The sequence below is a fragment of the Pseudomonas sp. MWU12-2037 genome, assembly GCF_023242345.1.
GTDB lineage: Bacteria > Pseudomonadota > Gammaproteobacteria > Pseudomonadales > Pseudomonadaceae > Aquipseudomonas > Aquipseudomonas gingeri_D.
On the sequence record NZ_JALLIZ010000002.1, the window covers coordinates 391,405 to 602,951 of the forward strand.

Below are 211,547 nucleotides of genomic sequence, written 5' to 3' on the forward strand. Positions count from 1 at the left end.
TGGTCGCCTTGACCAGCCATTGGCAGAGCTCGGCCTCGCGCTCGGCAACCGCTTGCTCCAGGGCAAAAGTCGCACCCGCCGCCGGTGACGGGCCTTCGCCCCACTGCGGACCGGTGGGGTGCAGATCGAGAATGGCCAGGCGCGGATCGCTGCATTCGGCCTCACCGGCCGGGAAGAAACTGCGGCTGTCGGTGAAGGCCAGCAGGTCGCCGACCTGGGCCCGGTTCCAGCTGCCGTCGGCGACACGCGCCGCCAGCACCTGGTTGAACAGGTAGCTGCGGGCCGTGGACAGCAACCGCGAACGCACATTGCGCTGCTCGGGCAAGGCCTGGCGCGCCGCATAGGAACGGGCCTCGCCGAGGTTGCCACCGAGGTGACCGAAACGCTGGGCGCCGAAATAATTCGGAATACCTTGCGCGGCGATCTGTTCGAGGCGTTGCTGCAAGCCGTCCTTGTCCGCGTTCAATTGGGTCAGGCGCAGGGTGAAGCCGTTGGCGGCATGGGCGCCGCGTTGCAGCTTGCGCTTGTGCCGCGCACTCTTGAGGATCAGCAGGCTGTCGTTCTGGGCCGCCGACAGGTCCGGATCGGCCTTGCCCGGCAGTTGTACGCTGAACCACTGGCGCGTCAGGGCCTGGCGGTCCTTGAGACCGGCATAGCTGACGGTACGCAACGGCACGCCGGCGGCCTTGGCGATACGCCGGGCAGCCTCTTCCGTATTCAGGCCGCGCTTCTCCACCCACAACCACAGGTGCTCGCCCTCGCCGCTCAGCGGGATATCGAGGACTTCATCGACCTGGAAGTCTTCGGCCGTGGCCTTGAGCACCGCGCTCCCGAGGACATCGCCGTAGGCACGCGGGCCCAGCAGTTCCAGTTCAGTCATGCGCGTAGCAACAAGGCGACGCTGTGCACAGCGATGCCTTCTTCACGGCCGGTGAAACCGAGCTTTTCAGTGGTGGTGGCTTTGACGTTCACTTGATCCAACTCAACTTCAAGATCCGCGGCAATCAGCGCGCGCATCGATTCGATATGCGGCGCCATTTTCGGCGCCTGGGCAACGATAGTGTTATCGACGTTGCCGACTTTCCAGCCCAGGGCCTTGATCAACGACACCACATGACGCAGCAGCACCCGGCTGTCGGCGCCCTTGTAGGTCGGGTCGGTGTCAGGGAAATGCTTGCCGATATCGCCCAGGGCCGCCGCTCCCAACAGCGCATCGCTCAAGGCATGCAGCAGCACGTCGCCGTCGGAATGGGCGAGCAGCCCGTGGTGGTGTGCAATCCGCACGCCGCCCAGGGTGATGAAGTCGCCTTCGGCGAAACGGTGCACATCATAGCCGTGGCCAATACGCATAAAAAAACGCCCCGATGTAAGTCAGGGCGTGATTCTACCTATTTTGCGAGAGATTAACCGCTAAGAGCTGCGTGGTGGTGACGCAGGTGGTCATCAATGAAACTGGCGATGAAAAAATAGCTGTGGTCGTAGCCCGGTTGCAGCCGCAACGTCAGCGGATGTTGCGCCAGCTTCGCCGCCTGTTGCAGCGCCTCGGGCTTGAGCTGGTTGGCCAGGAAATCGTCGCGATCGCCCTGATCCACCAGGATCGGCAGCTTTTCAGTGGCCTCGGCGATCAGCACGCAAGCATCCCACTCACGCCAGCGCGAGCGTTCTTCCCCCAGATAACGGGAAAAAGCCTTTTGCCCCCAGGGACAATCCATCGGATTGCTGATCGGCGCGAAGGCCGACAACGACTGATAGCGCCCGGGGTTGCGCAAGGCGCAGACCAGCGCGCCATGCCCGCCCATGGAATGACCGCTGATACCGCGCTTGTCCGAGGCCGGGAAGTGCGCCTCGACCAGCGCCGGCAGCTCATGCACCACGTAATCGTGCATCCGGTAGTGCTGGGCCCAGGGTTGCTGGGTCGCATTGAGATAGAAACCGGCACCCAGGCCGAAGTCCCAGGCCTTGTCGGGGTCACCGGGCACGTCGGCGCCGCGCGGACTGGTGTCCGGCGCGACGATGATCAGCCCCAGCTCGGCAGCCAGGCGCTGGGCACCGGCCTTGTGCATGAAGTTCTCGTCGGTGCAGGTCAGGCCGGACAGCCAGTACAGCACCGGCAGCTTGCCGCCCTGCTCGGCCTGTGGTGGCAGATAGACAGCGAACACCATGTCGCAGCCGAGGACTTCGGAATGGTGCTTGTAGCGTTTGTGCCAGCCGCCGAAGCTTTTCTGGCAGGACAGGTTTTCCAGGCTCATGACCGACCTCAGAAATGAATGACGGTGCGAATGCTCTTGCCTTCATGCATCAGGTCGAACGCCTTGTTGATATCTTCCAGGCCCATGGTGTGGGTGATGAAGGTATCCAGCGGGATCTCGCCCTTCTGCGCCATTTCCACGTAGCTCGGCAGCTCGCTGCGCCCGCGCACGCCACCAAAGGCCGAACCACGCCAGACGCGACCGGTCACCAACTGGAACGGACGGGTGGAAATTTCCTGGCCGGCACCGGCGACGCCGATGATCACCGACTCACCCCAGCCCTTGTGGCAGCACTCCAGGGCCGCACGCATCAATTGCACATTACCGATGCACTCGAAGGAAAAGTCCACGCCGCCATCGGTCATATCGACAATCACTTCCTGGATCGGACGATCGAAATCTTTCGGGTTGACGCAATCGGTGGCGCCCAGTTGCCGGGCGATTTCGAACTTGGCCGGGTTGATGTCGATGGCAATGATCCGCGCCGCCTTGGCCTTGACCGCACCGATCACCGCCGACAGGCCGATACCGCCGAGGCCGAAGATCGCCACGGTGTCACCCGGCTTGACCTTGGCGGTGTTGAGCACCGCGCCGATCCCGGTGGTGACGCCGCAACCGAGCAGGCAGACCTTCTCCAGCGGTGCGTCTTTCGAGATCTTGGCCACGGAGATTTCCGGCAGCACGGTGTACTCGGAGAAGGTCGAGGTGCCCATGTAGTGGAAAATCGTCTCGCCCTTGTAGGAGAAACGCGAAGTGCCGTCCGGCATCAGGCCCTTGCCCTGGGTGGCGCGAATGGCCTGGCAAAGGTTGGTCTTGCCCGACAGGCAGAATTTGCACTTGCCGCATTCCGGGGTGTAGAGCGGGATGACGTGGTCGCCCACCGCCACCGAGGTCACACCCTCGCCGATCGCCTCGACAATCGCGCCGCCTTCGTGGCCGAGGATCGACGGAAAGATACCTTCCGGGTCCGCGCCGGACAGGGTGTAGGCGTCGGTGTGGCAAACGCCGGAGGCCACGACACGCAACAGCACTTCGCCGGCCTTGGGCATGGCGACATCGACTTCGACGATCTCGAGGGGTTTCTTGGCCTCGAAGGCAACGGCAGCACGTGACTTGATCATCCAGCAACTCCTGAAAAGTGAACAACGAAAACCTGAGTGTAAATCAGCCTTGATTGATTAATAATCCAGTCAAAAGCAAAACATTATTGCTGTACAGGGACAATCCAATGAATGACAACCGCTGGGAAGGCATCGACGAGTTCGTCGCGGTGGCCGAATGCAGCCAGTTCACGGCGGCGGCGGAGCGCCTCGGGGTATCCTCGTCCCATATCAGCCGGCAAATCGCCCGATTGGAAGAGCGCCTGCAAACCCGTCTGCTCTATCGCAGCACCCGGCGGGTGACCCTGACCGAAGCCGGGCAGACGTTCCTGCAGCATTGCCAGCGTCTGCAGGACGGCCGCGAGGAAGCCCTGCGCGCGGTGGGCGACCTGACCAGCGAACCCAAGGGCATGTTGCGCATGACCTGCGCCGTGGCTTATGGCGAACGTTTTATCGTGCCGCTGGTGACCAGTTTCATGGGGCTGCATCCGCAGTTGCGGGTGGATATCGAGTTGAGCAACCGTACCCTGGACCTGGTACATGAGGGCTTGGACCTGGCGATTCGGTTGGGCCGTTTGCAGGATTCGCGGCTGGTGGCGACCCGGCTGGCGCCACGGCGGATGTACCTGTGCGCGTCACCGTCCTACCTGGAACGTTACGGTCGCCCCCATAGTCTGTCGGAATTGAGCCGGCATAACTGCCTGATCGGCAGTTCGGATATCTGGCAACTGGAGCAGGACGGGCGGGAGTTTTCCCAGCGGGTACAGGGTAATTGGCGCTGCAACAGTGGGCAGGCGGTGCTGGATGCGGCGCTGCAGGGGGTTGGGTTGTGTCAGCTGCCGGACTATTACGTGCTGGAGCATTTGCACAACGGCACGCTGATCTCCTTGCTCGAAGCCCATCAGCCACCGAATACGGCGGTATGGGCGCTGTATCCGCAACAGCGGCACCTGTCGCCGAAAGTGCGCAAGCTGGTGGATCATCTCAAGGAAGGATTGGCCAAACGGCCCGAGTACAGCGTTTGACCGGTGCCCTCAGCGACGATTAGCCCAGCGCAAACGCAACCACTCCAGGTCTTCAGGCCGGGTGACCTTGATATTGTCCGAACGCCCCTCGATCAGGCGCGGCGTCTGGCCCGCCCATTCCATCGCCGAGGCTTCATCGGTGATGGTTGCATCGGCCACCAGGCTATCCGCCAGGGCCCGGTGCAAGGGACCCAGGCGGAACATCTGCGGCGTATAGGCCTGCCAGATCAAACTGCGGTCGATGGTTTCCAGGACCCGCCCGTGCTTGTCGACGCGTTTGAGCGTATCCCGCGCCGGCACGGCCAGTAGCCCACCCACCGGGTCATCGGCCAACTCACCGAGCAAGGTATCGAGATCGCCACGGGACAAATTGGGCCGCGCCGCATCATGGACCAACACCCAATCGTCCTCCACCGCCCCCAGGGTATGCAGGTGCAGCAAGGCATTGAGTACCGAATCGGCCCGTTCGCCGCCACCATCGACCCGCTGGATACGCGAATCCGTGGCACAAGCAAGGCCCGGCCAGTAGGGATCGTGGGCGGCAAGGGCAATCACCAGGCCCTTCAAGCCCGGATGATCGAGGAAACAGCCAAGGCTATGTTCGAGAATCGTGCGTCCGCCCAGGGACAGATACTGCTTGGGACGGTCCGCGGCCATACGGGCACCGACGCCCGCGGCAGGAATCACGGCCCAGAAGGCCGGTAGAGAGAATTCAGTCATTGCGCCAGCTGATAAAGGGTTTCACCGTCCTTGACCATGCCCAGTTCATGGCGAGCACGTTCTTCAACGGTCTCCATGCCTTTCTTCAGTTCAAGAACTTCCGCGTCAAGCACGCGATTACGCTCCAGCAGACGCTCGTTTTCGGCATGCTGTTCGGCAATTTGCTGTGTCAGGTCGGCTACCTGCGCCAGGCTCCCATTGCCCACCCAAAGGCGGTACTGCAGGCCAGCCAGCAGCAAGAGCAGAACGAGGAACAACCAATTGGGACTGCGCATCGAATTTCAGTTATCCAGTGGAAAAGACAGCCATGCCAACCATTTCGAACCGACTGATAGCACGAAGCCTGGAAGAACCAGGCTTGTGCTCTCAAAGCATCAGATTAGTGCTAAAAAACTCGCGATAGCGACTTTTCCGACACAATCTGGTGTCTTTTTACCATCTACTGCTTAACCGCGAAACTCGGAGCGACCGTTGTACTTGGCCTTGGCGCCCAGTTGCTCTTCGATACGCAGCAGTTGGTTGTACTTGGAGACGCGGTCGGAGCGGCACAGCGAACCGGTCTTGATCTGGCCTGCAGCGGTACCCACGGCCAGGTCGGCAATGGTCGAATCCTCGGTTTCACCGGAACGGTGCGAGATCACCGCAGTATAGCCGGCGGCCTTGGCCATCTGGATGGCTTCCAGGGTTTCGGTCAGGGTGCCGATCTGGTTGAACTTGATCAGGATGGAGTTGGCGATCTTCTTGTCGATGCCTTCCTTCAGGATCTTGGTGTTGGTCACGAACAGGTCGTCGCCCACCAGCTGGGTCTTCTCGCCGATCTTGTCGGTGAGAATCTTCCAACCAGCCCAATCGGACTCGTCCAGGCCATCTTCGATGGAGATGATCGGGTAACGCTCGGTCAGGCCTTTCAGGTAGTCGGCGAAACCTTCGGCGGTGAACACCTGGCCTTCGCCGGACAGGTTGTATTTACCGTCTTCGTAGAATTCGCTGGCCGCGCAGTCCAGGGCCAGGGTCACGTCGGTGCCCAGCTTGTAACCGGCATTGGCCACGGCTTCGGAGATCACTTTCAAAGCGTCTTCGTTGGAGGCCAGGTTCGGCGCGAAACCACCTTCGTCACCGACAGCGGTGCTCAGGCCACGGGCCTTCAGCACGGCTTTGAGGTGATGGAAAATCTCGGTGCCCATGCGCAGGCCTTCGGAGAAGGTCTTGGCGCCAACCGGCTGAACCATGAATTCCTGGATGTCGACGTTGTTGTCGGCATGCTCGCCGCCGTTGATGATGTTCATCATCGGCACCGGCATGGAGTAGACACCCGGCGTGCCATTGAGGTTGGCGATGTGTGCGTACAGCGGCAGGTCCTGGTCCTGGGCAGCAGCCTTGGCGGCGGCCAGGGACACGGCGAGGATGGCGTTGGCGCCCAGGGTCGCCTTGTTCTCGGTACCGTCCAGGGCGATCATCGCGTGGTCCAGGGCCTTCTGGTCGGAAGGGTCCTTGCCCAGCAGCAGCTCACGGATCGGGCCGTTGATGTTGCCGACGGCCTTCAGCACGCCCTTGCCCAGGTAACGACTCTTGTCGCCATCACGCAGTTCCAGCGCTTCACGCGAACCGGTGGAAGCACCGGACGGCGCGCAAGCGCTGCCGATGATGCCGTTGTCCAGAAGCACGTCCGCTTCCACGGTGGGGTTGCCACGGGAGTCGAGAACTTCACGACCTTTGATGTCGACGATTTTTGCCATTGTTGTAAACACTCCAAAGTTGACGAAAACGACGCAGCTGAAGGAAATCTTTGATCGTCGGCAAGCGAATGAAAAATGGGCAGCCTTGCAGACGAAAAGGCTCTGAACCCGAGTCCAGAGCCTTGAATCGTGCGGTACTTTACCGGAGATTTAAGGATTACGCGGTTTCTACCGTCGGAAAACTCTTCACCAGTGTGTCCAAAGCCTTGAGTTGGGCCAGGAACGGTTCCAGCTTGTCCAGGCGCAGGGCACAAGGCCCGTCGCACTTGGCGTTGTCCGGGTCCGGATGCGCTTCCAGGAACAGCCCGGCCAGACCCTGGCTCATGCCGGCCTTGGCCAGGTCGGTGACCTGGGCCCGACGGCCACCGGCGGAATCCGAGCGACCGCCCGGCATCTGCAGGGCGTGGGTCACGTCGAAGAACACCGGGTATTCGAACTGCTTCATGATGCCGAAGCCGAGCATGTCCACCACCAGGTTGTTGTAGCCGAAGCTCGAACCGCGCTCGCAGAGGATCAACTGGTCGTTGCCCGCTTCCACGCACTTGCTCAGGATGTGTTTCATTTCCTGGGGCGCGAGGAACTGGGCCTTCTTGATGTTGATCACCGCGCCGGTCTTGGCCATGGCCACCACCAGGTCGGTCTGGCGCGACAGGAAGGCCGGCAACTGGATAATGTCGCAGACCTCGGCGACCACGGCGGCCTGGGCCGGCTCGTGGACGTCGGTAATGATCGGCACGCCAAACGCCTGCTTGATGTCCTGGAAAATCCGCATCCCTTCTTCCAGGCCGGGGCCACGGTAAGAGGCGACGGACGAACGGTTGGCCTTGTCGAAGCTGGCCTTGAATACGTAAGGAATACCGAGTTTCTCGGTCACTTTCACGTACTCTTCACAGACCTGCATCGCCATGTCCCGGCTTTCCAGTACGTTCATGCCGCCGAACAGCACCATCGGCTTGTCGTTGGCAATCTCGATGTCGCCTACGCGGATGATCTTTTGGGCCATGCTCTTATCTCTCCGAGATCACGCGTTCTTCTGGTGTTGAGCCAAGGCAGCCTTGACGAAACCGCTGAACAGCGGATGGCCGTCGCGCGGGGTCGAGGTGAACTCGGGGTGGAACTGGCAAGCGACGAACCATGGATGATCCGGGGCCTCGACCACTTCCACCAACGAGCCATCACCGGAGCGACCGGAAATCTTCAGGCCGGCTTCGATGATCTGCGGCAGCAGCTTGTTGTTCACTTCGTAACGGTGACGGTGACGCTCGACGATCACGTCCTTGGCATAGCAATCGTGCACCAGGGATCCGGCTTCGAGCAGGCAATCCTGGGCACCGAGGCGCATGGTGCCGCCCAGGTCGGAGCTTTCGCTACGGGTCTCGACCACGCCGGTGGCATCTTCCCACTCGGTGATCAGGCCGACCACCGGGTGACCGCTGGTGCGATCGAACTCGGTGGAGTTGGCGTCTTTCCAGCCCATCACGTTACGGGCGAACTCGATGACCGCCACTTGCATGCCCAGGCAGATACCCAGGTACGGCACCTTGTTCTCGCGAGCGTACTGGACGGCGGTGATCTTGCCTTCCACGCCACGCAGGCCGAAACCACCAGGAACCAGGATGGCGTCAACGCCTTCGAGCAGTGCGGTGCCCTGGTTTTCGATGTCTTCGGAGTCGATATAACGCAGGTTGACCTTGGTACGGTTGGTGATGCCGGCGTGACTCATCGCTTCGATCAGCGACTTGTAGGCGTCCAGCAGCTCCATGTACTTGCCGACCATGGCGATGGTGACTTCGTGTTCCGGGTTCAGCTTGGCGTCGACCACCGCTTCCCACTCGGACAGGTCGGCACCGCCACATTGCAGGCCGAAACGCTCGACGACGAAATCATCCAGGCCCTGGGAGTGCAGGATGCCGGGGATCTTGTAGATGGTATCGGCGTCTTCCAGCGCAATCACCGCACGTTCTTCAACGTTGGTGAACTGGGCGATCTTGCGACGCGACGAGATATCGATCGGGTGGTCGGAACGGCAGACCAGCACGTCCGGCTGCAGGCCGATGGAGCGCAGCTCCTTGACCGAGTGCTGGGTCGGCTTGGTCTTGGTTTCGCCGGCGGTGGCGATGTACGGCACCAGGGTCAGGTGCATCAGCATCGCGCGCTTGGCGCCGACTTCGAAACGCAACTGGCGGATGGCCTCGAGGAACGGTTGCGACTCGATGTCGCCGACCGTGCCGCCGATTTCCACCAGGGCCACGTCGGCATCGCCGGCGCCCTTGATGATGCGGCGCTTGATCTCGTCGGTGATGTGCGGGATCACCTGGATGGTGGCGCCCAGGTAATCACCACGACGCTCCTTGCGCAGCACGTGCTCGTAGACACGGCCCGTGGTGAAGTTGTTGTTCTGGGTCATGGTCGTGCGGATGAACCGCTCGTAGTGACCCAGGTCCAGGTCGGTCTCGGCACCGTCGTGGGTGACGAAGACTTCACCGTGCTGGAACGGGCTCATGGTGCCCGGATCGACGTTGATGTACGGATCCAGCTTGAGCATGGTGACTTTCAGTCCCCGCGCCTCCAGGATGGCCGCCAATGAAGCCGAGGCAATGCCTTTCCCCAATGAAGAAACAACACCGCCCGTGACGAATATGTAGCGCGTCATGAAAAACCCTAGAAGTCTGCGTTAAAGCGGTCCGAGCCGCCGGGGAAAGCGAAGGAAGGCCGAAGCCCCCGATTACCTGCGATCATCACAGTGCACCTTTCGAAAAACTGCTGCGTTGAGACGGTCCGCAGGGTTGAACCCGCGGTACGGTGCGCGCTACACATTTTTTGGAATCGCCCGGCAAAGACAGCCTGGTAATCGGCAACTCCTGCAATTGCTGGCAATCCACAGAAGTTGTATCAAGAAGGGAGCGTAGTCTACCGGAAAGCGCCTTTCAGCTCAAACCTTGATCGCTCGAAGGTGGCTGCCAATGCAAATGCCAGTCACCCAACGCCCCGCCGTCCAGGCCCGGCAGGTTCGCCACGGCCAGCAATTCGTCGCCTCGATAGAGCAGCGGCAATCGGCCGCGGACAAACCAGGGCACCCCACTTTCGTTAAGCAGGCGCTTCAGATCGCGGTGTCCGCGGTCCGGCAGGTGCAAAACCTCACCACCCTGACGATAGCGAACCTGCAAGGGACCGGCCGGTGCCTCGCCGACCACCAGCAGTTCGCCATTGTCCGGCAGCTCCAGCGGTCGATTCGGGCAGTTCCAGGCGATATCCGCCGACGGCTGGCGCAACCAGGACCCGCTCAACCACCATAAATGCTCGTCGGCACGGTGCAGCTCGCCCTCGGCCAGGCGCCATTTCGGCCGGGCATCATGGGCGGCATCGCGCAGATCATCCCAACCAGCCCAATGGTCGCTGTCCGGCAGCCGGGTCAGCGGTGCCAGCCAATGCCGCAGGGCGTTGCGCTGCCGGGCCGGAGACAGGTCGATCAAGGCGTCGAGGGCCAGCGACGGTATGCCCAGCCAGACGTGCCGGGAATGCGCCAGGGCATCGTCGAGGTCGACTTCAGCCAATTCGTCGAGCAGTTCCTGGGCCTCGCGCAGGTGCGCGGCGCTGCGCACCATGCTGCTCACCGCTTGCGGCCAGCGCTCGGTCAGTCCGGGAAAAACCCGGTGACGGAGGAAGTTGCGCGAGAACTGCTGGTCACTGTTGGACGGGTCTTCGATCCAGCGCAGCTTGTGCTGACGGGCATAACCCTCGAGCTCGGCCCGGGAAACGTCCAGCAGAGGCCGCACCAGATAGCCGCCGCCGACCTCGCGCTGCGCCGGCATGGCCGCCAGGCCACGCACCCCGGCGCCGCGCAGCAGTCGAAAGAGCAGGGTTTCGGCCTGGTCTTCGCGATGCTGGGCGGTGAGCAGTACGTCGTGCAACTGGGTGACCCCGGCAAAGGCCAGGTAACGCGCATCGCGGGCGGCGCGCTCAAGACTGGCGCCCAATTGCACGCTGACACGGATCACCTGCAAAGGTATCCCGAGTTCATCACAGACGGCCTGGCAATGTGCCGGCCAGCCGTCGGCCGCCGCCTGCAGCCCGTGATGGACATGCAAGGCGGCAATCCTGGGCAGGGGCCGGGTTTTCGCCAGGCTGGCGAGCAGGTGCAGCAGCACGGTGGAGTCCAGGCCGCCGGAGAAGCCGATCCGCCAGGTCTGGGCATTACGCCAGGGCGAAAGGGCTTCGAGCAGCCTGGAAGGCAGATCGATATCAGGCTGACGCATGGGTTGCCCCCCGCGCTGGCTCACGAACGATAACGCGCGCTATCAGAGACCGTAGCTCATCAGACGCTCGTAACGACGAGCCAGCAGCGCATCGTTGTCGAACTTCTTCAGCATAGCCAACTGCGTGCTGAGTTCGGCACGAATCGAGGCCGCCGCCTTGGCCGGATCGCGATGGGCGCCGCCCAGGGGCTCGGAAATCACTTTGTCGACGATCCCCAGGCCCTTGAGGCGCTCGGCCGTGATGCCCATGGCTTCGGCGGCGTCCGGGGCTTTATCGGCGGTTTTCCACAGAATGGAAGCACAGCCTTCCGGGGAAATCACCGCGTAAGTCGAGTACTGCAGCATGTTCAACTGGTCGCACACGCCGATGGCCAAGGCACCGCCGGAACCACCCTCACCGATCACGGTGGCGATGATCGGCGTTTTCAGCCGCGCCATCACCCGCAGGTTCCAGGCAATCGCTTCGCTCTGGTTGCGCTCTTCGGCGTCGATGCCCGGGTAGGCACCCGGGGTGTCGATAAAGGTCAGGATCGGCATCTTGAAGCGCTCGGCCATTTCCATCAGGCGGCAAGCCTTGCGGTAGCCTTCCGGACGCGGCATACCGAAGTTGCGACGGACCTTCTCGCGCACTTCACGGCCCTTCTGGTGGCCGATAATCATCACCGGCTGGTCGTCCAGGCGGGCAATACCGCCGACAATCGCCGCGTCGTCGGAGAAATGCCGATCGCCGTGCAGTTCGTCGAACTCGGTGAAGATGTGGTTGATGTAGTCCAGGGTATACGGACGACGCGGGTGACGCGCCAGACGCGCGATCTGCCAGCTGGTCAGCTTGCCAAAGATATCTTCGGTCAGCGTGTTGCTCTTGTCCTGCAGGCGGGAGATCTCATCGCCGATATTCAGCGAATTGTCGTTACCGACCAAGCGCAGCTCTTCGATCTTGGCTTGCAGGTCAGCGATCGGCTGTTCGAAATCAAGAAAATTCGGGTTCATAAGCATCCGTCTTGGGTCGAGCACAGTAGTTTTTACACAGCCTGGCCGGCCGATTGATCTGTATCGCGCCCTACCTTACGGGATATGGCGCGCTCAGGTCGAGATTAAAAATAGGGTCAAGGTCGGCGCGCACCAAGTGCGCCACCGTCCTAACGGTATTGGAGGAAGACGTTGTCTCGCCCGAACTGGTCACGCAATGCCTGAATCAGACTGTCCGCCGGGTCGATCCGCCAGCTCTCGCCGAACTGCAACAAGGCCTTGGCGTCGCTGCCGGTGTACTCCAGGGTGATCGGGCAGGCCCCCCGGTGCTTGCCGAGCAATTCCCCCAGCCAGCGCAGTTGATCGCCCTTGAGCGCGGCACTTTGCAGCTTCAGGCGCAGGCTTTCGGCCAGGTTGGTGCGCGCATCTTCCATGCTCATCACCCGCTTGACCCGCAGGCGCAGGCCGCCGGAGAAGTCGTCGTTGCTGACCTCGCCTTCGACCACCACCATGGCATCGGTCTGCAGCAGCGACTGGGCCGACATGAAGGCATCGGCGAACAACGAGGCCTCGATCCGTGCCGAACGGTCGTCGAGGGTGATAAAGCCCATCTTGTCGCCTTTTTTGTTTTTCATCACCCGCAGGTTGATGATCATCCCGGCGACTGTCTGGGTATCCCGGGCCGGCTTCAGGTCGATGATTCGCTGACGGGCAAAGCGGCGGATCTCGCCTTCGTACTCGTCGATCGGGTGACCGGTGAGGTAGAGGCCGAGGGTATCTTTCTCGCCCTTCAGCCGCTCCTTGAGGGTCAGTTCCTTGGCCTTGCGGTGATTGGCGTAGACATCGGCATCTTCTTCGACGAACAGCCCGCCAAACAGGTCGGCATGGCCGCTGTCGTGGGTCCGCGCAGTCTGCTCGGCGGCCTTGATCGCCTCTTCCATCGCCGCCAGCAACACCGCGCGGTTACGGTCGATATTGGCCTGGTAGGCCTTGGTCTCGTCATGGAAATACGGGCCAAGGCGATCCAGCGCCCCGCTACGGATCAAGCCGTCGAGGGTGCGCTTGTTGATACGCTTGAGGTCGACCCGGGCACAGAAATCGAACAGGTCCTTGAACGGTCCCTCCTGGCGTGCTTCGGTGATCGCCTCCACCGGCCCTTCGCCGACGCCTTTGATCGCGCCGAGGCCATAGATGATCCGGCCTTCGTCGTTCACCGTGAACTTGAACTCCGAGGCGTTCACGTCCGGCGCGTCGAGGCGCAGCTTCATGGTGCGCACTTCCTCGATCAAGGTCACGACCTTGTCGGTGTTGTGCATATCCGCGGACAGTACCGCGGCCATGAACGGCGCCGGGTAGTGGGCCTTCAGCCAGGCGGTCTGGTAGGAAACCAGGCCGTAGGCGGCGGAGTGGGATTTGTTGAAACCGTAACCGGCGAATTTCTCCACCAGGTCGAAGATGTTACCCGCCAGGTCCGGATCGATATTGTTGCTCGCGCAACCTTCGATGAAACCGCCGCGCTGCTTGGCCATTTCCTCGGGCTTTTTCTTACCCATGGCCCGGCGCAGCATATCCGCGCCGCCGAGGGTGTAACCGGCCATGACCTGGGCGATCTGCATCACCTGTTCCTGATACAGGATGATGCCGTAGGTCGGCGCCAGCACCGGCTTGAGGCCTTCGTACTGGTAATCGGAGTGCGGATATGCCAGTTCGGCGCGACCGTGCTTGCGGTTGATGAAGTCGTCCACCATGCCGGACTGCAGCGGGCCCGGACGGAACAGCGCCACCAGTGCGATCAGGTCTTCCAGGCAGTCGGGCTTGAGCTTCTTGATCAGCTCCTTCATGCCACGGGATTCCAGCTGGAACACCGCCGTGGTCTCGGCCTTCTGCAACAGGCTGTAGGTCGGCTTGTCGTCCAGCGGGATAAAGGCGATGTCCAGCGGCGGTTCGTTGACCTTGGCGCGATCCCGGTTGATGGTCTTCAGCGCCCAGTCGATGATCGTCAGGGTCCGCAGGCCGAGGAAGTCGAACTTCACCAGGCCGGCCGCCTCCACGTCGTCCTTGTCGAACTGGGTCACCAGGCCGTCGCCTTCCTCGTCGCAGTAGATCGGCGAGAAGTCGGTCAGCTTGGTCGGCGCGATCACCACGCCACCGGCGTGTTTACCGACGTTACGCACCACGCCTTCGAGCTTGCGCGCCATCTCCCAGATTTCCGCCGCTTCTTCATCGACCTTGATGAAGTCGCGCAGGATCTCTTCCTGCTCGTAGGCTTTTTCCAGGGTCATGCCGACTTCGAAGGGGATCATCTTCGACAGGCGATCCGCCAGGCCGTAGGACTTGCCCTGGACCCGCGCCACGTCGCGCACCACCGCCTTGGCGGCCATGGAACCGAAGGTGATGATCTGGCTCACGGCGTTGCGGCCGTACTTCTCGGCCACGTAGTCGATCACCCGGTCGCGACCATCCATGCAGAAGTCGACGTCGAAGTCGGGCATGGAAACCCGTTCCGGGTTGAGGAAACGTTCGAACAGCAGGTCATATTCCAGCGGGTCGAGGTCGGTGATCTTCTGGACGTAGGCCACCAGGGAACCGGCACCCGACCCCCGGCCAGGACCAACGGGCACGCCGTTGCTCTTGGCCCACTGGATAAAGTCCATCACGATCAGGAAGTAACCGGGGAAACCCATCTGGATAATGATATCCAGCTCGAAATTCAGCCGGTCGACATAGACCTGGCGCTTGGCTTCATAGTCTTCGGTGGTGTCCCTGGGCAGCAGGACCGACAGGCGTTCTTCGAGGCCGTCGAAGGACACCTTGCGGAAATATTCGTCGATGGTCATGCCATCGGGGATCGGGAAGTTGGGCAGGAAGTGCTTGCCCAGTTTCACTTCGATGTTGCAGCGCTTGGCGATCTCGACGCTGTTTTCCAAGGCGTCGGGCAGGTCGCTGAACAGCTCGGCCATTTCCTCGGCGCTTTTGAGGTATTGCTGGTCGCTGTAGTTCTTCGAACGGCGCGGATCATCGAGGGCCCGGCCCTCACCGATGCAGACGCGGGTTTCGTGGGCCTCGAAATCTTCCTGCTTGATAAAGCGCACATCGTTGGTCGCTACCAGCGGCGCACCCAGCTTGTCGGCCAGGGCCACGGCGCCGTGCAACTGCTCTTCGTCGTTGGGACGGTTGGTACGCTGGACTTCCAGGTAGAAACGGTCCGGGAACACCGCCATCCATTCGCGGGCCAGGGCTTCGGCTTCAGCGGCGTTGTCGCCGAGCAGGGCCATGCCGATCTCGCCCTCCTTGGCCGCCGAAAGCATGATCACGCCTTCGCAGGCCTCGGCCACCCACTCGCGCTCGATGATGACCATGCCGTTGCGCTGGCCATCGATATAGCCACGGGAAATCAGCTCGGTGATGTTGCGGTAGCCGACGCCGTTCATCGCCAGCAGGCTGATGCGGCTCAGCGGGGCATCGGGATCCTTGTTCGACAGCCACAGGTCGGCGCCGCAGATCGGCTTGATCCCGGCGCCCATGGCGGCCTTGTAGAACTTGACCAGGGAACACATGTTGTTCTGGTCGGTCACCGCCACGGCGGGCATGTTCAGGCCGTTCAGGGCCTTGACCAGCGGCTTGATCCGAACCAGGCCGTCGACCAGGGAGTACTCAGTGTGCAGGCGTAGATGAACGAATGAAGCCGGCATAGTGATCCTGTCTAATCTGTAGAAACAACAAGGCCCGGATTGTACCGGGCCTTGGCTAAAACATCAGCAGCGTTAAAGTTCGCCGGACCGCCCATGACTCTCATAGGCCAGCCGTACCGGCGCGAAGGAGCGTCGGTGAATCGGCGTCGGCCCCAGCCGCTGCAAGGCTTCCAGGTGCACCGGTGTCGGATAGCCCTTATGCCCGCCGATGCCATAACCCGGGTAGATCAATTCGACAGCTGCCATTTCACGATCACGGCTGACCTTGGCCAGGATTGACGCCGCCGCGATCGCCGGCACCTTGCTATCGCCCTTGACCACCGCTTCGGCTGGCATCGGCAACTTCGGGCAACGGTTGCCGTCGATCATCGCCAGCTTGGGCTGGATATGCAGGCCTTCGACCGCCCGCTGCATTGCCAGCATGGTGGCATGCAGAATGTTCAGTTCATCGATTTCCTCGACTTCGGCGCGGGCGATACACCAGCTCAGGGCCTTTTCACGGATTTCATCGTAGAGCTTTTCGCGCCGGGCCTCGGTGAGTTTCTTCGAGTCGTTGAGGCCGAGGATCGGGCGCTTGGGATCGAGGATCACCGCCGCAGTCACAACCGCGCCGCAAAGCGGGCCACGACCGACTTCGTCGACACCGGCCACCAGGTCTTCGGCATCGGCCACCAGGGTGAAGTCCAATCCCATCTGCATTTTCACGCTACTCATACGGTTTTGCCGATCAGCTTCAACACTGCGTCGGCGGCCTGGTTCGAGGCATCCAGGCGCAAGGTGCGATGGATTTCGTCGAAGCCCCGGGTCTGCTCTTCGCCGCCCTCGATCAGCGGCGACAGGGTCTGCGCCAGGGCCTCGGGGGTTGCGTCATCCTGCAACAGCTCGGGCACCAGCAAACGCTGGGCCAGCAGGTTGGGCAAGGAGATGTAGGGGCTTTTTACCAGCCGCTTGAGAATCCAGAAGGTCAGTGGCGCCAGACGATAGGCGACCACCATCGGACGCTTGTACAACAGGGCCTCCAGCGTCGCCGTACCCGAGGCGATCAACACCGCGTCGCAGGCGGCCAGGGCCTTGTGGGACTGGCCGTCGAGCAGGGTCAGCGGCAGATCGCGCCCCACCAGCAAGGCCTCGATCTGGGTACGCCGTTGCGGGCTGGCGCAGGGCATGACAAAACGGATAGCGGGGTGCATCTCCCGCAGGCGTTGCGCGGTATCGAGGAACAAGCCGCCCAGGCGCCCGACTTCGCCGCCACGACTGCCCGGCATCAGCGCCACCAACGGACCGTCCGGCAAGCCGAGTTCGGCCCGAGCTTGCCCACGGTCGGCCTGCAAGGGGATGGCGTCGGCCAGGGAATGTCCGACAAACCGCACCGGCACGCCCTTCTCTTCATAGAAGCGCGCTTCGAAAGGGAACAGCGTCAGCATCAGGTCACAGCCTTCGCGGATCTTCAGCACCCGCTTCTGCCGCCAGGCCCAGACCGAAGGGCTGACGTAATGCACGGTCTTGATCCCGGCACGGCGCAGCTTGAGTTCGATATTCAGGGTGAAATCCGGCGCATCGATGCCAATAAACACATCGGGCTTTTCGGCAATCAACGTCTGGATCAGCAATTTGCGGCGCTTGAGCAGCTCAGGCAGACGGCCAAGCACTTCCACCAGGCCCATCACCGACAGCCGCTCCATGGGGAAATAGGAAACCAGGCCTTCGGCCTGCATCAGCGGGCCACCGACCCCGATAAACTCGACTTCAGGATGCTTGGCCTTGAGCGCCCGCATCAGACCAGAGCCGAGAATGTCGCCGGAGGCTTCCCCGGCGACCAGCGCAATTCGCAAAGTCGCCATGATCAGCGGGTGATGCCGCGGGTCGAGGACTGGATCGAATCGAGAAACACCGCCACTTCCGGGTACTGCGCGGCAGGTTCGGCCAGCTCGGCGATGGCTTGTTCCACCGTCAGCCCCTGGCGGTACACCACCTTGTAGGCCCGGCGCAGGGCGTGGAGCACTTCCTCGCTGAAACCACGCCGACGCAAGCCTTCGAAGTTCATGCTGCGGGCTTCGGCGGGGTTGCCGAAGACCGTGACATAGGCAGGAACATCCTTGCCGATGGCGGTGCCCATGCCGGAAAAGCTGTGGGCGCCGATATGGCAGAACTGATGGACCAGGGTGAACCCCGAGAGGATCGCCCAATCCCCCATGTGCACATGCCCGGCCAATGCCGTGTTGTTGACCAGGATGCAGTGGTTGCCGATCACGCTGTCGTGACCGATATGGGCGTAGGCCATGATCAGGTTGTGGTCGCCCAGGGTGGTTTCCGAGCGATCCTGTACCGTGCCCCGGTGGATGGTCACACCTTCGCGGATAACGTTGTGGTCACCAATGACCAGGCGCGTCTCTTCACCTTTGTACTTGAGATCGGGCGTGTCTTCGCCTACCGAGGAAAACTGGTAGATGCGGTTGTGTTTGCCGATCCGGGTCGGGCCCTTGAGAATCACATGCGGCCCGATCACTGTCCCCTCGCCGATTTCCACACCTGCGCCGACGATCGACCAGGGGCCGACCTCAACGCCCTCGGCCAGTACGGCCGTGGGATCGATGATTGCGCGAGGGTCAATCAAACTCATACTTTCTGTTCCGCACAGATGATCTCGGCCGAGCAGACCGGCTTGCCGTCAACCGAAGCCTGGCACTCGAACTTCCAGATCTTGCGCTTGCAGCTGATGAACTTGGCTTCGAGGATCAACTGGTCGCCCGGCAGTACCGGCTGGCGGAAACGCAGCTTGTCGGAGCCGACGAAGTAGTACAGGGTACCGTCGGAAGGCTTCACGTCGAGCATCTTGAAACCGAGGATGCCGGCAGCCTGGGCCATGGCTTCGATAATCAGCACGCCCGGCATGATCGGATGCGCCGGGAAGTGGCCGTTGAAGAAAGGCTCGTTGATGCTGACATTCTTGTAGGCACGAATGCGCTGGGCCTCGACATCCAGTTCCACCACCCGGTCCACCAGCAGGAACGGGTAACGGTGAGGCAGGTATTCGCGAATCTCTTTGATGTCCATCATTTCGTGGGGAAGCCTGTAGTAAAGAGTGGGAGCGCGCCACGCGCGGCTCCTCTAGCAAATCAAGAAGGCAGCTTGCGTACAAACCCAGGCGGCTACTTGATATGGAAAATGGTATCAGCCATCTGATGAAGCATTACCGTCCGGGGTCACGTCGCCTACCCGCTTTTCCAGCTGCCGCAGGCGCCGGGCCATGTCGTCGAGCTGGCGAATACGCGCCGCGCTCTTGCGCCACTCGGCGGCCGGCTGCATCGCCGTACCCGAAGAATAGGCACCCGGCTCGGTAATCGAGTGGGTGACCATGGTCATCCCGGTCAGGAAGACGTTGTCGCAAATCTCGATATGCCCCACCAGGCCGACGCCACCGGCGAGCATGCAGTGCTTGCCGATCTTGGTGCTGCCGGAAATCCCGCAGCAGGCGGCCATGGCCGTGTGATCGCCGACCTGAACGTTGTGGGCGATCTGAATCTGGTTGTCGAGCTTGACCCCGTTGCCAATGATCGTGTCGGCCAGGGCACCGCGGTCGATGGCGGTATTGACGCCGATCTCCACATCGTCACCGACGGTCACGCCACCGATCTGGGCAATTTTCTGCCAGATACCCTTTTCATTGGCGAAGCCGAAGCCTTCACCGCCGAGCACGGCACCGGACTGGATCACCACCCGCTTGCCGATGCGCACGTCGTGGTAAAGCGTGACCCGTGGCGCCAGCCAGCCGCCTTCGCCGATTTCACAGCGAGCACCGACAAAACACTGGGCGCCGATGGTCACGCCAGCACCAATCCGCGCAGCGCTCTCGATCACCGCAAAGGCACCGATACTGGCGGTCGGATCGACCTGGGCATCGGCAGCCACCACCGCGCTCGGGTGAATCCCGGCAGGCGCTTTGGGCTTGGGATCGAACAGGTGCGAAATACGCGCATAGGCCAGGTAAGGATCAGCCACCACCAGCGCATCGCCGGCATAACCTTCGGCGTCGGCGGCCTTGAGCAACACGGCGCCGGCCTGGCTGTCAGTGAGGTATTTGCGATACTGGGGATTTGCCAGAAAGCTCAACTGAGCTGGGCCAGCCTCCTGCAAGGTGGCTAGCCCAGTGATTTGTTTCTCCTCGTTGCCACGTAGGGTGGCACCGAGGATCTCGGCCAATTGGCCGAGCTTGATGGTCGCTGTCATGGATTACTTCAGCTGGTTCATGCGCTCGATCACCTGGCGGGTGATGTCGTACTGCGGTTTGACATCGATCACGGCGCCACGCTCGAACACCAGGTCAAAGGCACCTTTCTTGATGACTTCTTCCACGGCGCTATCCAGCTTGGGCTTGAGCTGCTTGAGCATCTCGCGGTCAGCAACGGCTTTTTGCTCGTTCAGTTCCTTGGACTGGAACTGGAAGTCACGGGCCTTTTGCTTGAATTCCAGCTCCAGACGCTCGCGTTCGCCCTGCTGCATCTTGTCGCCACCGGCCACCAGACGATCCTGGATACCCTTGGCACTGCTTTCCAGGGCCTGGAGCTTGGTCAGTTGCGGACCGAACTTCTTCTCGGCATCGACGGCGTACTTCTTGGCTGCGTCGGATTCCAGCAGGGCCATCTGATAGTTCAGGACCGCGATTTTCATTTCGGCAAAGGCCGGGGTCGCTACCAGAACAGTGGCCAGCAGAACCAGTTGAGTCAACTTACGCACAATAAACTCCTACAAAATCCGTTGTCGTTATCTAGGGTCAGGCCGTTAGAAGGTCTGACCGAGGGAGAATTGGAACACCTGGGTTTCAGCGTTATTAGGCTCTTTGACCGGCACGGCCAGGGCAAAACTCAATGGCCCCAGGGCGGTTACCCAGGTCACGCCAACACCCACGGAACTGGCCATATTGCTGAAACTGATGTCGTTGCACTGCGTCTGCGACAGCGTGCCATTGGTGTTACGGACCTGTTCGCACTTGGAGTCGAATACGTTACCCACGTCCCAGAACAGCGAGGTGCGCAGCGAACGCTGGTCTTTCACGAATGGCAGCGGGAACAACAGCTCCGCACCACCTTGAATCAGTACGTTACCACCGAACGGCAATGGATTCGTGCTGGTATCGGCAATCGTACCGGCGTTACCGGTCACATCCACACCGCGACTTGGCGTACCACGTGGGCCCAGGGTACTGTCCTTGAAACCACGTACCGAGTTGAAACCACCAGCGTAGTAGTTCTCATAGAACGGCAGGCCGTTGGTCGAACCATAGCCGTCGCCGTAACCCAATTCGGTATGGAAACGCATGGTGTAGGTGTCGCTCAACGGCTGGAATACCTGACCACGGTAGTCGAGTTTGAAGAACAACAGGTCACTGCCTGGGATGGTGCTTTCCAGGGTCAGGCTCTGGGAGTGACCACGGGTCGCCAGGACGCCTTTGTTCAGGGTCGAATCCGACCAGCCGAGGGAGGCCTTGTAGTTCAGGAACTCGTCGCCCTGGGTGTTAACGAAGTTGAAGATTTCGTCGACGGTGTACTGGCCGGTCTGGATCTTGTCCTGCTGGGCCGTCAGGCCGAAGGTCAGGCGCGATGTCTCGTTGATCGGGTAACCGACGCTGACGCCAGCACCCAGGCTGTCCACGGCATAGCTGGCAACGCTGACATCGAGTTCGCTGTAGTCAGTGGTGCGGTAGAACACGTTGTAGCCCAGGCTGACACCGTCCGGCGTCCAGTAGGGGTCGACATAACCGAAGTTATAGCGGCTCTGGTACTGGCTGCGGGTCAGGCCGATGCTGACCTTGTTACCGGTACCGAGGAAGTTGTTCTGGGTGATCGAACCGCCCAGGATCAGACCGGCGCTCTGGGCAAAACCGACGCTGGCGGTAATCGAACCCGAGGCTTGCTCTTCCACGGTGTAGTTCACGTCAACCTGGTCATCGACACCCGGAACAGCCGGGGTTTCGACGTTGACTTCCTTGAAGAAGCCCAGGCGTTCAAGACGGGTCTTGGACTGGTCGATCAGGTAGGTGGAAGCCCAACCGCCTTCCATCTGACGCATTTCACGACGCAGCACTTCGTCCGCGGACTTGGTGTTGCCACGGTAGTTGATACGGTTGACGTAGGCACGCTTGCCCGGGTCGACCACGAAGGTGATATCGACGGTGTGATCGTCATCGTGCGGCGTCGGTACGCCGTTGACGTTGGCGAAAGTGTAGCCGTCGTTACCCAGGCGGCGGGTGATCAGTTCCGAGGTGGTGGTCATCAGCTTGCGCGAGAACACCTGGCCCTTCTCCACCAGCAGCAGGGACTTGACCTGGTCTTCCGGCACCTTCAGGTCACCACTGAGCTTCACGTCGCGGACCTTGTACTTCTGGCCTTCGGTGACGTTGACCGTGATATAGACGCTTTTCTTGTCCGGGGTGATGGACACCTGGGTCGAGGCGATATCCATGTTGATATAGCCGCGGTCCAGGTAGTAGGAGCGCAAGCGTTCCAGGTCACCGGAGAGCTTTTCGCGGGCATACTTGTCATCGTTCTTGAAGAACGACAGCCAGTTGGTGGTCTTGAGTTCGAACAGATCGATCAGGTCTTCGTCCTTGAATACCGAGTTACCCACCACGTTGATGTGCTGGATCGCGGCGACGGTGCCTTCGTTGATCTTGATCTTCAAGCCCACGCGGTTACGCGGCTCGGGAACGACTTCGGTCTCGACCTCGGCCGAGTAGCGGCCTTGGGCCACATACTGACGCTGAAGTTCGTTACGCACGCCTTCAAGGGTCGCACGCTGGAAGATTTCACCCTCGGCCAGGCCGGATTGTTTCAGCCCCTTCATCAAGTCGTCAGTCGAGATCGCCTTGTTGCCTTCGATATCGATGCTGGCCACCGAAGGTCGTTCAACGACAGTGATGACCAGGACGTTACCTTCGCGCCCCAGCTGGATATCCTGGAAGAAACCGGTTTTGAACAGCGCGCGAGTGGATTCCACCAGGCGACGGTCATCCGCTTGCTCCCCGACATTCAACGGTAACGCGCCAAACACGCTACCAGCGGATACCCGCTGGAGGCCATTGACACGAATATCGGAGATAGTGAAGGACTCGGCGTGAACTTCGGCGATCATCAATACGGTGAGAACCGCAGTTAGCAGCAGACGTTTCATGAAGTCCTTTCTTATTCCAACTGGCAATAAACAAACTGCCGCACAATGCGGCAGATTCGCAATTTTCGCGAAGCGTTACAGTCGACCCAGATCGTTGACCAGGGCAAGCAACATCACCCCAACCACCAAACTGATACCGATCTGAATCCCCCAACCTTGCACCCGATCCGACAAGGGACGACCACGCGCCCACTCGATCAGATAAAACAGCAAATGCCCCCCATCCAGTACCGGGATGGGCAACAAATTCAGAACCCCGAGGCTGATACTCAGATAAGCCAGGAAATTCAGGAAATCAGCGACGCCCGACTGGGCCGAAGCGCCCGCCACTTTAGCAATGGTTATCGGTCCACTCAAGTTTTTTACCGAGAGCTCGCCGAACAACATTTTCTTCAGCGAGTCCAGGGTCAGGACGCTCATGGTCCAAGTGCGTCGAGCACCTTCGCCAATCGCCGCCAGAGGCCCGTAGCTGACCTCTCGAACCATCTCCGGCGGCCAGTCCACCGCCTTGACGCCGGCCCCCAGGTAACCGCTCGCCGCCTTGCCTTCGCCGCGGCTGGCCAAGGTCAGCGGGACGTCGATTTGAGCACCATCACGCTCGACGTGCAGCACAATTTTGGTATCAGGACGTACACGGACCCAATCCACCACCTGCTGCCAATCGTTCAGGGGCTGGTCATTCACCGCCAACAGGCGGTCGCCGGTCTTGAGGCCGGCGGCCTGGGCCGGGCCCTTCGGATCGAGTTCGGCCAGCACCGGCGCCAGCGCCGGACGCCATGGGCGAATCCCCAGAGACTTGATTGGATCGGGCTCGTCGGCGCCTTGCAGCCAATGGTCCAGTGCCAGTTCGCGGGGCGAGTCGGCCGTCGAGCCAGGCTCACGGACCCGCAACTGCAGGGTGCCGCTTTCCCCTAGGCGACGCACCAACTGAAGATTGACCGCGCCCCAACCGGTGGTCGGCTCGCCATCGACGGCGACGATTTCCTGACCGCTGCTCAACCCGGCCTTCTCGGCCAGGCTACCGCTTTCCACGGTACCGATGACCGGACGCACCTGCTGGCTACCGAGCATCGCCAGACCCCAGAAAAACACGATGGCCAGGAGAAAGTTGGCAATCGGGCCGGCGGCGACGATTGCGATACGCTGGCGCACCGACTTGCGATTGAAGGCCTGGTCGAGCAGCTCCGGCGGGACTTCAGCCTCGCGCTCGTCGAGCATTTTCACGTAGCCGCCCAACGGAATCGCGGCGACCACGAACTCGGTGCCCTGGCGATCGTGCCAACGCAGCAGCGGCATGCCGAAGCCCACGGAAAAACGCAGGACCTTGACGCCGCAACGACGGGCCACCCAGAAATGGCCGAATTCGTGGAAGGTCACCAGCACACCCAGGGCCACCAGGGTGCCGACTATCATATAGAGCGCGCTCATTTACTTTCTCCGCAATCCCAGGTGCCGACAGCCCCGAAGGCTACGCCAGATTCAACGCCCGTGGCGACTCAGCCATTGCTCGGCCAGAGTCCTGGCCTTGGCGTCTGCCGCGAATACCGCGTCGAGCTCATTGACCGCAACCACCGGCTCCAGGTTTAAAACGTCCTCGATGATACTCGCGATCTCAAGGTAGCGGATGCGCCGTTCGAGAAATGCCGCTACCGCCACCTCATTCGCCGCATTCAACATCGCCGGCGCACTGCCTCCGGCCTCGGCAGATTCACGGGCCAGGCGCAGACAAGGGAAACGCTGCTCATCCGGGGCCTGGAAGTCCAGGCGCGCCACGGCAAACAGGTCCAGCGGCGCCGCGCCGGAGTCGATCCGCTCAGGCCAGGCCAGGGCATTGGCGATCGGCGTGCGCATGTCCGGGTTCCCCAACTGGGCCAGAACCGAACCATCCACGTAGTCGACCAGGGAGTGAATCACACTCTGCGGGTGGATCACCACTTCGACCTGGGACGGTTTGGCATCGAACAGCCAGCACGCCTCGATCAGTTCCAGCCCCTTGTTCATCATACTCGCCGAGTCGACCGAGATCTTGCGCCCCATCGACCAGGTGGGATGGGCGCACGCCTGCTCGGGGGTGACATCGGCCAGCTCACCCAGCGGCGTCTGCCGGAACGGACCACCCGAGGCGGTCAGCAGGATTCGCCGCACGCCGACCGCCGCCAGGCCACGGGCGTGATCCTGGGGCAGGCACTGGAAAATCGCATTGTGTTCACTGTCGATCGGCAGCAACACCGACCCACTCTTGCGCACCGCCTGCATAAAGAGCGCGCCAGTCATCACCAGCGCCTCCTTGTTGGCCAGCAAGATCTTCTTGCCGGCTTCGACCGCTGCCAGCGTAGGACGCAAACCGGCCGCGCCGACGATCGCCGCCATCACCGCATCGACTTCGGGATCGGCGGCAATCTGGCACAGGCCCGCCTCCCCCACCAGCACTTCGGTCGCCAGGCCCGCGTCACGCAGTTGCTGCTGCAAACCACGCGCCGCGGACGCCTCGGGCACCACCGCATAGCGCGGGCGATGCCGCATGCACAGGGCAAAGAGTTCCGCCAGGCGGCTGAAACCGCTCAAGGCAAAGGCCTGGTAACGCTGCGGGTGACGCGCGATGACATCCAGGGTGCTCAGGCCGATGGAGCCGGTGGCACCGAGTACGGTAATTTGCTGTGGGCGGCTCACGATGCAGCGATCCACAGGAGTACGGCAAAGGTCGGAATGGCCGCCGTCAGGCTATCGATCCGATCAAGAATGCCGCCATGCCCGGGCAGCAGGTTGCTGCTGTCCTTGATCCCCGACTGACGCTTGAACATGCTTTCGGTCAAGTCACCGACCACCGAAATCACCACGATCAGCGCCGCCCCAAGCAGACTGGCAATCATCTGCCCGACGCCCCAACCGCGCACGACCCCGACCACCGCGGTGATCACCAGGCTCAAGGCCAGGCCGCCGTAGGCGCCTTCCCAACTCTTGCCCGGGCTGACCGACGGCGCCAGCTTGCGCTTGCCGAAGGCCTTGCCAGAAAAGTAGGCACCGATATCGGCGCCCCAGACCAGGACCATCACCGCCATGATCAACCAGTTGCCCAACGGCTCCTGCTTGATCAGGATCAGGCCTTGCCAGGCCGGCAGCAGGATCAGGAAACCGATCACCAACTTGCTCGCGGTGGTCGACCAGTGCGCGCTGGTGCGCGGGTAGGTCAGCACCAGGAACGCCGCCAACCCCCACCACAATACCGCCGCCCCCAGCACCCAGGGTGCGAGGTTGGGCAGGATGTACATGAAGAACAACAGCACCGCGACCAGCGCCGCATAGGCCACACGGGCCGGCTGCGCTTCAAACCCCGCCAGGCGCGCCCATTCCCAGGCGCCCAGGGTGACGACCAGGCCGATGAACAGCGCAAAGCCTGCGCCCTCGAGCAGGAAGAACCCGCACAAGGCAATGGGCAGGAGAATGAGTGCCGTGATGATGCGTTGCTTGAGCATTAAACCCGGGCTCCTGCTTCGACCTGTTCGCTCGTTTTACCGAAACGACGCTGGCGGGAAGCAAAATCGGCCAGCGCGTTGCGCATGGCTTCGTGTTTGAAGTCCGGCCAGAACAGGTCGGAGAAATACAGCTCGGCATAGGCCAACTGCCACAACAGGAAATTGCTGATGCGATGTTCGCCACCGGTACGGATGCACAGGTCCGGCAACGGCAGGTCGCCGGTGGCCAGACAGGTCTGCAGCAGCTCGGGGGTAATATCGTCCGGACGCAGATGCCCGGCCTGTACTTCACGGGCCAGACGCTGAGCCGCCTGGGCGATATCCCACTGCCCGCCGTAGTTGGCGGCAATCTGCAGAATGAAGCGATTGCTGCCGGCCGTCGCCGCTTCCGCATCGCGCATTGCCGCTTGCAGCTCGGGGTGAAAGCGCGAGCGGTCGCCAATGATCCGCAGGCTTATATTGTTCTCGTTGAGACGCTTGGCCTCGCGGCGCAGCGCCTTGAAGAACAGGTCCATCAAGGCGCTGACTTCGTCGGCGGGACGCTGCCAGTTCTCGCTGGAGAACGCGAACAGGGTCAATACCTCGACCCCGGCCTCGGCACACACTTCAATGACGGCGCGCACCGCGTCGACGCCAGCCTTGTGCCCGGCAACACCGGGCAAAAAGCGTTTCTTGGCCCAGCGGTTATTGCCGTCCATGATGATTGCAACATGGCGCGGTACCGAGGACGGCACAGCCTGCTTGGTCTTTTCCATGGAAGCGTCCTGACCCTTAAACGGCCATCAGGTCCGCTTCTTTTTGCTTCACGGCCACTTCGATTTCCGCCACGAACTTGTCGGTCAGCTTCTGGATATCGTCAGCCGCACGACGTTCTTCGTCTTCACTGATCTCTTTTTCCTTGACCAGATCCTTCAGGTCACCCAGCACATCGCGACGAATGTTACGCACGGCAATGCGAGCGTTTTCCGCTTCTTCGCGCGCTTGCTTGGTGAAACCACGACGGGTTTCTTCGGTCAGCGCCGGCATCGAGATCAGCAGCAGCTCGCCCAGGTTGGTCGGATTGAGGTTCAGGCCGGCGCTGCCGATCGCCTTGTCCACGGCACCGAGCATGTTGCGCTCGAACGCCACGACCTGCAGGGTGCGCGCGTCCTTGACGGTGATGTTGGCGACCTGCTTGATCGGGGTGTCAGTGCCGTAATAAGGCACCATGACGCCTTCCAGGATGCTTGGGTGAGCCTGCCCGGTACGAATCCGGCCAAATGCATGGGCCAGGGATTCCAGGGACTTCTTCATGCGCTCTTGAGCGTCTTTCTTGATTTCGTTGATCATTGTTGGCCTTCCTCGATCAGGGTTCCTTCAGCGCCGCCATGCACGATGTTCAGCAGGGCGCCGGGCTTGTTCATGTTAAATACGCGCAGCGGCATCTTGTGATCGCGGCACAGGCAGATAGCGGTGAGGTCCATGACACCCAGCTTGCGATCCAGCACTTCATCGTAGGTCAGATGATCGAACTTCTCGGCATGCGGGTCTTTGAATGGGTCCGCGGTGTAAACGCCATCGACCTTGGTCGCCTTGAGCACCACATCGGCGTCGATTTCGATCGCACGCAGGCAGGCTGCCGAATCCGTGGTGAAAAACGGATTGCCGGTACCAGCCGCGAAGATCACCACTTCCTTGGCGTTGAGGTGACGCATGGCCTTGCGGCGATCATAGTGATCGGTCACGCCGACCATGGAAATAGCCGACATCACGATGGCCGAGATATTCGCACGTTCCAGCGCGTCGCGCATCGCCAGTGCATTCATCACGGTGGCCAGCATACCCATGTGGTCGCCGGTGACACGGTCCATCCCGGCGGCACTCAAGGCGGCGCCGCGGAACAGGTTACCACCGCCAATCACCAGACCGACCTGGACACCGATGCCGACCAGTTGGCCGACTTCCAGCGCCATGCGATCCAGAACCTTCGGGTCGATCCCGAACTCTTCCGAGCCCATCAGGGCCTCGCCGCTAAGTTTGAGTAGAATGCGTTTATAGCGAGCTTGATAGCCACTGCCCTGCTGAGCCATTGCGAATCTCTCCTGCGGCGTTTAAAAAAAACTTGCGAGCTGTTTGCAGCCTGCGCTTACTCTAGCTTGGCGCTGCTACAGCGCCATCAGAACACAACCTTGTAAGTCGGTTCCGAATGGAAAAAGAGAAACCTCTCCTCCCATTTGAAAAGAGGCTGCGCGCGTGAGCGGGCAGCCTCTTGGGTCGACAGTTGAAAACCGTCTTTTACTTGTTGGCAGCCAGCTGAGCAGCAACTTCTTCAGCGAAGTTGTCCACTGGCTTCTCGATGCCATCACCTACTTTGAAGTAAGTGAAGGAAACGATTTCAGCGCCGGCTTTCTTGACCAGGGCACCGACGGTGACTTCCGGGTTCTTGACGAAAGCTTGCTCAACCAGGCTGGCTTCGGCCAGGAACTTGCTGATACGGCCGCTGACCATTTTTTCAACGATTTCAGCTGGCTTGCCTTTGATCTTGTCTTCGTTGAGGCTCAGGAAAACGCCTTTTTCGCGCTCAATGGCTTCAGCGGAGACCTGCGATGGCAGCAGGAACTCAGGGTTGGTTGCCGCAACGTGCATGGCAACGTCTTTGGCCAGGTCTTCGTTGCCGCCTTTGAGGGCCACAACCACACCGATCTTGTTGCCGTGCAGGTAAGCGCCGACCACATCACCTTCGATACGCGCCAGGCGACGGATGTTGACGTTTTCGCCCACTTTGGCAACCAGTGCTTCACGTGCCGATTCCTGGGCGGCGATCAGCGGAGCTGCGTCGGTCAGTTTGTCAGCGAAGGCTTTTTCAACGCTGGCAGCAACGAAAGCCTTGAAGTCATCTTGCAGAGCCAGGAAGTCGGTCTGCGAGTTCACTTCCAGGATCACGGCAGCAGTGCCGTCGCCCTTGATTGCGATGGCGCCTTCAGCGGCAATGTTGCCGGCTTTCTTGGCAGCCTTGATGGCGCCCGAAGCGCGCATGTCATCAATGGCTTTTTCGATGTCGCCGCCAGCCTTGGTCAAGGCTTTCTTGCAGTCCATCATGCCTTCGCCGGTACGCTCGCGCAGTTCTTTGACCAACGCTGCAGTAATCTCTGCCATTTCAAAATTCCTCTTGGATAGGTTATCAACCATTCCACCCGATCGAACGGGCGTTCAATTCTTCCCGATCCCGTTGTAGCGGCTACACATTACAAAGGCTGTAGCGGTACCAGCAACCAACGGTTTTCGAGGTGGCAAAAAGGGGGCCAAGCCCCCTTTTTGCTTACTGAGTCAACGCCAGGGCGTCAATTACTCAGCTGCGGCGACCGGAGCTTCTTCAGTAGCGAACTCGACGGTACCGCCACCGTTGTTGTTGCGGCCACGGATCACAGCGTCAGCCATCGAACCCATGTACAACTGGATGGCGCGGATGGCGTCATCGTTGCCTGGGATGATGTAGTCAACGCCTTCCGGGCTGCTGTTGGTATCGACTACGCCGATAACCGGGATGCCCAGCTTGTTGGCTTCGGTGATCGCGATGCGCTCGTGGTCAACGTCGATCACGAACAGTGCGTCAGGCAGACCGCCCATGTCCTTGATACCACCCAGGGAACGATCGAGCTTTTCCAGGTCGCGAGTGCGCATCAGCGCCTCTTTCTTGGTCAGCTTGGCGAAAGTACCGTCTTCGGCCTGGATTTCCAGGTCACGCAGACGCTTGATCGAAGCACGGATGGTTTTGAAGTTGGTCAGCATGCCGCCCAACCAGCGGTGATCGACGTACGGCGAACCGCAACGCGCTGCTTCTTCAGCAACGATCTTGCCGGCGGAACGCTTGGTGCCGACGAACAGAATCTTGTTTTTGCCCTGGGCCAGGCGTTCTACGAAAGTCAGAGCTTCGTTGAACATCGGCAGGGTTTTTTCAAGGTTGATGATGTGGATCTTGTTACGCGCGCCGAAAATGTACTTGCCCATTTTCGGGTTCCAGTAACGGGTCTGGTGACCGAAGTGCACACCGGCCTTCAGCATATCGCGCATGTTGACTTGGGACATGATAGTTCCTTGATAAGTCGGGTTTGGCCTCCACGTATCCCAATGACCAACCAGCAGCATCAGCTGAAGGCACCCAGGTCATCGTGTCGACACGTGTGTGGATTTAAGCTTCGCGGGGCTATCCCCGGAAAGCGGCGCATTTTATACCACAAGAACGGCCAAAACGAAACCTGCATTCGCATTTCCCCTCCCGGGCTTTTGCGCGCGCCCTGGATTCGGGCCAGAATGGCCCCAGCTTATAGAGAGAAGCGATAGCCGGATGCTCATGGTTTACCCCTTGCGTCTGGTAGAATCACGCTTTTAAGGGTACTGAAACCCCGGGCCAGCCATCGCGGCCCCGCCGTTTTCGCCCCATTCCGTGTTTATTCGCGCCCGGCGCGTAAAAAGAGAGCCTGTATGACCGTCACCCTCAAAACCCCCGAGGACATCGCAAAAATGCGTGTCGCTGGCCGCCTGGCTGCCGATGTACTGGAAATGATCGGTGAACACGTCAAGCCCGGTGTCACCACCGAGGAGCTGGACCGTATCTGCCACGACTATATCGTCAACGTGCAGCAGGCCATCCCCGCCCCGCTCAACTACAAGGGTTTCCCGAAGTCGATCTGCACCTCGGTCAACCACGTGGTCTGCCACGGCATCCCGGGCGACAAGCCACTCAAGGATGGTGACACGGTGAACATCGACGTCACCGTCATCAAGGATGGCTACCACGGCGACACCAGCAAGATGTTCCACGTCGGCACCGTGCCGGTCTGGGCCGAGCGCCTGTCGCAGATCACCCAGGAATGCATGTACAAGGCCATCGAGATCGTCAAACCCGGCTGCCGCCTGGGCGACATCGGTGAAATCATCCAGAAGCACGCGGAAAAGAACGGCTTCTCGGTGGTGCGTGAGTTCTGTGGCCACGGTATCGGCAAGGTGTTCCACGAAGAACCGCAGATCCTGCACTACGGCCGCGCCGGTACCGGCATGGAACTCAAGGCCGGCATGACCTTCACCATCGAACCGATGATCAACCAGGGCAAGGCCGACACCAAGGTGCTGGGCGACGGCTGGACCGCGATCACCAAGGACCGCAAGCTGTCGGCCCAGTGGGAGCACACCCTGCTGGTCACCGACACCGGCTACGAGATCTTCACCCTGCGCAGCGATGAGACCATCCCGCGCGTCTCGGCCTGATCGCTTGCACCTGCCGCTCTGTACAGAACGCCTATCAGAACCCAAGGAAAGCCAATCGATGCCGCAGGTGGACCCCGAACTCTTCGACCGCGGCCAGTTCCAGGCGGAACTGGCACTGAAGGCCAGCCCCATCGCCGCCTTCAAGAAGGCCATTCGCCACGCCCGCGAGGTGCTCGACCAGCGCTTTCGCGCCGGGCGTGATATCCGCCGGCTGATCGAAGACCGCGCCTGGTTCATCGATAACATCCTGCAACAGGCCTGGGATCAGTTCAGTTGGAGCGAAGACGCCGATATCGCCCTGGTGGCGGTCGGCGGCTACGGTCGCGGCGAATTGCACCCCTACTCGGACATCGACCTGCTGATCCTGCTCGACAGCGCCGACCACGAGATCTTTCGCGACTCCATAGAACGTTTCCTCACCCTGCTCTGGGACATCGGCCTGGAAGTCGGCCAGAGCGTGCGTTCGGTCGACGAGTGCGCCGAGGAAGCCCGGGCCGACCTGACGATCATCACCAACCTGATGGAAAGTCGCACCGTCGCCGGTCCCGAGCGCCTGCGCCAACGCATGCTCGATGTCACCAGCACGGCGCACATGTGGCCGAGCAAGGACTTCTTCCTGGCCAAGCGCGCCGAACAGAAGGCCCGCCACCACAAGTACAACGACACCGAATACAACCTGGAACCCAACGTCAAGGGCTCGCCCGGCGGCCTGCGGGATATCCAGACGATCCTCTGGGTCGCCCGCCGCCAGTACGGCACCCTGAACCTGCGGGCCCTGGCCGGCGAAGGCTTTCTGGTGGAGAGCGAAAACGCCCTGCTGGCCTCATCCCAGGAGTTCCTCTGGAAAGTCCGCTACGCCCTGCACATGCTCGCCGGCCGCGCCGAAGACCGCCTGCTGTTCGACCACCAGCGCAGCATCGCCGGACTGCTGGGTTTCAAGGGCGACGATGCGAAACAGGCCGTCGAAAATTTCATGCAGCAGTACTACCGGGTGGTCATGAGCATTGCCCAGCTCAGCGACCTGATCATCCAGCACTTCGAGGAAATCATCCTCGCCCCGGAAGACGAAGCGCCGCCGCAGCCGTTGAACTCGCGTTTCCAGTTGCACGACGGCTATATCGAGGCGAGTAACCCGAATGTCTTCCGGCGTACGCCGTTCGCCATGCTGGAAATCTTCGTGCTGATGGCCCAGCAGCCGGAAATCAAGGGTGTGCGCGCCGACACCATCCGCCTGCTGCGGGAACACCGTCATCTGATCGACGACGACTTCCGCAACGATATCCGCAACACCAGCCTGTTCATCGAGCTGTTCAAGTGCAAGATCGGCATCCACCGCAACCTGCGCCGGATGAACCGCTACGGCATCCTCGGACGCTACCTGCCGGAGTTCGGCGATATCGTCGGGCAGATGCAGCACGACCTGTTCCATATCTATACGGTTGATGCCCACACCCTGAACCTGATCAAGCACCTGCGCAAACTGCAGTACACCCAGGTCTCGGAGAAATTCCCGCTGGCCGCCAAGCTGATGGCCAAGCTGCCCAAGCCCGAACTGATCTACATGGCCGGGCTCTATCACGACATCGGCAAGGGCCGCCACGGCGACCATTCGGAACTCGGCGCAGTGGATGCCGAGGCCTTCTGCGCCCGTCACCAGTTGCCGCCGTGGGACAGCCGCCTGATCGTCTGGCTGGTGCAGAACCACCTGATGATGTCCACCACCGCCCAGCGCAAGGACCTGTCCGACCCGCAGGTCATCCACGACTTCGCCCAGACCGTCGGCGACCAGGTGCACCTGGACTACCTCTATGTGCTGACCGTCGCCGACATCAACGCGACCAACCCGAGCCTGTGGAACTCCTGGCGCGCCAGCCTGTTGCGCCAGCTCTACACCGAGACCAAGCGCGCCCTGCGCCGTGGCCTGGAAAACCCGGTGGACCGCGAGGAGCAGATTCGCCAGACCCAGAGCGCCGCCCTGGATATCCTGGTGCGCGCCGGTACCGACCCGGACGATGTCGAGCAGCTCTGGTCGCAACTGGGCGATGACTACTTCCTGCGCCACACCGCCGGCGACGTCGCCTGGCACAGCGACGCGATCCTCCAGCAGCCGGCCGATGGCGGCCCGCTGGTGCTGATCAAGGAAACCACCCAGCGCGAATTCGAAGGCGGCACGCAGATTTTCATCTACGCCCCGGACCAGCACGACTTCTTCGCCGTGACCGTGGCCGCGATGGACCAGCTCAACCTGAACATCCACGACGCCCGGGTCATCACCTCCAGCAGCCAGTTCACCCTCGACACCTACATCGTGCTGGACAACGACGGCGGCTCCATCGGCGACAATCCGAAGCGCATCAAGCAGATCCGCGACGGCCTGACCGAAGCCCTGCGCAACCCGGACGACTATCCGACCATCATCCAGCGCCGGGTCCCGCGCCAGCTCAAGCACTTCGCCTTCGCGCCCCAGGTCACCATCCACAACGACGCCCAGCGTCCGGTGACGGTGCTGGAGCTGAGCGCGCCGGACCGTCCCGGGCTGCTGGCACGAATTGGAAAGATCTTCCTGGAGTTCGACCTGTCGCTGCAGAACGCCAAGATCGCCACCCTCGGCGAGCGGGTGGAAGACGTGTTCTTCATTACCGACGCCGACAACCAACCGCTGTCCGACCCGCAGCTGTGCAGCCGATTGCAGGACGCCATCGTCGAACAGTTGAGCGTCAACGCCGAACCGCCCCTTGAAACGATGCGCCTGAGTATCTGACGCGCCGACACCTGAATGAAGCGAGCTCCGTTACCGATGAACAACGCCCTGAACCAGTTGCAGCCCTATCCGTTCGAGAAACTCCGCGCCCTGCTCGGCAGCGTGACGCCGAATGCGGACAAGCGGCCGATCGCCCTGTCCATCGGCGAACCGAAGCACCGCTCGCCGGCGTTTGTCGCCGAAGCCCTGACCGCCAACCTGGAACAGATGGCCGTGTACCCGACCACCCTCGGCGTACCGGCCCTGCGTGAAGCCATTGCCGGCTGGTGCGAGCGACGTTTCGGCGTGCCGAGCGGCTGGATCGACCCGGCGCGCAATATCCTGCCGGTCAATGGCACCCGTGAGGCGCTGTTCGCCTTTACCCAGACCGTGGTCAACCGTGGCGACGACGCCCTGGTGGTCAGCCCCAACCCGTTCTATCAGATCTACGAAGGCGCGGCCTTCCTCGCCGGGGCCAAGCCGCACTACCTGCCGTGCCTGGACGAAAACGGCTTCAACCCGGACTTCGACGCCGTGCCGGCGGAGATCTGGCAGCGTTGCCAGATCCTGTTCCTGTGCTCGCCGGGCAACCCGACCGGGGCGCTGATCCCGCTGGAGACCTTGAAAAAGCTGATCGCCCTGGCCGACGAGCATGACTTCGTGATCGCCGCCGACGAGTGCTACAGCGAGCTGTACTTCGATGAGCAGACTCCACCGCCGGGCCTGCTCAGTGCCTGTGTGGCGCTGGGCCGCAAGGACTTCAAGCGTTGCGTGGTGTTCCATAGCCTGTCCAAGCGCTCCAACCTGCCGGGGCTGCGCTCGGGCTTCGTGGCCGGTGACGCGGATATTCTCAAGGCCTTCCTGCTGTATCGCACCTACCACGGCTGCGCGATGCCGGTGCAAACCCAGCTGGCCAGCGTCGCGGCCTGGAACGACGAGATCCATGTGCGCGCCAACCGTGCGTTGTATCGCGAGAAGTTCGATGCGGTGCTGGAGATTCTGGCGCCGGTGCTGGATGTGCAACGCCCGGATGGCAGCTTCTACCTGTGGCCGAATGTGCAGGGCGATGATGCGGCGTTCTGCCGCGATCTGTTTGCCGAGGAACATGTGACCGTGGTGCCGGGCTCCTATCTGTCCCGCGAAGTGGACGGCGTCAATCCCGGGGCCGGGCGCGTGCGCATGGCCCTGGTTGCGCCGTTGGCAGAGTGTGTCGAGGCCGCCGAGCGGATTCGCGCGTTCATCCAGCGCCGCCAGTAACCCCGGCTACTTCACCGAGCCGAGGTTCGCCTCACTCAGATCCAGTTCCGCCAGCACCTCGCGCAACACATCGTCGCCGATCTGGTGCTGGCGACTGAGCCGGTACAACTCCAGGCGCTGCGCCCGCAGTGCCTTCAAGCGCAAGCGGCGGTCCAACTGGTCCATCTGGAACGCCAGCGCCTGGGCTTCGGTGGAGTCGTTGAACACCTCCAGTTGATGCCGGTATTCGGCCATCAACTGCGCTTTCAACTCGGTGGCCAACGCGGCCTGGGTCGCATCCTGGGCCGCGTCCTGCGGTACGCCCAACTCCTCGCCCTCCAGCACATGGATCGCCGCTTCGGCGGTCTTCTTCCAGGCTTCGCGCACTTCGCCACGGTGCCTGTCATCCTGGCTTTTCGGCAAGTCGCGCAACAGCAGCGGCAGGACAACACTGGCCGTCACCAACGACAGCAGGATCACCCCGGCGGCGATGAAAATCAGCAAGTCACGCTCGGGAAAATCCACCCCGGGTGCGATCAGCAGCGGCACCGACATCACACCCGCCAACGTCACCGCCCCACGTACACCACCTACCGTCAGCAACCAGCAGGAACGCCCCTTGGCCATCCCTGACAACGGATCTTTGCCACGCCAGTGCCGCAGCAGCTCCGACAAGCGCCAGATGCTGTGCACCCAGACAAAACGCAACACCACCAGGGCCAGAAAGATCGCCAGCACTTCGAGGCAGCGATAGAGCAAGGTCGGCCACAACGAAGTCTCGTGGCTGGCAACCGCCTTGACGATATCCGGCAACTGCAAGCCCAGCAGCAGGAAGATCAGCCCGTTGAAGGCGAACTCCAACAGCGACCAGACACTGCGGTTGAGCAGCCGGGTGCTGGTCTGGCGCGGCAACAGGTCGAGCCAGCTCTGCATCATCCCCGCCGCCACCGCCGAGAGGATTCCCGACACCCCGAGGCGCTCGGCCAGCACATAGGCGGCGAACGGCAACAGCAACATGAACACCACGTGGGTCGCCGGATCGTCCCAGCCACGGGCGATCATCCAGACCCGAAAGCGCCCCACCAGCCAACTCAGCGCCACGCCGACGGCCAGGCCACCGACCGCCACCAGGACAAAGGTCAGGCTCGCATTGGCCAGGGAGAAGGCACCGGTCACGGCCGCCGCCAGGGCGAACTTGAAGGTCACCAGGCCCGACGCATCATTCATCAGCGCCTCGCCCTGGAGCATATGCATCAGCGGCGTCGGCAGACGGTTCTGGGCAATGGCGGAAACCGCCACGGCGTCGGTCGGTGACAACACGGCGGCCAGGGCGAAGGCCACCGGCAAGGGAATGGCCGGCAATAGCCAGTGAATGAAATAGCCGGCACCGACCACGGTGAACAGCACCAGCCCCACGGCCAGGGTCAGGATCGGCCCGCGCAGGCGCCACAGATCGCGCTTGGGCATGCGCCAACCATCGGAAAACAGCAACGGCGGCAGAAACAGGAACAGAAACAATTCCGGGTCCAGGGCCACATGCAGGCCCAGGGTCGGCCAGGCCAGCAGCGCCCCCGCCGCAATCTGCACCAGGGGCAGCGGCAGCGGGATCACCCGCCAGAGCAAACGCGAGACACCGACCAGCATCAGCAGAATCAGAACGGTGTAGGCCGTCTGCATAAAAGGCATTCCCAATCGTTTAAAGCATATCTCTGGCAACGGTTTGCCGTCGAAGTGCCATATTAGCCGCTTATGCTGCCGCCCGGACGCTGCACCAAAGTCGCAGTCGGCAGGGGAAGATGTAACCGCACACGACTAAGGCGCCTAAGCGGCCCGGTCATGGCATAATCTTCAACCTTTCATCCCTCGCATCTCCAAAGGGGAGGCAATTGCTGTGACCGCTTCGAGCAAAACGTTGCACCTTTTCGGAATCAAGGCGTGCGACACCATGAAAAAGGCCCGCACCTGGCTCGACGAACAGGCCGTGCCCTACGCGTTCCATGACTACAAGACCGCCGGCATCGACCGCGAACACCTGACCCAGTGGTGCAACGAGCACGGCTGGCAAGTGGTGCTGAACCGCGCCGGAACCACCTTTCGCAAACTCGACGACGAACGTAAAGCCGATCTCGACCAGGCGAAAGCGATTGAACTGATGCTGGCACAACCCTCGATGATCAAGCGCCCGGTGCTTGATCTCGGTGACCGAACCCTGATTGGCTTCAAGCCAGATATTTATGCGGCGGCCCTCAACTGAGCCAGAGCGCTCAAGGCCCCCACTCATTTTGCAAGAGGTAACTGCATGTCCACTACTCTGTTCAGCCTGGGCTTCGGCGTTGGCACCCAGAATCGTCAAGGTGCCTGGCTGGAAGTTTTCTACGCCCAACCCCTGATTCAGCCGTCGGCCGAGTTGGTCGCCGCCATCGCGCCAATCCTCGGTTACACCGGCGGCAACCAGGCGATCACCTTCAGCACCGCCCAGGCCTCGCAACTGGCCGACGCCCTGAAAACCGTCGACGCCGCCCAGGCCGCCCTGCTGACCCGCCTGGCCGAAAGCCACAAGCCGTTGGTCGCCACCGTATTGGCAGAAGACGTCCAGCTGACGTCTACCCCCGAGGCTTACCTCAAGCTGCACCTGCTCTCCCACCGTCTGGTCAAGCCCCACGGCCTGAGCCTGGCGGGCGTGTTCCCGCTGCTGCCGAACGTGGCCTGGACCAGCCAGGGCGCCATCGACCTGTCGGAGCTGGCCGCCCACCAACTGGAAGCGCGCCTGCGTGGCGAGCTGCTGGAAGTGTTCTCGGTGGACAAGTTCCCGAAAATGACCGACTACGTGGTGCCGAGCGGCGTGCGTATCGCTGACAGCGCGCGGATTCGCCTGGGTGCCTACATCGGCGAAGGCACCACCGTGATGCACGAAGGTTTCGTCAACTTCAACGCCGGCACCGAAGGCCCGGGCATGATCGAAGGCCGCGTTTCGGCGGGTGTCTTCGTCGGCAAGGGGTCGGACCTGGGCGGCGGTTGCTCGACCATGGGTACCCTGTCCGGCGGCGGCAACATCGTCATCAAGGTCGGCGAAGGCTGCCTGATCGGCGCCAACGCCGGTATCGGCATTCCGTTGGGCGACCGCAACACCGTGGAATCGGGCCTGTACGTGACCGCCGGGACAAAAGTGGCGCTGCTCGACGAAAACAACCAGTTGGTCAAGGTGCTCAAGGCCCGCGACCTGGCCGGCCTGCCGGACCTGCTGTTCCGTCGCAACTCGGAAACCGGTGCGGTGGAATGCAAGAGCCATAAGTCGGCCATTGCGCTGAACGAAGCCCTGCACGCGCATAACTGAGCAGGATTGTTGTAGGGGCCGGCTTGCTGGCGGGGGTGCCTGTGAGGCCGCCTTCGCGGGCAAGCCCTGCTCCTACAGGTTTATGTCGTACGCAAAACCTGCGCTCGGCGCCCTACTGTAGGAGCAGGGCTTGCCCGCGAAGAGGCCCTCAAGGTCGGCAAAAACTTCACGAGCCAGACCAATGCCTACAGGTTTCGCGCCCCCTCGCCCACGCTCACCAGGGCCGAACACCATGCTGATACCTTCTCCCTGGCGCGCCGATTTCCCGGCCATCGCCGCCCTGCAACGGCAAGACCAGGTCTACCTGGACAGCGCCGCCACCACCCAGAAGCCCCAGGCGCTGATCGATGCCCTGGCACACTATTACAGCAACGGTGCGGCCAATGTGCACCGTGCCCAACACCTGCCCGGCGCCCATGCCACCCAGGCCTTCGAGGACAGTCGAAGCAAGACTGGCCAGTGGCTCAATGTCGGCAATAGCGGACAAATCGTCTTCAGCCACGGCGCCACCTCGGCGCTGAACCTCCTGGCCTATGGCCTGGAAGCGCTTTTCCAGCCCGGCGACGAGATCGTCATCAGCGCCCTGGAGCATCACGCCAACCTGCTGCCCTGGCAGCAACTGGCGCAACGCCGGGGACTGCGCCTGGTGGTGCTGCCGATCACCGACAGCGGCCTGATCGATCTGGAAGCCGCCCGCCCGTTGATCGGCCCACGGACCCGCCTGCTGGCGGTCAGCCAACTGTCCAACGTGCTCGGGGCCTGGCAACCGTTACCGCAATTGCTGGCCCTGGCCCGCTCGTTCAACGCACTGACCGTGGTCGACGGCGCCCAGGGCGTGGTCCACGGTCGCCACGATGTCCAGGCGCTGGGCTGCGATTTCTATGTATTTTCCAGCCACAAGCTCTACGGCCCCGATGGTGTCGGCGTGCTCTATGGCCGCCACGAAGCCCTGAGCCAACTGCGCCACTGGCAATTCGGCGGCGAGATGGTGCTGGACGCGGACTATCAGCAGGCCAGCTTCCGCCCGGCCCCCTTGGGCTTCGAAGCCGGAACACCACCGATTGCCAGCGTCATCGGCCTCGGCGCGACCCTCGACTACCTGGCCGGCCTCGACCAGGCCGCCGTATCGGCCCACGAAGCGGCGCTGCACGCCCACCTGTTGCAAGGCCTGAAAGTCCGCAAGGGCATCCGCCTGTTGGGCGAACCGCAACTGGCACTGGCCAGCTTTATCGTCGACGGCGTGCACAACGCCGATCTGGCGCACCTGCTGACCGAGCAAGGGATTGCCGTACGCGCCGGGCATCACTGCGCAATGCCACTGATGAAACAGCTCGGACTGGCCGGCGCGATCCGCGTATCGCTGGGTGTGTACAACGACTCCGAAGACCTCGAACGGTTTTTCGAGGCACTGGATCAGGCCCTGGAGCTGTTGCGATGAGCCTGCCCGCTGAAGCACTGCTGGTTCTGGAAAATTTCCGGCACCTGGCGGGCTGGGAACAACGGGCGCGCCTGCTGATGCAATGGGGAGAGCGCTTGCCGCCCTTGAACGACGCCGACAAGACCGAGGCCAACCGCGTCCATGGCTGCGAAAGCCAGGTGTGGTTGACCGGTCGGCTGCATGACGGTCAGTGGCAGTTTGCCGCGAGCAGCGATGCACGAATGATTCGTGGGCTGGTGGCGTTGTTGCTGGTGCGGGTCAATGGCTTGAGCGCCGACGAATTGCAGCAGGTCGACCTGCCCGACTGGTTCAACCAACTGGGCCTGTCCCGACAATTGTCGCCGTCCCGCAGCAACGGCCTGAATGCCGTGCTTCAGCGGATGCGTGAATTGACCCAATAAGCCTCAGGCCTGCGGTTTGATCCGATCCGCCGGCCGGCGCATGCCCGCGACGATCTTGTCCACCGCCTTGGTCGCCGCCACCATGCCGAAGGTCGCCGTGACCATCATCACCGCGCCAAAACCACCGGCACAGTCCAGCTTCACCCCATCACCGACAAAACTCTTCTGCAGGCAGATGCTGCCATCGGGCTTCGGATAACGCAGCTGCTCGGTGGAAAACACACAGGGCACGCTGTAATGGCGGGTCACCGTGCGGGAAAACCCGTAGTCACGGCGCAAGGTCGAACGCACTTTCGAGGCCAGGGGATCATTGAAGGTACGGTTCAGGTCGCAGACCTGGATCAAGGTCGGATCGATCTGCCCACCCGCCCCGCCCGTGGTGATGATCTGGATCTTGCGCCGCTTGCACCAGGCGATCAGCGAGGCCTTGGCATTGACGCTGTCGATGCAGTCGATCACGCAGTCGATGTCCGGGGTGATGTACTCGGCCATGGTTTCCCGGGTCACAAAATCGGTCACCGCGTGGACCTGGCAGTCCGGATTGATGCCCTTCAGGCGCTCGGCCATCACCTCGACCTTGGCCCGACCCACGGTGCTGTCCAGGGCATGCAACTGACGGTTGCTGTTGCTAACGCAGACATCGTCCAGGTCGAACAGCGAGATCTCGCCGACACCGCAACGGGCAATGGCTTCCGCCGCCCAGGAGCCGACACCGCCGACGCCGACGATCGCCACATGGGCGGCCTTCAGCCGCGCCAGCCCTTCAATGCCATACAACCGGGCGACGCCGGCAAACCGCGGATCTTCTGCACTCATGACCATTACCCCAAAAACCGGCGCGCATTATAGGGCCGGGCGCCGGCCGAGGGCAGCTTTAGCCTATGAATGGCTGTCCATGAGCGTTAAATCACAACACTTTGACGAGAATAGAGCTACAAAGAATCAGGAAAGAACTTAAGCCCTGTCTCATTGCCCAATGCCTGCGCATATTCCACGGTACTGTACGGTCGACGGATAGCAAGTGTAGGATGCGCGCCGCTCTGTTCCCTGTTCTAGCCCTTTTCGGAACCCGAAATACCTATGTCATCGCGTAAATTTGGACTCAACCTGGTCGTAGTGTTGGCAATTGCCGCGCTATTCACCGGTTTCTGGGCGCTGATCAACCGCCCGGTTTCGGCGCCTGACTGGCCCGAGCAGATCGCCGGCTTCTCCTACTCGCCTTTCCAGCAGGGACAATTCCCACAGAAAGACCAGTACCCGACCGACGATGAAATGCGTCGCGACCTGGAGATCATGAGCAAGCTGACGGACAACATCCGTATCTACTCGGTCGACGGCACCCTTCAGGACATTCCCAAGCTCGCCGAAGAGTTCGGCCTGCGGGTGACCCTGGGGATCTGGATCAGCCCGGACCAGGAGCGCAACGAGCGGGAAATCGCCCGCGCCATCGAACTGGCCAACACCAGCCGCAGTGTCGTGCGGGTGGTGGTCGGTAACGAGGCGATCTTCCGCAAGGAAATCACCGCCAAGGACCTGGCCGTGCTGATCGACCGCGTACGGGCGGCCGTCAAGGTGCCGGTGACCACCTCGGAACAGTGGCATATCTGGGAACACAACCCGGAACTGGTCAAGCACGTCGACCTGATCGCCGCGCACATCCTGCCCTACTGGGAATTCATCCCCATGGACAAGGCCGGCCAGTACGTACTGGACCGCGCCCGCGAACTCAAGCGCATGTTCCCGAAAAAGCCCCTGCTGCTCTCGGAAGTGGGCTGGCCGAGCAACGGCCGCATGCGTGGCGGTGCCGATGCGACCCAGGCCGACCAGGCCATTTACCTGCGCACCCTGGTCAACAAGCTTAACCGCCAGGGCTTCAACTACTTCGTGATCGAAGCCTTCGACCAGCCGTGGAAGGCCAGTGACGAAGGTTCGGTGGGCGCCTATTGGGGCGTGTTCAACGCCGCGCGCGAGCAGAAGTTCAACTTCGAAGGGCCGGTGGTGGCGATTCCGCAATGGCGCGTACTGGCCATCGGTTCGGTGGTGCTCGCACTGCTCTCGCTGACCCTGTTGATGATCGACGGCTCGGCCCTGCGCCAGCGCGGCCGGACCTTCCTGACCTTTACCGCGTTCCTCTGCGGTTCGGTGCTGGTGTGGATCGGCTACGACTACAGCCAGCAATACAGCACCTGGTTCAGCCTGACGGTGGGTTTCCTGCTGGCCATCGGTGCCCTGGGCGTGTTTATCGTCCTGCTCACCGAGGCCCACGAACTGGCCGAGGCGGTCTGGACCCACAAGCGCCGGCGTGAATTCCTACCGGTTGAAGGCGACTCGCACTACCGGCCGAAAGTCTCGATCCACGTGCCGTGCTACAACGAGCCGCCGGAGATGGTCAAACAGACCCTCGACGCCCTCGCGGCCCTCGATTATCCGGACTACGAAGTCCTGATCATCGACAACAACACCAAGGACCCGGCGGTCTGGGAACCGGTGCAGGCCTACTGCGAAACCCTCGGCCCGCGTTTCCGCTTCTTCCACGTTGCGCCGCTGGCCGGTTTCAAGGGCGGGGCGCTGAACTACCTGATCCCGCACACCGCCAAGGACGCCGAAGTCATCGCCGTGATCGACTCGGACTACTGCGTCGACCGCAACTGGCTCAAGCACATGGTGCCGCACTTCGCCGATCCGAAGATCGCCATCGTGCAATCGCCCCAGGACTACCGCGACCAGAACGAAAGCACCTTCAAGAAGCTCTGCTACTCGGAATACAAGGGCTTCTTCCATATCGGCATGGTCACCCGCAACGACCGCGACGCGATCATCCAGCACGGCACCATGACCATGACCCGCCGCTCGGTCCTGGAAGAACTGGGCTGGGCCGACTGGTGCATCTGCGAAGACGCCGAGCTGGGCCTGCGGGTCTTCGAAAAAGGCCTGTCGGCGGCTTACCACCATGACAGCTACGGCAAGGGCCTGATGCCCGATACCTTTATCGACTTCAAGAAACAGCGTTTCCGCTGGGCCTACGGGGCGATTCAGATCATCAAGCGGCACACCGCCAGCCTGCTGCGCGGCAAGGACACCGAACTGACCCGTGGCCAGCGCTACCACTTCCTCGCGGGCTGGTTGCCGTGGGTAGCCGACGGCATGAATATCTTCTTCACCGTCGGCGCCCTGCTCTGGTCGGCGGCGATGATCATCGTGCCGCAACGGGTCGATCCGCCGCTGCTGATCTTCGCGATCCCGCCACTGGCGCTGTTCGTGTTCAAGGTCGGCAAGATCCTGTTCCTCTACCGCCGCGCGGTCGGGGTCAACATGAAGGATGCCTTCGCCGCCGCACTGGCTGGCCTGGCCTTGTCCCATACCATTGCCAAGGCAGTGCTGTACGGTTTCTTCACCAGCAGCATTCCGTTCTTCCGCACGCCGAAAAACGCCGATAACCACGGTTTCTGGGTAGCGATTTCGGAAGCCCGCGAAGAGATGTTCATCATGCTGCTGTTGTGGGCCGCGGCGCTGGGGATCTTCCTGGTGCAGGGCTTGCCGAGCAACGACATGCGCTTCTGGGTAGTGATGTTGCTGGTGCAGTCGTTGCCGTACCTGGCGGCACTGATCATGGCGTTCGTTTCCTCGCTGCCGAAACCGGTCAGCGCGGCGGAGCCGGCATCCGTCGCATAAACGCGATGCACGACACGAAACGGCGGCCTGCGGGCCGCCGTTTTGCTTTAAGATATCCACCCTTTGCGCGCCCCTATCTTCCTGTAGGAGCGAGCTTGCTCGCGATGGTCGTCAACGATAATGCTGGGCACCTGATACCCCGCGGAGCCTGAACCACCCTCGCGAGCAAGCTCGCTCCTACATACCCGTTTCGGAGCTTTCCCATGACGGCCCACGCCGACCTTTCGCCGACCCTGCAACTCGCTTGCGACCTGATTCGCCGCCCTTCCGTGACCCCGGTCGATGCCGACTGCCAGAAGCTGATGATGCAGCGCCTGGGCGATGCCGGTTTCAAGCTCGAGCCGATGCGTATCGAGGACGTCGACAACTTCTGGGCCACCCACGGCAAGCATGAAGGCCCGGTGCTGTGTTTCGCCGGTCACACCGACGTGGTGCCGACAGGTCCGCTGCAGGCCTGGCAGAACGATCCGTTCGATGCCTTGATCGACGAGCACGGCATGCTCTGCGGTCGCGGCGCGGCCGACATGAAAGGCAGCCTGGCCGCGATGCTGGTGGCCGCCGAGCGTTTTGTCGCGGACTACCCGGACCACCGCGGTTCGGTCGCCTTCCTGATCACCAGCGACGAAGAAGGCCCGGCCCACCACGGCACCAAGGCCGTGGTCGAGCGCCTGGCCGCCCGTAGCGAGCGCCTGGACTGGTGCATCGTCGGCGAACCGTCGAGCACCACCCTGGTCGGTGACGTGGTGAAGAACGGCCGCCGTGGCTCCCTCGGCGCCCGCCTCACCGTGCGCGGCGTACAGGGCCATGTGGCCTACCCGCACCTGGCGAAAAACCCGATCCACCTGGCCGCTCCGGCCCTGGCCGAACTGGCCGCCGAGCATTGGGACAATGGCAACGCCTTCTTCCCACCGACCAGTTTCCAGATTTCCAACCTCAACTCGGGGACCGGTGCGACCAACGTGATCGCCGGCGAACTGGTGGCGTTGTTCAACTTCCGCTTCTCCACCGAGTCCACGGTTGAAGGCCTGCAACAGCGGGTCGCGGCGATCCTCGACAAGCACGGCCTGGACTGGCACGTGGAATGGGCGCTGTCCGGCCTGCCGTTCCTCACCGAGCCGGGCGCGCTGCTCGATGCGGTGTCGGCGAGCATCAAGACCATCACCGGGCGTGACACCAAGGCTTCCACCAGCGGCGGCACCTCCGACGGGCGCTTTATCGCGACCCTCGGCACCCAGGTGGTCGAGTTGGGCCCGGTCAACGCGACCATTCATCAGGTCAACGAGCGGGTCCTGGCCAGCGACCTCGATGTGCTGACCGAAATCTACTACCAGACCCTGATCAAGTTGCTTGCCTGATGCTCACCTGCCCCCTCTGCAGCGCACCCCTGAGCGCGGTCGACAACGGCGTGGCCTGTCCGCTCGGGCATCGTTTCGACCGGGCACGCCAGGGTTACCTGAACCTGTTGCCGGTCCAGCACAAGAACAGCCGTGATCCGGGCGACAACCTGGCCATGGTCGAAGCCCGACGGGACTTCCTCAACGCCGGCCACTACGCGCCGGTGGCCCGCCGCCTGGCGGAGCTGGCGGCCGAACGGGCGCCGGGACGCTGGGTCGATATCGGCTGCGGCGAGGGCTACTACACCGCGCAACTGGCCGAGGCCCTGCCCGCGGCTGACGGCTATGCGCTGGATATTTCCCGCGAGGCGGTCAAGCGTGCCTGCCGACGCAACCCGCAACTGACCTGGTTGATCGCCAGCATGGCGCGGGTGCCATTGGCCGACGCCTGCTGCCAGTTTATCGCCAGCGTGTTCAGCCCATTGGACTGGCAGGAGGCCAAACGCCTGCTGAGCCCCGGTGGCGGCCTGATGAAAGTCGGACCGACCAGCGGCCACCTGATGGAACTGCGCGAGCGTCTGTACGATGAAGTGCGCGAATACACTGACGACAAGCACCTGGCCCTGGTACCGGAGGGCATGGCGTTGCAACACAGCGAAGTGCTGGAGTTCAAGCTGAGCCTGGCCAGCGCCCAGGACCGGGCGAACCTGCTGGCCATGACGCCCCACGGCTGGCGGGCCAGTGCCGAGCGCCGGGCGCAGGTCATCGAACAGCCGAAGCCGTTCGAGGTCAGCGTGTCGATGCGCTACGATTACTTCGTTTTGCAATAACCCCACTCTTCATGGCCTTGGACACGGGTTCAAGGCCGGCAAAATCCGCGAATGGATTTTTCGAACAACCGCAGCGAGGATTTCCATGCGCCAGCCCGATATCGAGATTTACCTCAAGGACGACGACGTCGATCACAAGGCCGTTGCCGCCTGGCTCGGCGCCGCCCTGGGGCCTTGCAGCGACTGGGTCCAGAAAGGCCAGACCTGGAAGTGCCAGGCCGGCAGCGTGCCGGTGACCTGGTTGCCCAAGGCCGTGGGCAAGTGGAACAGCCTGTACCTGGAAAGCGACCAGACCCCGTGGGACGACGACATCGCCTGCGCCCGCGCGGCCTTTGCCGCGCTGAACGTGGAAGTGCGTTGTGCCCCGGGCAGCTGGGTCGAGGAAGAGGGCGAGGAGACGGCCGATCGCTGGATCCGCATCAGCGCCGATGGCGAAGAAGAGATCACCTGGCGTACGGCCTGACGCTCACTGACTCCGGGCAGGGGGCTTGCCACAGCAAGCCCCTCTCACTCACAGCCCGACCACATCCTCGGCCTGCAGGCCTTTCTGGCCTTCCACCACCGCGTACTCCACCTGCTGCCCTTCGGCCAGGGAGCGATGGCCTTCGCCACGAATCGCGCGGTAGTGCACAAACACATCCGCCCCGTCTTCGCGCAGAATAAAGCCGTAGCCCTTGGCATCGTTGAACCACTTCACATTGCCCGTCTCGCGAGTTGCCATGAATCCGTACTCCGTCTTGTTATTGTTGGGGTGGGCCCGGCTCGACGGGCCCCGCCTGCAGCATCGCCAGAACATCGTGCTGCGCGGATGAATCCTACCGTTCATGGCGAACGACCGAGTATAAGACAGGTCAAAAAACTCTCAATCAATATTAGTTCGCCGCGTTTTTGCCGATTTTTGACGAATACGGCACACTAGCCGCCCCGAGCAAACGCTCGGTTCAATCCATTTGCCTGCAGAAGCCGTATGACCCGTTCCCCGTTCCGCCGTCTCGTGTTTGGTACCTTGCGCCGCCTCCTGTACCTGTGGGTGCGCTCGGAGACGATCAACCAATCGTCGCTGACTCTCGACCTCGACCGCAGTCGGCCGGTGTTCTACGTCCTGCAATCGCCCTCGCTGACCGACCTGGCCGTGGTCGACCGCGAATGCACCAAGGCCGGCCTGCCGCGCCCGGTGCTACCGGTGTCGGTGGGTTCGCTCATGGAACCGGCGGCGTTCTTCTACCTGACCCCCGAGCCCGACTGGCTCGGCCGCCAGGACAAGCGCGGCGCGCCACCGACCTTGACCCGCCTGGTCAGCGCCCTGAGCGAGAACCCCGCCGAAGATGCGCTGATCATCCCGGTCAGTGTGTTCTGGGGCCAGTCGCCGGACAGTGAATCGAGCCCCTGGAAACTGCTGTTCGCCGACAGCTGGGCGGTCACCGGTCGCCTGCGCCGCCTGATGAGCATCCTGATTCTCGGGCGCAAGACCCGCGTGCAGTTTTCCGCGCCGATCCACCTGCGCGGCCTGATCGAACACAACAAGGGCCATGAGCGCACCGTGCGCATGGCCCAGCGGATCCTGCGGGTACACCTGCGCAACCTCAAGGCCGCGGTGATCGGCCCGGACATCTCCCACCGGCGCAACCTGGTCAAGGGCCTGGTCAACGAGCCGATGGTGCGCCAGGCGATCCTCGAGGAGGCCCAGCGCGAGAACATCTCCGTGGAAAAAGCCCAGGCCCAGGCCCTGCGCTACGGCAACGAGATCGCCTCGGACTACACCTACACCGCCATCCGCTTCCTCGAAGTGGTGCTGAGCTGGTTCTGGAACAAGATCTACGACGGCATCAAGGTCAACCATATCGAAGGTGTGCAGGCCGTGGCCCAGGGCCATGAAGTCATCTACGTGCCTTGCCATCGCAGCCATATCGACTATCTGCTGCTGTCGTACCTGCTGTTTCGCAATGGCCTGACCCCGCCGCACATCGCCGCCGGGATCAACCTCAACATGCCGGTGATCGGCAGCCTGCTGCGCCGCGGCGGGGCGTTTTTCATGCGCCGTACCTTCAAGGGCAACCCGCTCTACACCTCGGTGTTCAATGAATACCTGCACACCCTGTTCACCAAGGGTTTCCCGGTGGAGTACTTCGTCGAAGGCGGTCGCTCGCGTACCGGGCGCATGCTGCGGCCGAAGACCGGCATGCTGGCCATCACCCTGCGCAGCTTCCTGCGCTCCTCGCGCATGCCGATCGTCTTCATCCCGGTGTATATCGGCTACGAGCGGGTGCTGGAAGGTCGCACCTACCTGGGTGAACTGCGCGGCGCAAGCAAGAAGAAAGAATCGATCTTCGACATCTTCAAGGTCATCGGCGCACTCAAGCAGCGCTTCGGCCAGGTCGCGGTCAACTTCGGCGAGCCGATCAAGCTGGCCGAGTTCCTCGATCAGGAACAGCCGGACTGGCGCGCCCAGGAACTGGGCCCGCAATTCCGCCCGGCCTGGCTCAACGAAACCACCAACCGCCTGGGAGAGCGCGTCGCCCGCCACCTCAACGAAGCCGCGGCGATCAACCCGGTGAACCTGGTGGCGCTGGCGCTGCTCTCGACCACCCGACTGGCCCTCGACGACCGCGCCATGGCCCGGGTCCTCGACCTCTACCTGGCGCTGCTGCGCCGCGTGCCCTACTCACCGCACACCACCCTGCCGGAAGGCGACGGTCGCGCGCTGATCCAGCACGTCAAGGACATGGACCTGCTGGCCGAGCAAAGCGATGCCCTGGGCAAGATCCTCTATCTGGACGAGCAGAACGCCGTCCTGATGACCTATTACCGCAACAACGTCCTGCATATCTTCGCCCTGCCGTCATTGCTGGCGAGCTTCTTCCAGAGCGCCTCGCGCATGAGCCGCGAACAGATCCTGCGCTACAGCCGCGCGCTCTATCCGTACCTGCAGGCGGAACTGTTTATCCGCTGGTCACTGGACGAGCTGGACGCGGTGATCGACCAATGGCTGGAGGCGTTCGTCGAACAGGGCCTGTTGCGCCTGGAGAATGACGTCTACCTGCGCCCGGCACCGAGCTCGCGGCACTTCGTGCTGCTGACCCTGCTGTCGCGGAGCATCGCCCAGACCCTGCAACGGTTCTACATGGCCATCTCGCTGCTGCTCAACAGCGGCCAGCACAGCATCAGTGCCGAGGAGCTGGAAGACCTCTGTACGGTCATGGCCCAGCGCCTGTCGATTCTCCATGGCCTGAACGCCCCGGAATTCTTCGACAAGAGCCTGTTCCGCCACTTTATCCAGACCCTGCTCGACCTCGATGTACTGCGCCGCGACGCGGCCGGCAAACTGGGTTATCACGAACTACTCGGCGAGCTGGCCGAGGGCGCGGCGAAACGGGTACTGCCAGCGGAAATCCGCCTGTCGATTCGCCAGGTGGCCCTGCATCGCAGCGAAGATGCCGCCGAACAGAGCCCCGAGTCGGGTTCTGACGTGGGATAAGACGAACCACCCACATCAGACCATTCGGTAAAGCAGCAAGGATGCTTCTCCGCCGGTTTTCAAGCGCAAAGGCCCGTGTAGACTCAATCTTGCGTTGCCTTTGACGCGTTCGATAAGGACATCGAGATGACCGCAAAAAACGTCGTGACCGCTGTTTTCCACTTTCCACCGGACTACAGGATCCCGGCCAAGGCCGAAACCCGTATCACCCTGCGCAACCGCTGCAGCGACACCCTGCTGGGAACCTGGACCAGTGCGCAACTACCCGACCAGTCGCCGTGGCGCTTTACCTTCGAACTGCCGGCGGACCTCAAGCGTAACTGCAAGGTCGAGATCGACATCGACCTGAGTGTCGCCGGTACCTCGCTGCTGCCGGACATCAAATACAGCTTCCGCTGGCGCCGGGACAACCAGGAAGAAACCTTTCACCTGAGCCCACCGGGGTACCTGTACCTCAGCGCGGCGCTGGTGCCGATGATCGGCACGCAGGACAACACCCTGGCTACCCTGAGGCTGGTGGCCCAGACCGAACCGGGTATTCCGGTGCATGTCCTCAGCGAGGAAATCACCTTCTTCAAGGGCTCGATCCCGCGCTACCTGCGCTACGACGTGAACAAGGTCAAGCCGGGCCAGATCTACGAGACCCAGGGCACCTTCGGCAGCCGCCGTAAATTCACCATGAAGCCCATTCCGCGCACCGTCGTACTGCTGAAAGAGAAACCCCAGAGCCTGATCCTCAGCGCCTGAGTGGCGGCCAACGTCTTTAGAAAACTGGCGTTTGCCGATAAATCCGTTAGATTCTCACTGGCTGGCGCCAGGCTTCTCCTGGCGCCACGGATTTCCCCACTGATCCCAACAAGGAAGCTTCCATGCTCCGTCCCTCCCTTCGTCTGGTCGGCCTCTGCGCAGGCCTGCTGATTTCCGTCAACGCCCTGGCCTTGTCCCTGGGCAGCCTCTCCCAGGGTGAAGCCTCCGGCGGCCTCAAGGACGCGCTGGCCCAGGGTGCCGTCGCCGCCGTGACCAACCTCGGCAAGCCGGGTGGTTTCAGCAACAACCCTGCGGTGAAGATCGAACTGCCGGGCAGCCTCGGCAAGGTCGCCAGCAAGATGAAGCAGTTCGGCATGGGCGCCCAGGTCGATCAACTGGAAGCCAGCATGAACAAGGCGGCGGAAGCCGCCATGCCACAGGCCCAGGCGTTGCTGGTGGACGCCGTGAAGAAAATGACCGTGACCGATGCCAAGGGCATCCTCACCGGTGGCAAGGATTCGGCGACCCAGTACCTGGACAAGACCAGCCGTGAGCAGATTCGCGCCAAGTTCCTGCCGATCGTCAAGGAGGCTACCGACAAGGTGGGCCTGGCCAAGCAATACAACTCGTTCGCCGGGCAGGCGGCGACCCTCGGTGTACTCGACGCCAAGAGTGCCAACGTTGAAGGCTACGTAACGGAAAAAGCCCTGGACGGCCTGTTCAAGATGATCGCCCAGAAGGAAGAAGACATCCGCGCCAACCCGGCGGCGGCGGCCACCAGCCTGGCGAAGAAGGTGTTTGGCGCGCTCTGACGTTTTCGGTAGGTGCTTGTCTGATTCAAGACGACTTGGACAAGCTCTACTCCGCTCATCAAGAAATCAAGTTTCCGCACGCCAGACTTTCTGAATTTCAGTTTTATCGACCATCGAAAAGACCCACTCGCGCCCCTCCTTCTTTTTGCTGAACACCTTCAGATCAACCAATCCATTCAAGGCCGCACTGGCCGTATTATAAGAACAGTCAAGATTCTCTTTTACATTGACGGCAGTAAAATGCTTCGCCTTGCCACTTTTGGCTACTTGGAAAATGATTTTCTGCTTTTCACTGAACTGCTTATACAGCCCGGAATCCCACAGCCACCGATTAAAGTCCTCAGCCTCCCGAATACTCCTCTCATAGGCCGTTTTCAGCTCATTGACCGCACGCATGACAATAGAACATTGGTAATCAACAAAATAGGTAATGTCCAACTCATCGGTTTCTGCATAAAGATACGAATGGCCGTATTGAACCGCCGCTTTTTTCAGCAAGACACTGATCGATACGTAGCGAAATGCACCGTAGTCACTTTTAAACATGAACCAATAGAAAAGCGCTCTGGCAACACGCCCATTACCGTCTCTGAAGGGGTGTTCATAGCCTAATGCAAAGTGAAGAGCAATGGCTTTGACCAAAGGATGGATATAGTCGCCACCCGGCCCATCGTCATGGCGGATATTAATCCACTCAGAAAGCGTCTCAAGCCTTTGAACAATGCCCTCAGCCGGGGGGGGCGTGTGAACGACGTTACCCTCCCCGTCCTGTACGACGACCTCATCGGTTTCTCTAAATCTGCCGGGGGAGTATTTAGTGTCATCGATATCTTCAACACCGATTCTATGCATCGCCAAAATCAGCTCGACGCTCAGTGGCTCCGCCTTCATCTCCCAGGCAAAATTCATGAGTTTGAAATTGCCAATAATCATTTTTTCGTCGGGCGTACGCGGCTTCCGACTGCGCTTCAGCATATCTTTTGCTACCAACGTCGTGGTAGAGGCGCCTTCCAACTGGCTGCTGCTGATCGCCTCATCTTCAATGAGATCATTCAATAGATAATTAAAGTGCGCTTGCTCACCTATGGCGCCCGTCATATATTTCAATGCCGCGGTGGTTGCATTGATATCCACAGTGGAAATCGTTTTTTGGGCGACGGGCGTTAAAATATAATTGCACCAAGTCGTAGGCTCTCCAACAGGCAGGATTTTTGAATACTGATCCGCCCTCGCCGACTTCACAACACTCCAGCAAACGATCGCATCAAGATGTTTCGGCAAACGATGGCGCAGCTCTTCAAAGGGCAAATAGCGTCCTTTGTCATCCAGTGGCTTATGCAACCCCATATAGTCCGATATATGATTTTTATAGGGTTCACTCTGAATCAAGCTGAAAACTTCATTCAGAGTCTCTGGCGGCGGCTTGATCATCACTGTCTCAAAATTTTCATTTCTGAGACAGGAGTACAGCAGAAAATCGCTGCTATCTCAATAAGCAGAAAAAATGAGACATCAACCCACCTGACGAGTGGGTTGATGACGTACCTAGGCTTCGACCTTCTTCACCCTGAACCACCCCGCATACAGTGCCGGCAGGAACAGCAGGGTCAAGGCCGTCGCCACGATCAAACCGCCCATGATCGCCACCGCCATCGGTCCGTAGAACACGCTGCGCGACAGGGGGATCATCGCCAGCACCGCCGCCAGGGCGGTCAGCACGATGGGGCGGAAACGCCGCACCGTCGCTTCGATAATTGCCTGCCATTGCGACATGCCCGCGCGGATATCCTGTTCGATCTGGTCCACCAGGATCACCGAGTTGCGCATGATCATCCCCGACAGGGCAATGGTCCCGAGCATCGCGACAAAACCGAACGGTTGGCGGAACACCAGCAGGAACAGGGTCACCCCGATCAGCCCCAGCGGCGCGGTGAGGAACACCAGCGCCACCCGCGAGAAGCTGCGCAGTTGCAGCATCAACAAGGTCAGTACCACCACTATGAACAGTGGCACGCCGGCATTCACCGAGGCCTGGCCGCGCTCCGAATCCTCCACGGTACCACCGACCTCCAGCAGGTAGCCGTCCGGCAACTCGGCGCGAACCGGATCCAGGGTCGGCATGATCTGCTTGACCAGGCTCAGGGGCTGCTCCTGGCCGTAGATGTCGGCGCGGATCGTCACGGTCGGCAAGCGGTTGCGGTGCCAGATAATGCCTTCCTCGAAACCGTACTCCAGGGTCGCGATCTGCGACAGCGCCACGCTGGTGCCGTTGTCCGTCGGTACCGCCAGGCTCGGCAATGCCGACAACTGGTTGCGCTCCTGGACAGTGCCGCGCATAAGGATTTCGATCAACTCGTTGTCCTCGCGATACTGGCTGACGGTCGAACCGGTCAGCGACAGTTGCAGGAAGCGCGACAGGTTCGAAGTACTCACCCCCAGCGCCCGGGCCCGGTCCTGATCGACGTTCAGGTAGACCACCTTGCTCGGCTCTTCCCAGTCCAGGTGCACATTGGTCACGTGCGGATTCTCACGGACCTTGGCCGCCACCTTGCGCGCCAGGGCACGGACCACTTCGATATGCTCGCCGGTCACCCGGAACTGCACCGGATAACCCACGGGCGGTCCGTTCTCCAGGCGTGTCACGCGTCCGCGCACATCGGCGAACTGCTCGTCGAGGACCTTGATCAGCCAGGTGCGCAGCACTTCCCGATCCTCGATGCTCTTGGCCAGCACGACGAACTGGGCAAAGCTGGTGGCCGGCAATTGCTGGTCCAGCGGCAGGTAGAAACGCGGCGAACCGGTACCGATATAGGCGACATAGTTGTCGATACCGGGATGATCCTTGAGCAGGGCTTCCAGACGCGCAACCTGTTCGGTGGTGTTGTTCAGGGACGCGCCTTCGGCCAGCTTCAGGTCGACCATCAGCTCCAGCCGCCCCGAGGCCGGGAAGAACTGTTGCGGCACAAAGCGGAACAGCAGCAACGAGCCGATAAACAGCGCGACAGTCAGCACGATCACTGTTTTACGACGGCGTACGCACCACTCCACCATGCGCCTGACACGCTGGTAAAACGGTGTGCCATAAGGGTCCGGTTGTTCGCTGCCATGCTTGGCGGCGTGGATCTTCGCCAGGTCCGGCAGCAGCTTTTCCCCCAGGTAAGGCACGAACACCACCGCCGCGATCCACGACGCCAGCAGGGCCAGGGTCACCACCTGGAAAATCGAGCGGGTGTATTCGCCAGTGCCCGACTGCGCGGTGGCAATCGGCAGGAAACCGGCGGCGGTGATCAGGGTGCCGGTGAGCATCGGGAACGCCGTGCTGGTCCAGGCAAAACTCGCCGCCTTGAGGCGGTCGAAGCCCTGCTCCATCTTGATCGCCATCATCTCCACGGCAATGATTGCGTCATCCACCAGCAAGCCGAGGGCCAGTACCAGCGCGCCGAGAGAGATCTTGTGCAGGCCGATGCCCAGGTAGTACATGGCGGCAAAGGTCATCGCCAGCACCAGCGGAATCGCCAGCGCCACTACCATCCCGGTGCGCACACCCAGGGAGAAGAAACTCACCAGCAACACAATGACCAGGGCTTCCACCAGCACCTGGACGAACTCACCGACGCCGGTCTTCACTGCCGCCGGCTGGTCGGAGACCTTGCTCAGTTTCATCCCCGCCGGCAGGTTTTTCTGGATACGCGCGAACTCGATCTCCAGTGCCTTGCCCAGCACCAGGATATCGCCGCCCTCGTTCATCGCCACCGCCAGGCCGATCGCGTCTTCGCCCATGAAGCGCATGCGCGGTGCCGGTGGATCGTTGAAGCCACGGTGCACCTCGGCGACATCGCTGATACGGAAGGTGCGGTCACCGACGCGGATCGGGAAGTTCTTGATCTCGTCGACGGTCTTGAAGTTACCGCTGACCCGCAGTTGCACACGCTCGGTCGGGGTCTCGAAGAAGCCGGCGGTGGACACCGCATTCTGCTCCTGCAGGGCCTGCTGCACCGCACTCAGCGGCAGGCCAAGGGTCGCCAGCTTGACGTTGGAGAGTTCGATCCAGACCTTTTCGTCCTGCAGACCGAGCAGATCGACCTTGCCCACGTCCTTGACCCGCTGCAACTGGATCTGGATACGGTCGGCGTAGTCCTTGAGCACGGCGTAGTCGAAACCCTCGCCGGTCAGGGCGTAGATATTGCCGAAGGTGGTGCCGAACTCATCGTTGAAAAACGGCCCCTGGATATCCGGCGGCAAGGTCTGGCGGATATCGCCGATCTTCTTGCGGACCTGGTACCAGAGGTCGGGAACCTCCGAGGAATGCATCGAGTCCCGGGCCATAAAGGTCACCTGGGATTCCCCTGGCCGGGAGAAGGAGATGATTTTCTCGTACTCGCCGGTCTCCATCAGCTTCTTTTCAATGCGTTCGGTGACTTGCCGCGAGACTTCCTGGGCCGTGGCCCCCGGCCAGTTGGTCTTGATGACCATGGCCTTGAAGGTGAACGGCGGGTCTTCGCTCTGCCCCAGCTTGGTGTAGGACAAGGCTCCGACCAGCGCGAGCAGAATCATCAGGAACAGTACGATCTGGCGATTACGCAACGCCCATTCGGAAAGATTGAAACCCATCGGGGACTACTCCTTGGTCGCCAGATTGACCACGCGGTTGGAGCGATCCACCGGGCGAACCAGGTCGCCGTCATGGAGCACATGCACACCGGCCGCCACCACCCAATCGCTGGCCGAAAGGCCTTCGAACACCGGCACGGTCTTTTCGCCAAAGGCACCGACCCGCACCGGGGTCCGTTTGAGGGTGTTGTCCGCCTGGACCCGCCAGACATAGGTCGCACCGTTTTCCGCGGTCACCGCCGACAGCGGCACCGACAACGGCACCACACCGGCGGCCTGGATAAACACCCGGGCGCTCTGTCCCAACTCAGCCGGCACCTTGCCGGCGCTGAAGGCGATACGGGCGGCGAAGGTCCGCGACTTGGGGTCGGCGGCCGGCGACAACTCGCGGATCCGCCCGTTGAAACGCTGGTCCGGCTGCGACCAGAGTTCCACGGCCACCTCCTGGCCGATCTTGAACCGTCCGAAAGCCTGCTCCGGGAAGCTGATCAGCACTTCACGCTCGCCATCGGCGGCCAGGGTAAAGACCGTCTGGCCGGCGGCGACCACCTGGCCGACTTCCACCAGGCGCTTGGCGACCACACCGTCCTGGGGCGCACGCAACACGGCATAACCGGCCTGGTTGCTGGAGACGTCGAACTCGGCCTTGATCTGCTTGAGGCGGGCTTCACCGGAGCGGTAGAGGTTTTCCGCGTTGTCGTACTGCGAGCGGCTGACCATCTGTCGGTCGAGCAGGGTCTTGTAGCGATCACGCTCGGAGCGCACCAGGTTCAGGTTGGCCTCGGCGGCCGCAACCTGGGCACGGGTCGCTTCCAGTTGCAGGCGCACGTCCTGCGGGTCGAGCTCCGCCAGGGGCTGGTTGGCCTTGACCCGCTCGCCCTCCTCCACCAGTCGTCGACTGACCTTGCCACCGATACGAAAGGCCAGGTCGGGCTCGAAACGCGCCCGCACTTCGCCGGGATAGCTGTCTATGGCCTGGGCCGAAGGCTGTGGCTGCACCACCATCGCGGGACGAACGCTGACCTGGGCCGGCTCTTCATGACCACAACCGGCCAGGAAAAGGGCTAAACTGACGGGCAACGCAAGGGGCATGACATAGCGGAGCATGGTGTAGGACCTTTCGCTAGTGGTGCTCAGAATATTTATACTGGCCAGTATGGTATTAATACCAAACTCACCAGTCCAGTATTAACTAAGAAAATGTCCGACAATCTTTCAGTGCCCAGCGGCCCCGGCCGCCCCAAGGACCTGGCAAAACGCCAGGCCATCCTGCAAGCGGCGAAAGATCTGTTCCTGAGTAATGGATATGCCAGCACCAGCATGGACGCAGTCGCTGCAGCAGCAGGTGTTTCAAAGCTGACGGTGTACAGCCATTTCAACGACAAGGAGACACTGTTCTCCGCCGCCGTGGTGGCCAAATGCGCAGAACAGCTGCCCGAGCTGTTTTTCGCCCTGCCCGAAGGCGTGCCGGTGGAAAGCATTCTGCTGAACATCGCCCGGGGGTTTCATCACCTGATCAACAGTGACGAGTCGGTGAACCTGCATCGGCTGATCATGGCCCTGGGCAGCCAGGACCCGAAGCTCTCGCAGATCTTCTTCGAGGCCGGGCCCCAACGCATGCTCACGGAGATGGAGCGGCTGCTGAGTCGGATCAACCAGGGCGGTGCCCTGGTGATCGACAAGCCGCACTACGCCGCCGAGCACTTCTTCTGCCTGCTCAAGGGCGCGGCGAACTTCCGCCTGCTCTACGGCTGCGGCGAGCCGCCAAGCGAGGCCGAGGGCGAAGCCCATGTGCGCGAGGTGGTGGGGTTGTTCATGCGCGCCTACCGGCCTTGAGCACTCGGGCGCCTGTCAGACCGCTATCGCGAGCAAGCTTGCTCCTACAAGTTTTGCGTACTGCATAGACGGTGCTCACGACACAAATCCTGTAGGAGCAAGCTTGCTCGCGATGAGGCCCTCAAGATCGCCCAAACCGTCACGCCAAGCCTGCTTTCAAGGCTTCAGGGCTTTCTTCGGGTAGATGTCATAGCGACTCGACTTGCCGTCCAGGCCATGGCTCGGTTTCGGCCCGTCGATACACGGCGCCTTGCGCGGGCGCTTGACCACCACCCGATGGGTCGCCAGGGCCAGTGCCGCCTCCAGCAATGCCGGCGCATCCGGGTCATCGCCCACCAGCGGACGAAACAGGCGCATTTCCTTCTTCACCAGGGCGGTTTTCTCACGGTGAGGAAACATCGGGTCCAGGTAGATCACCTGGGGCGCCTCGCCTTCCCAATTGCGCATCACCTCGATCGAATTGCCCTTGAGCAGGTGCATGCGCGAAACAATCGGCGCCACATCGAAATCTTCCAACCCACGGGCCAGGCCATCCTCGAGCAAGGCACCGATCAGCGGCTGGCGCTCGATCAGGCTCATCTCGCAGCCCAGGCTCGCCAGCACGAACGCATCCTTGCCCAAGCCAGCAGTGGCGTCCAGCACCCGCGGCCGTACGCCCGGTTGAATGCCCACGGCCTTGGCGATCATCTGCCCGCTGCCGCCGCCATACAGACGCCGGTGCGCCGCGCCGCCTTCGACAAAGTCCACCCGGACCGGCCCAGGCGCCTCAGGTCCCAGTTGCTGCAACTGCAACCCCTGCTCCGACACCTGCAAAGCGAACTCCGCTTCGGGTTCCTGCAACGGCAAACCGAGGCGTTCGGCCCAGGCTTCAGCCCGGGATTGCAACCCTTCGGCCAGGGCCTCGACTCTGATACGGACCGGTGCTTGCTGCTCACTCATGAAAAACACGCTCAAAAATTTAATGATCGGCAAAAGCTGCCGATAAAAACATTATCCAGCATTTTGCCAGACCTGAGCGTCACTCGAGAGCCATGTCAGACATTCGCACTACATCCATAGGTTATCTGTCGCCCGTCGACAATTATGGCCTGCGCAATTCCCAGGCACTGAGCGGTGTCAGTCACCTGTGGCAAGATTTCTTTGCCCGGGCGCTGGCCGAACAGGTCGGGGACGCGGCGGATGCAAAGAATGTCCAGGCACAACTGCCGGTCGACGGCCCGGTGGAGCCCACCGCCGGTGCAGAGCTGCTGGCGCAGATCGTCGACCAGCGCCAGTGTGACGTAAAGGACACCCCCGTCCGTCCGCCGGAGCCGCTGTTCCTGCCGATTGCCGAATTCGATCTGGACCTGCTGAAGCGGCCCGTGCCTTACCCGCCGGAAGAAGTTGTCGCGCAACAGAAACAGCAGGATTTCGAAAGCGGCTGGGTTCGCCCTATCGTCCTCAACGCCGGCCAGCCGCTGCCAGCACCGGGCCCCGCGCCGCAAGCGCGTCCGCTGCACCTGCCGATTGCCGAGTTCGAGCTGGATCTGCTGGAGCCGCATGTGCCGTTCGACGAAGAAACCCTGGTCAAGCAGCAGAAAGCCATGGACTACGACCTGAACTGGGCCCGTCCGCTGGTGGCACAGAACCTGCGCCTCGCGGCCTGAGTGTTTACCTAGTTCTTGAACATCTGATTGATCCGCGCAAAGGGCATGGCCTGATCCAGCGCGCTGAACGTCCCCTGCCCACGCATCTCCTCGGCCGCCCGATAGAAGGCGCCGTACGCCGCCCGGGCCAACGCCGAACCGACACTGATGCGCTTGACTCCCAGTTCGCCCAACTCGGTCACCGACAGGTTGACCCCGTCCGACATCAATACATTTACCGGCTTGGGCGCCACGGCCTTGACCACCGCCTGGATCTCCTCACGCGTGCGCAGGCCTGGCGCATACAGCACGTCGGCACCGGCCTCGGCGAACGCCTGCAAACGGCGAATCGTATCCGGCAGATCCTGGCGCCCGTGCAGCAGGTTCTCCGCCCGCGCCGTGAGCATGAAGGGGAACGACAGGCTGCGAGCCGCGGCAACCGCGGCCTCGACCCGTTCTACCGCGTGGTTGAATTCATAGATGGGGTCCTCGGCATGACCACTGGCGTCTTCGATCGAGCCCCCCACCAAGCCGGCTTCGGCCGCCCGCAAAATCGCCTCGGCACACCCGGCGGGGCTGTGGGCAAAACCATTTTCCAGATCCGCCGCCACCGGCAGCGCCGTGGCCAGGACAATGCTCCGCGCGTTTTCCAGCGTATCGTTCAGCGAGTTGGCCCCTTCCGCATCCGGACGTCCAAGGGAAAACGCCAGGCCCGCGCTGGTGGTGGCCAACGCCTCGAAGCCCAGTGCGGCAAGCATTTTTGCCGAACCGGCATCCCAGGGATTGGGAATCACAAAGGCTCCGTCACGTTCGTGCAGGGCCTTGAAGGCTTGGGCTCGAAGGGTTTGCGCATCCATGGGTCGACTCCTGGCAAAGAGAGTGTGATGCCCTCAGAGCAAGCCGAGTTGCTCCGTGGCGGGCCCTCTGTATAGCTCAGGCAGCGCCGGCAAGCCAGGCAGACGCGCCATCAGCCGAACATGGAAACGTTGCGCCAGCGCCGGTGCGAGGCGGTTGTCGGAGGTATGCAGAAACACGTAGGGCGTACGCCCCTCCTCGATCCAGCCGGCGACCTTTTCGACCCAGGGCGTCAGGAAAGGCTCATTGGCCTCCAGTTCCGGGTGCCCGATAAAACGCACCTGCGGAAACAGCGTGAACGCTGCCGGCCGGGGTGGCACCTTGGGCTTTTTCGACTGAGCGTGCAACACCGAGGCATCGGTGGAAGTGCAACTGAACAGCGCCCGTGGATCGAGGCAGATCCGTTCGACACCCCGGTCCAGCAGCAGGCGGTTGAGCATCCGCTCGGCGTCGCCCTTGGCGAAGAAATCACGATGACGGACTTCAATCGCCAACGGGCGCTCCAGCGCGTCGATAAACCCGATCAGCTCGGCCAGGCGCTGCGGCGCAAAACTGGCCGGCAATTGCAGCCACAGCGGCGCCACCCGCGGTCCCAGCGGCTTGAGCAGTTGCAGGAAGTCTTCAGCCGCCTGGACCTGCTCACGCAGATCACCTCCATGGCTGATATCCCGAGGAAACTTGGCGGTGAAGCGAAAGTGTGCGGGCATGGTCTGCGCCCAGCGTTCTACCGTGGCGGACGCGGGCCGTGCGTAGAAGGTGGTGTTGCCTTCGACGGCGTTGAACACCTGGGCGTACAGGTCGAGAAAATCGCTCGTGCGCGCGGTGGGCGGGTACAGGTACTCGCGCCAGGCGTTTTCGCTCCAGGAGGGGCAACCGAGGAAATAAGGCAGCAGGACAGGATCAGTCATCGACCCGATTAAATCAGATATGCAGGTCGAGCCCCAACACTTCCATGTCCCACTCGACGAAACCGGCGGTGGTCAGGTAGCTGGCCAGGGCGTTGGCGACGCTTTTGCTCATGGCGCGATGGAAGATCATGTCCTGCGGACGGGCCGGCAGGTTGGCCAGGCGGCTACCGGCCGCTTCGGCGCGGGCGGCCACCTCGGAGAGGTCCTCGCTATCGCCCTCCGAGACATCGACCTCGTCGTCAACCACGACGCTGCCTTTACGCGGTTTGCGCTTGATGGGGTAGGACTGTGAGGAAACGCCGTCTATACGCATTGGGGCATGCTCGGTGTCGATGATGGCAATTTAGCAGCACGCACCGCACTTAGCTATTGCCCGAGTGATAACTGGACCACAGAACCTGAAAAAGGTTTTCACACCCTGGTGCCTGGGTGGGGAAAACATGACGAACGGCACATTTTTGACTATCTGGGCGTTTTTTCGGGTGATCGGTTTAACGTTCAGTTTAGCCTGAATTTTATCAGTTGCCGCCCGGCGTCAACGGGCCTTGGGCGTTGCCACCTTGTCGCGCAGGTAAACCGGCTGGGCCTCGTCGGCCGGAATGGCTTCGCCGCGCGCCCAGGCAAAACGCGCCAGGCTCAACAGATCCTCGGCGTGGGGCAGCAGGCTGGCATCCTGGCCTGTCAGTGCAACGTTGATCCGCTCACCATAACCCCAACCCGTGCCCGCGCCGAACCACTCGCCAGCGGCATCGTCCGGCAAGGCCGCCAGTTGCGGAGCCAGCACCGCCTCGACCCCGGCCAGACGCATTTCCCCGGCTTCTTCGCGATAGCAGCCCCAATACACCTCGTCCATCCGCGCATCGATGGCCGCGGCCACCTGGCGCACACCGCGCTCGCGAAAGGCCCGCTGCGCCAGCACCGCCAGGTTCGACACCGGCAACACCGGACGCTCCAAGGCAAACGCCAGCCCCTGAACCACACCGATGGCAATCCGCACCCCGGTAAAAGCCCCGGGACCACGGCCAAAAGCAATCGCATCCACCGCCGACAGGCTGATACCCGCGTCGGCCAGCAACTGCTGGATCATCGGCAGGAGCTTTTGCGCATGCAGGCGCGGAATCACCTCGTAGTGGCTCGTCACCTTGCCGTCATGCAGCAAGGCGACGGAGCAGGCTTCAGTCGCGGTGTCCAGGGCCAGCAAGGTGCTCATCGATGTATCCGTCAGGTCGAAATGAAAAAAGTGCAACAGTATAAACAACAACAGCCCGCAAGCGGGCTGTTGTACACATAGCAGCTACAGCGATCAGCTCAGGGCTTCAAGCACCTTGCTGGTGATCGATTCCACGGAACCGACACCGGCGATATGGCTGTACTTCGGCTTGCCCTGGGCGGCCGAGAGCTTCTGGTAGAAATCCACCAGCGGCTTGGTCTGGGAGTGGTAGACCGACAGGCGATGACGCACGGTTTCTTCGGTGTCGTCCTTGCGCTGGACCAGGTCGTCCCCGGTCAGGTCGTCCTTGCCTTCGACTTTCGGCGGGTTGTAGACGGTGTGGTAGACGCGCCCGGAAGCCTCGTGAACACGACGGCCGGCGATGCGCTGGACGATCTCTTCGTCATCGACGGCGATCTCGACCACGTAGTCCAGTTCGACACCGGCATCCACCAGGGCTTCCGCCTGGGGAATGGTGCGCGGGAAACCGTCGAACAGGAAACCCTTGGCGCAGTCGGCCTGGGCGATACGGTCCTTGACCAACGCGATGATCAGGTCGTCGGAGACCAGGCCGCCGGCGTCCATGATGCCCTTGGCCTTGAGGCCCAGCTCGGTGCCGGCCTTGACCGCGGCGCGCAGCATGTCGCCAGTGGAGATTTGCGGGATGCCGAATTTCTCGGTGATGAACTTAGCCTGAGTACCTTTACCGGCCCCGGGAGCTCCCAGCAGAATGACGCGCATCGATGTGCTCCTCAATTTTTTATTTAGAAACGCTCGGATTCGCCTCGTGGGGCCAATCTCAAAAATAGGGTCATGGCCGCAAAACGGCCAAAGGCTGATCAAGATACACAGCCGACCGGAGCCACACAAGCCGCCGAAAGTCGCAGTCACTCATGCCTGCACAAGCGGTGAAACCTGCTATGCCGGGTCGCCCCCGCCAATAAAGCGCCGCCACACAAAAACGACCGCCCCTGACTGGACGGTCGCTTTTGTCCCATCACATAGGGCAACTCTTCCCACACACCTTAGCCAGTATTGCGCAGCCCGGCGGCAATCCCCGCCACAGACACCAGCAAAGCCTGTTCCAGAGGGCTGTCCTGGGCCGTTTCCTTGCGCCGCGAACGAGCCAGCAGCTCGGCCTGCAACCGATGCAGCGGGTCCAGGTAGGTGTTGCGCAGACGAATGAACTCCAGGGTCTCAGGGCTATGGGCCAGCAGTTGCGACTGGCCGGTCAAACCCAGTACTACCGCGCACGCCTGCGACAATAGGTCGCGTAAGTGCACACCCAATGGCAGTAGTTCGGCATCCACCAGACGTTCGTCATAGGAGCGGGCGATATCGCTGTCGGCCTTGGCCAGGACCATTTCCAGCATGTCGATACGGGTGCGGAAAAACGGCCATTGCTCGCGCATCTGCGCCAGCAGCTCGCCTTCACCCCGTGCCAGTGCCTTGCGCAGCGCCGCTTCCCAGCCGAGCCAGGCGGGCAACATCAGGCGCGTCTGGGTCCAACCGAAAATCCACGGGATCGCCCGCAGGCTTTCGATCCCGCCGGCGCGACGCTTGGCCGGACGGCTACCCAACGGCAGGCGCCCAAGCTCCTGTTCCGGGGTGGATTGGCGGAAATACTCGACGAACTGCGGATTGTCGCGCACCTCGGCGCGGTAGGCACTGACACCGTCCGCGGCCAATTCATCCATCAATTTACGCCAGGCCGGTTGCGGCGGCGGCGGCGGCAGCAAGGTGGCTTCGAGCACGGCGGCCAGGTAGAGGTTGAGATTCTGTTCGGCGATGTCCGGCAGGCCGAACTTGAAACGAATCATTTCGCCCTGCTCGGTGGTGCGGAAACGCCCCGCCACCGAACCCGGCGGCTGCGACAGGATGGCCTCGTGGGCCGGACCGCCGCCACGGCCGACGGTGCCGCCACGACCATGGAACAACAGCAGTTCGACCTGCTGCTCGCGACAGATCTCCACCAGCCGTTCCTGGGCCCGATACTGCGCCCAGGCCGCCGCCGTGGTGCCGGCGTCCTTGGCCGAATCGGAGTAGCCGATCATCACTTCCTGCGGACCTTGCAGGCGCGCGCGATAGCCCGGCAGCAGCAACAGCCGCTCCATCACGGGACCGGCGTTATCCAGGTCGGCCAGGGTTTCGAACAACGGCACCACGCGCATCGGCCGCAGCACGCCGGACTCCTTGAGGAGCAACTGCACCGCCAGCACATCGGAGGCGGCACCGGCCATGGAGATGACGTAGGATCCGAGGGAGGCGGCCGGCGCCGCAGCGACTTCCCGGCAGGTCGCCAGCACTTCGGCGGTGTCCGCGGAAGGTTTGAAATAGGCCGGCAATAGCGGGCGGCGATTGGCCAGCTCGCGCATCAGGAAGGTCAGGCGATCTTCTTCATTCCAGTCTTCGTAACGGCCCAGCCCCAGATAGTCGGTGATCTCGGTCATGGCGGCGGCGTGACGGGAAGAGTCCTGGCGCACGTCCAGGCGCACCAGGAACAGGCCGAAGGTCACCGCCCGGCGCAGGCAATCGAGCAACGGGCCGTCGGCAATCACGCCCATGCCGCACTCGTGCAAGGACTGGTAGCAGAGTTGCAACGGTTCGAGCAGTTCGCGGTTGTTCTGCAGGACTTCGTCCGGTGCCGGTTGCGTCGTAGCGAGGGAGGCCTGGGCCCAATTGCGGGTAGCCCGCAGCCGCTCACGTAATTGTTTGAGCACGGCGCGGTAAGGTTCGGCGCTCTCACCGGCGCGGGCAAGCAGGGCCTCGCTGGCCTGCTGCATCGACAACTCGGCGGCCAACTGGTCGACATCACGCAGATAGAGGTCCGCCGCCATCCAGCGGGCCAGCAGCAGAACCTCACGGGTGACCTTGGCCGTCACATTGGGGTTACCATCACGGTCACCGCCCATCCAGGAAGCAAATCGAATCGGCGCGGCTTCCAGGGGCAGGTGCAGGCCGGTGGCCGCGAACAGCGCCCGGTCGGCTTTGCGCAGGTAGTGCGGAATGGCCTGCCAGAGGGAATGCTCGATCACCGCGAAGCCCCATTTGGCCTCGTCCACCGGGGTCGGCCGGGTCCGGCGGATTTCCTCGGTGTGCCAGGCTTCGGCGATCAGCCGTTGCAAGCGCTGGCGGATCTGCTCGCGTTCGGCAGCGGTGAGGTCGCGGTGGTCCTGCTCGGCCAATTGCGCGGCAATCGCATCGTATTTCTGGATCAGGGTCCGCCGCGCCACCTCGGTGGGGTGCGCGGTAAGCACCAGTTCGATCTCCAGGCGGCCCAGTTGCCGTGCCAGGGATTCGGCGCCATGGCCTTCGGCGAGCAGCCGCGCCAGCAACTCCGGCAGCACCCGAGACTCGAAAGGCGCTGGCTGCGACTCGTCGCGGCGGTGAATCAGCTGATATTGCTCGGCGATATTGGCCAGGTTGAGAAACTGGTTGAAGGCCCGGGCCACCGGCAGCAGCTCGTCGTCGCCAAGGCTGTCCAGGCTGGCACTGAGTTCGGCATTCGCCGAACCGCTGCGGTCGGCCTTGGCGCCCTTGCGGATACGCTCGATCTTGTCGAGGAATTCGTCACCGTGCTGGTCACGGATGGTATTGCCCAACAGTTCACCTAACAGGTGGACGTCTTCACGCAAACGTACATCAATATCGGACATCGACAGACTCTCCGGGGGACGCTGAGATGGCTCACAGGCTCAAGAGTGCACCAGCGCGGCGAACGCTTACAAGCCTGGCAAAAATCCCCACTGAACCTCGTCACATAGAACTAGTCTGATAATAAGCCTCACGAAGGCTTTATCGCCGGTACAGGCCGGTCACTCATCAATACCCGCTATCAACGGGTGCGAATTGAGGTCGATATGAAAATCCGCGAGCTTGCCCAGCACTGGGAAGAAAACGCCAAGGGTCGGTTGACCGATACCGGCTATGTCATTCATCTGGATGTGGAAGCTGCGGCGCGACTGGCGGCGGTGATCGACATGTACCCCAAACGGCGCCCGGAAGAACTGCTCGGCGAGTTGATCGGTGCGGCGCTGGAGGAACTGGAAGCCAGTTTCCCCTACATCAAGGGCTCACAGGTGGTGGCCACCGACGAAGAAGGTGACCCCCTTTATGAGGACGTCGGGCCGACACCGCGTTTTCTCTCGCTGTCGCGACGACATCTGCATGACCTGGCGTCCCAGGACAAACCGAAACATTAAAGCCTGACGCGATTCCCCTTGCGGATAGCACCCTGTTCCTTGAGGCGTCACTACGGCCAACACGGACCTGTAGGAGCAGGGCTTGCCCGCGAAGCTATTAGCGGCCTCAAGGGCCCTCTTCGCGGGCAAGCCCTGCTCCTACAGGTTCAGCGGTGTATTCAAAAAACCGTTCTCCCTCCTCCACTCCCTCCACCCGATACCCCCACACACCGCGAAAGTTCAGACTTTTCGTACTGACTACTCGGTCAGATTTTTTTCGAGCAATGGGCCATCTTTTCCTGAACTATTCAAAAAAGCCTTGGGTCACACCCAGTAGCCATCACCGGAGCAGTTGCAGTTAAAACGCTCCCGGACCCCCTACCGGACACGGCGCGACAAGCTCCCGGAACCGTGATGGACGATGACGTCATTCAGGAGCTATCCAATGGAGTTGAAGATCATGAAGACCCACACTGTCCAATCGTCGTTTACCCCCCTGCGCGGACTGAAACTGGCCGCGCTGGTACTCGGCGGCAGCCTGCTTCTGGCCGGTTGCGCCGGTAACCCGCCGACCGAGCAGTACGCCGTGACCCAATCGGCGGTCAATAGCGCCGTCAGTGCCGGCGGCACCGAATACGCAGCGGTGGAAATGAAGTCGGCCCAGGACAAGCTCAAACAAGCTGAAATGGCCATGCACGATAAAAAGTATGACGAAGCCCGTCGCCTGTCCGAACAGGCTGAATGGGATGCCCGCGTCGCCGAACGCAAGGCCCAGGCCGCCAAGGCCGAGCTGGCCGTGAAGGACTCACAGAAAGGTGTTCAGGAACTGCGCCAGGAAAGCCAGCGCTCCGTGCAACCGGTGCAGTAAGCATCGGCCCCGCTTGACGCCTGCTTTCCCTGAAGCTTGAACCCTAAAAAGGATGAACCATTATGCGTAAACAATTGATGATCCCCGCCCTCCTGGCCCTCAGTGTCGGCCTGGCCGCCTGCTCGTCGCAGCCCAATGCCAACCTGGAGCAAGCCCGTACCAACTTCTCCGGCCTGCAAGCCAACCCGCAAGCAAGCAAGGTCGCCGCCCTGGAAACCAAGGACGCCAGCGACTACCTGGACAAGACCAACAAGGCCTACCAGGACCATGAAAAGGTCGAAACCGTCGACCAGCTGGCTTACCTGACCAACCAGCGGGTTGAAGTGGCGAAGCAGACCATCGCCCTGCGCACCGCCGAAGCCAACCTGAAAAACGCCGCCGCCCAGCGTGCCCAGGCCCGCCTGGACGCCCGTGACCAGCAGATCAAACAGTTGCAGGAAAGCCTCAACGCCAAGCAGACCGAGCGGGGCACCCTGGTGACCTTTGGTGACGTGCTGTTCGCCACCAACAAGGCCGACCTGAAATCCTCCGGCCTGGTCAACATCAACAAACTGGCGCAGTTCCTCCAGGAAAACCCTGATCGCAAGGTGATCATCGAAGGCTACACCGACAGCACCGGCGGTTCGGGTTACAACCAGAGCCTGTCCGAGCGCCGCGCCACCTCGGTGCAAGTGGCACTGATCAAGATGGGCATCGACCCGTCGCGTATCGTGACCCAGGGTTATGGCCAGGAATACCCGGTAGCGGATAACGGCAGCGTTTCCGGCCGCGCCATGAACCGTCGCGTGGAAGTGACCATTTCCAACGACAACCAACCCGTGGCCCCGCGTTCGTCCATCAGCAGCGCCAACTGACAGGTTAAAAAAAACCGCCTGATTCAATCAGGCGGTTTTTTCACGTCCGGCCTCTGGAAAAACCTACTGCACCAGCGTCGGCGTTTCCTGCCCCATGCAGCGCACCGCCTGCTTCTGGCTGTTCACCAGTACGCCGGTCAAGCCCTTCTGTTCGGTGTCGAACAGCACCAGCACCCCGTCAATGCACTGCGCGGTTTGCGCCGCCGGTTCCAGCGAGATCTTGTAATCCTCCCCGGGCACCGTCTTGAGCATGGTGAACTCGTTCAGCAGCAGCGCATCCTCCGGTTTGGCGAAATGCAGGTAACCGTAGTACCACAGGCACGCGACCGTACCGATGATGCTGCAGATACCGGTGAGGATCAGGGGAATGGCGTTACGTTCTTCAGTCATTGCGGACTCTCTGGTTCAACATTCGAATTCGGGACAGGCGGATAATTCGGGATCTCGCCCAGGCGGCGCAGGCCGTTGAAGTGCTGCGGGTCGTCGAGGTAACGCAGCATCACCAGGCGCCAGGTCGGGTCGCCGAAGGTCTGCACATGGCCGCCACGGGTCAATTGCAGCACCCGCGGCGGTGGCGCCGCCTGATACAGCTGGATGCCATTGACCAGCGGCACGACCGGGTCGTCGAGGCTGTGGAAAATCAGTTTCGGCACCCCGGTCAGGCGCGGCATGGCCTTGATCGCGCTGTCGCCATCGGGCACCAGCCAGGACAAGGGGATTTGCAGGGGCCAGGTCAGCCAGGACGACGCAAGGGCATCACGCCCCACCGAACGGTAGCTGGCCGGCGCGCCATCAAGTACCAGGGCCTTGAGCCGCGACTGGTATTCGGGATGGCGCTCCACCAGGTAATGCACCACCAGCGACCCGCCCAGGCTCTGCCCCAGGACCACCAGGGGTTTGCCCTGGACTTCCGGGGCCTTTTGCAGCCAGTCGAACGCCGCATCGATATCCTGGTAGACCGCCGGCAGGCTCGGTTCGCCTTCGGACACGCCATAACCGCGATAATCGAGCATCAATACCTGGTAACCCTGCTCCGGCAACCACCAACTGCCGCCCAGATGCCCGGACAGATTGCCGCCGTTGCCATGCAAATGCAGCACCGTGCCCTTGACCGCCACGCCGGCCTTGACCGGCAGCCACCAGGCGCGCAAGCGCACGCCGTCGGCGGTGGTCAGGGTGACATCGCGGTATTCGAGGTGCGCTTTAGCGGGAGTGAACGGCAGGCCGCGATCGGGGTAGAACAGCAGGGAGCTACAACCGCCCAGGGTCAGCAGCAGGCAGAGCATGCCGAGGATTCTCATCCGTTTGAAGCCTCGCTAGATAAGGAGAAATGTCGCCAACCCTCACCTGTAGGAGCGAGCTTGCTCGCGATGGAGGCACAGGCACCTCGGGGCACCAGATGCCCCGCGTTATCGTTGACGACCATCGCGAGCAAGCTCGCTCCTACAGGGTCGGCGGTCAGAGGATATTAGAGTAATCCGCCTCGATCCGATCCAGGCTCAAGTGGTTCAGGAAGTTGCTGAAACACATCCAGGCCGACAGCGCATTCATGTCGCGGAACTGTTCCGGCAGGTACTTGGGTGGCACCACCAGGCCCTCATCCACCAATTGGCGCAGCGTACGCATATCCTCCAACGTGGTCTTGCCGCAAAACAGCAGCGGCACCTGCTCAAGCTTGCCCTTACGCACGGCCAACTGAATATAGTTGTAAACCATGATAAAGCCTTTGAGGTAGGACAAGTCTTTGGTAAATGGCAGCCCCGTCGGTGTCGAGCCACGGAAGATCCGACTGGCATTGCCATAGCTTTCCGCCATTTCGAAACCCTGCTCGCGGAAGAACTCGAACACCTGGAGGAAATCCGCGCCCTGCTCCACCATGTCGATGGCCCGGGTACGGTTGGTCAGCTTGCGCAGGCGGGTCGGATAGGAAGCGAAGGCAATCACCTCCATCAGAATCGCCAGGCCTTCCTGGGTCACGGTCGACGACGGTGGGCCCTTGGACAGGAAGGTGCAGATCGGCTGGTTCAAGCCGTTCAGGGTGGTGCCGACATGCACCAGGCCTTCATGCACCTCCAGCGCCCGCACATCCCGCGAATTGAACATCGCATCGGCGCGGATCTTGATGTAGTCGGCACCCGCCGCCGCGTCGGCGACGATGCCGTCGGACTCGAACACCCGGATGGTTTCCTCCGCCTCGCCGAACACCTTGTTCAGGCGACTTTGCAGCATATCGACCGCCTCCTTGGCGGTCAGGGTCTTGGGCTCGTCCTTGAGATCACCACGGCCGTCGATATTGTTCAGGTAATCGGAGAGCATCAAGCCGAGGTCGGCCAGGGTCGGATCACCGGCGTGGAACGCATCCGACGCGGCGCCGTACAACTCCTGGGAGATCAGGCCGAAATCCGCGGTGCCACGGGCTTCGAGCATCCGCACCACCTGCCGGTACTCGCGGCACATGCGGCGCATGATCTGCCCGACCGGGTTGAACTGGCCGAGTCGCCGGGTGACATCCCGCTCGATGTTCTGGAACTCCAGCTTCACCGCGCCGGAGTCGAACGACAGCGGCCGCGAGGCATAATAGTCGCGATCCACCGCCGGCATTTCCTTGCCCTTGCCCTTGAGAAACCCCTTGCGGATGTTCTCGTCCCACTTCACCGCGTCGAGCACGCGAATCGGCGTCTGCGCCAGCACAATGCGATCAGAGAGGCTGCGTATCGTCTGCTGGTAATCGTCCAAGGGTGACTCCTGAAGGTGATACCGGTGAATAGCCATGCACAGAGCCTAGACCGAGGCCAGCACCAAGTGCATGTAGCGCGAGAGGATCCCCAGCATGTCCTGTTCGGACTGGACCTCGGCGTCGTTGAGCAGGCCCTGATATTCCATCCGTCCGATAATCGCCGTCAACACCTTGGCATCCTGCTGTGGCTCTTTGGCTCCCAGTACCTGGACAAACTGGTAGGCGCCCTGTAGGAGAATCTGCTGGTGTGAGCGCACCAACACCGCCAGGCGTGGATTGAGCAGCGCTTCCTGACGAAACGCCTGCTCAGCCATCAGGTGCTCGCGACGGTTGTGCAGTTGCCGCTGGATGTAGTCGACAATCATGTGGGCGATGTCGTCGGCCACTTGCGCCCGCGAGGCCGCACTGCCGTCACCGTAGGCGACCATTTCCCGCAATATGCCTTCGGTGTTTCCCCACAGCTTGGCCATGAAGGCCGCGCTGCGCTCGACATACTGGGCGAAGGTATCGGTGAGCAGGTCATCGATATCCTTGAAGTAATAGGTAGTGGCCGACAGCGGCACATCGGCCTCGGCGGCCACCGCGCGGTGCCGCACCCCACGCACACCGTCGCGCACGACAATGCGCATGGCGGCGTCAAGAATCGCCTGTCGTCGTTGCTCGCTTCCCTGTCGACTGGCCTTGCGCCCTTGATACTGAACGCTCTCAGCCACCGCCGTAGCGACGCCAGCTGCTCCCTTTTGCGCCATTGCACGCTCCACTACCGGTCTTCCTCTCTTGTAATAATCTGAAACATCAGTACCAATAGACAATAAAAAAGCCGCCTTGTGAGGGCGGCTTTTTCAACAGCAATTTTATGCTTGCGGCCGCATGTGCGGGAACAGGATCACATCGCGAATCGACGGTGCGTTGGTGAGCAACATCACCAGGCGGTCGATACCGATGCCCTCGCCCGCCGTCGGCGGCATGCCGTACTCCAGCGCCCGTACGAAGTCGGCGTCGTAGTGCATGGCTTCGTCGTCGCCGGCGTCCTTCTCGGCCACCTGGGCCTGGAAGCGCTCGGCCTGGTCTTCCGCGTCGTTCAACTCGGAATAGGCGTTGGCGATTTCACGACCACCGATAAACAGCTCGAAACGGTCGGTGACGTTCGGGTTCTCGTCATTGCGGCGAGCCAGCGGCGAGACTTCGAACGGGTACTCGGTAATAAAGTGCGGCTGTTCCAGCTTGTGCTCGACCAGCTCTTCGAAAATCATCACCTGCAGCTTGCCCAGGCCTTCGAAGCCGAGCACCTTGGCGCCGGCCTTCTTGGCGATCGCGCGGGCCTTGTCGACGTCCTGCAGGTCGGCGGCGGTCAGCTCAGGGTTGTACTTGAGGATCGAGTCAAACACCGACAGGCGCACGAACGGCTCGCCGAAGTGGAAGACCTTGTCGCCGTAGGGCACGTCGGTGCTGCCCAGAACGGCCTGGGCCAGTTCACGGAACAACTCTTCGGTCAGGTCCATGTTGTCTTCGTAGTCGGCGTACGCCTGGTAGAACTCCAACATGGTGAACTCAGGGTTGTGCCGGGTCGACACGCCTTCGTTACGGAAGTTGCGGTTGATCTCGAACACCCGCTCGAAGCCACCGACCACCAGGCGCTTGAGGTACAGCTCCGGCGCGATGCGCAGGTACATGCCCATGTCCAGCGCGTTGTGGTGGGTTTCGAACGGCTTGGCCGCGGCACCACCGGGGATGGTCTGCAGCATCGGCGTTTCCACTTCCATGAAATCGCGCTGCATCATGAAGTTGCGGATATGGGCGATGACCTGAGAACGCACGCGGAAGGTCTGGCGCACTTCTTCGTTGACGATCAGGTCGACGTAGCGCTGGCGATAGCGGGTTTCGGTATCGGTCAGGCCGTGGTGCTTGTCCGGCAGCGGGCGCAGCGACTTGGTCAGCAGGCGCACGTCGGTCATTTCAACGTACAGGTCGCCCTTGCCGGAGCGGGCCAGGGTGCCAACGGCGGCAATGATGTCGCCCAGGTCCCAGGTTTTAACCGCGGCCAGGGTCTCTTCCGACAGGGTCTTGCGGTTGACGTAGACCTGGATGCGCCCGGACATGTCCTGGATCACCATGAACGAGCCACGGTTGAGCATGATGCGACCGGCAACCTTGACCGGGATCGCCGCCTCAGCCAGCTCTTCCTTGGTCTTGTCGGCGTACTGTTTCTGCAAGTCTTCGCAGTAGGCGTCGCGACGGAAGTCGTTGGGGAAGGCCTGACCCTTGGCGCGCTCGGCAGCCAGCTTTTCCTTGCGCAGGGCGATCAGGGTGTTTTCTTCCTGTTGCAGGGCTTGCGGGTCGAGTTGTAGGTCGCTCATGTCTTTAGATTTTCCATCACAGGTTCGTTGCCCCCGGCCTTCGGCAGGGGTTCACGGCAGGCGGCGCGCCTTGGTGCGCGCCGTCGCCGCAGTGCCTTAAAGCCCTTGCTTGAGGCTGGCTTCCAGGTATTCGTCGATATCGCCGTCCAGCACCTTGTCGCAGTCGCTGCGTTCGATGTTGGTGCGCAGATCCTTGATCCGCGAGGCGTCGAGTACGTAGGAGCGGATCTGGTGACCCCAGCCGATATCCGACTTGGTGTCTTCCAGGGCCTGGGAAGCGGCGTTGCGCTTCTGCACTTCCTGTTCGTACAAGCGCGCCCGCAACATTTTCATCGCGGTGTCTTTGTTCGCGTGCTGGGAACGTTCGTTCTGGCAGCTGACCACGGTGTTGGACGGTACGTGGGTGATCCGTACGGCCGAGTCGGTGGTGTTGACGTGCTGACCACCGGCACCGGAGGAACGATAGGTGTCGATCCGCAGGTCTGCCGGGTTGATTTCGATTTCGATGTTGTCATCGATTTCCGGGGAGACGAACACCGCCGAGAACGAGGTGTGACGACGGTTGCCGGAGTCGAACGGGCTCTTGCGCACCAGGCGGTGCACGCCGATCTCGGTGCGCAGCCAACCGAAGGCGTATTCGCCCTTGATATGCACGGTGGCGCCCTTGATCCCGGCGACTTCGCCGGCGGACAGTTCCATGATGGTGGCGTCGAAACCGCGTTTGTCGGCCCAGCGCAGGTACATGCGCAGCAGGATATTGGCCCAGTCCTGGGCTTCGGTGCCGCCGGAACCGGCCTGGATATCCAGGTAGGCGTTGTTCGGGTCCATTTCGCCGCTGAACATCCGGCGGAATTCGAGTTTCTCTAGGGCGGCGCGCAGGCGTTCGACTTCAGCGGCGACGTCGTCGACGGCCCCCTGGTCTTCTTCGGCGGCGGCCATTTCCAGCAGGTCGCGGGCATCGCTCAGGCCGCTGGACATGTCGTCCAGGGTCTCGACGATCAGCGCCAGCGCGGAACGCTCGCGGCCGAGGTTCTGGGCGTATTCGGGGTTGTTCCAGACAGCCGGATCTTCAAGCTCGCGATTGACTTCAGTCAGGCGCTCATGCTTTTGATCGTAGTCAAAGATACCCCCGAATGGTTTCGGAGCGCTCGGACAGGTCCTTGATACTGTTAAGGATCGGGTTGATTTCCATGGCGGGCAGCACTCGTCGGTGAACTTTTGAAAGCCGACGAGTATAACCGAGTTGCACGCGTCCCGGCAGCCCGCTTGGCGGGGTGAAGGCACAAAGTCATGATCCGCTGGCAAAGATCACCGATCACGCCAACCTTTCAACGTACCTAACATGTAGGTCTTTTCTATTTTTTAACCTTTCTATTCAAACGCACCATCCCAGACAAGCAGAATATCCCCCTTGGCGCTTGAGCCTGTATCCCGCAAAAACGTCGACGCTCAGCGTTATCACTGCGAGGTCAAGGTCAGCCTGGCGCGCTTCGGCACGCTCATTCACTACAGCGGTGTCTTGAACCTTGTCGAGCCGACCACCCCCTCCCCCCCCTGACGGAAAATCCATGACGTACCTGTTCTCAAAAAAACTCGCCCCCGCCTGGATGTCCTGGGTCCTGCGCATCGCGGCCCTCTACAACCTGCTCTATGCCGTACTGCTGGCCGTCTGGCCCGCTGAGGTATTTGCCTGGTTGCAGATGCCGACCACGCCGGACGTGATGGTTCGCTGCATCGGCATGATGGTCGGCGTGTATGCGCTGGGCTACTGGATTGCCGCGCAGGATGTGGTTCGTTACTGGCCGCTGGTGGCCGTCGGGCTGGTGGGCAAGACGCTGGGCCCCATCGGCTTTGTGCAGTCGGCCATGAGCGGCATCCTGCCCTGGCACAGCGGGATCATGCTGCTGTGCAACGATCTGGTCTGGTGGCTGCCGTTCTGGATCATCACTTTGTACGGCTGGAAACGCTCTAACCGGGGGTGAAGGCGGCACGCTGAACAGGTGTCACTGAGATATCCAGCAGTGGCACTTTCACTTCTTTTGGCAAAATATCTCGCTATCGAGTCAGTCTTTTTAACCTTGAAATGTAAGGCATTTCTGTTTTTTCACAGACCTATTCAACGCACCGCCGAGGACAAGCAGACTCCCCCCTTACCGCTTGAGTAAGGGACTACGAATGTTCATTTCAGCGCCGTTAAACCGCTTTACCCTGACCCTCCCGGGCCTTGCCCCTGAACTCCAGGTGCTGGCCTTCAAAGGCAGTGAAGCCATCAGCCAGCCCTATCGTTTCGAGCTGGAACTGGTCAGCCGCCGCCCGGACCTGAACCTCGACGAGCTGTTGCACCAGCAGGGCTTTCTCGCCTTCAACGATAGCGGCGCGGGTATTCACGGCCAGGTCTACAGCATCGGCCAGGGTGATACCGGTCAGCGCTGGACCCACTATCACCTCACCCTCGTACCGCAACTGACCTACCTGGGCCATCGCTTCAACCAGCGCATCTTCCAGAACCAGACCGTACCGCAGATCATCGCCCGGGTGCTCAAGGACCACGGCATCCTCGGCAACGCCTTCAGTTTCAACCTCGCCACGCCCCTGCCCGCCCGCGAGTACTGCGTGCAGTACAACGAATCCGATCTGGATTTCATCCAGCGGCTGTGTGAGGAAGACGGCCTGCACTACCACTTCCAGCACAGCCCGGCCGACCATCACCTGGCCTTCGGCGATGACCAGACCTTCTTTCGCCGGCTGTCCAATGCCGTGCCCTATGTGCCGGACAGCGGCACCGTGGCTACGACCGCGAGCATCAAGTCCTTTGACCTGCGCCTGGAGACCCGCAGCAGTCATGCGGCCTTGCGTGATTACGACTTCGAGAAGCCGCATACCTTGCTGGAACGGACGACCCACTGCTCGGATTCACGACCGAAACCCGTGTTGGAGGACTATCGCTATCCTGGCCGCTTCAAGCATGACGACGCCGGTAAACGACTCAATCGCCGTCAGTTGGAGCGCCATCGCGCCGACTATCGACAGGCTTCGGGCAAGAGCAATGCGCCACAACTGGCCAGCGGTCATCTCCTGACCCTGAGCGACCATCCACAGCCGGACTGGAATGATCTCTGGTTGCTGACCCACCTGACCCATGAAGGCAAACAGCCGCAGGTCCTGGAGGAGTCGGCACCGATCCCGAGCGTTGCCGACAGCGATTTCCGCCAGGGCTACCGCAACAGCTTTCTCGCCACGCCGTGGGATGTGTTCTTTCGGCCGCCGCTACAGGTGCGCGAATCCCGTCGTCTGAATGCCCAGACCGCTATCGTCACCGGCCCGCCCGGCGAAGAAATCCACTGCGACGAATATGGCCGGGTGAAGGTGAAGTTTCACTGGGACCGTTCCGACGAAACCGGCGCCCACAGCAGTTGCTGGTTGCGGGTGGCGTCCGGCTGGGCCGGGCCGAGTCATGGCGCCATCACCCTGCCCCGTGTCGGCATGGAGGTACTGGTGACCTTTCTCGAAGGCGACCCCGATCAGCCACTGATCATCGGTTGCCTGAACAACGCGCTGCAGCAAGCGCCCTACCCTCTGCCTGCGCACAAGACCCGCAGTGTGTTCAAAAGCCAGAGCAGCCCCGGGGGTGGCGGCAGTAATGAGATCCGCATCGAAGACCTCAAGGGCCAGGAACAGATCTATGTGCATGCCCAACGGGATTTCGAGCAGCACATCGAACATGACCAGCATGTACAGATCGGTCATGAGCGGCATGAAAGCGTCGGTGCCAACAGCTACGCCGAGTTCAAGGCCGAAGAGCACCACACCGTTCACCGGGATCGCCGCTGCGAGGTGAAAGGTGATGACCATCTGACGGTGGGTCGAAGCCAGCAGGTGAAAGCAGGAGTGGGTTATCTGGTTGAGGCGGGCGAGGAAATCCACCTGTCCAGCGGCTACAAACTGGTGGTGGAAGCCGGTGCCGAATTGACCCTCAAAGCCGGGGGCAACTTCATCAAGATCGATGGCAGTGGCATTACCTTCAGCCAGCCGTTCAACACTGAAGGCAGCCCAGGCGAGGGTTCAGGAGCGATGCCTTGGCTGCCTGGGCAGACGGCGCCGATCAGAAAGTCGGCGCTGTCGCTGGACACGGTAATAAAGCAAGGCCTGGCACTGCGCGAGACAGCTTCGGGCGTTTGCGAGGTATGCGAAGCGGCGAAGAATAGCCAGGGGAGACAGCCATGATCGAGGCGATGAATCACCCCGGTTTCCTGCTGATCGAAGGGACCTGCCTCGATGCCGCCAGAGCCTGGTTTCGTCAGCACTATCCCAGCCATCAGGCCGTCTCCCTGCTGATCAACACGCCCTACGCGGCTATCGCCGATGCGGGGCCGTTTCTGCTGGAGACCCTACCGGGAAGCCCGATGCAGCGCGATTGGTGGCAAGGTGGTTCGCCCCTGGACCAGGGTGTCTGGCTGAGCTCGCGGCTATCGCCCGTCAAGCTGTTCGTCTCACTACAGCGACGCCTGAAAGTACATGGCGCCCAAGACCGCGAGTATTGGCTGCGCCTGGGTGATGCGGGTGCCCTGTTGCGAGCCTGGGAATCTCAAGCGCCCTGGCCGGCAGGCTTCTGGCACGGCGTCGATAGCGTCTGGCTGCGGCACCGGGGCGCGCCGCTGTGTGCCTGGAAAAACACCACCCCTGAACAGGACGCCGCACCGGCCAATATCGGTTTCGCAGCGCAAATCGTGTTGCCGCAGGCTTTGCTCTGCGCGCTGTCCGGTGAGTCCGAGGAAAAGGCTAATGTCTGAATACACCTTCAAACCCGGCACCTGCCCGCTGCTGGCGGCGGTATTTCCCCTGCGCTACGCCATTGGCCCTTCGCTGCCGCTCGACTTGAGTGGCCACAATGTTGCGCCTCTGAGCAGTCATTTCCCCGCGCTCGGCAAGGGTTCGGAAAACACCAGCGGCAAGCCGATGAACTACACCGCCCGCCTGCTACGCAATGGTTGGCTGTATGTCTGGCAAACCACCATCAACATGATGATCGAGTTCGAGGTGACCGGGGCACTGCTCAAGGAAACGTCACGCGGCGGCAGCGTGATCGACCCGCGTCACAAGCCTTTTTTCATGTTGCGGGCCGGGGCACCGGCCATGATGGTCTGGTCGCCGATTCGCTGGAGCGATGCGCAATTCGACACGGCCAAGACAGATCCGGCCAGGCGCGAAAGCGTCATGCGCACGTTCACACCCGGCGTAACGCCTATGAGCGGGCCGGTCCAGAAGATCCATGAGTCCATCGGCGACTACATGGACCTCGATGGTTATGGTTGGAGCCAGGATCCCGTTGGCCAGACACCAGACTGGCTGAAGGCTCTTGAGGATATGAATGTCTGCGAGTTCCAGACCTATGCGGTGATCGACGATACCTGGGGTGTATTGCAGGATCTGGCTCGATTGCTCCAGGTGCAGATGGCGGCGTTCGAGGAGCGCCGCAAGGAGCGTAGCGAGGACTGGGCCATTGCCGGGTTGATTCGCTCGTTGAGCGAGAGCGATGAACAGGTCCGCAAAGTGCTGCCTGGCGCGACGCGCTATCACCTGCTGGAAAGGACCTGGAAAGAGCATGACGATGAAACCCAGGGCTACGAGGCGGACCTGCGCTATATCTCGCAATTGTGGGGTGCGTGGTTCGACACCCTGAGCCTGAAAAGCCCGGCGACCCTGGCGACTGCTTGTGAGCATTTCGACATTACCCAGCCTGCTGCGCTGGAGGCATTGGGCGAAGAATTCGCCCTCGCGTGTGCCGGTGCCTCCAGCACCAGTTTTGGGGTGAAGACGCTGAGCAAGGCGCTCGATCCTGACAGGGCGACCGAGAAGCCCTGGTTGATCTGGGCTTTGCTCGGGCTACCCAACCAACCGGGGCTTTCGGAGATCAAGCGGCTGATCGATACCGGGGACACCCTCAAGGACAACGTACAGGCTTTGCAAAAGCTGGGTATCAAGTTGGCGCAGGCGCTGAATATGAGCCTGGCATTCAACAAGAGCGCGGAGAACCTGGCGCTGCACAATCCGGCCAAGGTGACGGAGGAATTGTTCACGGTCCTGAGTCCGGTGCTTGCGGCGCAGATGCACAAGGCCACGGAGGCGCCCAGCAATGTTACGCGGCTGTACATGGGGGCTGCGTTGAGTCGCAGCCAGCAACGTATCGATCTGGTGGCGGCCACACCGCAGCAGGTTGAGCAATGGCTGAACCATTTGGCGCAAGTCCCCACACAAGCGCCTCCCGGTACGCTGCCGTTGAAACCAGTAGCAAGTGCCGTGCAGGAAGCGTTGCCGTTCTTTCATCTGGTGCCGGCGGGGCAAGTAAGTGCTGCTGGGAAACCTCTGACTTCGGTTGCGGATTTGGCTCAACCAGAGAAGGAGCTGAAGAATCTGCTGAAAACGAGCAAGGAGGCACTGACGGAAACACCGTTGAAGTGTTTGGTGTTGGTGGTGGCGGGTGTGAGTTTTTTTTGGACACTAGATCAATACAAGAAGAACGCTTCAATAAAAAACACAATGAATTTGGCTGGGGCTGCAACAGGCATCGCCGCTGCAATTCTAGCGATCCAACAAAGCAATGCAGAAAGAGCATGGAAAGCGATCGCTGAAGCCACTGGAAAAAATTCACACACTTCCCGCGAGGCATTGGCAAAAGCACTCCTAAAGGGCTCGCAAGTTGCCTCCTCCTTATCACTGGTATCTGCCTTGGACGTTATTGTCTTTGGCATCGAAACGCTAGAGGCCTTCAAGGCTGGAGATATAGATACAGCATTAATCAACGCTGGATTAACCATTGCATCAGCAGCTAATTTCGCCCTATACCTGAGAACCTATAGGGCTTTAAGGACGGCACGCGCTGCGGTACTCGCTGGAGAGCTTGCCGCAATTGGCCGCGGGATAAATCAAGCCCCCCATATCGTCCCTAAACTTCTGGGGCTTACCCTACTAATTGTCAGCGGCGTGATTGCTCGTCTATACACTCAAGATATACCGATAGAAAAATGGTTAAAAAGCAGTCGCTTTGGCACCTACCCCGAAGCGTGGTCGGACAGCTACGAAAAATCAGCACTTGAGCTTCAAAAAATTCTATCCCCAGTCGCCTAGGCTTTTAATCAAACACTTACTTACCACAACACCTTATTAAAAACGAAACCGCGAAAACACAATGAATATAAAAGATCTTATTGAGCGAGCTAGAAATTTATATGGTGAGTCCCCTCACATCATTCTGAAAGCAGATGAACCAACAAACCATCCCCCTATGGAGCTCTTCGTCACCGACGAGCACACTGAACACTATCTGTCCCTTAGAAGTGGTGGTGAGTCAGGGCGCGGCGAAATAACGGGAGTGATTTTCTTAATATATACAATCCCCTGCCTGATCGTGATCGCTATCGGCCTCTATTATGGACATTTCAATAGCATATTTTTGCCGCTGCTGATCGGAGCAGGTGTCTTTCTTATTTCTTTTATTTTGGAGTGTCGTGCAAAACTCCCGCTTCCTATCATATTCAACAGACGCACACGAGAAATCTACTTTGATCATAACGGCCAACTATTTCACACTCCCTGGGATGACATCCAAGCCATCACTTATGACTTTACCATTGTGAGCCACCACGTAGGCGGATTGAATAATGCAGCTTTGGAGATATTGGTTCGCCGACTTGGAGAGCCAGAAAATGCTCTGATGGTTCCTTTGGGAGCCCCCATGGGTAAAGACCTGGACATGCAAAAGGGATTTTGGGAATACATACGAGCCTATATGAATAACGGACCTTGGTTTGACGAGCACGGCAACCATAGTGAGTCAGATACTTTCATCAGGGAACAATTGGCCAGCAATATACGACCCTCAGATTTTCTAGCTCATGAACGCCAATTGATTCTAGAAAAAAAGGCCGCCCTGGGAAGAAAAACTCACTTAACCCCAACAGACTATATCTCATTGATTGGCGACTTTTACCTCCACCCCACACACCTTATACAAGACTTTGTCTACGACACGGCCAAACGCCGAGCCCGCAACCGCTGGCCGGAAATTGTATTAGAGCGCCTGCGCCCCGATGGCCCAACCACACGATTGATTGATCTGGAACGTGAGCGTGGGCTGGATGTTTAACTCACACAACCTTTCAGGCCAACGTCGGCTCGTGTCGGAGCCGGCTTTATTGGTGATAAGACTCCCAAGATTTGCATCGCCAGAACTGACGCCTTCGCGGGCAAGCTCCGCTCCCACAGTATTTGAGTCGACCCCGGATATTGTGTACGACACAAAACCTATGGGAGCAGAGCTTGCCCGCGAAGAGGCCCTTGAGCCTTGCACTGCCCTTGCGGACGTCATCGCCGGCAAGCCGGCTCCCACACGGATGGTGCTCGATCAGGAAACCAGGGCGCTGCGGGCTCGGTCGGTGAAGCGGCCCTGCATCGCATCCAGCGCGTCACAACCATCCTGCAACAGCAGGTACGTGGTGCCCGCGAAGTGCTGAAGATCACGGTCGCAGGTGTTGCCGATGCTCATGCAAGTCAGGCTGTGGCTCAGGTCGCGGGCGGCCTTGATGCGTTGGATGGCGCACTCATACAGGTCACGTACCGGGGCATCGATATTGAGGTAGAGAACGGGGACTTCGGTGAGGTTGCTTTGTAGCGGACGGAAATTACTCATGGTGTTTCTCCCAAGAATGCAAAGGAGCTACCACCGACTACTGCGGCTAAACACTAGGGTGGCGGCTGTACGCGGGTTAGCCGACCGGGGCATTCTTGGAAAACCCGGCACATCCGAAGATGTCCCGCGCACAGCCGCCATTGCACAAAATGCCAAGCAGCAAAAAGCGCCGACATCATGATACGAGGGCGCTTGTGCGTCCATAAATGCCTTTCGACCGGCTAAGATCGATCACCGACACATCGGTGACGACCGAACTATAGTCCAGCCACTCACCCAATAGTCGCCGCTTTTACACCTTGAAATACGAGCCACTGCGGATGCCAGTAATGGCGATTTATCCGCCTCAACCAATCCCCACCTGATTACGCCCACTGTTCTTCGCCGAATACAGCCCCTTGTCCGCCGCCGAAATCAGATCGCGACAGTTGCTGCCCTGCTGCGGTATCACCGTGGACACCCCAATGCTGACCGTCAGCACCGAACCCTCGCCCGGCATATTGTGCGGGATCTTCAACCCCGCCACGGTCTGGCGCAGTTTTTCCGCCACCAGTCGCGCCCCACCTTGGGAGGTATTCGGCAGCACCAGCGCAAACTCTTCGCCACCATAACGCGCCGGCAGGTCCGACGGCCGGCTGCTGGCCTCACGGATCGTCTCCGCCACCTTGCGCAAGGCTTCATCGCCATCCAGGTGACCAAAGCTGTCATTGAAGGCTTTGAAATAATCCACGTCGATCATCAGCAACGACATCTGCGTCTGCTCACGCTGCGCCCTTCTCCACTCCAACTCCAGGTACTCGTCGAAATGCCGACGGTTGGACAACCCGGTCAAACCGTCAGAGTTCATCAAGCGCTGCAACACCAGGTTGGTGTCGAGCAATTGCTGCTGGCTGACCCGCAACGCCCGATACGCCGCATCACGCTGCAACAAGGTCATGTAGGAGCGCGAGTGATAACGAATGCGCGCCACCAGTTCGATATTGTCCGGTAACTTGACCAGGTAATCGTTGGCCCCGGCGGCAAAGGCCGCGCTCTTGATCAACGGGTCTTCCTTGGTGGAAAGCACGATGATCGGAATGTCCTTGGTCGCCGGGTGATTGCGGTATTCGCGCACCAGGCTCAGGCCATCGAGGCCGGGCATCACCAGATCCTGCAGGATCACCGTCGGTTTGATGCGGATCGCCTGGGCAATCGCCTGGTGCGGATCGGCACAAAAGTGGAAATCGATATTGGTCTCGGTGGCCAATCCGCGCCGCACCGCCTCACCGATCATGGCCTGGTCGTCAACCAGCAACACCATCGCGGCGTTTTCGTCGGTGGTCTTGAAATCATACATCTGTAAATCATTCATACGCGGTCACCTGAAGTACTGCTTTCAAGCCAGGACTGCTGACTATAGAACTCATGTCGGAAATATCTCCAGCAAACGTGGAGCGATCTTGTTCAGTGGACGAATTTCAACAGCCGCATCGATAGCCGCCGCGGCCTTGGGCATGCCGTACACCGCACTGCTCAATTGGTCCTGGGCGATGGTCAGGTAGCCGCGCTCGCGCATCAGCTTCAAGCCCTGGGCACCGTCGCGCCCCATGCCCGTCAACAGCACACCCACCGCATCGCCATTCCAGTAACTGGCGACGCTCTCGAAAAACACATCGATGGAAGGCCGGTAGATCTCGTTCACGGGCTCGGCGGTATAGGCCAGGGTGCCGTTTTTCAACAAGCGGATATGGTGGTTCGTCCCAGCCAGCAGTACGGTGCCGCGTTGCGGCGCCTCGCCGTCGCGGGCCAGGCGCACCGGCAGGCCGCAGGCGCTGCTCAACCATTCGGCCATGCCGGCGGCAAATACCTGGTCGACATGCTGGACCAGAACGATCGCGGCGGAAAAATTAGCAGGCAAACCTTTCAGCAAGGTTTCCAAGGCCGCCGGCCCCCCGGCCGAAGAACCGATGGCCACCAGCTTCTGTCGCGGACTGTCGTCCCGGGCCGGGCCGGGCACGCTGCGCACCTGGCTGCCGCGCTGGCCGATCAGCCAGCCGATATTGAGGATCTTGCGCAACAGCGGCGCCGCGGCTTCCTTCGGGTTGCCACCACCAATGGCCGGGGTATCGACCACATCCAGGGCACCGTGGCCCATGGCCTCGAACACCCGGTGAACGTTCTGTTGCCGGTCGACGGTGACAATGACAATGGCACAGGGCGACTCGGCCATGATCCGCCGGGTGGCTTCGACGCCATCCATCACCGGCATGATCAGGTCCATCAGGATCAGGTCCGGGGTCTCCTCGGCGCACTGTTTCACCGCTTCGGCGCCATTGCCGGCGACCCAGATCACTTGGTGTGCCGGCTCGAACGCCAGGGCTCGACGCAACGCTTCTACCGCCATGGGCATATCGTTGACGATGGCGATCCTCATCCCTGGGCTCCCCCGATCAGCTCGACCACGGCATCCAGCAAGGCGTCGTCATGAAAACTGGCCTTGGCCAGATAATAGTCAGCTCCGGCGTCCAGTCCACGTCGACGGTCTTCTTCACGGTCCTTGTAGGACACCACCATGACCGGCAGCGACTGCAAGCGCGTGTCTTTACGCAAGAGTGTGACCAATTCAATCCCGTCCATTCGTGGCATATCGATATCGGTGATCAACAGGTCAAAGTCTTCGGCGCGCAGGGCGTTCCAACCGTCCATGCCATCCACCGCGACCGCCACCTCGTAACCCCGGTTGAGCAGCAGTTTGCGTTGCAGTTCGCGCACGGTCAGGGAGTCGTCGACCACCAGCACGCGCTTGCGCACGGCCTCGCTGACCTGGCGATTGCGCCGGTCGATACGTTCCAGGCGACCGGTGTTGAGCAGCTTGTCCACCGAGCGCAGCATGTCCTCGACGTCGACGATCAGCACCGCCGAACCGTCGTCGAGCAAAGCCCCGGCGGAAATATCCTGGACCTTGCCCAGGCGTGGGTCCAGCGGCAACACCACCAGGGTGCGCTCGCCGATAAAGCGTTCCACCTCTACCCCATAGACCGCATCACGCTCGCGGATCACCACGACCTTGAGGTTGCCATCATGGTGTTCGCTGGCCGGGCGCTGCAACAGCTGGCTGGCCGCCACCAGCCCGACATGCCGGCCTTCGTGCCAGAAGTGCTGGCGTCCCTCGAGTTGCACAATGTCCTCGGGGGCCAGGTCGCACATGCGTTCGATATGGGCCAGGGGAAAGGCATAGGCCTCGCCACCGACTTCCACCACCAGGCTGCGCACAACCGACAAGGTCAGCGGTACTTCGAGGTGGAAACGGCTGCCCTGCCCCGCCACCTGCTCCAGCACCACGGCACCGTGCAACTGGCGGACCATATGCTGCACGGCGTCAAGGCCGACCCCACGCCCGGAGACTTCGGTGACCTTGTCCCGCAGGCTGAAACCCGGCAGGAAGAGGAAACTCAGCAGCTCTTCTTCGCTCAGTTGGGCGGCGGTCTCGGCCGGGGACAACTGGCGCTCGATCACGCTGCGGCGGACCCGCTCCAGGTCCACGCCGGCGCCGTCGTCGCTCAATTGCAGCACCAGCAACCCGGCCTGGTGCGAGGCCCGCAGACGAATCAGGCCTTCGGCCGGCTTGCCAGCCAGCACCCGCAGCTCAGGGCTTTCGATGCCATGGTCCACGGCATTGCGCAGCAGATGGGTCAGCGGCGCTTCGAGCTTTTCCAGCACGTCGCGGTCGACCTGGGTTTTCTCTCCTTCGATTTCCAAACGCACCTGTTTGCCCAGGCTGCGGCCCAGGTCACGGACCATCCGCACCTGACCGCTCAGCACATCGGCAAAGGGCCGCATACGACAAGCCAGGGCGGTGTCATACAGGACCTGGGCGCGCTGGCTGGCCTGCCAGCCGAATTCGTCCAGTTCCAGGGTTTGCGCCGTCAGCATCTGCTGGGACTCGGCCAGCAAACGCCGGGCATCGCCCAGGGCCTCCTCGGCTTCCAGGCTCAGGCCGACGCTCTTCAAGTGATCGCTGAGCTGGTCCAGGGCGCGCAGGCCTTTGTCTTGCATGCGCCGCATCCGTTGCATCGTCGCCAGATAAGGCTTGATGCGCTGGGTTTCCACCAGGGACTTGCTCGACAGGTCGAGCAGGCTGTTCAAACGTTCGGCGGTGACCCGCAACACCCGTTCACCACCTTCGGCGACCCGACGGCCCGGGAGCGTCAGTTCCGGCGACGGGGGTTCCGCCAACGCGCTATCAAGAGGCAGAGCTTCAAGATCGGCGGCCACAGACGACGGCACGAACGCGACTTGCGCCGGCTCGGGCGCCACCGGCCCCCCCCGCGCAGTGGCCGCCGCCGGATCGAGCAACGCCTGCAACCGCAGGACATACGCCTCGATCTCCACCGGCCCGACATTGGCGCTGGGCGTGGCGATGCGCATCAGCAAGTCGGTGCCGTGCAGCAAGGCGTCGATATGCTCCGCTTGCAGATACAACCGACCTTCCTGGGCGCTGACCAGGCAATCCTCCATCACATGGGCGACGCTGACCCCGGCATCCACGCCGACAATCCGCGCCGCGCCCTTGAGGGAATGGGCAGCACGCATGCAGGCTTCGAGCTGGTCGGCCTGGGTCGGATTGCGCTCCAGGGCCAGGAGGCCGGCGCTGAGCACCTGGGTCTGGGCCTCGGCCTCCAGACTGAACAGTTCCAGCAGCGACGAGTCGCGCATTTGATCGGGGGTCATGTGAAGCTCCGGGTCACGGCCGACAGCAATTGCTCTTCATCCAGCCAACGCAGGCTACGCCCCCTGAACGGCAGTACACCACGGGTAAACCGCGCGCTGGCCTGGGGCCCGGCGGCGCTGGCATTGTCGAGCAGGCGCTGGTCGATGGCATGGATACCGTCCACTTCATCCACCGGCAGCACCACCGGACCGCCCTGGGCGCCGACAATCAGCATGCGCGGCATGATCCGACCGCCTGGCGTGACCGTGATCGAGGCGTCCAGCCCGAGCAACTCCACCAGTGACAGACAGGCCACCAGGGCACCGCGCACATTGGCCACACCGAGCAAGGCCCGCGAGCGCTGGTGCGGCAGGGAATGAATCGTCTGCAGCGGCGCGACTTCCACCAGGCAGCGGGTGGCCAGGCCCAGCCATTCCTCGCCGAGGCGGAACATCAGCAGCGAACGGGTGACCACATCACTGGCGGCCTCGACCACCGCGCCCTGCTCGGGACGCTCCTGTTGCAACGAGTAACGGTCCAGCAGGCGCGTGGCCGCGGCGGAATACACCGCACAGTTGCGGCAGTGGATATGTTCGATCAGCAGCGGGCAGGACTTGTCGCCGTGGATGCCGATGCGGTTCCAGCAATCGTCGATTTTCTCGGCGTCGTGGTGGGTCAGGTTCAGGTCTGTCAAACCGCTCATCGTTTACGCTCACTGTCAGCGGTGCGCTCGCTACGGGCGGCGCGTTCCTGCAATCGCCGGGCGCCTGCCACATCCCCCTGGGAAGCCAGCAAGGCCGCCAGGTGGACGAGGGCCTCGGGATGTTGCGGTTCCAGGTATAAAGCCTTGCGATAAAACCCCTGGGCCTCCAGCGCACTGCCGGCCACGTCGCTCAGCAGGCCCAGCCAGTAGAAGACCTGGGCCACCGGCTCGTGTTGGCGCAGGTAGCTTTCGCAGGCCTGGCGCGCCTGGGCGCCGTTGCCTTCGTTGGCCAGGGTGGCAATCCGCGCCAGCAGGCCGGCCGCGTCGTTCGAGACCAGCGACACTGGCGCGGCGGGCGTGAACACCGCGCTGGGGGCGAACGGTCGGCGCAGAGGCAACACCGGCGCGCTGACGGGTTGCGACACACGCACCGGCAAAGGCGGCGGGACGATCACCGGCAGGGGTTGGGGCTCGACTTCCGTCGCGCGGCGAAAGGCAAAGGACTGCGCCGCGCCGATGGAGCGCATGCCCATCCGCCCCAGCAGGTTGCCCTCGGCCGGGCCGATAAACAGCACACCATCAACATGGGTAAGGCGCTTGAGAATGTCGAAGACCTGGCGTTGCGTCGCCAGGTCGAAATAGATCAGCAGGTTGCGGCAGAACACGAAGTCATAGACCTCACCCGCCCGCAACTCGCGATCGAGCAGGTTGCCGCTCTGCAAGCGCACCTGTTCGCGGACCCGCTCGCTGAGCCGGTAACCGTCCGCCAGGGCAGTGAAATGCCGCTCGCGAAACTCGAGACCCTGGCCGCGGAAGGAGTTCTTGCCGTACACCGCGCGCTTGGCCCGCTCCACAGACAACGGGCTGACATCGATGCCGTCGACCTTGAACTGGTGCGGCGCCAAGCCTGCATCGAGCAGGGCCATGGCAATCGAATAGGGCTCTTCGCCCGTGGAACAGGGCAGGCTGAGGATCTTCAAGGCACGCATGCCCTTGATCTGTGCCAGCCGCTCGCTGGCCAGGCGCGCCAGGGTCGAAAAGGATTCCGGATAACGGAAGAACCAGGTTTCCGGGACAATCACCGCCTCGATCAACGCTTGCTGTTCCTCGCCGTTGGTCTGCAAGCGGGTCCAGTAGTGGTCCGCCGAGGGCATCTGCAACTGAGTACAACGCTGGCGCACGGCACGCTCGATAATCGCCGGGCCGACCGAAGCCACGTCGAGGCCGATGCGGTGCTTGAGGAAATCGAAAAAGCGCTGGTCGTCACTCATGGGCACGCCTCATCCACCGTTGGAAACAGCAGCGCGCGCACCTCGGCATTGAGCAGGTCGTTGACCCGAATACGTTGCAGCAGGCCCTGGGCATCTTCGCGCACCGGCCCCAGGTATGGTGCCGCGCGGTTGTCCAGGCCATAGGGCTGGAAGTCCGCCGGATTGCAGCGCAGGGTATCGGTGGCCTGTTCGAGAATCAGCCCGAGTAGCTGTCCGGGCACCTCGTCGGCGGGACGGTAATGCACCAGCACCAACCGTGTGCTGGTACGCGCCGCCGCCGGCTCACCGAAGGTCATGGCGCTGACGTCGATCACCGGCACCATCGCGCCACGATGGGCCAGTACTCCCGCAACCCAGGCCGGGGCCTGGGCAATCGGCTTGAGTTGCAGACGCGGCAGCACCTCGACCACTTCCACGGCCTCCAGGGCATAGCGTTCGCCCTGAATACGAAAGACCAGGAACAGGCTGTTCCTGGGCTGCGCACTGGCGACGCGTTTCGCCCCCCACTCGCTCATCAGACTTTGAAACGCGAGACGCCGCTGCGCAGGCCCACCGCGACCTGGCTCAGCTCGTCGATGGCAAAACTGGCCTGGCGCAGGGATTCGACGGTCTGGCTGCTGGCATCGCCCAGTTGTACCAGGGCGAGGTTGATCTGTTCGGCACCGGTGGCCTGGGCCTGCATGCCTTCGTTGACCATCAGCACCCGCGGCGCCAGGGCCTGGACCTGATGGATGATCTGCGACAGTTGCTCGCCGACCTGCTGCACTTCGAACATGCCGCGGCGCACTTCCTCGGAGAACTTGTCCATGCCCATCACCCCGGCAGACACCGCCGACTGGATCTCGCGGACCATCTGTTCGATGTCGTAGGTGGCGACGGCGGTCTGGTCCGCCAGGCGCCGCACTTCGGTGGCGACCACGGCAAAACCGCGACCGTACTCACCGGCCTTTTCCGCCTCGATGGCGGCGTTGAGGGACAACAGGTTGGTCTGGTCGGCGACCTTGACAATGGTCACTACCACCTGGTTGATGTTGCCGGCCTTCTCGTTGAGGATCGCCAGCTTGGCGTTCACCAGGTCGGCGGCGCCCATCACCGAGTGCATGGTTTCTTCCATGCGCGCCAGCCCTTGCTGGCCGGAACCTGCCAGCACCGAGGCCTGGTCGGCGGCGGTGGAGACTTCGGTCATGGTCCGCACCAGGTCGCGGGAGGTCGCGGCGATTTCCCGCGAGGTCGCGCCGATCTCGGTGGTGGTCGCGGCGGTTTCGGTGGCCGTGGCCTGCTGTTGCTTGGAGGTGGCGGCGATTTCCGTGACCGAGGTGGTGACTTGCACCGAGGAGCGCTGTGCCTGGGAAACCAGGGCCGTGAGTTCGGTCATCATGTCGTTGAAGCCGGTCTCCACCGCCCCGAACTCGTCCTTGCGCGCCAGGTTCAGGCGGCTGCTCAAGTCACCGGTGCGCATGATTTCAAGGATTTCGACAATCCGCTGCATCGGCGCCATGATCGCTCGCATCAGCAGCAGGCCGCAGAGGCCGGCGGCGATCACCGCGATCAGCAGGGAAATGCCCATGCTGAGTTTCGCCGCTGACACGGCGGCGGAAATCGAGTCCGTGTCCTGGTCGGCGACGTCCTTGTTCTGGTTGATGATGTCATTGAGTTGCTTGCGACCTTCGGCCCAGGCAGGCGCCAATTGCTCGTTGAACATCCGGATAGCCTGGTCGTTCTGCTTGTGCTGATAGAGATCGAGCACGCTGGCCAGCAACTTGTCGTAAGCCACCCGCTCACGCTTGAATACGTCGAAGGCCGCTTGGTCTTCCTGGCTGAAAATGGTCTTCTGATAGTTCTCGATCTGCACGTTCAGACGGTTTTCGAAGTCCTTGAACTGCGCCTGGTCAGCGGCACTGATATCGCCATCGACGGTGAACCCCAGCAATTGCTGGGTCAGCACATAGCTGTCGACCCAGGCACTGCGGATCATGGTGCTGTAGTAGACCCCGGGAATGGCGTCGGTGCGCACACTTTCCTCACTGGATTCGATCGACAGCAACCGGGAGTACGAAGCGACGACCATCAGCAGCATGATCGCAATGATGACGGCAAAGCTTGCCAATATTCGTTGGCGCAACGTCCAGTTCTTCACTCGCAGTCCTCTAGAGCCATTCAAATGAGGGGCAGTATAGCCGAGCGTATGTCATCCTTGAGCAATCCGTTCGAGGAACCCAAGCCATGCCCGTCCTGCCCAGCTTACGCAGTCGTTTTGCGTTGATGATCGCCGTGCTGGTCAGCCTGCTGAGCTGGTTGCTGGGTTCGTTCATCAGCCACGATTCCAATTCGCGGATGATCAACGAAATCGGCCAGGATCTCGGCGAAAACGCCTACCAGATGGCGGATCGGCTGGACCGCGACATGGCCAGCCGGATTCACCTGCTGAGCGTCATCAGCCGGCTACAGGTGATGCAACAAGCCTCGGATACCCCACAGATCCGTCACCTGCTCGATCATTTGCAGGAAGAATTCCCGAGTTTCGCCTGGGTGGGTTTCGTCGCGCCCGACGGCGTGGTCAAGGCCGCGACCCATGGCGTCCTCGAACAGTCCGATATCAGCGAACGTCCCGTGTTCAAACAGGGCCGGGAACGCTTGTTCGTCGGGGACGTGCATGATGCCAAGCTACTGTCCAAACTGTTGCCCAACCCCACTGGCGAGGCCATGAAGTTCGTTGACATCAGCCTGCCGGTGTTCAGCGACGAGTCCGTCAACCTATCGTCACAAAATAAAGTAGGGGTACTCGCGGCGCACCTCTCCTGGGGCTGGGCCGAAGAGCTGCGCCAATCCTTGTTCGAACCCCAGCAGGCCCGGCGCAAGGTGGAGTTTTTCGTACTCGCGGCCAACCATCAGATCATCCTAGGTCCCCGCGAGTCGATCGGCCAGGCATTGCCCCTGCCCTTGTTCGACAACCTCGACCCACAACAGACCCGCTGGGGCGTCCAGCGCTGGCCGGACGGCAACGACTATCTCACGGGGATTGCCATGAGCCACGGTTATGGCAGCTATGCGGGGCTGGGCTGGACCGTGGTCACGCGCCAGACGCTCGATGAAGCCTACGCCCCGGCCAAGGAATTGCAACGTGACATCCTGGCCTGGGGCATTGCCCTGGCGGTGGTGATCGCCTTTGTCGGCTGGTTGCTGGCCACCTGGTTTACCCGACCGCTGCACGCTATCGCCCGGGCCGCCGACCGCTTGAGCCTCGGTGAATCCATGGAAATTCCCGAGGTCAGGGGCACCCGGGAAATCGCCCAGTTGAGCCAGTCGATCCGCCATCTGGTGGACAGCCTGAGCAATCAGCAGACCGCCCTGGGGATGATGGAAAGCCTGGCCCACCATGACGCCCTGACCGGCCTGCCGAACCGCGCCGCTCTGGAGAAATACCTGCCGCGCGCCCAGCAGCGCAGCCAGGCACAAAACCAATACCTGGCGTTGCTGTACCTGGACCTCGACGGTTTCAAGCCGATCAACGACCAGTTCGGCCATGCCGGCGGCGATGAGCTGCTCAGGGAAGTGGCAAGTCGCTTGCGCGTCTGCCTGCGCGAAGGCGATCTGGTGGCACGCCTGGGCGGCGACGAGTTCCTGATGGTGCTGCAAGTGCCCCGCCACGATGCCATTGACCAGGCACGCGGCATTGCCGAACGCGTGCTCGCCAGCCTGGGGCAATCCTTCCGGGTGCACGATGTCCCGGCCTGGATCGGTTGCAGCATCGGCGGCGCGTTGTGGCCCCTGGATGCCGCGGACCTGAGCGACGTGCTCGGCCTGGCGGACCAGGCCTTGTACCGCGCCAAGCATGCGGGCAAGGGCCAGGCGCACTTTCATGAAGCAGCAGAGGCTGGCGGGTCGCACTGAGGCGCCCACCACCTGCAAGGCCATCGATTAAAAAGATATACACTGGGTCGCATCCATAAAAACAACCCGCCGGCTAACCGGCATCGGTGCGCACCCCATGATGACCCTGCGTCAGATCCGTCACTTTATCGCCGTGGCCGAGACCGGCTCGATCTCGGCCGCCGCCCAGGCGGTGTTCATTTCCCAGTCGACCCTGACCCTGGCGATCCAGCAACTGGAACAGGAGATCGGCGTCAGCCTGTTCAACCGCCATGCCAAGGGCATGACCCTGACCCACCAGGGCCACCAGTTCCTGCGCCAGGCGCACCTGATCCTGGCCACCGTCGACAACGCCAAGCGCAGCCTGCAACAGAGCACCGACCAGGTGGCCGGGCAACTGACCATCGGCGTGACCAGCCTGGTGGCCGGCTACTACCTCGCCGACCTGCTGACCCGTTTCCAGCGCGCCTACCCCAATGTGGAAATCCGCGTGATGGAAGACGAGCGGCCCTATATCGAGCACTTGCTGGTCAGCGGCGAGATCGATGTCGGGGTGCTGATCCTCTCCAACCTCGAAGACCGCCACGCCCTGCAGACCGAGGTCCTGACCCACTCTCCCCATCGCCTGTGGCTGCCGGCCCAGCATCCGCTGCTGGAACACGACAGCATCAACCTGGCCGACGTCGCCCGCGAGCCGCTGATCCAGCTCAATGTCGATGAAATGGACCGCAATGCCCAGCGCATGTGGCGCGGCGCCGGCCTGCAACCGCGGATCACCTTGCGTACCGCGTCCACCGAAGCAGTGCGGAGCCTGGTGGCGGCCGGGCTGGGAGTGTCGATCCAACCGGACATGACCTACCGGCCCTGGTCGCTGGAGGGCGACATCATCGAAGCCCGGCCCCTGGCCGACCTGAGCCAGACCCTCGACGTCGGCCTGGCCTGGCGCCGGGGCACCGCCCGACCGCCGCTGGTGGACCCGTTCCTGACCGTGGCTCGCGAACAACCCCACGGCGGCCGCAAGCCATCTATTTAATCGAACGCCGCATTCAGTATTTAGTATTTGTCGACCTCCCGTCCGCCCACTAGTCTCTTGCCATCCATCTAGAGAAAGGCCGGACTCCAGCGATAGGGGAAGCTCCATGGCCACACAAGAAAAGAGAACTCGTAAAATGGCTGGCGCGCACCCGACCCCACTGTTCACCGCCTTGCTGATCGACGGTGAACTCGTTGCCGGCCAGGGTTTTGTCGAGCCGATCCTCAACCCGGCCACGGGCGAGGTGCTCACCCATATCGCCGAAGCCAGCAGTGAACAGGTCGAAAGCGCCATCCTCGCCGCCCACCGGGCCTTTGCCGGCTGGTCGCGGACCACTCCGCAGCAACGGGCCAATATCCTCCTGGCCATTGCCGATGCGGTGGAAAAAAACGCCGACCTGCTGGCCCGCCTGGAATCGCTGAACTGCGGCAAGCCCCTGCACCTGGCCCGCCAGGACGATCTCAGCGCCACCGTCGACGTATTCCGCTTCTTCGCCGGCGCCGTGCGCTGCCAGACCGGCCAGCTATCCGGCGAATACCTGCCGGGCTACACCAGCATGGTCCGCCGCGACCCGATTGGCGTGGTGGCCTCCATTGCACCGTGGAACTACCCGATCATGATGGCCGCGTGGAAAATCGCCCCGGCCCTGGCCGCCGGCAACACCTTGGTGTTCAAGCCCTCGGAACACACACCGCTGTCGATCCTGGCCCTGGCGCCGGTCCTCGCCGAGCTACTGCCGCCGGGGGTGATCAATATCGTCTGCGGCGGTGGCGAAGGGGTCGGCAGCCATCTGGTCAGCCACCCGAAAGTGCGCATGGTGTCGCTGACCGGCGATATCGTCACCGGCCAGAAAATCCTCCAGGCCGCCGCCAAAAGCGTGAAGCGCACCCACCTGGAACTGGGCGGCAAGGCCCCGGTGATCGTCTGCAACGACGCCGACCTGCAGGCCGTGGTCGAAGGCGTGCGCAGCTACGGCTACTACAACGCCGGGCAGGATTGCACCGCCGCCTGCCGGATCTACGCACAGGCCGGGATTCACGACAAATTGGTGGCCGAACTCGGCGCGGCGGTCAGCAGCCTGCGGTTTGCCGGCAAGCGCGACGCCGACAATGAAATCGGTCCGCTGATCAGCACCCGCCAGCGCGACCGCGTCGCCAGCTTTGTCGAACGCGCCCTCGGGCAACCGCATATCGAACGGGTCACCGGCGCGGCCGTACATTCCGGGGCCGGCTTCTATTACCAGCCGACCCTGCTCGCCGGTTGCAGGCAGAGCGACGAAATCGTCCAGCGCGAAGTGTTCGGCCCGGTGGTCACCGTGACCCGCTTCGATGAACTGAGCCAGGCGGTGGACTGGGCCAACGATTCGGAATACGGCCTGGCCTCGTCGGTCTGGACCCAGAACCTGGACAAGGCCATGCAGGTGGCATCACGCCTGCAATACGGCTGCACCTGGATCAACAGCCATTTCATGCTGGTCAGCGAAATGCCCCACGGCGGCCTGAAGCGCTCCGGTTACGGCAAGGATCTGTCCAGCGATTCGCTTCAGGACTACAGCGTGGTGCGGCACATCATGGCGCGCCACGGCCAGCATTTGTAAGACGCTCTACTCTAATAACCAGCCCGCAAACGGCACGCTGCATCACGTTCAACTGCCCCGACCATAATTAAAGAAGAGGGAATCCCCATGTTCGTGCACAAGACCGCACTGCTCAGTGCAATGACCACCGCGCTGCTGGCCAGCGTCTCGATCCAGGCTGCCGAGCCGCTGAAAGCCGTCGGTGCGGGCGAAGGCCAACTGGATATCGTCGCCTGGCCCGGCTACATCGAGCGCGGCGAAAGCGACAAGGCTTACGACTGGGTGACGGGTTTCGAGAAGGAAACCGGCTGCAAGGTCAGCGTGAAAACCGCGGCCACCTCCGATGAAATGGTCAGTCTGATGGCCAAGGGCGGTTATGACCTGGTCACCGCCTCCGGCGACGCCTCCCTGCGGCTGATCGTCGGCAAGCGTGTGCAACCGATCAACACCGCGTTGATCCCGAACTGGAAGAACCTCGACCCGCGTCTCAAGGATGCGCCGTGGTATGTGGTCAACAAGCAGACCTACGGCACGCCTTATCAGTGGGGCCCGAACGTGCTGATGTACAACACCAATGTGTTCAAGCAGGCACCCACCAGTTGGGGCGTGATCTTCGATGCGCAGAGCCTGCCGGACGGCAAGCCGAACAAGGGCCGCGTGCAGGCCTATGACGGCCCGATCTACATCGCCGACGCGGCGCTGTACCTGAAGTCGGCCAAGCCGGAACTGGGCATCCAGAATCCCTACGAACTGACCGAGACCCAGTACAAGGCCGTGCTCGACCTGCTGCGTGCGCAGCAGCCGTTGATCCACCGCTACTGGCATGACGCGACCGTGCAGATGAGCGACTTCAAGAACGAAGGCGTCGCCGCGTCCAGCTCCTGGGGCTATATGGTCAACGGCCTGCAGGCGGACAAGCAGCCGGTGGCCTCGACCATTCCGAAGGAAGGCGTCACCGGCTGGGCCGACACCACCATGTTGCACGCCGATGCCAAACACCCGAACTGCGCCTACAAATGGATGGACTGGTCGCTGCAGCCCAAGGTCCAGGGCGATGTCGCGGCCTGGTTCGGCTCGTTGCCGGCGGTCCCGGCGGCGTGCAAGGAAAGCGAGTTGCTGGGGGCTGAAGGTTGCAAGACCAACGGCTTCGACCACTTCGACAAGATCGCCTTCTGGACCACTCCGCAGGCAGCGGGCGGCAAGTTCGTGCCGTACAGCCGCTGGACCCAGGATTACATCGCGATCATGGGTGGCCGTTGATCCCCGAGCGATCTTGAGCACCCGCAGAACCTGTAGGAGCTGGCTTGCCGGCGATGGCGTCCAGATAGGCGATGCAAGGCTCAAGGGCCTCATCGCTGGCAAGCCAGCTCCTACAAGGGATCGGTGTCGAACACCGAGGTTGCGTACGACACAAATCCTGTAGGAGCCGGCTTGCCGGCGATGGCGTCCGAACAGGCGGCGCGCTGTGAGTCAGACCGCTCTCCACCGTTTCAGCTTTTTCAGAAGTCCAGGCCGGGCCGCTGCGGCGACCCACGCCCTCTCGGAGCACCGCATCATGACGCTTGCAGTCCAGTTCACCCACGTTTCCCGTCAGTTCGGCGAAGTGAAAGCCGTTGACCGGGTTTCCATCGATATCAAGGACGGCGAGTTCTTTTCCATGCTCGGCCCTTCCGGCTCGGGCAAGACCACCTGCCTGCGCCTGATCGCCGGTTTCGAACAACCCAGCGCCGGTTCGATCCGCATCCATGGCGAAGAAGCCGCCGGCCTGCCGCCCTATCAGCGCGATGTGAACACGGTGTTCCAGGATTACGCGCTGTTCCCCCATATGAACGTGCGCGACAACGTCGCCTACGGTTTGAAAGTCAAAGGCGTCGGCAAGACCGAACGTCTGAACCGTGCCGAAGAAGCCCTGGGCATGGTCGCCCTGGCCGGCTACGGCGAGCGCAAGCCGGTGCAGCTCTCCGGCGGCCAGCGCCAGCGGGTGGCCCTGGCCCGCGCCCTGGTCAATCGCCCCCGCGTGCTGCTACTCGACGAGCCCCTCGGCGCCCTCGACCTCAAGCTGCGCGAACAGATGCAAGGCGAGCTGAAAAAGCTCCAGCGCCAACTGGGCATCACCTTCATCTTCGTCACCCACGACCAGACCGAAGCCCTGTCCATGTCCGACCGTGTCGCCGTGTTCAACAAGGGCCGCATCGAACAGGTCGACAGCCCGCGCAACCTCTATATGAAACCGGCCACCGTGTTTGTCGCCGAGTTCGTCGGCACCTCCAACGTGATTCGCGGTGACCTGGCAAAACAGCTCTGTGGCAGCGACCTGCCGCTGTCGATCCGCCCGGAACACGTGCGCTTCGCCGACGGTCCGGTGCAAGGCCATGAGGTCGAGATCAGCGGCCTGCTCCACGATATCCAGTACCAGGGCAGCGCCACCCGCTACGAACTGAAACTGGACAACGGCCAGACCCTGAACATCAGCCAGCCCAACAGCCAATGGCAGGCCATCCATACCGGACGCCAGGCCGGCCAACGCATCACCGCGCGCTGGGCGCGGGAAGCCATGACCGTGCTGGCGAGCGAGGCCTGAGATGAACACCCTCGCCTTCCCCCAAGCGACCGCGGCCGGCTCGCCGATGCGGCGCTTCGCCAACCTGTTGTACCGCCGCCCCAACGTCTACCTGGCGCTGCTGCTGGTGCCGCCACTGATCTGGTTCGGCGCGATCTACCTCGGCTCGCTGCTGACCCTGCTCTGGCAGGGGTTCTACACCTTCGACGACTTCACCATGGCGGTCACCCCGGACCTGACCCTGGCCAACTTCGCCGCCCTGTTCGCCCCGTCGAACTTCGACATCATCCTGCGCACCCTGGGCATGGCCGTGGTGGTGTCCGTCGTCGCCGGTTTCATTGCGTTCCCCATCGCCTACTACATGGCGCGCTACACCACGGGCAAGACCAAGGCGTTCTTCTATATCGCGGTGATGATGCCGATGTGGGCCAGCTATATCGTCAAGGCCTACGCCTGGACGCTGCTGCTGGCCAAGGGCGGCGTCGCCCAGTGGTTCGTCCAGCACCTCGGGCTGGAGCCGCTGTTGCAGTTTGTCCTGGGGATTCCCGGGATTGGCGGTAGCACCTTGTCGACCTCGCACCTGGGACGCTGCCTGGTGTTCGTCTATATCTGGCTGCCGTTCATGATCCTGCCGATCCAGGCCTCCCTGGAGCGCCTGCCGCCGTCGCTGTTGCAAGCGTCCGCGGACCTCGGCGCCAAGCCGCGCCAGACCTTTATGCAGGTGGTCCTGCCGCTGTCGATTCCGGGCATCGCGGCGGGATCGATCTTCACCTTCTCCCTGACCCTGGGCGACTTTATCGTGCCGCAGCTTATCGGCCCGCCCGGCTACTTCGTCGGCAACATGGTCTACGCCCAGCAGGGCGCCATCGGCAATATGCCGATGGCCGCGGCCTTCACCCTGGTGCCGATCGTGCTGATCGCCGTGTACCTGTCCATCGTCAAACGCCTGGGGGCTTTCGATGCGCTCTAATTCACAACAACACGGCGACAAGGCTTCATTGGGTTTGCGCCTGGCCGCCTGGGGCGGGCTGGTGTTCCTGCACTTCCCGATCCTGATCATCTTCCTCTACGCCTTCAACACCGAGGACGCGGCCTTCAGCTTCCCGCCCCAGGGCTTCACCCTGAAGTGGTTCAGCGTGGCCTTCGCCCGGCCCGATGTACTGGAAGCCATCAAGCTGTCGTTGCAGATCGCCGCGATTGCCACGCTGATCGCCATGCTGCTCGGCACCCTGGCCTCGGCCGCCCTGTATCGCCGGGACTTCTTCGGCAAGCAGGGCATCTCGCTGATGCTGATCCTGCCCATCGCCCTGCCGGGGATCATCACCGGGATCGCCTTGCTGGCAACCTTCAAGACCCTGGGGATCGAGCCGGGGATGTTCACCATCATTGTCGGCCACGCGACCTTCTGTGTGGTGATCGTCTACAACAACGTCATCGCCCGCTTGCGGCGCACCTCCCACAGCCTGATCGAGGCCTCGATGGACCTGGGCGCCGACGGCTGGCAGACCTTCCGCTACATCGTCCTGCCGAACCTCGGCTCGGCGTTGCTGGCCGGCGGCATGCTGGCGTTTGCCCTGTCATTCGACGAGATCATCGTCACCACCTTTACCGCCGGCCATGAACGCACCTTGCCGATCTGGCTGCTCAACCAGCTCAGCCGGCCACGGGATGTGCCCGTGACCAACGTGGTCGCCATGCTGGTGATGATGGTCACGATGCTGCCGATTCTCGGCGCCTACTACCTGACCCGCGGCGGCGAAAGCGTGGCGGGCAGTGGCGGCAAATAACCCATTTCCAAGGATCAACACCGAACCTGTAGGAGCTGGCTTGCCGGCGATGGCGTCCTGATAGGCGATGCAGGGCTCAAGGGCCCCTTCGCGGGCAAGCCCTGCTCCTACAAAGGTTCGTGTTTACCGAAACATTTGATTGCGTCATGAGGACACCCATATGCAAACCAAACTGCTGATCAACGGCCTGCTCGTCAACGGTGAAGGGCCGGCCCAATCCGTATTCAACCCGTCCCTGGGCCGGGTGCTGGTGGATATCCACGAAGCCAGCGAAGCCCAGGTCGACGCCGCCGTGCGCGCCGCCGCCAGCGCTTTCGAAAGCTGGTCGCAGACCGCGCCGAAAGACCGCTCCCTGCTGCTGCTGAAACTGGCCGACGCCATCGAGGCCCATGGTCCGGAGCTGGCGAAACTGGAATCGGACAACTGCGGCAAACCCCTGAGCGCCGCCCTCAACGACGAGATCCCGGCCATCGCCGACGTGTTCCGCTTCTTCGCCGGTGCCAGCCGCTGCATGAGCGGTTCGGCGGCGGGCGAATACCTGCCCGGCCACACCTCGATGATCCGCCGCGACCCGGTGGGCGTGATCGCCTCCATCGCGCCGTGGAACTACCCGCTGATGATGGTCGCCTGGAAAATCGCCCCGGCCCTGGCAGCCGGTAATACCGTGGTGCTCAAACCCTCGGAACAGACCCCGTTGACCGCCCTGCGCCTGGCCGAACTGGCGGCGCAGATCTTCCCCGCCGGCGTGCTCAACCTGGTCTTCGGCCGCGGCCCGACCGTGGGCAATCCGCTGGTGACCCATCCGCAAGTGCGCATGGTCTCGCTGACCGGTTCCATCGCCACCGGCTCGCACATCATTTCCAGCACCGCCGACAGCGTGAAGCGCATGCATATGGAACTGGGTGGCAAGGCCCCGGTGATCATCTTCGACGATGCCGATATCGACGCCGCCGTGGAGGGCATCCGCACCTTCGGTTTCTACAATGCCGGCCAGGACTGCACCGCAGCGTGTCGGATCTACGCCCAGGCGGGTATCTACGAGAAGTTTGTCGAGAAACTCGGCGCGGCGGTCAGCACCATCAAGTACGGCTTGCAGGACGATCCGGAAACCGAGCTGGGCCCGCTGATCACCGCGCAACACCGTGACCGCGTGGCCGGCTTTGTCGAGCGCGCACTGGCCCAGTCGCATATCCGCCTGGTCACCGGTGGCAAGACGGTGCCCGGCAATGGCTTCTTCTTCGAACCAACGGTCCTGGCCGATGCCCAGCAGGATGACGAAATCGTCCGCCGCGAGGTATTCGGGCCGGTGGTGTCGGTGACGAAGTTTTCCGATGAAGCCCAGGTACTGGGTTGGGCCAACGATTCGGATTACGGACTGGCATCGTCGGTATGGACCGCCGACGTCGGTCGCGCCCACCGTCTGGCGGCCCGTCTGCAGTACGGCTGCACCTGGGTCAACACCCACTTCATGCTGGTCAGCGAAATGCCCCATGGCGGGCAGAAACTGTCCGGTTATGGCAAGGACATGTCCATGTACGGGCTGGAAGACTACACCACCGTGCGCCATGTGATGTTCAAGCACTAAGTACCAACCCACCACAACAATACCGAACCGGGACGGGCCGTCATGGCCCGGCCACGGTTTCGGACACCTGAAATCTGTCGATTTTCCGGAGCAATACCGTCATGACTGCACAACCCCATCTCGGCGCAGCCGCCGACAGCGACGCCGAACAGCTGCGCAAACTGGGCTACACCTCGAACTTCAATCGCAGCATGAGCCTGTGGGAAAACTTCGCCCTGGGCTTTACCTATCTCTCGCCGGTGGTCGGCGTCTACACCCTGTTCGGCCTGTGCCTGGCCGCCGGTGGCCCGCCGATGTTCTGGGCCTATCTGCTGGTGGGCTGTGGACAACTGCTGGTGTGCCTGATCTTCGGTGAAGTGGTCTCGCAGTTCCCGATTTCCGGCGGCGTCTACCCGTGGGCCCGGCGCCTGGTGGGTAAACGCTGGGCGTGGATGGTCGGCTGGATCTACTCCATCGCCCTCTGTGTGACCATTGCCGCCGTAGCCGTGGGTGCCGGCCCTTACCTGGCGGCGATGCTCGGTTTCGAACCGAGCAACAATACCAATATCGTCATCGCCCTGGTGCTGACACTGTTCGCCACCCTGGTCAACCTCAGCGGTACCAAGGTCCTGGCGCGCATCGCCATGTTCGGCTTTCTCTGCGAACTGGTCGGCGCGGTGATCGTCGGCGTCTACCTGCTGGTGTTCGAGCGTCACCAGCCGATCAGCGTGCTGTTCAACACCTTCGATATCCGCGTCGACGGCTCCTACCTGCCGGCGTTCCTCACCGCGTCCCTGGCGGGCATGTTCCTCTACTACGGCTTCGAAGCCTGCGGCGATGTGGCCGAGGAAACCCCGAATCCGAGCAAGCAGATCCCGGTGGCCATGCGCATGACCATCTATATCGGCGGTATCGCGGCGATGTTCGCCTGCCTGGCGCTGATCCTCGCCGTGCCGGACATGCAGGCGGTGATCAATGGCACCGACAAGGACCCGGTGACCACCATCCTCAACAATGCCTTCGGCAGCGTCGGTTCGAAAGTGGTAATGGGCGTGGTGATGATTTCCTTCATCTCCTGCGTCATCAGCCTGCAAGCAGCCGCCAGTCGCCTGCTGTACTCCTACGCCCGGGATGAAATGGTTATCGGCAGCAGCCTGCTCAAACGGCTTTCGCCGACCACCCAGGTGCCGGTGGCGGCACTGTTCGTCTCCGGCGTCCTGCCGGCGCTGATCATCGCCCTCGGTTTCTTCCTGCAGGACGCGGTGGCGACCATCGTCAGCTTCGCCGCCATCGGCATCTACCTGGCCTTCCAGATGATCGTGCTGGCCGCCCTGTTCGCCCGGGCGCGCGGCTGGAAACCCAGCGGCAAGTTCACCCTGGGCGCCTGGGGCCTGCCGGTGAATATCGGTGCGCTGGTCTACGGCGTCGGCGCCATCGTCAACATGGCCTGGCCGCGCACCCCGGATGCGGCGTGGTACATCAACTACGCCATGGTCCTGAGCACCGCCATCGTCATCGGTCTCGGCCTGCTCTATATGTGGCTGGGCAAGCCTTATGACCGTGGCACTGCGCCGGCGGGCGATGCCTGGAAAATCGGTCGGTAACGGCAAGCGTTGGTAAGTAGCCAAAAACCCCTTGGGTGATCGGTCCTCCGACCACCCAGGACCAGTAAAGAAAAAATCAACAAATGATCTTTATATAGACCTTAAAGCCCATTTAAGATCTATATAAAGATCATTTATTGTTAAATCCGAGTAAATGTTCTAGGGTTAACGCTATCCATTCACTCCAGGCTTTACACCCCCGATGACCGTTCGCAGTTACTCCCCCGCCAGCCTTGATGCCCTGCAGGTCATGGGCCACGTCATCCGCCTCAAGCGCAAGGAGCGGGGACTGACGGTGCAGGCGCTCGCAGACAAGGCAGGCGTGTCGCGCGGAACGGTTCAGCGTATCGAACACGGTGATCCACGATGCGAAATCGGTGTGGTCTTCGAGCTGGCGACCCTCCTGGGCATCACACTGTTTTCCGATACGACCCCCTTGCCCCATCTGAACACCTACCTGGATGCCAAAATCGCCGTGCTACCGAAAAGGATTCGCACACCGACAAAAAAGGTAAGCAATGACTTCTAACACCGATCAATGCTTTGTCTGGCTGTGGCTGCCCGATGAAACAGAACCCGTGGTCGCGGGAAACCTGGTTCGTGATAAAAGTCGTTTCGTATTCGTGTACGGCAAAAGCTATCTGGCACGAAAAAACGCCATCGCGCTGAACCTGCGCGAACTGCCGCTGGGCACCGAGGTCATTGAGCCTATCGACTCCATGACCATGCCCAGTAGCATCCGTGATGGTTCACCAGACGCATGGGGGCGGCGAGTCATCATCAACCGGCTGTACGGCAAGCAAGGTGCAGCCGCTTATAACCAGGACCTGGATGAGCTTACCTACCTGATGGAGTCAGGCTCGGATCGTATCGGAGCTCTGGATTTCCAGACATCCGCCACCGAATTCGTCCCCAGAAACTCCAGATCGGCGACCCTGGATGAGCTGATGCAGGCAGCGGACCTGGTGGACAAGGGAGTGCCTTTACCCATCGATCTCGACCAGGCGCTCAACCACGGGACCTCCATCGGAGGTGCACGCCCCAAGGCACTGATCGAGAGCAACGGGCACAAGTACGTCGCAAAATTCTCAGCGTCAAACGATCAGATCAACGTCGTGAAATCAGAATTTATCGCCATGAAGTTGGCGTCCCTGACCGGTATGAATGTCGCACCCGTGCGGATGGAGCGGGTTCTGGGCAAGGACGTGTTGCTCATTGAGCGCTTTGACCGAACGGCTACGGAAAAAGGCTGGACGAGAAAAATAATGGCGTCGGCACTGACGCTGTTCGGGCTGGATGAAATGCTGGCACGCTACTGCAGCTATGAGCAATTGACAGACATCATCCGTGCCGACTTTACCGATCCGAAAGCCGATCTCAAGGAACTGTTCTCACGACTGGTCTTCAACATTCTGTGCAGCAATACCGACGATCATGGGCGTAATCATGCTGCATTTTTTGATGGAAAAGCTTATCAACTGACGCCGGCCTACGATATCTGCCCACAGATGCGTTCGGGAACCGAGGCCACACAGGCCATGCTGATACTGGGCAACAATAACCAGAGTCGACTCTCCATTTGCCTTGCCGCACGGGAAAAGTTTCTACTCGAAGAAGCCCAGGCACTGGAGATCATCGAACAGCAGTTGGAAGCGATAGCCATCTATTGGTCGAGTGTCTGCGCCGAATCGGGTATCAGTGAGATCGACCTTCAAGTCCTGAAAAGCCGACAGATGCTGAATCCTTATGCTTTTGAAGGGCTGTCCGGGAATGCCGAACGCGTGGCCAATCAAGCAGAACGTATTCGCCGCTCGCTCTAGCGCTGATCCAACACCTCGCCAAAATGCCCCATATAACGATCATAAAATCACTTTATGATCGCTATATAGATCATTTATGAAAAATAAATCGCACTTAGAACAAATCGATTCAGAGTAATGACGGCACGCTCAGCTCAAAACCGCGAAACGCCCTCCATCACATTCAACAGGCAGCCCAGCGCATTGCGGTCCTCTTCCGACAACGCGCGATAACGCGCCACCAGTTGCAGTTCCTCATCGCTGAGCTTGCGCACCCTGGGTCTGGGCGCGGCCCTGAAGGTCCAGAGAAACAGCATGAAACCGAAGATACTTCGCTGCTTTGACATGGACGCCTTCCCTCTGTGACAGGACCGGAATCGCCTGGAAAAACCGCCTCAGACTTAGCCTAAGGGTAGGAACAATCCGAATTCACCTAAGATCATTTCGAAATTTCCAGAAGGAAAATCTCCTTAACTGTGCAGGGCAGCCCCACTGGTATCCCGATGATGACAGGTGAATATCCTCCGAGCGGGCTCATTCATACCGCACCACCTCAAATGCTTCCTCCACTGCCGGCGCTTCGAAATAGCGGGAAATCACCTCGAACTCGGCCTCGGTGGTCTTGAACGGGTGATCGCCCATTTCATTGCGGACCTTCAGGCGCGCCTTGCACACGTCATCGCCCACATCGAGAAAATGCAGCCGATGGGCAACGCCCGCGCGCTCAAAGACCGACCGGGCCCAAAGCCGGCTGGCCACGGTATTGGACGGAAAATCGAGCACCACCGAGATCCCCGCTTTCAATAGTGCAACGAGATGCTCGGCCAAGGCCCCGCGCAAGCGGGTGGCGCAGCGCACATAATCGGTGATCTCGCTGATTTCTCCCGGATACAGCCGCGCGAGCCAGACGTCCTCGCTGATCAACACCGTCGAGGGTGTCGCTGCCAGATGTTGCGCCAGCGTCGATTTGCCTGAACCGATCTTTCCACAGACCAGGTGCAGGGTCGGAACAGTATCGCCAGGGCCAGGGGTTTCAGGTTGCGACATTTCAATCTCCTTTTGACGTCCAGTAACCCAGAGAAGCGGCCAGAAAAAACCCGCCTCGGTGGGCGGGTTTCGGGTGTTTTCAGAACACGCGTCAGCCCACCCTCGGATCGAGGGTGGGAATAATCGAGATGTTCAGATGTGAGTTCATGAAACCGACCTTATTCGCTCAAACGCCTTACGGCAAGCTTCCAACCCTCAATCACGCAAATCCGACTCATGAATCGGCTGATCGCGATGGGTCGCACGCTGATACTGCGCCGGCCAGATCGCCTTGCGCCCTCCCAGGTCATCGTCGGCATGCAGCGGCCAGTAAGGGTCGCGCAACAACTCACGGGCCAACAGGATCATATCCGCCTGGCCGGTGCGCAGGATATGCTCGGCCTGGGCCGGTTCGGTAATCAATCCGACGGTACCGGTGGCGATATCGGACTCCTTGCGTACGCGCTCGGCAAAACGGGTCTGATAACCGGGGCCCGTGGGGATTTCCGCATTGGCAGCGGTGCCGCCCGAAGACACGTCGATCAGGTCGACACCCAAGGCTTTCAGACGCCGCGCCAACTCCACCGTTTCGTCCGGATTCCAACCGTCTTCCACCCAATCGGTCGCCGACACCCGCACAAACAGCGGCAACTCGTCAGGCCAGACCGCCCGCACCGCTTCGGTTACCTGCAACACCAGACGAATCCGGTTTTCGAACGAACCGCCGTATTGGTCACGGCGCTGATTGCTCAAGGGCGATAGAAACTGGTGCAGCAGATAACCATGGGCCGCATGCACTTCGACCACTTTGAAACCAGCAATCAGTGCCCGCTTGGCCGCCGCGACAAACGCCTGGATCACCTCGGCGATCTGGCTCTCGTCCAGGGAGGTGGGCGATGTGTGCTGCGGATCGAAGGCAATCGACGAAGGGCCGACCGGGGTCCAGCCACCGTCCTCGGGCTTGACGCTGCCATGCTTGCCCAGCCAGGGTCGATGGGTGCTGGCCTTGCGCCCGGCATGGGCCAGCTGGATGCCCGCCACCGCGCCCTGGGCGGTGATAAACCGGGTGATGCGTTGCAGCGGTTCGATCTGTTCGTCGTTCCACAGGCCCAGGTCCTGGGCGGTGATCCGGCCATCGGCGGTGACCGCGGTGGCTTCGGTGAAAATCAGCCCGGCCCCGCCCACCGCCCGACTGCCCAGGTGGACGAGATGCCAATCGTTGGCGAGGCCGTCGACACTGGAGTACTGGCACATAGGCGAGACCGCGATGCGGTTGAGCAGGGTCAATTGGCGAAGGGTATAGGGTTCGAGCAGCAGACTCATGGGGCACCTCTCAAATCAAGTGGGCTGGCTCCAGGGTTCTGTTAGAACGTCGGCAAGTGACAAGAGTGGTGGAGAACCGCCCCCCAGCGGGTAAAAAACAGGACGACGTCACAAGACCATTCAGACAGTGCTTACAGACTAGTCGACAACGGCACAGGCGGGAGGGTTCAGCGGATTTAAACCGGCTGAATCGCCTGTAACCTGCCCTCATAACATCAATCAACACGGTCCCTGCAGGAGCCGGCTTGCCAGCGATGGCGTCCGGGCAGGCGATGCAAGACCCAAAGGCCTCATCGCCGGCAAGCCGGCTCCCACGGAAGACGGACCGCATCCCCTCAACAGGTCTCAGCGCGGCTCGATATGGGCAATCATCAACTGCACGCTTTCCTTGCCACGGAACTCGTTGAGGTCGAGCTTGTAGGCCAGCTCCACCCAGTCGACCCGCGCGTTGGTCCACAGCTCCGGATCGATACCGAAGGCAATACCATCAAGCTTCAGCGAACCGCATTCGCTTTTCAGCACCACCTTCAGATGCCGCTCGCCGACGATGCGTTTTTCCACCAGTTGGAACACACCATGGAACAGCGGCTCGGGGAAATGCTGGCCCCAGGGACCGGCATTGCGCAGCGCCCGGGCCAGTTCCAGGTTGAACTCCTCGATGGCCAGCGAACCATCGGTCTGCAGGCGTCCGGTCAGGTCGTCTTCCGACAGCTGACGGCGCACTTCGGCGTCGAAGGCTTCGGCAAACAACGGGAAATTTTCCTGGGGCAGGCTCAGACCCGCCGCCATGGCGTGACCGCCGTACTTGCCCATCAGCTCCGGGTATTGCGCCGCCACCACGCTCAAGGCATCGCGAATATGGAATCCCGGCACCGAACGGCCGGAGCCCTTGAGCATGCCATCGCCCGCATCGGCAAAGGCGATGGTCGGACGGTGATAACGCTCTTTCATTCGCGAGGCGAGGATACCGATCACCCCCTGGTGCCAGTCCGGCTCGAACAGGCACAGGCCGAACGGCATCGACTCCAGCGGCAGGTCCTTGAGCTGGGCCAGCGCTTCGCGCTGCATGCCCTGTTCGATGGACTTGCGGTCCTTGTTCATCTCATCGAGCTGGCTGGCCATTTCCAGGGCCAGGGCCGGGTCCTCGCAGAGCAGGCATTCGATGCCCAGGCTCATGTCGTCCAGGCGCCCCGCCGCATTCAGACGCGGGCCGAGGATAAACCCCAGGTCGGTGGAGGTCAGCCGTGAATGGTCGCGCTTGGCCACCTCCAGGATCGCCTTGAGCCCCGGCCGCGCACGCCCGGCGCGAATCCGCTCGAGGCCCTGGTGCACCAGGATGCGGTTGTTGGCATCCAACGGTACCACGTCGGCGACGCTGCCCAGCGCCACCAGGTCGAGCAGTTCGCCGATATTTGGCTGCGGCGCGCTGGCGTACCAACCCAGGCTGCGCAAACGCGCACGCAAGGCCATCAGCACGTAGAAAATCACCCCGACGCCGGCCAGGGCCTTGCTCGGAAACTCGCAGCCCGGCTGGTTGGGGTTGACGATGGCATCGGCCGCCGGCAATTCGCTGCCGGGCAAGTGGTGGTCGGTGACCAGCACCTGAAGCCCCGCCGCCTTCGCCGCCTGCACACCCTCGATGCTGGAAATGCCGTTGTCCACGGTGATCAGCAATTGCGGCTCGCGCTGCAAGGCCACGGCGACAATTTCCGGAGTCAGGCCATAGCCGTATTCAAAGCGGTTCGGCACCAGATAGTCGACATGGGCCGCGCCCAGCAGGCGCAGGCCCAATACCCCGACCGTGCTGGCGGTGGCGCCGTCGGCATCGAAGTCGCCGACGATAAGGATGCGCTGACGCTGCTCCAGTGCAGTCACCAGCAGGTCCACCGCCGCGTCGATGCCCTTGAGTTGCTGGAAGGGAATCAGCCGCGCCAGGCTCTTGTCCAACTCGTCCTCGGATACCACGCCACGCGCGGCGTACAGGCGGGTCAACAACGGCGGCAGATCACCGAGAAACGGCAGTGTGGCGGGCAGCGGGCGGGGTTCGATACGCATGGGAATAATTAACCGCGCTCGCCCATCAGCCATTCCAGCTGGACTTCATGCTGGCCACGATCGTCGGTGACGAAGATCGTGCCTTCGCTGATCATCACGTCCCACTTGATCACCCGCGGCATGTCCTTGGCCAGGGTCTCGAGGATTTCCTGGGGCACGGCGGCGATATTCACGTTCTTCAGGTTCTTCACCGCGTCGACCACCTTGGTCTGCCAGACCCGCAGGCTGCCGTAGGCCAACAGGCTGGTACGCTCGGTACGACGGGAGCACCAGGTCAGGCGATCGGCGTCCGGCTGGCCGACTTCGATCCAATGCAGTACACGATCATCCAGGCTCTTTTCCCACAGTGCCGGCTCATCCACTTCCGACAGACCCCGACCAAAGGACAGCTGCTCGTTGTACCAGAAGGCGTAGGCCAGCAGACGCACGGTCATGCGTTCCTCGGTTTCCGACGGGTGGCGGGCGATGGTCTGGTTGACGCTCTCATAGACCCCGCGATCCAGGTCGGTGAGGTTCAGGTTGAATTTGTAGGTCGTGGACGGCTGGGCCATGAACAGGGCTTCTAAGGACGAGGAAAGGCGGCCAGTCTAACCGATACGCAGGGCAAGCAACGACTGCTCGCAGTTATGCGGATGGCGCCAGCCATGATAAAAGGCTCTATTGCCCCGTGTTGTCCTACAGGATCTACCATGCCGCTCACCGCCAAACCCCTTTCCGGCCTGAAGGTCATTGAGCTCGGTACCCTGATCGCCGGCCCTTTCGCCTCCCGCATCTGCGCCGAATTCGGCGCCCAGGTGATCAAGGTCGAATCGCCGGACGGCGGCGACCCGCTGCGCAAATGGCGCAAGCTCTACGAGGGCACCTCGCTGTGGTGGTTTGTCCAGGCGCGCAACAAACAATCCCTGACCCTGAACCTGAAACACCCGGACGGCCTGGCCATCCTCAAGCAGTTGCTGAGCGACGCGGACATCCTGATCGAGAACTTCCGCCCCGGCGTGCTGGAAAAGCTCGGTCTCGGCTGGGAAACCCTGCATGCGCTGAACCCGAAACTGGTGATGGTGCGCCTGTCGGGCTTCGGCCAGACCGGACCGATGAAGGATCAACCGGGCTTCGGCGCGGTCGGTGAGTCCATGGGCGGCTTGCGCTACATCACCGGCTTCGAGGACCGCCCACCGGTGCGCACCGGGATTTCCATCGGTGACTCAATTGCCGCGCTCTGGGGCGTGATCGGCGCGCTCATGGCCCTGCGTCATCGCGAAGTCAACGGCGGCAATGGCCAGGTGGTGGACGTGGCCTTGTACGAGGCGATCTTCGCCATGATGGAAAGCATGGTCCCGGAGTTCGATGTGTTCGGCTTTATCCGCGAGCGCACCGGCAACATCATGCCGGGGATCACGCCCTCTTCGATCCACACCACGGCCGATGGCAAGCATGTGCAGATCGGCGCCAATGGCGATGCGATCTTCAAGCGCTTCATGCAGGCCATCGGCCGCAACGACCTGGCGGACGACCCGGTACTGACCAGCAATGATGGCCGCGACAGCCGGCGTGACGAACTCTATGGCGTGATCGATCGCTGGGTGAACAGCCAATCGCTGGACGCGGTGCTCGCCACCCTGAACCAGGCCGAGGTGCCGGCCAGCCGGATCTACAGCGCCGAAGACATGTTCAGCGACCCGCAGTTTCTCGCCCGGGAAATGTTTATCCAGGCCAAGCTGCCCGACGGCAAGGCTTTCAAGATGCCGGGGATAGTGCCAAAACTGTCGGAGACCCCGGGCTCCAGCGAATGGGTAGGACCGGAACTGGGCGAGCACAACACCCCGATATTGGCTAGCCTCGGTTATGACGCCGCGCAGATTGCCCGCTTGCGCGATAGCGGCGCTATCTAGGGTGCCGTGGTGGCAAGACTTTGACCTGACTGCGCAGAAGGTATGGACCTCATGAGTCCTCGATTTCTCTGGCAACACGTGCTCTGTCGACGACCAGCCCTCGCCCTGCTGGCGGCGCTCGCCTGCGCCCTGCCGAGCGTTGCCGAGGCCAAGGACACGCTGATCTGGTTGCTGCGGGACCTGCCGCCACTGACCATTTTCGACGGCCCGCAAAAAGGCCTGGGCGCCATCGATCAGCTGCGCCAGCTGTTGACCGCCGCCATGCCCGAGTACGAGTACACATCCTTCCGGGTCAACCGCGCGCGGGCCATGCAGATGCTCGCCGAGCCTTCGTTCACCTGCGACCCGGTCCTGCTCTGGACCGCGGAGCGAACCAAGAAAATTGTCTTCTCGATTCCCAGCCTCGGCCTGGCCAGCAACGGGCTGGTGGTACGCCAGGAGGACCGTCGGCTGATCGAGCCGTTTGTCCAGGACGGTGAGGTCGACCTCGCCGCCCTGCTGGCCAGCGATCAGCTCAAACTGGGGATTGTCGCTGGACGCAGCTACGGCCAGTCGATCGACGATCTGTTGCAACGGACAGCCGCGACCCACCTGACGCCGCATTTCGGCAACGATGCCCTCGGCAACCTGTTGCAAATGCAGCGTCTCGGACGCTTGACCGCGCTACTCGGCTACTGGCCGGAAGTCCGCTACCTGGCCCAGCAACAAGGTATCGCCACCGAGAGCCTGGCGTTCTATCGGCTCAAGGGCACCGCCAAGTACCAGTTCATTCGCGTCGGTTGCTCGGACACGGAGCAGGGGCGCACGGCTGTCGCGCACATCAACCAGATCCTGCGTGAAGTGCGCCAGCATCAGTTGCTCGATTTCTATGTGCAATGGCTCGACCCGCAACAACGGGACAGCTATCGGGAAGACGCCAGGCAGTTTTTCCTGGCGCCTGAGGACCAGTGACAAACGCCAGACAAAAGAAACCCCGAGAAGTGGGGAAACGACTCGGGGTTAAACGTGGCCTACAAAGACCAGTACGACAAGCTACAAGCACCGGAGCACAATGCCTGATCCTGCCGTTATAAATCTGACACCCCTTTCGGAAAAAAGGTTCCCCAAAAAATTCTACACTCGAGCCGAGCGGAACATCTTGTCCTCAGCCGCATGACGCAAGGCCGCGATCACGCAGGGTTCCAGGCGTCCTTCGGCAATGCGCAGGTCGCGATGCAGCCCATCGACCACATCGGTCAACAAACGCTTGTCGTTGAGTTGCGCCTGGCTGATTTCACGGGTCAGCAGGATCAGGCCGGCGCGACTGTTCACCGTCAGCAGACACTCACCGTGACTGCCCGAGGGCGTCAGGGTGACGGGATAAGGACTCAATGCTTCATTCAGCAACAGACTGATACTTTCCATCTCGATCACCACTCAATAGTCAAAACCCGACAGGTCAAAAACAAGGGGGCTGGAGTCAAAGACCGCCAGTCAGAGAAGAAAGTTCGTCAAGCCAGCTAACCTGATATCGGTAGAAGCCGCGCCTCAAGACGCTGCGTCTACCGTTCCATTGCGAGCATGAACGAGAAAGATGACAGAGAGAAAACAACGAAATTCAGCGTCCCCGCCGCCTTTGCGCATCATCCTGGCAGACGATCATCCGATTTTCCTGATCGGCCTGCGCGCCGTCCTCGAACGCGATCCCGGACTGAGTGTGGTCGGCGAGGCCAGCTCGCCAGAGGATCTTCTGGAGCTTCTGCAACGTTGTACCTGCGAGGTACTGGTCACCGACTTCATGATGCCGGTCGAACAGCAGAGCGACGGCCTGCGCATGCTTGAAAGCGTGACTCGGCAACACCCGCAACTGCCGGTCGTGGTGGTGACCATGCTCAACAACGCCGGGCTGTTCCGCTCCATTCTCGATCTCGGGGTCATGGGACTGCTGAGCAAGGCCAGCCTGGCCGCCGAGCTGCCGGAGGCCATCGCCCAGGTCCGCCACCGACGGCCCTATGTGGCCAACTCGATTCGCCAGACCCTGGCGCTGGCCGGCGAGGTCGGCGAACACCGCCTGGGCGACCAGGAGCAACTTTCACCCCGGGAGCTGGAGGTGACACGCCTGCTGGCGGCCGGGCGCACCGTCGGTGAAATCGCCACGCAGTTGTGTCGCAGCAAGCAGACGGTGAGTGCGCAGAAGGTCAGCGCCATGCGCAAGCTCGGCCTGTCCAACGATGCGGCGTTGTTTCTCTACCTGCAGGAACATGGCCTGGCCTGAGTGGGTCGGACGCTACAGATTGACGCTGTGCAGGGCGGCGTGTTTCAAAGGCCCGGCCAAGGGGTAAACCGGGCCGAACCCCGCCACTTCAAGCCAGGACAAGAGTTCGGCGCGGCTCATGGACACGGCGACGAAGTCCCCCTGAATCAGCGAGTCGCCCAGGGCCATGACGGCCTGGTAGTCGCTTTCGCTCTCGATCCCGCTGAGCACCACCTGCAAGTTCATGCCCCGCGCCATGCGCAAGGCTCCGGCGACAATCGCCGACTTGCGTGAATCCGCGGCCATCCCGACCACGAAGGGCGCGGTGATCTTCAGTTCGGTGAAAGGCAGTTCGAGCAGGCGCTGCAGGCTGCCGCCGCCCATGCCGAAATCGCCGACGGACAGCTGGCAGCCCAGCATGCGCAACCTCAGCAAGCCTTCAGTCAGCGCAACGCTGCTGCTGGACTCGGCGCTTTCCAGTACCTCAAGGGTCAAGCGCTCGGCGGGTAACTCGAAGCGCTCCAGCAAGGCCTTCAGCCGCTCGGCGAAGTCCAGTTGCTCCAGCAGGCTCCCCGGAATACTCACCGCCACCGGCAAGGCCTCATCCGTGGCGAAACGTACCTCGGCCGACAGGCTCACCGCCAACTCCAGCACCTGCCAGATCAGCGGCTGCGCCAGCCCCGCGTACTCCAGTACCGGCATGAAACTGCCAGGCAGCAACAGGCCTTGCTCCGGATGCTGCCAGCGCGGCAACACCTCGACCCCGGCGACTCGACCGTCATGGGTCAGCTTGGGCTGAAAGTGCGCGGTCGCGTATTTTTCGACAGCCGAAGCCCCGGCGCAGGCCTGGAGTTCGTGCAGCGACAGCAACTCGCAGACCTGGGCCAGCGGCAGGCCAGGGCGCTGCCGGGCGAAACGTTGCTGGTAGCTTGCCAGCAAGTCCGCCAGGGCCGCGGCCGACGCCGGTTTGCGCAGGCAGCCGAGGACATGCAGCCCCTGCTGGCGTGCCATATGCGCAGCCCCCTCGAGCACCTCCTGCTCGGCACTGCTGAGAATGATCAGTGCCTGCGCTTCCCGCTCCTCAGCCAGGGAACGAATCAACTCCAGGCCGTCACCCGCCTCCAGTTGCAGGTCGCAGATGGCCACATCGATAGGGCCGCGATTGGCCAACGACTGGCGTGCACTCTCGACGTTTTCCGCCGTCAGCACATCAAAGACGCCGGTGGCATTGAGCATCTGGTGCAGGGCCATCAGTTGAAAAGAGTTGTCTTCAAGAATCAGGACTTTGAGTGCGCGCATCGAGGGGCTCCGCAAAATAAGGCGGTCGTGGTCCGCAATGACCCTCGACTTTAATCAACCGCCCACCCGCACCCCATAGGACAAGTCCTAAAATGCCGGGATATCCGCCTGCAGATGCGGCTCGATATCCTCCAGCACCCGTTCGATGGCCTGCTTGAGTGCCTGCCAGTCCGCCGCCACCCGTTCGTTGGACTTGAGCCGCACGCAGCTGTCAAGGTCGGCGCAGGCATGGGCCAGGGCGATGGCATCGATCAGACAGGCGATGCCCTTGAGCCGATGGACCGCCACCGCCAGGCCTTCCCAGTTGTGCAACTCGGCCGCGACCTCCAGGGCCCCGCGCTCCTGTTCGAGATTCTTGCGCAGCTCCAGCAACATGCGGCGCATGACCTCCGCATTGGCACAGGTCATGGCGCTCAGGGCCTGAATATCAAAGGAACGCCCGGGCACGATGCTCGCCAGCAGTTGCGCCAGCTCGTCCAGGGAAACCGGCTTGACCAGCAGTTCGGTCATGCCCGCCTGCAGGCAGCGTTGGCGTTCGTCGCTCATGGCATTGGCCGTGCAACCGACCACCGGGCACGGCGGACGCCGCTCCTCGGCCTCGATCCGGCGTATCGCCTCGGCCAGCGCATAGCCGCTCATGTCCGGCATATTGCAATCGGTGATCACCAGATCGAACGGTTCCTGCTGCAAGGCCTGTAACGCCGCCTCGCCACTCTGGCAGGCAACGACCTGCTGGCCGAGAAAGCTCAACTGCTGCTTGAGCACCAGGCAGTTGGCGGACAGGTCGTCGACAATCAACACCTTGAACGACGGCAGCCGAGGCCTGGACTCCTCCACTGCGGCAGGCGCGGCCGGGGCCTGCTCCACGGGCTTGAGCGCCAGCTCGATACGCACCCGCGTGCCATCTCCCGGCCGGCTCAACAAGACGATACTGCCGCCCATCAACTCCACCAGTTGCTTGCAGATACTCAAGCCCAGGCCCGTGCCGCCATATTCTTCATCGGCCTGACCACGGATCTGGACAAAGGGTGCGAAGAGCGTCTTCTGCTGTTCGAGGCCGATCCCCTTGCCGCTGTCTTCGATGCTGATGCGCAGGGTTTCCAGGTCCGCGGAGCACGACACACTACACACGTGAATGTGCACGAAGCCCTCGGCGGTGAATTTCAGCGCATTGCCGATCAGGTTGTTCAACACCTGGCGCAAACGCAGCGGGTCGAACCAGTAATCCCCCTCCAGCCCTGGCTCCACCTCCAGGCTCAGCTCAATGCCCTTGCCCCGCGCCGCGGCCTCGAACAGTTGCAGCACGCTTTCCAGAAACCCGACCAGGGAACCGGCACGCAACGCCAGGTGCATGCCGCCGGCCTCGATCTTCGCCAGATCGAGGCTGTCGCCGATCAAGGCCGTCAGTTCCTGCGCCGATTGATAAGCCACCTGCAGCGCCTGGGAGAGTTCCTGTCCATTGGCCCGGGCCTGCTCGCGCTCGAGTTCGAGCAGGCCGATGATGGCCACCATGGGGGTGCGAATCTCATGACTCATGGTGGCCAGGAACGCGCTCTTGGCCTGGTTGGCCTGCTCCGCCTGCTGGCGCGCTTCCATCAGTTGAGCCTCGAGCTGCTTGCGTTCGGTGATGTCGATCCAACCACCGAGCAGTCCCTGCAACTGCGCCTCAGCCGAGTAGAACGGCACCATCCACTGATAGATATCGATCCGGCCGCTGGCGAAGTCGAGCTGGCGGTCCTGGAACAACGGCTGCTGGGTCTCGAACAACTGGATAAACTCGGCATGCAGTTGCTCCGCGGTGGCCTGGGGCAAAATATCCACTTCGGTGATCCGTCGGCCCTGTACCTGCTCCAGGGTGGTGGCAAAACGTTCCTCGTAACTGCGGTTGCAGGTTATCAGGCGACCGTCCAGGTCGCGCACGAAGATGGGATTGGGGATACCGTCGAGCAAGGCGCGCTGGAAGGCCAGCTGATCGCTGAGCTCCTGTTCGGCCCGGCGGCGCTGGCGAATCTGGACGTTCAGTCGGCGGTTCCAGGCCAGGGACACGCCCCCCAGCAGGATCATCACCGCCGTCAGGCCATAGACCCAGCGCGGTACCCGCTCCCAGACCGGGCGCATCGGCGCCACGCCGATCGCGCCATGCCATTTGATCCGCAACGCGCGCAGCTCGGCCACGGGAAACGCCTCCAGGGCCTTGTTCAGGATACTGAGCAGTTCCGGCTCGGTCTTGACCACCGAGAAACTGTCCGCCGACCAGAGTCCCTCGACACTGCGCCCGACCTTCAGTCGTCCGGGTGGATACAGGTAGGCCCGCGTATCGCTCTGGATCGTCGCGGTCGCCTCGCCGCGCTCGACCATCGCCCTGGCCTCCTCCGGCGTCTTCACCGTGATCAGTTGGATATCCGGGTAGTTCTTGCGGATCATCGGCTCCAGCGCATGTTTCTCCGGCATCACCAGCACCCGCCCGGACAACTGCGAGAGCGAGCCGAGGGGCGAGTCGTGCACGCGCACCACGAACACCCAGGCGCTGCCGCCAAAGGCATAGGTGAAGTTCAGGAAGGTCTTGCGCTCGACACTTTCGGCCAGCGTGGTGCTCATCAACGCCTTGCCGTCGTGAAGCAGATCGACGCTTTCAGCCGTGGAGCCGGTTTCGCGGAACTCGAACTGCAGGCCGGTCATGCGCGAAATGCGCGACAGCAGGTCCGGATTGAGGCCGACCCAACGGTTGTGACCATCCTTGTAGATATGCGGCGGATACGGCTGGGCCACCACCGTGACCTTGGGGTGACGGTCGATCCAGGCCCGCTCCGCGTCGGTGAGACTGATGCGCTGCTGGGTGATGTCCGAGCCGAAGCCGGTGGTCCAGCGGGCGAGGATCTCCCGCCGCGTGGCGTTGTCGGTATTGTCCAGGACCCGCTCCACCAGGGCGCTGAGCACATGATCGGACTCACGCGTGGCAAAGGCGAAGCCAATCGGCGGCAAGTCGCTCTTGTCCTTGATGTGCACGCCCATGTAGGGCCGCAGGCTCTTGTAGGCGCGGACAATCACCTCGTTGCCGATAAACGCCTCGACCTCGCCCTGGGACAACGCCTCCAGGGCACTGTAGAGGGTCGGGGCGAGGATGATTTCGCTCTGCGGGTAGGTGGCGTGTACCACCTGGGCGTCGGCGTAACCGTCGAGCAGTACCACCTTCTTGCCGTTCAGGTCGTGAAAGCCATGACCGCCGACGCGGCCGACGATCACCGAACGGTCCGGCATATAGTCGCTGGAGAACGTCAACCCGGGCACGCCTCGCTCGTAACCGTTGGCACTGGTGAGGATATCGATCTGCCCGCTGCGCAGGGCCTCGACCGCCTGGTCGCGTTCGCCGAAGCCGAGGACCTGGACTTCGACCCCCAGGCGATCGCGGATCAGCCCGACGTAATCGGCACTGATGCCCTGGTAGCGGTTGCGATCATTGGTGATGTCGACGGGTTCATAGTCGGCAACCGAAATCCCCACCCGCAAGGTCCGTTCGGGCCCCAGCCATTGCTCCTCCTCCGGGCTCAGGGAGAGCCGCTCGACCTCGACGAACGATGGCGGCAAGCTGAACGGCAGGCCCTGGGCCGCCATCGCACTGACGGGCACGCAGAGCAACAGCCACCCGCACAGACTGGCCAGAACGGATTGTATGGATCGACCCAAAAACACCATGACGAACTACCTGCCCCCTTCGGTCCATTTCAGGAAATGGCAAAAAAACAAGGCAAGTTTGACATGCGAAAACGATAAAGCCCGCCAAGGGGCGGGCTTTAATGTGTGACCGTTCTAGTCTGTCAGAGCGGCTTACCACGGTTACCATGCTGGCTGACAAAGGCCTGGACGACTTTCAAGTCATTGGCCAAGACGGTGCAACGCTCATCTCGCTCAAACAAATCGGAAAGGTGCGCAGGTAGTTCGAGTGTTTTTCCTACGCCAGCCTTCTCCACAGCCTCAGGGAATTTGACCGGATGCGCGGTCCCCAGGATCACCATCGGGATGTCCAGGCTGCGCCGGCACTCACGGGCCGCGCGCACGCCGATGGCGGTGTGCGGATCGAGGACCTCACCGCTCTGGGCGAAAACCTCGGCGATGGTCTCGCAGGTCTGGGCATCATCCACGGCCAGGGAGTCGAACAGCTTGCGTGCTTCACTCCAGCGGTCCTGGTCGACACTGAAACCGCCACCCTGCTTGAAGGTGTCCATCAGCCCGGCGATGGCCGCGCCGTTGCGCCCATGCAGATCGAACAGCAGGCGTTCGAAGTTCGACGAGACCATGATGTCCATGGACGGCGACAGGGTCGCGTGCAGGGTGTCCTTGACGTACTGGTTGCCGCTCATGAAGCGGTGCAGGATGTCGTTGCGGTTGGTCGCGACGATCAGTTGGCTGATCGGCAGGCCCATGTTGCGTGCCAGGTAGCCGGCGAAGATATCGCCGAAGTTGCCGGTCGGCACCGAGAACGCCACCGAACGGGCCGGGCCGCCCAGTTGCAGGGCGGCGTGGAAGTAGTAGACGATCTGGGCCATGATCCGCGCCCAGTTGATCGAGTTCACCGCGACCAGGCGTGTGCCCTTGAGGAAGCTCTGGTCGGCGAAGCTGTTCTTGACCATTTCCTGGCAGTCGTCGAAGTTGCCTTCGATGGCGATGTTGTGGATGTTGTCGCCGAACAGGGTGGTCATCTGCCGACGCTGCACCTCGGACACCCGGTTGTGCGGGTGGAGGATGAAGATGTCGACGTTCTCGCAGTGCTTGCAGCCTTCGATGGCGGCCGAGCCGGTATCACCGGAAGTGGCGCCGACGATCACCACGCGCTCGCCGCGTTTGGCCAGCACGTAGTCGAGCAGGCGACCGAGCAGTTGCAGGGCGAAGTCCTTGAACGCCAGGGTCGGGCCGTGGAACAGCTCCAGCACCCATTCGTTACCGTTCAGTTGGCGCAGCGGTGCCACGGCGCCATGGGAGAAGGCGCCGTAGGTTTCCTCAAGGATCTTCTTGAAGTCCGCATCCGGAATGCTGCCGGTGACGAACGGGCGCATGACCCGGAACGCCAGTTCGTGATACGGCAGGCCGGCCCAGGAAGCGATTTCCTCCTGGGTGAAGCGCGGCAGGTTTTCCGGCACATAGAGGCCGCCGTCGCTGGCTAGCCCCGCCAGCAGCACGTCTTCGAAGTTCAGGGCCGGTGCCTGGCCACGGGTACTGATGTAACGCATGAAAAATTCCTCTTGATCGGCAGCGCCGGCTTAGTTCAAGTGCTCGACACGGATCCGCACGACAGGGCCGACCACGCCTTGCAGGGCCTCCAGCGCCGCGATGGCGTCGTTGATATGCTGTTCGCGCACGCGGTGGGTCAGCAGGATCATCGGCACCAGGCCGTCGTGTTCTTCGACTTCCTTCTGCATGATCGATTCGATATTGATGCCGCGTTCCGACAGGATGCTCGCGACCTGGGCCAGCACGCCCGGATGGTCCTTGGCCTGGATGCGCAGGTAGTAGGCGCTTTCGCACTCTTCGATCGGCAGGATCGGGTGGGCCGACAGCGAGTCCGGCTGGAAGGCCAGGTGCGGTACACGGTTTTCCGGGTCGCTGGTCATGGCGCGAACCACGTCCACCAGGTCGGCGATGACCGACGAGGCGGTCGGTTCCATGCCGGCACCGGCCCCGTAGAACAGGGTCGAACCGGAAGCGTCGCCATTGACCATCACCGCGTTCATCACGCCATTGACGTTGGCCAGCAGGCGGTCGGCCGGGATCAGCGTCGGGTGCACGCGCAGCTCGATACCGGCGGCGGTGCTGCGGGCCACGCCCAGGTGCTTGATGCGGTAGCCCAGGGCCTCGGCGTAGTTGACATCGGCGGTGGTCAGCTTGGTGATGCCTTCGGTGTAGGCCTTGTCGAATTGCAGCGGGATACCGAAAGCAATCGATGCCAGGATCGTCAGCTTGTGCGCGGCATCGATGCCTTCGACGTCGAAGGTCGGATCGGCTTCGGCGTAACCCAGGGCCTGGGCTTCGGCCAGCACGTCTTCGAAGGTACGGCCCTTCTCGCGCATTTCGGTGAGGATGAAGTTACCGGTGCCGTTGATGATACCGGCGACCCAGTTGATACGGTTGGCCGAGAGGCCTTCGCGAATCGCCTTGATCACCGGGATACCACCGGCCACGGCAGCTTCGAACGCAACGATCACGCCCTTCTCGCGGGCCTTGGCGAAGATTTCATTGCCGTGCACGGCGATCAGCGCCTTGTTCGCGGTGACCACATGCTTGCCGTTCTCGATGGCGCTGAGCACCAGCTCGCGGGCAACGGTGTAGCCGCCCACCAGTTCGACGACGATATCGATTTCTGGGTTGCTCGCCACTTCGAAGACATCGTGGGTAATCGCAATACCGGTGGTCTGGAACTGAGGCTTTGGCGTACGCATGGCAATTTGAGCCACTTCGATTCCACGCCCGGCACGGCGGGCAATCTCCTCGGCGTTACGCTGAAGTACGTTGAAGGTGCCGCCACCGACGGTACCTAACCCACAGATGCCTACTTTGACCGGTTTCACTCTGAACTCCCCATGAAACGGCCGACACGAGGTCGGCCGTGGAAAACAGCCGCTGGACTGCCAGCGGCTCGCTATTGATGACCCGGGAACCCTGTCCCGCGGGCCACGCTCGTCACAGGTTGAACGTGACGAGGCTGAATTACTTGGCGGACAGTGCCAGTTTGGCAACTTGTGCCGCCGGCTGGTAGCCCGGAATTACCTGACCATCGGCCAAAACAATTGCCGGCGTGCCATTGACACCAATGGATTGACCGAGGGCGAATTGCTTGGAAACCGGGTTGGCGCACTTGGCGGCCTTGATTTCATCGCCTTCGACCATCTTGTCCATCGCCGCTTTCTTGTCGGCCGAGCACCAGACCGCCTGCAACTGCTCGTCGCCCGGCGAGCCGAGACCCTGGCGCGGGAACGCGACGTAGCGCACCTCAATGCCCATCTTGTTCAGCGCCGGCACTTCGGCATGCAGCTTGTGGCAGTACGGGCAGGTGGTGTCGGTGAACACGGTGATATGCGACTTGGTTTCGCCGATGGCCGGGTAGACCACGGTTTCGGCCACCGGAATACCGTTGATCAGCTTGGACACGCCCAGGCGTTCGGTTTTCTCGGTGAGGTTGACCGGCTTGCCGTCCTTGAGCTGGAACAGGTAGCCCTGCATGACGAATTGGCCGTCGGCGCTGGCGTAGAGCACGCGGCTGCCCTTGAGCCGGACCTCATAGAGACCGGCCAGGGGGCTGGCGCTGATGCTCTCCACCGGGGTTTCCAGTTGAAGGCTTTCGAGGCTCTTGCGAATCGCCTGCTCGGCGGTGTCGTCGGCCAAGGCCAGGGAGCTGACCAGGGCGAGGGCAGCAGCGGCGAAAATCTGGGTCAAACGCATGGGAACTCCTGAAGGCGGGCAAAGGGGCCGAGGCTGATACGACCGCGGGGAAACTGATCGGTTTCAAGCGCCCGCTTTGCAAACCGATAGAGCCTATCACATAAGCCCGGCGGGGCCGAACCCCTGTGTAGCTTAGCCGCGCGGGTGATGTTTGGCATGCATATCCTGCAACCGCGCACGGGCCACATGGGTGTAGATCTGCGTGGTCGACAGGTCGCTGTGGCCGAGCAACATCTGCACCACCCGCAGGTCGGCGCCGTGGTTGAGCAGGTGCGTGGCGAAGGCATGACGCAAGGTGTGCGGCGACAACGATTTACCGATCCCGGCGACCTTGGCCTGGTGCTTGATCCGGTGCCAGAAGGTCTGGCGGGTCATCTGCTCGCCGCGCTGGCTGGGAAACAGCACATCGCTGGGGCGTCCGCCGAGCAGTTCGATGCGAGCATCGCGCATATAACGTTCAACCCAGACAATCGCCTCTTCGCCCATGGGTACCAGCCGCTCCTTGCTGCCCTTGCCCATGACCCGCAACACGCCCTGGCGCAAGTTGACCTGTTCCAGGGTCAGGCTGATCAGTTCGGTGACCCGTAGCCCGCAGGCATAAAGCACTTCGAGCATGGCCCGGTCACGCTGGCCGATGGCCTCGCCAAGATCCGGGGCGGCCAGCAGCGCCTCCACATCCGCTTCCGACAGGGATTTGGGCAAGGGCCGCCCCAATTGCGGCATCTCGACCTGCAAGGTCGGGTCGACGGCAATCAGCTTTTCACGTAACAGGTAACGATAGAAGCCGCGCACACCGGAGAGAAAGCGCGCGGTGGAGCGCGGTTTATAGGCCTGCTCCAGGCGCCAGGCCAGGTGATCGAGGATCAGCTCACGGCCGGCCTTGTCCAGCTCCAGGCCTTTTTCCTGCAACCAGCCGTTGAACAGCGCCAGATCGCTGCGATAAGCGTCACGGGTATTGTCGGACAGACCTTTTTCCAGCCACAGGGCGTCGAGAAACTGGTCGATAAGCGGGTGATCGATGGCGGGCATAAGGGCTCGAAAAGCAAAAGGCGATAAGCAGATCAACTGTGACAGCGCGCCACGGCTTTTTCAAAACCCGAAATGCAAAAAAGCAGCCCGTAGGCTGCTTTTTTCTGCATCGGAAGCTGGACTTAAGCCAGTTTTTCCTTGATGCGAGCTGCTTTACCCGACAGGTCGCGCAGGTAGTACAGCTTGGCCTTACGTACATCACCGCGACGCTTGACAGCCATGCTGTCGATTTGCGGGCTGTAGGTCTGGAAAGTACGCTCTACGCCAACACCGTTGGAGATTTTACGTACGGTGAACGCGCTGTTCACACCGCGGTTACGCTTGGCAATTACCACGCCTTCGAACGCTTGCAGACGCGAACGGTCGCCTTCCTTCACTTTCACCTGAACGACAATGGTGTCGCCCGGGGCAAAGGTAGGGATCTCTTTGGTCATCTGCTCGGCTTCGAGTTGCAGAATGATTTTGTTAGTCATGCTGTGCTCCTAAGGTAAATCGTTCGATCTACCATCGATACGTTGTTAACTATCGTCCCGCTCGCGGATGTATTCCTCGAGCAGCTTCTTCTCTTCTCCAGAAAGCGAGCGGCTTTCCAGAAGATCGGCGCGTCGTTCCGAGGTCCTGCCAAGGGACTGCTTCAGACGCCAACGCCGGATATGTGCGTGGTTGCCACTGAGCAACACGTCGGGAACACGCTGATCCGCATACACCTCCGGACGGGTGTAGTGCGGGCAATCCAGCAAACCATCCGTGAAGGAATCTTCCTCCGCGGAGTCCGCATGCCCTAAAGCTCCGGGCAGCAGCCGTGTAACCGCATCTATCAGGACCATCGCCGGCAGCTCGCCACCGGAAAGAACATAGTCCCCAATCGACCACTCTTCATCGACATGAGCATCTATAAAGCGCTCGTCAATGCCTTCATAACGACCTGCAATGAGGATCAAGGCTTCCTCTTTCGCCAGGTCGCGTACCGCCAACTGATTCAGTTGCCGGCCTTGGGGCGACAGGTAAATCACCTTCGCCGCCTCCCCTGCCGCTGCCTTGGCCTGAACCAGGGCGTCCTCAAGGGGCTTGATCTTCATCACCATGCCCGGACCACCGCCAAATGGGCGATCATCCACAGTGTGATGTCGATCCGTCGTGTAGTCCCGCGGGTTCCAACAGGTCAGCTGCAAGAGCCCCTGTTTCACCGCACGACTGGTGATGCCGTAGTCGCTGATGGCGGAAAACATTTCGGGAAACAAACTGATCACTTCTACGCGTAGGCTAGCCATCGCTTAGAAGTCCGCGTCCCAATCCACCTTCATCTCGCCAGCGACCAGGTCGACAGCCAACACGCATTGCTCGGTATAGGGCAACAGGCGTTCGCGATCATCCAGGCTGCCCGGGCAAGGCTTGACCACCATGACATCATTCGAGCCAGTCTCCAGCAGGTGATCGATTTTCCCGAACAGTTGTCCGAGGGTGTCGATGACCTTGAGACCTTCCAGCTGGTACCAGTAGTACTCGCCGTCGGTCAGGTCTGGGAACAGGTTGCGCGGCACGCAGATCTCATAACCGGCCAGAAGACGCGCTTCTTCACGATCATCGAGATCCTTGAGCTTTGCGACCAGGAACTTGTCGTTCCCGCGTCCGCTGACCAGCTCTACCTGTTTCACGCTGCCTTCGCGCCGGAGCGTCCAGGTTTTGTAGTCCAACAGGTTTTTAATTGGATCAGTAAAGGAATAAACCTTCACTTCGCCGCGAACGCCATGAACGGAATAGATCTTGCCGATAACGATCAAATCATCGGTAGAGGCCGGCGTCGCGTTCATATTGCTCAGGCCGCAACCTTAGCGTTTTCCTTCAGCAACTGAGCAACACGCTCAGAAGGTTGTGCACCAACGCTCAGCCAGTAGGCTACGCGCTCTTGGTTCACGGACAGACGAACTTCCTGACCACGAGCAACCGGGTTGAAGAAACCCACTTGTTCTTTGTGCGAACCGTCACGAGCGTTGCGGCTGTCGGTTACGGTCAGGTGGTAAAACGGGCGCTTTTTGGAGCCGCCAAGGGCAAGACGGATTGTTAGCATGTGAACATCGTTCCTGTAGTCGGTGCTGCAAATCTAAATGCACAGCGGGCATGGGTGCCCGAAAGGCCGCATATTCTAAGGAATATACGGACTTTTGCAAATGACTTTTTCCGGCGCCCGGCGCCGTGCAATCTGGATTTGCCATAGAGCCGTCGTTAAAACGGCAGGTCAGCTCCCGCTGAACGCGGGTTTACTGGCGATCCCCCGCATCCCTGCGGGAGTAGCGCCGACCGTCAGGTCGACGCGAATCTTTTACATTTTCGGCATGCCGCCGCCGGGCAACATACCGCCCATGCCGCGCATCATCTTGGCCATACCGCCTTTGGCGGAGAATTTCTTCATCATCTTCTGCATCTGCTTGTGCTGCTTGATCAAGCGTCCGATGTCCTGCACCTGGGTACCGGAGCCCATGGCGATCCGACGTTTGCGCGAACCGCTGATCAGCTCAGGGTCGCGGCGCTCGGCCGGGGTCATGGAGTTGATGATGGCTTCCATCTGCTTGAACTGCTTCTCGGCCGCGCCCTGGGCATTGCCCATCTGCGCCAGATTGACCCCGCCGATATTCGGCAGTTTGTCCATCAGGCCACCGAGGCCGCCCATGTTCTTCATCTGTTGCAGCTGGTCGCGGAAGTCTTCGAGATCGAAGCCTTTGCCTTTCTTCAGCTTTTTAGCCAGTTTGTCGGCTTTGTCCTTGTCGAGGGTCTGCTCGGCCTTCTCGATCAGGCTGAGCACGTCGCCCATGCCGAGGATGCGCGAGGCAATCCGCTCCGGGTGGAAGGGCTCGAGCGCTTCGCTCTTCTCGCCCATACCGATAAATTTGATCGGTTTGCCGGTGATGGCCCGTACCGACAGCGCGGCACCGCCACGGGCGTCGCCGTCGACCTTGGTCAGGATCACCCCGGTCAGCGGCAGCGCATCGCCAAACGCCTTGGCGGTGTTGGCGGCATCCTGGCCGGTCATGGCGTCGACCACGAACAGCGTCTCCACGGGCTTGATCGCCGCGTGCAGCTGCTTGATCTCGGCCATCATCTCGTCATCGATGTGCAGACGACCGGCGGTGTCGACGATGACCACGTCGATGAACTTGAGGCGGGCTTCCTTGATCGCCGCTTCGGCGATGTCCACCGGCTTCTGGCTCAGATCGGACGGGAAGAAGGTCACGCCGATGTCGCCAGCCAGGGTTTCCAGCTGTTTGATGGCCGCCGGACGGTAAACGTCGGCCGAGACCACCATCACGGTTTTTTTCTTGCGCTCTTTAAGGAAGCGCGCCAGCTTGCCGACGGTGGTGGTTTTACCCGCGCCCTGCAGACCGGCCATCAACACCACCGCAGGCGGCACGGCGCTGAGGTTGAGGTCTTCGTTGGCGGCGCCCATCAGGCTTTCGAGTTCGGCCTGGACGATCTTCACGAACGCCTGGCCCGGGGTCAGGCTGCGCGACACCTCGGTGCCGACCGCGCGGTCCTTGACCGAATTGACGAAGTCCTTCACCACCGGCAGGGCGACGTCGGCTTCGAGCAACGCCATGCGCACTTCACGCAGGGTGTCTTTGATGTTGTCCTCGGTCAGCTTGGCCTTGCCGGTGACATGGCGCAGCGTCTGCGAGAGACGGTCGGTCAGGTTTTCAAACATGCGCGATCCTTTGAGGCCCTTATGGAGACCGAAGTGATGGCTGCCGGAACAAGGAAAAACAGCGCCTGGCGAGCCTGCGGCGTGGGCAGGTCGCGGATTATAGCGGAGACTGCATGCCGCCACTAGCGCCACGGTCTTTCGTGGACCGGGGGTTCTATGCCAAACTCAGCGTCTTTCGGGCTTGCCTAACAGGACTTATGCTCCCTTTGTCACCCAGTTTGCTGACCAGCCTCGCCGCCGCCTTCGTCTACGCCGCTGCGACCCTCTATCAGGGCACCCGCCTGCGCCAGGGCGCCAAGGCGAACAAACGCCTGCTGGTCGGACTCGGCGTAGTCGCCGTGATCGCCCACGCGGTGAGCCTGCTTACCCACCTGATGACCCCGATCGGCCTGGGCCTGGACTTTTTCAACGCCGCCAGCCTGATCGCCGTCGCCGTGATCGCCCTGACCCTGGTGGCCTGCTCGCGCATTCCGGTGGAAAACCTGCTGCTCCTGCTGTTTCCGCTGGGCCTGCTGACGGTGCTGCTAGCGCAGTTCGCGCCCTCGGGCACGGTGCAGATCATCGACGAGGAACCGGGGATCCTCGCCCATATCCTGCTGTCGATCCTGGCCTACGGCATGTTCACCATCGCGGTGTTCCAGGCCCTGCTCCTGCTGCTGCAGGACCGTCAGCTGAAAAACAAGCACCCTTCCGGGCTGATCCGCAACTTCCCGCCGCTGCAAACCATGGAAAGCCTGCTGTTCGGTTTCCTCTGGGCCGGCTGGAGCCTGTTGTCGCTGTCGCTGATCTCCGGCTGGCTGTTCGTCGAGAACCTGTTCGCCCAGCACCTGGTGCACAAGACCCTGCTGGCCTGTCTGGCCTGGGTGGTGTTCAGCGTGCTGCTGTGGGGGCGCAATCGTCTCGGCTGGCGCGGGCACAAGGCGATCCGCTGGACCCTGGCCGGTTTCTGCCTGCTGATGCTGGCCTATTTCGGCAGCAAGCTGGTCCGCGAATACATCCTGCATATCTGACGGGCACACAAGACCATGGACAACTTGCCCGCCGGGCCAATGCTCGCCGTATTGGCCCTGCTGATTCTCTGGTCGGCGCTGTTTACCGCCATCGAAGTCGCACAGCAACAAATCGCCGCCCTGCGCCCGGCTTCACGCACGGGTGAAAAACCCACCGCCAGGATGAAGTTCCCCCGCGACAGCCTGATCCTGTGCAATACCCTGTGCCGGGTCGTGGTCGTGATCATCGGCACCCTGCTGTCAATCCTGGAGTGGGGCCAGCATGGGCCCTGGCTGGCCTGCCTCGGCGCCACGGTGTTGCTGCTGGTCTTCGCCGACTACCTGCCGCGCCTGCTCGCCGTCCGTTATCCCGAACCGATCCTGGCCACCGGCAATGCCCTGCTGGGCATTCCGCTGAAGATCCTCTACCCCGTGGCCTGGCTGCTCAACGGCATCGCCCAGTTGCTGCTGCGGCCCTTTATCAGCAAGGTCGGCACGGTCAAGCAGAGCGATGAAGACCAGCCGCCCCTCGATCCGGAAGATGAACCGGAGCACCCGCCACGCAGCCCGTCGCTGTCGAGTATCAAGGCGCTGGACAACATCACGGTCAACGACATCCTGGTACCGCGCAGCGAAGTGGACGGGATCAACCTCGACGACTCCATCGAGGAAATCACCGCACAGTTGCTGAAGAACCGCCGTACCCGCCTGCCGGTGTTCCACAACGATATCAACCAGGTCGAGGCGGTGATCAATACCCGCCAGATCCTCAATCTGCTGTTCGATGCCAACCTCACCAAAGCCGCCCTGCTCGCCGCCTGCCACGAACCGTACTTCGTCCCGGAAAGCACGCCGCTGCAACTGCAACTGCTGAATTTTCACAAGCAGCAACGGCGCCTGGGCATGGTGGTGGACGAATACGGCGAGGTGCTGGGCATCGTCACCCTGGAAGATATCCTGGAAGAAATCGTTGGCGAGTTCGAAAGCGAGCACAGCCTCGACAACCCGCACATCCATCCCCAGCCCGATGGCCGGCTGGTGATCGAAGGGGCCGCGTCGATTCGCGAACTGAACAAGAGCCTGGGCTGGCACCTGCCCAGCGACGGCCCGAAAACCCTCAACGGTCTGGTGACCGAAGCCCTGGAAACCATCCCGGAGAGCGCCGTGTGCCTGAAGATCGGCCGCTACCGCCTGGAAATCCTCGAGACCGAGGACAATCGGGTCAGCCGGGTGCTGGTCTGGCACACCAGTTCGGTCCCGGTTGCGCCTTGATACAGCCTGCCCCCTTGTTTGATCGATAGACGCATTCCTATAATCGGGCGGGCTTATCCAGCCCCGCCGGAACGCCCGCTTACCCGCACCTGGCCTCCTCCGGCCAGCAATGCCTTGTCATGAATCCGCCGCCGACACTCACAGCCTGTCGCGCCGGAACCAGCCCTTATCCCTGGGCGTTCAATACTAATAATTCGCACGCGCAAGACTTTCAGGGACGCCCGCAATGACTTCCAGCAGTACCTTTGACACTGCCACGCCGAGCAAACCGCTGAACTCGACCGCCCGAGTGGCGACCGCCAGCTTTATCGGCACGGCCATCGAGTTCTACGACTTCTACGTCTATGCCACCGCCGCCGCCCTGGTGATCGGGCCGGTGTTTTTCCCGCAGACCGACAGCACCGCACAGATGCTCTCGGCCTTCCTGACCTTCGGTATCGCCTTTCTTGCCCGCCCGCTAGGCTCGATCCTGTTCGGCCACTTCGGCGACCGTATCGGGCGTAAATCGACGCTGGTCGCTTCGCTGCTGCTGATGGGCGTGTGCACCACGCTGATCGGCGTGCTGCCCGGCTATGCGACCATTGGCGCCTGGGCGCCGATCCTCTTGTGCCTGCTGCGCTTCGGCCAGGGCCTGGGGCTTGGCGGGGAATGGGGCGGGGCCGCGTTGCTGGCAACCGAAAACGCCCCCGCAGGCAAGCGCGCCTGGTTCGGTATGTTTCCGCAACTGGGCCCTTCGATCGGTTTTCTCGCCGCCAACGGCTTGTTCCTGATCCTGGCCATGACCTTGAGCGATGAACAGTTCCGTTCCTGGGGCTGGCGCATTCCGTTCCTGCTCAGCGCCGCGCTGGTGATGGTCGGCCTGTATGTGCGCCTCAAGCTTGAGGAGACGCCGATCTTCGCCAATGCCATGGCCCGCCAGGAACGGGTGAAAATGCCCCTGGTCGAGCTGTTCAGCCGCTATTGGGCGCCGGTGCTGCTCGGTTCGCTGGCGATGGTGGTGTGTTACGCACTGTTCTATATCTCGGCGGTGTTTTCCCTGAGTTATGGCGTGGCCAACCTTGGCTACAGTCGCGAGACTTTCCTGGGACTGCTGTGTTTTGCCGTGCTGTTCATGGCCGCGGCCACGCCACTGGCGGCCTGGGCCAGCGATCGTTTCGGGCGCAAGCCGGTTCTGATCATCGGCGGGGTTCTGGCGTTGCTGTCCGGTTTTACCATGGAGCCGCTGCTGGGCCATGGTTCGACCACCGGCGTCGCCCTGTTCCTGTGCCTTGAGCTGTTTCTGATGGGGATTACTTTCGCGCCGATGGGGGCATTGCTGCCAGAGCTGTTTCCGACCCACGTGCGTTATACCGGCGCATCGGCGGCGTATAACCTGGGCGGCATCGTCGGGGCCTCGGCGGCACCGTTCTTTGCCCAGAAGCTGGTGGCGATGGGCGGTTTGAGTTGGGTCGGCGGGTATGTATCAGGGGCGGCGGCGTTGAGCCTGATTGCGATTTTCTGCTTGAAGGAAACGCGCTACAACGATTTGAACAAGGTGGCCTGAAGATCGGCGCCACTTCTGCGCCAAGCACGATTATTGTAGGAGCCGGCTTGCTGGCGATGGCATCCTTGAGATCAATGCAGCACTCAAGGGCCTCTTCGCGGGCAAGCCCTGCTCCTACAGTTCAGTGGCGAACGCGGATTGTGCGCAGGGCACAAATCCGCGCTCGTCAGCGTGCTTACAGCTCTACCACAACCGCCTGAGCAGCACGGGTCGCCTTGGCCCGCGCGGCTTCGATCGACTCGTCCCGCGCCAACGCCACGCCCATGCGGCGCTGGCCGTTGACTTCCGGCTTGCCGAACAGGCGCAAGGCGGTATCCGGCTCGCTCAACGCCGCACCGAGGTTGGCGAACGCGGTCTGGGTCGACTGCCCTTCCACCAGGATCACCGCCGACGCCGACGGGCCGAACTGACGGATCAACGGGATCGGCAAGCCGAGAATCGCCCGGGCATGCAGCGCAAACTGCGACAGGTCCTGGGAAATCATGGTCACCATGCCGGTGTCATGAGGACGCGGCGAGACTTCGCTGAACCACACCTGGTCGCCCTTGATAAACAACTCGACGCCAAACATCCCGCGCCCACCCAGGGCCTCGGTCACCGCCTTGGCGACCCGCTCCGACTCGGCCAGGGCCAACGGGCTCATGACCTGCGGCTGCCAGGACTCCTGATAGTCACCCTTCTCCTGACGGTGGCCGACCGGCGCGCAGAAGGTGGTGCCACCCACATGACGAACGGTCAGCAGGGTGATTTCGTAGTCGAAGTCGATAAAGCCCTCGACGATCACCCGGCCTTTACCGGCACGCCCGCCTTCCTGGGCGTAGTCCCAGGCCTTCTGCACGTCGTCGACGCTGCGCAGCAGGCTCTGGCCCTTGCCCGAAGAACTCATCACCGGCTTGACCACGCAAGGGAAGCCCAGATCCGTAACGGCCTGGCTGTAGGCCTCGAAGGTGTCGGCGAAGTGGTACGGCGAGGTCGGCAGCTGCAACTCTTCGGCGGCCAGGCGACGGATGCCTTCACGGTTCATGGTCAGTTGCGCGGCACGGGCGGTCGGCACCACGGTGAAGCCTTCGGCTTCCAGTTCCACCAGGGTGGCGGTGGCGATGGCTTCGATTTCCGGAACGATGAAATGCGGCTTCTCGGCCTCGATCACCGCCCGCAGGGCCGCGCCGTCGAGCATATTGATCACGTGGCTGCGATGGGCCACCTGCATGGCCGGCGCATCGGCGTAACGGTCAACGGCGATCACTTCGACGCCCAGGCGTTGCAACTCGATCACCACTTCCTTGCCCAGCTCACCACAGCCACAGAGCAATACGCGGGTCGCGGTCGACGACAGTGGAGTTCCGATACGGGTCATTTCAGGTCCTCAAGGAAGCGGAATCAACGACGGCGCCTGGACAATCAGGCACCTGTCGGGAAGAAAGGCCGGCATTTTACATGAACTGAGCGGGACATGAACCGAACGGGCCTGACTTCAGCTGGAAAGCGCCGCCTTGCGCATCCGCCAGGCCATGGCCAGCCAGACGCAGGTCACCCCGGCGAATTTCGAGCCCAGGGCGGTGAGGATCACCCCCGGGGTCAGCGCGCCGATCAGGCCGAAGAAGATAAAGGTGTCCAGCGGGATGCTGAGGGCCGAACTTATCCACAGGCGATCGTGCAGCGGGCGCTTGGTGATGCTGAAGACCAGCCAGTCGATGCATTCGGAGATGGCGAAGGCGGTGGCGCTCGCCAGGGCGATGGCCGGCTCGGAGGTGAAGTAGGACAGCAGCAGCGCCGCGATCATCGCGACAATCGCGCCGTGACCGAAGCGGGTCTGGACCATGTCGCGCAGGATAAATACCAGTCCGCCCCAGGCTGACCAGATGATGTCCAGGTGCGGCGCGGCGGAGAAGGCGAAGTTGATCAGCACGACGCTGGCGATGTAGGCGATAAGAAAGAGCATGGGTTGCAGACTACCTTGTCTATGTCGCCGTATAGGGTACGTCAGCAACCGCACAGGGCCAAGCTCAAGCACTTGTCGGTCCATACCGAAAGGCCTGCCGGGATATGCCTACATCCTGACAGACACCACAAAACCTTGTAGGAGCAGGGCTTGCCCGCGAAGAGGCCCTCAAGATCGCCAAAAGCTTCGCGGGCAAGCCCTGCTCCTACAGTCAGGCGGTGTTTGTAAGGACGATGAGTAACCGGAGCACGATCCCGTCAGGCGTTCGATCCTTTATTTGGCATCCACAGCAAGCCACTGGCCTTGGCCCGCTCATGGCAACGCCCGAGCACCTCACGGCGTTCGCTGTTGTCCATGCGGCTCCAACGGGTGATCTCCTCGACCGTACGCTGGCAACCAATGCAGATGTCCTGTTCGTCCAGCGCGCAGACACTCACACAAGGCGAGGCCACCGGACGTTCGGGCGTGCTCATGCTTCGTCAACCGCCAGGTCGCGGGCATAACGCTGGGCGTTGTGCACATAGTGGGCGGCGCTGGCTTCGAGCATTTTCTTCTGCGCCTCGGTCAACTCGCGGACCACCTTGCCCGGCGAGCCCATCACCAGCGAACCGTCGGGGATTTCCTTGTTCTCACCGATCAACGCATTGGCGCCGATGATGCAGTGCTTGCCGATCTTCGCGCCGTTGAGGATCACCGCGTTGATACCGATCAGGCTGTAGTCGTCCACCGTGCAGCCATGGAGCATGGCGTTATGACCGATGGTCACCCCGGTGCCGATGGTCAGCGGATAGCCCATGTCGGTATGCATCACCGTGCCATCCTGGACATTGCTGTTGCGGCCGATCAGGATCAGTTCGTTGTCGCCTCGCAACACCGCGTTGAACCAGACACTGGCGCCCTCCTCCAGCCGGACCTTGCCGACCAGGGTCGCATTGGGCGCTACCCAGCTCTGCGGATGCGTCTCGACCCGGGCATCGCCCAGACGGTATTTCATAGGGTTGTCCTCAAGGCTCACGACCACCTGAACGGCGGCTCTAGATGTTGATAAAACGTTCCGGGGGATTGTGCAGGCTGATCCGGGCGTCATACAACAGGTTGACCAGCTCGACGATCATGATCGCCGTCAGCCCCCAGATCTTGTACTCGCCAAAGCGGTAGCTGGGCACGTACCAGCTGCGGCCCTGGTAGTCGATGCGATGGGTATGCTCACGCGGGTCCTGGCGGAAAAACTCCAGCGGTACATTGAAGACCGCGGCGATCTCGGCGTCATTGGCCCGATAGTCGACAAAATCCGGCACCACCCCGACGTAAGGCGTGACCTTGATCCCGTGCAGGGAGATCAACGGGCTGAGGGGCCCGATGATCTCCACCAGCCCCGGCGGCAGGCCGATTTCTTCTTCGGCTTCGCGCAGGGCGGTGAAAATCAGGTCCGGGTCCTCCGGATCGCGGCGCCCGCCGGGAAAGGCCACCTCGCCGCCGTGGGTCGACAGACCGCTGGCGCGCAGGGTCAGCACCAGCTCAGGTTCGTCACTGCGGGTAATAGGCACCAGTACCGCCGCCTCGGGAAAACGACGGTCCGTTTCCAGGGGGCGGGGCGTATGGCTGCTTATCCGTCGAAGTAACTCATCCAGCATGGCTGATCTCGATTTGCGACTTACCCGGCATCATGCACCAAAAGAAGTGACTGGCCCAAGTCCCGGACGTTGCCATGTCGCGAAAGCACAACTTGCCGACAGACCGCCACCCACGCGAAGATAGGCGCATTGCCAAGAGAATCCAGCATGAAGTTCTGTAGCCAGTGCGGCAAACCGGTGAGTCAACGCATACCCGAGGGCGACACGCGCCTGCGCTTCGTCTGCGACCACTGCGACACCATTCATTACCAGAACCCCAATATCGTCGCCGGCTGCCTGCCGGTCTGGGGCACCCAGGTCCTGCTCTGCCGCCGTGCCATCGAGCCGCGCCGGGGTTACTGGACCTTGCCCGCCGGTTTTATGGAAAACGGTGAGACCGTGGAACAGGCCGCTCGCCGGGAAACCCTGGAAGAGGCTTGCGCGCAGGTGCGCAACCTGAGCATCTATACGTTGATCGACGTGCCGCATATCAACCAGGTACATGTGTTCTACCGTGCCGAACTGGTGGACCTGGAATTTGCCGCCGGCGAAGAAAGCCTGGAAGTACGGCTGTTCGAAGAACACGAGATCCCCTGGTCCGAACTGGCGTTCAGGACCGTCGGACGGACCCTGGAATGCTTCTTCGCCGACCGCCCGAACCAGCAATACCCGGTTCGCAGCGAAGCCGTGCCGCCCATGGCGCCACGCGGCAACGACCAATAACCCGATAATCAGAAACGCTTCACCTTCAGGGATACCGTTTTAATGCGCTGGTTGTTAGTAGTCTTCTGCCTGTCGTTCGCCGCTCTGTCCCAGGCCTCCGCCGCCGACCCGCTGGCCGGCAAAATCATCGAGAAAGTCCTGGTCCTCAAGTCCGCCCATCAGTTGCAACTGATCAGTGATGGCAAACCCCTGAAGACCTACCGCATTTCCCTGGGTCGAAATCCCAAGGGCCAGAAACTCATCGCCGGCGACCGGCGCACGCCCGAAGGCTTCTATTGGGTGGACTGGCGCAAGACCAGCGACAAATACAACCTGTCGATGCACCTGTCCTACCCCAATATCAGCGACTCGGCCCGCGCCCGCCGCGAAGGCGTGGACCCCGGCGATATGATCATGATCCACGGCACCCCGGATTCCGAGGACTACCCGGAACAGCTGTTCCACACCCTGGACTGGACCGACGGCTGCGTGGCCATGCGTAACGTCGATATGCGCGAGGTCTGGAACCTGGTCAAGGACGGCACCCTGGTGGAAATCCGCCCCTGAGCCGAACCACCCTGATACCACTGATTTATCCGACGCCCGTCATGCCTCCCATGACGGGCGTTTTTATTGCACTCGCACGAAACCACTGGCATTGACATGGTATTCAAGTGGTATTACCTTCATCACCACTGTCCGAGTGCAAAATTTCCAACAAACGCACAGGAAAAATCCTATATGAACGACATCCTCGCCCTGCGACCCGACGAGTCCCAGCCGACACCGCTTTACCTGCAACTGGCGCGCAACCTGGAAGCGGCGATCCATGCCGGCCAGTGGAAAGCCGAACAGGCATTGCCCTCGGAGCGCAACCTGAGCGAGCTGTTGAGCATTTCCCGGGTCACCGCGCGCAAGGCCCTGGAGGTCCTCCTGGAACAAGGGCTGATCCGCCGCAGCCAGGGCTCCGGGACCTTTATCACCCCACGCCTGGAACAACCCCTCTCCCGCCTGTCGAGTTTCAGCGAACGGTTGCGGGCCAAGGGTTTTGTCCCCGGCTCGCGCTGGCTGGAACGCGAGATCGCCCTGCCGAGCCATGAGGAACTGATCCGCCTGGCCCTGTCGCCACGGGACCAGGTCACCCGGCTCAAGCGCCTGCGCACCGCCGACGATACCGTCATGGCCATCGAGATGAGCACCCTGCCCGCCGCCCTGCTGCCCGACCCCGAGGCCGTCGGCGATTCGCTCTACGCCTTCCTCGACAGCATCGGCCGTCCGGTGGTGCGGGCCCTGCAACATATTCGCGCGATCAACGCCTCGGCCGAATTCGCCGCGCTGGTGGGCATCGAGCCCGGCACCGCGATGCTGCTGATGACCCGGGTCGGCTACCTCGAGGACAACACCCCCATCGAGCTGACCGACACCTACTGCCGTAACGATTACTACGACTTCGTCGCCGAACTGCGGCGTTAGCCTGTTCAGAGAGCCTGCCATGTCCGAAGACAACATTCTCACCCCGCAAGGCTGGATTCGCGGCAGCCTGCTGCACCAGCACGGCAAGGTCACGCAGATCGAGGGCACGCCCTGCGATCCGAGTGAAAACGACCTGCCGTACCTGCTGCCCGGTTTTATCGACCTGCACGTTCACGGCGGCGGCGGCAAGGACATCATGCAGGGTGGCGACGCCTTCGAGACCATCGCCCGCACCCACCTGCGCTTCGGCACCACCTCGCTGCTGGCCACCACCATGACCGCGCCGCCCGAGGAAATCAGCGCGATCCTCGGCCAACTCGGGGTCTATTGCGAACAGCGCCAGCCCGGTACCGCCCGGGTCCTCGGTGTGCATCTGGAAGGTCCGTTCATCAACCCCGGCAAGCTGGGGGCGCAGCCGAACTTCGCCCATACGGCGGTCAGCGCCGAAATCGAGGACTACCTGCGCCTGGCACCGATCCGGGTGATAACCATCGCCCCGGAAATCGCCGGCCACGCACCGTTGATCCGCGACCTCAGCTCACGGGGCATCCGCATGCAGATCGGCCATACCCTGGGCAGCTACGAAGAAGGTGTCGCCGCCCTCGAGGCCGGGGCCACCAGCTTCACCCACCTGTATAACGCCATGAGCCCGCTGCATCACCGCGAGCCCGGCATCGTCGGCGCCGCCCTGGCCCACGCCCGCTACGCCGAACTGATCCCCGACCTGCTGCATGTGCACCCCGGGGCCATGCGCGTGGCCCTGCGCTCGATTCCCTGCCTGTATTGCGTCACCGACTCCACGGCGGCGGCCGGCATGCCGGACGGCGAGTACAAGCTGGGCAGCCACACCGTGACCAAATGCCTGGGCGGCGTACGCCTGGCCGATGGCACCCTGGCCGGCAGCACCCTGACCATGGACCAGGCCCTGCGCAACCTGGTGAAGATCGGCCTGCCCCTGGCCGAAGCCTCACAACGCCTGTCGCAATTTCCCGCCGACTACCTCGGCCTGCCCGAGCGCGGACGCCTGCAAACCGGCAGTTGGGCCGACTGCGTGCGCCTGGACCGTTCACTGACACTGACCTCGATCATGGTCGAAGGAGAAGTCCATGACTTCCAGAATGCTTGAAGAGGCGCTGTCGGCCCACGAGGCGGTCAACCGCCAATTGCAGCAACTCGATACACCGCTGATGGCCCTCGGCGCACGGCTGCGCGAGCAACCGCCACAGGTGGTGATGACCGTCGCCCGTGGCAGCTCCGACCACGCCGCCAGCTACTTTGCCTATATCGCCATGCAGCAGACCGGGGTCCCGGTGGCCTCCCTGCCAATGTCGGTGGTGACCCTGCAACACTCGCCGTTGCAGGTCAGCGGCCAGGCGGTACTGGCCTTTTCCCAGTCCGGCCAGAGCCCTGATCTGGTGGACAGCCTGTGCCTGCTGCGCGAACGCGGTGCCTTGACGGTGGCCCTGGTCAACGCAGCGGACTCGCCGCTGGAAGCCGCCTGCGAATATACGATCCCGCTGCTGGCCGGACCGGAACAAAGCGTGGCCGCGACCAAGAGTTTTATCGCCACCCTCAGCGCCAGTGCGCGGCTGCTCGGCCATTGGCACCAGGACCCGGAATTGCTCGCCGCCACCGAGGCCCTGCCGGAAGGCCTGCGCCAGGCCGCAACCCGCGACTGGAGCAAGGCCATCGAGACCCTGCGCGATTGCGAACGGCTGATGGTGATCGGCCGTGGCGCCGGTTTCGCCATCGCCCAGGAAGCGGCGCTGAAATTCAAGGAAACCTCGGCGATCCAGGCCGAAGCCTTCAGCAGCGCGGAAGTCCGCCACGGCCCCATGGCCCTGATCGACGCCGGCTACCCGTTGCTGGTCTTCGCCCCACGGGGTGCGGAACAGGCCGGGCTGCTCAAGCTCGCCGTCGAGATGCGCCAACGCGGGGCCCGGGTGCTGCTGGCCGCGCCGCCGGACGTGGCCGAACGCGACCTGAACCTGTGTTGCGCCGAACATCCGGCCCTCGATCCGATCCTCGCGATCCAGAGCTTCTACATGATGGCCGCCCACCTGGCCGTGGCCCGTGGCATGGACCCCGACCAACCGCGCCACCTGAGCAAAGTCACCCGTACCCACTGACGAGTACAGCGCCATGCATAACAAGAACAACATCACCCTCAGCGCCCCGCTGAGCGGGCCCGTGTTCCCGCTTGCCGAGGTCGACGATGCGGTATTCGCCAGCGGCACCATGGGTCCGGGACTGGCCATCGACCCGCTCAACGATTGCCTGCATGCGCCCTGTGCCGGCGAGATCATTCATATCGCCCGAACGCGGCACGCCCTGACCTTGCGCGCCGACAACGGCGCCGAACTGCTGCTGCACCTGGGCCTGGACACGGTCGAACTGCAAGGCGAAGGTTTTGCCCTGCTGGTCGAGACCGGCGCCCGGGTGCAGGACGGCCAGGCCTTGCTGCGGATCGACCTGGATCGGGTCGCGCGCCAGTGCAAAAGCCTGGTGAGCCTGGTGGTCCTGACCAACGCCGAGCATTACGACCTGCAGCCCGTGGCCCAGGGCCAGGTCAAGGTCGGTGAGCCCCTGCTACGGATCGTCCCGCGCCAGAACACCGAACAGCAGGCCCCTACCCCGATGACGGACACCGACGAAGTCCGCGGCAGCGCCCGGGTCGCCCATCACGGCGGCCTGCATGCACGTCCGGCGGCCTTGCTGCGCCAGACCGCGCAGGGCTTCAATTGCAGCGCGCGCCTGCATCTGGGCGATAAATCCGCCGCCCTCGATAGCCTGATCGGCATCATGGGCCTCAGCGTCGGCGAACAGCAGGAAGTGCAGATCAGTTGCCAGGGCCCGGACCGCGAAGCGGCACTGCTGGCCCTGCTGAAGGTGCTGCGCACGCCTTTGAACGATGCACACCATTCGGCACCACCACCGCTGCAGACGGCGGCGCCGCAACCGAACGAAGACGGCGTTCTCCAGGGCGTGTGCGCCTCGCCCGGCCTGGTCAGCGGTCCGCTGGTACGCCTGGCCGCCATCAGCCTGGCGCCGGACGCCGGCCAGCACAACGCCGATGAACAACTGCAAGCGCTGGACGCCGCCCTGGAAAAGGTCCGCTCGGATATCCACGGCACGCTGTTACAGGCCCGCCAGCGCAAGGCCGTCGAAGAAGAAGCGATCTTCAACGCCCATCTCGCCCTGCTCGAAGACCCCGCGCTACTGGATGCCGCCAGCCATGCCATCGAAGCCGGCCAGGCGGCCAGCCACGCCTGGGACCAGTCGATCGAAGCGCAATGCCAGGTCCTGCTCAATCTCGGCAATCCACTGCTGGCCGAGCGCACCAACGACCTGCGTGACCTCCGGCAACAGGTGTTGCGGGCCCTGCTGGGCGAAGCCGCGCACTACGACCTGCCGCCCGGCGCCATCGTCGCCGCGCAGGAACTGACCCCCTCGGACCTGCTGCTGCTCAGCCAGCAACAGGTCGCCGGGCTGTGCATGGCCACCGGCGGTGCGACTTCCCACGTGGCGATCCTCGCCCGGAGCAAAGGCCTGCCTTGCCTGGTCGCGCTAGGGAGCGGGCTGCTGGACATCGCGCCCGGCCAGAGGGTGGTCCTTGACGCCGATCACGGCCGCCTCGAACTGACCCCGGATGCCGCCCGCCGCGAAGGCGTTGCCCTGGCCCAGGGGCAGCAGCAACTACGACGCCAGCAACAACACTCCCAGGCCCAGTTACCGGCCGACACCCGCGATGGCCTGCGCATCGAGGTCGCGGCCAATGTCGCCTCGGCCGCCGAAGCCGGTGAGGCCCATTCACACGGTGCCGATGGCGTCGGCCTGTTGCGCACCGAGTTCCTCTTCGTCGACCGCCGCAGCGCGCCGGATCAGGAGGAACAGCGCAGTGCCTACCAGGGCGTCCTCGATGCCATGGGCTACCGACCGGTGATCATCCGCACCATCGATGTCGGTGGCGACAAGCAGCTCGACTACCTGCCGCTGCCAATGGAAACCAATCCGGTGCTGGGCCTGCGGGGCATCCGCCTGGGCCAGGCCCAGCCGGAACTGCTCGACCAGCAACTGCGCGCCCTGCTCCAGGTCAGCCCGCTGCAACGCTGCCGGATCCTGTTGCCGATGATCAGCGAAGTCGACGAACTGCTGCAGGTGCGCCAGCGCCTGGATGAGCTGGCCACTGAGATGGGACTCAACCTGCGCCCGGAACTGGGGGTGATGATCGAAGTGCCTTCCGCCGCCCTGCTGGCCGAACAACTGGCCGAGCACGCGGACTTCCTGTCCATCGGCACCAACGACCTGTCGCAATACACCCTGGCCATGGACCGCGACCACGCCGGCCTCGCCGCCCGGGTCGATGCCCTGCACCCGGCCCTGCTGCGGCTGATGGCCCAGACCTGCGCCGGGGCCGCCCTGCATCAGCGCTGGGTCGGGGTCTGCGGCGCGCTGGCCTCCGATCCGCTGGCAACCCCGGTGCTGATCGGCCTGGGGGTCACCGAGCTGTCCGTGAGTACCCCGCAAATTGGCGAAATCAAGGCGCGGGTCCGCGACCTGGATGCCGCCGAATGTCGGCGGATCGTGCCGTCGCTGCTGCAACTGGGCAGCGCCGCGAAAGTCCGTGAAGCCTGTCGCCAACACTGGCCCCTGGATTGATCGATCCAGGGCCTGCACACAACAACAAGAAGGAGACACGTCATGTACCAGTTCTTCATCGAAGGTCTGCAACGCCTGGGACGGGCGTTGATGCTCCCCATCGCCATCCTGCCGATAGCCGGCCTGTTGCTGCGCCTGGGTGATACCGACCTGCTGAACATCGCGATCGTCCACGATGCCGGCAACACCATCTTCGCCAACCTGGCGCTGATCTTCGCCATCGGCATCGCCGTGGGTTTCGCCCGCGACAACAACGGCACCGCCGGGCTGGCCGGGGCCATCGGTTACCTGGTGCTGATCGCCACCCTCAAGGTGCTCGATGCAAGCATCAACATGGGCATGCTCGCCGGGATCATCAGCGGCCTGCTGGGCGGTGCGCTGTACAACCGCTTCAAGGACATCAAGCTGCCGGAGTACCTGGCGTTCTTCGGCGGGCGACGCTTCGTGCCGATTGTCACCGGGTTCTCGGCGGTGGGCCTGGGGGTGGTGTTCGGCTTTATCTGGCCGCCGATCCAGAGCGCCATCAACAGCCTCGGCCTGCTGATGGTCGAGAGCGGCAGCCTCGGCGCCTTTGTCTTCGGCGTCTTCAACCGGCTGCTGATCGTCACCGGCCTGCACCATATCCTCAACAATATGATGTGGTTCGTGTTCGGCAGCTACACCTCGCCCGAGACCGGGCTGGCGGTGACCGGCGACCTGGCGCGTTACTTCGCCGGCGACCCGAAGGCCGGGCAGTTCATGACCGGGATGTTTCCGGTGATGGTCTTCGGCCTGCCGGCCGCCTGCCTGGCGATGTACCGCAATGCCCTGCCGGAACGGCGCAAGCTGATGGGCGGGCTGCTGCTGTCGATGGCCCTGACCTCGTTCCTGACCGGGGTGACCGAGCCGATCGAATTCGCCTTCATGTTCCTTGCGCCGATGCTCTATGTGTTGCACGCCTTGTTGACGGGTCTGTCGATGGCGGTGACCAACGCGCTGAACATTCACCTGGGCTTTACCTTCTCCGGCGGCGCCATCGACATGGCCCTGGGCTGGGGCAAGTCGACCAACGGCTGGCTGGTGCTCCCGGTGGGGTTGGCCTATGCCCTGCTGTACTACTTCGTCTTCGATTTCTGCATCCGTCGTTTCGATTTGAAGACGCCCGGGCGCGAGAATATCGCCACTGCGACCGCCACCCGGATACTCAGCGAAAACCAGCGGGCCGCCGCTTATATCCAGGCCCTGGGCGGGGCGGCCAACCTGCTGACGGTCGGTGCCTGCACCACGCGCCTGCGGGTGGAGTTGCTGGACCGCGACAAAGCCGTGGACGCCGAACTGAAAAGCCTCGGGGCGATGGCGGTGGTCCGGCCGGGTCATGGCGGCAGCCTGCAAGTGGTGGTCGGGCCGTTGGCGGACAGCATTGCCGATGAGATTCGTTTGGCCTTGCCCGTAACCGGTTCGATCGATATCGCGGTAAGTAAGCCGGTGCGGGCCGAATCGACAGCGATCAGTACGGAACAGCTCCAACAATGGCTGGACGCGCTAGGCGGAAAAGACAATGTGCTGGCATTGGAATGCGTGGCCCAGACTCGGCTGCGGGTGCAACTTGAGGATGGTCGACGGTTATCGGAGGCGGATCTGAAAACCCTGGGCTGCCAAGGCGTCAGTCAGGTGGAAGGTGGGACCTGGCATGTGCTGGTGGGGAATCCGGCCAGCGGCATCAGTGAAGCACTGGGGGCGCTATTGAACCGCCGGGAAACCTGTGCAGCGCCACTCTAGCTCCGCCGCTTGAGGTAGCGGCACCGCTGCGTTACCTCAAACTGCCTGGCTCCCCATGAATCGCGACTACCCAGCACCGGGACAAGAAGCGTTACAAGTCTGGGAGCCCGAAGGCAGCTATCGCACCCGTGACAATCTACACTCAACATTCACTCTGCGGATCGAGGCTCCGCTCAGCGCAGCTTTCTCCCGCGAAAGTGATGAAAGGTGTCACGTCGAAGAATGTGTAGTCATGACGTATGTGATTCGGCATGGCTTGACCGTTCTGGATGAGGCACAAAATCATGAAAAAAGATGGCGGTTTTCTTCGGACGACGGCGGTCGCGGCGGTAGTGTTGGCAGGCGCGTGGCTGCCGGGCAATGGCGCATGGGCGGCAGGAACACCCCAGGGCGACGAGGAGCCCTGGTATCAAGCCTGGCTTCAGGTCGCGGCGGATACCAGCGTACCAATCCGCGACACCCTGCCCTCCCTGCACTGGCGGACCGACATGGACACGCTCTATCGGGGCGACACCACGGATCAGGGGCTTGAAGCCTTCCAGGTCGGGCTTCTGCCCAAAGCCGTGGGCTTCCCCGAGAACGAACGGATGTACGACTGGTTCCGCCACGGGGCGGGGGCGGGAAAGTCGGTCTATAGCAGTACCACACGCAGTCAGCGGATCGCCCAGAGCTTCGCCAAGGAATGGGTGTTCGAGTTCAAGGCCCCCCATGGCATCGACCAGGAGAAATCCGGGGGACCTATTGTCAGCGAGGAAGAGATCAGCTTCCCGGGCGGGGTCAAAGGGCGCTTTATCAAGCAGGCGTGCAAGAAGAACGATGCGGCTGATTGCGTCCCGAACCAGGCCTACCGCGAACCCACCGGCCAGGAAAGCCGATTGGAGGTCGCGGCGATGTCCATCGACTGGAGCCAGGTGACGCCTCCAGAAGGACTGGCCTGGGTAACGAGCAATCAAACCCTCTGGGCGGTCGGCTCCTCGCTCATCAACCCCGTGCAAGGGGCTGAGGCGCTTGCCCATGGGTTGCGGGCCTGGAACTCGCAGGCACCGAATTTGCGATTGGGCAGCAACCCGGAGTCGCCGGTCTTCACCAACTCGATCGTTGTGGCGTTTCGCGACTATACCGCGGCCAGGAACTGGGCGGTCGCGGATGCGCAGAACGGCGGCTGGGTCTATGAAGTCAAGCCCAACAGCGTGGCGGTGGACCTTTCAGGGCCTAGTACTGGAGGGCGTGAAGGCGCCGTCGCGTTCATCGGCGGTATCAAGAGTGAGTTACTGCTAGGCGCGTGCCGATTCGAGAAAGGTGCGAGTCTGCCGGCCGAGTGCGTCGGCGAGAGAAAGATGCCTCCAGTGCAAAACTAGAAGGGTTTTCCAACTCATGGAAGCTGCGGCAATCCGCTGGAAACGGCCAATGCCCAGACAAGCAAAACCCGCCGAGGTGGCGGGTTTTGTGAAAGCGCTGAAACGGTCAGAAATCCGCTAATCGCCAGACTTCATAAGCCGGCGTTTCGTAGGGATGGCTCTGCTTCAGAGCCAGCACCACCGCCTCGATCAGGGCGTCCGCCACCACCAGCTCAACCTTCCACTCCTCCACCTGCTCGACCACACCAGTCTGCCCGAGAAACGGCTGGCTGCCGTCCAACGGGCGAAACTGGCCCTGGCCCAGCACCTGCCATGCACACTGGTCGTAAGCACCGATCCGCCCGCCTCCGGCGGCGAATACGGCACTCTTGACCTGTTCCACATGGCTCGGCGGCACGAAAAAGCTGAGCTTGTACATCGTGGCTTAGTTAACCCAGACGCGGGCGTTGCGGAACATACGCATCCACGGCGCGTCTTCGTTCCAGTCTTCCGAGCGCCAGGAGTTCTGCACGGCACGGAATACCCGCTCAGGGTGCGGCATCATGATGGTGACGCGACCGTCGCGGCTGGTCAGCCCGGTGATCCCGCGCGGCGAGCCGTTCGGGTTGGCCGGGTAGGTCTGGGTGACCTTGCCGTGGTTGTCGACGAAACGCATGGCCACGCAACCCGACAAGTCGGCTTGCAGCAAGGCTTCCTCGCTTTCGAACTCGGCATGGCCTTCGCCGTGGGCGATAGCAATCGGCATGCGCGAACCGGCCATGCCCTGCAGGAAGATCGAGTTCGACTCCTGGACCTGGACCATCGCCACCCGCGCTTCGAACTGCTCGGAGCGGTTGCGGACGAAGTGCGGCCAGAATTCGCTACCCGGAATCAGCTCGTGCAGGTTGGACATCATCTGGCAACCGTTGCACACGCCCAGGGTGAAGCTGTCGGTGCGCTCGAAGAAGCCCTGGAAGGCATCGCGGGCACGGGCGTTGAACAGCGCCGACTTGGCCCAGCCTTCACCGGCGCCGAGTACGTCGCCGTAGGAGAAGCCGCCGCAGGCGACCAGGCCCTTGAACTCATTCAGGTCAACGCGACCGGCGAGGATATCGCTCATGTGCACGTCGATGGCGTTGAAACCGGCACGGTCGAACGCCGCGGCCATTTCCACCTGGCCGTTGACGCCCTGCTCACGCAGCACGGCGACCTGTGGGCGAATGCCCTTCTTGATGTACGGCGCGGCGATGTCCTGGTTCACATCGAAGCTGGTCTTGTAGCTCAGGCCCGGGTTGCCTTCGTCGAGCAGGACATCGAATTCCTGGTCGGCGCATTCGGCATTGTCCCGCAGGCGCTGGATGCGATAGCTGGTTTCCGCCCACTGGCGCTGCAACAGGCGACGCTCGCCGGTGAAGACCGTCTCGCCGTCGAAGGTGATGCTGACTTCGCCGTTGTTCAACGGCTGGCCGATCACCGACACGCAGTCGCCCAGGCCGGCGGCACTGAATTGCGCCAGCACGTCCGGGGTGGAGTCCTGGCGAACCTGGATCACCGCACCGAGCTCTTCGTTGAACAGGATGGCCGCGAGGTCGGCGGAGGTTTCCGCCAGGCCGTCGAGGTTCAGGTGCAGGCCGCAGTGACCGGCAAAGGCCATTTCCAGCACGGAGGTCAGCAGGCCGCCGTCGGAACGGTCGTGGTAGGCCAGCAGATGACCGTCGGCGTTGAGGCCCTGGATCACCGCGAAGAAGGCCTTCAGGTCTTCGGCGTCGTCGACGTCCGGAGCCTGCTTGCCGAGCTTGCCGTAGACCTGGGCGAGGATCGAGGCCCCCATGCGATTCTGGCCACGGCCGAGATCGACCAGGATCAGGTCGGTGGTGCCCTTGTCCATGCGCAGTTGCGGGGTCAGGGTCTGGCGGATATCGGTAACCGGGGCGAAACCGGTCACGATCAGTGACAGCGGCGAGGTCACGCTCTTGTCGGTGCCTTCGTCGTTCCAGCGGGTGGCCATGGACATGGAGTCCTTGCCCACCGGAATGGTCAGGCCCAGTTCAGGGCAGAGTTCCATGCCGACCGCCTTGACGGTGTCGTACAGACGGGCGTCTTCACCCGGATGGCCGGCAGCCGACATCCAGTTGGCCGACAGCTTGATATCGGACAGCTTGCCGATCCGCGAAGCGGCGATGTTGGTCAGGGTTTCGCCGATCGCCATGCGCCCGGAAGCCGGGGCGTTCAGCAGGGCCAGCGGCGTACGCTCGCCCATGGCCATGGCTTCACCGGTGTAGACGTCGAAGCTGGTGGCGGTCACGGCGACGTCTGCCACCGGGACCTGCCACGGGCCGACCATCTGGTCGCGGGAGACCAGGCCGGTAATGGTGCGGTCGCCGATGGTGATCAGGAAGCTCTTGCTCGCCACGGCCGGATGATGCAGAACACGCTCGACGCACTCGGCCAGAGCCAGGGTGCTCGGATCGAAATCGTCGCCCAGTTCGGTTTCGCGAACCGCCGAACGGTGCATGCGCGGGGCCTTGCCCAGCAGCACTTCCAGCGGCATGTCCACCGGGCTGTTGCCGAAGTGGCTGTCGGTGACGGTCAGTTGCGGCTCGGCAGTGGCCTCGCCGACCACGGCGAACGGGCAACGCTCACGCTCGCAGATGGCCTTGAAGCGTTCGAAATCCGCAGCGCCGACCGCCAGGACATAACGTTCCTGGGATTCGTTCGACCAGATTTCGTGCGGGGCCATGCCCGGCTCGTCATTGGGGATATTGCGCAGTTCAAAACGACCGCCGCGGTCGCCGTCGTTGACCAGTTCCGGGAAGGCGTTGGACAGACCGCCGGCACCCACGTCGTGGATAAAGCTGATGGGGTTCTTGTCGCCCAGTTGCCAGCAACGGTCGATGACCTCCTGGCAACGGCGTTCCATTTCCGGGTTTTCGCGCTGTACCGAAGCGAAATCCAGGTCCGCCGAGCTGGTGCCGGTGGCCATCGAGGAAGCCGCACCGCCCCCCAGGCCGATCAGCATCGCCGGGCCGCCGAGGACGATCAGCTTGGAGCCGACGACGATTTCGCCTTTCTGTACGTGCTCGGCGCGGATGTTGCCCATACCGCCGGCCAGCATGATCGGCTTGTGGTAACCGCGCACTTCGTCGCCACGCGGGGTGGTGATGGATTGCTCGAAGGTACGGAAGTAGCCGGTCAGGGCCGGACGACCGAATTCGTTGTTGAACGCGGCGCCACCCAGTGGGCCTTCGATCATGATGTCCAGCGCGGTGACGATGCGCTCAGGCTTGCCGTACGGTACTTCCCACGGCTGTTCGAAGCCCGGGATCTGCAGGTTGGACACGGTGAAACCGGTGAGGCCGGCTTTCGGCTTGGCGCCACGACCGGTAGCACCCTCGTCGCGGATCTCGCCGCCGGAACCGGTGGCTGCGCCCGGGAAAGGGGCAATCGCGGTCGGGTGGTTGTGGGTCTCGACCTTCATCAGGATGTGCACCGGCTCCTGCACCGCGCCGTACTGGCGGGTTTCAGGGTCCGGGAAGAAACGTCCGGCGACGTTACCGACGATCACCGAGGCGTTGTCCTTGTAAGCCGACAGAACGCCTTCGCTGTGCATCTGGTAGGTGTTCTTGATCATGCCGAACAGGCTTTTTTCCTGGCTCTGGCCGTCGATATCCCAACTGGCGTTGAAGATCTTGTGCCGGCAATGCTCGGAGTTGGCCTGTGCGAACATCATCAGTTCGATGTCGTGGGGGTTGCGCTTGAGGCCGGTGAACGCGTTCACCAGGTAGTCGATCTCGTCCTCGGCCAGGGCCAGGCCCAGTTCGACGTTGGCTTTTTCCAACGCGGCGCGACCGCCGCCCAGCAGATCGATGGCCGTCAGCGGCTTGGGCGCGGCATGGCTGAACAGACCGGCGGCCTCTTCCAGCTTGCCCAGCACGATCTGGGTCATGCGGTCATGCAGGACCGCGGCGATCAGCTCGGCTTCGGCTTCGCTGAACTGGCCAGCCACGTAGAAGGCGATACCGCGCTCCAGGCGCTGGACGTTCCCCAGGCCGCAGTTGCGGGCAATGTCGCTGGCCTTGCTCGACCAGGGCGAAATGGTGCCGAAACGCGGCAACACCAGAAACAGACGACCGGTCGGCTCCTGGACCGGCACGCTCGGGCCGTATTTCAGCAGGCGGGCCAGCACTTGCTGTTCGTCGCCAGTCAGCACGCCAGTCACTTCGGCGAAATGGGCGAACTCGGCATACAAACCACTGACAGCTGGAACTTTTTGGCTCAGTTGTTCAAGCAGTTTGCTGTGGCGAAAGGCGGAAAGGGCAGGAGCGCCGCGCAGGATCAACATCTTCGGGACAGCCTCGGGAAGGGGTGTGCTTTGAGGCCGTGCATTCTAGCCTAAACCGCCCGCGACGGCACCCGAAACGGCACGCTTGCCTCACAGCACATGCCTCTCAAGGTCTAATTACCCATTCCTACAGATCATTAGCATTATTCATCGCCACTATTTTATAAAGTTCATACACTCTCAAAAGCCTATTCCTACAGCCTCCAGCCATTCCCGGGGATCGCTAGCAGACCGGCGCGATTCTGTCGAGATATGGCGGCCGGGGTCCTTTGCGTATACTGCGCAGATGTTCTCCCCAACTGCTTTCCGCCCGCGCTGTGCCAGGTGGCTCATCGCAACCGGACTCTTCCTGATGCTCGGCGCCTGTGTTGATAAACCCAGCACACTCGAGCGCGTAAAGGAGGACGGCGTACTGCGGGTGATTACCCGCAACAGTCCGGCCACCTATTTCCAGGATCGCAACGGCGAAACCGGCTTCGAGTACGAGCTGGTCAAGCGCTTTGCCGATGACCTGGGGGTCAAGCTCGAGATCGAAACCGCGGACAATCTCGACGATCTGTTCAATCAGTTGGGCAAACCCAACGGTCCGGTGCTGGCGGCCGCCGGCCTGGTGAGCAGCGACGAGCGCAAGCTGCAGGCACGCTTTTCCCATCCGTACCTGGAAGTCACCCCGCAGATCGTCTATCGCAATGGCCAGTCCCGCCCCACCACACCGGCCGACCTGGTGGGCAAACGCATCACGGTGCTCAAGGGCAGCAGCCATGCCGAGCAACTCGCCGAGCTGAAAAAGCAGAATCCTGCGATCGAATACGAAGAGTCCGACGCGGTTGAAGTGGTCGACCTGCTGCGTATGGTCGACGAAGGTCAGATCGACCTGACCCTGGTGGATTCCAACGAAGTGGCGATGAACCAGGTTTACTTTCCCAACGTGCGGGTCGCGTTTGACCTCGGCGATGCCCGCAGCCAGCGCTGGGCGGTGGCCCCTGGCGAAGACAACAGCCTGCTCAACGAGATCAACGCCTACCTCGACAAAGTGCAGCAGAACGGCACCCTGCAACGCCTGAAAGATCGCTATTACGGGCATGTCGATGTATTGGGGTACGTCGGCGCCTATACCTTTGCCCAGCACCTGCAGCAGCGGCTGCCCAAGTACGAGAAACATTTCCGCGCGTCGGCCAAGGAAGAAAAAGTCGACTGGCGGTTGTTGGCGGCCATCGGTTATCAGGAATCGCTGTGGCAGCCGGGGGTCACCTCCAAGACCGGCGTGCGCGGCCTGATGATGCTGACCCAGAGCACGGCCCAGGCCATGGGCGTGTCCAATCGTCTGGATGCGCGACAGAGCATCAGTGGCGGGGCCAAGTACCTGGTGTATATGAAGGATCAGTTGGACGAGCAGATCGAAGAGCCGGACCGCACCTGGTTTGCCCTGGCGGCGTATAACGTCGGCAGCGGTCATCTGGACGATGCGCGCAAGCTCGCCGAGAAGGAAGGCCTGAACCCGAACAAGTGGCTGGACGTGAAGAAGATGCTGCCGCGCCTGGCGCAGAAGCAGTGGTACAGCAAGACCCGCTACGGTTATGCGCGGGGCGGCGAGCCGGTGCATTTCGTCGCCAACATCCGCCGTTACTACGACATCCTGACCTGGGTAACCCAGCCGCAGCTGGAAGGCAGCCAGGTGGTGGACAGCAACCTGCATGTGCCGGGCGTGGACAAGACCAAGCCGACCGAGCAGCCGTCACAGCTCTAGCCAGCTGCCAGCCTGTGCTATTTGTAGCGCTCTCACGGGCCTCTTCGCGGGCAAGCTCCGCTCCCACAGTTTGACCGCGTCCCCCCTGTGGGAGCGGAGCTTGCCCGCGAAGAGGCCGGAACAGGCGCAACAACATTTCAGGTTGCGCCGCGATATCAAATACCCAGTAGTCAGGCCTTGGGCGCAGCCGCCAGAATCAGCTCTTTCATCTCCACCACCGCGGCCTTGAATCCGACGAACAGCGCATGCGCCACCAGCGCATGGCCGATGTTCAGCTCATTGATCCCCGGAATCGCCGCCACCGCCTCGACGTTGTGGTAATGCAGGCCATGCCCGGCATTGACGATCAGGCCCTGGGCCACGCCAAACGCCACGCCATCGGCAATCCGCTTCAGCTCTTCGGCAACTTCGGCCGGCGTATGGGCATCGGCATAACGCCCGGTGTGCAACTCGATGGCCGGCGCGCCGACACGCTTGGCCGCAGCAATCTGACGCTCGTCGGCATCGATGAACAGCGACACTTCGCTGCCGATCTTGCCCAGGCGCTCCACCGCCGCCCTGATCCGCTCCTCCTGCCCCGCCACGTCCAGGCCGCCTTCGGTGGTCAGCTCCTGGCGGGTTTCCGGCACCAGGCAGATATGCGCGGGCCGAATGCGCTCGGCAAACGCCATCATCTCTTCGGTCACGCCCATCTCGAAGTTCATCCGCGTCTGCAACACATCCTTGAGCAGCAGCACATCGCGCTCCTGGATGTGCCGGCGGTCTTCACGCAGGTGCACGGTAATACCGTCGGCGCCCGCCTCTTCGGCATCCAGCGCAGCCTTGACCGGATCGGGATAACGCGTGCCCCGGGCCTGGCGCAGGGTGGCGACGTGGTCGATGTTCACGCCGAGAAGGATACGAGTGCTGGTGCTCACGGAAAGACTCCTGAAGAGTGGAAGATTCGGTGCACAGCATACACGTCAGCCGCAGGTTTATGGCCAAGGCGCTCAGGGCTTGCGAAACAACTCGCGACTGACCAGCGGCTTGCCGCCCAGGTGCACTGCCAGAGCCTGGCGCATCAGGCGCTTGGCCGCCGACAAGGCGCCCACCGCCGTCCAGTCGGCCTCGGCCATGGCCAGCAACTCGGTGCCCTGGAACAGGCCCGGCTGCAACAGGTAGACCCGCTCCAGGCCGGCATCGACCTGCAGGCGGTACAAGCCGTCCGCGGCCAGCGGTTCGCCGTGAATATCCTGGTCCAGGGAAAAACCATAACCGAGGTCGTCCAGCAGCCGCCATTCAAAGGAGCGCAACAGCGGTTCGAGGGGGCGGCCTTCGGCCAGGGCCAGCAGGGTCGCAGCGTAATGATCAAAGACCGCGGGGTGCGGGTCTTCGGCCGGGAGCAGGCGGATCAACAGTTCATTGAGGTAGAGACCGCTGAACAGGGCCTCGCCAACCAGCCAGGTGGCGACACCGGCGCTTTCCATCCGGCCGACGTTCTTCAGTTCGCCGCGACCGCGAAATTCCACTTCGAGGGGCACGAAGGGCCGCGCCAGGGTCCCGGCCTTGCCCCGCGCACTGCGCAGCACGGCACGCAGCCGACCTTGCGGGGTGATGAAGTCCACCAAGGCGCTGTTTTCGCGATAGGCACGGGAGTGCAGGACGTAGGCCGGTTGGCCGGGAGGCGGGTTAGCGGACATGAAGCCGAGACTCAAAAGAGGAATTTACCGAAACCCTGTAGGAGCAGGGCTTGCCCGCGAAGAGGCCCTCAAGACCTCTGAAAGCTTTGTTGGTATACCGCTGTTCAGATACGACTGACTGGTATTCGGGATCATTCGCGAAACTTCTGGCGTCCTCAAGGGCCTCTTCGCGGGCAAGCCCTGCTCCTACAGGGATCGCGTTCCGCCAGGGAGCGCTCGAACAGCCCGGTTACAGGTCGCCGTAACCCAACGAACGCAGTGCACGCTCGTCATCGGACCAACCGCCCTTCACCTTGACCCACAGGTTGAGCATGATCTTCGAATCGAACAGCAGCTCCATATCCTTGCGCGCCTCGGTGCCGATGCGCTTGATGCGCTCGCCCTTGTCGCCAATGATGATCTTCTTCTGGCCGTCACGTTCGACGAGGATCAGCGCATGGATATGCAGGGTCTTGCCCTGCTGCTTGAATTCTTCGATTTCCACGGTGATCTGGTAAGGCAGCTCGGCGCCCATCTGCCGCATGATTTTCTCACGCACCAGCTCCGCCGCCAGGAATCGGCTGCTGCGGTCGGTGATCTGGTCTTCCGGGAAAAAGTGCTCGTTTTCCGGCAGGTGCGTGGCGATCAGGCTTTCCAGGTGCTCGAGGTTGTGTCCGTGCTGCGCCGAGATCGGCACGATCTGCGCCTTGGGCAACTGTTCCTGCAACCAGGTCAGGTGCGGCATCAGCTCGGCCTTGTCTTCGATCCGGTCGGTCTTGTTCAAGGCCACGATCACCGGGCCTTCGACGTACTGGATGCGCTCCAGGACCATCTGGTCCTCGTCGGTCCAGCGGGTCCGGTCAACCACGAAGATCACCACGTCGACGTCTTTCAACGCCGCCGAAGCGGTCTTGTTCATGTAGCGGTTCAGGGCCTTTTCGCCGCCCTTGTGCATACCGGGGGTATCCACGTAGACCGCCTGCACGGTGCCTTCGGTCTTGATCCCGAGCATGTTGTGACGAGTGGTCTGGGGCTTGCGCGAGGTGATCGCCAGTTTCTGCCCGAGGATATGGTTCAGCAGCGTGGACTTGCCCACGTTCGGCCGGCCGACGATGGCGACGTAGCCGCAGCGTGTTGCCGTTGAATCAGTCATTACCATTCTCCACGCCCAGGGCAATCAGTGCCGATGCCGCCGCTACCTGTTCGGCAATACGACGGCTCACGCCCTGTCCTCGGCTTTTTTCATTCAATAGGGTGATCTCGCACTCGACGAAGAACGTCCGGCAATGCGGTTCACCCTGGATATCCACCACTTCGTAACGCGGCAGGTCGCAGGCCCGGGACTGGAGAAACTCCTGCAGCCGGGTCTTGGGGTCCTTGTTGGTGTCCACCAGCGTCAGGCTGTCGAACTCCGAGGTCAGCCAGGCCAACACCCGGTCCCGTGCCGCTTCCATGCCGGCATCCAGGTAAATGGCGCCGATCAGGGCCTCCAGGGCGTCGGCGAGAATCGACTCACGGCGGAAACCACCGCTTTTCAATTCGCCGGAACCCAGGCGCAGGTACTCGCCCAACTCGAAACCACGAGCCAGTACCGCCAGTGTTTCACCTTTCACCAGGCGCGCGCGCAAACGCGACAACTGGCCTTCGCGAGCCTGGGGAAAACGCTCGAACAACGCCTCGCCGGCCACGAAATTGAGAATGGCATCACCGAGGAATTCCAGGCGCTCGTTGTTGCGCCCGGCAAAACTGCGGTGAGTCAGGGCCAGGAGCATCAGCTCCTGATCCTTGAAGGTATAGCCGAGCTGGCGCTCGAGACGACTTAAAGACACGCTCACGGTTTGGCCACGCTGAATTCGTGGTCGAACTTGACCACCAGATCGATGTTCTGAATCAGCGGATCGCGCTGCTCATATTTCAAGTGCGCGAGGAACTTGTTGTTCTCCAACGTCACGCTTAACACCTTGTTCAAATCCAAATCCTGAATACTGTTGACCTGCATGCCGCGGGTAACATGGGTATAGAAGTCGTTGACGGTGGTGATATCCGCCGCCTTGTCGGTTTCCACCGACATGATGATTCTCTTCATCGACATATAGTCGAGGTAATGCGGGACCACCTTCAGCGCCACACTGGCGGCAAAGGCCACCAACGCCAGGGTCAGCAACCAGCCAAAAAACGACAGGCCTTTTTGCGAGCGAGCAGAAGTCATCTTCATGGTACTGCGGCACCTGAAAAAGCACTCGGCGCTGTGTTCACAGCGCCGGGTTTGGTTACTTGATCAGACCGACCCGGGAAAAATTCGGGAAGTGGCTGAGTTTCGGTTCGGGCCAGCTCATCCAGACCGCGAAGGCCTTGCCGACGATGTTCTCGTCGGGAACCATGCCCAGCAGCTCCTTGGGAATATTGGGATCATCCCAGTAGCGGCTGTCGTTGGAGTTGTCGCGGTTGTCGCCCATCATGAAGTAGTGGCCAGCGGGGACCGTCCACTCGTGATCAGGCGGCGCGCGGTAGCGGCCCATTTCCTTGCGGATCAGGTGCTCGGCGGCGCCCAGTTGCTCCTTGTAGAGCTCGGCACTGCCCAACATGCCCGGCTCGGCGCCGACCAGCTGTTCAGCCACCGGCTTGCCGTTGACGAACAGCTTCTTGTCACTGGTATAACGCACCACGTCGCCCGGCAGGCCGACTACACGCTTGATGTAGTTGACGTTGGGGTCGCTCGGGTAGCGGAACACCATCACATCGCCGCGCTGCGGATCACCGACCTGGATGACCTTCTGGTCGATCACCGGCAAGCGAATCCCGTAGGAAAACTTGTTCACCAGGATGAAGTCGCCGACATCCAGGGTCGGCTTCATCGAGCCGGATGGAATCTGGAACGGTTCCACCAGGAACGAACGCAGCACCAGCACGATGAACAACACCGGGAAGAAGGACTTGCCGTATTCAACCAGCAAAGGCTCCTTGTTCAGCTTTTCGACCACGTCGCCATCGGGCTGCGCCACGCTGCCCTGATAGGCAGCGATGGCGGAACGCCGACGAGGCGCCAGAAAGATCAGATCGAACAACGCCAACACACCACAGACGGCGACGGCGATGACCAGCAACAGCGGGAAATTTAGTGACATAGGACCTAACTATCCAACCTGAGCACTGCAAGGAAGGCTTCCTGTGGAATTTCCACGTTACCCACTTGCTTCATGCGTTTCTTACCGGCCTTTTGCTTTTCCAACAGCTTGCGCTTACGGCTGACGTCGCCGCCATAGCACTTGGCCAGTACGTTCTTTCTGAGGGCCTTGACGGTTGTCCGCGCCACGATCTGCCCGCCAATGGCGGCCTGGATGGCAACATCGAACATCTGACGAGGAATCAGTTCTTTCATCTTCTCGGTCAACGCACGACCTTTGTAATGCGCGTTATCACGATGCACGATCAGCGCCAGGGCGTCGACCTTTTCACCGTTGATCAGTACATCCAGCTTGACCAGGTTGGCCGACTGGTAACGATCAAAATGGTAGTCCAGCGAAGCATAGCCGCGACTGGTGGATTTGAGACGGTCAAAGAAGTCCAGGACCACTTCGTTCATCGGCAAATCGTAGGTCACTTGCACCTGGGAACCGAGGAACAGCATGTCGTGCTGGATGCCACGCTTCTCGATACACAGGGTAATGACGTTGCCCAGGTGCTCCTGCGGTACAAGGATATTGGCCCGCACGATCGGTTCGCGCATATCCTCGATGGCCGACAGGTCCGGCAGCTTGGACGGGTTGTCGACGTAGATGGTTTCGCCGTTCTTGAGCAGCAGCTCGAAGATTACCGTCGGCGCGGTGGTGATCAGGTCCAGGTCGTACTCGCGCTCAAGGCGCTCCTGGATGATCTCCATGTGCAGCATGCCGAGGAACCCGCAACGGAAGCCGAAGCCCAGGGCGTCGGAGCTTTCCGGGGTGTACTGCAGCGAGGAGTCGTTCAGCGTGAGCTTTTGCAGGGCTTCGCGGAAGTCTTCGAAATCGTCGGAGCTGACCGGGAACAGACCGGCGTAGACCTGCGGCTGGATGCGTTTGAAGCCCGGCAGCACGTCGACGTCAGGGGTGGTGCTCAGGGTCAGGGTGTCACCCACCGGCGCACCGTGGATGTCCTTGATACCGGCGATGATAAAGCCCACTTCGCCGGCCTTCAGGTCGACGGTGGCGGTGTGTTTCGGGTTGAACACACCGACGCTGTCCACCAGGTGCATCTTGCCGGTGGACTTGACCAGGATCTTGTCGCCCTTGCGCACACGGCCGTGGCGCACGCGCACCAGGGACACGACGCCCAGGTAGTTGTCGAACCAGGAGTCGATGATCAACGCTTGCAGCGGATCTTCGATATTGCCGGTCGGCGCGGGGATGGTGGTCACCAGGCGCTCGAGCACTTCGTCGACACCCAGACCGGTCTTGGCGCTGCAGGTGACGGCGTCGGTGGCGTCGATACCGATGATCTTCTCGATTTCTTCCTTCACGCGGTCCGGGTCGGCCTGGGGCAGGTCGATCTTGTTCAGCACCGGCATGACTTCCAGGCCCTGCTCGATGGCGGTGTAGCAGTTGGCAACGGACTGGGCTTCGACGCCCTGGCCGGCATCCACCACCAGCAACGCACCTTCACAGGCCGCCAGGGAACGGCTGACTTCATAGGTGAAGTCGACGTGGCCGGGGGTGTCGATGAAGTTCAACTGATAGGTGATGCCGTCGCGAGCCTTGTAGTACAGGGTAACGCTATGGGCCTTGATGGTGATCCCGCGCTCGCGCTCGAGGTCCATGGAATCCAGCACCTGCGCTTCCATCTCGCGCTCGGCAAGGCCGCCGCACATCTGGATGAAGCGATCGGCCAGAGTCGACTTGCCATGGTCAATGTGGGCGATGATGGAGAAATTGCGGATATGACTCAAATCACTCACGGATCAACACTCAAAAAGGTTGCAGGCAGACTGCCCGCCGAAAAATAGCCGGGAATTGTACCTGATGCGCGACCAAGGCGTCACGTGAACAGGCCGGGCGGCACGGACAAAAAAGCCCCGGTCACGGGACAGGGGCTTTTTCCAGGATCATTTACCGCTCAATCGCTTCATCATCCGGCCCGACGCAACAGCCAGACACCGGCCACCGCGCAGATCGCCGCCGGCACCACCACCGCCAGCAGCGGCGGGAAACCGAACACCAGGCTCGAAGGCCCGAGCAGGTCCTGAGCGATGCGGAAGGTGAAGCCCACCAGCACGCCGGTGAACACCCGTTGCCCCAGGGTAACCGAACGCAGCGGGCCGAAGATGAAGGAAATCGCCATCAATACCAGCGCCGCGGTCACCAGCGGTTGCAGGACCTTGACCCAGAACGCCAGCCAGTAACGACCGTTCGCCAGGCCCTGGTCCGCCAGGTAGTGGATATAGCTCCACAGGCCGCTGATCGACAGGGCCTCGGGCACCATCACCACGGTACTCAGCAGGTTCGGGCTCAAGGCCACGTCCCAGCGCTCTTCCGGCACATTGATCACTTCGGTGCGACCGTCGCGGAAATAGGTGGTGGTGACGTCCGTCAGTGTCCAGAGGTCCTTGTCGAAGTGGGCCTTCTTGGCAAAGCTCGACGACAGCATATGGCGCTCGCTGTCGAAGTGATAACGGGTCACACCGTAAAGCAGGCCGTTGGGCTGCACGGCGTTGATATGAATGAATTCGTCACCCTGGCGATGCCACAGGCCGTTGCGCGAGCTCTGCGCATCCCCCGAGCCCTGGGCCAGGGCCTTGTCCGCCTGGGCCTTGCTCTCGGTGGCCGGGGCAACGTACTCGCCGACCAGCACGCCGATCAGCATCAACACCAGCATGGGCTTCATCACCGCCCAGACGATACGCCCGACGGAGACGCCCGCCGCGCGCATGATGGTCAGCTCGCTGTTGCTGGCCAGGCTGCCGAGGCCGATCAGGCAGCCGATCAGGCCGGCCATCGGCAACATGTCATAGACCCGGCGCGGCGCCGTCAGCACCACAAAGCTCAGCACATCGCCCAGGGTGTAGGTATCGGAGAGGCTGCCCATCTCGTCGATAAAGGCAAACAGCGAGGCCAGCCCGAGGATGATCCCCAGTACGGCAAGGATCGCCATGAACACACTGCTACCAATGTAGCGATCGAGCTTAACCACGAGCCATCTCCTTCACAGTGCGACGACTCGCCAGTTTCAAACGCAGGGGTTCCCAATACAGCAGCGCCAGGCCGATGGCCAGGAACAGGCCATGCACCCACCACATGCCCAGTACCGGTGACAAGTTGCCTTTCTCCAGCGCGCCACGGGCGGAAATCAGCATGGTCAGGTAGGCCATATAAAGAAGGATCGCCGGCAGCAGCTTGAGGAAACGGCCCTGGCGCGGGTTGACCCGCGACAGCGGCACGGCCATCAACGTCACGATAAACACCAGCAGGGGCAGCGAAAGCCGCCATTGCAATTCGGCGACCGCCTTCAGGTCCGGGTTGCCGAACAGGGTCGAGGTCATCATCGCATCGCGGTCGGTGACTTCTTCGCTGATCTCGGGCTTGGGCAGCATGACGCCGTAGGTCTCGTACTTGATCGCCCGGTAATCGGCCATGCCTGGACTGCCGTCATAGCGATAGCCGTTTTCCAGGATCAGGTAGCGATTGCCGTCCTTGCGCACTTCCTGACGGCCTTTTTCGGCCACCAGCACGGAAATGCCGCGGTCCTTCTTGTTCACGCCGAAGCGTTTTTCCGAAATGAACACACCGCCCAGGTTCGCCCGGTCATCGGAGAGTTGCTCGGTATAGGTCACCCGCGAGCCATCGTTGAGCTCCTGGAAACGGCCGGGCACCAGGGTGTCGAACTCGGTCATGGCGTCCTGCTGGTTGAGCAGCAGCTGGAATTGCAGGGCGCCCTTGGGCGCCAGGCTCAGGCTGATCCAGGCCACCAGCAGGGCCACCAGCAGCGCCGGCGCCATGGTCATGCCGAGCAGGCGCTGCTGGCTCATGCCGGTGGCGGACAGCACGGTCATTTCGCTTTCGAGATAGAGCCGTCCGTAGGCCAGCAGAATCCCGAGGAACAGGCCCAGGGGCAGGATCAGCTGGAGGAAACCGGGCAGGCGAAAGCCCATGATCAGGAACAGCGAGCCCGGGTCCAGTTGACCCGAGGCGGCCTGGGCAAGGAACTTGACGAAGCGTCCGCTCATGGTGATGACCAGCAATACGGCGCTGACCGCACTCAAGGTGATCAAGACTTCGCGGGACAGATAACGAAAAACAATCAAACCAGACACTCCAGGGTTGTCAGGCTAAGGTGGCCGAACAAGCAAACATAGGCACCGACAGAGGGCTCGCCGCAGCGGGCCGTCTAAAAAGAGGCGCATTATCCTGTGATTGCTCCCGGCTGTCACTGCGCACTTGTCCACAGTGCCGACAGAGCCGTAACGGATCGGTATTGGGACTTGCCCCCGGCCAGCGCCGGGGTTCAAACTGCGGCCTTTGCCGAAAGCCACGCCATTGCGTCGCTTCGCCCCGGTGCAGAGCTGTCTCTGCGCCCTTTGACCTTAATATTCAGGGACCCGGACATGGAACTGGTTGTAAAAAGCGTCAGCCCAGAAACGTTGAAAACCGCCACCCTGGTACTCGCCGTCGGCGAAGGCCGCACACTCGGCGCGGTCGCCAGCAAAGTCGACGAACTCAGTGGCGGCGCCCTCAGCGCCATCCTCAAGCGCGGCGACCTGGCCGGCAAGGTCGGCCAGACCCTGCTGCTGCAAAGCCTGCCCAACCTCAAGGCCGAACGCGTACTGCTGGTGGGCGTGGGCAAGGACGCCGAACTCGGCGACCGTCCGTTCCGCAAAGCCGTGGCCTCGATCCTCGCCACCCTCAAGGGCCTGGGCGGCAGCGACGCCGTGCTCGCCCTCGACGAAGTCGTGGTCAAGGGCCGCGACAGCTACGGCAAGACCCGCCTGCTGGCCGAAAGCCTGCTGGACGGTGAATACAGCTTCGACCAGTTCAAGAGCCAGAAAGCCGAACCCCGCGCCCTGAAGAAAATCACCCTGGTGACCATCAAGGCCGCGCAAGCCGAAGTCGAACGTGCCGTCAGCCACGCCCGCGCCATCGCCGGCGGCATGGCCTTCACCCGCGACCTGGGCAACCTGCCACCGAACATCTGCCACCCGAGCTACCTCGCCGAGCAGGCAAAGAACCTTGGCAAGGCCAACAAAGGCCTGAAGGTCGAGATCCTTGACGAGAAAAAGATCAAGGAACTGGGCATGGGCTCGTTCTACGCCGTGGGCCAGGGCAGCGACCAGCCACCACGCCTGATCGTCATGCAATACAACGGCGGCAAGAAATCCGAGAAGCCATTTGCCCTGGTCGGCAAGGGCATCACCTTCGACACCGGCGGCATCAGCCTCAAGCCGGGCCTGGGCATGGATGAAATGAAGTACGACATGGGCGGTGCCGCCAGCGTGTTCGGCACCCTGCACGCCGTGCTTGCCCTGCAACTGCCGATCAACCTGGTGTGCATCCTGGCCTGTGCCGAGAACATGCCGAGCGGCGGTGCGACCCGTCCGGGCGACATTGTCACCACCCTCAGCGGCCAGACCGTGGAAATCCTCAACACCGACGCCGAAGGCCGCCTGGTGCTGTGCGATGCCCTGACCTACGCCGAACGCTTCAAGCCCCAGGCGGTGATCGATATCGCCACCCTGACCGGCGCCTGCGTGGTCGCCCTCGGCGCCCACACCTCTGGCCTGCTGGGCAACAACGACGAACTGATCGAGCAACTGCTCAGCGCCGGCCGTCAAGCCGATGACCGCGCCTGGCAACTGCCGCTGTTCGATGAGTACCAGGAACAACTGGACAGCCCGTTCGCCGACATCGCCAACATCGGCGGGCCGAAAGCCGGGACCATCACCGCGGCGTGCTTCCTGTCGCGCTTCGCCAAACAGTTCAACTGGGCCCACCTGGACATCGCCGGCACCGCCTGGACCAGCGGCGGCAAGGACAAGGGCGCCACCGGCCGTCCGGTGCCCCTGCTGACCCAGTACCTGCTGGACCGCGCCAAGGCCTGAACCTGAGCCTGCCGGGCGGCGTCGGTCAATGACGTCGCCCGGCATCCGGAACCCCCTATGACCCAAGTCGACTTCTATATCCTTCCCAGCGCGGATCCTTCGGCACGCCTGGACTTTGCCTGCAAGCTGACCGAAAAGGCCTGGCGCCTGGGACACAAGGTCTACCTGCATTGCAGCGACAGTGCCCAGCGCAACGACCTGGATGCCCGCCTGTGGCAGTTCAAGGGCGAAAGTTTCGTGCCCCATGGCCCAGCGGAAAGCGAGCCGGAAGGCACCGTGGTGCTGGGGCTGGGTGAAGACCCCGGCCCCCATCAGGACCTGCTGGTGAACCTTGATATGAAGGTGCCGCCCTTCGCTTCGCGCTTTGCCCGCGTGGCGGAAGTGGTGGTGGAAGACCCGGCAATCCGTCAAGCGGCGCGGGAGAGTTTCCGCTTCTACCGCGAACAGGGCTATCCTCTGCAAGATCACCGTCTACAGCGACTTTGAGCACCCCGATGGACACTCCAAAACAAACGCAAAAAGCCGCGCCCCTGCTGGACGAGCTTGAATCGATCCGCAAGCTGTTGGGCGATGACACCCTGCAACCGCCGCTGCTGACCGAAACAGTCGCCAGCGAAGGGCAGATCCCCCTGCTGTTCGACATGGTGGGTAATAAAACCAAGGTCGAGGTTCAGCCCGAGGTTGTCGCCGCGCCTGTGGCCGAGCCGAAACCGGCACCGGTAGTCGTCGCAGCGGAACCCGCCAAACAGAAGAACCAGGACGCCTTGCTGCACCTGGACAGCGAACTGCGCGCCGCCGCGCAATTGATCATGCAGGACGTGATCGACGACTTCGCCCCACATATCGAAACCGAGATCAAGCGCCGCCTGGACGCCCGTATGGAACGCCTGCTCAGCCAGTATCCTTCCTGACCTGCACGCCCTCCGTGTAGAAGCAGGGCCTGCCCGCTGGCGCCAGCGGGCATTTTTGTGCCATCAGCGCTCACCTCGCTCTACGCCCCGCGCCATATCCCCGTTATACTTGCCGGCTTTCCTGAATTAATGCCTAAGGGTCCCGCCGCGCATGGATAAGACCTACCAGCCGCACGCCATTGAAACTTCCTGGTACCAGACTTGGGAGTCCGAGAATTACTTCGCCCCGCAAGGCACCGGCGACGCCTACACCATCATGATCCCGCCGCCGAACGTCACCGGCAGCCTGCACATGGGCCACGGTTTCAATAACGCGATCATGGACGCCCTGATCCGTTTCCGTCGCATGCAGGGTCGCAACACCCTGTGGCAGCCGGGCACCGACCACGCCGGGATCGCTACGCAAATGCTGGTGGAGCGTCAGCTCGAAGCCCAAGGGCAGAACCGTCACGACCTGGGCCGCGAGAAATTCCTGGAAAAGGTCTGGGAATGGAAGGATCAGTCCGGCGGCAATATCAGCCGGCAGATCCGGCGCCTGGGCTCGTCCGTGGACTGGAGCCGCGAGCGCTTCACCATGGACGACGGCCTCTCGGAAGCGGTGAAGGAAGCTTTTGTGCGCCTGCACGAAGATGGCCTGATCTATCGCGGCAAGCGCCTGGTCAACTGGGACACCAAGCTGCACACGGCGATCTCCGACCTCGAAGTGGAAAACCACGACGAGAAAGGCTCCCTCTGGAACCTGCGTTATCCACTGGCTGACGGCGCCAAGACTGCCGACGGCCTGGATTACCTGATCGTCGCCACCACCCGCCCGGAAACCATGCTCGGCGACTCGGCCGTGGCGGTCAACCCGGAAGACGAGCGCTACAAGGCCCTGATCGGCAAATTTATCGAGCTGCCCCTGGTCGGCCGCCGTATCCCGATCATCGCCGACGATTATTGCGACCCTGAATTCGGCACCGGCTGCGTGAAAATCACCCCGGCCCACGATTTCAACGACTATGAAGTCGGCAAGCGCCACAACCTGCCACTGCTGAATATCTTCGACAAGAACGCCGCCGTCCTGCCAGCCTGCCAGGTGTTCAACCTCGACGGCACGCTGAACGACAGCATCGACGGCAAGATCCCGGCCGAATACGCCGGCCTCGACCGTTTCGAAGCGCGCAAGCAGATCGTTGCCGCCTTCGACGCCGCCGGCCTGCTGGTCAGCGTTGACGACCACGGCCTGAAAGTGCCGAAGGGCGACCGCTCCGGGACCATCATCGAGCCGTGGCTGACCGACCAGTGGTACGTGTCGACCAAACCCCTGGCCGAGCCGGCCATTGCCGCCGTGGAAGACGGCCGCATCGCCTTCGTGCCCAAGCAATACGAAAACATGTACTTCTCCTGGATGCGCGATATCCAGGACTGGTGCATCAGCCGCCAGCTGTGGTGGGGCCACCGGATTCCGGCCTGGTACGACGAGTCGGGCAAGGTCTATGTCGGTCGCGACGAAGCCGAAGTACGGGCCAAGCACAACCTCGGCCCGGACGTTGCGCTGCAACAGGACAACGACGTTCTCGACACCTGGTTCAGTTCGGGCCTGTGGACCTTCTCCACCCTCGGCTGGCCGGAGCAGACCGACTTCCTCAAGACCTTCCACCCCACCGACGTGCTGGTGACCGGTTTCGACATCATTTTCTTCTGGGTCGCCCGGATGATCATGCTGACCATGCACCTGGTGAAGAACGAGGACGGTACCCCGCAGGTACCGTTCAAGACCGTCTACGTCCATGGCCTGGTGCGTGATGGCCAGGGCCAGAAGATGTCCAAGTCCAAGGGCAACGTCCTCGACCCGCTGGATATCATCGACGGCATCGAACTCGAAGACCTGGTGCAGAAACGCACCACCGGCCTGATGCAGCCCAAGCTGCAGAAAGCCATCGAGAAGCAGACCCGCGCCGAATTCGCCGAAGGCATCGCCAGCTACGGCACCGACGCCCTGCGCTTCACCTTCTGCTCGCTGGCCTCCACCGGTCGTGACATCAAGTTCGACATGGGCCGCGTCGAAGGCTATCGCAACTTCTGCAACAAGATCTGGAACGCCGCGCGCTACGTGCTCGACAAGGGCGAAGACTGCGGCCAGAACGGCGAAGCCTTCGAGCTGTCCCTGGCCGATCGCTGGATCATCTCGCAGTTGCAGCGCACCGAAGCCGAAGTGACCCGCCAGCTCGACCAGTTCCGTTTCGACCTGGCCGCCCAGGCCTTGTACGAGTTCATCTGGAACCAGTATTGCGACTGGTACCTGGAACTGTCCAAGCCGGTGCTGTGGGACGAGAACGCGCCGGTCGAACGCCAGCGCGGCACCCGTCGCACCCTGGTGCGCGTGCTGGAAGTGGCGCTGCGCCTGGCGCATCCGTTCATGCCGTTCATCACCGAGGAAATCTGGCAGCGCCTGGCGCCGCTGGTCGGGGCTGAAGGCAAGACCATCATGCTGCAACCGTGGCCGGTGGCCAACGAAGCACGCATCGACGAGGCGGCCGAAAGCGATATCGAATGGCTCAAGACCCTCATGCTCGGCACGCGCAACATCCGCGCCGAGATGAACATCGGTCCGGGCAAGCCGCTGGCCGTGTTCGTGAAGAACGCCAGTAGCGAGGACCAGCGTCGCCTCACCGAGAACGACACACTGCTCAAGAAGCTGGCGAAGCTGGAGTCGATCACTGTATTGGCCGCAGGCGCCGAAGCACCGCTGTCCGCTACTGCTCTGGTGGGCGAGATGGAAGTGCTGGTGCCGATGGCCGGGCTGATCGACAAGGGCGCCGAACTGGCGCGCCTGGACAAGGAAATCCAGCGTCTGCAAGGTGAAGTGCAGCGGGTCGGCGGCAAGCTGTCGAATGCCGCGTTCGTCGACAAGGCTCCGGCCGAAGTCATCGAGAAGGAACGCGCCAAGCTGGCCGAGGCCGAACAGGCCCTGGGCAAGCTGGCCGAGCAACATGCGCGGATCGCCAGCCTGTAAGCGTGACGATTGACTGAAAAAGGGAGGCCCTCGGGGCCTCCCTTTTTCATGCCCGCCGCAGCCCCGATGAATATGGGACAATGTCCGCCATTCCAAGCCCTGCCCGAATCGACCCAGCCCATGACCGCCCCGAGCAAACCCAAAGCCCCACGCAAGAAGCCCAAGCCCGCCACCCCGGCCAAGGCCGTCGAGCCGCGGGAAAAAGCCAGCCTGCACCCGCGCAACCGCCATCAGGGCCGCTACGACTTCCCGCAGCTGATCAAGAGCAGCCCCGAACTGGGCCAGTTCGTGGTCCTCAACCCTTATGGCAAGGAAAGCATCGACTTCGCCGACCCTGCCGCCGTGCGCGTGTTCAACCGTGCCCTGCTCAAGTCCTTCTACGGCATCGCCCACTGGGACATCCCGGCGGACTTCCTCTGCCCGCCGGTACCGGGTCGTGCCGACTATGTGCACTTCCTCGCCGACCTGTTGGGCGAAAACAACGAGGGCAATATCCCTCGTGGAGCGGCCATACGCGTGCTGGATATCGGCGTCGGCGCCAACTGCATCTACCCACTGATCGGCCACAGCGACTACCGCTGGCGGTTTCTCGGTTCAGACATCGACAAGACCGCGCTGGCCGCGGCCAAGGCCATCGTCCAGTCCAACGGCCTGAACAAGGCCATCAGCCTGCGCCTGCAAGCCAATCCGAAGCACATCCTCAGCGGTCTGCTGGAAAGCACCGAACATTTTGACCTGACCATGTGCAACCCGCCGTTTCACGCCTCCCTGGACGAAGCCCAAAACGGCAGCCGGCGCAAATGGCGCGCCCTGGGCAAGGCCGATCCCAAGCGCAAACTGCCCGTGCTGAACTTCGGCGGCCAGGCGTCGGAATTATGGTGTGAAGGCGGTGAAGCACGCTTCGTGAGCCAACTGATCGGCGAAAGCCAGCCGTTGTCGAGCCAGGTGCTGTGGTTCAGCACACTGGTATCAAAGGCCTCGAACCTGCCGGCCATCGAAGCGGCCCTGAAGAAGGCCGGCGCCCTGGAGAGCAAGGTGGTGGAAATGTCCCAGGGCCAGAAACAGAGCCGTTTTGTCGCCTGGACCTTCCACAGCAAAGTCCAGCAACAGGCCTGGGCGCAACAGCACTGGAGCGCGGCGCAGATGGCCCTGGGATGACTGGCGCTCTGCCGTTTCGCCGATAATCTGTTACCCGATCCGATAGGCATCTGGCGAAAAGCACCAGGAAGCAGTCAATTTAGGCGTCTATTCGATCTGTAACCGATCATCGAAGCTAGCCCTGAACATAAACGTCAGGGCTGGCCGAGGGGAAAAACCTCTGCGCTCATGGCTGGATCAGTCAGCCTCCTCTCACAAAGCCCTGGGAATATTTTTCCACGATTACCCAGGAGCAGCACGCCATGTCACCCAAGCCACCCAAGTCATCTGGTTCGCCCTCTTCACCTGCCCGCCCCCAAGGCGAACCGCCTCCCAGACAGCCGAGCGACCTGCCCGGCCCCTCAACCAGCCTCCGCCTCCCAAGTCACGCCCCTCCCTCCGCAGGTGGCGAAACCGCATCCGGCCCCCTTGCTCCCCGCCCCGCCACTGCCTCGGCCAGCGTGACGGATATTCCGGGGGCGACCAGCCTCGCGCCGGACATTCGGCCAGATGCGCTGCAGCGCTACTCAAGAATCGCGCCCAGACAGCTGGCACCGGCCGATGCCAACGGATTGCGCCTTTACAAGCAACAGAAGTTCGTCGAACTCGAGGGCCACACCGATTGGGTCGTGCAGGTCGAATATGACGCGAGTGTCGGCGCCTTTCGCGCAAAGCTCAGGAGCGATCTGTTGCCGTCCGGCCCCACGCTCTACCGAGTGGCGGGGAGCGCGAAATGGAGCACTGAGAGCGCTACGGCAACACTTGATCGCTATCTGATTCCCGCCATGCACAGGGGCAATATAGAGCTACTCAGAACCAGGAAGCGCGGCTTGTCACGTGGTTTCTCACATGTATGGCAAAACGATGCAGTCTTCGCCTCAAAAAGACTGTTCATAGACAGCCAGGATCTGCTTATCCGCGAAGCGACGGCATTCTTCAGCCAGGTCAGGCTGCCAGTGCGCCCCGCCCTGGACCCCGACCTGATGCTCGCCACCTCGGCCGAGCAGCTCTTCGCCCGGATTTATTCCCATCACCCAGGCCTGGTGCTGGCTGAAACCCACGCAGGGATAGGCTCCAAGCAACTGCTGATCGAGAATATGGGCTCCCTGGTTCGCCACGGCGTGAAAACCCTGTACCTGGAACACCTGAGAACCGATTTCGAACAGTTTGAACTGGATATCTATCAACGCAGCGGAACGATGCCGACATCGCTGAAACGCTACCTTGAAATCCAGGACACCGGGCACGAGACCGACCCCTCGGGCACCTATAGCTTTCTCAATCTGGTGATCACGGCACGGACCCATGGCATCAACATACGGGCCCTAGACTGTGCCGTCAGCTATGAGATGAGCACGGGCGACGGTGCACAGCATCGTATCCCGGCGATGAACTACTACGCCGATCTGGTGATAAAGGCCGACGCCCCCAACCTGGAAGGCGGCAAATGGATCGCGCTGGTTGGCGAGGCTCACATCAATGCACAGCAGGGCTTCCCTGGGCTCGTGGAGCTGGAGGGTGTGCCCGGGATCAGGATCGAGGATATCGAGGACGGCGCCTCGATCAGGGTCGCCGCTGACCCGGGAAGGAGCGGTCGATTGCTCGACAGTGAGCCATACCTTGTCCAATCCGACCTGGCGGTCTATATCGGTGTACCGCCCTACAGCCGCTTGCATAACGAAGGCGACTTCTTCGTATATACCCGCCCCGAAAGCCAGTCCCATCATCTGGTCCATCGGGAGGGCGAGAAAACGCGGCTCACCTCGATTGTCAAAACCCGGGACAATAGCTTCTATCTCGAACGCAGCCAGTGGCAAAACATACACAGGGAACGCTTTGCCAGCCTTGCTGAACTGTCGGCAGCGCTGATCAATCGGCGCGGCATGGTGGCGGTCCTGCCCCTCGACAGACCACTGGTCGGCCCCCCGCGTCACCGGGACCCAGTGGTAGCCGGGCATTTTTTCATCGACACAACGCCGGACGGCCAACACCAACTGACCCATTGTTCCAGAACGGGCATGCTTATCGAGACGCCCATCACCCACGATGCCAAGGGTTTCACCCTGGTAAGCGATCGATGGCCAGTGATGGCAGGCCGCTCATTCGACACCCTGGACGAGTTGCGCGCGGCGCTGGTCAGCCAGGTCGGCCTCACACCCGGACCGGAGTAGCCGGGCGGCATAACCTACAGGCGAAAAAAAACCGTGCCCGGATAGACTCCGGGGCACGGTTTCAATGCATCTTACTTGTTTACAGCGTCGGTCAGAACCTTGGCCACAACCAGCTTGATCACTTTCTTGGCAGGGATTTCGATGGCAGCGCCAGTCGACGGGTTACGGCCGGTACGGGCAGGACGCTCGGTCACTTTCAGTTTGCCAACGCCTGGCAGAGTGATTTCGCCGCCGTTTTCCAATTGATCAGCAACGATCTGGGCCAGTTGGTCCAGAGCGGCACGCGCGGTGGTTTTCGGCGCGTCGATAGCTTCGGCGATATCGGCGATCAGTTGGTCTTTGGTAATAGCCATTGAGATGTTCCTTCCCTATCAAATTCATTTGGATTGCAGAGTGCAGTGTCAGCCATCGAGCCAGCCTTGTGCCCCCCCGCTAGTAACCACGACGGATCGCAGATGTAGATAGCAGAATTGGGGTTTGGTTCGACGTGACACCTGCTGAATGCACGCTTTGCGCCGTTACCGAGCGCAAGACCGGGCAAAACTAGCACAGAGACGGGGAAATATCCGCCTCTACCTAGCCATTTGGTCAGCTTTTGCGCTCGTTTTCGAAAAAAAGCTGTCTGAAACCGCTCAAACCGCCCGAACGACCGTGCAAAGGCGGATTCAACCCGTGGGTGCGGTACACTGGGCGCTTTTCCGGGGAACCCGTCTTCCCCCTGACAAATCAGCCGAGATACCCATGCCGATCCGTCATTGCATCGTCCACCTGATCGACAAAAAACCCGACGGCAGCCCTGCGGTCCTGCATGCCCGTGACTCCGAACTGGCCGAATCCCAGGCCATCGAGCACATGCTTGCCGACCTCAACGAAAGCTACAACGCCAAGCAGGGCAAAGCCTGGGGGTTTTTCCATGCCGAGTCCGGCGCACATCCGTTCAGCGGCTGGCTGAAGGAGTACCTGGACGGCGGCAAGGACTTCACCGCCTTCAGCCGGATTGCCGTCGAACATCTGCAAAAGCTGATGGAGGAGTCCAACCTCTCGGTGGGCGGCCATGTGCTGTTCGCGCACTACCAGCAGGGCATGACCGACTACCTGGCGATCGCCCTGCTGCACCACAGTGAAGGCGTGGCGGTGAACGCCGAGCTGGACGTGACCCCGTCGCGCCACCTGGACCTGGGCCAATTGCACCTGGCGGCGCGGATCAACGTCTCCGAATGGCAGAACAACAAGCAGTCCAAACAGTACATATCCTTTATCAAAGGCAAGAACGGGAAAAAGGTTTCGGAGTATTTCCGCGACTTTATCGGCTGCCAGGAAGGCGTCGACGGCCCGGGCGAGACCCGCACCCTGCTCAAGGCCTTCAGCGACTTCGTCGAAAGCGAAGACCTGCCCGAGGACGACGCTCGGGAAAAAACCAAGACCCTGGTGGATTACGCCAGCAGCCAGGCCAAAATGGGCGAGCCGATGGGCCTGGAAGAGCTTTCCGGGCTGATTGACGAGGACCGTCCACGGGCGTTCTACGAACATATCCGCAACAAGGACTACGGCCTGTCGCCGGAGATCCCGGCCGACAAACGCACCCTGAACCAGTTCCGCCGCTTCACCGGTCGCGCCGAAGGCCTGTCCATCAGCTTCGAGGCGCACTTGCTGGGTTCGAAGATCGAGTATGACGAAGAGGCCGGGACCCTGATCATCAAAGGCCTGCCGACTCAACTGACCGATCAGCTCAAACGACGCAAGGACTGAGCCGTGCTCACAGGCATGCTGAAGAAGGTCCTGCTGATCCTGCTGGTGGTGGTGGTCTATCAGAACTGGGGCAAGATCGAGCGGGTGTTCAACCCGGGGCAGATGGTCTCGGAACAGACCCGGGCCAAGGCCCGGGTGGTGCTCTACGCCACCGACTGGTGCGGCTACTGCAAGCAGACCCGGCGTTTCCTCGACCAGAAAGGTATTCCCTACCAGGAATTCGATATCGAGAAAAACGCCGAGGCGCGCAAGGCCTATCAGGCCCTGGGCGGCGGCGGGATTCCAATGCTGGACGTAAATGGCACCTTGATCCGTGGGTTCGAGCCAGGCACGATCCTCGCCGCGCTGAAGTAACCAAAACCTAGCGCGGACTGTGTGGGAGCCGGCTTGCTGGCGATGGCGGTGTGTCAGGCAACAACCATGTCGACTACCCGATCGCTATCGCCAGCAAGCCGGCTCCTACAAGGAGACGGTGTTTTCAGTCCTTTAGCGCTTCGATCCTGAAGCCAAGCCGTGGGAAGTGCACATGCACCCGCCCACCGCGCTCATCTTCACGGCTCACGATCAACTCTTCGCGACCGGCAAACACCAACTCGCCCGCTACCGGATCAACGCCATAATCGGTCGCCGCGACGATCACCGACTGACCGGAGACAAAACCGTTCGGGTCAGTGAACGCCTCATCAGGCAGCGCGGCCGGCGTCGACTCGCGTGCCACCTGCAAGGCCTCCTCCGCCGTCATCTCACTCGGAGCACCATGCCCGAACGCCATGACCCGGGCGAACCAGACGGCCACCGCCGGATAGGCATCCACCAGCGGCGCGGTCACCGGCGTCGCCTTGAGGAACCACAGCGGATGGGCCATGGCGATATCGGCGATAGATGGCTCGCCAAACAGGAAGTCGCCCTCCTCGTGCTGCAGTTGCTGCTCCAGACGCGCCATAAATACCGGCCACTGGTGCTTGGCCAGCTCCAACGGGACCTTCGCCGCCGAACCGCCACTGAACAGGCCGGCGCGGTCGATCATAAAGCCCTTGATCTGTTCCGGGGACAAACGGGCAAAACGCACCGCCACCGATTCGGGCTGGAATACCAGGCTGACCGCATGGCTGAACACCACCGAATCGGCCCAGGCAGCGAAAGTCGCCACGACCAGCTCCCGGCCCTCGGGGAACAGCCGTGGCGTGGCCTTTTCCTGTTCCAGGCGGCGGGCGATCAAGGCGGTGTCACAGTAGATATCGGCACCGATCTGCAGCACCGGGGTTTTCCGGTAGCCACCGGTCAGCGCGGTCAGGTCGGGCTTGGGCATCACCGGCGAGATATGTACCGAGCGCCAGGACAAGCCCTTGAAGCCCAGCAACAGGCGGGCCTTTTCGGCAAAGGGAGAGGTCGCATAATGGTGAAGAATCAACTCAGACATGCTGGAGTCCGCCGGGCAAATAAGAACCCGCAGCTTAGCCTGCAAATCGTGAGCAGCCTACCCAGCCAGCCTGATGCCCTCTCATCAACGGTATCAATTGCCAGGGAGTCGAAAGGCAGCGTGGCAGGGTAAGCTGGCAGTTTGACCGGAATGGAGGCCGAAGTGACCGCCTATTTTCCAGCGCTGGCCATTGGCGGTCAGACGTACGATTTTACTCACCTTGAGCCATTCACCTTCACGATTTCAAGCCAGTTGGCCAAACGTGATTTGCGCGTGCATGTAACCTTCTCCAATCACTGTTTTACCCAGGGATACGACGCAGTAACGCATCCGGCTGGAGAGCCGATCATTCCTGACGGTAGGCGGCAACGGACATTCTGCCCCATTCGTTATCGGCTATCTCAGAACCTACCGGCCGTTATTTTGCAAAGACTGACGCATCCAAAAGCCAAGGTATGGGAAACGTCGGCCGAGCGTAATTGGTGCTTTTCCATCACCGTTGAGGACCCGAGTGGACCTTATCATGTCTTTTTTGAGGTAAGACGCGCTGCGCACGAAAAGCGCCAATGGCAGGAGTTGAATCTGGTAGTGGAGAGTGCGTATCACGAAGGAAAAGGCGGCGGTCCAAACCTTAAAGGATCAATGGCCTTTGCACTACTGTGCGGTAAGGTCTACTTGCGTCAACCAACCGCAACCAAACGTTAGAGGGAGAAACGAAAAAAGACGCCATGAGCGTCTTTTTCGTATTCGATAAAACAGATCCGGACACCACTTTCGAACCGCCTTGCGCGATTACGGCTTTCACCGCTGGGAAGCGCTCAATCTCATCCGGTCAGTCGCTTCGATGAACCAATCATATTCGAGCATGACAGTGTCGTCAATTGCAGCCACGGTCAGGCGTAGCCTGCGATGAGACGCGGAAAAACGCCCCAGCTCATTTCCGCCCGGCAACAAAGGCTTCCAGACTGAACCCCGCCGCCAGGGTTTCCTTGGCGCTCTTGCGCAATTTCTTGATCAGGCGTTCCTGGCGCAGGGCCTCGCCCTTGTCGCGGCAGGCCTCCACATACACCAGCGCGACCGCCGGGCTGGAATAGAAGAAGCGCGCGCCCTTGCCACTTTGATGGGAGGCAAACCGCCGCTGCGGGTCATCGCTGATCCCGCAATACAGCGAGCCATTGGCGGCCCGCACCAGATAGACAAACCAGGGTTTGACCGCAGGCGCCGCCGGCTCGGTCTCGGCACTGAGCGTTTCGCTGATGTTCACGTGACAAAGGGCTTGATCGCTATTGAGGCCGCGATCTTAGCAGAACCTAGCGGCTCGCCTGGAAGGCCTTCAAACCTTTCAGGGCCTGGGCACGCACGGCGTTCCTGACCAAGGGCGTCCAACCCAGCAACAAGCCCTTGGTCCCCAATGCCTGACGCGACCAGCGCCACAGGTCGAAGTGGTCATGGTGCTCGCAGATCTTGCCGTCGCGGAACACAAAACGCGCATTGATATCGTTGACCACGGTGTTACCGGTCTGGCTGAACAGATAGGTCGCGACCCAATGCGCGCCGCCGCTGCGCTCGTCGGCACGGACATTGTCGAAGGTCAGGGAGAAGTCCTTGGCCCGGGTGGTCAGCATGCGCCACATATCGCCGGCATCACGGCCACGCAACTCGCCGAACGCCGGATCACTGAACACCACATCCTCGGTGTAGCAGGCACTCATGGCCTCGGCATCCAGCCGCTGGAAGGCTTTATAGAACTCAGTAATCAACGCGCTGTGGGCATCACTCATGAACGGGCTCCGTGCAGGTAAAAGGATCGCCTGCACGATAGTCTGCAAATGCCCGGCTGACTATCGGCATTCGCGATCCGAATACCGGGAGTGTGGAGTGATTCAGAGTTTTTCGCAGGTGACCTGGACATAACGTGCCCGACCGGCACCGAGCCCGAAGACGATGGCGCCCAGGCCGATCACGCCGAAGATCCAGCCCAGTGCCTCCCACCCCCCGGTGAGGTCATGCACCAACCCCACCGCGAACGGCCCCATGGACGCCAGGGTGTAACCGATGCCCTGGGCCATGCCCGAGAGGTTCGCCGCCACATGGGCATCGCGCGAGCGCAATACAATCAGGGTCAGCGCCAGGCTGAAGGTCCCGCCCTGCCCCAAACCGAGCAGGATCGCCCAGCCCCAGAGCCCTTCGAGCGGTGCATACAGGCAACCGAACAGGCCGCCCAACGTCAGCACCATGACCACGACAATCGCCAGCCGCTGATCCTTGCCCCGCGTCGCCAGCCAGGGCGTCGCCAATGAACTGATCAGTTGGATCAGAATCGAGCCGGACAGCACGATGCCCGCCTGGGTGGCGCTCAGGCCACGTCCGATCAGCACCGAAGGCAACCAGCCGAAGACGATATAGGCCAGGGACGATTGCAACCCCATATACAGGGTGACCTGCCAGGCCAGCGGATCGCGCAGTAAACCGCGCACACGGTAGGCCACGTGATGGGCACCGTGTTTCTGCCCCACCTGCGGCAACCAGAAAATCGCCGCGACCAATGCGGGCACGACCCAGAACCCCAGGCCGATCGACCAGCTTTCGGCAAAGTACTGGCTCAGCGGCACCGTGGTCCCCGCCGCCAACGCCGCGCCCAGGCACAGGGCCATGGTGTAGACACCGGTCATGGTCCCGGCCTGCTTCGCGAAGTCGCGTTTGACGATGCCGGGCAACAGCACACCGATCACCCCGATGCTCGCACCGGCCAGCACACTGCCGGCAAACAGACCGAACTCACCCAGGGAACTGCGCAGGATGATCCCGCCGGCCAGGGTCAGCAGAATCCCCAGCACCACCCGCTCGCTGCCGAAACGCCGGGCCAGCAACGGTGCCAGAGGTGCAGCCAAACCGAGGCATAGCACCGGCAAGGTGGTCAACAGACCGGCCTTGGCCGCCGACAGACCCAGGCTGCGAGACACCTCGCCGAGCAACGGCGCCATGCTCGACAACGCCGGGCGCAGATTCAGGGCCACCAGCACCAGGCCCAGCAGCAACAGCCAGGGCCGGCGCAGCACGGGTTGTTGTTGCTGAACCAGATCGTCATCGGCTTCGGCGTCAATCAGCAGTCGATCAAGCTCTACAGGCCGCGAGTCGGCACCGGGTTCTACAGGAGCACGGGACAGGGGGCTCTCGTTTTCAAGGTTCATTGATCAAGCTCCGGCACAAGGCCTTGGCGCGCTCGGGGTCCTGTTGCTCCACCGCTTCGAGCATGGCCACATGCAGGTCGAACACCGATTGACGACGGGGGGTGATATCCAGGGTCTGGCGCAGGGCGTCGGCGATCACGCTGGAAAAGTAGCGATACAGTTCGCTGAGCATGGGGTTGTGCGCGGCGTCGATCAGGCGCTGGTGAAACACCAGGTCACAGCTGATGTAGCTGTCGAGATCGCCGTGATAGTGGTCGCCGCAGACATGCAGGGCCTCGCGCAGCCCCTTGAGGTCGTCCTCGGTCCGCCGCAGCGCCGCCAGGCCGACGGCCTCGACCTCAAAGCTGTGCCGGGTCTCGCGGGCCTGGTCGAGGGAACAGCGCGACAACGCCTGCATGGTCGCCAGCGGATCGATGGTCGCCCGCAGGTAGCTGCCGTCGCCCTGGCGGATCTCGATCAATCCGGAAAACGCCAGTACCCGCAGGGCTTCACGCATGGTGTTGCGGCTGATGCCCAACTCCGCGGCCAATTCCGGTTCAGTGGGCAACCGCTCACCCACGGCCCAGGTGCCACGGCTAATGCGTTCGCGCAATTGCTCCAGGGCCTGGTCGACCAGGGAGCGCTTGATAAGAGGAATGCTTTGAGACATGGAAACTCGCCCTAACATCCAGTCATAGGATGAATTAGCCAAAAGGTTACTCCAAACCTGACTGCGAGTTCAAGAACCAACGTTTCCTACAGGAGATGGAGAATCCACCGCCTATCTAAAAATTACCCTTTAAGGGTAATTTTAAGCTCTACTGCATCAAAGGTGTCTTATGGAAAAGAAAACACCTCATTACGATCTGGCGGCGATCAAGACGGACGTGACAAGACTTGGCGCCACAGCATTTACGCTAAGTGCCAGGGATGGCGGCAGAAAAATGGGGTTCACCCTCGCCGATATGCTGCAAATCATTAAATCGTTGGAAAGAAGGATGCTTTATAAATCAATGACCACCTACGCCGATCACAGAATCTGGCAGGACGTTTACCACTATCCGCTCCCAGGCAAATTGATTTATATAAAAGTGAGCTACCGCCCTGCTGGCGGACCTCCGGTGATCTCCTTCAAGGAGAGTGAGTCATGAAACGACAGGACTGCGTCAGCTGTGGCATGCACAACGCCATGCATTGGTTTGAAGATCGGAACTTCGAGGTCGACTTCAAAGCGTTGAAAAAATCGGTTCCCCGGCTGTCCGGCTGGCAGTGCGAGGCCTGCTCGGAGATCGAGCTTGATCCTGAAAGCGCCCAGCGTTATTCAGACTCAAGCGACGAGCTTGTCTATCAGTCGAGGCGAGAAGTCGCCAACGAGATGAAGCGAATCCGCCGCAAACTTCACTTCACTCAACGCGCCGCAGTGGAGCTGCTATCAGGTGGTGGGCACAATGCGTTCTCACGCTATGAAAGGGCAGAAATCGATCCACCAAAGCCTCTATTCGTACTGATGCATCTCCTGGACCGACACCCTGAACTGGTCGAAGACATCAAGAGCATCAGCGAAGGCAAGGCGCCTTGGCATCCACCCAGCCCCAGAGAAGGGAAACATTCACTCACCTGATCAACAAAACCCAGGCAAAAAAACCCGGACCAGGTCCGGGTTTTTCATTCAACGTCAGCCGATCAATGCAGGATCTGGCTCAGGAACAGCTTGGTCCGATCGTTCTGCGGGTTGTCGAAGAAGTCGTTCGGCGCAGCCTGTTCGACGATTTCGCCCTTGTCCATGAAGATCACGCGGTTCGCCACGGTACGGGCGAAGCCCATTTCGTGGGTAACGCAGAGCATGGTCATGCCGTCTTCGGCCAGGCCGATCATGGTGTCCAGAACCTCTTTCACCATTTCCGGGTCGAGTGCCGAAGTCGGTTCGTCGAACAGCATGATTTTCGGCTTCATGCACAAGGCACGGGCAATCGCCACACGCTGCTGCTGACCACCGGACAACTGGCCCGGGAACTTGTGGGCCTGCTCCGGGATACGCACGCGCTCCAGGTAATGCATGGCGATTTCTTCCGCCTGGCGCTTGGGCATCTTGCGCACCCACATCGGCGCCAACGTGCAGTTCTGCAGGATGGTCAGGTGCGGGAACAGGTTGAAGTGCTGGAACACCATGCCAACTTCACGACGGATCGCTTCGATCTGCTTGAGGTCGTTGGTCAGTTCCACGCCATCGACCACGATGCGGCCCTGCTGGTGCTCTTCCAGACGGTTGAGGCAGCGGATGGTGGTCGACTTGCCCGAGCCCGACGGGCCGCAGAGAACGATACGCTCGCCCTGCTTGACGTTCAGGTTGATGTCTTTCAACACGTGGAACTGGCCGTACCACTTGTTCACGCCCTGCATCTGAATAATGCCTTCAGGACCCACAGGCTGTTTGATCGCTTCACTCATGACAAAACTCCTAACGCTTGTGGCCTGTGTCCAGCTTGCGTTCCAAATGCATGGAATAGCGGGACATACCAAAACAGAAAATCCAGAACACCAGGGCGGCGAACACGTAGCCTTCGGTGGCCATGCCCAGCCATTTCGGGTCGGCGGCGGCTTGCTTGACGCTGTTGAGCAGGTCGAACAGGCCGATGATGATCACCAGGCTGGTGTCCTTGAACAGCGCAATCAAGGTGTTGACGATCCCCGGGATCACCAGTTTCAAGGCTTGCGGCAGAATCACCAGGCCCATCGCGCGCCAGTAACCCAGGCCCATGGCGGCAGCGGCTTCGTACTGGCCCTTGGGAATGGCTTGCAGGCCACCGCGAACCACTTCGGCGACATAGGCCGACTGGAACAGGATCACGCCGATCAACGCCCGCAGCAGCTTGTCGAAGTTCATGCCTTCAGGCAGGAACAACGGCAGCATTACCGAAGACATGAACAGCACGGTGATCAACGGCACGCCACGCCAGAACTCGATGAAGGTCACGCAGACCACCTTCACCGCCGGCATGTTCGAACGCCGTCCCAGCGCCAGCATGATCCCCAGCGGCAAGGCCCCGGCGATACCGACGGTGGCGATGACCAGGGTCAGCATCAGGCCGCCCCACTCGGTGGTAGCAACGCTGGGCAGGCCCAGGTAACCGCCGCGCAGCAGGGTGAAGGCGATGATCGGGTACAGCACCAGGAAACTCAGGCCGTAGATCGCCTTGCGCGGGAAGCGCGGGATGAACAACGGCGCCACGCCGATGATCGCCAGCAACACGGTCAGGTCCACGCGCCAGCGCATCACGGGCGGGTAGTAGCCATACATGAACTGGCCGAAACGCTGCTCGATAAACACCCAGCAGGCGCCGCTCTTGGTGCAGTCGGCGCGGGTGGTGCCGACCCAGTTGGCGTCCAGGATGGCCCAGTGCAGCAGCGGCGGGACGATCAGGTAGATCAGGTAGAAGGCGAACAGGGTCAGCAGCGTGTTGAGCCAGCTGGAGAACATGTTCGCCCGCATCCACGCCACCACGCCGATACTGTTGCTCGGTGGTGGCATGTCGGGTTTGAAAGTATGCGAACTCATGGGCGTTTCCTCACCGCTCGATCAGCGCAATGCGCTTGTTGTACCAGTTCATCAGCAGGGAAATGCTGATACTGATCGCCAGGTACACGCTCATGGTGATGGCAATGACTTCGATGGCCTGCCCGGTCTGGTTCAGCACCGTACCGGCAAACAGCGAAACCATTTCCGGGTAACCGATACCGGCGGCCAGGGACGAGTTCTTCGCCAGGTTCAGGTATTGGCTGGTCAGCGGTGGAATGATCACGCGCAGGGCTTGCGGGATGATCACCTTGCGCAGGGTCGGACCGTTACGCAGGCCCAGGGAGCGCGCCGCCTCGGTCTGGCCGTGGCTGACCGACTTGATGCCCGAGCGTACGATCTCGGCGATAAACGCCGCGGTGTACACCGTCAGGGCCAGGGTCAAGGCCAGCAACTCTGGGATCAATACCCAACCGCCGACAAAGTTGAACCCTTGCAGCTGGGGCATCTCCCAATGCACGGGGGCACCGAAGATCAAGGCGGACAATGCCGGGATCACCAGGAACAAGGCCAGGCCGGCCCAGAACTTGTGGAACGGCACGCCGGTTTCTTCGAAGCGCTTGGTCGCCCAGCGGCTCATCAGCACGATGGCCACGATGGCCAACACGACGCTGATCACGAACGGCCAGAACCCCGCGGAAGCAATAGCCGCTGGCATATTCAGGCCACGGCTGCTGACAAAGAACATGTCCCAGAAGTTATGGCTGTTGCGCGGTCCCGGCATGGTCAGGAACACCGCGAAGTACCAGAACAGGATCTGCAGCAACGGCGGGATGTTACGGAACACCTCGATATAGACGGTGGCCAGCTTGTTGATCACCCAGTTCGACGACAGTCGCGAGACGCCGATGATGAACCCCAGCAGGGTCGCCAGGATAACGCCGATCACGGTCACCAGCAGAGTGTTGAGCAGACCGATGACAAACACCCGGGCATAGCTGTCCGATTCGGTGTAGTCGATCAGGTGCTGAGCGATGCCGAAACCGGCACTGCGCTCAAGAAAGCCGAACCCCGAGGTAATGCCTCGGTGTTGCAGGTTGGTCTGGGTATTGTGAAACAGGTACCAGCCCAACGAGACCACCGCGACAATCGTGATGATCTGAAATAGCCACGCACGCACTTTGGGGTCGCTGAGACTGAGTCTCTGCTTGGGTGCGCCGATTTTATTTTGCATGAAGTGCCCCAGGAAAAACGGAACAAGAACATCGCCCGGCAGTTGGCCTGCCGGGCGATAGGTCAATCAGCGCACAGGAGGTGCGTATTGAATGCCGCCCTTGGTCCACAGAGCGTTCAGGCCACGGTCGATTTCCAGAGGAGTGCTCTTGCCGAGGTTTTTCTCGAAGATCTCGCCGTAGTTACCGACCTGGGAAACGATCTTGACGACCCAATCCTTCGGCAGTTTCAGGTCCTTGCCGTATTCGCCGTCGGCGCCCAGCAGACGAGCAACGTCCGGGTTCTTGGTCGACTTGGCTTCTTCCAGGACGTTTTTCGAAGTGATACCGGCTTCTTCGGTGTTGAGCAGCGCATAGCCGACCCAACGAACGATCTTGGTCCACTCTTCGTCGCCGTTACGCACCACTGGGCCCAGAGGCTCCTTGGAGATGGTTTCCGGCAGAACCACGTAGTCCTTCGGCGAAGCCAGCTTGCTGCGCTGGGCGAACAGCTGGGATTTGTCCGAGGTCAGTACGTCGCAACGACCGGATTCCAGCGACTTGGCGCTTTCGTCGGAGGTATCGAAGGTGATCGGGGTGTACTTCAGGCCATTGGCGCGGAAGTAGTCGGACACGTTCAGCTCGGTGGTGGTACCGGCCTGGATGCAGATGGTCGCGCCATCCAGTTCCTTGGCACTTTTCACGCCCAGTTTGGTGTTGGCCAGGAAGCCGACGCCATCGTAGTAGGTGATGAAGCCCGGGAAGATCAGGCCCATGCCGGCGTCGCGGGAGCTGGTCATGGTGGTGTTACGCGACAGGATGTCGATTTCGCCGGATTGCAGCGCGGTGAAGCGCTCCTTGGCGTTCAACTGGCTGAACTTGACCTTGGTCGCGTCGCCGAAAACGGCAGCGGCCACGGCACGGCAGACGTCAGCGTCGATACCGACGATCTTGCCGGAAGCATCAGGCACCGAGAAGCCCGGCAAGCCGTCACTCACGCCACATTGAACAAAACCCTTCTTCTGTACGGCATCCAGGGTAGCGCCCGCTTGCGCGAAACCGCTGACGCCCAGTACGACGGCTGCAGTCACGACTGCCAGGGTGGATTTCAACATCTTCATTCAAACCTCCAGTTGCTCTTGTTGTGTCGGAGCTAGAGTCTAGCCGCACCCTTATGAGGCGTTGTTAACCCGTGCTGGCTTTTTTTGGGTCAAGCGGCTAAAGACTTGAGCTATGAGTTTAGTAGGAGAAAGTCTCCCGTCTGTAAAACTCACCGCCCACCAAATTGGCCGAACGGGCCTCAGCCCTTTCCAGATTCGCTAAAGCCCTGCCGGCCCTCGGCGAACGTGAATCAGAACCCGCCGAGACGGATTCATTTGCTATCCCACGGCCAGCGGTAGACTGATAGTGTTACCGCCAGGGGTGAATGCATTCACTCGGTTCTCCCATAGCAAAGCCCGTACCATAGTGGCGGCTAAAGCGATTCAGCCACAGGTCAATAGAAAAACATTCAACAACGCGACATTTTATTAACAAATCCACTCTTTACGCACCATCACCGCGCACACATCTGGAGCGCACGCACACTAATGGAGCACACATGACTGAGCCGCTGATCATTCACCCCGCCAAGACCGCAGACGCCTGTGTTATCTGGCTTCACGGCCTGGGGGCCGACCGTTACGACTTCCTGCCGGTGGCCGAGACGCTGCAGGAGAGCCTGACGAGCACGCGCTTCGTCCTGCCCCAGGCGCCGACCCGCGCCGTGACCATCAATGGCGGCTACGCCATGCCCAGCTGGTATGACATCAAGGCCATGAGCCCGGCGCGTTCGATCAGTTTTGAAGAGCTTGAAGAATCCGCAGCGACCGTCATCGAATTGCTGGAAGCCCAGCGGGCTGCGGGTATCGACCCTTCGCGGATCTTCCTCGCGGGCTTTTCCCAGGGTGGCGCCGTGGTGCTGCACACCGCCTACCTGAGGTGGCAAGGCGCCCTCGGCGGCGTGCTGGCGCTCTCGACCTATGCCCCGACCTTCAGCGACTCCCTGCAACTTTCCGCCAGCCAACAGCGAATTCCGGCCCTCTGCCTGCATGGCCACTATGACGAGGTGGTCCAGAACGCCATGGGTCGAACCGCCTATGAGCACCTGAAGCGCCTTGATGTCACCGTGACATGGCAGGAATACCCAATGGGCCACGAAGTGTTACCCGAGGAAATCCAGGACATCGGTACCTGGCTGGCCGCTCGTTTGCGCTGATATCGGTAACGCACTACGCCGCGCCCGATTCTTGCATTACACTGGCCGGCGTACATTCCTTAACCAAATTAACGAGATGACCGTGCTCAAAGCACTCAAAAAAATATTCGGTAAAAGCGAGGCTGAGCAGCTCGCACCAGGCTCCAGCGCCCCTACTTCCAGCTCCGATAGCCGCCACCACGGCCAACCAGCGGAGCGCGCCGAGCCTGTCGCCAAACCGAAAGCCCCGGCCGCCATCCCGGAACAGCCCGCTGCGGCGGTTGAGGCGCCACGCGTCGAACAGCCGAAAGCCGAGCAACCGCGCCGTGAACGAGCGCCGAAGCCTCCCGTCAAACCCTGGAAACTCGAGGACTTCGTCGTCGAGCCCCAGGAAGGCAAGACCCGCTTCCACGATTTCAAGCTGGCGCCCGAGTTGATGCACGCCATCCAGGACCTCGGTTTCCCTTATTGCACGCCGATCCAGGCGCAGGTCCTGGGCTTTACCCTGGCCGGCAAGGACGCCATCGGTCGCGCCCAGACCGGTACCGGCAAGACCGCCGCGTTCCTGATCTCGATCATCACCCAGCTGTTGCAGACCCCACCGCCGAAAGAACGCTACATGGGTGAGCCGCGGGCGCTGATCATCGCGCCGACCCGCGAGCTGGTGGTGCAGATCGCCAAGGACGCCGCCGACCTGACCAAATACACCGGCCTCAACGTCATGCAGTTCGTCGGTGGCATGGACTTCGACAAACAGCTCAAGCTGCTCGAAGCCCGTCACTGCGACATCCTGGTCGCCACCCCTGGCCGCCTGCTGGACTTCAACCAGCGCGGCGAAGTGCACCTGGACATGGTCGAAGTGATGGTCCTGGACGAAGCCGACCGCATGCTCGACATGGGCTTTATCCCCCAGGTCCGGCAGATCATCCGCCAGACCCCGCCGAAGAACGAACGCCAGACCCTGCTGTTCTCGGCCACCTTCACCGAAGACGTGATGAACCTGGCCAAGCAATGGACCACCGACCCGTCCATTGTCGAGATCGAAGCGCTGAGCCCGGCCAACGCCAACGTTGAACAGCACGTCTATGCCGTGGCCGGTGCCGACAAGTACAAGCTGCTCTACAACCTGGTCACCGACAATGGTTGGGAGCGGGTGATGGTCTTCGCCAACCGCAAGGACGAAGTCCGGCGGATCGAGGAACGCCTGGTACGCGACGGCGTCAATGCCGCGCAATTGTCCGGCGACGTGCCGCAGCACAAGCGCATCAAGACCCTGGAAGGTTTCCGCGAAGGCAAGATCCGCGTGCTGGTGGCCACCGACGTGGCCGGGCGCGGGATTCATATCGACGGCATCAGCCACGTGATCAACTTCACCCTGCCGGAAGTGCCGGACGACTACGTCCACCGCATCGGCCGGACCGGGCGAGCGGGCGCCGACGGTGTGTCCATCAGCTTTGCCGGTGAAGACGACTCCTACCAGTTGCCGGCGATCGAGGCCTTGCTGGGGCACAAGATCAGCTGTGAAATGCCACCCACCGAGCTGTTGCGGCCAGTGGTGCGCCAGCGTCCGGCCTGATCGCCCAGGCCGAAAGGCACGCTGCACGACAAAACGTCGCCCGATACCCGGCGACGTTTTTTTTCGTCCGGAGATTGCCGAATTAAACTAAAAGTCCATAATGGACAAATTAGTTTATAAAAATCATTCGAGAGCACCCCATGTCCGGCCACACCCCCTACGTGATCAACAGCCAGCAGGCCCATCGACTTCTGCAGCAGATCGACGTGCCGCAGATCCTGCGCAAACTGTTTCGCGACCTGGCGGCCGGACAGGCGGTGCAACCGGCGCAGCAGCTGGTGGAGTTCCCACAGGGTGCCGGCGACTTTATCAACTACCTCGGTGTGCTGGCCGACGACCAGGTCTATGGCGTCAAGACCTCGCCCTATATCGTCCGCGAGCAAGGTCCGCTGGTGACCGCCTGGACCCTGCTGATGTCCATGCAGACCGGCCAGCCGCTGCTGCTCTGCGATGCCGGCGAACTGACCACCGCGCGCACTGCGGCGACCACCGCCGTGGCCGTGGACGCCCTGGCTCCGCTGGACGCCAAACGCCTGGCCATCGTCGGCAGTGGTCCGGTGGCCCAGGCCCATCTGCACTACGCCAAGGGGCTGCGCGATTGGCAGGACATCAGCCTCTACTCGCCTAATGTGAATGCCGACAAGCGCGCACGCCTGAACGACATCGAGCCCCGTCTGCGGATCGTCGAACACCTGGAGCAAGCCCTGGACGACGCCGACGTCATCCTGCTCTGCACCTCCTCGGCGACCCCGGTGATCGACCCGAGCCAACTGCGCAAACCGACGCTGATCACCTCCATCAGTACCAATGCGATGCGCGCCCATGAAGTGCCGCCAGAGGCCTTGAGCGACATGCGGGTCTACTGCGACTATCGCAAGACCACACCGGGTTCGGCTGGAGAAATGCTGATTGCCGCCAGCCAGCACGGCTGGGACGCCGGGCAGATCCATGGCGACCTGGCCGAATTGCTGAGCGAGCAGACACCCCGGCCGACGTACGAACGCCATGTGTTCTTCCGCTCCATCGGCCTGGGCCTGGAAGACATCGCCCTGGCCAATGCGCTTTATCATCTGCATCACAAGGCAAGCTGAACACCAGCTCCCACAGGTTACGCATACAGCCTTTAGACCCCAGCAGGAGGCCTTGAATGAACCAGGCAGACTTCATCATCATCGGCGGCGGCATTGCCGGCGCCTCCACCGGTTTCTGGCTGGCCCGGCATGGCCGGGTGATCGTGCTCGAACGGGAATCGCACCCGGGCTATCACTCCACCGGACGTTCCGCCGCCCTCTACACCGCTGCCTACGGCACACCCCAGGTGCGCGCCCTGACCCTCGCCAGCCGGGCCTTCTTCGACGCCCCGCCGCCCGGCTTCGCCGAACACCCGTTGCTCACCCCACGGGGCGAAATGACCGTGGACTTCACGGGCGACCCGGACGAATTGCAACAGCAATACCTCAGCGCCAAGGCCAGCGTGCCCGAGATGCAACTGCTCAGCGCCGACGAGGCCTGTGCCCGCCTGCCGATCCTGCGCCGGGAAAAAGTCCACGGGGCGATCTACGACCCCAGCGCCAGCGACATCGACACCGACGCCCTGCACCAGGGCTATCTGCGTGGTATCCGCCGCCAGCAGGGGGAGATTCACACCGACTGTGAAGTCCTTGGCCTTGAGCGCGATGCCAACGGCCTGTGGCAGGTCCGCACCGCCGGGCAAACCTTCAGCGCCAAGGTGCTGATCAACGCCGCCGGTGCCTGGGCCGACCAGATCGGCGAACTGGCCGGTGCCCGCCCCTTGGGCTTGCAGCCCAAGCGCCGCGCGGCCTTTATCTTCGCGCCGCCCGAAGGCCTGGATAACCACGACTGGCCGATGCTGGTCAGCCTCGACGAATCCTTCTATATGAAGCCGGATGCCGGTATGTTCCTCGGCTCGCCGGCCAACGCCGACCCGGTCGAGCCCCACGACGTGCAGCCCGAAGAACTGGATATCGCCATGGGCATCTACCAGATCGAGGAAGCCACCACCCTGACCATCCGCCGCCCGACCCGCACCTGGGCCGGCCTGCGCAGTTTTGTCAGCGACGGCAACCTGGTTTCCGGTTTCGATCCCCTGGTCCCCGATCTGTTCTGGGTCGCGGCCCAGGGCGGCTACGGCATCCAGACTTCACCAGCGATGGGCCAGGCCAGCGCGGCGCTCGTGCGTGGCGAAGCCTTGCCCGAGCAGCTCGCGCAGTTCGGACTCGACGCCGCGATGCTTTCCCCTGCCCGTCTCGGATGACGACTGGCGCTGATTGCGGCACACTCGTTAGTACGCCCGTACCCGGGGCGCTACCCTTTCGCCGCTCGGTGATCAGGCCAACCTCCTGCGAGGCGACCGGATCACCGCACCAGCTGTTTTCCTTCGGCTCCCCCCCAAGGATGCTGAAGTTGCCTGGAGAATCACCATGACAGCCAAACAGGCTCCCGCCCTGGATAACTTCCGGGCGATCGCCGATGCCATCGCCACGTTATTCTTTCCCCATGCCGAAGTGGTGCTGCACGACTTGCACACGCAACGGATCGACTACATCGCCAACAACATCTCCAAACGCGAGATCGGCGATGACGCGGCGCTGGAAGACATGCTTGAGGAAGGCATCAACGAGCGCAATATCGGTCCTTACGAGAAACTCAACTGGGACGGCCAGAAGATTCGCAGCGTCAGCACCATACTGCACGACGCCCAGGGCACGCCGTTGGCGGTGCTGTGCATCAACCTGAATATTTCCCTGTTCGAAAGCGCCAGGGCGGCGCTGGATCTGTTCCTCTCACCGAACAAACTGATCCCGCAGCCCGATGCGCTGTTTCGCGATGACTGGCAGGAGCGGATCAATACCTTCCTGCACAGCTGGCTGCGTCAGCGGCAGTTGGGACTGAACCTGCTGACCCGCGACCACAAGCGCGAACTGGTGCTGGCGTTGCACGCCGAGGGCGCGTTCAAGGGCAAGAGCGCGGCCAACTATGTGGCCAATGTGCTGAATATGGGGCGGGCGACGGTGTACAAACACCTGAAGGAGTTGAAGGCGGAGGTTTGAGGGTTCCCCATCGTCAATGTGATGTGAATAGCCGATATGGATGCCAACACCGAACCTTTTAGGAGCAGGGCTTGCCCGCGAAGTTTTTGGCGGCCTCAAGGGCCCCTTCGCGGGCAAGCCGGGACGCCGGACCGCCTGCTCCTACAGGACCGTATTCAGCCTTAAGTAACGGATATTGAAATTACGCCACGGTGCTACCCATCAGTCGCCGTAGATATCCGTCTTGAAGTACTTGCCCTCGATCTTCTGGTACTCGCCGCTGGTGCGCAGCCCGTCGATGGCCTTGTTCAGTTTGCCTACCAGCTCGGTGTTACCTTTGCGCACCGCGATCCCGGCGCCCTCGCCCACATACTTCGGATCTTTCAGCTCCGGCCCGACAAAGGCGTAACCGGCGCCGCGCGGCATCGAGAGGAAATCGTCCAGAGGGATGGTGTCGGCAAAGATCGCGTCCAGACGCCCGGACGCCAGGTCCATGTAGATTTCTTCGTTGTTGCTGTAGCGCATCACCTTGATGCCCAACGGCTCGAAGACTTCCGTGGCGTAACGGTCGGTGGTGGTGGAACGCTGCACACCGACGGTCTTGCCCTTCAGGCTTGAGTACTTGTCATCCACCACCGCGCCCTTCTTCATCACCAGGCGCGAGGACGTGAAATAGTACTTGTGGGTGAAATCCACCGACTTCTTGCGCTCATCGGTGATGGTCATGGACGACAGCGCCGCGTCGATCTTCTTGACCTTCAAGGCCGGGATCAGGCCGTCGAACTCGCCTTCGATCCACTCGCACTTGACCTTCATCTGCGCGCACAGGGCATTGCCGATGTCGTAGTCGAAACCGACGATGGTGCCTTCGGCGGTCTTCGAAGCAAAGGGCGGGTATGCCGCCTCGATGCCGATACGCAAGGTCGGCTCGGCGGCAAACGCCGTGCTGCCGGCCAGCAGACCCAATGCCAGGCCGCCGATCAGGGTGAACTTCTTCATGCTGGAACTCCCGCTCTTTATTTGAGGTGTTGTGGCAAGACAGTAGAAGGAAGACGAAAACACTATTTTGTACTTATAAATCCATCGTGGACTTATTAGTACAAATCGTCAACGAACAAATGCATGCACTCTGTCAGAAAGCCATGCACCGATGAATATTTGAGGGGGTGTCGCAAAGCGCCAGCCGTTACTTCCAGCGCTCTGCCGCTGCCTGGTCGCTGACGCGACCCTCGACCCAGCGCGGGCCGTCGGCGGTGTTTTCCTTTTTCCAGAATGGCGCCTGGGTTTTCAGGTAGTCCATGACGAAATTACAGGCATCGAACGCGGCCTGACGATGGGCACTGGTGACCCCGACAAACACGATGGGCTCACCCGGCTCCAGGGCGCCGACCCGGTGCAGCACTTCCAGCCCGAGCAACGGCCAGCGTTCATGGGCTTGCGTGACAATCTTGCCCAGGGCCTTTTCGGTCATCCCCGGATAATGTTCGAGGAACATCCCCGCTACTTCACGCCCGTCGTTGAAGTCGCGCACGTAGCCGACAAAACTCACCACCGCGCCGATCCCCAGGTTGGCGGCATGCAGGGCATTGACTTCAGCTCCCGGATCGAACGCCTGCGCCTGCACGCGAATCGCCATTTCAGCCTCCGGTCACCGTGGGGAAAAATGCCACTTCATCGCCATCGGCCAACGGCTCGGCGAGGGGGCACAGGTCCTCGTTGCGCGCGCACATCAGGTTCTGTTCGCCAAGGACCTGTGTGTCCTCTCGTAACAGCAGGAACCGGCGGACATCATCGACGCTGGTGAAGTCCCCCTCCACCGCCAACTCATCCATCCCGAGCACTTCACGATAACGGGCAAAGAACTTCACCACGATCTTCATGGCGCATCCGCCAGGTAGTGCCCGCTCTTGCCGCCGAGTTTTTCCAGCAGGCAGACGTTTTCGATGATCATGCCGCGGTCCACCGCCTTGCACATGTCATAGATCGTCAGCGCCGCGACACTCGCCGCCGTCAGCGCTTCCATCTCCACGCCAGTCTGCCCGGACAGCTTGCAGCGCGCGACGATGCGCACGGCATCCTCGCCGTCGGCACTCAGCTCGACCTTGACGCTGGTGAGCATCAGCGGATGACAGAGGGGAATCAGCTCGGAAGTTTTCTTCGCCGCCTGGATACCGGCGATCCGCGCCACGGCGAACACATCGCCCTTGGGGTGGCCGCCGCTGATGATCATTTGCAGGGTCTCGGGCAACATGCGCACGCGGGCCTGGGCCACCGCCTCGCGGAAGGTCACGGCCTTGTCGGTGACGTCGACCATATTGGCGCGGCCTTGGGAATCGAGATGAGTCAGCACAGCGATACTCCTGATCAGGAGCGTCGATTGTAAACCTGCGGGTCAGCTTTGCGCGACAGGGCTAATAAAAAGGGCGGCCGCCTGGCCGCCCCTGGGTGTGGATGGGATTACAGGTGGGATTCGGCGTATTCGGCCAGGATCGAACGCGGCACGCCCTGCAGGGTGATGTGCACGCCGTTCGGGAAGTCCTTGAAGCGTTCGGTCAGGTAGGTCAGCCCGGAGCTGGTCGCGGACAGGTAAGGGGTGTCGATCTGTGCCAGGTTGCCCAGGCACACCACTTTGGAACCGGCGCCGGCACGGGTGATGATGGTTTTCATCTGGTGCGGCGTGAGGTTCTGGCACTCATCGATCAGGATCAGGCTTTGCTGGAAGCTGCGCCCGCGGATGTAGTTCAGGGATTTGAACTGCAACGGCACCTTGCTGAGGATGTAGTCGACGCTGCCATGGGTGCTTTCGTCATCCATGTGCAAGGCTTCGAGGTTGTCGGTGATCGCCCCCAGCCAAGGCTCCATCTTCTCCGCCTCGGTGCCGGGCAGAAAACCGATTTCCTGGTCCAGGCCCTGCACGCTACGGGTCGCGATAATGCGCCGATAGCGCTTGCTGACCATGGTCTGCTCGATGGCGGCGGCCAAGGCCAGGATGGTTTTCCCGGAACCGGCGGCACCCGTCAGGTTGACCAGGTGGATGTCCGGATCGAGCAAGGCGAACAGCGCCAGGCTCTGGTAGATGTCACGCGGTTTCAGGCCCCAGGCTTCCTGGTGCAACAGGGGTTCCTGATGCAGATCGAGAATCACCAGCACATCGGCGCGGATCTCCTTGACCCAACCGACAAAGCCTTGTTCGTCGATGATGAATTCGTTGACATGCACCGCCGGCAGGTTGTCGGTCAGTTGCACCTGGTGCCAGGTGCGGCCATGGTCCTGGCGGGTCTCGACCTTGCTGACGCGGTCCCAGAACGAGCCTTTGACGTCGTGATAACCGTTGGGCAGCAAGGACACGTCGTCGACCAACTGGTCGGTGCTGTAGTCCTCGGCCGCAATCCCGCAGGCGCGCGCCTTGAGGCGCATGTTGATGTCCTTGGTCACCAGGACCAGGCGCAGGTCCTTGTCCCGCGCATGCAGATCGATCAACTGATTGATGATGATGTTGTCGTTCAGGTGCTCCGGCAGCACCAGGTTCGGTTCGCTGCGCTTGCTCATCAGGATCGACAGCAGGCCCTTGGGACCGCTCTTGCCACGCTGGATCGGGACGCCCAGCTCGACGTCCTCGGGGCAGGCGTCGCCCAGGGTCTTGTCGATGAGGCGGATCGCCTGCCGGCATTCGGCGGCGACGCTGTGATGCCCGCCCTTGAGCTTGTCGAGCTCCTCGAGCACGGTCATCGGGATGGCGACATGGTGTTCTTCGAAATTGAGCAGGGCGTTTGGATCGTGGATCAGTACGTTGGTATCGAGCACGTAAAGGATAGGCTGGTTGGAAGAAGGAGTGCGTCCGTGATCATCCATACTCGGTCACCTTTGTGGGAGCCAGTCGACGCAATACCTTGACGGTGATGCGCCTCGAAGTGACCGCCGAATTCGCCTGTGAAGGGGCAGGCGTTCTGTGCACAAGTAGGGTCTTGTAAGACGCCACCTGTGTCGCAGGTTTCGGCGGTCTGACTCCGTAATACCGCAAAAGACATGACAGGAAAAAGCACTTTGACGTTTTTTTGAAGTTTATTTTTCAAGCTGACGAATAGCCCTTGGCGAGGGGCCCGCACACCGTTAAAGTCGGAAGTCCGCCTGCACTGAAATCATCACCTGTTTTTTCCCCGGCCCAACAAATACGGGCACTTGGGTTTTCCCTCTCTAACGAAACGCTTCCTTGCACTCCTGCCAGCCGATCCCGCTTTCGGCGGTCTGTTTGAGCAGCCAGGGCAACGCCGTGCGCGCTTTGTCCTGGGTGTCATGAAACACGATGACGCCGCGACGCCAGAGCAGCATCAAGGTCATCACCCGCTGGGCGGACTGCTCGGCGCTGAGCTTGCCGGTGGCGTCCGCCGAATCGATGTCCCACAAGGCGACCTGCAAGTGCTGGGCCTTGAAAAACGCCGCGCCGTCGGCCCGCCGCTGCCCGTAAGGCGGGCGGAACAGCGCGGCATAGTTGTTCGGCAAGGCGCTCTGCACCAACGAGATGCTGCGCAGGATCGAATCCTCCCAGTCCTGCCATTGACTGTGGGAACGGTACTGCCAGCCTTCCACACCCACGCATTGCTGGCGGTAAAGCTCGCGCACCGCCGGCATCGAGGTCTTGTCCAGGCGGGCCTGCAAGGCATTGCCGAGGACAAAGAACAGGCCGCTCATCTTCTGTTTGCGCAGGTAGTCGGCCAATTCATCGGTATTGCCCTGGGCTATGGTCGGCCCACCGTCGAAGGTCAGCAGGAACAGGCGGTCGTTGAAGCCCTCGCCATTGCGCTCGTGGTCGCCCATCAACTGGATTTCGCTGCTGGTCTGCGGCAACAGCGCGGCCAGGCGCAGTTGCTCGTCCAGGTAACGCTCATTGAATGCCCGGGCCGGGTCGGCCCAGCGGACATAAAAGGAGTCATCGGCGACCCGGAACTTGCCGGCGGCTTTTTGCAGGCTGTCCATGTCCACGACATAGAAACAGAAGGACGCATCCTCGTCGCAGCTCTGCTGGGCGGCGTTGTAGCTGGTCAGCAGGCGCTGCCACATGCGCTGGCGCACCGCGTCGATGGCGGTCATGTTGATCTGCTTGAGGCCCAGGCGCTTTTTCAGGGCCGGCTCGTCGAGCAGTTCGCTGACCAGCAGCAGATGGGCGAACATCAGGATTTGCGCGCGCGAGGCGACATCGAACAGCGCCGGGCTGCTCAGTTGCTCGGGCCAGGTGCTGCGATCCAGGGTCGCGGGGTCGTTCGGCGCGGCAACGGCGGCGAAGCAGGCCAGCAGGGCCGAGAAGAAAAGAACGATACGCAAAAGGGTGCCTCCATTTCAGAACCCGCCGCGCACTATAGCCGATCCTGTGTCGCCCCTATCGCCATCATAGGTGGAGTCAAACCGCCCAACCCCCTAGAATCCCCCAACGATTAAAGGAGACGACTTCATGCTGATGGTGATTTCCCCCGCCAAGACCCTCGATTTCGAAACACCGGCGGTGACCCAGCGCTTCACCCAACCTCAGTACCTGGACCACTCCCAGGAGTTGATCGAGCAACTGCGCACCCTCAGCCCGGCGCAGATCAGCGAGCTGATGCACGTCTCCGACAAGATCGGCGGCCTCAATGCCGCACGTTTCGGCAGCTGGAACCCGGCCTTTACCCCCGACAACGCCAAACAGGCGCTGCTGGCGTTCAAGGGTGACGTCTACACCGGCCTCCACGCCGAAGACTTCAGCGACGCCGACTTCGACTACGCCCAGACCCACCTGCGCATGCTCTCCGGGCTCTACGGCCTGTTGCGCCCGCTGGACCTGATGCAACCCTATCGCCTGGAGATGGGCACCAAATTCGCCAATGCCCGGGGCAAGGACCTCTATGCCTTCTGGGGCACGCGCATCAGCGAATGGCTCAATGATGCCCTGGCCGCACAAGGGGACGAGGTGCTGCTGAACCTGGCGTCGAACGAGTACTTCTCGGCGGTCAAACGCTCGGCCCTGAACGCGCGGATCATCAACACCGAGTTCCGCGACGAGAAGAACGGCCAGTACAAGATCATCAGTTTCTACGCGAAGAAGGCCCGGGGGATGATGGCGCGGTTTGTGATCCGGGAACGCATCCAGAACCCTGAGCAATTGAAGGCGTTCGACGAACAGGGCTACCGGTTCAGTGCGGAACTGTCCAAGGCGGACAATCTGGTGTTTTTGCGCGATCACGCGCCGGAGTAACGCAGTTCGTCGTAGTACCGCGTTACCGTTCTTCGCGGGCAAGCCCTGCTCCTACAAGTTTATGTCGCACACAAAATTTATGGACGACTGATAACTGTAGGAGCAGGGCTTGTCGGGACGCCGCACCGCCGCGAAGAGGCCAGCACAAACACCACAATCCCCCCAGACCAACACATCTGATGCCCTGCCCCACCCGGTGCGTTACACGTAATGTGTAACCCCGACGATCCCCCCTTCTCCCCTCCTGCAACACCCCCAAAAGCCCAATTAATTGACGCCAATAAACCGACCGTTACAACAATGAAAATTCTTTCACTCGACATTTCAGATTTTTTTGAGTAGTGGCACCAAAATTTTTTCTCCATAGTGGCAAACCACCATCTCGGCATTTTCAATCCCCATAACTAAAGGGCGAAACGGAAAGTGCTATCAATATGAAGCCGTGCCATCTTTCATCCTGTTTCCAGGTTTCTCAGGAAACAGGATGAGCGGACTGGAACTTATGTTCCGAAACATTGCTCATACCACCCGTAACGATTCTCACAGAGCTTGTAAGAGATGACTTACATGAAAGCGGGATGAAATGTTTAAGTTGCAAACAGTGACTTACAACCGCGCCCCACAATGACAACCGAGAGTAAAGGACAGGAGATACGCACCATGTTATCCCCTACAAGGCCAAGGTGGGCCCTCAGACAAAGCGCTTGCGAGGCAGCTCCAACCTGTTGATCTACAAGGCTCCGCCGTGGACATCAGCAGGCTGCGAGTACGTTCGCACAGGTCTTCCCGTGGAAGGCCGGCCGTATTCAAGGGCATGCCCCTAATAACAAGGCCACGCTGCGCACAACTTGAGTGCAATTATTTAGCCACTCGACACTTATATGCCTGCATTCGCAGCTGCGACCTCTTTTGGCCGCCCTGCGAGTGCGCCACGCTGACTGACTAACATCAACTTCGGCCATTTAATGGCGTGATCAAGATAGAGGTAAATGCAATGCGCATCAGCATATTCGGTTTGGGTTACGTCGGTGCAGTCTGCGCCGGTTGCCTGTCTGCACGGGGCCATGATGTGGTTGGCGTCGATATCTCCCAGGACAAGATCGACCTGATCAACAACGGCAAATCTCCGATTGTCGAACCCGGCCTGGAAGCCCTGTTGGCCCAGGGTATTGCCACCGGCCGACTGCGCGGCACCACCGACTTCGCCGAAGCGATTCGCGCCACCGACCTGTCGATGCTCTGCGTCGGCACGCCGAGCAAGAAGAACGGCGACCTGGAACTCAACTACATCGAGTCGGTGTGCCGCGAAATCGGTTTTGTCCTGCGTGACAAGACCAGCCGCCACACCATCGTGGTCCGCAGCACCGTGCTGCCGGGCACCGTGAAAAACGTGGTGATCCCGATCCTCGAAGACTGCTCGGGGAAAAAGGCCGGGGTCGACTTCGGTATCGCGGTCAACCCCGAGTTCCTGCGCGAAAGCACCGCGATCAAGGACTACGATTTCCCCCCGATGACCGTGATCGGCGAATTCGACAGTGCCTCCGGTGACGTCCTGCAAGCCCTCTACGAAGAACTCGACGCGCCGATCATCCGCAAGGACATCGAAGTCGCCGAGATGATCAAGTACAGCTGCAACGTCTGGCACGCCACCAAAGTGACCTTCGCCAACGAGATCGGCAATATCGCCAAGGCGGTCGGGGTCGACGGTCGCGAAGTGATGGACGTGGTCTGCCAGGACAAGACCCTCAACCTGTCCCAGTACTACATGCGCCCCGGCTTTGCCTTCGGCGGCTCCTGCCTGCCCAAGGATGTGCGCGCCCTGACCTACCGCGCCGGGTCCCTGGACGTCGACTCACCGCTGCTCAACTCGCTGATGCGCAGCAACGAAAGCCAGGTGCAGAACGCCTTCGACCTCGTCGCCAGCCATGACAAACGCCGCATCGCCCTGCTCGGCCTGAGCTTCAAGGCCGGCACCGACGACCTGCGCGAAAGTCCGCTGGTGCATCTGGCGGAAATGCTTATCGGCAAGGGTTTCGACCTGAGCATCTACGACAAGAACGTCGAGTACGCCCGTGTCCACGGTGCGAACAAGGACTACATCGAATCGAAGATTCCCCATGTGTCGTCCCTGCTCAACGCCGACTTCGACGAGGTGATCGACAACAGCGACGTGATCATCCTCGGCAACCGTGACGAGCGTTTCCGCGCCCTGGCCGAGAACGCCCCCCACGGCAAACAGGTCATCGACCTGGTGGGCTTCATGTCCAAGGCCACCAGCGCGAGTGGCCGGACCGAAGGTATCTGTTGGTAAACCAACCCAACCGCTGCGCGGTTGATCGCCGGCAAGCCGGCTCCTACAGGACGGGGCCGAACACAGGCATTACGTACGACTCCGCACTGTAGGAGCCGGCTTGCCGGCGATGGCGTCCGAAAGGGCGCCTCGCCTGCCTTAACCCCATCGAGCCCGCCGACAGGCTCGCCCGAGACAGAGACGGATGCAGATTATGCACAGGCTAAAACACGGCCTCCTCCAGGCCGCCGGTTGGCTGTTCTACTTGAGTTTGCTGATGGGCCTGGCCTTGTTGCTGCCCACCTCGACCTTCGACGCCGACTCCAAGGACTTTATCTTCCTGGTCGGCGCCGTGGGCATCTGGCGCTACTCCATGGGCGCCACCCATTTCGTGCGCGGGATGATTTTCCTCTACATCGTCTACCCGCACCTGCGCCGCAAAGTGCGCAAGCTGGGCAAGGCCGCGGACCCGTCCCAGGTGTTCCTGATGGTCACCAGCTTTCGCATCGACGCCCTGACCACCGCCCAGGTCTACAGCTCGGTGATCCGCGAAGCCATCGACTGCGGCTTCCCCACCACCGTGGTCTGCTCCCTGGTGGAAATGTCCGATGAGCTGCTGGTCAAGAGCCTCTGGGCGAAGATGAATCCGCCGGAACGGGTCAAGCTCGACTTCGTGCGTATCGCCGGTACCGGCAAGCGCGACGGCCTGGCCTTCGGTTTCCGCGCCATCTCCCGCCACCTGCCGGACGACCGCGCGGTAGTCGCGGTGATCGATGGCGACACCGTGCTCAGTGAAGGCGTGGTGCGCAAGACCGTGCCCTGGTTCCAGCTGTTCGGCAATGTCGGCGGCCTGACCACCAACGAGTTCTGCGAAGTGCGCGGCGGCTACATCATGAGCGAATGGCACAAGCTGCGCTTCGCCCAACGCCATATCAACATGTGCTCCATGGCCCTGTCCAAGCGCGTGCTGACCATGACCGGGCGTATGTCGGTGTTCCGCGCCAGCGTGGTCACCGACCCCGGCTTTATCGCCGACGTCGAAAGCGACTCGCTGCAACACTGGCGCCTGGGCCGTTTCAAGTTCCTCACCGGCGACGACAAATCCAGCTGGTTCAGCTTGATGCGCCTGGGCTACGACACCTTCTACGTGCCCGACGCGGCGATCCACACCGTGGAACACCCGCCGGAAAAGAGCTTTATCAAATCCAGCCGCAAGCTGATGTACCGCTGGTACGGCAACAACCTGCGGCAGAACTCCCGGGCCCTGGGCCTGGGGCTGCGCCGCCTAGGCCTGTTCACCAGCGTGGTGCTGTTCGACCAGCGCGTGTCGATGTGGACCTCGCTGCTGGGGCTGACCGTGGCGCTGATCGCCAGCTTCAAGTACGGCATCGCCTTCATCCTCGCCTACCTGCTGTGGATCGGCCTGACCCGGTTGATCCTGACCCTGCTGCTGGCCTGTTCCGGGCACGGCATCGGCCCGGCCTACCCGGTGATTCTCTATTACAACCAGATCGTCGGCGCCCTGATGAAGATCTACGTGTTCTTCCGCCTCGACCGTCAATCCTGGACCCGCCAGGACACCAAACTGAGCCGCGACCTCGCCAGCTTCCAAGGCTGGTTCAACACCTGGTCGTCCCGAACCATGACCTTCTCCGCCGGCAGCATTTTCGTCGCCGTGCTGATGACCATGGTTTGACCCGACCCGCCAGAACTCGCTAATGGAGCTATACCCATGAATTCCCAAGTCAATGCCAACGTCGTCCACGAATCCGAAGCCCAGCGCCAGCATGCGCGGGTGAAAATCCCGGCCAAGCTGCGCTTCCTCGGCAGCGAGAGCCAGCCCCTGGAAGTCCGGGTCCATGACCTGTCCGCCGGCGGCCTGAGCTTCAATGTCCCGCCGCAACAGGCCCTGAGCCTGAAGCTCGGCGAGGTGTACAAGGGCCGCCTGCAATTTGTCATCGACAACCTCGGCCTGGCCATGGACGTCGAGCTGCAGGTGCGCTCCTACGACCGCCAGAGCGGCCGGGTCGGTTGCCAGTTCCAGAACCTGGAGCAGCAGGACATCGGCACCCTGCGCCACCTGATCACCTCGCACCTGTCCGGTGACATCGTCAACATCGGCGACGTGCTCGCCACCCTGCAGCGCGACAACTTCACCAAGGCCCGCAAGAAAAAGGACGACGGCAGCGGTATGAGCCCGTTCGGTCGCCTGCGCGCCGTGACCTTCAGCCTCGGTGTGTTCGTGGTCGGCCTCGCGGCTTTCGGTTTTGTCCTGAAATCGGTGTATGGCCTGTACTTCGTCAGCCATGCCCAGGCCGGCCTGGTCAGCGTGCCGGGCATGAGCATCACCATGCCCCGTGACGGCACCGTGCAAAGCCTGATCCAGGAAGACGGCGTCGCCGCCAAGGGAGCACCGCTGGCGACCTTCAGCACCAGCATGCTCGACGTGCTCAAGGGCCATCTCGACGACAACCAGCTGGAGCCGGCCAAGGTCGAGGAGCTATTCGGCAAACAGATGACCGGCACCCTGACCTCGCCGTGCGATTGCACGGTGGCGCAGCAACTGGTCGCCAATGGCCAATACGCCAGCAAGGGCGATGTGATCTTTCAACTGGTGCCGAAAGGGAGCGAGGCGAATGTCGAGGCGCGCTTCTCCTATCGCCAGTTCGGCGACGTGCGTCCAGGGACCCGGGTGAACTTCCAGATCGCCGGCGAAGAGCAGGTGCGCCAGGGCAAGATCGTCAGCAGCACCAGCCTGAAAAGCACCGACCTGTCCTCCGATATCCGCGTTTTGATCAAGCCTGACGAACGCCTCGACAGCACCCTCGCCGGGCGTCCGGTGGAAGTCAGCAGCGACCGCGGGCCGAGCATGAACTGGCTGATCGACAAAGCCATGGCCGCTGGTCTGTAAGCGGAGGACATGCCTGTGAACCATCGCCCCCCTTACGAGTGCCCTGCACTCGGTCGCGAGCAAGCTTGCTCCTACAGTGAGCCACTGGTCCGTGCCATCGACTGCGCCATGATCCCCTATCGGGGCGACATGGCTGCACTCGGTCGCGAGCAATGCTCCTACGATGAGCCGGTTGTCCGTGCTCCTGGCTGCGCCACGATCGCCTGTAGGAGCAAGCTTGCTCGCGATCGATCTCACGGCCACCGCCGTCTCGCCCTGGGCACCCTGACCCTGGCCATCGCCCTGGCCGGTTGCGCCGGCCTGCCGGACCAGCGCCTGGCCAATGAAGCGCTCAAGCGCGGCGACACCGCCCTGGCCGAGCAGAATTACCGCCAGCTGGCGGACCTGGGCTACAGCGACGCACAGGTTGGCCTGGCCGATATCCAGGTGGAAAGCCGCGATCCGGCCCAGCTCAAACTGGCGGAAGCGACCTACCGCGCCGCCGCCGACACTTCGTCCCGGGCCCAGGCCCGCCTGGGCCGCCTGCTGGTGGCCAAGCCCGGCGCCAGTGCAGCCGAACACCGCGAAGCCGAAGGCCTGTTGAAAAAGGCCTTCGCCAATGGTGAAGGCAACACCCTGATCGCCCTGGCGATGCTCTACCTGCAATTCCCCCAGAGCTTCCCCGAGGTCAACGCCCAGCAACAGATCAGCCAATGGCGCAACGCCGGCTACCCGGAAGCGGGCCTGGCGCAAGTGCTGCTCTACCGCACCCAGGACAGCTACGACCAGCATCTGGACGAGGTGGAAAAGATCTGCAAGAGCGCGCTCAACAGCAGCGACATCTGCTACGTCGAGCTGGCCACCGTGTACCAGAAACGCGCCCAGCCAGACCAGCAGGCCGCCCTGCTCAAGCAACTGCAAACCGCCTACAGCCGTGGCGCGGTCGGTGCCCAACGGGTCGACAGCGTGGCCCGGGTGCTCAGCGATGCGAGCCTCGGCCAGCCGGATGAAAAGACCGCGCAAGCGCTGCTCGAGCAGATCGCCCCCGGCTACCCGGCGTCCTGGGTCAGCCTGGCGCAATTGCTCTACGACTTCCCCGCCCTGGGCGACGTCAAGCAGATGATGGAATACCTGGACAACGGCCGCGCCGCCGACCAGCCCCGCGCCGAACTGCTGCTGGGCAAGCTCTACTACGAAGGCAAATGGGTGCCGGCCGATGCCAAACAGGCCGAAGCGCACTTCCAGAAAGCCGTCGGCAAGGAAGTCGCCGCCGATTACTACCTGGGGCAGATCTATCGCCGGGGCTACCTCGGCCAGGTCTACTCGCAAAAGGCCCTCGACCACCTGCTCAAGGCCGCCCGCAACGGCCAGAACAGCGCCGACTTCGCCATCGCCCAACTGTTTTCCCAGGGCCGTGGGACCAAGCCCGACCCGCTCAATGCCTACGTGTTCAGTCAACTGGCCAAAGCCCAGGACACCCCACTGGCCAATGAGCTGGCCCAACAACTCGACGCACAGCTGCCGCCTGCCCAACGCCCCGATGCCCAGCGCCTGTTGCAACAGGAACAGCGCCTGCGCGGGACCCTGAGCCGCAACCCGCTGGACCTGCGACAAGTCCTGCAGGAAGGCGACCGCGAGGAAAAAACCTTATGACTCTCAATCCTTTCGTCAAGGCCGGTATCGGCCTGAGCTTTGCCCTGCTCTGGTCCTGCCCGAGCCTGGCGGCGATCACCGAGACCAAGAACTTCGGCCTCGAAGTGAAAATCACCGGTCAATCCGAAGACGACCGCGACCTCGGCACCCTCAAGGGTGGCGACGTCAACGGCATCGGCCTGGACCTGCGGCCGTGGGTCTACGGCGAGCGCGGCAACTGGAGCGCCTACGCCATGGGCCAGGCCGTGACCGCCAGCGACATCATTGAAACCGACACCCTGCAACAGGCCGATGCCAGCCAGGAAACCTCGAGCAACGACGCCCGCAAGCCGGACAAAAGCTACCTGGCCCTGCGGGAATTCTGGGTCGGCTACAAGGGCCTGACCCCTTATCCGGGCGAGATGCTGAAACTCGGTCGCCAGCGCCTGCGCAATGACGACGGGCAATGGCGCGACACCAATATCGAGGCGCTGAACTGGACCTTCGACACCACCCTGCTGCGGGCCAACCTGGGCGCCGCCGAGCGCTTCAGCGAATACCGCACCGACCTCACCGAACTCGCGCCCCAGGACAAGGACCGCCTGCATGTTTACGGCGACGTCGCCTACCAGTGGACACCCGGCCAGTGGCTCGGCGTACGCGCCCACCACACCCATGACGACGGCAAGCTCGACTACCCGACACCCGGCGTCGTCGCCGACCCGCTGGACAAAAAGGCCAACGGCGACCTGACCTGGCTCGGTCTGGAAGCCGACAGCGATGCCTACAATTTCAAAAACACCAACACCGTCAACTACTGGGCCAGCCTGACCGGCATGAGCGGCCACCGCGACAGCGTCAACCCGCTCAACGCCGACGGCAGCCGCCCCGTGGATGCCAGCCAGGGCAGCCATATCAACGGCTGGGCCACCGACCTCGGCGTGCGTCTGCGCCTCGACCCGAACTGGCAGGTCGGCGCCGCCTATGCCCGCGCCAGCGGCGACTACGAACAGAACGGCCTGGAAAGCAACCGCTCGAACTTCACCGGCACCCGTTCGCGGACCCACCGTTTCGGCGAAGCCTTCCGTGGCGAAATGAACAACCTGCAGACCGCCACCCTGTTCGGCTCCTGGCAGCTGCGCGAAGACTATGACGCGAGCCTGATCTACCACAAGTTCTGGCGCGTCGACGGGCAAAAGGACGTCGGCAGCAACGGCATCAACGCCGTACAGGGCAACTACGACGACGCCACCGGCGCCCTGCTCTCCAGCGCCTCGCTGCCGTTGCAGGACGGCAAGAAAGACCTGGGCCAGGAAGTCGACCTGGTGCTGACCAAGTACTTCAAGCAAGGCCTGCTGCCGGCGGCCCTGAGTCAGTCCATCGACGAACCTTCGGCGCTGGTGCGCTTTCGCGGCGGCGTGTTCAAGCCCGGCGATGCCTACGGCAAGAACGTCGATTCCTATATGCACCGCGCGTTTGTCGACGTGATCTGGCGCTTCTGATGCAGACCGCCAAGGGAGTGACCGAGATGAACCACAGCGCCCTGCAAGGCTCGCTCAGCGTATGGGCCGGCGCCCTGCTGCTGGCCAGTAGCGCGGCCTTTGCCAGCGTCGACGTGCCGCCGGTTAAAACCGGGCACGCACCGATCCTGGCCAAGGAACTGCAACAGGCCAAGACCTACACCGTTGGCAGCGCGCCGACCGCGCCGCTGCACCTGGAAAAACCCAAGCTGCCGGACCTGCGCGGCTACACCGCCGAGGCCGTCGCGGCGAAGATCGTGCGCAGCCAACCGGGCAAGATCAGCGTCCGCCGGATGATGCAGGAAGACGCCCTGAAGGACTTTATCGGCGGTGACAACAAGATGGCCGAATGGGTGGTCCGTCAGCACGGCATTCCCCAGGCGATCTTTATCGACGACGGCTATATCAACCTCAAGGACCTGAGCAAGAAACTGCCCAAGCAATACATCAGCGAAACCTCGCCGGGGGTGTTCCTGGCCAGGCTGCCGATCGTGGTCGGACGCAAGGGCATCCTTGAAATCGACAAACAGACCCAGGAACTGCGCCTGTCCCAGGAAGGCGGTGCGTTCCTGATCAACGACGGCCAGCTGTTTATCCGCGACACCAGGGTCACCGGCTGGCGCGAAGCGGACAACGGCCCGGCGACCTTCCGTTCGCCCAAGGAGTTCCGCCCGTTCCTGCTGGCCTGGGGCGGCACCGAGACCTATATCGTCAACAGCCGGATGGCCAGCTTCGGCTACGCCAACAGCAAGTCCTATGGCGTGAGTATTTCCCAGTACACGCCGAACATGGCCAAGGTGCTCAAGCGGCCCGAGCCGACCGGCTGGATCATCGGTTCCGAGTTCTCGGACATGTGGTACGGCTTCTACTGCTACGAGACCCGTGACTTCGTGCTCAAGGGCAACATCTACCGCGACAACATCGTCTACGGCATCGACCCCCACGACCGTTCCCATGGGCTGATCATCGCCGACAACACGGTGCACGGGACCAGGAAAAAGCACGGCATCATCATTTCCCGGGAGGTGAACAACAGCTTCATCTTCAACAACCGCAGCTACGACAACCACCTCTCGGGCCTGGTGATCGACCGTAACAGCGTCAACAACCTGGTCGCCTACAACCAGATCTACACGAACCATAGCGACGGCATCACCCTCTACGAGAGCGCCGACAACCTGATCTACGCCAACAAGGTGATCGGCAACAAGCGCCACGGCATCCGCATCCGCAACAGCGTGAATATCCGCCTGTACGAGAACGTCGCCATGGCCAACGGCCTGACCGGGGTCTACGGCCATATCAAGGACCTGAGCGACACCGACCGCGACATCGAGCTCGACCCGTTCGACGCCGAGGTCTCGCTGATCGTGGTCGGCGGCGAACTGGCCGGCAACGGCAGCGGCCCGCTGTCCATCGACTCGCCGTTGAGTGTCGAGTTGTACCGGGTCTCCATGCTCGCCCCGACAAAAAACAGCGGCATCAGCTTCAGCGGGATTCTCGGCGAGCGCCAGGATGAAATTCTCGACCTGCTGGTGCGCCAGCAGAAAGCCGTGCTGATCGACCCCGTCGAACGCCAGACACCCCTGCGGGATTGAGGACGACCTTTATGAACCCACACCTGATCAAACTGCTCGGCCTGTCGGGCCTGGCCGCGGCGATCTTCGCCGCCAGCGGCAACCTCATGGCCGAGGAAGTCCAGGCGCCGAATTTTACCGCCGAGCCCTGCTGCAGCCTGTGCCCGGCAGCCCATGACGCGAAAAACTACGTCAGCCGCTACCAGCAGAACTTCACCACCCTGGTCCAGGCCCAGGGCGACTGGCTGTTCCGGACCCAGGAAGACCTGCGCACCGAGTTCGACACCAGCCCCGCCGGCTACCGGCGCCTGCAACAACTGCACGATGCCTTCAAGAGCAAGGGCGTGGAGTTGGTGGTGGTCTACCAGCCGACCCGTGGCCTGGTGGATCGCAACAAACTGTTCCCGGCCGAGCGCGCCAAGTTCGACTATGAAAAAGCCCTGGGCAACTACCAGGCGATGCTCGGACGCTTCGCCAGGATGGGCTACCACGTGCCGGATCTGTCACCGCTGACCAACGAGCAGCAGGCCCACGATTTCTACTTCCGTGGCGACCAGCACTGGACTCCGTACGGCGCCGAGCGCACCGCGAAGATCGTTGCCGAGACGGTGAAAAAGATGCCGGGCTTTGCCGACATTCCCCACCGTGAATTCGAGACCAAGGTCTCCGGGCGCATGGGCAAGACCGGCACCCTGCACAACATGGCCGGCCAGCTCTGCGGCACCAGCTACGCGATCCAGTACATGGAACAGTTCAGCACCGAGCCCAAGGGCGAAGCGGCGGACGGCGACCTGTTCGGCGATGCCGGCAACCCGCAGATCACCCTGGTGGGCACCAGCCACAGCGGCAAGAACTACAACTTCGCCGGCTTCCTGCAGCAGTACATCGGCGCCGACATCCTCAACGTCGCCTTCCCCGGTGGCGGCCTGGAAGGCTCGATGCTGCAGTACCTGGGCAGCGAGGCGTTCCAGAAGACCCCGCCGAAGGTGCTGATCTGGGAATTCTCGCCGCTGTATCGCCTCGACCAGGAAACCATCTACCGGCAGATGATGGCCCTGCTCGACAACGGCTGTGAAGGCAAGACCGCCGAGATGAGCGCCAGCAGCACGCTCAAGACGGGCAAGAACGAACTGCTGGTCAACAGCAACAACCGCGACCTGCGCAACAGCGGGCACCAGGTCGATATCCGCTTCGCCGACACCTCGGTGAAAACCCTGCACGCCACCCTCTGGTACATGAACGGTCGCCACGAGGACATCAAGATCGAGAAACCGCAAACCTCCGACACCGACGGACGTTTCGCCTTTGAACTGCGCACCGACGAAGACTGGGCCAACCAGAACCTGCTGGCCGTCGAAGTCCAGGGCCCGGAAGCGGGCACCGCGCCGCAGCAAGTCGAGGCGAAGATCTGCAAACGCAACGTATTCCCCAGCGCCGAGCCCCATGTGGCACAGGCCGGGTTATGAGGAGCCTACCGATGAAACTGCGCACACTGCTTGCCCCTTCGCTGCTCGGCCTGGCGATCATCGCCGGCTCGGCCCAGGCCGCCGCGCCACTGCGTCCACCCCAGGGCTACCTGGCCGCCATCGACAAGGTCAAGGCCAGCGACAATAGCGACGGCTGCGACACCATGCCCCCGCCCTACACCGGCTCGTTGCAGTTCCGCAGCAAATACGAGGGTTCCGACAAGGCCCGCTCGACACTGAATGTGCAGTCGGAAAAAGCCTTTCGCGACACCACGTCCGACATCACCAGGATGGAACGCGGTACCAGCAAGCGGGTGATGCAATTCATGCGCGACGGTCGCCCGGACCAGTTGAGCTGCACCCTGAACTGGCTGACCGCCTGGGCCCAGGCCGATGCGCTGATGTCCAAGGACTTCAACCACACCGGCAAGTCCATGCGCAAATGGGCGTTGGGCAGCATGGCCTCGGCCTATATCCGCCTGAAGTTCTCCGACTCCCGTCCGCTGGCGACCCACCAGAAGGAAGCGCAACTGATCGAGGCCTGGTTCAGCAAGATGGCCGACCAGGTGATCAGCGACTGGGACAACCTGCCGCTGGAAAAAACCAACAACCACTCGTACTGGGCGGCCTGGTCGGTGATGGCGACAGCAATCGCCACCGACCGTCGCGACCTGTTCGACTGGTCGGTGAAGGAATACAAGATCGGCGCCAACCAGGTCGATGCGCAGGGGTTCCTGCCCAATGAGCTCAAGCGTCAACAGCGGGCCTTGGCTTATCACAACTATGCGTTGCCGCCGCTGGCGATGATCGCCAGTTTTGCCCTGGCCAATGGCGTGGACCTGCGCCAGGAAAACAATGGTGCTCTGAAGCGCCTGGGTGATCGGGTGCTGGCCGGCGTGAAGGATCCCGAGGAGTTCCAGGCCAGGAACGGCAAGGAACAGGACATGACCGACCTCAAGGTCGACTCGAAATTTGCCTGGCTGGAACCGTACTGCAGCCTCTACACATGCGCGCCGGAGGTGCTTGAACACAAACATGCGATGCAACCGTTCAAGACCTTCCGCCTGGGCGGCGACCTGACCAAGGTCTACGACCCGACGCACGAGAAGGGCAACCAGTAGCACCAGGCACACCGCTTTTTTTGTGGGAGCCGGCTTGCTGGCGATAGCGGCCGAACAGGCGATGCAAGGCTCATGGGCCTCATCGCTGGCAAGCCAGCTCCTACAGGGGATCGTGGTGGATTCGGATGTGATGCACCCCCCAATTTCCATGGGGGGTTTGGGGGGGCTTCGGCCCTTGACCGTTGACGAAACAAGGAGAGCTCGGGATGGTCTTTTCATCCAACGTATTCCTGTTCCTGTTCCTGCCGATCTTTCTCGGCCTGTACTACTTGAGCGGGCAACGCTATCGCAACCTGCTGTTGCTGATCGCCAGCTACGTGTTCTACGCCTGGTGGCGGGTCGACTTCCTGGCGCTGTTCGCCGGCGTCACCCTGTGGAACTACTGGATCGGCCTCAAGGTCGGCGCCGCCGGCGTGCGCAGCAAACCGGCCCAACGCTGGCTGCTGCTGGGCGTCGCCGTCGACCTGGGCATCCTCGGCTACTTCAAGTACGCCAACTTCGGCGTCGACAGCCTCAACGCGATCATGACCTCGTTCGGTCTCGAACCCTTTATCCTGACCCACGTGCTGCTGCCGATCGGTATCTCGTTCTACATCTTCGAGTCCATCAGCTACATCATCGACGTCTATCGCGGCGACACCCCGGCGACCCGCAACCTGATCGACTTCGCGGCCTTCGTGGCGATCTTCCCGCACCTGATCGCCGGCCCCGTGCTGCGCTTTCGCGACCTCGCCGACCAATTCAACAACCGCACCCACACCCTCGACAAATTCTCCGAGGGCGCCACGCGGTTCATGCAGGGCTTTATCAAGAAAGTCTTTATCGCCGACACCCTGGCGGTGGTCGCTGACCATTGCTTCGCCCTGCAACACCCGACCACCGGCGATGCCTGGCTCGGCGCCCTGGCCTACACCGCGCAGCTGTACTTCGACTTCTCCGGCTACAGCGACATGGCCATCGGCCTGGGCCTGATGATGGGCTTCCGCTTTATGGAGAACTTCAAGCAACCCTATATCAGCCAGTCGATCACCGAGTTCTGGCGTCGCTGGCATATCAGCCTGTCGACCTGGCTACGGGACTACCTCTACATCACCCTGGGCGGCAACCGCAAAGGCACGCTGACCACCTACCGCAACCTGTTCCTGACCATGCTGCTCGGCGGCCTGTGGCACGGCGCCAACCTCACCTACATCGTCTGGGGTGCCTGGCACGGCCTGTGGCTGGCGCTTGAAAAAGCCCTGGGCATCGACACCTCGCCACGCCGTTTCAACCCGATCCGCTGGGCCCTGACCTTCCTGCTGGTGATCATGGGCTGGGTGATCTTCCGTTCGGAAAACCTCCACGTCGCAGCACGTATGTACGGCGCCATGTTCAGCTTCGGCGAGTGGTCGCTGTCGGAACTCAACCGCGCCAGCCTCACCGGCCTGCAAGTGGCGACCCTGGTGCTGGCCTACGCGACCCTGGTGTTCTTCGGCCTGCGGGACTTCTACAGCAACCCGCCCGCCGCCAAGGCCAAACCCGCCGATGGCCCGGCCAGCGCACAACCCGGCCTGATCAAGGCCGTCCCCGGCGAAGCAGCCGGCAGCATTCATGAACCCGGCTACAGCGTCGGCAGCGAGGCCCAGGTGCAACCGGCCTACTGGGTCGCCGACTGGCCGCGCTACCTGATGCGCACCCTGGTGCTGCTGCTGTTTATCGCCTCGATTCTCAAACTCTCGGCGCAAAGCTTCTCGCCGTTCCTCTACTTCCAATTCTGAGGGAGCCGACCATGACCCGCTCATTACGCATCCTCTACATCGCCCTGTTCCTCGCCACCTTGCTGGCGCTGGGGCTGTGGTCGCTGCGCAGCTTTATCGGCTTCAGCACCAACGCCGACGCCACCCTGCTCGACGGGCGCTGGGCCAAGGCGGTGGAAACCCGTTACGACGGCGAATTCCCGATCAAGCGCCTGGGCACCAACCTCTGGGCCGCGCTGGACTTCAAGCTGTTCAACGAAGGCCGTCCCGGCGTGGTGCTGGGCCGCGACCAGTGGCTCTACAGCGACGAGGAATTCAACCCCATCGCCGGCGAGCAGCAGAACCTGCAAGGCAACTACGCCCTGGTCGAAGGCGTGCGCCAGACCCTCAAGGCCAAGGGCGTGAAGCTGGTGATGGCGATCGTTCCGGCCAAGGTCCGCCTGTACCCGGAACACCTGGGCGATGTCCGTCCGGCGAGCATCCACGCCAACCTCTACCAGGACTTCCACGCCCGGGTCGCCGCCGAGCGGATCCTCGCCCCCGACCTGCTGGGCCCGCTGCAACAGGCCAAGGCCCAAGGCCGGCAAGTATTCCTGCGCACCGACACCCACTGGACCCCGGACGGCGCGCAGATCGCCGCGACCCAACTGGCCGACGCCATCAGCCAGCACGCCCCGCTCAGTGGCGAGCCGCAGCGCTTTGTCACCGAAGCCGAGAAGACCGAACAGCACAAGGGCGACCTGACCCTGTTCCTGCCGCTGGACCCGCTGTTCAGCAACCTGATGCCGCCCCAGGAGCCCCTGGAAAAACGCACCACTCGCGCGGTTGACGATCAGCCGGCCGGCGAAGACGCATTGTTCGCCAACACCGAAGTCCCGGTGGCGCTGATCGGCACCAGCTACAGCGCCAACCCGAACTGGAACTTCGTCGGCGCGCTGAAACAGGCCCTGCACCGCGACGTGGTGAATTACGCCGAAGACGGCCACGGCCCGATCCTGCCGATGCTCGCCTACCTGGAAAGCGACGCCTTCAAGAACAGCCCGCCGCAGCTGCTGATCTGGGAATTCCCGGAGCGCTACCTGCCGGTCAACAACGAAATCGGCGATGCCGACCCGCAGTGGGTCGCGCAACTGAAAGCCGCTGGAATCCGTCAACAGAACCTGGTCCAGAACACACCTAAATCCGAGTCGCCTGTACGGGCGCAAAACTGAAAGAGGTACTTACCATGACCTTCAACATCACTCGTAAAAACACTCAACCGCGCATGGTCAAAACCCTGGCCCTGGCTGCCGGCCTGAGCCTGCTGTCCCTGCCGGTCTGGGCTGGCGGCGATGCCGCGCTGTACGGCCCGGTCGCGCCGAAAGGCTCGAGCTTTGTGCGTATCTACAACGCCAGCAACCAGGAAGTCAGCGCCACCATCGGCGCCACTGCGATCAATGACGTCGCGCCGCTGGCCAGCAGTGATTTCAGCTTTATGCCCGGCGGCGACTACAGCGCCAAGGTCGGCAGCCAGGCCCTGCCGCTGAAACTGGCCGCCGAGCACTATTACACCCTGGTCAACAACGCTGGCGGCCAGCCGCAACTGATCGAAGAGCCGCCGTTCAAGAACAAGCAGAAGTCCTTGGTGCGGGTGCAGAACCTGAGTGACAAGGCCCTGACCCTGAAGACCGCCGACGGCAAGACCGACGTGGTCCAGGCGGTGGCGGCCAAAGGTCGCGGAGAGCGCGAGATCAACCCGGTGAAAGTCAGCTTTGCGCTGTACGACGGCGGCACCAAGGTCAGCGACCTCAAGCCGGTGGCCCTGGAGCGCGGCGAAGCGGCGGTGCTCTACGTCACGGGCAACGGCAGCAACCTGTCGCCGGTCTGGGTCAAGCGCCCGGTTTCGACCCGCTAATGAATTCGCCAGGCGAACACAAACCTCATGCCCTCCGCTGATGCCCCTGTGGAAGCCCAACCTGTGGGAGCGGAGCTTGCCCGCGAAGAGGCCCTTAAGAGCGCTAAAAGCTTCGCGGGCAAGCTCCGCTCCCACACAAACAGCGCCCCCATAAGGAATGCGGTCACCTTGAGCCCTTCGCCCGGCCCGAAACAACAACAAGAGTGAAACGACAGAACGCAGTAGCTCTAACCCATAGATCGCTTAAAGGAGTAACACCATGATTCCAGTAATCCTCTCAGGTGGTAGCGGCTCACGTCTTTGGCCGCTTTCGCGCAAGCAGTTTCCCAAGCAATTCCTCGCCCTTACCGGCAAGGAAACGCTGTTCCAGCAAACCCTCGAACGCCTGGTATTCGACGGCATGGAAAGCCCTATCGTGGTCTGCAACCTGGACCACCGTTTTATCGTCAACGAACAACTGAGCAGCCGTCAGCTCACCACCCAGCGCATCCTGATGGAGCCCTTTGGCCGCAACACCGCCCCGGCCGTGGCCCTGACCGCCATGCTGCTGGTCAACGAGGGCCGCGACGAACTGATGCTCGTCCTCCCCGCCGACCACGTGCTCGACGACCAGAAAGCCCTGCAACGCGCCCTGGCCCTGGCCACGGTCGCCGCCGAGCGCGGTGAAATGGTGCTGTTCGGCGTCCCGGCAACCAAACCGGAAACCGGCTACGGCTACATCAAGTCGAGCAACGATGCGCTGCTGCCGGAGGGTGTCAGCCGGGTCTCGCAGTTCGTCGAGAAGCCCGATGAAAAACGTGCCATCGAGTTCGTCGAAGCCGGCGGTTACTTCTGGAACAGCGGCATGTTCCTGTTCCGCGCCAGCCGCTTCCTCGAAGAGCTGAAAAAGCACGACCCGGACATCTACGACACCTGCCTGCTGACCCTGGAGCGCAGCACCCGTGACGGCGACGGCGTGATCCTCGACGAAGCCACCTTTGCCCAGTGCCCGGACAACTCCATCGACTATGCGGTAATGGAAAAAACCCAGCGCGCCTGCGTGGTGCCATTGAGCGCCGGCTGGAGTGACGTGGGTTGCTGGTCATCGTTGTGGGAGGTGCATGAAAAGGACGAAAACGGCAACGTCAGCAAAGGCGACGTGGTGATCCAGGACAGCCGCAACTGCATGATCCACGGCAACGGCAAGCTGGTCTCGGTGATCGGCCTGGAAGACATCGTCGTGGTCGAAACCAAGGACGCCATGATGATCGCCCACAAGGACAAGGTTCAGGGCGTGAAACAGATGGTCAACACCCTCAACGAACAGGGCCGCAGCGAAACCCAGAACCACTGCGAGGTCTACCGGCCCTGGGGTTCCTATGACTCGGTGGACATGGGCGGGCGTTTCCAGGTCAAGCACATCTCGGTCAAGCCGGGGGCGTGCCTGTCGTTGCAGATGCACCACCACCGCGCCGAACACTGGATCGTGGTCAGCGGCACGGCCGAGGTGACCTGCGACGAGAAGGTGTTTCTGCTGTGCGAGAACCAGTCGACGTACATCCCGATTGCTTCGGTGCACCGCCTGCGTAATCCGGGGAAGATTCCGCTGGAGATTATCGAGGTGCAGTCCGGTAGTTACCTGGGTGAAGATGATATCGAGCGGTTTGAGGATGTGTATGGGCGTTCGACGGCACCTGAGCAGGAGGTGAAAACCATCGTCCAGTAGGCAACACAGCGTCACTCCCCCGCTTACCGGCTGCGCCCCCCTATCCGCAGTCGGTAAGAGGGGGCTTTACCCGCAGCACCTTGGATGCTTTCCTGCGCCTATCGCTGATAAACACTATTAAATCTACGGCTAAGAAACATCGCTGACAATGCGAGACTGTCTGCGTTACGAGCGGCCATATAAGTACGTAAGCGCGGAGTCGTTTGATGAGCAGCTAAAGCAGCCTGCTTGCTCATAGTAGCGCCTGTAAAGTTGCCCGCACTCTGACTCTGCCACTCGTTCACCAACGCAGTGAAACTTCTTGACGTAGACTTAATCTCCTCCAACTTAATTCGTCCACGCACAGTAATATTCGAAGAATTCACCCTCACAGAAGAGGGCTTCCTTTCGTTTAAATAATAGAAATCATTAGTACTCGCCCCCACACCTGAAAACCGATTAACGCGGGCCAAATGACTGGCCTCATGAATTAAAACAGAAACTTTGGCAAAATTCGATCTACGTTCAAACGCATCACCAATAAATATATGCCCTGCAAAATCAGAAGGATCAACCGAAGCAACATCATCCTTTGAACCTCCTTCGACCCTGATAATCTTACCTCTACCAAACCCGGTATTATGGTATTGCCTTAGCATCTTTTCAGTCCTCTCCCACGCGCCCACAATAGTTTGATGTTCATGAGCATGATCAACACCAAAAAAATCCTGCAACATAGAAGTACTCAGATCAGGTCGATTTTCCAGCAGCCAGCGAGCTTCCTGCAGTGCAAGTGGTGCTTCAAACAAAACGTCAGCCACCGCTTTCCGCTCATCAGGCTCAAAGGCGTCCAGACCATAAGCTGTGACATATTCATTATTTCTCTCGGCAATCTCGTCAATATCCTCTTTCCTTTCGCTCATTGCCCGAGGAGGATTCGCCCGAAAATGTGCCAGCTGTTGATCATCCACTCCCCATAATCCGCTTTGATCAATACGACCCGTGGGCTTTCCTCGAACAAATGCATATACATTCAAACCATCCACATCCCCTTCGGGATCCGGATTGATCCAGCGCTGCAACCACGGCGCGTAATACCTCAGCCCATAATAATAAAGCCCCGTCGCATCACGTTCCTTGCCCGAGTAGCGTACTGTCTTGTAACCCGCCTCCACCTCGCTACGTCCGGCAAACCAGGCCGTACTGCCGTAGGGGTGATAGGTTTCCTGGCTGATCACCTCGGCCTCACTGTCCAGCTCCAGGCTGCTGGAACCCAGATGGTCGGTCAGGTTGTAGCGGTATTGATTATTGGCGATGCCAGACGGTGGTGGTGTTTCCCAGTGCAGCACCTGCATGGCACTGCGTCCGGCCTGTACGCAGATCACTTGCAGCACTTCACCGATGCCTTCACGAGTGCGGATTTCCAGGCCCGGCAAGTAGCGGACTTCCGAC

The 211,547-nt window shown here is 61.8% G+C and carries 184 protein-coding genes and 1 pseudogene (1 of these 185 running past the window's edge); 80 read left to right on the forward strand and 105 right to left on the reverse strand.

Features of this window, described 5'->3' with window-relative positions; translation table 11 throughout:
* The 4 genes in view from truD to M5B42_RS05060 are tightly spaced (at most 53 nt apart) and all read right to left on the reverse strand, a layout consistent with a single transcriptional unit that may run on beyond the window.
* Positions 1-880: the 5' portion of a tRNA pseudouridine(13) synthase TruD gene (gene truD, locus M5B42_RS05045; protein WP_152740230.1), read on the reverse strand. 179 nt of this gene lie to the left of the window's left edge; 880 of the gene's 1,059 nt are visible here — the first part of the coding sequence; it begins with the start codon at positions 878-880; the stop codon falls past the left edge of the window.
* Positions 877-1,350, reverse strand: coding sequence for a 2-C-methyl-D-erythritol 2,4-cyclodiphosphate synthase (gene ispF, locus M5B42_RS05050; protein WP_103496396.1), 474 nt, complete (start codon positions 1,348-1,350; stop codon positions 877-879). The genes truD and ispF overlap by 4 nt, the downstream gene beginning before the upstream one ends.
* A gap of 53 nt (positions 1,351-1,403) precedes the next feature.
* Positions 1,404-2,249 carry an S-formylglutathione hydrolase gene (fghA, locus tag M5B42_RS05055; protein WP_103496395.1) on the reverse strand — a complete coding sequence of 282 codons (846 nt, stop codon included), beginning with the start codon at positions 2,247-2,249 and terminating at the stop codon, positions 1,404-1,406.
* 8 nt (positions 2,250-2,257) lie between these two features.
* Entirely contained in the window at positions 2,258-3,370 is a 1,113-nt protein-coding gene (locus tag M5B42_RS05060) for an S-(hydroxymethyl)glutathione dehydrogenase/class III alcohol dehydrogenase (RefSeq protein WP_103496394.1), read from the reverse strand.
* Positions 3,371-3,477: 107 nt separating this feature from the next.
* Between M5B42_RS05060 and M5B42_RS05065 the strand changes: the two genes are divergently transcribed.
* Positions 3,478-4,374: a LysR substrate-binding domain-containing protein gene (locus M5B42_RS05065; RefSeq protein WP_103496393.1), complete on the forward strand. Its 897-nt coding sequence runs from the start codon at positions 3,478-3,480 to the stop codon at positions 4,372-4,374.
* A gap of 9 nt (positions 4,375-4,383) precedes the next feature.
* On the opposite strand, the gene ispD is transcribed toward M5B42_RS05065, so the two are convergent.
* The 23 genes from ispD to rpsB all read right to left on the reverse strand — a co-directional run bounded on the left by ispD (position 4,384) and on the right by rpsB (position 30,452).
* Complete coding sequence (gene ispD / locus M5B42_RS05070) at positions 4,384-5,094, reverse strand: 2-C-methyl-D-erythritol 4-phosphate cytidylyltransferase (RefSeq protein WP_248745183.1); 711 nt, start codon at positions 5,092-5,094, stop codon at positions 4,384-4,386.
* Positions 5,091-5,369, reverse strand: coding sequence for a cell division protein FtsB (gene ftsB, locus M5B42_RS05075; RefSeq protein ID WP_017906255.1), 279 nt, complete (start codon positions 5,367-5,369; stop codon positions 5,091-5,093). The genes ispD and ftsB overlap by 4 nt, the downstream gene beginning before the upstream one ends.
* A 171-nt stretch (positions 5,370-5,540) precedes the next feature.
* Entirely contained in the window at positions 5,541-6,830 is a 1,290-nt protein-coding gene (gene eno / locus M5B42_RS05080) for a phosphopyruvate hydratase (protein WP_103496391.1), read from the reverse strand.
* 157 nt (positions 6,831-6,987) lie between these two features.
* Positions 6,988-7,833 carry a 3-deoxy-8-phosphooctulonate synthase gene (gene kdsA / locus M5B42_RS05085; RefSeq protein ID WP_248745184.1) on the reverse strand — a complete coding sequence of 282 codons (846 nt, stop codon included), beginning with the start codon at positions 7,831-7,833 and terminating at the stop codon, positions 6,988-6,990.
* Between the two features lie 18 nt (positions 7,834-7,851).
* On the reverse strand, positions 7,852-9,483 hold the full coding sequence (locus M5B42_RS05090; protein WP_103496390.1) for a CTP synthase: 1,632 nt from the start codon (positions 9,481-9,483) through the stop codon (positions 7,852-7,854).
* 274 nt (positions 9,484-9,757) lie between these two features.
* The gene (tilS, locus tag M5B42_RS05095; protein ID WP_177099789.1) at positions 9,758-11,086 is read right to left on the reverse strand and encodes a tRNA lysidine(34) synthetase TilS; all 1,329 of its coding nucleotides are present in this window, start codon (positions 11,084-11,086) and stop codon (positions 9,758-9,760) included.
* 42 nt (positions 11,087-11,128) lie between these two features.
* Positions 11,129-12,076, reverse strand: a complete 948-nt coding sequence (locus tag M5B42_RS05100; protein WP_248745185.1) for an acetyl-CoA carboxylase carboxyltransferase subunit alpha — start codon at positions 12,074-12,076, stop codon at positions 11,129-11,131.
* Between the two features lie 149 nt (positions 12,077-12,225).
* On the reverse strand, positions 12,226-15,747 hold the full coding sequence (gene dnaE, locus M5B42_RS05105; RefSeq protein WP_248745186.1) for a DNA polymerase III subunit alpha: 3,522 nt from the start codon (positions 15,745-15,747) through the stop codon (positions 12,226-12,228).
* Positions 15,748-15,819: 72 nt separating this feature from the next.
* The gene (gene rnhB / locus M5B42_RS05110; RefSeq protein ID WP_248745273.1) at positions 15,820-16,446 is read right to left on the reverse strand and encodes a ribonuclease HII; all 627 of its coding nucleotides are present in this window, start codon (positions 16,444-16,446) and stop codon (positions 15,820-15,822) included.
* Positions 16,447-16,457: 11 nt separating this feature from the next.
* On the reverse strand, positions 16,458-17,588 hold the full coding sequence (gene lpxB / locus M5B42_RS05115; protein ID WP_103496385.1) for a lipid-A-disaccharide synthase: 1,131 nt from the start codon (positions 17,586-17,588) through the stop codon (positions 16,458-16,460).
* 2 nt (positions 17,589-17,590) lie between these two features.
* A complete protein-coding gene (lpxA, locus tag M5B42_RS05120; RefSeq protein WP_103496384.1) occupies positions 17,591-18,367 on the reverse strand; it encodes an acyl-ACP--UDP-N-acetylglucosamine O-acyltransferase in 777 nt (258 codons plus the stop codon).
* Positions 18,364-18,804: a 3-hydroxyacyl-ACP dehydratase FabZ gene (fabZ, locus tag M5B42_RS05125; RefSeq protein ID WP_040064770.1), complete on the reverse strand. Its 441-nt coding sequence runs from the start codon at positions 18,802-18,804 to the stop codon at positions 18,364-18,366. The genes lpxA and fabZ overlap by 4 nt, the downstream gene beginning before the upstream one ends.
* Positions 18,805-18,918: 114 nt before the next feature.
* The gene (lpxD, locus tag M5B42_RS05130; protein WP_103496383.1) at positions 18,919-19,974 is read right to left on the reverse strand and encodes a UDP-3-O-(3-hydroxymyristoyl)glucosamine N-acyltransferase; all 1,056 of its coding nucleotides are present in this window, start codon (positions 19,972-19,974) and stop codon (positions 18,919-18,921) included.
* A gap of 3 nt (positions 19,975-19,977) precedes the next feature.
* Positions 19,978-20,481, reverse strand: a complete 504-nt coding sequence (locus M5B42_RS05135) for an OmpH family outer membrane protein (RefSeq protein ID WP_103496382.1) — start codon at positions 20,479-20,481, stop codon at positions 19,978-19,980.
* A gap of 45 nt (positions 20,482-20,526) precedes the next feature.
* Positions 20,527-22,914, reverse strand: coding sequence for an outer membrane protein assembly factor BamA (gene bamA / locus M5B42_RS05140; RefSeq protein WP_177099785.1), 2,388 nt, complete (start codon positions 22,912-22,914; stop codon positions 20,527-20,529).
* A gap of 75 nt (positions 22,915-22,989) precedes the next feature.
* Positions 22,990-24,342, reverse strand: a complete 1,353-nt coding sequence (rseP, locus tag M5B42_RS05145; protein ID WP_103496380.1) for a sigma E protease regulator RseP — start codon at positions 24,340-24,342, stop codon at positions 22,990-22,992.
* 51 nt (positions 24,343-24,393) lie between these two features.
* Complete coding sequence (gene ispC / locus M5B42_RS05150; RefSeq protein ID WP_103496379.1) at positions 24,394-25,584, reverse strand: 1-deoxy-D-xylulose-5-phosphate reductoisomerase; 1,191 nt, start codon at positions 25,582-25,584, stop codon at positions 24,394-24,396.
* A complete protein-coding gene (locus M5B42_RS05155) occupies positions 25,581-26,387 on the reverse strand; it encodes a phosphatidate cytidylyltransferase (protein ID WP_103496378.1) in 807 nt (268 codons plus the stop codon). The genes ispC and M5B42_RS05155 overlap by 4 nt, the downstream gene beginning before the upstream one ends.
* Complete coding sequence (uppS, locus tag M5B42_RS05160; RefSeq protein WP_177099783.1) at positions 26,387-27,142, reverse strand: polyprenyl diphosphate synthase; 756 nt, start codon at positions 27,140-27,142, stop codon at positions 26,387-26,389. The genes M5B42_RS05155 and uppS overlap by 1 nt, the downstream gene beginning before the upstream one ends.
* Before the next feature lie 16 nt (positions 27,143-27,158).
* Positions 27,159-27,716, reverse strand: coding sequence for a ribosome recycling factor (gene frr / locus M5B42_RS05165; protein ID WP_100938582.1), 558 nt, complete (start codon positions 27,714-27,716; stop codon positions 27,159-27,161).
* Positions 27,713-28,456, reverse strand: coding sequence for a UMP kinase (gene pyrH / locus M5B42_RS05170; RefSeq protein ID WP_003172271.1), 744 nt, complete (start codon positions 28,454-28,456; stop codon positions 27,713-27,715). Before pyrH ends, frr begins: the two co-directional genes overlap by 4 nt.
* A gap of 205 nt (positions 28,457-28,661) precedes the next feature.
* Positions 28,662-29,522 carry a translation elongation factor Ts gene (tsf, locus tag M5B42_RS05175; RefSeq protein WP_177099781.1) on the reverse strand — a complete coding sequence of 287 codons (861 nt, stop codon included), beginning with the start codon at positions 29,520-29,522 and terminating at the stop codon, positions 28,662-28,664.
* A 189-nt stretch (positions 29,523-29,711) separates the two neighbouring features.
* The gene (rpsB, locus tag M5B42_RS05180) at positions 29,712-30,452 is read right to left on the reverse strand and encodes a 30S ribosomal protein S2 (protein WP_100938580.1); all 741 of its coding nucleotides are present in this window, start codon (positions 30,450-30,452) and stop codon (positions 29,712-29,714) included.
* Between the two features lie 396 nt (positions 30,453-30,848).
* Between rpsB and map the strand changes: the two genes are divergently transcribed.
* The 3 genes from map to dapC are packed head-to-tail and all read left to right on the forward strand — an operon-like array spanning position 30,849 to position 35,628.
* Positions 30,849-31,631: a type I methionyl aminopeptidase gene (map, locus tag M5B42_RS05185; protein WP_103496376.1), complete on the forward strand. Its 783-nt coding sequence runs from the start codon at positions 30,849-30,851 to the stop codon at positions 31,629-31,631.
* A 58-nt stretch (positions 31,632-31,689) separates the two neighbouring features.
* Positions 31,690-34,392 carry a [protein-PII] uridylyltransferase gene (locus tag M5B42_RS05190; RefSeq protein WP_248745187.1) on the forward strand — a complete coding sequence of 901 codons (2,703 nt, stop codon included), beginning with the start codon at positions 31,690-31,692 and terminating at the stop codon, positions 34,390-34,392.
* Between the two features lie 36 nt (positions 34,393-34,428).
* The gene (gene dapC, locus M5B42_RS05195) at positions 34,429-35,628 is read left to right on the forward strand and encodes a succinyldiaminopimelate transaminase (protein ID WP_248745188.1); all 1,200 of its coding nucleotides are present in this window, start codon (positions 34,429-34,431) and stop codon (positions 35,626-35,628) included.
* A gap of 6 nt (positions 35,629-35,634) precedes the next feature.
* Here dapC and M5B42_RS05200 read toward each other — a convergent pair whose 3' ends face one another.
* On the reverse strand, positions 35,635-37,284 hold the full coding sequence (locus tag M5B42_RS05200; RefSeq protein WP_103496425.1) for a Na+/H+ antiporter: 1,650 nt from the start codon (positions 37,282-37,284) through the stop codon (positions 35,635-35,637).
* A gap of 214 nt (positions 37,285-37,498) precedes the next feature.
* On the opposite strand from M5B42_RS05200, the gene M5B42_RS05205 reads away from it, so the two are divergent.
* The 4 genes from M5B42_RS05205 to M5B42_RS05220 all read left to right on the forward strand — a co-directional run bounded on the left by M5B42_RS05205 (position 37,499) and on the right by M5B42_RS05220 (position 40,780).
* Complete coding sequence (locus M5B42_RS05205) at positions 37,499-37,861, forward strand: ArsC family reductase (protein WP_103496373.1); 363 nt, start codon at positions 37,499-37,501, stop codon at positions 37,859-37,861.
* Between the two features lie 45 nt (positions 37,862-37,906).
* A complete protein-coding gene (gene dapD / locus M5B42_RS05210; RefSeq protein ID WP_103496372.1) occupies positions 37,907-38,941 on the forward strand; it encodes a 2,3,4,5-tetrahydropyridine-2,6-dicarboxylate N-succinyltransferase in 1,035 nt (344 codons plus the stop codon).
* Between the two features lie 232 nt (positions 38,942-39,173).
* A complete protein-coding gene (locus M5B42_RS05215; protein WP_248745189.1) occupies positions 39,174-40,379 on the forward strand; it encodes a cysteine desulfurase in 1,206 nt (401 codons plus the stop codon).
* Positions 40,376-40,780: a SufE family protein gene (locus M5B42_RS05220; protein ID WP_103497397.1), complete on the forward strand. Its 405-nt coding sequence runs from the start codon at positions 40,376-40,378 to the stop codon at positions 40,778-40,780. Before M5B42_RS05215 ends, M5B42_RS05220 begins: the two co-directional genes overlap by 4 nt.
* 3 nt (positions 40,781-40,783) lie before the next feature.
* On the opposite strand, the gene tcdA is transcribed toward M5B42_RS05220, so the two are convergent.
* Positions 40,784-41,602 carry a tRNA cyclic N6-threonylcarbamoyladenosine(37) synthase TcdA gene (tcdA, locus tag M5B42_RS05225; protein WP_248745190.1) on the reverse strand — a complete coding sequence of 273 codons (819 nt, stop codon included), beginning with the start codon at positions 41,600-41,602 and terminating at the stop codon, positions 40,784-40,786.
* Between the two features lie 258 nt (positions 41,603-41,860).
* Here tcdA and M5B42_RS05230 point away from each other — a divergent pair, with 258 nt between their 5' ends.
* From M5B42_RS05230 to M5B42_RS05245, 4 genes are all read left to right on the forward strand, one after another.
* A complete protein-coding gene (locus tag M5B42_RS05230) occupies positions 41,861-44,452 on the forward strand; it encodes a glycosyltransferase (RefSeq protein WP_177099769.1) in 2,592 nt (863 codons plus the stop codon).
* Positions 44,453-44,655: 203 nt separating this feature from the next.
* On the forward strand, positions 44,656-45,807 hold the full coding sequence (dapE, locus tag M5B42_RS05235) for a succinyl-diaminopimelate desuccinylase (RefSeq protein ID WP_103497400.1): 1,152 nt from the start codon (positions 44,656-44,658) through the stop codon (positions 45,805-45,807).
* Positions 45,807-46,616: a putative RNA methyltransferase gene (locus tag M5B42_RS05240; RefSeq protein ID WP_248745191.1), complete on the forward strand. Its 810-nt coding sequence runs from the start codon at positions 45,807-45,809 to the stop codon at positions 46,614-46,616. The genes dapE and M5B42_RS05240 overlap by 1 nt, the downstream gene beginning before the upstream one ends.
* Positions 46,617-46,701: 85 nt before the next feature.
* Positions 46,702-47,079, forward strand: coding sequence for a hypothetical protein (locus tag M5B42_RS05245; protein ID WP_100942407.1), 378 nt, complete (start codon positions 46,702-46,704; stop codon positions 47,077-47,079).
* Positions 47,080-47,127: 48 nt separating this feature from the next.
* Here M5B42_RS05245 and M5B42_RS05250 read toward each other — a convergent pair whose 3' ends face one another.
* On the reverse strand, positions 47,128-47,337 hold the full coding sequence (locus M5B42_RS05250; protein ID WP_100942406.1) for a cold-shock protein: 210 nt from the start codon (positions 47,335-47,337) through the stop codon (positions 47,128-47,130).
* A gap of 246 nt (positions 47,338-47,583) precedes the next feature.
* Here M5B42_RS05250 and plsB point away from each other — a divergent pair, with 246 nt between their 5' ends.
* The 3 genes from plsB (at position 47,584) to M5B42_RS05265 (ending at position 51,650) form a co-directional block, all read left to right on the forward strand.
* Complete coding sequence (plsB, locus tag M5B42_RS05255; protein ID WP_152740218.1) at positions 47,584-50,091, forward strand: glycerol-3-phosphate 1-O-acyltransferase PlsB; 2,508 nt, start codon at positions 47,584-47,586, stop codon at positions 50,089-50,091.
* Positions 50,092-50,217: 126 nt separating this feature from the next.
* A complete protein-coding gene (locus M5B42_RS05260) occupies positions 50,218-50,838 on the forward strand; it encodes a hypothetical protein (RefSeq protein ID WP_248745192.1) in 621 nt (206 codons plus the stop codon).
* Positions 50,839-50,960: 122 nt separating this feature from the next.
* Positions 50,961-51,650, forward strand: a complete 690-nt coding sequence (locus M5B42_RS05265; protein ID WP_103497404.1) for a DUF4197 domain-containing protein — start codon at positions 50,961-50,963, stop codon at positions 51,648-51,650.
* Positions 51,651-51,716: 66 nt separating this feature from the next.
* Here M5B42_RS05265 and M5B42_RS05270 read toward each other — a convergent pair whose 3' ends face one another.
* The 3 genes from M5B42_RS05270 to M5B42_RS05280 all read right to left on the reverse strand — a co-directional run bounded on the left by M5B42_RS05270 (position 51,717) and on the right by M5B42_RS05280 (position 57,368).
* Complete coding sequence (locus M5B42_RS05270; protein WP_248745193.1) at positions 51,717-53,081, reverse strand: Fic family protein; 1,365 nt, start codon at positions 53,079-53,081, stop codon at positions 51,717-51,719.
* 114 nt (positions 53,082-53,195) lie between these two features.
* Positions 53,196-56,261, reverse strand: coding sequence for an efflux RND transporter permease subunit (locus M5B42_RS05275; RefSeq protein WP_103497406.1), 3,066 nt, complete (start codon positions 56,259-56,261; stop codon positions 53,196-53,198).
* 6 nt (positions 56,262-56,267) lie between these two features.
* Positions 56,268-57,368, reverse strand: coding sequence for an efflux RND transporter periplasmic adaptor subunit (locus M5B42_RS05280; protein ID WP_248745194.1), 1,101 nt, complete (start codon positions 57,366-57,368; stop codon positions 56,268-56,270).
* Positions 57,369-57,461: 93 nt separating this feature from the next.
* Between M5B42_RS05280 and M5B42_RS05285 the strand changes: the two genes are divergently transcribed.
* Entirely contained in the window at positions 57,462-58,097 is a 636-nt protein-coding gene (locus M5B42_RS05285; RefSeq protein WP_103497408.1) for a TetR/AcrR family transcriptional regulator, read from the forward strand.
* A 156-nt stretch (positions 58,098-58,253) separates the two neighbouring features.
* On the opposite strand, the gene M5B42_RS05290 is transcribed toward M5B42_RS05285, so the two are convergent.
* Positions 58,254-59,036 (reverse strand): class I SAM-dependent methyltransferase, encoded by a 783-nt coding sequence (locus M5B42_RS05290; protein ID WP_248745195.1) that lies wholly within the window; start codon positions 59,034-59,036, stop codon positions 58,254-58,256.
* Positions 59,037-59,128: 92 nt separating this feature from the next.
* Between M5B42_RS05290 and M5B42_RS05295 the strand changes: the two genes are divergently transcribed.
* Positions 59,129-59,743 (forward strand): energy transducer TonB, encoded by a 615-nt coding sequence (locus tag M5B42_RS05295; protein WP_103497409.1) that lies wholly within the window; start codon positions 59,129-59,131, stop codon positions 59,741-59,743.
* A gap of 8 nt (positions 59,744-59,751) precedes the next feature.
* Here M5B42_RS05295 and M5B42_RS05300 read toward each other — a convergent pair whose 3' ends face one another.
* The 6 genes from M5B42_RS05300 to ppc form a co-directional block, all read right to left on the reverse strand.
* On the reverse strand, positions 59,752-60,579 hold the full coding sequence (locus M5B42_RS05300; RefSeq protein ID WP_248745196.1) for an isocitrate lyase/phosphoenolpyruvate mutase family protein: 828 nt from the start codon (positions 60,577-60,579) through the stop codon (positions 59,752-59,754).
* 33 nt (positions 60,580-60,612) lie between these two features.
* Complete coding sequence (locus M5B42_RS05305) at positions 60,613-61,485, reverse strand: DUF72 domain-containing protein (protein WP_248745197.1); 873 nt, start codon at positions 61,483-61,485, stop codon at positions 60,613-60,615.
* A gap of 13 nt (positions 61,486-61,498) precedes the next feature.
* The gene (locus M5B42_RS05310) at positions 61,499-61,798 is read right to left on the reverse strand and encodes a hypothetical protein (protein WP_152740209.1); all 300 of its coding nucleotides are present in this window, start codon (positions 61,796-61,798) and stop codon (positions 61,499-61,501) included.
* A 222-nt stretch (positions 61,799-62,020) separates the two neighbouring features.
* Positions 62,021-62,695 (reverse strand): tRNA (adenosine(37)-N6)-threonylcarbamoyltransferase complex dimerization subunit type 1 TsaB, encoded by a 675-nt coding sequence (gene tsaB / locus M5B42_RS05315; protein WP_103497413.1) that lies wholly within the window; start codon positions 62,693-62,695, stop codon positions 62,021-62,023.
* Positions 62,696-62,788: 93 nt separating this feature from the next.
* Complete coding sequence (adk, locus tag M5B42_RS05320; RefSeq protein WP_100942394.1) at positions 62,789-63,436, reverse strand: adenylate kinase; 648 nt, start codon at positions 63,434-63,436, stop codon at positions 62,789-62,791.
* 284 nt (positions 63,437-63,720) lie between these two features.
* Positions 63,721-66,351, reverse strand: coding sequence for a phosphoenolpyruvate carboxylase (gene ppc / locus M5B42_RS05325; RefSeq protein WP_103497415.1), 2,631 nt, complete (start codon positions 66,349-66,351; stop codon positions 63,721-63,723).
* A gap of 204 nt (positions 66,352-66,555) precedes the next feature.
* On the opposite strand from ppc, the gene M5B42_RS05330 reads away from it, so the two are divergent.
* From M5B42_RS05330 to M5B42_RS05340, 3 genes are all read left to right on the forward strand, one after another.
* On the forward strand, positions 66,556-66,897 hold the full coding sequence (locus M5B42_RS05330; protein ID WP_248745198.1) for a pilin assembly protein: 342 nt from the start codon (positions 66,556-66,558) through the stop codon (positions 66,895-66,897).
* A gap of 424 nt (positions 66,898-67,321) precedes the next feature.
* On the forward strand, positions 67,322-67,744 hold the full coding sequence (locus tag M5B42_RS05335) for a DUF4398 domain-containing protein (protein WP_152740206.1): 423 nt from the start codon (positions 67,322-67,324) through the stop codon (positions 67,742-67,744).
* 62 nt (positions 67,745-67,806) lie between these two features.
* Positions 67,807-68,598: an OmpA family protein gene (locus M5B42_RS05340; protein ID WP_248745199.1), complete on the forward strand. Its 792-nt coding sequence runs from the start codon at positions 67,807-67,809 to the stop codon at positions 68,596-68,598.
* A 63-nt stretch (positions 68,599-68,661) separates the two neighbouring features.
* Here the strand turns inward: M5B42_RS05340 and M5B42_RS05345 are convergent, their stop codons facing one another.
* The 7 genes and pseudogenes from M5B42_RS05345 to prfB all read right to left on the reverse strand — a co-directional run bounded on the left by M5B42_RS05345 (position 68,662) and on the right by prfB (position 74,884).
* Positions 68,662-68,988: a hypothetical protein gene (locus M5B42_RS05345; RefSeq protein WP_103497418.1), complete on the reverse strand. Its 327-nt coding sequence runs from the start codon at positions 68,986-68,988 to the stop codon at positions 68,662-68,664.
* A complete protein-coding gene (locus M5B42_RS05350) occupies positions 68,985-69,899 on the reverse strand; it encodes an alpha/beta hydrolase (protein WP_248745200.1) in 915 nt (304 codons plus the stop codon). The genes M5B42_RS05345 and M5B42_RS05350 overlap by 4 nt, the downstream gene beginning before the upstream one ends.
* Positions 69,900-69,946: 47 nt before the next feature.
* Positions 69,947-70,024: pseudogene (locus M5B42_RS32175) on the reverse strand (outer membrane lipoprotein carrier protein LolA); the annotation flags it as partial.
* Between the two features lie 32 nt (positions 70,025-70,056).
* Positions 70,057-71,370 (reverse strand): flavohemoglobin expression-modulating QEGLA motif protein, encoded by a 1,314-nt coding sequence (locus tag M5B42_RS05355; protein WP_178129899.1) that lies wholly within the window; start codon positions 71,368-71,370, stop codon positions 70,057-70,059.
* Between the two features lie 9 nt (positions 71,371-71,379).
* A complete protein-coding gene (locus M5B42_RS05360; protein WP_248745201.1) occupies positions 71,380-72,084 on the reverse strand; it encodes a TetR family transcriptional regulator in 705 nt (234 codons plus the stop codon).
* Between the two features lie 105 nt (positions 72,085-72,189).
* The gene (gene lysS / locus M5B42_RS05365; RefSeq protein ID WP_103498377.1) at positions 72,190-73,692 is read right to left on the reverse strand and encodes a lysine--tRNA ligase; all 1,503 of its coding nucleotides are present in this window, start codon (positions 73,690-73,692) and stop codon (positions 72,190-72,192) included.
* Between the two features lie 96 nt (positions 73,693-73,788).
* Positions 73,789-74,884 (reverse strand): peptide chain release factor 2 gene (prfB, locus tag M5B42_RS05370; protein ID WP_103498378.1). Its coding sequence is split into 2 segments (ribosomal slippage): positions 73,789-74,811 and positions 74,813-74,884, totalling 1,095 coding nucleotides; the frame shifts between segments, so codons are not numbered across the junction.
* A gap of 376 nt (positions 74,885-75,260) precedes the next feature.
* On the opposite strand from prfB, the gene M5B42_RS05375 reads away from it, so the two are divergent.
* The 5 genes from M5B42_RS05375 (at position 75,261) to M5B42_RS05395 (ending at position 81,835) form a co-directional block, all read left to right on the forward strand.
* Positions 75,261-75,674 (forward strand): hypothetical protein, encoded by a 414-nt coding sequence (locus M5B42_RS05375; RefSeq protein ID WP_248745202.1) that lies wholly within the window; start codon positions 75,261-75,263, stop codon positions 75,672-75,674.
* Between the two features lie 193 nt (positions 75,675-75,867).
* Entirely contained in the window at positions 75,868-77,916 is a 2,049-nt protein-coding gene (gene tssI / locus M5B42_RS05380) for a type VI secretion system tip protein TssI/VgrG (RefSeq protein WP_248745203.1), read from the forward strand.
* On the forward strand, positions 77,913-78,482 hold the full coding sequence (locus M5B42_RS05385; protein WP_248745204.1) for a DUF4123 domain-containing protein: 570 nt from the start codon (positions 77,913-77,915) through the stop codon (positions 78,480-78,482). The genes tssI and M5B42_RS05385 overlap by 4 nt, the downstream gene beginning before the upstream one ends.
* A complete protein-coding gene (locus tag M5B42_RS05390; RefSeq protein WP_248745205.1) occupies positions 78,475-80,817 on the forward strand; it encodes a toxin VasX in 2,343 nt (780 codons plus the stop codon). The genes M5B42_RS05385 and M5B42_RS05390 overlap by 8 nt, the downstream gene beginning before the upstream one ends.
* Before the next feature lie 61 nt (positions 80,818-80,878).
* On the forward strand, positions 80,879-81,835 hold the full coding sequence (locus M5B42_RS05395; RefSeq protein ID WP_178129898.1) for a hypothetical protein: 957 nt from the start codon (positions 80,879-80,881) through the stop codon (positions 81,833-81,835).
* Positions 81,836-82,093: 258 nt separating this feature from the next.
* Here the strand turns inward: M5B42_RS05395 and M5B42_RS05400 are convergent, their stop codons facing one another.
* The 8 genes from M5B42_RS05400 to M5B42_RS05435 form a co-directional block, all read right to left on the reverse strand.
* Positions 82,094-82,378: a hypothetical protein gene (locus tag M5B42_RS05400; RefSeq protein WP_248745206.1), complete on the reverse strand. Its 285-nt coding sequence runs from the start codon at positions 82,376-82,378 to the stop codon at positions 82,094-82,096.
* 346 nt (positions 82,379-82,724) lie between these two features.
* Complete coding sequence (locus M5B42_RS05405; protein ID WP_248745207.1) at positions 82,725-83,729, reverse strand: PleD family two-component system response regulator; 1,005 nt, start codon at positions 83,727-83,729, stop codon at positions 82,725-82,727.
* A gap of 51 nt (positions 83,730-83,780) precedes the next feature.
* On the reverse strand, positions 83,781-84,791 hold the full coding sequence (locus M5B42_RS05410; protein ID WP_177099739.1) for a chemotaxis response regulator protein-glutamate methylesterase: 1,011 nt from the start codon (positions 84,789-84,791) through the stop codon (positions 83,781-83,783).
* Complete coding sequence (locus tag M5B42_RS05415; RefSeq protein ID WP_248745208.1) at positions 84,788-87,088, reverse strand: hybrid sensor histidine kinase/response regulator; 2,301 nt, start codon at positions 87,086-87,088, stop codon at positions 84,788-84,790. The genes M5B42_RS05410 and M5B42_RS05415 overlap by 4 nt, the downstream gene beginning before the upstream one ends.
* Complete coding sequence (locus tag M5B42_RS05420) at positions 87,085-87,771, reverse strand: chemotaxis protein CheW (protein ID WP_248745209.1); 687 nt, start codon at positions 87,769-87,771, stop codon at positions 87,085-87,087. Before M5B42_RS05420 ends, M5B42_RS05415 begins: the two co-directional genes overlap by 4 nt.
* Entirely contained in the window at positions 87,768-89,042 is a 1,275-nt protein-coding gene (locus tag M5B42_RS05425) for a protein-glutamate O-methyltransferase CheR (protein ID WP_248745210.1), read from the reverse strand. Before M5B42_RS05425 ends, M5B42_RS05420 begins: the two co-directional genes overlap by 4 nt.
* The gene (locus tag M5B42_RS05430) at positions 89,039-89,557 is read right to left on the reverse strand and encodes a chemotaxis protein CheW (RefSeq protein WP_248745211.1); all 519 of its coding nucleotides are present in this window, start codon (positions 89,555-89,557) and stop codon (positions 89,039-89,041) included. Before M5B42_RS05430 ends, M5B42_RS05425 begins: the two co-directional genes overlap by 4 nt.
* The gene (locus tag M5B42_RS05435) at positions 89,557-91,179 is read right to left on the reverse strand and encodes a methyl-accepting chemotaxis protein (protein WP_248745212.1); all 1,623 of its coding nucleotides are present in this window, start codon (positions 91,177-91,179) and stop codon (positions 89,557-89,559) included. The genes M5B42_RS05430 and M5B42_RS05435 overlap by 1 nt, the downstream gene beginning before the upstream one ends.
* A gap of 86 nt (positions 91,180-91,265) precedes the next feature.
* On the opposite strand from M5B42_RS05435, the gene M5B42_RS05440 reads away from it, so the two are divergent.
* The 11 genes from M5B42_RS05440 (at position 91,266) to M5B42_RS05490 (ending at position 104,856) form a co-directional block, all read left to right on the forward strand.
* Positions 91,266-92,933 (forward strand): diguanylate cyclase, encoded by a 1,668-nt coding sequence (locus M5B42_RS05440; protein WP_248745213.1) that lies wholly within the window; start codon positions 91,266-91,268, stop codon positions 92,931-92,933.
* A 97-nt stretch (positions 92,934-93,030) separates the two neighbouring features.
* On the forward strand, positions 93,031-93,945 hold the full coding sequence (locus tag M5B42_RS05445; protein ID WP_100942371.1) for a LysR family transcriptional regulator: 915 nt from the start codon (positions 93,031-93,033) through the stop codon (positions 93,943-93,945).
* A 106-nt stretch (positions 93,946-94,051) separates the two neighbouring features.
* Positions 94,052-95,542 (forward strand): gamma-aminobutyraldehyde dehydrogenase, encoded by a 1,491-nt coding sequence (locus M5B42_RS05450; protein WP_177099727.1) that lies wholly within the window; start codon positions 94,052-94,054, stop codon positions 95,540-95,542.
* An 87-nt stretch (positions 95,543-95,629) separates the two neighbouring features.
* Complete coding sequence (gene ydcS, locus M5B42_RS05455) at positions 95,630-96,781, forward strand: putative ABC transporter substrate-binding protein YdcS (RefSeq protein WP_218223721.1); 1,152 nt, start codon at positions 95,630-95,632, stop codon at positions 96,779-96,781.
* 295 nt (positions 96,782-97,076) lie between these two features.
* Entirely contained in the window at positions 97,077-98,102 is a 1,026-nt protein-coding gene (locus M5B42_RS05460) for an ABC transporter ATP-binding protein (protein ID WP_248745214.1), read from the forward strand.
* Between the two features lies 1 nt (position 98,103).
* Positions 98,104-99,051, forward strand: coding sequence for an ABC transporter permease (locus tag M5B42_RS05465; RefSeq protein WP_248745215.1), 948 nt, complete (start codon positions 98,104-98,106; stop codon positions 99,049-99,051).
* Positions 99,041-99,868: an ABC transporter permease gene (locus tag M5B42_RS05470; RefSeq protein ID WP_248745216.1), complete on the forward strand. Its 828-nt coding sequence runs from the start codon at positions 99,041-99,043 to the stop codon at positions 99,866-99,868. Before M5B42_RS05465 ends, M5B42_RS05470 begins: the two co-directional genes overlap by 11 nt.
* A 160-nt stretch (positions 99,869-100,028) precedes the next feature.
* Positions 100,029-101,453: a gamma-aminobutyraldehyde dehydrogenase gene (locus tag M5B42_RS05475; protein ID WP_248745217.1), complete on the forward strand. Its 1,425-nt coding sequence runs from the start codon at positions 100,029-100,031 to the stop codon at positions 101,451-101,453.
* Between the two features lie 101 nt (positions 101,454-101,554).
* A complete protein-coding gene (locus tag M5B42_RS05480) occupies positions 101,555-103,036 on the forward strand; it encodes an amino acid permease (RefSeq protein WP_103494924.1) in 1,482 nt (493 codons plus the stop codon).
* A gap of 202 nt (positions 103,037-103,238) precedes the next feature.
* Positions 103,239-103,565 (forward strand): helix-turn-helix transcriptional regulator, encoded by a 327-nt coding sequence (locus M5B42_RS05485; RefSeq protein ID WP_103494923.1) that lies wholly within the window; start codon positions 103,239-103,241, stop codon positions 103,563-103,565.
* A complete protein-coding gene (locus tag M5B42_RS05490) occupies positions 103,555-104,856 on the forward strand; it encodes a HipA domain-containing protein (RefSeq protein WP_248745218.1) in 1,302 nt (433 codons plus the stop codon). The genes M5B42_RS05485 and M5B42_RS05490 overlap by 11 nt, the downstream gene beginning before the upstream one ends.
* A 134-nt stretch (positions 104,857-104,990) precedes the next feature.
* On the opposite strand, the gene M5B42_RS05495 is transcribed toward M5B42_RS05490, so the two are convergent.
* From M5B42_RS05495 to M5B42_RS05515, 5 genes are all read right to left on the reverse strand, one after another.
* Positions 104,991-105,182, reverse strand: a complete 192-nt coding sequence (locus M5B42_RS05495; RefSeq protein WP_103494921.1) for a hypothetical protein — start codon at positions 105,180-105,182, stop codon at positions 104,991-104,993.
* Between the two features lie 187 nt (positions 105,183-105,369).
* Positions 105,370-105,882: an ATP-binding protein gene (locus tag M5B42_RS05500; RefSeq protein WP_152740185.1), complete on the reverse strand. Its 513-nt coding sequence runs from the start codon at positions 105,880-105,882 to the stop codon at positions 105,370-105,372.
* Between the two features lie 195 nt (positions 105,883-106,077).
* A complete protein-coding gene (locus M5B42_RS05505; protein WP_103494919.1) occupies positions 106,078-107,184 on the reverse strand; it encodes an NADH:flavin oxidoreductase/NADH oxidase in 1,107 nt (368 codons plus the stop codon).
* A 345-nt stretch (positions 107,185-107,529) separates the two neighbouring features.
* Positions 107,530-109,239: a single-stranded-DNA-specific exonuclease RecJ gene (gene recJ, locus M5B42_RS05510; protein ID WP_103494918.1), complete on the reverse strand. Its 1,710-nt coding sequence runs from the start codon at positions 109,237-109,239 to the stop codon at positions 107,530-107,532.
* A gap of 8 nt (positions 109,240-109,247) precedes the next feature.
* Positions 109,248-109,790 carry a YaeQ family protein gene (locus M5B42_RS05515; RefSeq protein WP_100944687.1) on the reverse strand — a complete coding sequence of 181 codons (543 nt, stop codon included), beginning with the start codon at positions 109,788-109,790 and terminating at the stop codon, positions 109,248-109,250.
* Between the two features lie 138 nt (positions 109,791-109,928).
* On the opposite strand from M5B42_RS05515, the gene M5B42_RS05520 reads away from it, so the two are divergent.
* Entirely contained in the window at positions 109,929-111,128 is a 1,200-nt protein-coding gene (locus M5B42_RS05520) for a CaiB/BaiF CoA-transferase family protein (protein WP_177099719.1), read from the forward strand.
* Positions 111,129-111,179: 51 nt separating this feature from the next.
* The gene (locus tag M5B42_RS05525; protein WP_103494916.1) at positions 111,180-112,079 is read left to right on the forward strand and encodes a TIGR02285 family protein; all 900 of its coding nucleotides are present in this window, start codon (positions 111,180-111,182) and stop codon (positions 112,077-112,079) included.
* 162 nt (positions 112,080-112,241) lie between these two features.
* Here the strand turns inward: M5B42_RS05525 and M5B42_RS05530 are convergent, their stop codons facing one another.
* Positions 112,242-112,532, reverse strand: coding sequence for a DUF3509 domain-containing protein (locus M5B42_RS05530; protein WP_248745219.1), 291 nt, complete (start codon positions 112,530-112,532; stop codon positions 112,242-112,244).
* Positions 112,533-112,701: 169 nt separating this feature from the next.
* Here M5B42_RS05530 and M5B42_RS05535 point away from each other — a divergent pair, with 169 nt between their 5' ends.
* The gene (locus tag M5B42_RS05535; RefSeq protein ID WP_152740183.1) at positions 112,702-113,382 is read left to right on the forward strand and encodes a response regulator transcription factor; all 681 of its coding nucleotides are present in this window, start codon (positions 112,702-112,704) and stop codon (positions 113,380-113,382) included.
* 12 nt (positions 113,383-113,394) lie between these two features.
* Here M5B42_RS05535 and M5B42_RS05540 read toward each other — a convergent pair whose 3' ends face one another.
* The 11 genes from M5B42_RS05540 to ffh form a co-directional block, all read right to left on the reverse strand.
* The gene (locus M5B42_RS05540) at positions 113,395-114,660 is read right to left on the reverse strand and encodes an EAL domain-containing response regulator (RefSeq protein ID WP_248745220.1); all 1,266 of its coding nucleotides are present in this window, start codon (positions 114,658-114,660) and stop codon (positions 113,395-113,397) included.
* 87 nt (positions 114,661-114,747) lie between these two features.
* Complete coding sequence (locus M5B42_RS05545) at positions 114,748-118,272, reverse strand: transporter substrate-binding domain-containing protein (RefSeq protein WP_248745274.1); 3,525 nt, start codon at positions 118,270-118,272, stop codon at positions 114,748-114,750.
* Positions 118,273-118,475: 203 nt separating this feature from the next.
* Complete coding sequence (thrC, locus tag M5B42_RS05550; RefSeq protein ID WP_248745221.1) at positions 118,476-119,885, reverse strand: threonine synthase; 1,410 nt, start codon at positions 119,883-119,885, stop codon at positions 118,476-118,478.
* 30 nt (positions 119,886-119,915) lie between these two features.
* On the reverse strand, positions 119,916-121,220 hold the full coding sequence (locus M5B42_RS05555) for a homoserine dehydrogenase (protein WP_177099711.1): 1,305 nt from the start codon (positions 121,218-121,220) through the stop codon (positions 119,916-119,918).
* Positions 121,221-121,359: 139 nt separating this feature from the next.
* Positions 121,360-122,091, reverse strand: a complete 732-nt coding sequence (locus M5B42_RS05560) for a DsbC family protein (protein ID WP_177099710.1) — start codon at positions 122,089-122,091, stop codon at positions 121,360-121,362.
* Positions 122,092-122,223: 132 nt separating this feature from the next.
* Entirely contained in the window at positions 122,224-123,120 is an 897-nt protein-coding gene (gene xerD / locus M5B42_RS05565) for a site-specific tyrosine recombinase XerD (RefSeq protein WP_152740180.1), read from the reverse strand.
* A gap of 122 nt (positions 123,121-123,242) precedes the next feature.
* On the reverse strand, positions 123,243-123,593 hold the full coding sequence (rplS, locus tag M5B42_RS05570) for a 50S ribosomal protein L19 (protein WP_100944697.1): 351 nt from the start codon (positions 123,591-123,593) through the stop codon (positions 123,243-123,245).
* 45 nt (positions 123,594-123,638) lie between these two features.
* A complete protein-coding gene (gene trmD, locus M5B42_RS05575) occupies positions 123,639-124,391 on the reverse strand; it encodes a tRNA (guanosine(37)-N1)-methyltransferase TrmD (RefSeq protein ID WP_100944698.1) in 753 nt (250 codons plus the stop codon).
* Between the two features lie 3 nt (positions 124,392-124,394).
* Positions 124,395-124,931 carry a ribosome maturation factor RimM gene (rimM, locus tag M5B42_RS05580; RefSeq protein ID WP_103494908.1) on the reverse strand — a complete coding sequence of 179 codons (537 nt, stop codon included), beginning with the start codon at positions 124,929-124,931 and terminating at the stop codon, positions 124,395-124,397.
* Between the two features lie 5 nt (positions 124,932-124,936).
* The gene (rpsP, locus tag M5B42_RS05585; protein WP_017124058.1) at positions 124,937-125,188 is read right to left on the reverse strand and encodes a 30S ribosomal protein S16; all 252 of its coding nucleotides are present in this window, start codon (positions 125,186-125,188) and stop codon (positions 124,937-124,939) included.
* A gap of 252 nt (positions 125,189-125,440) precedes the next feature.
* Entirely contained in the window at positions 125,441-126,817 is a 1,377-nt protein-coding gene (ffh, locus tag M5B42_RS05590; protein ID WP_100944700.1) for a signal recognition particle protein, read from the reverse strand.
* Between the two features lie 197 nt (positions 126,818-127,014).
* Here ffh and ccsA point away from each other — a divergent pair, with 197 nt between their 5' ends.
* From ccsA to M5B42_RS05605, 3 genes are all read left to right on the forward strand, one after another.
* Positions 127,015-127,827 carry a cytochrome c biogenesis protein CcsA gene (gene ccsA, locus M5B42_RS05595; protein WP_103494907.1) on the forward strand — a complete coding sequence of 271 codons (813 nt, stop codon included), beginning with the start codon at positions 127,015-127,017 and terminating at the stop codon, positions 127,825-127,827.
* A 15-nt stretch (positions 127,828-127,842) separates the two neighbouring features.
* Positions 127,843-129,078: a transporter associated domain-containing protein gene (locus M5B42_RS05600; RefSeq protein WP_248745222.1), complete on the forward strand. Its 1,236-nt coding sequence runs from the start codon at positions 127,843-127,845 to the stop codon at positions 129,076-129,078.
* A 226-nt stretch (positions 129,079-129,304) separates the two neighbouring features.
* Entirely contained in the window at positions 129,305-130,621 is a 1,317-nt protein-coding gene (locus M5B42_RS05605) for an MFS transporter (RefSeq protein ID WP_248745223.1), read from the forward strand.
* A 175-nt stretch (positions 130,622-130,796) separates the two neighbouring features.
* Here the strand turns inward: M5B42_RS05605 and purT are convergent, their stop codons facing one another.
* From purT to M5B42_RS05630, 5 genes are all read right to left on the reverse strand, one after another.
* Complete coding sequence (gene purT / locus M5B42_RS05610; RefSeq protein ID WP_152740176.1) at positions 130,797-131,978, reverse strand: formate-dependent phosphoribosylglycinamide formyltransferase; 1,182 nt, start codon at positions 131,976-131,978, stop codon at positions 130,797-130,799.
* A 117-nt stretch (positions 131,979-132,095) separates the two neighbouring features.
* Positions 132,096-132,563, reverse strand: a complete 468-nt coding sequence (locus M5B42_RS05615) for a VUT family protein (protein ID WP_100944705.1) — start codon at positions 132,561-132,563, stop codon at positions 132,096-132,098.
* A gap of 257 nt (positions 132,564-132,820) precedes the next feature.
* The gene (locus tag M5B42_RS05620) at positions 132,821-133,036 is read right to left on the reverse strand and encodes a DUF1289 domain-containing protein (RefSeq protein WP_248745224.1); all 216 of its coding nucleotides are present in this window, start codon (positions 133,034-133,036) and stop codon (positions 132,821-132,823) included.
* Positions 133,033-133,557 carry a gamma carbonic anhydrase family protein gene (locus M5B42_RS05625; RefSeq protein WP_100944707.1) on the reverse strand — a complete coding sequence of 175 codons (525 nt, stop codon included), beginning with the start codon at positions 133,555-133,557 and terminating at the stop codon, positions 133,033-133,035. Before M5B42_RS05625 ends, M5B42_RS05620 begins: the two co-directional genes overlap by 4 nt.
* 40 nt (positions 133,558-133,597) lie before the next feature.
* The gene (locus tag M5B42_RS05630) at positions 133,598-134,197 is read right to left on the reverse strand and encodes a CoA pyrophosphatase (RefSeq protein ID WP_103497019.1); all 600 of its coding nucleotides are present in this window, start codon (positions 134,195-134,197) and stop codon (positions 133,598-133,600) included.
* 147 nt (positions 134,198-134,344) lie between these two features.
* Between M5B42_RS05630 and M5B42_RS05635 the strand changes: the two genes are divergently transcribed.
* The 8 genes from M5B42_RS05635 (at position 134,345) to M5B42_RS05670 (ending at position 144,126) form a co-directional block, all read left to right on the forward strand.
* Positions 134,345-134,899: an NUDIX hydrolase gene (locus M5B42_RS05635; RefSeq protein WP_248745225.1), complete on the forward strand. Its 555-nt coding sequence runs from the start codon at positions 134,345-134,347 to the stop codon at positions 134,897-134,899.
* Between the two features lie 42 nt (positions 134,900-134,941).
* The gene (locus M5B42_RS05640) at positions 134,942-135,445 is read left to right on the forward strand and encodes a L,D-transpeptidase family protein (RefSeq protein WP_248745226.1); all 504 of its coding nucleotides are present in this window, start codon (positions 134,942-134,944) and stop codon (positions 135,443-135,445) included.
* A gap of 174 nt (positions 135,446-135,619) precedes the next feature.
* A complete protein-coding gene (locus M5B42_RS05645) occupies positions 135,620-136,351 on the forward strand; it encodes a GntR family transcriptional regulator (protein WP_100944711.1) in 732 nt (243 codons plus the stop codon).
* Positions 136,352-136,370: 19 nt separating this feature from the next.
* Entirely contained in the window at positions 136,371-137,477 is a 1,107-nt protein-coding gene (gene nagA, locus M5B42_RS05650; protein ID WP_248745227.1) for an N-acetylglucosamine-6-phosphate deacetylase, read from the forward strand.
* Entirely contained in the window at positions 137,458-138,480 is a 1,023-nt protein-coding gene (locus M5B42_RS05655; RefSeq protein WP_248745228.1) for an SIS domain-containing protein, read from the forward strand. Before nagA ends, M5B42_RS05655 begins: the two co-directional genes overlap by 20 nt.
* A 13-nt stretch (positions 138,481-138,493) precedes the next feature.
* Complete coding sequence (gene ptsP, locus M5B42_RS05660) at positions 138,494-141,010, forward strand: phosphoenolpyruvate--protein phosphotransferase (protein WP_248745229.1); 2,517 nt, start codon at positions 138,494-138,496, stop codon at positions 141,008-141,010.
* Between the two features lie 42 nt (positions 141,011-141,052).
* Positions 141,053-142,768: an N-acetylglucosamine-specific PTS transporter subunit IIBC gene (gene nagE, locus M5B42_RS05665; RefSeq protein WP_248745230.1), complete on the forward strand. Its 1,716-nt coding sequence runs from the start codon at positions 141,053-141,055 to the stop codon at positions 142,766-142,768.
* Positions 142,769-143,052: 284 nt separating this feature from the next.
* The gene (locus tag M5B42_RS05670; RefSeq protein WP_248745231.1) at positions 143,053-144,126 is read left to right on the forward strand and encodes a hypothetical protein; all 1,074 of its coding nucleotides are present in this window, start codon (positions 143,053-143,055) and stop codon (positions 144,124-144,126) included.
* A gap of 106 nt (positions 144,127-144,232) precedes the next feature.
* On the opposite strand, the gene M5B42_RS05675 is transcribed toward M5B42_RS05670, so the two are convergent.
* Complete coding sequence (locus M5B42_RS05675) at positions 144,233-144,544, reverse strand: YqfO family protein (RefSeq protein ID WP_100944717.1); 312 nt, start codon at positions 144,542-144,544, stop codon at positions 144,233-144,235.
* A gap of 6 nt (positions 144,545-144,550) precedes the next feature.
* The gene (gene purL / locus M5B42_RS05680; protein WP_248745232.1) at positions 144,551-148,447 is read right to left on the reverse strand and encodes a phosphoribosylformylglycinamidine synthase; all 3,897 of its coding nucleotides are present in this window, start codon (positions 148,445-148,447) and stop codon (positions 144,551-144,553) included.
* A 286-nt stretch (positions 148,448-148,733) separates the two neighbouring features.
* On the opposite strand from purL, the gene mltF reads away from it, so the two are divergent.
* Positions 148,734-150,194: a membrane-bound lytic murein transglycosylase MltF gene (gene mltF, locus M5B42_RS05685; protein ID WP_248745233.1), complete on the forward strand. Its 1,461-nt coding sequence runs from the start codon at positions 148,734-148,736 to the stop codon at positions 150,192-150,194.
* 170 nt (positions 150,195-150,364) lie between these two features.
* Here the strand turns inward: mltF and pdxJ are convergent, their stop codons facing one another.
* From pdxJ to lptF, 9 genes are all read right to left on the reverse strand, one after another.
* On the reverse strand, positions 150,365-151,111 hold the full coding sequence (gene pdxJ, locus M5B42_RS05690) for a pyridoxine 5'-phosphate synthase (protein ID WP_177099694.1): 747 nt from the start codon (positions 151,109-151,111) through the stop codon (positions 150,365-150,367).
* Positions 151,112-151,183: 72 nt separating this feature from the next.
* Positions 151,184-151,873, reverse strand: a complete 690-nt coding sequence (recO, locus tag M5B42_RS05695; RefSeq protein WP_103497031.1) for a DNA repair protein RecO — start codon at positions 151,871-151,873, stop codon at positions 151,184-151,186.
* A 229-nt stretch (positions 151,874-152,102) separates the two neighbouring features.
* The gene (gene era / locus M5B42_RS05700; protein WP_103497032.1) at positions 152,103-153,005 is read right to left on the reverse strand and encodes a GTPase Era; all 903 of its coding nucleotides are present in this window, start codon (positions 153,003-153,005) and stop codon (positions 152,103-152,105) included.
* Positions 152,998-153,687 (reverse strand): ribonuclease III, encoded by a 690-nt coding sequence (gene rnc, locus M5B42_RS05705; RefSeq protein ID WP_103497033.1) that lies wholly within the window; start codon positions 153,685-153,687, stop codon positions 152,998-153,000. The genes era and rnc overlap by 8 nt, the downstream gene beginning before the upstream one ends.
* A complete protein-coding gene (locus tag M5B42_RS05710; protein ID WP_103497046.1) occupies positions 153,684-154,061 on the reverse strand; it encodes a DUF4845 domain-containing protein in 378 nt (125 codons plus the stop codon). The genes rnc and M5B42_RS05710 overlap by 4 nt, the downstream gene beginning before the upstream one ends.
* A gap of 61 nt (positions 154,062-154,122) precedes the next feature.
* Entirely contained in the window at positions 154,123-154,977 is an 855-nt protein-coding gene (lepB, locus tag M5B42_RS05715) for a signal peptidase I (protein ID WP_248745234.1), read from the reverse strand.
* 5 nt (positions 154,978-154,982) lie between these two features.
* Complete coding sequence (gene lepA / locus M5B42_RS05720) at positions 154,983-156,782, reverse strand: translation elongation factor 4 (RefSeq protein WP_100941839.1); 1,800 nt, start codon at positions 156,780-156,782, stop codon at positions 154,983-154,985.
* Positions 156,783-156,952: 170 nt separating this feature from the next.
* Positions 156,953-158,014, reverse strand: coding sequence for an LPS export ABC transporter permease LptG (gene lptG, locus M5B42_RS05725; RefSeq protein ID WP_178129896.1), 1,062 nt, complete (start codon positions 158,012-158,014; stop codon positions 156,953-156,955).
* Positions 158,007-159,125: an LPS export ABC transporter permease LptF gene (gene lptF / locus M5B42_RS05730; RefSeq protein ID WP_152740166.1), complete on the reverse strand. Its 1,119-nt coding sequence runs from the start codon at positions 159,123-159,125 to the stop codon at positions 158,007-158,009. The genes lptG and lptF overlap by 8 nt, the downstream gene beginning before the upstream one ends.
* Before the next feature lie 300 nt (positions 159,126-159,425).
* Between lptF and M5B42_RS05735 the strand changes: the two genes are divergently transcribed.
* The 6 genes from M5B42_RS05735 to M5B42_RS05760 all read left to right on the forward strand — a co-directional run bounded on the left by M5B42_RS05735 (position 159,426) and on the right by M5B42_RS05760 (position 168,133).
* Positions 159,426-160,916 (forward strand): leucyl aminopeptidase, encoded by a 1,491-nt coding sequence (locus M5B42_RS05735; RefSeq protein WP_103497037.1) that lies wholly within the window; start codon positions 159,426-159,428, stop codon positions 160,914-160,916.
* A gap of 57 nt (positions 160,917-160,973) precedes the next feature.
* Complete coding sequence (locus M5B42_RS05740; RefSeq protein WP_248745235.1) at positions 160,974-161,402, forward strand: DNA polymerase III subunit chi; 429 nt, start codon at positions 160,974-160,976, stop codon at positions 161,400-161,402.
* An 8-nt stretch (positions 161,403-161,410) separates the two neighbouring features.
* A complete protein-coding gene (locus M5B42_RS05745; RefSeq protein ID WP_248745236.1) occupies positions 161,411-161,827 on the forward strand; it encodes a DNA polymerase III subunit chi in 417 nt (138 codons plus the stop codon).
* 151 nt (positions 161,828-161,978) lie between these two features.
* Positions 161,979-164,825: a valine--tRNA ligase gene (locus M5B42_RS05750; RefSeq protein ID WP_248745237.1), complete on the forward strand. Its 2,847-nt coding sequence runs from the start codon at positions 161,979-161,981 to the stop codon at positions 164,823-164,825.
* Between the two features lie 120 nt (positions 164,826-164,945).
* Positions 164,946-165,983: a 23S rRNA (adenine(1618)-N(6))-methyltransferase RlmF gene (gene rlmF / locus M5B42_RS05755; protein WP_248745238.1), complete on the forward strand. Its 1,038-nt coding sequence runs from the start codon at positions 164,946-164,948 to the stop codon at positions 165,981-165,983.
* 440 nt (positions 165,984-166,423) lie between these two features.
* Positions 166,424-168,133 (forward strand): membrane-targeted effector domain-containing toxin, encoded by a 1,710-nt coding sequence (locus M5B42_RS05760; protein ID WP_248745239.1) that lies wholly within the window; start codon positions 166,424-166,426, stop codon positions 168,131-168,133.
* A 71-nt stretch (positions 168,134-168,204) separates the two neighbouring features.
* On the opposite strand, the gene M5B42_RS05765 is transcribed toward M5B42_RS05760, so the two are convergent.
* Positions 168,205-168,486, reverse strand: coding sequence for an HU family DNA-binding protein (locus tag M5B42_RS05765; RefSeq protein WP_040064476.1), 282 nt, complete (start codon positions 168,484-168,486; stop codon positions 168,205-168,207).
* Positions 168,487-168,874: 388 nt separating this feature from the next.
* Here M5B42_RS05765 and yejK point away from each other — a divergent pair, with 388 nt between their 5' ends.
* Together yejK and M5B42_RS05775 are read left to right on the forward strand one after the other, a co-directional pair.
* A complete protein-coding gene (gene yejK / locus M5B42_RS05770) occupies positions 168,875-169,882 on the forward strand; it encodes a nucleoid-associated protein YejK (RefSeq protein WP_100941832.1) in 1,008 nt (335 codons plus the stop codon).
* 3 nt (positions 169,883-169,885) lie between these two features.
* Positions 169,886-170,236 carry a glutaredoxin family protein gene (locus M5B42_RS05775; protein WP_248745240.1) on the forward strand — a complete coding sequence of 117 codons (351 nt, stop codon included), beginning with the start codon at positions 169,886-169,888 and terminating at the stop codon, positions 170,234-170,236.
* 124 nt (positions 170,237-170,360) lie between these two features.
* Here M5B42_RS05775 and M5B42_RS05780 read toward each other — a convergent pair whose 3' ends face one another.
* Entirely contained in the window at positions 170,361-171,302 is a 942-nt protein-coding gene (locus M5B42_RS05780; RefSeq protein WP_248745241.1) for a glutathione S-transferase family protein, read from the reverse strand.
* 150 nt (positions 171,303-171,452) lie between these two features.
* Between M5B42_RS05780 and M5B42_RS05785 the strand changes: the two genes are divergently transcribed.
* Positions 171,453-172,007, forward strand: a complete 555-nt coding sequence (locus M5B42_RS05785; protein ID WP_248745242.1) for a hypothetical protein — start codon at positions 171,453-171,455, stop codon at positions 172,005-172,007.
* Positions 172,008-172,236: 229 nt separating this feature from the next.
* Here the strand turns inward: M5B42_RS05785 and M5B42_RS05790 are convergent, their stop codons facing one another.
* From M5B42_RS05790 to M5B42_RS05805, 4 genes are all read right to left on the reverse strand, one after another.
* Entirely contained in the window at positions 172,237-172,566 is a 330-nt protein-coding gene (locus tag M5B42_RS05790; RefSeq protein WP_248745243.1) for a GIY-YIG nuclease family protein, read from the reverse strand.
* Between the two features lie 46 nt (positions 172,567-172,612).
* Positions 172,613-173,083, reverse strand: coding sequence for a nuclear transport factor 2 family protein (locus M5B42_RS05795; protein WP_121136941.1), 471 nt, complete (start codon positions 173,081-173,083; stop codon positions 172,613-172,615).
* 102 nt (positions 173,084-173,185) lie between these two features.
* A complete protein-coding gene (locus M5B42_RS05800) occupies positions 173,186-174,493 on the reverse strand; it encodes a CynX/NimT family MFS transporter (RefSeq protein WP_248745244.1) in 1,308 nt (435 codons plus the stop codon).
* Positions 174,483-175,142, reverse strand: a complete 660-nt coding sequence (locus M5B42_RS05805) for a FadR/GntR family transcriptional regulator (RefSeq protein ID WP_248745245.1) — start codon at positions 175,140-175,142, stop codon at positions 174,483-174,485. Before M5B42_RS05805 ends, M5B42_RS05800 begins: the two co-directional genes overlap by 11 nt.
* Before the next feature lie 169 nt (positions 175,143-175,311).
* Here M5B42_RS05805 and M5B42_RS05810 point away from each other — a divergent pair, with 169 nt between their 5' ends.
* The gene (locus tag M5B42_RS05810) at positions 175,312-175,623 is read left to right on the forward strand and encodes a type II toxin-antitoxin system MqsR family toxin (RefSeq protein WP_121136935.1); all 312 of its coding nucleotides are present in this window, start codon (positions 175,312-175,314) and stop codon (positions 175,621-175,623) included.
* Complete coding sequence (locus M5B42_RS05815) at positions 175,620-176,093, forward strand: type II toxin-antitoxin system MqsA family antitoxin (RefSeq protein ID WP_248745246.1); 474 nt, start codon at positions 175,620-175,622, stop codon at positions 176,091-176,093. The genes M5B42_RS05810 and M5B42_RS05815 overlap by 4 nt, the downstream gene beginning before the upstream one ends.
* 62 nt (positions 176,094-176,155) lie before the next feature.
* Here M5B42_RS05815 and M5B42_RS05820 read toward each other — a convergent pair whose 3' ends face one another.
* From M5B42_RS05820 to M5B42_RS05835, 4 genes are all read right to left on the reverse strand, one after another.
* Positions 176,156-176,920 (reverse strand): amino acid ABC transporter ATP-binding protein, encoded by a 765-nt coding sequence (locus tag M5B42_RS05820; protein WP_103499298.1) that lies wholly within the window; start codon positions 176,918-176,920, stop codon positions 176,156-176,158.
* Positions 176,921-176,930: 10 nt separating this feature from the next.
* The gene (locus tag M5B42_RS05825) at positions 176,931-178,028 is read right to left on the reverse strand and encodes an amino acid ABC transporter permease (protein ID WP_248745247.1); all 1,098 of its coding nucleotides are present in this window, start codon (positions 178,026-178,028) and stop codon (positions 176,931-176,933) included.
* A 10-nt stretch (positions 178,029-178,038) separates the two neighbouring features.
* Complete coding sequence (locus M5B42_RS05830) at positions 178,039-179,220, reverse strand: amino acid ABC transporter permease (protein ID WP_248745248.1); 1,182 nt, start codon at positions 179,218-179,220, stop codon at positions 178,039-178,041.
* A 66-nt stretch (positions 179,221-179,286) separates the two neighbouring features.
* On the reverse strand, positions 179,287-180,318 hold the full coding sequence (locus M5B42_RS05835; RefSeq protein WP_103499296.1) for an amino acid ABC transporter substrate-binding protein: 1,032 nt from the start codon (positions 180,316-180,318) through the stop codon (positions 179,287-179,289).
* A gap of 479 nt (positions 180,319-180,797) precedes the next feature.
* Here M5B42_RS05835 and M5B42_RS05840 point away from each other — a divergent pair, with 479 nt between their 5' ends.
* The 5 genes from M5B42_RS05840 to M5B42_RS05860 all read left to right on the forward strand — a co-directional run bounded on the left by M5B42_RS05840 (position 180,798) and on the right by M5B42_RS05860 (position 186,080).
* On the forward strand, positions 180,798-181,454 hold the full coding sequence (locus M5B42_RS05840) for an alpha/beta fold hydrolase (RefSeq protein ID WP_103499295.1): 657 nt from the start codon (positions 180,798-180,800) through the stop codon (positions 181,452-181,454).
* Positions 181,455-181,530: 76 nt separating this feature from the next.
* Positions 181,531-183,009: an ATP-dependent RNA helicase RhlB gene (gene rhlB, locus M5B42_RS05845; RefSeq protein WP_177099666.1), complete on the forward strand. Its 1,479-nt coding sequence runs from the start codon at positions 181,531-181,533 to the stop codon at positions 183,007-183,009.
* 140 nt (positions 183,010-183,149) lie between these two features.
* The gene (locus M5B42_RS05850) at positions 183,150-184,100 is read left to right on the forward strand and encodes an ornithine cyclodeaminase family protein (protein WP_248745249.1); all 951 of its coding nucleotides are present in this window, start codon (positions 183,150-183,152) and stop codon (positions 184,098-184,100) included.
* Positions 184,101-184,156: 56 nt separating this feature from the next.
* On the forward strand, positions 184,157-185,284 hold the full coding sequence (locus M5B42_RS05855) for an FAD-binding oxidoreductase (protein WP_248745250.1): 1,128 nt from the start codon (positions 184,157-184,159) through the stop codon (positions 185,282-185,284).
* A gap of 166 nt (positions 185,285-185,450) precedes the next feature.
* Positions 185,451-186,080: a PAS domain-containing protein gene (locus M5B42_RS05860; protein ID WP_103499291.1), complete on the forward strand. Its 630-nt coding sequence runs from the start codon at positions 185,451-185,453 to the stop codon at positions 186,078-186,080.
* Positions 186,081-186,281: 201 nt separating this feature from the next.
* On the opposite strand, the gene M5B42_RS05865 is transcribed toward M5B42_RS05860, so the two are convergent.
* The 6 genes from M5B42_RS05865 to M5B42_RS05890 form a co-directional block, all read right to left on the reverse strand.
* Positions 186,282-187,058 (reverse strand): ABC transporter substrate-binding protein, encoded by a 777-nt coding sequence (locus tag M5B42_RS05865; RefSeq protein WP_248745251.1) that lies wholly within the window; start codon positions 187,056-187,058, stop codon positions 186,282-186,284.
* Positions 187,059-187,245: 187 nt separating this feature from the next.
* Positions 187,246-187,695 carry a molybdopterin synthase catalytic subunit MoaE gene (moaE, locus tag M5B42_RS05870; protein ID WP_152740148.1) on the reverse strand — a complete coding sequence of 150 codons (450 nt, stop codon included), beginning with the start codon at positions 187,693-187,695 and terminating at the stop codon, positions 187,246-187,248.
* A gap of 1 nt (position 187,696) precedes the next feature.
* On the reverse strand, positions 187,697-187,939 hold the full coding sequence (locus M5B42_RS05875; RefSeq protein WP_248745252.1) for a MoaD/ThiS family protein: 243 nt from the start codon (positions 187,937-187,939) through the stop codon (positions 187,697-187,699).
* The gene (gene moaC / locus M5B42_RS05880; protein ID WP_178129893.1) at positions 187,936-188,409 is read right to left on the reverse strand and encodes a cyclic pyranopterin monophosphate synthase MoaC; all 474 of its coding nucleotides are present in this window, start codon (positions 188,407-188,409) and stop codon (positions 187,936-187,938) included. Before moaC ends, M5B42_RS05875 begins: the two co-directional genes overlap by 4 nt.
* A 107-nt stretch (positions 188,410-188,516) precedes the next feature.
* Positions 188,517-189,911: a PhoH family protein gene (locus M5B42_RS05885; protein ID WP_100941812.1), complete on the reverse strand. Its 1,395-nt coding sequence runs from the start codon at positions 189,909-189,911 to the stop codon at positions 188,517-188,519.
* Positions 189,912-190,253: 342 nt separating this feature from the next.
* Positions 190,254-191,378, reverse strand: coding sequence for a polysaccharide deacetylase family protein (locus tag M5B42_RS05890; RefSeq protein ID WP_152740147.1), 1,125 nt, complete (start codon positions 191,376-191,378; stop codon positions 190,254-190,256).
* Positions 191,379-191,505: 127 nt separating this feature from the next.
* Between M5B42_RS05890 and yaaA the strand changes: the two genes are divergently transcribed.
* From yaaA to M5B42_RS05955, 13 genes are all read left to right on the forward strand, one after another.
* Entirely contained in the window at positions 191,506-192,285 is a 780-nt protein-coding gene (gene yaaA, locus M5B42_RS05895; protein WP_248745253.1) for a peroxide stress protein YaaA, read from the forward strand.
* Positions 192,286-193,279: 994 nt separating this feature from the next.
* Positions 193,280-194,596 (forward strand): nucleotide sugar dehydrogenase, encoded by a 1,317-nt coding sequence (locus tag M5B42_RS05900; protein WP_152740145.1) that lies wholly within the window; start codon positions 193,280-193,282, stop codon positions 194,594-194,596.
* Between the two features lie 190 nt (positions 194,597-194,786).
* Positions 194,787-196,271, forward strand: a complete 1,485-nt coding sequence (gene alg8, locus M5B42_RS05905; RefSeq protein ID WP_248745275.1) for a mannuronan synthase — start codon at positions 194,787-194,789, stop codon at positions 196,269-196,271.
* A 36-nt stretch (positions 196,272-196,307) separates the two neighbouring features.
* Positions 196,308-197,486 (forward strand): alginate biosynthesis protein Alg44, encoded by a 1,179-nt coding sequence (locus M5B42_RS05910; RefSeq protein ID WP_248745254.1) that lies wholly within the window; start codon positions 196,308-196,310, stop codon positions 197,484-197,486.
* A 108-nt stretch (positions 197,487-197,594) separates the two neighbouring features.
* Positions 197,595-199,118: an alginate biosynthesis TPR repeat lipoprotein AlgK gene (algK, locus tag M5B42_RS05915; RefSeq protein WP_248745276.1), complete on the forward strand. Its 1,524-nt coding sequence runs from the start codon at positions 197,595-197,597 to the stop codon at positions 199,116-199,118.
* Entirely contained in the window at positions 199,115-200,599 is a 1,485-nt protein-coding gene (locus M5B42_RS05920; protein ID WP_248745255.1) for an alginate export family protein, read from the forward strand. The genes algK and M5B42_RS05920 overlap by 4 nt, the downstream gene beginning before the upstream one ends.
* Entirely contained in the window at positions 200,599-202,215 is a 1,617-nt protein-coding gene (gene algG / locus M5B42_RS05925) for a mannuronan 5-epimerase AlgG (protein ID WP_248745256.1), read from the forward strand. The genes M5B42_RS05920 and algG overlap by 1 nt, the downstream gene beginning before the upstream one ends.
* A gap of 11 nt (positions 202,216-202,226) precedes the next feature.
* A complete protein-coding gene (locus M5B42_RS05930) occupies positions 202,227-203,660 on the forward strand; it encodes an alginate O-acetyltransferase (protein WP_248745257.1) in 1,434 nt (477 codons plus the stop codon).
* Positions 203,657-204,781 (forward strand): mannuronate-specific alginate lyase, encoded by a 1,125-nt coding sequence (locus M5B42_RS05935; protein ID WP_248745258.1) that lies wholly within the window; start codon positions 203,657-203,659, stop codon positions 204,779-204,781. The genes M5B42_RS05930 and M5B42_RS05935 overlap by 4 nt, the downstream gene beginning before the upstream one ends.
* 206 nt (positions 204,782-204,987) lie before the next feature.
* Positions 204,988-206,538 (forward strand): MBOAT family protein, encoded by a 1,551-nt coding sequence (locus M5B42_RS05940; RefSeq protein WP_248745259.1) that lies wholly within the window; start codon positions 204,988-204,990, stop codon positions 206,536-206,538.
* Between the two features lie 11 nt (positions 206,539-206,549).
* A complete protein-coding gene (locus M5B42_RS05945; RefSeq protein ID WP_248745260.1) occupies positions 206,550-207,728 on the forward strand; it encodes an alginate O-acetyltransferase in 1,179 nt (392 codons plus the stop codon).
* Between the two features lie 14 nt (positions 207,729-207,742).
* Positions 207,743-208,411, forward strand: a complete 669-nt coding sequence (locus tag M5B42_RS05950) for an alginate O-acetyltransferase AlgF (protein WP_248745261.1) — start codon at positions 207,743-207,745, stop codon at positions 208,409-208,411.
* Between the two features lie 259 nt (positions 208,412-208,670).
* Entirely contained in the window at positions 208,671-210,116 is a 1,446-nt protein-coding gene (locus tag M5B42_RS05955; RefSeq protein WP_248745262.1) for a mannose-1-phosphate guanylyltransferase/mannose-6-phosphate isomerase, read from the forward strand.
* Between the two features lie 98 nt (positions 210,117-210,214).
* On the opposite strand, the gene M5B42_RS05960 is transcribed toward M5B42_RS05955, so the two are convergent.
* The coding region (locus M5B42_RS05960) for an RHS repeat-associated core domain-containing protein (protein ID WP_248745263.1) at positions 210,215-211,547 on the reverse strand (1,333 nt) is incomplete at its 5' end.

Excerpts from the sequence above, each read along its gene's own strand:
- ispF (WP_103496396.1), bottom strand. The coding sequence starts at position 1,350 with ATGCGTATTGGCCACGGCTATGATGTGCACCGTTTCGCCGAAGGCGAC.
- fghA (WP_103496395.1), bottom strand. The coding sequence starts at position 2,249 with ATGAGCCTGGAAAACCTGTCCTGCCAGAAAAGCTTCGGCGGCTGGCAC.
- M5B42_RS05060 (WP_103496394.1), bottom strand. The coding sequence starts at position 3,370 with ATGATCAAGTCACGTGCTGCCGTTGCCTTCGAGGCCAAGAAACCCCTC.
- M5B42_RS05065 (WP_103496393.1), top strand. The coding sequence starts at position 3,478 with ATGAATGACAACCGCTGGGAAGGCATCGACGAGTTCGTCGCGGTGGCC.
- ispD (WP_248745183.1), bottom strand. The coding sequence starts at position 5,094 with ATGACTGAATTCTCTCTACCGGCCTTCTGGGCCGTGATTCCTGCCGCG.
- ftsB (WP_017906255.1), bottom strand. The coding sequence starts at position 5,369 with ATGCGCAGTCCCAATTGGTTGTTCCTCGTTCTGCTCTTGCTGCTGGCT.
- eno (WP_103496391.1), bottom strand. The coding sequence starts at position 6,830 with ATGGCAAAAATCGTCGACATCAAAGGTCGTGAAGTTCTCGACTCCCGT.
- kdsA (WP_248745184.1), bottom strand. The coding sequence starts at position 7,833 with ATGGCCCAAAAGATCATCCGCGTAGGCGACATCGAGATTGCCAACGAC.
- M5B42_RS05090 (WP_103496390.1), bottom strand. The coding sequence starts at position 9,483 with ATGACGCGCTACATATTCGTCACGGGCGGTGTTGTTTCTTCATTGGGG.
- tilS (WP_177099789.1), bottom strand. The coding sequence starts at position 11,086 with ATGCGTCAGCCTGATATCGATCTGCCTTCCAGGCTGCTCGAAGCCCTT.
- M5B42_RS05100 (WP_248745185.1), bottom strand. The coding sequence starts at position 12,076 with ATGAACCCGAATTTTCTTGATTTCGAACAGCCGATCGCTGACCTGCAA.
- dnaE (WP_248745186.1), bottom strand. The coding sequence starts at position 15,747 with ATGCCGGCTTCATTCGTTCATCTACGCCTGCACACTGAGTACTCCCTG.
- rnhB (WP_248745273.1), bottom strand. The coding sequence starts at position 16,446 with ATGCAGATGGGATTGGACTTCACCCTGGTGGCCGATGCCGAAGACCTG.
- lpxB (WP_103496385.1), bottom strand. The coding sequence starts at position 17,588 with ATGGCGACTTTGCGAATTGCGCTGGTCGCCGGGGAAGCCTCCGGCGAC.
- lpxA (WP_103496384.1), bottom strand. The coding sequence starts at position 18,367 with ATGAGTTTGATTGACCCTCGCGCAATCATCGATCCCACGGCCGTACTG.
- fabZ (WP_040064770.1), bottom strand. The coding sequence starts at position 18,804 with ATGATGGACATCAAAGAGATTCGCGAATACCTGCCTCACCGTTACCCG.
- lpxD (WP_103496383.1), bottom strand. The coding sequence starts at position 19,974 with ATGACAGCGACCATCAAGCTCGGCCAATTGGCCGAGATCCTCGGTGCC.
- bamA (WP_177099785.1), bottom strand. The coding sequence starts at position 22,914 with ATGAAACGTCTGCTGCTAACTGCGGTTCTCACCGTATTGATGATCGCC.
- rseP (WP_103496380.1), bottom strand. The coding sequence starts at position 24,342 with ATGAGCGCGCTCTATATGATAGTCGGCACCCTGGTGGCCCTGGGTGTG.
- M5B42_RS05155 (WP_103496378.1), bottom strand. The coding sequence starts at position 26,387 with ATGCTCAAGCAACGCATCATCACGGCACTCATTCTCCTGCCCATTGCC.
- uppS (WP_177099783.1), bottom strand. The coding sequence starts at position 27,142 with ATGGAAAAGACCAAGCAGGCTGTGCCGTCCTCGGTACCGCGCCATGTT.
- frr (WP_100938582.1), bottom strand. The coding sequence starts at position 27,716 with ATGATCAACGAAATCAAGAAAGACGCTCAAGAGCGCATGAAGAAGTCC.
- pyrH (WP_003172271.1), bottom strand. The coding sequence starts at position 28,456 with ATGGCTCAGCAGGGCAGTGGCTATCAAGCTCGCTATAAACGCATTCTA.
- tsf (WP_177099781.1), bottom strand. The coding sequence starts at position 29,522 with ATGGCAGAGATTACTGCAGCGTTGGTCAAAGAACTGCGCGAGCGTACC.
- rpsB (WP_100938580.1), bottom strand. The coding sequence starts at position 30,452 with ATGTCCCAAGTCAACATGCGCGATATGCTGAAGGCCGGTGTGCACTTC.
- map (WP_103496376.1), top strand. The coding sequence starts at position 30,849 with ATGACCGTCACCCTCAAAACCCCCGAGGACATCGCAAAAATGCGTGTC.
- M5B42_RS05190 (WP_248745187.1), top strand. The coding sequence starts at position 31,690 with ATGCCGCAGGTGGACCCCGAACTCTTCGACCGCGGCCAGTTCCAGGCG.
- dapC (WP_248745188.1), top strand. The coding sequence starts at position 34,429 with ATGAACAACGCCCTGAACCAGTTGCAGCCCTATCCGTTCGAGAAACTC.
- M5B42_RS05200 (WP_103496425.1), bottom strand. The coding sequence starts at position 37,284 with ATGCAGACGGCCTACACCGTTCTGATTCTGCTGATGCTGGTCGGTGTC.
- dapD (WP_103496372.1), top strand. The coding sequence starts at position 37,907 with ATGTCCACTACTCTGTTCAGCCTGGGCTTCGGCGTTGGCACCCAGAAT.
- M5B42_RS05215 (WP_248745189.1), top strand. The coding sequence starts at position 39,174 with ATGCTGATACCTTCTCCCTGGCGCGCCGATTTCCCGGCCATCGCCGCC.
- M5B42_RS05220 (WP_103497397.1), top strand. The coding sequence starts at position 40,376 with ATGAGCCTGCCCGCTGAAGCACTGCTGGTTCTGGAAAATTTCCGGCAC.
- tcdA (WP_248745190.1), bottom strand. The coding sequence starts at position 41,602 with ATGGTCATGAGTGCAGAAGATCCGCGGTTTGCCGGCGTCGCCCGGTTG.
- M5B42_RS05230 (WP_177099769.1), top strand. The coding sequence starts at position 41,861 with ATGTCATCGCGTAAATTTGGACTCAACCTGGTCGTAGTGTTGGCAATT.
- dapE (WP_103497400.1), top strand. The coding sequence starts at position 44,656 with ATGACGGCCCACGCCGACCTTTCGCCGACCCTGCAACTCGCTTGCGAC.
- M5B42_RS05240 (WP_248745191.1), top strand. The coding sequence starts at position 45,807 with ATGCTCACCTGCCCCCTCTGCAGCGCACCCCTGAGCGCGGTCGACAAC.
- M5B42_RS05245 (WP_100942407.1), top strand. The coding sequence starts at position 46,702 with ATGCGCCAGCCCGATATCGAGATTTACCTCAAGGACGACGACGTCGAT.
- M5B42_RS05250 (WP_100942406.1), bottom strand. The coding sequence starts at position 47,337 with ATGGCAACTCGCGAGACGGGCAATGTGAAGTGGTTCAACGATGCCAAG.
- plsB (WP_152740218.1), top strand. The coding sequence starts at position 47,584 with ATGACCCGTTCCCCGTTCCGCCGTCTCGTGTTTGGTACCTTGCGCCGC.
- M5B42_RS05260 (WP_248745192.1), top strand. The coding sequence starts at position 50,218 with ATGACCGCAAAAAACGTCGTGACCGCTGTTTTCCACTTTCCACCGGAC.
- M5B42_RS05265 (WP_103497404.1), top strand. The coding sequence starts at position 50,961 with ATGCTCCGTCCCTCCCTTCGTCTGGTCGGCCTCTGCGCAGGCCTGCTG.
- M5B42_RS05270 (WP_248745193.1), bottom strand. The coding sequence starts at position 53,081 with ATGATCAAGCCGCCGCCAGAGACTCTGAATGAAGTTTTCAGCTTGATT.
- M5B42_RS05275 (WP_103497406.1), bottom strand. The coding sequence starts at position 56,261 with ATGGGTTTCAATCTTTCCGAATGGGCGTTGCGTAATCGCCAGATCGTA.
- M5B42_RS05280 (WP_248745194.1), bottom strand. The coding sequence starts at position 57,368 with ATGCTCCGCTATGTCATGCCCCTTGCGTTGCCCGTCAGTTTAGCCCTT.
- M5B42_RS05285 (WP_103497408.1), top strand. The coding sequence starts at position 57,462 with ATGTCCGACAATCTTTCAGTGCCCAGCGGCCCCGGCCGCCCCAAGGAC.
- M5B42_RS05290 (WP_248745195.1), bottom strand. The coding sequence starts at position 59,036 with ATGAGTGAGCAGCAAGCACCGGTCCGTATCAGAGTCGAGGCCCTGGCC.
- M5B42_RS05295 (WP_103497409.1), top strand. The coding sequence starts at position 59,129 with ATGTCAGACATTCGCACTACATCCATAGGTTATCTGTCGCCCGTCGAC.
- M5B42_RS05300 (WP_248745196.1), bottom strand. The coding sequence starts at position 60,579 with ATGGATGCGCAAACCCTTCGAGCCCAAGCCTTCAAGGCCCTGCACGAA.
- M5B42_RS05305 (WP_248745197.1), bottom strand. The coding sequence starts at position 61,485 with ATGACTGATCCTGTCCTGCTGCCTTATTTCCTCGGTTGCCCCTCCTGG.
- M5B42_RS05310 (WP_152740209.1), bottom strand. The coding sequence starts at position 61,798 with ATGCGTATAGACGGCGTTTCCTCACAGTCCTACCCCATCAAGCGCAAA.
- tsaB (WP_103497413.1), bottom strand. The coding sequence starts at position 62,695 with ATGAGCACCTTGCTGGCCCTGGACACCGCGACTGAAGCCTGCTCCGTC.
- adk (WP_100942394.1), bottom strand. The coding sequence starts at position 63,436 with ATGCGCGTCATTCTGCTGGGAGCTCCCGGGGCCGGTAAAGGTACTCAG.
- ppc (WP_103497415.1), bottom strand. The coding sequence starts at position 66,351 with ATGTCCGATATTGATGTACGTTTGCGTGAAGACGTCCACCTGTTAGGT.
- M5B42_RS05330 (WP_248745198.1), top strand. The coding sequence starts at position 66,556 with ATGAAAATCCGCGAGCTTGCCCAGCACTGGGAAGAAAACGCCAAGGGT.
- M5B42_RS05335 (WP_152740206.1), top strand. The coding sequence starts at position 67,322 with ATGGAGTTGAAGATCATGAAGACCCACACTGTCCAATCGTCGTTTACC.
- M5B42_RS05340 (WP_248745199.1), top strand. The coding sequence starts at position 67,807 with ATGCGTAAACAATTGATGATCCCCGCCCTCCTGGCCCTCAGTGTCGGC.
- M5B42_RS05345 (WP_103497418.1), bottom strand. The coding sequence starts at position 68,988 with ATGACTGAAGAACGTAACGCCATTCCCCTGATCCTCACCGGTATCTGC.
- M5B42_RS05350 (WP_248745200.1), bottom strand. The coding sequence starts at position 69,899 with ATGAGAATCCTCGGCATGCTCTGCCTGCTGCTGACCCTGGGCGGTTGT.
- M5B42_RS05355 (WP_178129899.1), bottom strand. The coding sequence starts at position 71,370 with ATGGCTATTCACCGGTATCACCTTCAGGAGTCACCCTTGGACGATTAC.
- M5B42_RS05360 (WP_248745201.1), bottom strand. The coding sequence starts at position 72,084 with ATGGCGCAAAAGGGAGCAGCTGGCGTCGCTACGGCGGTGGCTGAGAGC.
- lysS (WP_103498377.1), bottom strand. The coding sequence starts at position 73,692 with ATGAGCGACCTACAACTCGACCCGCAAGCCCTGCAACAGGAAGAAAAC.
- M5B42_RS05375 (WP_248745202.1), top strand. The coding sequence starts at position 75,261 with ATGACGTACCTGTTCTCAAAAAAACTCGCCCCCGCCTGGATGTCCTGG.
- tssI (WP_248745203.1), top strand. The coding sequence starts at position 75,868 with ATGTTCATTTCAGCGCCGTTAAACCGCTTTACCCTGACCCTCCCGGGC.
- M5B42_RS05385 (WP_248745204.1), top strand. The coding sequence starts at position 77,913 with ATGATCGAGGCGATGAATCACCCCGGTTTCCTGCTGATCGAAGGGACC.
- M5B42_RS05390 (WP_248745205.1), top strand. The coding sequence starts at position 78,475 with ATGTCTGAATACACCTTCAAACCCGGCACCTGCCCGCTGCTGGCGGCG.
- M5B42_RS05395 (WP_178129898.1), top strand. The coding sequence starts at position 80,879 with ATGAATATAAAAGATCTTATTGAGCGAGCTAGAAATTTATATGGTGAG.
- M5B42_RS05400 (WP_248745206.1), bottom strand. The coding sequence starts at position 82,378 with ATGAGTAATTTCCGTCCGCTACAAAGCAACCTCACCGAAGTCCCCGTT.
- M5B42_RS05405 (WP_248745207.1), bottom strand. The coding sequence starts at position 83,729 with ATGAATGATTTACAGATGTATGATTTCAAGACCACCGACGAAAACGCC.
- M5B42_RS05410 (WP_177099739.1), bottom strand. The coding sequence starts at position 84,791 with ATGAGGATCGCCATCGTCAACGATATGCCCATGGCGGTAGAAGCGTTG.
- M5B42_RS05415 (WP_248745208.1), bottom strand. The coding sequence starts at position 87,088 with ATGACCCCCGATCAAATGCGCGACTCGTCGCTGCTGGAACTGTTCAGT.
- M5B42_RS05420 (WP_248745209.1), bottom strand. The coding sequence starts at position 87,771 with ATGAGCGGTTTGACAGACCTGAACCTGACCCACCACGACGCCGAGAAA.
- M5B42_RS05425 (WP_248745210.1), bottom strand. The coding sequence starts at position 89,042 with ATGAGTGACGACCAGCGCTTTTTCGATTTCCTCAAGCACCGCATCGGC.
- M5B42_RS05430 (WP_248745211.1), bottom strand. The coding sequence starts at position 89,557 with ATGAGCGAGTGGGGGGCGAAACGCGTCGCCAGTGCGCAGCCCAGGAAC.
- M5B42_RS05440 (WP_248745213.1), top strand. The coding sequence starts at position 91,266 with ATGCCCGTCCTGCCCAGCTTACGCAGTCGTTTTGCGTTGATGATCGCC.
- M5B42_RS05445 (WP_100942371.1), top strand. The coding sequence starts at position 93,031 with ATGATGACCCTGCGTCAGATCCGTCACTTTATCGCCGTGGCCGAGACC.
- M5B42_RS05450 (WP_177099727.1), top strand. The coding sequence starts at position 94,052 with ATGGCCACACAAGAAAAGAGAACTCGTAAAATGGCTGGCGCGCACCCG.
- ydcS (WP_218223721.1), top strand. The coding sequence starts at position 95,630 with ATGTTCGTGCACAAGACCGCACTGCTCAGTGCAATGACCACCGCGCTG.
- M5B42_RS05460 (WP_248745214.1), top strand. The coding sequence starts at position 97,077 with ATGACGCTTGCAGTCCAGTTCACCCACGTTTCCCGTCAGTTCGGCGAA.
- M5B42_RS05465 (WP_248745215.1), top strand. The coding sequence starts at position 98,104 with ATGAACACCCTCGCCTTCCCCCAAGCGACCGCGGCCGGCTCGCCGATG.
- M5B42_RS05470 (WP_248745216.1), top strand. The coding sequence starts at position 99,041 with ATGCGCTCTAATTCACAACAACACGGCGACAAGGCTTCATTGGGTTTG.
- M5B42_RS05475 (WP_248745217.1), top strand. The coding sequence starts at position 100,029 with ATGCAAACCAAACTGCTGATCAACGGCCTGCTCGTCAACGGTGAAGGG.
- M5B42_RS05480 (WP_103494924.1), top strand. The coding sequence starts at position 101,555 with ATGACTGCACAACCCCATCTCGGCGCAGCCGCCGACAGCGACGCCGAA.
- M5B42_RS05485 (WP_103494923.1), top strand. The coding sequence starts at position 103,239 with ATGACCGTTCGCAGTTACTCCCCCGCCAGCCTTGATGCCCTGCAGGTC.
- M5B42_RS05490 (WP_248745218.1), top strand. The coding sequence starts at position 103,555 with ATGACTTCTAACACCGATCAATGCTTTGTCTGGCTGTGGCTGCCCGAT.
- M5B42_RS05495 (WP_103494921.1), bottom strand. The coding sequence starts at position 105,182 with ATGTCAAAGCAGCGAAGTATCTTCGGTTTCATGCTGTTTCTCTGGACC.
- M5B42_RS05500 (WP_152740185.1), bottom strand. The coding sequence starts at position 105,882 with ATGTCGCAACCTGAAACCCCTGGCCCTGGCGATACTGTTCCGACCCTG.
- M5B42_RS05505 (WP_103494919.1), bottom strand. The coding sequence starts at position 107,184 with ATGAGTCTGCTGCTCGAACCCTATACCCTTCGCCAATTGACCCTGCTC.
- recJ (WP_103494918.1), bottom strand. The coding sequence starts at position 109,239 with ATGCGTATCGAACCCCGCCCGCTGCCCGCCACACTGCCGTTTCTCGGT.
- M5B42_RS05515 (WP_100944687.1), bottom strand. The coding sequence starts at position 109,790 with ATGGCCCAGCCGTCCACGACCTACAAATTCAACCTGAACCTCACCGAC.
- M5B42_RS05520 (WP_177099719.1), top strand. The coding sequence starts at position 109,929 with ATGCCGCTCACCGCCAAACCCCTTTCCGGCCTGAAGGTCATTGAGCTC.
- M5B42_RS05525 (WP_103494916.1), top strand. The coding sequence starts at position 111,180 with ATGAGTCCTCGATTTCTCTGGCAACACGTGCTCTGTCGACGACCAGCC.
- M5B42_RS05530 (WP_248745219.1), bottom strand. The coding sequence starts at position 112,532 with ATGGAAAGTATCAGTCTGTTGCTGAATGAAGCATTGAGTCCTTATCCC.
- M5B42_RS05535 (WP_152740183.1), top strand. The coding sequence starts at position 112,702 with ATGACAGAGAGAAAACAACGAAATTCAGCGTCCCCGCCGCCTTTGCGC.
- M5B42_RS05540 (WP_248745220.1), bottom strand. The coding sequence starts at position 114,660 with ATGCGCGCACTCAAAGTCCTGATTCTTGAAGACAACTCTTTTCAACTG.
- M5B42_RS05545 (WP_248745274.1), bottom strand. The coding sequence starts at position 118,272 with ATGGCGGCCCAGGGCCTGCCGTTCAGCTTGCCGCCATCGTTCGTCGAG.
- thrC (WP_248745221.1), bottom strand. The coding sequence starts at position 119,885 with ATGCGTTACATCAGTACCCGTGGCCAGGCACCGGCCCTGAACTTCGAA.
- M5B42_RS05560 (WP_177099710.1), bottom strand. The coding sequence starts at position 122,091 with ATGCGTTTGACCCAGATTTTCGCCGCTGCTGCCCTCGCCCTGGTCAGC.
- xerD (WP_152740180.1), bottom strand. The coding sequence starts at position 123,120 with ATGCCCGCCATCGATCACCCGCTTATCGACCAGTTTCTCGACGCCCTG.
- rplS (WP_100944697.1), bottom strand. The coding sequence starts at position 123,593 with ATGACTAACAAAATCATTCTGCAACTCGAAGCCGAGCAGATGACCAAA.
- trmD (WP_100944698.1), bottom strand. The coding sequence starts at position 124,391 with ATGGCTAGCCTACGCGTAGAAGTGATCAGTTTGTTTCCCGAAATGTTT.
- rimM (WP_103494908.1), bottom strand. The coding sequence starts at position 124,931 with ATGAACGCGACGCCGGCCTCTACCGATGATTTGATCGTTATCGGCAAG.
- rpsP (WP_017124058.1), bottom strand. The coding sequence starts at position 125,188 with ATGCTAACAATCCGTCTTGCCCTTGGCGGCTCCAAAAAGCGCCCGTTT.
- ffh (WP_100944700.1), bottom strand. The coding sequence starts at position 126,817 with ATGTTTGAAAACCTGACCGACCGTCTCTCGCAGACGCTGCGCCATGTC.
- ccsA (WP_103494907.1), top strand. The coding sequence starts at position 127,015 with ATGCTCCCTTTGTCACCCAGTTTGCTGACCAGCCTCGCCGCCGCCTTC.
- M5B42_RS05600 (WP_248745222.1), top strand. The coding sequence starts at position 127,843 with ATGGACAACTTGCCCGCCGGGCCAATGCTCGCCGTATTGGCCCTGCTG.
- M5B42_RS05605 (WP_248745223.1), top strand. The coding sequence starts at position 129,305 with ATGACTTCCAGCAGTACCTTTGACACTGCCACGCCGAGCAAACCGCTG.
- purT (WP_152740176.1), bottom strand. The coding sequence starts at position 131,978 with ATGACCCGTATCGGAACTCCACTGTCGTCGACCGCGACCCGCGTATTG.
- M5B42_RS05615 (WP_100944705.1), bottom strand. The coding sequence starts at position 132,563 with ATGCTCTTTCTTATCGCCTACATCGCCAGCGTCGTGCTGATCAACTTC.
- M5B42_RS05620 (WP_248745224.1), bottom strand. The coding sequence starts at position 133,036 with ATGAGCACGCCCGAACGTCCGGTGGCCTCGCCTTGTGTGAGTGTCTGC.
- M5B42_RS05625 (WP_100944707.1), bottom strand. The coding sequence starts at position 133,557 with ATGAAATACCGTCTGGGCGATGCCCGGGTCGAGACGCATCCGCAGAGC.
- M5B42_RS05630 (WP_103497019.1), bottom strand. The coding sequence starts at position 134,197 with ATGCTGGATGAGTTACTTCGACGGATAAGCAGCCATACGCCCCGCCCC.
- M5B42_RS05635 (WP_248745225.1), top strand. The coding sequence starts at position 134,345 with ATGAAGTTCTGTAGCCAGTGCGGCAAACCGGTGAGTCAACGCATACCC.
- M5B42_RS05640 (WP_248745226.1), top strand. The coding sequence starts at position 134,942 with ATGCGCTGGTTGTTAGTAGTCTTCTGCCTGTCGTTCGCCGCTCTGTCC.
- M5B42_RS05645 (WP_100944711.1), top strand. The coding sequence starts at position 135,620 with ATGAACGACATCCTCGCCCTGCGACCCGACGAGTCCCAGCCGACACCG.
- nagA (WP_248745227.1), top strand. The coding sequence starts at position 136,371 with ATGTCCGAAGACAACATTCTCACCCCGCAAGGCTGGATTCGCGGCAGC.
- M5B42_RS05655 (WP_248745228.1), top strand. The coding sequence starts at position 137,458 with ATGACTTCCAGAATGCTTGAAGAGGCGCTGTCGGCCCACGAGGCGGTC.
- ptsP (WP_248745229.1), top strand. The coding sequence starts at position 138,494 with ATGCATAACAAGAACAACATCACCCTCAGCGCCCCGCTGAGCGGGCCC.
- nagE (WP_248745230.1), top strand. The coding sequence starts at position 141,053 with ATGTACCAGTTCTTCATCGAAGGTCTGCAACGCCTGGGACGGGCGTTG.
- M5B42_RS05670 (WP_248745231.1), top strand. The coding sequence starts at position 143,053 with ATGAAAAAAGATGGCGGTTTTCTTCGGACGACGGCGGTCGCGGCGGTA.
- M5B42_RS05675 (WP_100944717.1), bottom strand. The coding sequence starts at position 144,544 with ATGTACAAGCTCAGCTTTTTCGTGCCGCCGAGCCATGTGGAACAGGTC.
- purL (WP_248745232.1), bottom strand. The coding sequence starts at position 148,447 with ATGTTGATCCTGCGCGGCGCTCCTGCCCTTTCCGCCTTTCGCCACAGC.
- mltF (WP_248745233.1), top strand. The coding sequence starts at position 148,734 with ATGTTCTCCCCAACTGCTTTCCGCCCGCGCTGTGCCAGGTGGCTCATC.
- recO (WP_103497031.1), bottom strand. The coding sequence starts at position 151,873 with ATGTCCGCTAACCCGCCTCCCGGCCAACCGGCCTACGTCCTGCACTCC.
- era (WP_103497032.1), bottom strand. The coding sequence starts at position 153,005 with ATGACTGATTCAACGGCAACACGCTGCGGCTACGTCGCCATCGTCGGC.
- M5B42_RS05710 (WP_103497046.1), bottom strand. The coding sequence starts at position 154,061 with ATGACTTCTGCTCGCTCGCAAAAAGGCCTGTCGTTTTTTGGCTGGTTG.
- lepB (WP_248745234.1), bottom strand. The coding sequence starts at position 154,977 with ATGTCACTAAATTTCCCGCTGTTGCTGGTCATCGCCGTCGCCGTCTGT.
- M5B42_RS05735 (WP_103497037.1), top strand. The coding sequence starts at position 159,426 with ATGGAACTGGTTGTAAAAAGCGTCAGCCCAGAAACGTTGAAAACCGCC.
- M5B42_RS05740 (WP_248745235.1), top strand. The coding sequence starts at position 160,974 with ATGACCCAAGTCGACTTCTATATCCTTCCCAGCGCGGATCCTTCGGCA.
- M5B42_RS05745 (WP_248745236.1), top strand. The coding sequence starts at position 161,411 with ATGGACACTCCAAAACAAACGCAAAAAGCCGCGCCCCTGCTGGACGAG.
- M5B42_RS05750 (WP_248745237.1), top strand. The coding sequence starts at position 161,979 with ATGGATAAGACCTACCAGCCGCACGCCATTGAAACTTCCTGGTACCAG.
- rlmF (WP_248745238.1), top strand. The coding sequence starts at position 164,946 with ATGACCGCCCCGAGCAAACCCAAAGCCCCACGCAAGAAGCCCAAGCCC.
- M5B42_RS05765 (WP_040064476.1), bottom strand. The coding sequence starts at position 168,486 with ATGGCTATTACCAAAGACCAACTGATCGCCGATATCGCCGAAGCTATC.
- yejK (WP_100941832.1), top strand. The coding sequence starts at position 168,875 with ATGCCGATCCGTCATTGCATCGTCCACCTGATCGACAAAAAACCCGAC.
- M5B42_RS05780 (WP_248745241.1), bottom strand. The coding sequence starts at position 171,302 with ATGTCTGAGTTGATTCTTCACCATTATGCGACCTCTCCCTTTGCCGAA.
- M5B42_RS05785 (WP_248745242.1), top strand. The coding sequence starts at position 171,453 with ATGGAGGCCGAAGTGACCGCCTATTTTCCAGCGCTGGCCATTGGCGGT.
- M5B42_RS05795 (WP_121136941.1), bottom strand. The coding sequence starts at position 173,083 with ATGAGTGATGCCCACAGCGCGTTGATTACTGAGTTCTATAAAGCCTTC.
- M5B42_RS05800 (WP_248745244.1), bottom strand. The coding sequence starts at position 174,493 with ATGAACCTTGAAAACGAGAGCCCCCTGTCCCGTGCTCCTGTAGAACCC.
- M5B42_RS05805 (WP_248745245.1), bottom strand. The coding sequence starts at position 175,142 with ATGTCTCAAAGCATTCCTCTTATCAAGCGCTCCCTGGTCGACCAGGCC.
- M5B42_RS05810 (WP_121136935.1), top strand. The coding sequence starts at position 175,312 with ATGGAAAAGAAAACACCTCATTACGATCTGGCGGCGATCAAGACGGAC.
- M5B42_RS05815 (WP_248745246.1), top strand. The coding sequence starts at position 175,620 with ATGAAACGACAGGACTGCGTCAGCTGTGGCATGCACAACGCCATGCAT.
- M5B42_RS05820 (WP_103499298.1), bottom strand. The coding sequence starts at position 176,920 with ATGAGTGAAGCGATCAAACAGCCTGTGGGTCCTGAAGGCATTATTCAG.
- M5B42_RS05825 (WP_248745247.1), bottom strand. The coding sequence starts at position 178,028 with ATGAGTTCGCATACTTTCAAACCCGACATGCCACCACCGAGCAACAGT.
- M5B42_RS05830 (WP_248745248.1), bottom strand. The coding sequence starts at position 179,220 with ATGCAAAATAAAATCGGCGCACCCAAGCAGAGACTCAGTCTCAGCGAC.
- M5B42_RS05835 (WP_103499296.1), bottom strand. The coding sequence starts at position 180,318 with ATGAAGATGTTGAAATCCACCCTGGCAGTCGTGACTGCAGCCGTCGTA.
- M5B42_RS05840 (WP_103499295.1), top strand. The coding sequence starts at position 180,798 with ATGACTGAGCCGCTGATCATTCACCCCGCCAAGACCGCAGACGCCTGT.
- rhlB (WP_177099666.1), top strand. The coding sequence starts at position 181,531 with ATGACCGTGCTCAAAGCACTCAAAAAAATATTCGGTAAAAGCGAGGCT.
- M5B42_RS05850 (WP_248745249.1), top strand. The coding sequence starts at position 183,150 with ATGTCCGGCCACACCCCCTACGTGATCAACAGCCAGCAGGCCCATCGA.
- M5B42_RS05855 (WP_248745250.1), top strand. The coding sequence starts at position 184,157 with ATGAACCAGGCAGACTTCATCATCATCGGCGGCGGCATTGCCGGCGCC.
- M5B42_RS05860 (WP_103499291.1), top strand. The coding sequence starts at position 185,451 with ATGACAGCCAAACAGGCTCCCGCCCTGGATAACTTCCGGGCGATCGCC.
- M5B42_RS05865 (WP_248745251.1), bottom strand. The coding sequence starts at position 187,058 with ATGAAGAAGTTCACCCTGATCGGCGGCCTGGCATTGGGTCTGCTGGCC.
- moaE (WP_152740148.1), bottom strand. The coding sequence starts at position 187,695 with ATGGCGATTCGCGTGCAGGCGCAGGCGTTCGATCCGGGAGCTGAAGTC.
- M5B42_RS05875 (WP_248745252.1), bottom strand. The coding sequence starts at position 187,939 with ATGAAGATCGTGGTGAAGTTCTTTGCCCGTTATCGTGAAGTGCTCGGG.
- M5B42_RS05885 (WP_100941812.1), bottom strand. The coding sequence starts at position 189,911 with ATGGATGATCACGGACGCACTCCTTCTTCCAACCAGCCTATCCTTTAC.
- yaaA (WP_248745253.1), top strand. The coding sequence starts at position 191,506 with ATGCTGATGGTGATTTCCCCCGCCAAGACCCTCGATTTCGAAACACCG.
- M5B42_RS05900 (WP_152740145.1), top strand. The coding sequence starts at position 193,280 with ATGCGCATCAGCATATTCGGTTTGGGTTACGTCGGTGCAGTCTGCGCC.
- M5B42_RS05910 (WP_248745254.1), top strand. The coding sequence starts at position 196,308 with ATGAATTCCCAAGTCAATGCCAACGTCGTCCACGAATCCGAAGCCCAG.
- algK (WP_248745276.1), top strand. The coding sequence starts at position 197,595 with ATGATCCCCTATCGGGGCGACATGGCTGCACTCGGTCGCGAGCAATGC.
- M5B42_RS05920 (WP_248745255.1), top strand. The coding sequence starts at position 199,115 with ATGACTCTCAATCCTTTCGTCAAGGCCGGTATCGGCCTGAGCTTTGCC.
- algG (WP_248745256.1), top strand. The coding sequence starts at position 200,599 with ATGCAGACCGCCAAGGGAGTGACCGAGATGAACCACAGCGCCCTGCAA.
- M5B42_RS05930 (WP_248745257.1), top strand. The coding sequence starts at position 202,227 with ATGAACCCACACCTGATCAAACTGCTCGGCCTGTCGGGCCTGGCCGCG.
- M5B42_RS05935 (WP_248745258.1), top strand. The coding sequence starts at position 203,657 with ATGAGGAGCCTACCGATGAAACTGCGCACACTGCTTGCCCCTTCGCTG.
- M5B42_RS05940 (WP_248745259.1), top strand. The coding sequence starts at position 204,988 with ATGGTCTTTTCATCCAACGTATTCCTGTTCCTGTTCCTGCCGATCTTT.
- M5B42_RS05945 (WP_248745260.1), top strand. The coding sequence starts at position 206,550 with ATGACCCGCTCATTACGCATCCTCTACATCGCCCTGTTCCTCGCCACC.
- M5B42_RS05950 (WP_248745261.1), top strand. The coding sequence starts at position 207,743 with ATGACCTTCAACATCACTCGTAAAAACACTCAACCGCGCATGGTCAAA.
- M5B42_RS05955 (WP_248745262.1), top strand. The coding sequence starts at position 208,671 with ATGATTCCAGTAATCCTCTCAGGTGGTAGCGGCTCACGTCTTTGGCCG.